This window comes from Pseudomonas sp. GW456-L12 (assembly GCF_059424045.1).
In genome coordinates this window covers 1-224,181 of record NZ_JBWKZA010000009.1, presented here as the reverse complement: position 1 = coordinate 224,181, position 224,181 = coordinate 1, and the positions used below count along the sequence as shown (strand labels likewise).

Below are 224,181 nucleotides of genomic sequence, written 5' to 3'. Positions count from 1 at the left end.
TGCCGACCTCGCCTTACCACTTCGCCGACACCTTCGAAGACTACCGCAAGGCGGTGGACGACCTGGGCTTCCCTTGCGTGGTCAAGCCGGTGATGAGTTCCTCGGGCAAGGGCCAGAGCCTGCTGCGCAGCGTCGACGACGTGCAGAAGGCCTGGGACTACGCCCAGGAAGGCGGGCGTGCCGGCAAGGGTCGGGTGATCATCGAAGGTTTCATCGATTTCGATTACGAAATCACCCTGCTGACCGTGCGCCATGTTGGCGGCACCACCTTCTGCGCGCCGGTCGGCCACCGTCAGGAGAAGGGTGATTATCAGGAGTCCTGGCAGCCTCAGGCCATGAGCCCGAAAGCCCTGGCCGAGTCCGAGCGCGTGGCCAAGGCCGTGACCGAGGCCCTGGGTGGCCGAGGCCTGTTCGGCGTCGAGCTGTTCATCAAGGGCGACCAGGTCTGGTTCAGCGAAGTGTCGCCGCGTCCCCATGACACCGGCCTGGTGACCCTGATTTCCCAGGACCTGCCGCAGTTCGCCCTGCATGCGCGGGCGATTCTTGGCCTGCCGATTCCGTTGATCCGTCAGTTCGGCCCGTCCGCTTCGGCGGTGATCCTGGTGGAAGGCCAGTCGACCCAGACCGCTTTCGCCAACCTGGGCGCGGCCCTGAGCGAGCCGGATACGGCCCTGCGCCTGTTCGGCAAGCCCGAAGTCAACGGCCAGCGCCGCATGGGCGTGGCCCTGGCGCGCGACGAGTCGATCGAGGCCGCGCGGGCCAAGGCGACCCGCGCTTCCCAGGCGGTCGTTGTAGAGCTGTAAAAAACATCGCGGCAAGTCGGATCGCCGCCCGCTCGCTCCTACAAGGGTTGCGCTGAACCTGTAGGAGCGAGCTTGCTCGCGAAGCATTCTTTCAGGCGACCTGGTTCAGGTCGTTATTGCGCGTTTCCTTCAGGCACAGCACAGCGATCAGGCTGAGCACCGCTGCCGCCGACACATAGCCGCCAACCCAACTCAATCCCCCCATCGCCACCAGCTTCTGGGCGAAGAACGGTGCCGCCGAGGCGCCGACAATGCCGCCCAGGTTATAGGCCGCCGATGCGCCGGTATAACGCACGTGGGTCGGGAACAGCTCGGGTAGCAGGGCGCCCATCGGGGCGAAGGTCACGCCCATCAGGAACAGCTCGATGCACAGGAACAGCGCCACGCCCCAGGTCGAGCCCTGGGTCAGCAGCGGTTCCATGGTGAAGCCGGAGAGAATCGCCAGCAGGCCGCCGATGATCAGTACCGGCTTGCGTCCATAACGGTCGCTGGCCCAGGCCGACAGCGGCGTGGCCGCGGCCATGAACAGCACCGCGAAGCACAGCAGGCCGAGGAAGGTTTCGCGGCTGTAGCCGAGGGTCGCGACGCCGTAGCTCAACGAGAACACCGTCGAGATGTAAAACAGCGCGTAGCACACCACCATCGCCGCAGCGCCCAGCAACACCGGCAGCCAGTACTGGCTGAACAGCTCGACCAGCGGCATCTTGACCCGCTCCTGGCGGGCGATGGCGTTGGCGAATACCGGGGTTTCATGCAGTTTCAGGCGCACATACAGGCCGACCAGCACCAGGGCGGCGCTGAGCAGGAACGGAATCCGCCAGCCCCAGGAGCGGAACTGTTCGTCGCTCAGGCTCATGGCCAGGGGCAGGAACAGGCCGTTGGCCGCGAGAAAACCGATTGATGGTCCCAACTGCGGGAACATGCCGAACCAGGCGCGTTTGCCTTTGGGCGCGTTTTCCGTGGCGAGCAGCGCGGCGCCGCCCCATTCGCCGCCCAGCCCCAGGCCCTGGCCGAAGCGCAGCAGGCACAGCAGGATCGGCGCCCAGGCGCCAATGCTGTCATAGCCGGGCAGCACGCCGATCAGCGTGGTGCACACGCCCATCAGCAGCAGCGATGCCACCAGGGTCGACTTGCGGCCGATCCGATCGCCGAAGTGGCCGAACAGCGCCGAGCCCAGGGGGCGGGCGAGGAAAGCGATACCGAAGGTCAGGAACGCCGAGAGCATCTGGGCGGTGCCGGACGTCTGCGGGAAGAATACCGGGCCGATCACCAGTGCGGCGGCGGTGGCATACACGTAGAAGTCGTAGAACTCGATGGCGGTGCCAATAAAGCTGGCGGTGGCCACGCGGCTGGCGGAGTTGGTCGGCTGGGCAGGCACGGAGGCGCTGTAAGTGGTGCTGGTCGTCATGCGGTTATCCCTGACAGTCATGTGCTCCATGGGAGCGAATTATTATGGTCGAACACCCAGGGATGTGGGTTTGGCGCGGGCGCGGCTCGGGGTGGGAGCGAAGCCTGCCAGAAGCGGGCGGAGCAGGGCAGAAGCCGCTGGGTGCGGGTAGCACGCGGGTGCTGCGGGGCTTGGGTAAGCGGATCGATTATAGGAAGGCCCCTAACGATCAAACAAGCGGGACTTGAAACCCTGTAGCCGCTGCCGAGCCTGCGAGGCTGCGATCGACCGCGAATCGGTCGCAAACCCTGTATCTGCGTTCTGTCTGATACAGCGTATTGGCAGGTTTTGCGCCGGCTGCGCCGTCGATCGCAGGCTGCGCCAGCGGCTACAGGGCTACAGGGTGGGCGCGGTGAGCGGCTTGGTGTGCCAGATCAGTACGCGACTGACCCGGTTGTCCTCGGTTTCGAGGATTTCCAGGCGGTAGCGGCCGATCTTCAGGCAAACGGCGCTGTCGGGAATGGTCTCCAGCGCTTCGGTGACCAGGCCGTTGAGGGTTTTCGGGCCGTCGCAGGGCAGGTGCCAGCCCAGGCTCTTGTTCAGTTCGCGAATCGAGGCCGCGCCTTCGATCACGAAACGTCCGTCGGCCTGGGGATGGATATGCGGGTTGTCGAGGCTGTGCTCGCTTTCGAATTCGCCGACGATTTCTTCGAGGATGTCTTCCAGGGTGACGATGCCCAGCACTTCGCCGTACTCGTCCACCACCATGCCCAGGCGGCGCTGCTGCTTGTGGAAGTTCAGCAGTTGCAACTGCAGCGGGGTGCTTTCCGGCACGAAGTAAGGTTCGTGGCAGGCCGCCAGCAGCGCCTCCTGGGTCAGGCTGGCATCCGGCAGCAGGTGACGGATCTGGCGGGTGTTGAGGACCGCCTCGACCTGGTTGATATCGCTGTGGAACACCGGCAGGCGGGTGCGCTTGGACAGGCGCAGCTGTTCGATGATGTCGGCGATGGGGTCGTCGAGGTTGATCCCGTCGACCTCGCTGCGCGGCACCAGGATGTCATTGACGGTGATGTTGTCCAGGGCATGGATGCCCGACACCGGGTGCGGTCGGCCGTTGGCATGTTCTTCGGCGTCGTCCGGGTCGACAGCCTGCTCGTCTTCGCTCTGCTTGACGGCGCCGGCCTTGCGGGTGAAGGGGCGCAGCAACAGCTGGCTGATGCTGTGGAGCAGCCAGGCCGCCGGGTAGATGATCTTCAGCGGCACGCCCAGCAGGGTATTGCCCAGGCTGAGGATCGCATCCGGATAACGGGTGGCCAGGGTGCGCGGGAGGTAGTCGGCGAGTACCAGCAACACGCTGGTGGCGATCAGACAGGCCAGCCAGGGGCCGTTTTCCGCCCACTGCAGGAGCGCCAGCAAGGTACTGATGATGACCGCCAGCACCCGGCACAGGGTGTTGCAGAGAATCAGGCTGTCGCGCGGGAAGCTCAGGCGCGCCAGCGGTTTGTCGCCGGAGCGCGAAGCGGTGCGCAGGGTCAGCAGGTGTTGCTGGGCGGCTTCGATGGCGGTGAACAGCCCCGACCACAGCACCAGCAAGGCCAGGACCACGAGCATTGGCTCTATGGGCAGGTTGTCCATTATCGCCGCTCGTCAGATATGCAGGATGTATTCACGGACCAGCTTGCTGCCGAAGTACGCCAGCATCAGCAGGCAGAAGCCGGCCAGGGTCCAGCGAATCGCCTTGTGTCCGCGCCAGCCGAGGCGGTTGCGGCCCCACAGCAGCACGCTGAACACCACCCAGGCCAGGCAGGCCAGCAGGGTCTTGTGCACCAGGTGCTGGGCGAACAGGTTCTCGACGAACAGCCAGCCGGAGATCAGCGACAGCGAAAGCAGGGTCCAGCCGGCCCAGAGGAAACCGAACAGCAGGCTTTCCATGGTCTGCAGCGGCGGAAAGTTCTTGATCAGCCCGGACGGGTGCTTGTGCTTGAGCTGGTGGTCCTGCACCAGCAGCAACAGGGCCTGGAACACGGCGATGGTGAACATGCCGTAGGCGAGGATCGACAGCAGGATATGGGCGAGGATGCCTGGCTCTTCGTCGATCACCGGCACCGTGCCAGTGGGCACGAACTGCGCCAGCAGCACGGTCAGCGCCCCCAGCGGAAACAGCAGGACCAGCAGGTTCTCCACCGGAATGCGCGAGCAGGCCAGCAGGGTCAGGGCAATCACCGCGGCGGCGATCAGGCTGGCGGCGCTGAAGAAGTCCAGGCCCAGGCCCACGGGCGTCATCAGGTGGGTCAGGAGGCTGGCGCTGTGGGCGAGCAGGGCAAGGATGCCGAGCGAGACCAGCAGGCGCTTGTTCGTCTTGGCGGCTTGAGCCAGACGAGTGCCTTGATAGAGGGTCGCAGCGGCATAGAGGCAGGCGGCGGCGAGGGTGGTTAGCAAGCTGGGTGACAAGGGGAGCATAAATCCTGTTAGGCAAGCCCGAAAGTCGTTGAGTTTGGCATAGAACCGCCATCACACGAAAGACCGTGCAACCAGACGGCGGCTGTGCGTCGCACGCAGTCTTCGCTATAATCCGCGACCTGCCCACGGAGCACCTCTTTATATAGGGGCCCCGAGCCGCCATTACCTCGGTCTACTTAGGGCCTGAAAGGATCGCGCATGTTTGAAAACCTAACCGACCGTCTCTCGCAGACGCTGCGCCATGTCACCGGCAAGGCCAAGCTGACCGAGGACAACATTAAAGACACCCTGCGCGAAGTGCGCATGGCGTTGCTCGAAGCCGACGTCGCCCTGCCGGTGGTCAAGGACTTCGTCAACTCGGTGAAGGAACGTGCGGTCGGCACTGAAGTGTCGCGCAGCCTGACCCCGGGCCAGGCATTCGTGAAGATCGTCCAGGCCGAACTCGAAAGCCTGATGGGCGCGGCCAACGAAGATTTGAACCTGAGCGCCGTGCCGCCTGCCGTCGTGCTGATGGCCGGTTTGCAGGGCGCCGGTAAGACCACCACCGCCGGCAAGCTCGCGCGCTTCCTTAAAGAGCGCAAGAAGAAGAGCGTGATGGTGGTATCCGCCGACGTTTACCGTCCGGCGGCGATCAAGCAGCTCGAGACCCTGGCCAACGACATTGGCGTGACCTTCTTCCCGTCCGACCTGAGCCAGAAGCCGGTCGCGATCGCCGAAGCGGCTATTAAAGAAGCCAAGCTCAAGTTCATCGACGTGGTCATCGTCGACACCGCCGGTCGTCTGCACATCGACGCCGACATGATGGATGAGATCCAGGCGTTGCACGCGGCTGTCAAGCCGGTGGAAACCCTGTTCGTGGTCGACGCCATGACCGGCCAGGACGCCGCCAACACGGCCAAGGCCTTTGGCGACGCACTGCCGCTGACCGGCGTGATCCTGACCAAGGTCGACGGCGATGCCCGTGGCGGTGCTGCACTGTCGGTGCGTGCGATCACCGGCAAGCCGATCAAGTTCATCGGTATGGGCGAGAAGAGCGAAGCGCTCGAACCGTTCCACCCTGAGCGTATCGCTTCGCGCATCCTCGGCATGGGCGACGTGCTCAGCCTGATCGAGCAGGCCGAACAGACCCTCGACAAGGAAAAAGCCGACAAGCTGGCGAAAAAGCTGAAAAAAGGCAAAGGCTTCGACCTCGAAGACTTCCGCGATCAGCTGCAACAGATGAAGAACATGGGCGGCCTCGGTGGCCTGATGGACAAGCTGCCGAATATCGGTGGCGTGAACCTGGCGCAAATGGGCAATGCCCAGGGCGCGGCCGAGAAGCAGTTCAAGCAGATGGAAGCCATCATCAACTCCATGACCCCGGCCGAGCGCCGCGACCCCGAGCTGATCAGCGGTTCGCGCAAGCGTCGGATCGCCATGGGTTCCGGCACCCAGGTGCAGGACATCGGTCGCTTGATCAAGCAGCACAAGCAGATGCAGAAGATGATGAAGAAATTCTCCGCCAAGGGCGGGATGGCGAAAATGATGCGCGGCATGGGTGGAATGTTGCCCGGCGGCGGCATGCCGAAGATCTGAAGAATCCGCGCCGGCAGCCATGCCGGCGTTTCCCGCGGGGACGCGGGACCTCCAGCAAACCCGCGTTTGGCGGGAGCTGACTCGCCGTTGTTGCCAACGGCCCTATAGCAAATCTGGATGGCAGCCGGTAGGCGCCGGAAAAAGTCATTTGCAAAAGTCCGGATATTCCTTAGAATATGCGGCCTTTCGGGCACCCATGCCCGCTGTGCATTTAGATTTGCAGCACCGACTACAGGAACGATGTTCACATGCTAACAATCCGTCTTGCCCTTGGCGGCTCCAAAAAGCGCCCGTTTTACCACTTGACCGTGACCGACAGCCGTAACCCACGCGACGGTTCGCACAAAGAACAAGTTGGCTTCTTCAACCCGATCGCTCGTGGTCAAGAAGTCCGCCTGTCCGTGAACCAAGAGCGCGTAGCCTACTGGCTGAGCGTTGGTGCACAACCGTCTGAGCGCGTTGCTCAGCTGTTGAAGGAATCGGCTAAGGCTGCAGCCTGAACCCTATGAACGCGACGCCTGCTCCTGCTGATGATTTGATCGTTATCGGCAAAATCTACTCTGTTCACGGCGTTCGCGGCGAAGTGAAGGTTTATTCCTTTACTGATCCGATTAAAAACCTGTTGGATTACAAAACCTGGACGCTCAAGCGCGAAGGTAGCGTGAAACAGGTTGAGCTGGTCAGCGGACGCGGGAATGAAAAATTCCTGGTCGCAAAGCTCAAGGGTCTCGATGATCGTGAAGAAGCGCGTCTTCTGGCCGGTTATGAGATCTGCGTGCCGCGCAACCTGTTCCCTGAACTGACCGACGGCGAGTACTACTGGTACCAGCTGCAAGGTCTCAAGGTCATCGACACTCACGGGCAGCTGTTCGGGAAAATCGATCACCTGCTGGAGACCGGCTCGAACGATGTAATGGTGGTCAAGCCTTGCGCTGGCAGCCTGGATGATCGCGAACGCCTGTTGCCCTATACCGAGCAATGCGTGTTGGCCGTCGACCTGGCAGCGGGCGAGATGAAGGTGGATTGGGACGCGGACTTCTGAACGTGGCTAGCCTGCGCGTAGAAGTGATCAGTTTGTTTCCCGAGATGTTTTCCGCCATCAGCGACTACGGCATAACCAGCCGCGCGGTGAAGCAGGGGCTCTTGCAGCTGACCTGTTGGAATCCGCGAGACTACACCACGGATCGACATCACACTGTGGACGATCGCCCATTTGGCGGTGGCCCGGGCATGGTGATGAAGATCAAGCCCCTGGAAGATGCTCTGGTTCAGGCCAGGCAGGCAGCCGGGGAGGGTGCGAAGGTGATCTACCTGTCGCCCCAAGGCCGCAAACTGACTCAGTCGGCGGTACGCGAGTTGGCGAATGAGGATGCATTGATCCTGATTGCCGGTCGTTATGAAGGCATTGACGAGCGTTTTATTGAAGCTCATGTCGATGAAGAGTGGTCGATTGGCGACTATGTACTCTCCGGTGGCGAGCTGCCGGCGATGGTCCTGATTGATGCGGTTACGCGACTGCTGCCCGGAGCTTTAGGGCATGCGGATTCCGCGGAGGAGGATTCCTTCACGGATGGTCTGCTGGATTGCCCGCACTACACCCGACCGGAGGTGTATGCGGATCAGCGTGTTCCCGACGTGTTGCTGAGTGGCAACCACGCACACATCCGGCGTTGGCGTTTACAGCAGTCCCTTGGTCGGACCTATGAACGACGCGCCGATCTTCTGGAAAGCCGCTCGCTTTCTGGAGAAGAGAAGAAGCTGCTCGAGGAATACATCCGCGAGCGGGACGATAGTTAACAACGTATCGATGGTAGATCCGACGATTTACCTTAGGAGCACAGCATGACCAACAAAATCATTCTTGCACTCGAAGCAGAGCAGATGACCAAAGAGATCCCAGCCTTTGCCCCGGGCGACACCATTGTCGTTCAGGTGAAAGTGAAGGAAGGCGATCGTTCCCGTCTGCAAGCGTTCGAAGGCGTTGTAATCGCCAAGCGTAACCGCGGCGTGAACAGTGCATTCACCGTTCGTAAAATCTCCAACGGTGTTGGCGTAGAGCGTACTTTCCAGACCTACAGCCCGCAAATCGACAGCATGGCTGTCAAGCGTCGCGGTGACGTACGTAAAGCCAAGCTGTACTACCTGCGCGACCTGTCGGGTAAAGCAGCTCGCATCAAGGAAAAACTGGTTTAAGTCCAGCTTCCGATGCAGAAAAAAGCAGCCTACGGGCTGCTTTTTTGTTGCCCGTCATTTATCCCCGAATTGTGTTTCAGGCAGTAGAACCATGAGCCCCCGCGAGCAAGAAATCCAACGCCGGACCGAGCTGTCGGTGACCCGCGTGACCAAGGCGGTATTCCCGTCGACCACCAACCACCACAACACCCTGTTCGGCGGCACGGCGCTGGCCTGGATGGACGAAGTGTCGTTCATCGCCGCGACCCGTTTCTGCCGGTTGCCGCTGGTGACCGTGTCCACCGACCGTATCGACTTCAATCACCCGATTGCCGCCGGCTCCATCGTCGAGCTGGTGGGACGGGTGGTAAAGGTCGGCAATACCAGCCTCAAGGTCGAGGTTGAGGTGTTCGTCGAGAGCATGAGCTGCGATGGGCGAGAGAAGGCCATCCATGGCCTGTTCAGCTTTGTCGCTATCGATGACGACAAGCGCCCGGTACCGGTGCTGCCGGGGTTTGTCGACTGATCGCGAGCAAGCCTCGCTCTTGCGGGATTTCACCGTTCTGTAGGAGCGAGGCTTGCCCGCGATGGGCTATCAGGTCGTCGTATCCTTCTGAATCAACGCCACCAGGGTCCAGCCCGCGGAGGGCTTGAGGGCGCTGCCTGGCGTCACCACATGCACCCAGCCGCTGTTGTCGCGAGCGAACAGCAGAGTCGCCCGCTCACCATGCAGCGCCTGGTAATCCTCCCAGCCAAAACCTTCGGTCAGGTTGGTGCTGTACAGCTCCGCACCCTGTCCCAGCAGGCTGGCCAGTTTGCTGTAGGACAGCGTCTCGTTACCCAGTAGGTGCCCGCGATGTTCATGGCTGGCCCGGTGCTTGTCGGTGCGCCGGCTTTCCTGGCTGTTGGCCAGGCCGAACAGGCGCTGATGGCCGAAGTCGTGGCGAAAACGCATGGAGGCCAGGGTGTTCAATTCGCCGGAGGGCGACAGCGCCAGCAGATGGCCAAGCCCCACCAGGTCCAGATGGGCATCGGCGTGTTGCGATGCCGGGTTGCCGAAGTAGGTCGGCAGGCCGTCCATGCGCGCGGCCCGGATGTTCTCCCAGCTCGAATCGGTCAGCAGCACGCGGCTGCCCAATTGTTGCAGGGCCTTGCCGATGGTCCGTGCCGGAGCGTTCGCCCCGACGATCAGGAAACCGCTCGGCGCTGGTTCCGCGACCTTCAATAGGCGGGCCAGCGGCCGCGCGGTGGCGCTCTGCAGCACCACGGTGCCGATGATCACGGCAAAGGTCAGCGGCACCAGCAGCAGCGCCCCTTCATGACCAGCCTGGTCCAGGCGAATGGCGAAGATCGCCGAGACCGCCGCGGCAACGATGCCTCGGGGCGCGATCCAGGCCAGCAGGGCCCGTTCGCGCCAGCTCAGGTTCGAGCCAGCGGTGGATAGCAGCACGTTCAATGGCCGGGCGATGAACTGGATCACCAGCAGCAGAATCAACACCAGCGGCCCCAGGGCGATCAGGGCGTTGAGGTCCAGGCGCGCCGCCAGCAGGATGAACAGCCCGGAAATCAGCAGCACGCTGAGGTTTTCCTTGAAGTGCAGGATGTGCCGGACGTCGACGTCCTTCATGTTGGCCATCCACATGCCCATCAGGGTCACGGCCAGCAGGCCGGACTCATGCATCACCTGGTTGGCGCCGATGAAGATGCCCAGCACCGCCGCCAGCGTGGCCAGGTTGTGCAGGTATTCCGGCAGCCACTGGCGGCGCATGATGGTGCCCAGCACCCAGCCGCCGACGATGCCGAACAGGCTGCCGCAGAGGATTACCCCGCCGAAGGTCATCAGGCTGTGCTGCAGGCCCTGGCCCTCGGCGCTGGCGATGATGAAGCTGTAGACCACCACCGCCAGCAGGGCACCGATCGGGTCGATGACGATGCCTTCCCAGCGCAGGATGTTGGCGATCGACGCCTTGGGCCGCACCACCCGCAGCATGGGCACGATCACGGTGGGCCCGGTGACCAGGGTCAGGGTGCCGAACAGCAGCGCCAGCAGCCAGTCGAAGCCCAGCAGCCAGTGGGTGGCCAGGGTGATCACCGCCCAGGTCGAAAGGGCGCCGATGGTCACCAGCCGGTGCACCACCTTGCCGATCTCGCGCCACTCCGACAGGTGCAGGGTCAGGCTGCCTTCAAACAGGATCAAGGCCACCGCCAGCGACACCAGTGGCATCAGCAGCGGTCCGAACAGTTCCTGCGGGTCGAGCCAGCCCAGGACCGGGCCGGCGAGAATGCCGCTCAACAGCAGGAACAGAATGGCCGGCAGTTTCAGGCGCCAGGCCAGCCATTGGCAGCCCACTGCCGCCACGCCTATGCCGCCAAAGGCCAACAGAATCTGTTGTTCGTTCATTGAAGCTCCCTGTTCCTTGAAATAGCGGGCTATGAAAGACTAGCGACCCTCTGCACAGTTCACTATTTATTTGCGCCCGGCCTCAAGGCCGCGCCTTTCGAGTATTTATGCCTGCCATCGACCATCCCCTGATAGACCGTTTCCTCGATGCGCTATGGCTGGAAAAGGGCCTTTCGGACAACACCCGCGAGGCTTATCGCAGTGACCTGGCGTTGTTCAACGGCTGGCTACAGGAAAAGGGACTGGAGCTGGTGAATGCCGGTCGCGAGCTGATTCTCGACCACCTCGCCTGGCGGGTGGAGCAGGCCTACAAGCCACGCTCGACCGCACGTTTTCTCTCCGGGGTGCGCGGCTTCTATCGTTACCTGCTGCGGGAAAAACTGATCGCCGTGGACCCCACGCTGCAAGTCGATATGCCGCACCTGGGGCGGCCGTTGCCCAAGTCGCTGTCGGAGGCCGATGTCGAGGCCCTGCTGGCCGCTCCCGACCTCAGCGAGGCTATCGGCCAGCGTGATCGCGCCATGCTTGAAGTCCTGTATGCCTGCGGCCTGCGGGTGACCGAGCTGATCAGCCTGACCCTGGAGCAGGTCAACCTGCGCCAGGGCGTGTTGCGGGTGATGGGCAAGGGCAGCAAGGAGCGCCTGGTGCCGATGGGCGAGGAAGCGATTGTCTGGGTCGAGCGCTACATGCGCGATGCCCGTGGCGAGCTGCTCGGCGGGCGGCCCAGCGATGTGCTGTTCCCCAGCCAGCGTGGCGAACAGATGACCCGGCAAACCTTCTGGCACCGGATCAAGCATCAGGCCAAGGTCGCCGGGATCGGCAAGTCGCTGTCGCCGCACACCTTGCGGCACGCCTTCGCCACCCATCTGCTCAACCACGGCGCCGACCTGCGGGTGGTGCAGATGCTGCTTGGCCACAGCGACCTGTCGACCACCCAGATCTACACCCATGTCGCCCGGGCCCGTTTGCAGGACCTGCATGCCAAGCACCATCCCCGCGGTTGAGTGAGGTGTCGGTCGCCGCGAACGCCGGCTGCGGCGACCCGGGAGCGGTTCCGCGCCGATCGGCAAATGACCGGCTTGGCTCAGCGGGAGCCCGCCAGGCGGGCCTTATGTGGTAGGCTTTGCCGGTTTACAAAGTGGGCCGTTATGACCCGGTGTTCTAGTACGGGCGTTCTGACCGTCCCATTTGTCCGCCTTCAGGAGTTCCCAATGCGCGTGACCCAGATAATCGCCGCCGCAGCCATTGCGTTGGCCAGTACCTTTGTTATGGCCGATGACGCCGCCGAAAAAGCGATTCGTAAAAGCCTCCAGGGCCTGCAACTCGAAGTCCCGGTAGAAAGCATCAGCGCCAGCCCGCTGCCCGGTGTCTATGAAGTCAAGCTCAAGGGCAGCCGCGTGCTGTACGCCAGCGCCGACGGCCAGTTCGTGATGCAGGGCTACCTGTTCCAGCTCAAGGACGGCAAGCCGGTCAACCTGACCGAAAAGACCGAGCGCCTGGGCGTGGCCAAGCTGATCAACGCCATTCCGGTCGCTGAAACCGTGGTCTACCCGGCTATCGGCGAAACCAAGACCCACATCACCGTCTTCACCGACACCACCTGCCCGTACTGCCACAAGCTGCACGCCGAAGTGCCTGAGCTGAACAAGATGGGCGTGGAAGTGCGTTATGTCGCCTTCCCGCGCCAGGGCCTGGGTTCGCCGGGCGACGAGCAGTTGCAGGCGGTCTGGTGCTCGGCCGACAAGAAAGCGGCCATGGACAAGATGGTCGATGGCAAGGAAATCAAGGCCGCCAAGTGCGCCAACCCGGTTTCCAAGCAATTCGCCCTGGGCCAGTCGATCGGGGTGAACGGCACGCCGGCCATCGTTTTGGCCGACGGCCAAGTGATTCCGGGCTACCAGCCTGCGCCACAAGTCGCCAAACTGGCGCTGGGCGCGAAATAATCCTGCGTCGTCGAGCCTTTGACGATCATGACGCGGCGGTTGTGGCCGACGCGTCATTAATAGAGAGCCGTGTGGTTTGCGGCTGTTTTCCACGGCCGACCTAGTGTCGGCCGTTTCATGGGGAGTTCAGAGTGAATCCGGTCAAAGTGGGCATCTGTGGGCTGGGTACCGTCGGTGGCGGTACCTTCAATGTACTTCAGCGTAACGCCGAGGAAATTGCTCGTCGTGCCGGGCGTGGAATCGAAGTGGCACAAATTGCCATGCGCACGCCAAAGCCTCAGTTCCAAACGACCGGTATTGCGATTACCAACGATGTGTTCGAAGTGGCCACGAACCCTGAGATCGACATCGTCATAGAGCTGATGGGCGGCTATACCGTTGCCCGCGAGCTGGTACTCAAGGCCATCGAGCATGGTAAACATGTGGTCACCGCCAACAAGGCGCTTATCGCCGTACACGGTAACGAAATTTTCGCCAAGGCCCGTGAGAAGGGGGTGATCGTGGCGTTCGAGGCCGCCGTGGCGGGTGGTATTCCAGTCATCAAGGCGATCCGCGAAGGCCTGTCGGCCAACCGTATCAACTGGGTGGCCGGGATCATCAACGGCACTGGCAACTTCATCCTCACCGAAATGCGCGAGAAGGGTCGCACCTTCGAAGACGTGCTGGTCGAGGCCCAGGCCCTGGGTTACGCCGAAGCCGACCCGACCTTCGACGTCGAAGGCATCGACGCCGCGCACAAGCTGACCATCCTGGCGTCCATCGCCTTTGGTATCCCGCTGCAGTTCGACAAGGCCTACACCGAAGGCATCACCAAGCTGACCACCGCCGACGTGAACTACGCCGAGGCCCTGGGCTATCGCATCAAGCACCTGGGCGTGGCCCGCCGCACCGATGCCGGTATCGAGCTGCGCGTGCACCCGACGCTGATCCCGGCCGATCGCCTGATCGCCAACGTCAATGGCGTGTTCAACGCGGTGATGGTCAACGGCGACGCCGTCGGCTCCACGCTGTACTACGGCGCCGGCGCCGGCATGGAGCCGACCGCTTCGTCGGTGATCGCAGACCTGGTGGACGTGGTTCGCGCCATGACCAGCGACCCGGAAAACCGTGTGCCGCACCTGGCCTTCCAGCCGGACTCGCTGTCGGCGCACCCGATCCTGCCGATCGAGGCCTGCGAAAGCGCCTACTATCTGCGGATCCAGGCCAAGGATCATCCGGGCGTACTGGCCCAGGTGGCGAGCATCCTGTCCGAGCGCGGCATCAACATCGAGTCGATCATGCAGAAAGAGGTCGAAGAACACGACGGCCTGGTGCCGATGATCCTGCTGACCCACCGTGTGGTGGAACAGCGCATCAACGATGCGATCACCGCGCTGGAAGCCCTGCAGGGCGTGGTCGGTCCGGTCGTGCGGATCCGCGTCGAACATCTGAATTAATTCAGCGGCAAGCGCCAAGCCGCAAGCTGCAAGTAAAAGCCGATTCGCTTTGACTTGTCGCCTGTCACTTGAAGCTTGCAGCTCCACACCAAAGGTTTGCTTATATGCGTTACATCAGCACCCGCGGCCAGGCACCGGCCCTGAATTTCGAAGACGTCCTGCTGGCCGGCCTGGCGAGCGACGGCGGTCTGTACGTACCGGAAAACCTGCCACGTTTCACCCAGGAGGAAATCGCTTCCTGGGCCGGCCTGCCGTATCACGAGCTGGCGTTCCGGGTGATGCGCCCGTTCGTCACCGGCAGCATCCCGGATGCCGACTTCAAGAAAATCCTTGAGGAAACCTACGGCGCTTTCTCCCACAACGCCATCGCCCCGCTGCGCCAGCTCAACGGCAACGAGTGGGTCCTGGAGCTGTTCCACGGCCCGACCCTGGCGTTCAAGGACTTCGCCCTGCAACTGCTGGGTCGCCTGCTGGACTACGTGCTGGAGAAGCGCGGCGAGCGCGTGGTGATCATCGGCGCCACTTCCGGTGATACCGGTTCGGCCGCCATCGAAGGCTGCAAGCGTTGCGACAACGTCGATATCTTCATCCTGCACCCGCACAACCGTGTGTCCGAAGTGCAGCGCCGGCAGATGACCACCATCTTCGGCGAGAACATCCATAACATCGCCATTGAAGGCAACTTCGACGACTGCCAGGAAATGGTCAAGGCCAGCTTCGCCGACCAGGGCTTCCTCAAGGGCACCCGCCTGGTGGCGGTGAACTCGATCAACTGGGCGCGGATCATGGCCCAGATCGTCTACTACTTCCACGCAGCCCTGCAGCTGGGCGGCCCGGCGCGTTCGGTGGCGTTCTCGGTGCCGACCGGCAACTTCGGCGATATCTTCGCCGGTTACCTGGCCCGCAACATGGGCCTGCCGATCAACCAGTTGATCGTCGCCACCAACCGCAACGACATCCTGCACCGCTTCATGAGCGGCAACCAGTACGTCAAGGAAACCCTGCACGCGACCCTGTCGCCGTCGATGGACATCATGGTCTCGTCGAACTTCGAGCGCCTGCTGTTCGACCTGCACGGTCGCAACGGTGCCGCGCTGGCCGGGCTGATGGACTCCTTCAAGCAGGGTGGCGGTTTCAGCGTCGAGCAGGAGCGCTGGACCGAAGCGCGCAAGCTGTTCGACTCCCTGGCCGTGGACGACGCCCAGACTTGCGAGACCATCGCCGAAGTCTTCGCCCAGACTGGCGAAGTGCTCGACCCGCACACCGCGATCGGCGTCAAGGCCGCCCGTGAGTGCCGTCGCAGCCTGGACATCCCGATGGTGGTGCTGGGCACCGCGCACCCGGTGAAATTCCCGGAAGCGGTGGAAAAGGCCGGGATCGGCAAGGCCCTGGAATTGCCAGCGCACCTGTCCGATCTGTTCGAGCGCGAAGAGCGTTGCACCGTCCTGGCCAACGACCTGAAGGCCGTCCAGGCCTTCGTCAGCCAGCACGGCAATCGCGGCAAACCGCTCTGATCGACTGACATCGATCGTCAACAAAGCCCGTCTCTGACGGGCTTTGTCTTTTTATACACAGGCTGTTTATCGCGGCGCGTCTTCCAAGGACAGAACTTAAGGCCAGAGCTCAAGGACAGAGCATCTAGAATAGGGCGGCGACGCGTCGAGGATCACCCACAGGATGCTTATGTTGCTGCGCCCGGTTTTGTGCACATTGATGGTTTTGGCGACGCTGGCCCTGGCCCCGTGCCTGATGGCGGCGCAGAACCTGCCCTTCAAGCTGGTGCCGGCCTTCGTCGAACTGGAGCCGCTCACCCTGGCCCCGGTCGAACGGCAATGGCTGGCGGGCCGTGGCACCTTGAAGGTGGGCATTTCGATCGATGACTACCAGCCGATCGACATCACGCGCGACCGCAATCGTTACCAGGGCATCAGCGCCGACTACCTGAGCCTGGTCGGCGAACGCCTGGGCATGCCCATGGAGGTGTTGGGATTCTCCGAGCGCGAGCAAGCGGTCGAGGCGCTGCGCAATGGCACGATCGACATCCTCACCAGCGCCAACGGCTACGAGCGCGGGGTCGCCGGGCTGCACTTTTCCAGCGACTACATGCCCGACCGGGCGGTGGTGGTCGTACGCCGGGACGAGGCCCAGATCCCCGAGGGCCTGGCCGGCAAGAAAGTGGTGCTGCTGGAAGGCTATGCGGACGCGAAGGTCGCCCACGCGGCTTATCCCCACAGCCAGATCATTCTCTCGCCCAATCTGTACAGCGGCCTGGAAGCGCTGAATCAGGGGGATGTCGATGCCTTTATCGGCAATGAAGTGATAGTCCGTGCCTACAAGGCGCTGCGTCCTTACCTGGGGTTGCAGGTCCGCACCGGCAGCCGGCTGCCGCCGATCGGCTTTGCCTTCGCCACGCGCCAGAGCGACCCGTTGTTGAGCCGCCTGATCGAGCGAGCGCTGGAGAGCATCGACGATTCCACGGACCGGGAAATCCTGGCCCGCTGGACCACCGGGCTGGGCGCCAGCACCGGCGACGAGCGGATCAAGTTGAGCAAGGCGGAGCGCGCCTGGCTGCTCGAACATCAGCATGTGGTGGTGGCTTCCCAGCAGTACCCACCCTATGTGTTCAAGGACAAGGACGGCCAGTGGACCGGGCTGAACATCGACCTGCTCAACCGCATCTCGAGAATGACCGGCCTGCAGTTCATCCAGGAGGAAAGCTTTTCCACGACCCATACCCTGGACCTGCTGCTCAAGGGCCGGGCCCAGATGAACACCACCTTGTCGGCCAATGACGAGCGCTGCGGCTTCCTCGACTTCACCCACCCCTTTGGCGGTTCGGCGTGGGTGTTCGTGGTCCGCGCCGAGGACATCCAGCTCAACACCTTCAGCCAGTTGGCGGGCCGGGTGCTGGCGCTGCCGGCCAAGCATGCGCTGGAAAGCTACGTCCGGCAGAACTACCCGAAGGTCCGCCTGCGTTCGGTCGCTACCTACCAGGAGGCGCGGGCCCTGGTGGCCAATGGCGAGGCCGACGCGACCATCCAGAATGAAGTCGAGGTGCAGGGGTATCCGGCGAACGGGCTGCGCATCGGCCGCAGCGTCGAAGGCAAGTGGTCGGCCGACGAGTTGTCGGTGCGCCGGGACCAGCCCGAGCTGCTGAGCATTCTGAACAAGGCCCTGGAAGCCTTCCCGGTGGCCGAGCTCAGCGCCATCCGCCTGAAATGGCTGGGGGTGACGCCGGTGCCGGTGCCCATGTGGCAGCGGGTGCCGGTGTGGATCTACTGGGTCACTTTCACCGCCATCCTGTTCGGCCTGCTGTCCCTGGCCTGGAACACCCGGCTCAAGGGGCAGATCCGCCAGCGCCTGCAAGCCGAGCAACGACTCAACGACCAGGTGGCGTTCAAGCGCGCCTTGCTCGACGGTATCCCCAACCCGATCTTCGTCCGCGACCTGGCCGGGCGCCTGATCACCTGCAACAAAAGCTACGAAACCCAGACCGGCATGCGCCTGGAACAGATCAAGGGGCTGTGCCTGACCGAGCTGGATGTGTTGCCCGAGGCCACGGTCCGGCAGTTGCACCGCGAGTTCCTGGAGCAGCTGGAGTCCCAGGAGTCGGTGTTCGTCGACCGTCAGATCGAGTCCAGAAGGGGCCCGGTGCATGTCTATCAATGGACGGTGCCGTTCTACAGCGCCCAGGGTGAGTTGCAGGGGTTGCTGGGGGGCTGGATCGATATCACCGAGCGCAAGCGTCTGGAGGAAGAGCTGCTGCAAGCGCGTCGCGCGGCGGATCAGGCGAACTACGCCAAGAGCGCCTTTCTCTCGACCATGAGCCACGAAATACGCACGCCGATGAATGCGATCATCGGTTTGCTGGAACTGGAAAAGGAACAGGCGCGCCTGCGCGGCATGCCGTTTTCCGATGCGCTGCGCGTGGCCTACCAATCGGCGCAGGAGCTGGTCGGCCTGATGGGCGATAACCTCGACCTGGCCAAGATCGAGGCCGGGCACATGCAGCTGGCGCCGCAGACCGTGGCCCTGCGAGGCTTCTTCGAAGACATACAGCAATTGTTCGAGGTCACCGCGCGCAACAAGGGGCTGCACCTGACGCTGGCCTTCGACAAGGCGGCGGACGGTTTCTACTGGCTCGACCCGCTGCGCCTGCGCCAGGTGCTGCACAACCTGCTGAGCAATGCCCTGAAGTTCACCCAGGCCGGTGAGGTGCGGGTGTCCGTGGAGCGCCAGGCCGATGAACATGGCGCCGACCGTTTGTGCATCAGCGTGGCCGATACCGGGTCGGGCATCAGCCCCGAGAAGCAGGCGAGCCTGTTCGATCCGTTCATCCAGGCCCATCTGCAGACGACGCCGGAGCAGGGCGGAACCGGCCTGGGCCTGAGCATCTGCAAGCAACTGGTGGAGCTGATGGGCGGGCGCATTCTGCTGCAAAGCCAACCTGGCGTGGGAACCACCGTGACCCTTGAGCTTTACCCGGAACAGGTGGTCGAGGATTTCAGCCAGTCGCCCCAGGTGACCCGCGAGCGCCCGCAGAGCCGTCGCATGTCGGTGCTGGTGGTCGACGACGTGCGCGCCAATCGCATGGTGCTCAGCCAGCAACTGATGTTCCTCGGGCACAAGGTGGTGGCGCTCGACAGCGCCGAGGCGGCGCTGGCGCGCTGGCAGGGCGAGGCGTTCGACCTGGTGATGACCGACTGCCACATGCCGGGCATGAGCGGTTATCAGCTGAGCGAAGCGATACGGCAGATCGAGGCCCGGGAAGGGCGTGACGCCTGCCCGTTGATCGGTTGCACGGCCAATGCCTTCGAGGATGAGCAGCAGCGCTGCGAGCAGGCCGGCATGGATGAACTGCTGGTCAAGCCGGTGACCCTGGACCGGCTGGCGCAGATGCTTGCGCGCTTCTTGCCGCCGCCGTCCTTCGACATCCAGACCCTGCGCACCATGACCCAGGCGGACGAGCCGATCCTGCAACGCATGCTGCGCGAGCTGTGGAGCAACCTGGGGCAGGAGCAGGCGGCCCTGGAGTCGGCGGTGCTGGAGCAGGACTGGGCGCGTATCGGCGCGTCCACGCACCGCCTCAAAGGGGTGTGCTGCCTGATCGATGCGCTGCCGCTGGCCCAGGTCTGCATCGACCTGGAGGCCGTTGCCCGGGCCCACTCGACGGCGGTGCTGGCGGAGCACTGGCTGCGCCTGAAGGAGGCCATCGGCTGCTTGCGCAGCGATATCGAGCCGCATCTGGGTAGCGATTAAGACTTGTCTTATGGGGCGGCCTGCCCGCTGCGATTAACGTACCGGCCCGCTGCGGATTCTCGCCGCTCTCGCCGTATCGGAGGTCGTTCCATGCACAGGTTGAAAGTGCTCGTTCTTGAAGACAATTCGTTCCAGTTGATGGCCCTGCACCAGATGCTCAACGCCAATGGCGTGTTCAACGTGTTGAATGCCGAAAGCGTTGCCGCCGCCCGGCAATCCCTGGACAGCAAGGGGCCGGTGGATATCGCCATCTGCGATCTGTACCTGGAGCAGGCCGACGGGCTGGAACTGATTCGCTACCTGGCAGAGCAGCAACGGGCGAGGGCGCTGATCATTCTCAGCGACGCGCAAGCGGATGTCCGCGAAGGCGCCGCGGCGATGGCCCGGCAGCAGGGCCTGAATGTGCTGGGCTGTCTGCCCAAGCCGGCCTCGGTGACCCTGGTCAATGAACTGCTGGGCCTGTACCAGCAATGTTTCGAGCCTGGGCCGCAAGACTTGTCGCTGGCCCAGGTGCGCGAAACCCTGGCCCTGGATGTGTTCCAGCCGGAGGTGCCGACCGCCGAGGAAGGGCAGGCGGCGGTACTGCGCCATGGGGTCGCGCACTTCCAGCCGGTGGTCAGCCAGGACGGCGAGGTCCTGGGTGTCGAGGCGCTGGCGCGCTGGCAGCACCCGGAACACGGCTTGATGCTGCCTGCCGAGTTCCTGCCGGTGATCGAATTCGCCGGCCTGGAGGAAGCCTTCACCTGGCTCATGCTGGAGCAGGCCCTGCAGTTGTCGGCCGGAGTACGCCTGGTCATGGGCCGTTCGCTGGCGATCTCGGTGAATATCCCGGTGGGCATGCTGGAACTGCCGAACTTCGCGCGCCAGCTGGAAACCCTGCTACGGCGTTTTGAAGTGCCGGCACGCCTGCTGACCCTGGAAATTGTCGAGACCACCGAACTGGAAACCGATATCGCCCATGTGGAGGCCCTGCTGCGCCTGCGCATGATCGGCTGCAAGCTGTCGATTGGCGACTTCGGCACCGGCGGCACCAGCCTGCAGCGCCTGTTGGAATTGCCGTTCACCGAGCTGAAGATCCCGCCGGCCTTCGTCTGCGGGCTGGCTGGCGATGAGCGCAAGGCGGCCGTGGTGGCCGGCGCCATGAGCATGGCCCGGCGCATGTCGCTGGGCGTGGTGCTGGCGGGTATCGAGAGCGCCGCCGACTATCAGGCGGCCAAGAAGCTGGGGCAGGCGCGCCTGCAAGGCTGTTTCATCGCCGAGCCCATGAGCGCCGTCGCCGTGCGCCAGTGGATCGCCCGGCGCTTGCATGACGACCTCGACGAGCAGGCCGGCTGAGCCGGGCTCAGGCGAGCCCGTGTTCCTGCACGTAGATGTACAGCGCCGCGGCGCTGGACAGGCCGAGCTTGCGCATGGCGCTGACCTTCTGGGTGCTGACGGTCTTTTTGCTGCGGCTGAGCTTCGCGGCGATTTCCCCGACCGTCAGCCCGGCCGCCAGCAGGCGGATGACTTCGAGCTCGCGGGGCGACAGCTGTTCCCCGGACAACAAGCGATCCGGCCCGACCTCGCCCGCCAGGCTGAGAAGTTGCTGGATGGCCTGGGCGACAAACACCTTGTCGCGGCGCACATGGCTGATCGCCGCCGGCAGCTCGTCGGCCAGGCTGGCCTTGCTCAGCAGCCCCGAGACGCCCAGGTCGAGAATCGAACGGAACAGCCCGGCATTGTTGAGCATGGTCACCACCACGATCGGCAGCTGGGGATGATGCCGGCGCAGTTGCTCGATCAGGCGCAGGCCATCGTTCTGCTGTTCGCCCGGCATCATGAAGTCGGTGACCAGTACGTCGCAGGGACAGCTTTGCAGCAGTTCGCCGAGGGCGGTCGGGGAGCTGGCTTCGCCGACGATCTCCAGGTCGTCGTCGCGCTCCAGGACGGCCCGCAGGCCGATGAGGAAAATCGGGTGATCGTCGGCCAGGACGATCCGCAGTTTTTTATTGGACGTTTGATTCAAGACTCGCTCCGGTGAGAAGGCAGCATTTCGGACAGGCCCTGCAACCGGGCAACCGTCATCGCTGCGCCGCCGGGCTTTGCCAACCGCTCGAGGAGAGGGCCCCCATGGCCACACCCCCACCTGCCAGAAAGACCTGCGCCAGGCCTGAAAATCCGCCTCGGGAGCAGGTAGCGATGCCGGTTCGGATCGACCCTCGGCGCTATTCCTGCCAACAGGCGGTATTGCGCTACAAGAAGGTCGAGGCGCTGATCGATCAACCGGCACCGTCACGTTCGTTTCTGGTTTGAGTGCCGATTCTAGTCTGATCCGGGCTGTTTTTTATCTGTCATGTTTTGCGGGCATGCTGGATCGACTCAGGTCGGCAACCGCCAGCGGTTGCGAACTTTCTTCTCTGGGCGATGGTCACTTGAATGCCAGAAAGCTACCGGCATTGGTGTATTCGAGCCTTAATTCCAGCTATTGAGTGGTGATCGAGATGGAAAGTATCAGCCTATTGTTGGGTGAAGCTTTGAGCCCGTATCAGGTAACTCTGACCCCGCGCGCGCAGGGGGAATGCCTGGTGACCCTGAAGAATGCCTTGGGGGCCATCGTGGTCGAGCGCGAGTTCAGCCAGGCCCAGTTGACCGACAAGCGCCAGTTGACCGATGTCGTCGACGGTCTGCATCGCGACGTATTGATCGCCGAAGGCCGTCTGGAACCCTGTGTCATCGCGGCCTTGCGCAATGTGGCCCGGGAGAAGGCGTTCGATAGCGCACGCTGACTGGAATTTTCGGGAACCTTCGCAGTAAGCCATCAGTCAGACCCTTGGCAACAGGATCGAGCATTGTGCTCCGGTGCTTGTCGCCTGTTGCGCGGGTCTGGTTTCAGGCCACGTTTAACCCCGAGTCGTCTCCCCACTGCTCGGGGTTTCTTTTTGCCCGGATTTTTTATCGCTGCGGCGTGTCGCGGAAAAACGCCAGGGCATCGCTGCGGTATTGCTCGCGCCGCGACGGTTCCAGCCACTGGGCATAAAGCTCCAGCAAGGTGTGCGGGCGCAGTTCGAGCAGCGCCCGGTTGATGCGCTCCACCGCCTGCCGGCCCTGCGCTGTGTTCGAGCAGCCGACGTTCACTGACTGGTACCTGGGCATGCCCTGGATCGGGTAGAACTCCAGCTCATCGGGATCGATCCCTTGCTGTTGCGCCTGGAAACGGATTTCTGTCTGGTAACCGATCAAGGCTTTCAGGCGTCCGTGGCGTTGCATCTGCAGCAGGTTGCCGATGGCGCTGTTGCCGTAGTGGGCCATCAGCGCGCCGAGCGGAGCCTGTTTGAGCAGGCTGTCGATCGGTTCGCCATAACTGCGCTCGGCCACCACGCCCACATTGTGCAGGGGGCTGACCAGCAGTGCGCCCAGGTCGATCTGGCCGTCATGGATAAACGGCAGCAGGTCGGGATGGTCCTGGCGCCGTACCGCCAGGCCGTTGCTGAATATACGAAAAGTGGTGATGGAAAACGCCAGCCATTGTGCTCGCTGCGGGGTGAACAGCAGCGCCGGATCGCAGACGAAGGGCAGTTCCCGGAGCATCTGCATGGCCCGGGCGCGGTTGACGTGCACGAACTGATGGTCGTACTCCGGCAGGCTGGCCATCAGCACGGGCAGGGCCTGATCGATCACGCCCAGGCCTTTTTGCGGACCTTCGAAAATCGTCATCGGCGGCAGGTCGCGCAACACCCAGATCAGCGTGTCCCGGGCCTGGCTGGCCGGTGACCAGGCGCCGAGCGCCAGCAGCATCGACAACAGGCGTATGCCACGAATCATTTGCCTGCTACGGCATGGGGTCATCAGGCTGCTGATCCTTGTCGGTAAAAGGCATCGTTTTTCAAACTAGATCGCGCCGTTGTCACGCAGGCTTTTGATCTGCTGCTCGTCGTAGCCCAGGGCGCCCAGTACCTGGGCATTGTGTTCGCCGAGCGCGGGGCCGACCCATTCGGACGAGCCCGGGGTGTCCGAGAGTTTCGGCACGATGCCGGGCATCTTGAATGCCTTGCCGTCCGGCAGCTTGGCCTGGAGGAACATTTCCCGGGCGAGAAACTGCGGATCGCTGAACATGTCCTCGGCGCTGAAGATGCGGCTGGCAGGGACTTGTGCTTGGTTCAGCAATTCGAGCACATGCTCCAGCGGCAGCGAGTTGACCCAGCGATCGATGACTCCGTACAGCTCGTCGCGCCGGCTGTCGCGGCCGTCGTTGCTGGCCAGGGCCGGGTCGTTGGCCAGGTCGTCGCGGCCGATCAGCAGCATGAAGCGCTTGAAGATCGCATCGCCGTTGGCGCCGATCTGCACATGCTTGCCATCGGCGCTGGTGTGAATCGAGGAGGGCGTGATGCCGGGCATGATGTTGCCGGTGCGTTCGCGGATGAAGCCGAAGACATCGAACTCCGGGACCATGCTTTCCATCATGGCGAAGATCGCTTCGTACAACGCCACGTCCACCACCTGGCCCTGGCCGCCGTTGACCTCACGGTGCCGCAGGGCCATCAGCGCGCCGATCACGCCCCACAGGGCGGCAATCGAGTCGCCGATGGAAATGCCGGTGCGCACCGGCGGACGGTCCTCGAAACCGGTGATGTAGCGCAGCCCGCCCATGGATTCGCCGACCGCGCCGAAACCGGGCTGGTCCTTCATCGGCCCGGTCTGGCCGAAGCCGGACAGGCGCACCATCACCAGCTTGGGATTGAGTGAGTGCAGGGTGTCCCAGCCCAGGCCGAGTTTTTCCAGGACCCCGGGGCGAAAGTTCTCGATCAGGATGTCGGCCTCGGCCAACAGCTTCTTCAGCACCTCCAGGCCGTCCGGGTGCTTGAGGTTCAGGGTCAGGGACTTTTTGTTGCGCGCCTGGACGAACCACCACAGGGATGTGCCTTCATACAGCTTGCGCCACTTGCGCAGCGGGTCGCCGCCGTCCGGCGATTCGACCTTGATCACCTCGGCGCCGAATTCGGCGCAGATGCGCGAGGCGAACGGGCCGGCGATCAGGGTGCCTAGTTCGACGACTTTCAGGCCGGCAAGGGGTTTGGCGGTAAGCGGCATGGAAGATCCTTGTAGGACAAAGATTGGACGGTAGAGCGTTTTAACATAGCCCGGCGCTCCCTCGCCAAAGGATGATGGTGCGCGATTCGTGGATTGGCGCGTGCATCGGTTAGACTTGCCGCCTTTCCTCGTATCAAGAAGCCCCGTCCATGGCCCAGCCGTCTACCACCTACAAGTTTGAATTGAACCTGACTGACCTCGATCGCGGGGTGTACGAAAGCGTCAAGCAAACCATCGCCCGCCATCCGTCGGAAACTGAAGAGCGTATGACCGTGCGTCTGCTGGCCTACGCCCTTTGGTACAACGAACACCTGTCGTTCGGTCGTGGCCTGTCGGAAGTGGATGAGCCGGCCCTGTGGGAAAAAAGCCTGGACGACCGCGTGCTGCACTGGATCGAAGTCGGCCAGCCGGACGCCGAGCGCCTGACCTGGTGTTCGCGCCGTACCGAGCGCACCAGCCTGCTGGCCTACGGCAGCCTGCGCGTGTGGCAGACCCGCGTAGTGGACGCGGTGAAGAACCTGAAGAACCTCAATATCGCCGGCGTGCCCCAGGACGTCCTGGAAGTCCTGGCCAAGGACATGCCGCGCGTTATCAAGTGGGACGTGATGATCAGCGAAGGCACGATCTTCGTCACCGACGATCGCGGCCAGCACGAAGTCCAGCTGGAATGGCTGTTGGGCGAACGCTGAGTTCGCCACGCCGCGTTGTTTCGCCGTATCCCCCGTATCGAAGAGAAGCTTCTGTCACCCCATGCGTATCGAACCTCGTGAGTTGCCCGCCACCCTGCCGTTTCTCGGTGATCTGCCGCCGTTGTTGACCCGCCTGTACGCCGCCCGTGGCGTGCAGTCCGAGGCCGAGCTGGACAAGAGCCTGGCGCGGCTGATCCCGTTCCAGCAGCTCAAGGGCATCGAGGCTGCGGTGGACCTGCTGGTGACGGCGCTGGAGCAGCGCGAACGCATCCTGATCGTCGGCGACTTCGACGCCGACGGCGCTACCGCCAGTACCGTGGGGCTGCTCGGCCTGCGCCTGCTGGGCGCGGCCCATGTCGATTACCTGGTGCCGAACCGTTTCGAATATGGCTACGGCCTGACCCCGGAAATCGTCGCGGTGGCCCTGGAGCGCAAGCCCCAACTGCTGATCACCGTGGACAACGGCATCTCCAGTGTCGAGGGCGTGGCGGCGGCCAAGGCGGCCGGGCTGAAAGTGCTGGTCACCGACCACCACTTGCCGGGCCACGAGTTGCCGGCGGCCGACGCCATCGTCAACCCGAACCAGCCCGGCTGCGAGTTCCCGAGCAAGGCGCTGGCCGGCGTCGGGGTGATCTTCTATGTGCTGATGGCGCTGCGCGCCCGCCTGCGCAGCCTTGGCTGGTATGAAGCCAAGCCACAGCCGAATATCGGCGAGCTGCTGGATCTGGTGGCTCTGGGCAGCGTGGCCGACGTGGTGCCGCTGGACGCCAACAACCGCATCCTGGTGCACCAGGGGCTGGAGCGGATTCGCGCCGGGCGCGCGCGGCCGGGGATCAAGGCGATCCTCGAAGTGGCCAAGCGCGAGGCGTCGCGCATCACCTCCACCGACCTGGGCTTCATCCTCGGCCCACGGTTGAATGCCGCCGGTCGCCTGGACGATATGAGCCTGGGCATCGAATGCCTGCTCAGCCATGACATGGCCCTGGCGCGGGAAATGGCCAGCCAGCTGGACGAGTTGAACCAGGACCGCAAATCCATCGAGCAGGGCATGCAGCGCGAAGCCCTGGCCCAGCTCAAGGACTTGCCGGTGGAATCAATGCCGTTCGGCCTGTGCCTGTTCGAGCCCGACTGGCACCAGGGGGTGATCGGGATTCTCGCTTCGCGGCTGAAGGAGCGTTACCACCGGCCGACCATCGCCTTTGCCGACGCCGGCGAAGGCATGCTCAAGGGGTCGGCGCGTTCGGTGCCGGGCTTTCATATCCGCGATGCCCTGGACGCGGTGGCGGCCAAACATCCGGACCTGATCAGCAAGTTCGGCGGTCACGCCATGGCCGCCGGCCTGTCGCTGCCGGAGCAGAATTTCCCGGCCTTCGCCGAGGCCTTCGATACCGAGGTGCGCCGCCAACTGCGCGAGGAAGACCTGACCGGGCGCCTGCTGTCGGACGGCACCCTGGCGGTGGAAGAGTTCCACCTCGAACTGGCCCGCGCCCTGCGCCATGCCGGACCCTGGGGCCAGCACTTTCCCGAGCCGCTGTTCCATGGCGTGTTCCAGCTGGTGGAGCAGCGCGTCGTCGGCGAGCGCCACCTCAAGGTGGTGCTGCGCAGCGAATGCGGTTCGGTGAAACTCGACGGCATTGCCTTCGGCATCGACCGCGATATCTGGCCGAACCCGACCATCCGCTGGGTGGAGCTGGCCTACAAGCTGGACCTCAACGAGTTCCGCGGCCAGGAAACGGTGCAACTGATGATCGCCCATATCGAACCGCGCTGACCCGCGCGGACGCTTTCGCGGGCAAGCCTCGCTCCTACGAACGGTGGGCGCTGCTTCTGTAGGAGCCAGGCTTGCCGGCGAAGAGGACGCTGCGGTGTACCAGGCCGGGCACTGACAAAGTGCATCGGAACCCTGCTGGTCGCGCCGTTGTCGACTAGGCTCTAAACACTGCTTGATTGGCCTTGTGACGTTTTGTCCTTTTTCTCCCGCGGGGGCGGGCGCTGTTCCTTTCCAGTCACTCGTCGACTTTTCAAACAGAACCCTGGAGCCTGACCACTGATCGAGAGGTGCCCCATGAGTCTGCTGCTTGAGCCCTATACCCTTCGTCAATTGACCTTACTCAACCGCATCGCGGTATCGCCCATGTGCCAGTACTCCAGCGTAGATGGACTGGCCAATGACTGGCACCTGGTGCACCTTGGCAGTCGTGCCGTGGGCGGCGCCGGACTGATTTTCACCGAGGCCACGGCGGTCACCGCCGACGGGCGCATCACCGCCCAGGACCTCGGCCTGTGGAACGACGAACAGATCGCACCCTTGCAACGCATCACCCGGTTCATCACCGCCCAGGGCGCGGTCGCCGGCATCCAGCTGGCCCACGCCGGACGCAAGGCCAGCACCCATCGGCCATGGCTGGGCAAGCATGGCAGCGTCAAGCCCGAGGAGGGCGGCTGGGTCCCGGTTGGCCCTTCGCCGATTGCCTTCGACCCGCAACACACGCCGCCGACCCAGCTCGACGAAGGGCAGATCGCCGCGATCGTCCAGGCCTTCGTCGATTCGGCCAAACGCGCCCTGGTCGCCGGTTTCAAGGTGGTCGAAGTGCATGCCGCCCATGGCTACCTGCTGCATCAATTCCTCTCGCCCCTGAGCAATCAGCGTCGCGACCAGTACGGTGGCTCCTTCGATAACCGCATTCGCCTGGTCCTGCAGGTGTGTGAGGCGGTGCGGGCGGTCTGGCCGGAAGAATTGCCGCTGTTTGTCCGGGTGTCGGCCACCGACTGGGTGGAGGACGGCTGGAATCCGGACGAAACCGTCGAGCTGGCCTGCCGCCTGAAAGCACTGGGGGTGGACCTGATCGATGTCTCGTCGGGCGGCACCGCGGTCAATGCCGAAATCCCCACCGGCCCGGGCTACCAGACCCGCTTCGCCGAACGGGTGCGCAAGGAGTCGGGGATCGCCACCGGCACCGTGGGCATGATCACCGAGCCGGCCCAGGCCGAGCATATTCTGCGCACCTGCCAGGCCGACATCATCTTCCTCGCCCGGGAGCTGCTGCGCGACCCGTACTGGCCGCTGCATGCCGACGACGATCTGAGCGGGCACAAGGCGATCTGGCCGGCGCAGTACCAGCGCGCGACCCATCGCGACCAACCGATTCACGAGTCGGATCTGCGCGAGTGAGCTGCGCGGAGGCACCAAAAAACCGGCCTGTGAGGGCCGGTTTTTTTGTGCTGGCGGGCAACCTGTAGCCGCTGCCGCAGGCTGCGATCGACCGGGAACCGGTCGCAAATCAGGCGACGCGGATCGACTGAAGAGCCTGGGTCCGCTGCGCGGCCCATCGCAGCCTGCGGCAGCGGCTACAGGCGATAGTGCTTGCTCAGCTGTACTTGCGCTTGTCCGGTGCCGGCGGGAAGTACTGGTACAGCCAGGTTTCGCTCAGGGTGCGATCGTTGCTGCGGATGAACAGCCGCAGTTCCACCGGATCGACGCTGTCGTTGGTCGGGTACCAGTCGAAGAGCACGCGATAACCCTGGATCTCGTCCAGCTTCAGCACGTGGAAATCCTTGACCTGACCGTTCGACGCAGTGACTACGGGCTCGATGCCGGTGCCCTCCGGCAGCCGCTCCAGCCCGCCGCCGTTGAAGTCCACGGCGAAGCGCCGGGCCCAGACCGGCGGATAATGCTCGCCCGGGGCCCAGCCCTCGACGAAGCCGCCCATGCCCGAACGGGTGGCGTTGACCCGCGCCAGCGGCGTGCCCACCGGTGGCAGGGCGCTCCAGTACAGCTTGTAGCCGTAGTTCAGCGAATCCCCGGCGGCCAGCGGTGTTTTCGGGGTCCAGAAGGCCACGATATTGTCCAGGGTCTCGCCGGTGGTGGGGATCTCCAGCAGGTCGACCGAGCCTTCGCCCCAGGCGGTGGTCGGCTCGACCCACAGGCTCGGGCGCCGGCTGTACCAGTCCACGGTGTCCTGGTAGTTGGCGAACTCATGGTCGGTCTGCACCAGGCCGAAACCCTTCGGGTCCTTGTCGGCGAAGGCGTTGAACTGCAGGGTCGCCGGGTTGTTCAGCGGACGGCAGATCCACTCGCCGTTGCCGCGCCACATGGCCAGGCGGTCCGAGTCGTGGATCTGCGGATGGATGGTGTCGCACATGCGCCGCTCATGGGTGCCGCAGCTGAACATGCTGGTCATCGGCGCGATGCCCAGTTGTTCGATGGCGGTGCGGGCGTTGACGTGCGCATCGACGTCCATCACCACGCGCTCGGCCTGGCAGTCGATGTCAAAGCGGTAGGCGCCGGTGGCGCTGGGCGAATCGAGCAGGGCATAGACCACGAAACGGGTGCTGTCCTTGTCCGGGGTCTCGAACCAGAACTGGGTGAAGTCGGGGAATTCTTCGCGCTTCTTGGCGTAGGTGTCGATCGCCAGCCCGCGGGCCGAGAGGCCGTACTGGCCGGTCTTGTCCACCGCGCGGAAATAGCTGGCGCCGAGGAAGGACACCACATCGTGCCTGTCCAGCTCCGGGGCCTTGAACAGCTTGAAGCCGGCAAAACCCAGGTCGCCCTTGAGCTGCGCGGTGTCGACGCTGGTGTTCTGGTAGTTGAACAGCGACGGGCGGAAATGCACTTCCCGCGCCTGCCGGGTCTTGGCGTCGACGCTGTGCATGCGCACCGGCTGCTTGAAACCCATGCCGACGTGGAAGAACTGCACGTCCAGCTGGCCGTTCAGCTCCTTCCACAGCGAGTGGTTGCCGTCGTACCGGATCGCGTTGAAGTTCTGCGGGGTCATGGTCGCCAGGGTCGGCGGCAGCACCTGCTTGGTGTCCACGTAGGGTTTGCCGGCCAACTGCTTGGCCCGGGCCTTGAGAATCTCGAAATCGAAGGCCTGCGCCTCGCCGTCGGCGGCGCCCGCCCAGGCCCGGGTGGCCAGCAGACCCGTGGCTGACAGGCCGGTGTAGGCGGCCAGCGCCATGGATGCTTTCAGAAGATGCCTGCGATGCATAAGTGAACCTTGTCAGGAGATCCCGAGCCCTTCCTGGCTGCGCTGGATCGGAAATGGAGGTTCGGTCATGCCTTCGGCCAAACACAACGGACTTTTAACAGCGGGCGGATAGAATAATCGGTTCGCCCGAGGCAAAAAATGCCCCGCGTGTATCGATACGTAAAACCACGGACGGCTTCAGGAAAACCCACATGCTCAATGAACGCCTTTTGACCTCGCAAGACATCCCGCTGTTCAAACTGATTGATCGTGCAGAGCTGATCGAGGCGTTCTACCGCCTGCAGGACGGGCAACTGCTGGGTTATCCCCAGCGCGAGGTGGTGACCGGCTGGCCGCCCGGCGAAGCCGAGCATGACGCGCGGGTCTTGCAGGCGTGTGAACAGCGCGGCGGCTGGCTGTATGGGGTGTTCGACGAACACCGGCTGGTGGCCGCCGCGGTGGTCGATTGCCTGGTGATCCACAACGCCGGCCTGCGGTTGCGGCAGTTGAAGTTCCTGCATGTCAGCCAGGCGTATCGCGGGCGCGGCCTGGGCCAGCGCTTGTTCGGCCTGGCCGCCGAGCAGGCACGGCGCATGGGCGGCGAGGGGCTGTATGTCTCGGCCACGCCGTCGCGCAACACTGTGGATTTCTATCGCCGTCTGGGCTGCGAGCTGTTGGCGGCCCCCGATCCAGAGCTGTATCGCCTGGAGCCCGAGGACATCCATCTGTACCTCAGGTTGCCCTGATTTTCAGCGGGTTGGCACCAGGTCGGCCGGTTGGATGAACGGCATCAGTGATTCGTGGGCTCCTACTGACTCAAGGGCATGAGCCACGGCACGGCACACAGCACCAGCACGCAGCCCAGCCACAGGCCCAGCCAGCGATAGTGGGCCGGCATGCGGCAGGCGTGCCAGCCTTTGGCGGCGGCATACACCAGGCTGATCTGGAGCAGCACAAGGGACAGGACCCCGGTGGGGATCGCCAGGGCCGAGATAAAAGGCGCGGCGACGGCGCCGGTCAGTACCAGCCCCAGTTGCAGGGCGGCGAACGGCAGCACCAGCCAGACGGCCACTTGCAGCATCAAGCTGACGATTCGCGAGGGCATGGGCGCATCCTGGCTGCCGGAGGAGTTTCAGCGCCGCGGGCTGCGGAGCCAGGCGCTGTGTGGCGGCGGATGGTGCCGCAACTTGATCGGCTTGGCCAGACCTCGTTCAATAGCCGCCTTTCAAGGAGATCGGGCAAATGAATTGCGGTTTTTCGGCGTGCGCGCGATGAAGTACAAGAAGACCCTGGCGGTCGTGGGGGGCCTGCTGGGAGCCTGTGTACTGGTGTTCGCCAGTGCGCTCTACACAGTGCTCGAACGCGAGCCCTATTCGACGACCAGCCCCACCGGTCGTTACCTGTTGCAGCATGCCTCGGCCGGGGGGCTGCTGGTGCCTTTCGGCGGCAAGGGCTATCTGCAGATCATCGACCTTGAGGACCCGGATCGGGTCTACCGCACGCCCTTGATCCGGGACTGGACGCTGGACCTGCGGATGTATGAGGACGACAACAGCATCAGCATCTTTGGCCTGGAGTTCATCAAGGCCACCAAGACCTACATCATTCAGTGGCCGGATTGGCAACACCATTGGCTCGACTGGTTCATCAGCAACACGCCCTACGAGTTTTGCCAGGAAACCGACGGCAACTGTTTCTAGCAGGGCGTGCTGCCCGGGGTCAGTGCTTGAACATCACATGGCGCACGACGGTGTAGTCCTCCAGCCCATACATGGACATGTCCTTGCCGTAGCCGGAGAGCTTCTGCCCGCCGTGGGGCATTTCGCTGACCAGCATGAAGTGGGTGTTGACCCAGGTGCAGCCGTATTGCAGGCGCGCCGAGAGGCGGTGGGCGCGGCCGACATCGGCGGTCCATACCGAGGACGCCAGGCCGTACTCCGAGTCGTTGGCCCAACCCAGGACCTGGGCCTCGTCGGCGAAGCGGGTGACCGAGACCACCGGCCCGAACACTTCGCGGCGGACGATTTCGTCGTCCTGCCGGGCGTCGGCCAGCACCGTCGGTTCGAAGAAGAAGCCGTTGCCGTCCACCGCCTTGCCGCCAGTGACCAGGCGGATGTGCGGCTGGGAGATGGCGCGCTCGACGAAGCCGGCCACGCGGTCGCGGTGCTGGGCGCTGATCAGTGGGCCCAGTTCGGTGTCCGGGTTGCCCTGCAGGCCGTATTTGATGCTGGCGACCGCCGCGCCGAGCTTCTCGACGAAGCGCTCATAGATACCCTCCTGGGCATAGATGCGGCAGGCAGCGGTGCAATCCTGGCCGGCGTTGTAGAAACCGAAGGTGCGGATGCCTTCCACGGCGGCGTCGATGTCGGCGTCGTCGAAGATGATCACCGGTGCCTTGCCGCCCAGTTCCATGTGCAGGCGTTTGACGCTGTCGGCGGTGCTGGAAATGATGTTCGAGCCGGTGGCGATGGAGCCGGTGAGCGACACCATGCGCACCTTCGGATGGGTCACCAGCGGTTGGCCCACGGTGGCGCCGCGGCCGAACACCAGGTTCAGCACGCCAGCGGGAAAGATCGCCGCCGCCAGTTCGGCCAGGCGCAGGGCGGTCAGCGGGGTCTGCTCCGAGGGCTTGAGCACCACAGTATTGCCGGCGGCCAGGGCCGGGGCGATTTTCCAGGCGACCATCATCAGCGGGTAGTTCCACGGCGCGATGGAGGCGATCACCCCCACCGGGTCGCGACGGATCATCGAGGTGTGCCCCGGCAGGTATTCGCCGCCGGCCGAACCGCTGAGGCAGCGGCTGGCGCCGGCGAAGAAACGGAACACGTCGGCAATCGCCGGGATCTCGTCGTTCAAGGCCGCGCTCAGCGGCTTGCCGCAGTTGTCCGACTCCAGCCGGGCCAGCTCCTCGCCGTGGGCTTCGATGCTGTCGGCCAGCTTGAGCAACAGCAGCGAGCGTTCTTTCGGCACGGTTTGCGACCAGCTCTGGAACGCCGCGTCGGCGGCGCGCACCGCGGCATCGACCTGGGCTTCGCTGGCCTCGTTGATTTCCACCAGCACCTTGCCCAGCGCGGGGTTGAATATCGGCTGGGCAGGGCCTTCGCCGCTGACCAGTAGGCCGTTGATCAAGAGTTTGGTTTGCATGGTCATGTCCTCTTCGAATCTATTGTTTTTCTATGGAAACGAGCCTCCGTAGGAGCGAGGCTTGCCCGCGAATTCGTGGTGTCTGCCAACGTCAATGTTGAAGGTGACGGCCTCTTCGCGGGCAAGCCTCACTCCTACAGACCCGGGTTCCAAGCCGGTTTTATTTGCCGCCGCTGCCTGCCACGCTTTCGCCGCCGCGGGTCAGGTAATAGGCGCCGAGGATCGGCAGCATGGTCACCAGCATCACCAGCATGGCGACGACGTTGGTCACCGGTACGTCCCGCGGCCGGCTGAGCTGGTTGAGCAGCCACAGCGGCAGGGTGCGTTCATGGCCGGCGGTGAAGGTGGTGACGATGATTTCGTCGAACGACAGGGCGAACGCCAGCATGCCGCCGGCCAGCAACGCCGAGCCGAGGTTCGGCAGGATGATGTAGCGGAAGGTCTGCCAGCCGTCGGCGCCCAGGTCCATCGAGGCTTCGATCAGGCTGTGGGAGGTGCGGCGCAGGCGGGCGATCACGTTGTTGTAGACAATCACCACGCAGAAGGTCGCGTGGCCAACGATGATGGTGAACATCCCCGGCTCGATCCCCAATGTCTTGAAGGTTGCCAGCAAGGCGATGCCGGTGATGATCCCGGGCAGGGCGATGGGCAGGATCAGCATCAGCGAAATGCCCTGTTTGCCGAAGAAGTCCCGCCGGTACAACGCCGCCGAGGCCAGGGTGCCGAGGACCATGGCGATCAGGGTGGCGATGGCGGCGATCTGCAACGACAGCTTGATGGCCTCGAGTACGTCGGGGCGGGCGAAGGCCACGCTGAACCACTTCAGGGTGAAGCCCTGGGGCGGAAAGCTGAAGGCTGCGTCTTCGGTATTGAAGGCGTAGAGGAAGATGATCAGGATCGGGAAATGCAGGAACAGCAGCCCGCCCCACGCGGCAAGGCGCAGGCCCAACGAGGCGTGTTCTCCGTGCTTGGCTGAGTCAGAGCGCATCGAAGGCCCCCAGGCGTTTGACGATGGACAGGTAAATGGCGATCAGCACGATCGGCACCAGGGTGAAGGCGGCGGCCATCGGCATGTTGCCGATTGCCCCTTGCTGGGCGTAGACCATGCTGCCGACGAAGTAGCCGGGCGGGCCCACCAGCTGCGGCACGATGAAGTCGCCCAGGGTCAGGGAGAAGGTGAAGATCGAGCCGGCGGCGATGCCCGGCACCGACAGCGGCAGGATCACCTGCATGAAGGTCTGGCGCGGCTTGGCGCCGAGGTCGGCGGAGGCTTGCAGCAAGGACGGCGGCAGGCGTTCCAGGGAGGCCTGGATCGGCAGGATCATGAACGGCAGCCAGATGTAGACGAACACCATGAAGCGCCCCAGGTGCGAGGTCGACAGGGTGCTGCCGCCGACCCCGGGAATCCCCAGGATGAACTGCAGCAGCGGCTCCAGCCCCAGGTGCTGGACGAACCACTGGGCCACGCCGCCCTTGGCCAGCAGCAGGGTCCAGGCGTAGGCCTTGACGATGTAGCTGGCCCACATCGGCAGCATCACCGCGATGTAGAAGAACGCCTTGGTCTTGCCGCTGGTGTAGCGCGCCATGTAGTAGGCGATGGGGAAGGCGACCACGGCGCTGGCGAGCGATACGGCGATGGCCATGCTCAGGGTGCGCAGGATGATGTCGAAGTTCGACGGCTGGAACAGCGCGGCGAAGTTGGCCAGGGTCAGGTCCGGGGTGACCGCCATGGTGAAGTCGTCGAAGGTGTAGAAGCCCTGCCAGAGCAGGATCAGCAAGGAGCCCAGGTAAATCGCGCCGAACCAGAGCAGCGGCGGCACCAGCAGCAGCGCCAGGTACAGGTTCGGCCGTCGGTACAGCAGGTTGGAAAAGCGCCGCAGCGGCGAGCCGCCGGGGCTTTGGGAAGTGATCGCCAGGGTGCTCATGTCACACCCCGCTCACCAGGGTATCGGCCAGCGGGATCATCGCGGCGCGGGCCCAGCGCGCGCTGAGGCGTTGCCCGGTCTGGTGCTGGGCGCCGCTGTCCAGCCATTGGTCGTTGGCCCGGCTGATGCTGAGGGTCTGGCCGTTGTCCAGTTGCAGTTCGTAGCGGGTGGCGCTGCCCTGGTACTGGATATCGTGCAGCAGGCCGCTGACTTCGATCTCATGGCTGGGCAGCGGGCCTTCGGCGAAACGCACATGTTCCGGGCGGATCGAGAAGGGCCGCTGGCTGCCGCTCAGGCGTTCGGCCAGCTCGCCGCGAATCACGTTGGAGGTGCCGACGAACTCGGCGACGAAGGTGGTGACCGGTTTCATGTACAGGTTGCGCGGGCTGTCGACCTGCTCGATGCGGCCCTTGTTGAACACCGCCACGCGGTCGGACATCGACAGGGCTTCGGTCTGGTCGTGGGTGACGAAGATGAAGGTGATGCCGAGCTGGCGCTGCAGCTTCTTCAGTTCGCCTTGCATCTGTTCGCGCAGCTTCAGGTCCAGCGCCCCCAGGGGTTCGTCCAGCAGCAGGACCCGCGGCCGATTGACCAGCGCCCGGGCCAGGGCCACGCGCTGGCGCTGGCCGCCGGACAGCTGCACCGGCTTGCGCTCGCCGTAGCCTTGCAGGGCGACCATGGCCAGGGCTTCTTCGGCGCGCTTGAGGCGCTCGGCCTTGGCGACGCCTTTGACTTTCAGGCCGTAGGCCACGTTGTCGCGCACGTTCATATGGGGAAACAGCGCGTAATCCTGGAACACGGTGTTGACGTCGCGCTGATAGGGCGGCAACCCGGTGGCTTCGGCCCCGTGGATGTGGATCGAGCCGGCGCTCGGCTGTTCGAAACCGGCGATCAGGCGCAGGCAGGTGGTCTTGCCCGAGCCGGAAGGGCCGAGCATGGAAAAGAACTCGCCGTCCTGGATATCGATGGACACCCGGTCAACGGCCTTCACCTCGCCAAACTGCCGGGAAACGTTGGTGAACTGGACTGCAAGCGTCATGGTGCGGTGCTCCGGGAAAGCGCGGAATCAGGTTTGGCGAAGAGCGCAGGAACCTGTAGCCGCTGCCGAAGGCTGCGATCGACCCCGAAGGGGGCGCAGGATCTTGAGATCGCTGAAGGCCTTCGGCCTTATCGCAGCCTGCGGCAGCGGCTACAGGGAACTCACCTGCCGCCCATGATTGCGATGTAGTCCTGGGTCCAGCGGCTGTACGGCACGAACTTGCCGCCCTCGGCCTGCGGGGTTTTCCAGAAGGCGATCTTGTCGAACTGGTCGAAGCCGTTGGTCTTGCAGCCCTCGGCGCCCAGCAGTTGGCTTTCCTGGCAGGCCGCCGGCACGGCTGGCAGCGAGCCGAACCAGGCAGCGACGTCGCCCTGGACCTTCGGCGTGAGCGACCAGTCCATCCATTTGTAGGCACAGTTGGGGTGCTTGGCCTCGCTGTGCAGCATGGTGGTGTCGGCCCAGCCGGTGGCCCCTTCCTTGGGAATGGTCGAGGCGATCGGCTGTTTCTCGTTGATCAGTCCGTTGACCTGATACGGCCAGGAGCTGGCGGCGACCACGCCTTCGTTCTTGAAGTCGCTCATCTGTACCGTGGTGTCGTGCCAGTAGCGGTGGATCAGCGGTTGCTGGGCGCGCAGCAGGTCGAGCACCGCCTTGTACTGGGCCTCGGTCAGTTCGTAGGGGTTCTGGATCCCCAGTTCCGGTTTCGTGCTCTTGAGGTACAACGCGGCATCGGCGATGTAGATCGGCCCGTCATAGGCCTGCACGCGGCCCTTGTTGGGCTTGCCGTCCGGCAGGTTCTGCGCGTCGAACAGCACGCTCCAGCTGGTCGGTGCCTGCTTGAAGACCTTGGTGTTGTACATCAGCACGTTCGGGCCCCACTGGTAGGGCGTGCCGTAGGTCTGCTTGTCGACCACGTACCAGGGCGCGTCCTTGAGGCGCGGGTCGAGGTTTTTCCAGTTGGGAATCAGCGCGGTGTTGATCGGCTGCACGCGCTTGCCGACGATCAGCCGCAGGGAGGCGTCGCCGGACGCGGTGACCAGGTCGTAGCCGCCCTTGGCCATCAGGCTGACCATCTCGTCGGAGGTGCCCGCGGTCTTGACGTTGACCTTGCAACCGGTCTCCTTCTCGAAGCCGGTGACCCAGTCGTAGTTCTTGTCGCTCTCGCCACGTTCGATGTAGCCGGGCCAGGCCACGATATCCAGCTGGCCTTCGCCGGCACCGACGGCCTTGAGCGGTTCGGCGGCCTGGAGGCTGGCGCTGGCCAGCAGGGCGGTGGTGATTGCACTGAGCAGTGCGGTCTTGTGCACGAACATGGGGAAACCCTCTTCTTCAAATTATGGTCGGGGCAGTTGTGAACGTGGTGGAGCGCGCCCTAAGGGCTTGTTATTAGCTTAGTGCCGTTATTCCAGGTCATTGCCGTGGCGGGCCATGATGTGCCGCACCACGCTGTAGTCCTGCAGCGAATCGCTGGACAGGTCCTTGCCGTAGCCGGAGCGTTTCAAGCCGCCGTGGGGCATTTCGCTGGCCAGCATGAAATGGCTGTTGATCCAGGTGCAGCCGTATTGCAGGCGGGCCGCCACCTGCATGGCCTTGTCCAGGTTCTGGGTCCAGACCGATGAGGCCAGGCCGTATTCCGAGTCGTTGGCCCAGTCCACTGCCTGCGCCAGCTCGTCGAAACGGGTGACGGTGACCACCGGGCCGAACACTTCGCGCTGGACGATTTCATCCTGCTGCCGACAGCCGGCCAGCAGGGTCGGCTGGTAATAGAAGCCGGCGCCCGAATGCACCGCCGCGCCGGTCACCCGTTCGATATGCGGTTGGCCCAGGGCGCGTTCGACGAAGCTGGCCACGCGGTCGCGCTGGCGAGTGCTGATCAGCGGGCCGATCTCGTTGTCGGCATCGCGCTTGCCGGCGAACCGCAGGCTGCTCACGGCGGCGCCCAGATCGGCCACCAGACGGTCATGGATCCCGCCCTGGGCATAGATCCGGCAGGCCGCGGTGCAGTCCTGCCCGGCGTTGTAATAGCCGTAGTTGCGCACGCCCTCGACCACGGCCTGCAGGTCGGCGTCGTTGCAGACGATCACCGGGGCCTTGCCGCCCAGTTCCAGGTGCGTGCGTTTCAGGGTTTTCGAGGCGGCCTGGAGGATCTTCTGCCCAGTGACGATATCGCCGGTCAGCGACACCATGCGTACCTTGGGGTGGCTGACCAGGTGGCTGCCCACGCCTTCGCCACCGCCGCAGACAATGTTCAGCACGCCGCGCGGCAGCAGTTCGGCCAGGGTCGGCGCCAGGGCCAGGATCGACAGCGGGGTATGCTCCGACGGCTTGAACACCAGGGTATTGCCGGCGGCCAGGGCCGGGGCGATCTTCCAGGCGGCCATCATGATCGGGTAGTTCCACGGCGCGATCGACGCCACCACGCCGATAGGGTCGCGCCGCACCATGCTGGTGTAGCCCGGCAGGTACTCGCCGGCGAGCTGGCCGGTCTGGCAGCGCACGGCGCCGGCAAAAAAACGGAACACGTCGACGGTGGCGCCCAGATCGTCCTGGCGCGCCAGGTGCAGCGGCTTGCCGCAGTTCAGCGATTCCAGGCGGGCCAGGTGGTCGGCCTGCTTTTCCACGGCATCGGCAATCGCCAGGAGGATGTTCGAGCGTTGCTGGGGCGTGGTGCGCGACCAGTCGGTAAAGGCGCGGTGGGCGGCGAGGATCGCGCCTTCCACCTGTTCGCTGCTGGCCTCGGCGATCCGGGTCAGCACTTCGCCGGTAGCCGGGTTGAGGATCGGCTCGACAAGCCCCTGGCCAGCGACCAATTCGCCATCGATCAACAATGCGGTGGACAACGGAGTCTGCGCGCCAGCCATTTTCCGGGTTCTCTTTTCTTGTATGGCCATGGTGCTCTCCAGTGACGGAGGCCCGGCCCTCTCTGGACGGATGATCAGAGACTAGTGGCGGGGCCGGTACTCGACAAATACCAAATACTGAATGCAGCGTTCGATTAAATAGATGGCTTGCGCCCGCCGTGGGGCTGTTCACGAGCCACGGTCAGGAACGGGTCCACCAGTGCCGGGCGCGCCGTGCCCCGGCGCCAGGCCAGGCCGACATCGAGGGTCTGGCTGAGGTCGGCGATGGGCCGGGCCTCGATGATGTCGCCCTCCAGCGACCAGGGGCGATAGGTCATGTCCGGCTGGATCGACACCCCAAGCCCGGCCGCCACCAGGCTGCGCACCGCTTCGGTGGAGGCGGTGCGCAAGGTGATGCGCGGTTGCAGGCCGGCGCCGGACCACAGGCGCTGGGCATTGCGGTCCATTTCATCGACGTTGAGCTGGATCAGCGGCTCGCGAGCGACATCCGCCAGGCTGATGCTGTCGTGTTCCAGTAGCGGGTGCTGGGCGGGCAGCCACAGGCGGTGGGGGGAGTGGGTCAGCACTTCGGTCTGCAGGGCGTGGCGGTCCTCGAGATTGGAAAGGATCAACACCCCGACGTCGATTTCGCCGCTGACCAGCAAGTGCTCGATGTAGGGACGCTCATCCTCCATCACCCGGATTTCCACATTGGGGTAGGCGCGCTGGAAACGCGTGAGCAAGTCTGCCAGGTAGTAACCGGCGACCAGGCTGGTCACGCCGACGATCAACTGGCCGGCCACCTGGTCGGTGCTCTGTTGCAGGCTGCGCTTGGCGTTGTCGACGGTGGCCAGGATCAGGTGCGCCTGGCGCAGGAACTGGTGGCCCTGGTGAGTCAGGGTCATGCCTTTGGCATGGCGGTTGAACAGGCTGACGCCGATTTCCTGTTCGAGCTGCTGGATCGCCAGGGTCAGGGTCGACTGGGAAATGAACACCGCCTGGGCGGCGGACGAGATCGAGCCGGTCTCGGCCACGGCGATGAAGTGACGGATCTGGCGCAAAGTCATCATGGGCAATCACCGGTCAGGCGGTTTTATCGATTTTTTCGAGTGTATATCTTTTTAATCGAAGGGCTGCCCAGGCATACGACCGAGACTGGCGAAGCAACATCTGGAAGCACACTCGAGCCCAGGATCGGGGCACTTCGATCTAGGCTGGTGGCCTTATTGATTCGATCAACTCAAGTTGCTGGAGGTTTGGATGAACACCCGTGGATTGCTCGATCAATTGCTCAAGTCTGGCCAGGACCTGTTGCAGAACAAGGCCGGAGCGCAGCAGAACAAGGCATCCGCTGCCGACAAGGGCGCGCTGGGCGGGTTGCTCGGTGGCGGTTCCGGCGGGCTCGGCAGCCTGTTGTCCGGTGCTGGCGGCGGGGCGTTGGCGGCCGGCGCCATGGGCCTGTTGCTGGGCAATAAAAAAGCCCGCAAATTCGGCGGCAAGGCGCTGACCTATGGCGGCCTGGCGGCGCTGGGCGTGATCGCCTACAAGGCCTACGGCAACTGGCAGGCGCAGCAGGCCGGCGCGCCGAAAAGCGAGCCGCAGACCCTCGACCGCCTGCCCGCGCAGCAGGTTGAACAGCACAGCCAGGCGATCCTCAAGGCGCTGGTGGCAGCGGCCAAGGCCGATGGTCATATCGACGAGCGCGAGCGCGCCCTGATCGAAGGTGAGTTCACCCGGCTGGACAACGATCAGGAGCTGCAGCACTGGTTGCACGCCGAACTCAACAAACCCCTGGACCCGGCGGATGTGGCGCGTGCCGCCGGCACCCCGGAAATGGCCGCCGAAATGTACGTCGCCAGCGTGATGCTGGTGGACGAGGAAAACTTCATGGAAAAGGCATATCTGGATGAGCTGGCGCGTCAACTCAAGCTGGAGCCGGGGTTGAAACTCGAACTGGAAAAACAGGTGCGCCAGGCCAATCTTTGACGCCAATCGGGCGTGCGCTGGAGAAAGCTTCGCACGCCCTCTTTGATGGCTGAAATGCCCTCTGCTTGTGCCGGATCATCACTGGCGGCGCTCGAGTCATCTGGCGGAAAGTAGCCCTCCAGAGCGGACCCTGCCTTTCGCTCTGAGTGAGACGTGGTGCGCAATACGCTGATAAATGATGGCACGCCCTCGGCTATACTCCCCACCATTTGAATGGCCCCGAGGACTGACTGTGAAGAACTGGACGTTGCGCCAACGCATTTTGGCGAGCTTTGCGGTGATTATCACCATCATGCTGCTGATGGTCATAGCCTCGTACTCCCGTTTGTTGAAGATCGAGGCCGGCGAAGACCGCATGCGCTCCGATGCCATTCCCGGGGTCTATTTCAGTTCGATGATTCGCGGTTCGTGGGTCGACAGTTTCCTGCATACCCAGGAAATCATCGGCCTGAACGAAGGCAAGGGCGTCAGTGCCAAGGATGAGGCCGATTTCAAAAGCTTCGAGCAACGCCTGCAGAAATACATGGCCAGCTACAAGGACACGCTTCGCGGTGAGGCCGACCTGCAGGAGTTCAACGAGTTTGAAAAACACCATCAGGAATTTCTCAAGATCCAGGCCATGGTCCTGGATCTGCATCGGCGTAATCAGGAAGCCGAGGCTGTCCGTGTGTTCCATGACCAGTTGACGCCCACCTGGATCGCCGGTCGGCTGAAACTCAACGACATCATCGACGAGAACAAGGGGGTCGCCGATTCGGCCGCCTCGCAGATCGACGATGCGGTGGCCGCGGCCAAAGTCACCATGGGCGTTTCCCTGCTGGTGGCGGTGCTGGCGGCGGGCCTGTGCGGCCTGTTGCTGATGCGTGCGATCATGGCGCCGATGAACCGTATCGTGAAGATCCTCGACGTCATGCGCACGGGCGATCTGACCAGCCGCCTGAACCTGGAGCGCAAGGACGAATTCGGTGCCGTGGAAACCGGCTTCAACGACATGATGACCGAGCTCAACTCCCTGGTGTCCCAGGCGCAGCGTTCCTCGGTCCAGGTCACCACCTCGGTCACCGAGATCGCCGCCACCTCCAAGCAGCAACAGGCGACCGCCACCGAAATCGGTGCGACCTCCCGGGAAATCGCGGCCACTTCTCGCGATCTGGTGCGCACCATGACCGAAGTCTCCACCGCCGCCGACCAGGCTTCGGTGCTGGCCGGCTCCGGCCAGCAGGGCCTGGCGCGGATGGAAGAAACCATGCATTCGGTGATGGGCGCGGCCGACCTGGTCAACGCCAAGCTGGCGATCCTCAATGAGAAGGCCGGCAACATCAACCAGGTGGTGGTGACCATCGTCAAGGTCGCCGACCAGACCAACCTGCTGTCGCTCAATGCCGCGATCGAAGCCGAGAAAGCCGGCGAGTACGGGCGCGGCTTTTCCGTGGTGGCCACTGAAGTGCGGCGCCTGGCGGACCAGACCGCGGTCGCCACCTACGATATCGAGCAAATGGTCCGGGAGATCCAGTCGGCGGTCTCGGCCGGGGTCATGGGCATGGACAAGTTCTCCGAAGAAGTACGCCGCGGCATGGCCGAGGTGCAGCAGGTCGGCGAGCAGCTGTCGCAGATCATCCACCAGGTCCAGGCCCTGGCGCCGCGGGTGTTGATGGTCAACGAGGGCATGCAGGCCCAGGCCACCGGTGCCGAGCAGATCAACCACGCCCTGGTGCAACTGGGCGATGCCAGCAGCCAGACCGTCGAGTCGCTGCGCCAGGCCAGTTTCGCCATCGATGAACTGAGCCAGGTGGCGGTGGGGCTGCGCAGCGGCGTCTCGCGTTTCAAAGTCTGATGAACGAGCTCGCAGCGAAAGGCGGCGCAGGGACGGCGACGAAAGACGCGCTGTTCCTGGTGTTCCGCATCGGCACCGAACGTTACGCCTTGCAGGCCATCGAGGTGGTCGAGGTATTGCCGCGCCTGCAACTCAAGCCGATTCCCCGGGCGCCGTCTTGGGTGGCCGGGGTCTTCGCCCATCGCGGCGCGGTGGTGCCGGTGCTCGACCTGAGTGCCCTGACCTTTGGCGAGCCGGCGCAGGAGCGCACCAGCACCCGCCTGGTGCTGGTGCATTACCGCCCGCAGACGGCACAGCCCGCGCAGTTGCTGGGGCTGATCCTCGAGCAGGCCACTGACACCCTGCGTTGCAACCCGCAGGACTTCAAGGCCTACGGCCTGGATAACCGCAATGCGCCGTACCTGGGCCCGGTCTACGAAGATGCCCAGGGCCTGCTGCAATGGGTGCGTGTCGACGATCTGCTGGATGCCGAGGTGCGTGCGCTGCTGTTTCCCTCGCCGCCGCTGGATCCGGCGTTGCTCGGGGAGTCGTCATGAGCAGCGACCAGCGATTTTTCGATTTTCTCAAGGAGCGCATCGGCCTCGATGTGGCCTCGGTGGGCCCGGCGATCATCGAGCGCGCGGTGCGCCAGCGCAGCATCGCCCAGCAGGCGCCCAGCGCCGACCATTACTGGCAGACCCTGCAAGGCTCGCGGGATGAACAGCAGGCCCTGATCGAAGCGGTGATCGTTCCGGAAACCTGGTTTTTCCGTTACCCGGAATCCTTTGCGACCCTGGCCAAACTCGCCCTCTCGCGCCTTGCCCAACTCAAGGGCATGCGCGCCTTGCGCATCCTCAGCCTGCCGTGCTCCACCGGCGAAGAGCCATACTCGATTGCCATGGCCCTGTTCGATGCCGGGCTGGCCCCTCATCAGTTCAAGGTCGAGGGGTTCGATGTCAGCCCGCTGTCGGTCGAGCGGGCCAGGCAGGCGGTGTATGGCAAGAACTCCTTTCGCGGCCAGCACAGCGATTTTCGCGAACGGCATTTCACCGCCGAAGATGAGCGCTACAGCCTTAGCGAGCGGGTGCGCGAGCAGGTGCGCCTGCAGGTCGGCAACCTGCTGGACCCGACCTTGCTGGCCAATGAGCCGCCCTACGATTTTGTCTTCTGTCGCAACCTGCTGATCTATTTCGATCAGCCGACCCAGCGCCAGGTGTTCGAAGTGCTCAAGCGCCTGACGCATGTCGACGGCGTGCTGTTCATCGGCCCGGCCGAAGGCAGCCTGCTGGGCCGCCTGGGCATGCGCTCGATCGGTATTGCCCAGTCCTTTGCCTTCAGCCGGCATAACGAACCCGAGCCCGCGCCGGCACCGGCACCGGCCTTCGTACCAAGCGCATTGCCGGTGCGCCAGCCGGTGCGCGGCATCGCGCCGCCCGCGCGCAGCCGGCCGTTTTCCAGTGCGGTGGCGAGCCAGCGCCCTGCGCCGACCAGGCCGGCCAGCGATGCCACGACGTTGCTGGCGAGCATCGCGGCCCTGGCCAACGAAGGCAAAAGCGCAGAGGCCCGGGTGGCTTGCGAGCATTACCTGGACACCCACGAACCGGTGGCGCAGGTGTTCTATTGGCTGGGGCTGCTCAGCGACGTGGCGGGCAGCGCCCTGGAGGCCCAGGGCTTCTATCGCAAGGCCCTGTACCTGGATCCGCAGCACGCCGAAGCGCTGGCGCACCTGGCCGCCTTGCTGGCTTCCCAGGGCGACGTCGCCGGTGCCCGTCGATTGCAGGAGCGCGCGGCCCGCAGCGGCCGTGCAGCAGACAGTGAGCGTAAATCATGAGCGGCTCTGTTTCGTTGAACGTGACCCACGAAGATGCACAGGCCATCGACGATTGCTGGAACCGTATCGGTATCCACGGCGACAAGAGTTGCCCGTTGCTGGCCGGGCATGTGCATTGCCGCAATTGCTCGGTGTATTCCGCCGCGGCCACCCGCTTGCTCGACCGCTATGCGTTGCAGCAGGAGCGCCATGAGCAAGCGGTCGAGGCCGATACGGATGTCGTCACCCGTTCGTTATTGATGTTCCGCCTGGGCGAGGAATGGCTGGGCATTGCCACCCGTTGCCTGGTGGAAGTGGCGCCGCTGCAGCCGATCCATTCCTTGCCGCACCAGCGCTCGCGAGCCTTGCTGGGCGTGGCGAATGTGCGTGGTGCGCTGGTGGCGTGCCTGTCGTTGGTGGAGCTGCTGGGGCTGGACACCACCAGCACGGTCGTGTCGGGCGCGCGGGTGATTCCGCGGATGCTGATCATCGCCGCCCAGGGCGGCCCGGTGGTGGTGCCGGTGGACGAGGTGGAGGGCATCCATGCCATCGACGAGCGCACCCTGGACGCCGCCGCGGTTTCCGGCCAGCAGGCCAGTGCCAAGTACACCCGTGGCGTCCTGCAATGGAAGGGCCGCAGCCTGCGTTGGCTGGATGAAGGGCAGTTGCTGTCCGCCGTGACCCGGAGCCTGACATGACCCCCGATCAAATGCGCGACGCCTCGCTGCTCGAACTCTTCAGCCTGGAAGCCGAAGCCCAGACCCAGGTGCTCAGTGCCGGCCTGCTGGCGCTGGAGCGCAATCCGACCCAGGCCGACCAGCTGGAAGCCTGCATGCGCGCCGCCCACTCGCTCAAGGGCGCGGCGCGGATCGTCGGGGTCGACGCCGGGGTCAGCGTGGCCCATGTGATGGAAGATTGCCTGGTCAGCGCCCAGGAAGGGCGGCTGTACCTGCGTCCCGAACATATCGATGCGCTGCTGCAGGGCACCGATTTCCTGATGCGCATCGCCACGCCGGGCAGCGAGGTCAGTGAGCAGGACATTGCCGCCTACGTGGCGCTCATGGAGCAGTTGGTCGGCTCGTCGGGCGCGGCGCCTGCGGGCGTTGTCCTGCCCGGGATCGAGCCGCACCTGCTGCCCATGGCCGAGCTGCAACTGCAAGCCCCGCGGGTCGAACCCGAACCACAGGTCCCGCCGTTCGAGATGCCGCAGGAGGTATTGCAGGAAACGCTGCAAGAGACAGCCGCGGCGATTACGCACAAGGGCAAGAAGCTCGCCGAGGGGGGCGAACGGGTGTTGCGGGTCACGGCCGAACGCCTGAACAGCCTGCTCGACCTGTCGAGCAAGTCGCTGGTGGAAACCCAGCGCCTGAAGCCCTACCTGGCGGCCCTGCAGCGCCTCAAACGCCTGCAGAGCAACGGCCTGCGCGCTTTGGAAAACCTCAATGGGCATCTCAAGGAGCAGGTGCTGGGCCTGGAGGCCCTCGAAGCTCTGGAAGATGCGCGACGCCTGCTGGCGGAATCCCAGCAGGTGCTGACGGAGAAAACCGCCGAGCTGGATGAATTCGGCTGGCAGGCCAGCCAGCGCGCCCAGGTGCTCTACGACACCGCGCTGGCCTGTCGCATGCGGCCGTTCGCCGATGTGCTGGTGGGCCAGGTGCGGATGGTTCGCGACCTGGGGCGCAGTCTGGGCAAACAGGTTCGCCTGGAGGTCGAGGGCGAGAAGACCCAGGTCGATCGTGACGTGCTGGAAAAACTCGAGGCGCCGCTGACCCACCTGCTGCGCAACGCGGTCGATCATGGCATCGAAACGCCCGAACAGCGGCTGCTGGCGGGCAAGCCGGCCGAGGGCCTGATTCGCCTGCGCGCCTCCCACCAGGCCGGGCTGCTGGTGCTGGAGCTGAGCGATGACGGCAATGGCGTCGACCTGGAGCGGGTGCGCCAGAGCATCGTCGAGCGCCAGTTGTCCCCGGCCGAGACCGCTGCCCAGCTGAGCGAAGAAGAGCTGCTGACCTTCCTGTTCCTGCCGGGCTTCAGCCTGCGGGACAAGGTCACCGAAGTCTCCGGGCGCGGCGTCGGCCTGGACGCGGTGCAGCACATGGTGCGCCAACTGCGCGGCGCGGTGCAGCTGGAGCAGGTGGCGGGGCAGGGCAGTCGTTTCCACCTCGAAGTGCCGCTGACCCTGTCGGTTGTGCGCAGCCTGGTGGTGGAGGTCGGCGAAGAGGCCTATGCCTTCCCGCTGGCGCATATCGAACGCATGTGCGATCTGGAGCCCGACGACATTGTCCAGCTGGAAGGACGCCAGCATTTCTGGCACGAAGGCCGCCACGTCGGCCTGGTCGCGGCCAGCCAGTTGCTGCAACGCCCGGCGGGGCAGAACAATGAATCCACGCTCAAGGTCGTGGTGATTCGCGAGCGCGACGCGGTCTACGGCGTGGCGGTCGAGCGTTTCATCGGCGAGCGGACCCTGGTGGTGCTGCCGCTGGACGACCGCCTGGGCAAGGTCCAGGACATTTCCGCCGGAGCCTTGCTCGATGACGGCTCGGTGGTGCTGATCGTCGACGTCGAGGACATGCTGCGTTCGGTGGACAAGCTGCTCAATACCGGCCGCCTGGAACGCATCGCCCGGCACAACCGCCATCAGGCCGAGACGGCGCGCAAGCGCATCCTGGTGGTCGACGACTCGCTCACCGTGCGTGAGCTGCAACGCAAGCTTTTGCTCAACCGTGGTTATGACGTAGCGGTCGCCGTCGACGGCATGGATGGCTGGAACGCCTTGCGTTCGGAAGACTTCGACCTGCTGATCACCGACATCGATATGCCCCGAATGGATGGGATTGAATTGGTCACACTCCTGCGCCGTGACAATCGCCTGCAGTCGTTGCCGGTGATGGTGGTTTCCTACAAGGATCGCGAAGAGGACCGGCGCCGTGGACTGGATGCCGGGGCCGACTATTATCTAGCCAAAGCCAGTTTCCATGATGACGCCCTGCTGGATGCGGTGGTGGAGCTGATTGGAGGAGCGCGGGCATGAAAATCGCGATCGTCAATGACATGCCCATGGCCGTGGAGGCCCTGCGCCGGGCCCTGGCCTTCGAACCCGCGCATGAAGTGGTGTGGGTCGCGACCAATGGCGCCGAGGCAGTCGAGTACTGCGCGCAGCTGACGCCCGACCTGATCCTGATGGACCTGATCATGCCGGTGATGGACGGCGTGGAGGCGACCCGCCGGATCATGGCCGAAACCCCTTGCGCTATCGTGATCGTCACGGTGGACCGCCAGCAGAACGTGCATCGGGTGTTCGAGGCCATGGGACATGGCGCGCTGGACGTGGTCGATACACCGGCCCTGGGGGCCGGCAATGCGCAGGAAGCGGCGGCGCCTTTACTGCGCAAGATCCTCAATATCGGCTGGCTGATCGGCCAGCAGCGTGGCAGCCACGTGCGTTCGGCACCGGTGCCGATGCGCACCATGGCGCAACGCCAGGGCCTGGTGGCGATCGGCTCGTCCGCCGGTGGCCCGGCGGCGCTGGAAGTGTTGCTCAAGGGGTTGCCCGCCGACTTTCCGGCCGCCATCGTGCTGGTGCAGCACGTCGACCAGGTGTTTGCCGCGGGCATGGCCGAATGGCTGAGCAGCGCCTCCAGGCTCAAGGTGCGCCTGGCCCGCGAAGGCGAGCCACCGCAGAGCGGTACGGTACTGCTGGCCGGGACCAACCACCATATCCGGCTGTTGAAGAACGGCACCCTGGCCTACACCGCCGAGCCGGTAAACGAGATCTATCGGCCATCGATCGATGTGTTTTTTGAAAGTGTCGCCAGTTACTGGAATGGCGATGCGGTCGGCGTACTGCTGACCGGCATGGGCCGCGATGGCGCCCAGGGCCTGAAACTGATGCGCGACCAGGGTTATCTGACCATCGCCCAGGACCAGGAGAGTAGTGCGGTGTATGGCATGCCCAAGGCGGCCGCTGCCATCGACGCTGCCGTAGAGATTCGCCCACTGGACAAGATCGCTCCACGATTGCTGGAGATATTTGCCAAATGACCGACAAACGCAGCTGTCCTGGCCAGGTAGCAACTCAGGTGACAACCCATGAATGATTTACAGCTCGACGATTTTAAAACCGATGAAAATGCTGCGATGGTGCTGCTGGTCGACGACCAGGCAATGATCGGTGAGGCTGTGCGGCGTGGGTTGGCGAATGAAGAAAACATCGACTTCCACTTTTGTGCCGACCCGCACCAGGCCATTGCCCAGGCGATCCGCATCAAGCCGACGGTGATCCTGCAGGACCTGGTGATGCCGGGCCTGGACGGGCTGACGCTGGTGCGCGAGTACCGCAACCACCCGGCGACCCAGAACATTCCGATCATCGTGCTTTCGACCAAGGAAGACCCGCTGATCAAGAGTGCGGCCTTCGCCGCCGGGGCCAACGATTACCTGGTCAAGCTGCCGGACAATATCGAACTGGTGGCGCGCATCCGTTACCACTCGCGTTCCTACATGACCCTGTTGCAGCGCGATGCGGCCTATCGCGCGCTGCGGGTCAGCCAGCAGCAACTGCTCGATACCAACCTGGTGCTGCAGCGCCTGATGAACTCCGATGGCCTGACCGGCCTGTCCAACCGCCGGCATTTCGACGAGTACCTGGAGCTGGAATGGCGCCGGGCGATGCGCGACCAGACTCAGTTGTCGCTGCTGATGATTGATGTCGATTATTTCAAGTCCTACAACGACAACTTCGGTCATCTGGAAGGCGATGAAGCCCTGCGCAAGGTGGCAACGGCGATCCGCGAAGCCAGCAGCCGACCGTCGGATCTGCCGGCGCGTTATGGCGGGGAGGAGTTTGCCCTGGTGCTGCCGAACACCTCTCCCGGCGGGGCGCGGCTGGTGGCCGAGAAACTGCGCCAAACCGTGGCCGCGCTGAAGATTCCGCATATCGCGCCGACCGAAGGGGCGAGCCTGACCATCAGCATCGGTCTGTCCACCATGACGCCGCAGCCGAGCACCAGTTGCCGGCAATTGATCTCGGCCGCCGACAAAGGCCTGTATCTGGCCAAGCACAATGGTCGCAATCAGGTGGGGATCGAGTGAAAAAAACCGCCACCGCGGGGGCCTAAAGCCGCCAGGCGGGCTGCCGCACCAGCTTGATTACGTTATACTCGCCGGCTTTCAAAAGTTCGCCAACGAGTGCTGCCTGCCATGGAAATCAACCCGATCCTTAACACTATCAAGGACCTGTCCGAGCGCTCCGAAACTATTCGGGGGTATCTTTGACTACGATCAAAAGCATGAGCGTCTGACCGAGGTCAACCGCGAGCTTGAAGATCCGAACGTCTGGAACAAGCCTGAATACGCCCAGGAACTGGGCCGCGAGCGCTCCGCGCTGGCACAGATCGTCGAGACCCTGGACGAGTTGTCCGGTGGCCTGGCCGATTGCCGCGATCTGCTGGAGATGGCCGTCGAAGAGAACGACGAAGGCGCGGTAGGCGATGTGGTCGCCGAACTGACCCGTCTCGACGAGGCCCTGGCCAAGCTGGAATTCCGTCGCATGTTCAGCGGCGAAATGGACATGAACAACGCCTACCTGGACATCCAGGCCGGCTCCGGCGGCACCGAAGCCCAGGACTGGGCCAACATCCTGCTGCGCATGTACCTGCGCTGGGCCTCCAAGCGTGGCTTCGACGCCACCATCATGGAACTGTCCGAAGGCGAAGTCGCCGGGATCAAGGGCGCCACCGTGCACATCAAGGGCGAGTACGCCTTTGGCTGGCTGCGCACCGAGATCGGCGTGCACCGCCTGGTACGCAAGAGCCCGTTCGACTCCGGCGCTCGCCGCCACACCTCGTTCTCGGCCGTATTCGTCTCGCCCGAGATCGACGACAAGGTGGAAATCGAGATCAACCCGGCGGACCTGCGCATCGACACCTACCGTTCCTCAGGTGCCGGTGGCCAGCACGTAAACACCACCGACTCGGCCGTGCGTATCACCCACGTACCGACCAACACCGTGGTCAGCTGCCAGAACGAACGTTCCCAGCACGCCAACAAGGACACCGCCATGAAGATGCTGCGGGCCAAGTTGTACGAGCAGGAAATGCAGAAGCGCAACGCCGCTTCCCAGGCGCTGGAAGACACCAAGTCCGACATCGGCTGGGGTCACCAGATCCGCTCCTACGTGCTCGATGCCTCGCGGATCAAGGATCTGCGTACCAACATCGAACGCAGTGACTGCGACAAGGTGCTCGACGGCGACATCGACGAATACCTGGTGGCCAGCCTGAAATCGGGGCTGTAAGCCGCGACACCCATGCCGCGGGCACGGCGCGCTTCTGTAGGAGCGAGGCTGGCCCGCGATCCCTTGCCACAGGCAAGGGGCAACGTACCTGTGATGGAAAATTTAAAGACATGAGCGACCTACAACTCGACCAGGCCCTGCAACAGGAAGAAAACACCCTGATCGCCCTGCGCAAGGAAAAGCTTGCTGCCGAGCGCGCCAAGGGCAATGCCTTCCCGAACGACTTCCGCCGCGACAACTACTGCAACGACCTGCAGAAGCAATACGCGGACAAGACCAAGGAAGAGCTGGCCGAGGCTGCAATCCCGGTCAAGGTTGCCGGTCGCATCATGCTCAACCGTGGCTCGTTCATGGTGATCCAGGACATGACCGGGCGGATCCAGGTCTACGTCAACCGCAAGACCCTGCCGGAAGAAACCCTGGACGCGGTCAAGACCTGGGACCTGGGCGACATCATCGCCGCCGAAGGCACCCTGGCTCGTTCCGGCAAGGGCGACCTGTACGTCGAGATGACCCAGGTTCGCCTGCTGACCAAGTCGCTGCGTCCGCTGCCGGACAAGCACCACGGCCTGACCGACACCGAGCAGCGCTATCGCCAGCGCTACGTCGACCTGATCGTCAACGAAGACGTACGCGAAACCTTCCGCGTGCGTTCGCAAGTCATCGCCCATATCCGCAGCTTCCTGATGAAGCGTGATTTCCTGGAAGTGGAAACGCCGATGCTGCAGACCATTCCCGGCGGTGCGGCGGCCAAGCCGTTCGAGACCCACCACAACGCCCTGGACATGGAAATGTTCCTGCGTATCGCGCCGGAGCTGTACCTCAAGCGCCTGGTGGTCGGTGGCTTCGAGAAAGTGTTCGAGATCAACCGCAACTTCCGTAACGAAGGCGTTTCGACCCGGCACAACCCTGAATTCACCATGTTGGAGTTCTACCAGGCCTACGCCGACTACGAAGACAACATGGACCTGACCGAAGAACTGTTCCGCGAACTGGCGCAGCTGGTCCTGGGCAGCACCGACGTGCCGTACGGCGACAAGGTGTTCCACTTCGGCGAGCCGTTCGCCCGCCTGTCGGTGTTCGACTCGATCCTCAAGTACAACCCCGAGCTGACCTTTGAGGACCTGAACGACATCGACAAGGCTCGCGCCATCGCCAAGAAGGCCGGTGCCAAGGTGCTCGGCTTCGAAGGCCTGGGCAAGCTGCAGGTGATGATTTTCGAAGAACTGGTCGAGCACAAGCTGGAGCAGCCGCACTTCATCACCCAGTACCCGTTCGAAGTCTCGCCGCTGGCCCGTCGCAACGACGAGAACCCGAACGTGACCGATCGTTTCGAGCTGTTCATCGGTGGCCGCGAAATCGCCAACGCCTACTCCGAGTTGAACGACGCGGAAGACCAGGCCGAGCGTTTCATGGCCCAGGTGGCCGACAAGGACGCCGGGGACGACGAAGCCATGCACTACGATGCCGACTTCGTTCGCGCCCTGGAGTACGGCATGCCGCCGACCGCCGGTGAAGGTATCGGCATCGACCGCCTGGTGATGCTGCTGACCAACTCCCCGTCGATCCGCGACGTGATCCTGTTCCCGCACATGCGGCCGCAAGCGTAAATATGTTGAATAAAAAGCCGCCGCTAACAGGCGGCTTTTTATTGTCTGTGTGGCACTGACGTACTGCTTTTTTCATTTTTTATGTGAGAGGAATACCTGTCGTGAACCGTGCAATTGCTCAAGAAGGTGCAGCTGGCATCGCCACTGCGGTCGCTGAAAGTGTTCAGTACCAGGGTCGCAAGGCCAGCCGACAGGGCAGTGAGCAACGTCGCCAGGATATTCTCGACGCGGCCATGCGCATCGTCGTGCGCGATGGCGTGCGCGCCGTGCGTCATCGCGCGGTCGCCGCCGAAGCCGGTGTGCCGCTGTCGGCCACTACCTACTACTTCAAGGATATCGATGACCTGCTCACCGATACCTTTGCCCAATACGTCGAGCGCAGCGCCGCCTTCATGGCCAAGCTGTGGGCCAACAACGAGGGCTTGCTGCGGGAGATGGTCGCCTATGGCGACGGCAGCCCGGAGTCCCGCGCGCAACTGGCCGATGACATTGCCCGCCTGACCGCCGATTACGTGCAGCGCCAACTGCACAACCGCCGCGAGCATCTGATGGCCGAGCAGGCGTTTCGCCAGGAAGCGCTGCTTAACCCGCGCCTGGCGCTGCTGGTACGTTCCCACCAGCAGATCCTGCTGCAGGGCACCTGCCAGTTTTTCCAGGTATTGGGTTCCCGCGAGCCGCAACAGGATGCCAAAGTGTTGACGTCTATAATCGGACGGATGGAATATCAGGGCCTGCTCAACGGGGCAGAGCCTCTGGCCGACGAAGACATGCTGGGCATTCTGACCCGGTACATGCACCTGGTATTGGCCTCGGTGTGATCCGCCCGCCCGAATGCAGGCTGCGCTAGCGGCTACGGGTCGACTGCTGATAGGGAGTGTTGAATGAAAGCCTGGCGCGTTGTGATCGCCTTGTCGTTCCTGCTGCTCAGTGGCTGCCTGGTGTCCTTCAAGGAACCCTTGCCGGCCGATCAGGCGGCGCCCGCGGCGCTGCTCGGCAAATGGACCAGCAAGAATGCCTGGGGCGAACCGCTCACCCTGCAACTGAGCCGCATCGGCAATAACCGCTACAAGGCCGTCACTTCCGTCAAGGCCAAGCCGCAGCAGCACGATACTTACGAGTTCACCGTTTCCCGCCACGGCAGCCGCTGGTATCTCTCGGCGGCGGTGCCCCAGGCGCTCGGTGGGCACTTCACCATCGCCGGTTTCGAGTTGACCGACGAACACGAGCTGGTGCTCTACCAGCTCGATCTCGAGCAGATCAATCAGGCCCGCGGGCAGAACGCCCTGCGGGGCGAACCGTTCGACACCAAGGACGGCGAGGGCGTGCTGATCGACAGCGCGCTGCCACAGGTTTTCGCCTATCTGGACGATCCCGCCAACTCCGACGTGTTCGTCGAGGCGGCGCGCTTCCAGCGGGCAGGCAAGTAAACGCAGTACAGACGTTTTAACGGGAGTTTTGGGGTGGACGATTACCAGCAGACGATACGCACCTTGTCCGATCGCATTGTGCTGGCACAGACGCCGATCCGCGTACTGGATGCGGTGAAGTGGGATGACAACATCCGCAAAGGTTTCCTCAAGGCCAATGGCAAGGAAATGCCGGCGGTGGACCGCGCCTATTACGAAGGCCGGCCGCTGTCTTTCGACTCCAGCGCGGTGAAACTGGAGTTCCAGAACATCGAACGTGACATCACCCGCCAGTTGGGCCAGTTCAACCCGGTGGGGCAGATCATGCGGCGCATGTGCAAGGAGTACCGCATGGTGGTGCGGATGCTCGAGGCCCGTGGCACCGAGGACTTCGGGCTGATTTCCCAGGAACTCTACGGCGCGGCCTCCGACGCCTTTCATGCCGGCGACCCGACCCTGGCCGACCTGGGCCTGATGCTCTCGGATTACCTGAACAATATCGACGGCCGTGGCGATCTCAAGGACGAACCCAAGACCCTGAGCGCCAAGGAAGCGGTGAACCTGCTGCAAAGCCGGCTGAACAAGGTGTTCGGCGAGGCCGAGGAAACCATCCGGGTCTTCGAGTCCGATGGCATAGTCGCGGACGCGGCGGCCGGCGCCGACTACATCAAGATCCGCGCCGACGCGCTGTTCAACGATCGCGATGTGCGCGCCCTGGAAGTCCACGAAGGCCTGGTCCACGTGGGCACTACCCTCAACGGCCTGAACCAGCCGATCTGCACCTTCCTGTCCAAGGGGCCGCCCTCGTCGACCGTGACCCAGGAAGGCCTGGCGATCCTGATGGAGATCATTACCTTCGCCTCCTACCCGAGCCGTCTGCGCAAGCTGACCAACCGCACTCGCGCCATTCACATGGTGGAGGAGGGCGCGGACTTCATGCAGGTGTTCGAGTTCTTCCGCGAGCAGGGTTTCGAAATGGCCGAAAGTTATGGCAATGCCAGCCGGGTGTTCCGCGGTTCGGTGCCGACGGGCCTGCCATTCACCAAAGACTTGTCCTATCTCAAGGGCTTCATCATGGTTTACAACTACATTCAGTTGGCCGTGCGCAAGGGCAAGCTCGAGCAGATACCTTTGCTGTTCTGCGGCAAGACCACCCTGGAGGACATGCGGACCCTGCGCCAGTTGGTCGACGAAGGCCTGGTGGTGCCGCCCAAGTACCTGCCGGACCAGTTCCGCGACATGAACGCGCTGTCGGCCTGGATGTGCTTCTCCAACTTCCTCAATCACCTGAGCCTGGACCGGATCGAGGCGGATTACTCGAACATCCTGTAACCACCCCCTGTGTAGGAGCGAGCTTGCTCGCGATGGCGGTGTGCCTGACACCACGTATCGCGAGCAAGCTCGCTCCTACAGGGGGCGTTTTTCACCCTCGGCATAAGGCTTCAAACGGATGCGAGTCCTCAGCATTGTCTGCCTGCTGCTGACCCTGAGCGGTTGCAGCTCGCTGCTGTTCTATCCCGAGCGGGGCCTGCCGTTCACCCCGGACAAGGCCCGGCTCGACTACCGCGACGTCACCCTGACCGCCGCCGACGGTACGCGCTTGCACGGCTGGTGGCTGCCGGCCAAGGCCGGGGTGCCGGTCAAGGGCACGGTGCTGCACCTGCACGGCAATGGCGGCAACCTGTCCGGGCACCTCGGCGGCAGCTGGTGGTTGCCGGAGCAGGGCTACCAGGTGCTGCTGGTGGACTACCGTGGCTACGGGGTGTCGCAAGGCAAACCGAGCCTGCCGGCGATCTACCAGGACGTCGACGCGGCCTTCCAGTGGCTGGACCGGGCGCCCGAGGTCCAGGGCAAGCCGCTGATCGTCCTGGGCCAGAGCCTGGGCGGCGCCCTGGCCATCCACTATCTGGTGGAGCAGCATCCGGAACGCCAGCGCCAGCTCAAGGCCATTGTCTTCGACGGGGTACCGGCCAGCTACCGCGAGGTGGGCCGTTTTGCCCTCAGTACGTCCTGGATGACCTGGCCGTTCCAGGTGCCGCTGTCGTGGCTGGTGCCCGATGGCGACAGTGCGATCAAGGCCATGGCGCGCCTGGATAGCGTGCCCAAGCTGATCTACCACAGTATCGACGATTCCCTCGTACCGCTTTCCAACGGCATCCGTCTGTATCAAGCTGCGCCCCCGCCCAGGGTGCTGCAACTGACCCGAGGCGGTCATGTGCAGACCTTCGCCGACCCGGTCTGGCGCCAGGTGATGTTGCGTTACCTTGAGGACCCGCAGCATTTCAACGGCCTGCGCCGCCTGGGCGAAATCCCCAATTACCCCACACCTTTGAATCCAGTCGTAGAACCTCCAGAGAGTCCGCAATGAGCGAAGAACGTAACGCCATCCCCCTGATCATCACCGGTATCTGCAGCATCCTCGGCACCGTGGCGTGCCTGTGGTACTACGGCTACCTGCATTTCGCCAAGCCGGAGGATGCGTTGCTGCTCAACGATTTCACCATGCTCAAGACCGTGCCCGGCGAAGACTACAAGGTGTCCCTGGAGCCGGCGGCCGAGGTGGCGCAATGCATCGATGGCGTGCTGGTGCTGTTTGACACCGAGCAGAAGGGGCTGACGGGCGTGCTGATCAACAACAAGAAGCGCGCCGTGCGCTGCATGGGCCAGGAAACCCCGAAGCTGGAGCAGTGACCGGTCGGCATACCAGCGCGAGCCGCGATCCGGTTGCCGGATAAAAAAGCCCCGCCGATCAAGGCGGGGCTTTTTATTGGCTGCGCGGTTTATCGCGCGGGGCCGGGCTTAGTTGGCGCTGATGGCCGAACGTGGCGCGACCGGCTGGTTGTCGTTGGAAATGGTCACTTCCACACGACGGTTCATGGCGCGTCCGGAAACGCTGCCGTTGTCGGCAACCGGATATTCCTTGCCATAACCCTGGGCGACGATGCGTGCCGGATCGACACCCATCTTGATCAGGGCGACCTGTACCGAAGTGGCGCGACGCTCGGACAGCGACTGGTTGTAGGCCGCGCTGCCGGTGCTGTCGGTGTAGCCTTCGACTATCACTTTGCGGTCAGGGTTGTCGCGCAGGAACTGCGCCAGCTTGTTGATGTTGACCAGGCCGCTGGATTTCAGGTCGGCCTTGTTGGTGGCGAACAGTACGTCACCGAAGGTCACCAGCGTACCGCGGTCGGTCTGCTTGGCGTTGAGGCTCGATTGCAGTTGCTTGATCTGTGCGTCACGGGCATCCAGAAGCGCCTTGGCGCGCTGGTCGCCGGCGTCCTTGAGCTGGGTTTCCGCGGTGCGCAGGGCGATGGTCTGCTTGGCCACTTCAATCCGCTGGTTGGTCAGGTAGGCCAGTTGGTCGACCTTCTTTTCGTCCTCCTTGTTCAGGTAGGCCTTGTCGGCCTTGTCCAGCCATTCGCTGGCGTCCTTGGTCTCCAGGGCCGCCACCTTGGTGGCCTGCGGGTTGGCCTGCAGGGCGGAGTAGTTGGTCCGGGCGTTTTCCAGGTTGGCGTTAGGCGGGGTGGAGCATGCCGCCAGCGCTACGCTCAGGGCCAACAGGGCAGGGATCATCAGTTGTTTACGCATAATGGTTTCGTCCTTTTATCGATTGCGAATACGTGGGAATCGGCGCCTGCGGCTCATTGCACGCTGCGCATGCCTTCCTGACGTAGTTCCTGAACGCCTTTCTGAGAGTCCTTCAATGCCTGTTCGGCCTTGGCTGCCTGAGCCTTGCGCTCGGCGACGCGGGCGTCCCATTCGGCCTGCTCGGCCAGACGCCGGGCTTCGTCGTAGTTCTTGTCGTGCATGGCGAGCTCGGCTTGCTTGAGCTTGTCCTGAGCCGATTTCATTTCCACCGCGGCAAATTCGGTACCGCCTGCGCTGACTGCGCTGTTGACCGCAGATTGCGTCACCGCGTATTGCTCGCTTGGCGGATTACCGGCGCAACCGGCCAGGACCAGGCTGCTACCGAGAGCCAGCGCGGCCAGTTTCAGCCCGCGCAGAGAGGTTGACGAGGATTTGGCAGTGCTGATCTTCATGGTCTTCAACTCCATTGGATAACTCCTGAAAAACATCAAAATCCATCCCGGTTCCGACGCCGTAACGCTGAGTGACGACAAGGCTGGGGCATTGAAAATGAAACGGCCGTTCCAGGGATGGTTATTGGCTGTGACCCGAGGCTTTTTTGAATAGTTCAGAGAAGATGGCTTATTGCCCGGAAATTTCCTGACTGTGTGGACAAGGCTCTAAATAAGGAACTTTTGCCGTGCGCAGGGGTACTCCTGACCCGATCCGGGGTCAGGAATAACGCTCTTATCGGTGAGAAATGCAGGCGTGGATCAGTGTTTCTGCTCGTCTGCCTGAGCCGACAGATCGTGCAGATAACGCCGCGACAGGGCGAGAAAACGCGGGGTAGGGCCGATGTCTTCGTAGAGTGGATCGCCTTCTTCGTCGGTGGCGACCACATGCTGGCCCTGGACATAAGGGAAGCTGGTCTCGAGTTCCTCCAGGGCGGCCCCGATCAGTTCGCCGAGCAGTTCCTCGGTCCGGCGTTTGGGGTACATCTCGGAAATCGCCGCCAGGCGTGCGGCGGCTTCGACATCCAGATAGATCGTGTAGCCGGTCTGGGTCAGGCGACCCTTGGCGTTTTCTTCCCAGTGTTGCGCGAGCTCACGGATTTTCATGGCAACCTCAATGAACACCTGCTTGTGGCAGGGCTTGGTGAGTGACCGGCCTGTGCCGGCGCTAAGCCGTTGTGCGGCTTACTCTTGAGACTAGCTCCATCGTGCAAGGTTTAAAGGCGCTTCGTCGTGCTCCGGCGTTGCCCGCAGCCGTTCGCGTCAAGACCGCCCTTGCTAATAGCCATGTGCTGGCGGCACTCTTGGGGCTTACCAGGAGCCCCGAGTCCGCTGGAGAACAGGTAGATGACCGATATTGATGCGCGCTTGCGCGAAGATGTTCACCTGCTGGGTGAGCTGTTGGGCAACACCATTCGTGAACAGTATGGCGAGGGTTTCCTCGACAAGATCGAACAGATTCGCAAGGGTGCCAAGGCCGACCGACGCGGTTCGCTGGATGCCGAACTCAGCGCTAGCCTCAACCAGCTCAGCGAGGAAGAGCTGCTGCCGGTGGCGCGGGCGTTCAACCAGTTCCTCAACCTGGCCAACATCGCCGAGCAGTACCAGTTGATTCACCGTCGCGAGGAGACGCAGCCGGCACCGTTCGAGTCGCGGGTGCTGCCGGAACTGCTGGCGCGCCTGCGGGCCGAAGGCCATGGTGCCGAGGCGCTGGCCCGGCAGTTGGGACGGCTGGAGATCGAGCTGGTGCTGACCGCCCACCCCACCGAAGTCGCCCGCCGCACGCTGATCCAGAAATACGATGCCATCGCCGCGCAGTTGGCTGCCCAGGACCATCGCGACCTGACCTCGGCCGAGCGCGCGCAGATCCAGACACGCTTGCAGCGGCTGATCGCCGAGGCCTGGCACACCGAAGAAATCCGCCGTACCCGGCCGACCCCGGTGGACGAAGCCAAGTGGGGCTTCGCGGTGATCGAGCATTCGCTGTGGCAGGCCATCCCCAACTATTTGCGCAAGGCCGACCAGGCTTTGCACGCGGCCACCGGCATGCATTTGCCGCTGGAGGCGGCGCCGATTCGCTTTGCTTCGTGGATGGGCGGCGACCGTGACGGCAACCCCAATGTCACCGCGGCGGTGACCCGCGAGGTGCTGTTGCTGGCGCGCTGGATGGCCGCCGACCTGTACCTGCGCGATGTCGATCAACTGGCGGCCGACCTGTCCATGCAGCAAGCCAACGCGACATTGCGGGCACTGGCCGGCGACAGCGCCGAGCCGTATCGCGCGGTGCTCAAACAATTGCGCGAGCGCCTGCGGGCCACCCGCAACTGGGCCCAGGCCTCGTTGAGCGGTAGCGTGCCGGCGACTGCCCAGGTGCTGCAGAACAACCGCGAGCTGCTGGACCCGCTGGAACTCTGCTACGAGTCACTGCACGAATGCGGCATGGGCGTGATCGCCGACGGTCCGTTGCTCGACTGCCTGCGCCGCGCGGTGACCTTCGGCCTGTTCCTGGTGCGCCTGGACGTGCGTCAGGACTCCTCGCGGCACACCGCGGCCATGACCGAAATCACCGACTACCTGGGCTTGGGCCGCTACGGCGACTGGAGCGAGCAAGAGCGCATCGATTTCCTGATGCGCGAACTGGGCAGTCGCCGTCCGCTGCTGCCCGGTTACTTCAAGCCATCGGCCGATACCGCCGAAGTGCTGGCGACCTGCCGGGAAGTCGCCGCGGCCCCGGCGGCTTCGCTGGGCTCCTATGTCATCTCCATGGCCGGCGCGGCTTCCGACGTGCTTGCCGTGCAACTGCTGCTCAAGGAAGCGGGCGTGCTGCGGCCGATGCGCGTGGTGCCGCTGTTCGAAACCCTGGCCGACCTGGACAACGCCGGCCCGGTGATCGAGCAGTTGCTGCTTCTGCCAGGCTATCGTTCGCGCCCGCAGGGCCCGCAGGAAGTGATGATCGGTTATTCCGACTCGGCCAAGGATGCCGGCACCACTGCTGCCGCCTGGGCGCAGTACCGGGCCCAGGAGAAACTGGTGGATATCTGCCGCGAGCAGCAGGTCGAGCTGCTGCTGTTCCATGGTCGCGGTGGCACCGTGGGGCGTGGCGGCGGCCCGGCCCACGCGGCGATCCTGTCGCAGCCGCCGGGGTCGGTGGCGGGGCGCTTCCGTACCACCGAGCAAGGGGAAATGATTCGTTTCAAATTTGGCCTGCCGGACATCGCCGAGCAGAACCTCAATCTCTACCTGGCGGCGGTGCTGGAAGCGACCTTGCTGCCGCCGCCCCTGCCGCAGCCGGCATGGCGCGACCTGATGGACGAACTGGCCGACGATGGGGTGAAGGCCTATCGCGCGGTGGTGCGGGAGAACCCGCAGTTCGTCGAGTATTTCCGCCAGTCCACGCCGGAGCAGGAACTGGGGCGCCTGCCACTGGGCAGCCGGCCGGCCAAGCGGCGCGCCGGCGGCATCGAAAGCCTGCGGGCCATCCCGTGGATTTTCGGCTGGACCCAGACCCGCCTGATGCTGCCGGCCTGGCTGGGCTGGGAAACCGCCTTGAGCAAGGCCCTGGAGCGCGGGGAGGGCGAGTTGCTGGGGCAGATGCGCGAACAGTGGCCGTTTTTCCGCACGCGCATCGACATGCTGGAGATGGTGCTGGCCAAGGCCGACGCGGATATCGCCCGTTCCTACGATGAGCGATTGGTCGAACCGGCGCTGCTGCCATTGGGTGCCCATTTACGCGACTTATTGTCGCAGGCGTGTTCGGTGGTCTTGGGGTTGACCGGTCAGTCGCAGTTACTGGCACATAGCCCTGACACCCTGGAGTTCATTCGCCTGCGCAATACCTACCTGGACCCGCTGCATCTATTGCAGGCCGAACTGCTGGCCCGTTCGCGACGCCAGGACGGCGCCCAGGACAGCCCGGTGGAACAGGCGCTGCTGGTGTCTGTGGCGGGGATTGCCGCCGGTTTGCGCAATACCGGCTAAGGTAATTGCCGGGGTTTTCAGTGGCTTGGCACAGTACTTCGAGCGCTGGCCCGAGAGGGCTGGCGACCGTCGCCAGGCGACACTTTGTTATGGGGTTGCGACCAGCAATACTCTGTCGCCAGGGCATAAAGGCGGCGGGTTGCTCCGACTTTCGGCTGCTTGTGTGCGCTGTGTCGGCTGTGTATCTTGATCAGCCTTTGGCCGTTTGGGCGGCCACTATCCCATTTCCGAGATTGGCCCCACGAGGCGAATCCGAGCGTTTCTAAATAAAAAATTGAGGAGCACATCGATGCGCGTAATTCTGCTGGGAGCTCCCGGGGCCGGTAAAGGTACTCAGGCAAAGTTCATCACCGAAAAATTCGGCATTCCGCAAATCTCCACCGGCGACATGCTGCGCGCAGCGGTCAAGGCCGGCACCGAGCTGGGCCTGAAAGCCAAGAGCGTGATGGACGCCGGTGGTCTGGTCTCCGATGACCTGATCATCAACCTGGTCAAGGAACGCATCAGCCAGGCCGATTGCGCCAAGGGTTTCCTGTTCGACGGCTTCCCACGCACCATTCCTCAGGCCGAAGCGCTGGTCAAAGCCGGCGTCGAGCTGGACAACGTGGTCGAGATCGCCGTCGACGACGAAGAGATCGTCCAGCGTATCGCTGGCCGCCGTGTGCACGAAGCCTCGGGCCGCGTTTACCACACCGTCTACAATCCGCCGAAAATCGCCGGTAAAGACGACATCACCGGTGAAGACCTGGTCCAGCGTAAAGACGACACCGAAGAAACCGTGCGTCATCGCCTGTCGGTCTACCACTCCCAGACCAAGCCGCTGGTGGAGTTCTACCAGAGCCTGGCCGCCAGCCAGGGCAAGCCGAAGTACAGCCACATCGCGGGCGTCGGTTCGGTCGAGTCGATCACCGGCAAGGTGCTCGAAGCGCTGAGCTGATCAGTCGTACCGGCTTGATCTTCAACGGCCCGCTTGCGGGCCGTTGCTGTTTATAATGCGTCACTTTTTTCAACTCCCTCTGCCTTATGGAAACATCGATGAGCACCTTGCTGGCCCTGGACACCGCGACTGAAGCCTGCTCGGTTGCCTTGCTGCACGACGGCAAGGTGACGAGCCACTACGAGGTGATCCCGCGCCTGCATGCACAGAAGCTGCTGCCGATGATCCAGAAACTGCTGGCCGATGCCGGCACCAGCCTGCAGGCCGTCGATGCCATTGCCTTCGGTCGCGGGCCTGGGGCCTTTACCGGTGTGCGGATCGCCATCGGCGTGGTCCAGGGCCTGGCCTTCGCCCTGGAGCGCCCGGTGCTGCCGGTGTCGAACCTGGCGGTGCTGGCGCAGCGCGCATTGCGCGAACACGGCGCGACCCAGGTGGCCGCCGCCATCGATGCGCGAATGGATGAGGTCTACTGGGGCTGCTACCGCGAAGTGGCGGGCGAGATGCGCCTGGCAGGGGCCGAAGCGGTGCTGCCGCCGGAAGCCGCTGCGTTGCCGGCGGACGCCAGCGGCGACTGGTTCGGCGCGGGCACCGGCTGGGGCTACGCCGAGCGTATCGGGGTCAATCTCAGTGGCCAGGACGCGGGCATGCTGCCCCACGCCGAAGATTTGCTGACCCTGGCGCGCTTTGCCTGGGAGCGCGGCGAGGCGATCCCGGCGGACGAGGCGCAACCGGTGTACCTGCGGGACAAGGTGGCGACGCCAAAAGCGCGCTGACAGCCCGCTGCAGAGCTGTTCGCCATCACGAGCCCGCGTGGCGAGCGTGTCAATCGTCAGGTTTTCGTGCCAGTTTTCGATGGCTTTTAAACCTTTTGCATTTTCTGTGTTCTAGTTATCACTCGGGCATTTGCGTAGTCGGCTAGGTGCCGCTAAATTGCCATCATCGATATCGAGCATGTGATTATGCGCATAGACGGCATTTCCTCTCAGTCCTACCCCATCAAGCGCAAGCCTCGCAAAGGCAGCGTGCTGCTGGACGACTCCCTCGAGGACGCAGATGCCGTCGAAGTCCAACCCGAGACTCCTGCCCAGGCGCGCTCCCAGGCTTCTGCCGGGCGCACCAGCAATCTTCCCGCCCGTCCACAGGACATGATCTTCCAGCGCGCCATGAAAAGAAGCGTCGCCAACGCTCTGGCCAGCTACCTGACCACCGCCGGTTTCGTCGATTGGGATATGGAAGTGGTGGGTCTCGACCTGCACATCTGATGTTGCTGCCTTATTACCTCGGTTGTCCTTCCTGGAGCGAAAACGCCTGGCGTGAGTACCTGTACCCGGAAAGCGCGCGGCCGACGGATTTTCTCGGCCTGTATTGCCAGGTCTTCAATGCCGTGGAAGGCAATACCACCTTCTATGCGCGCCCCGCCGAGGCCACGGTGCAGCGCTGGGCGCAGACCATGCCCGAACATTTCCGCTTCACCGCCAAGTTTCCCGGCGACATCAGCCATGGCGGCGACCTGCGCGAACAATTGGGCGCGGCCGAGAGCTTCCTGCAGTTGCTCAGCCCGCTGGGCGAACGTGTTTCGCCGCTGTGGCTGCAACTGCCCGCGAGCTTCACACCGCAGCGCCTGGCGGAACTGGCGGGCTTTATCGACGGCCTGGAGCGGCCGTTGGCGGTGGAAGTCCGGCATCGGGATTTCTTCGCCAAGGGCGATGCCGAGCGCATGCTCAACCGCCTGCTGCTGGATCGTGGCGTGGAGCGCATCTGCCTCGACCCGCGCGCCTTGTTCAGTTGCACTTCCAGCGAGCCGTCGGTGCTCCATGCGCAATCGAAGAAACCCAAGGTACCGCCGCGCCCGGCCGCCTTCACCCAGTTTCCCCAGGTGCGCTTTATCGGTCATTCGGAGCTTGAGGCCAACGATCCGTTCCTGGTGCCCTGGATCGACAAGGTCGCCGGCTGGATCGAGGAAGGGCGAACCCCCTACATCTTCCTGCACACCGCCGATAACCGCCTGGCCGCCGAGCTGGCGCGGCGTTTCCATGCGCGCCTGATGGAGCGCCTGCCTGGATTGCCGGCCTTGCCTGAGCTATACAGAGAGCCCGCCGCGGAGCAACTCGGCTTGCTCTGAGCGGGATCATTTCCCTGCCCAGGAGTCCGCCAATGGATGCGCAAACCCTTCGTGCCCAAACCTTCAAGGCCCTGCATGAGCGTGATCGGGCTTTCGTGATTCCCAACCCCTGGGACGCGGGCTCCGCCAAGATGCTGGCCAGCCTCGGCTTCGAGGCCCTGGCGACCACCAGCGCCGGTTTCGCTTTTTCCCTGGGGCGCCCCGACGCCGAAGGTGCCTTGTCCCTGGAGGACACCCTGGGCAACGTTCGCGCCATAGTCGGCGCCAGCAGCCTGCCGGTGGCGGTGGACCTGGAGAACGGTTTTTCCGACAGCCCCGAAGGCTGTGCCCGGACCCTGCGCCAAGCGGCCGCCTGCGGGGCGGTGGGCGGTTCCATCGAAGACGCCACGGGCCGGGCCGATGATCCGATCTATGACTTCAAACTGGCGGTCGAGCGTATCGAGGCGTCGGTCGCCGCAGGGCGGCAATTGCCTTTTCCCTTTGTGCTCACGGCACGGGCGGAAAACCTGCTGCATGGCCGGCAGGACCTGTCGGACACCCTTCGCCGCCTGCAAGCCTATGCCGAGGCCGGCGCCGATGTGCTGTATGCGCCTGGGTTGCGCTCGGCCGAGGAAATCATCGCTGTGGTCCGCGCGGTGGCGCCCAAACCGGTCAACGTGCTGATGTCGGGCGGCCTGAAATTGACCCTGGCGCAGTTGAGCGAGCTGGGGGTGAAGCGGATCAGCGTCGGTTCGGCCCTGGCGCGGGCCGCCTATGGCGCCTTCTATCAGGCGGCGCAGGAAATCCGCGACCACGGCAGCTTCGACTTTGCCGACCAGGCTTTGCCGTTCGGGCAGATCAATCGGTTGTTCAAGGGCTGAGCGGGGCGGGAAAGCGTCGTTGCTGGCTGCGCTCAGGCTAATGAGTGTCTGACGCGGCTGGTTGAAGGTCAGGCGGCGATCCGCAGGTTCTGCAGGATCAGCGGACGCGCCCAGCCGGTATCGAAATCGAACTGTTTCTGCTGCTCGATGAGCTCTTGCGGCGGGAAGGGCGGGAAGGGTTTGTCCAGCAGCTCCAGTTCGAATTCGGCGATCGGCAGGTGCAACGGCCGCGGTTGCGGCGCCGGGCCCGGCTCGGGCAGGGGCTGGCCGGCATTGAGGACAATGGGGCGTACCCAGCCGCTTTCGAAGTCTTGCTGGTGTTGCTGGGCGGCGATTTCTTCCGGCGGGAACGGCGGAAACGGTTTGTCCAGCAGCTCGGTTTCGAACTCGGCGATCGGTAGGAACAACGGTTCCGGCGGGCGGATCTCGGTGTCCTGGACGTCGCAATGACGCTGGGTAACGATTTGCGCCAGCAGGTCGCTGCCGCCATGGGGTTCGGTCGGGCCGTCCACGGCCACCGGAGAATTGTCGTCAGTGACCTTCGTGCCATCGCCGCGTTGCTCGGCCAGCGCCTGGGCAAAAAAATCCTGCCACAGATGGCTGACGCCGCTCAGTGCCTGGGAATTTTTTAGGCCGTAATCGCCGTGGGGCGATATGACGCCAATGGATAGGCTTCGAATGTCTGACATTTCTCTCGGGTCGACGCTCAGCTCTGGCAAAATGCCGGATAGTTCTTTTATCGGCAGTTTTTGCCGATCATTAATTTTTTGAGCGTGTTTTCAGATGAGTGAGCAACCAGCGGCCTGCCGCATCAAAGTCGAGGCCTTGGCCGAGGCATTCCAGCCGCAGGCCGCGCATTGGGCCGAGCGACTGGGGCTGCCGTTGCAGATCGACGAGGCGGAGTTCGCCCTGCAGGTCGGCGAGCAGGGCTTGCAGCTGCAGCAGCTCGGCGCCGACGCGCCAGGGCCGGTGCGGGTGGACTTTGTCGAGGGTGGCGCGGCGCACCGGCGGCTGTATGGCGGCGGTAGCGGGCAGATGATCGCCAAGGCGGTGGGCATTACCCAGGGCGTGCGCCCGCGGATCCTGGATGCCACGGCGGGGCTGGGCAAGGATGCGTTCGTCCTGGCCAGCCTCGGCTGCGAGATGAGCCTGATCGAGCGCCAGCCCTTGATCGGCGCCTTGCTCGAAGACGGCTTGGCCCGGGCGGGAGAGGATTTCGAAGTGGCGCCGATCGTGGCGCGCATGCGCCTGCTCAAGGGCAACTCGATCGAGGTGATGCGCAATTGGGAGGGCGAGCCGCCCCAGGTGATCTACCTGGACCCGATGTTCCCGCATCGGGAAAAGACCGCGCTGGTGAAAAAGGAAATGCGCCTGTTCCGCCCACTGGTCGGGGACGACCCGGACGCCCCGGCACTGCTGGAGGCCGCCCTGGCCCTGGCCAGCCACCGGGTGGTGGTCAAGCGCCCGCGCAAGGCGCCGTGCATCGCAGGCCCCAAGCCGAGCCATGCGCTGGATGGCAAATCCAGCCGTTACGATATCTATCCGAAGAAGGCGCTCAAGGCCTGATCTTCATCGGTTTTTTCGCCAGCAAGCTCGCTCCTACAGAGACTGCGCATGACCTGTAGGAGCTTGCTCGCGATAGGGCCTTCAGGCTCGATACGCCCGCATGAACAACCCCACCACTTCCCGTACATGCTCCTCGGCGGCTTCGTCGCTCAGCAGCTCGCCGCAGCCGTAGAGCAGGCGAAAGTTCGCCGCGCCTTTGAGCAGGCAGAAGAAATGCTCGGCGGCATTGCGCGGTTTGTCGATGCGCAGGGCGCCGCTCTGGTCGATCCTCGTCAGCAGCCGTTCCATACCTTGCACCATGCGTTGTGGCCCGGCCTCGAAGAAGATCTGCGAGAGCTTCGGGTCCTGGCTGCCCAGGGCCATGATCAGGCGATGCAGGTTCAAGGATTCTTCGCTGTTGATCAGCAGGTGAAAGCCCCGGCCAATGTTCAGCAACACGCTTTCGATCGGCATGCCGGCCGGCAGCTCGAAGATCAGCGTTGGCAACTGTTCCTCGCACTTGGCCGCCACCGCGGCGGAGAACAGGGTCTCCTTGTCGTTGAAATGGCTGTACACCGTCAGCTTGGAAACACCGGCTTCGGCGGCTACCGCGTCCATGCTGGTGTTGGCGTAGCCATTGCTCAGGAACAGCGTTTTCGCGGCTTCGAGGATGGCCTGGCGTTTTGCCAGGTCCTTGGGGCGGCCGGGGCCGTTTGAGGTGGAAAGATTGTCGGACATTCTTCGCTTTAATACTGGACTGGTGAGTTTGCTATTAATAACATACCCGCCAGTATAATTATTCGAAGCACCCTTAGCGAAAGGTCCCCCACCATGTTCCGCTATGCCTTACCCCTCGCGTTGCCCGTCAGCCTGGCCGTTCTGCTGTCCGCGTGCGGACATGAAGAAACCGCGCAAACCACCGTTCGCCCGGCCATGGTGGTGCAGCCAGAGCCCGCGGCGCAGGCCATGGACAGCTACCCCGGCGAGGTCCGCGCGCGTTACGAACCGGACCTGGCGTTCCGGATTGGGGGTAAGGTCAGCCGACGACTGGTCGATGAGGGGCAGCGGGTGAAAGCCGACCAGCCATTGGCCGAGCTCGACCCGCAGGACGTGCGGCTGCAACTGGAAGCCACCCGGGCCCAGGTGGTGGCGGCCGAAGCCAACCTGAATCTGGTGCGCTCCGAGCGTGACCGCTACAAGACCTTGATGGACCGGCAACTGGTCAGCCGTTCCCAGTACGACAACGCCGAAAACCTGTATCGCTCCGGCCTGGCCCGGCTCAAGCAGATCAAGGCCGAGTTCGACGTGGCCAGCAACCAGGCCGGTTACGCCGTGCTGCGCGCGCCCCAGGATGGAGTCGTGGCCCGGCGCACGGTCGAGGTTGGCCAGGTGGTCGCCGCCGGCCAGACCGTCTTTACCCTGGCTACCGACGGCGAGCGGGAAGTGCTGATCAGCCTGCCGGAGCAGGGTTTCGGCCGCTTCCGCATCGGCCAGCCGGTGTCAGTGGAGCTGTGGAGCCAGCCCGACCAGCGTTTCGCCGGGCAGATCCGCGAGCTGTCGCCGGCCGCCGACCCACGCTCCCGTACCTTCGCCGCCCGCATCGCCTTTACCGCCGGCAAGGTCCCGGCCGAGCTGGGGCAGAGCGCCCGAGTGTTCATCCAGGCCGCGGCCAGTGTGCCGTTGTCGGTGCCGCTGTCGGCGGTGACTGCGGAGAACGGTGCCGCCTATGTCTGGCGGGTCGACGCCAACAACACCCTGAAAAAGACCCCGGTGCGTCTCGGCGCCTTCGGCGAAAAGAGCGTGCCGGTTCTCGAAGGCCTCGGCGTCAGCGACTGGGTGGTGGCGGCGGGTGTGCATGTGCTCCATGAGGGGCAGCAGGTGCGCCCGGTGGATCGCTCCAACCGCGTGGTCAATCTGGCGGCCAAGGAGTAATCCCCGATGGGTTTCAATCTTTCCGAATGGGCGTTGCGCAACCGCCAGATCGTGTTGTTCCTGATGCTGTTACTGGCCATTGTCGGGGCGCTTTCCTACACCAAGCTGGGCCAGAGCGAAGACCCGCCCTTCACCTTCAAGGCCATGGTGATCCGCACCAACTGGCCGGGCGCCACGGCCCAGGAGGTTTCCCGGCAGGTCACCGAACGCATTGAAAAGAAGCTGATGGAAACCGGCGAATACGAGCGCATCGTCTCGTTTTCCCGCCCGGGCGAGTCCCAGGTGACCTTCATGGCGCGCGACTCGATGCACTCGAACCAGATCCCCGAGCTCTGGTATCAGGTACGCAAGAAGATCAGCGATATTCGCCATACCCTGCCGCCGGGTATCCAGGGCCCGTTCTTCAACGATGAGTTCGGCACCACCTTTGGCAATATCTATGCGCTGACCGGCGACGGTTTCGACTACGCGGTGCTCAAGGATTACGCCGACCGCATCCAGATCCAGCTGCAGCGGGTCAAGGACGTGGGCAAGGTCGACCTGCTGGGCTTGCAGGACGAGAAGGTCTGGATCGAGCTGTCGAACGTCAAGCTGGCGACCCTCGGCCTGCCGCTGGCGGCGGTGCAACAGGCCCTGGAGGAGCAGAACGCGGTGTCCACCGCCGGCTTCTTCGAGACCAGCAGCGAGCGCCTGCAATTGCGGGTGTCCGGTAATTTCCAGAGCGTCGAGCAGATCAGCAACTTCCCGATCCGGGTGTCCGACCGCACCTTCCGTATCGGCGATGTGGCGGATGTGCGTCGCGGCTTCAACGATCCACCGGCGCCGCGCATGCGTTTCATGGGCCAGGACGCAATCGGCCTGGCCGTGGCGATGAAGGACGGCGGCGACATCCTGGTGCTGGGCAAGGCGCTGGAACTGGAGTTCGCCCGGATCCAGAAAAACCTCCCCGCCGGCATGGAGCTGCGCAAGGTCTCCGACCAGCCGGCCGCGGTGAAGACGGGCGTCGGCGAGTTCGTCCAGGTGCTGGTGGAAGCCCTGGCGATCGTGCTGCTGGTGAGCTTTTTTTCCCTCGGCGTGCGCACCGGCATGGTGGTGGCCCTGGCGATTCCGCTGGTGCTGGCGATGACCTTCGCCACCATGTACTACCTGGGGATCGGCCTGCACAAGATCTCCCTAGGCGCGCTGGTGTTGGCGCTGGGCCTGCTGGTGGACGACGCGATCATCGCGGTGGAGATGATGGCGATCAAGATGGAGCAGGGCTACGACCGGCTCAAGGCCGCCAGCTACGCCTGGACCAGCACGGCGTTCCCGATGCTCACCGGTACCCTGATCACTGCCGCGGGTTTCCTGCCGATCGCCACGGCGCAGTCCGGCACCGGCGAATACACCCGTTCGATCTTCCAGGTGGTGACCATCGCCTTGCTGGCCTCATGGATCGCCGCGGTGGTGTTCGTGCCCTACCTGGGCGAGAAGCTGCTGCCGGACCTGGCCAAGCTGCATGCGGCCAAGCACGGCAGCGCCGACGGCCAGCCCGATCCGTACGGCACGCCGTTCTATCAGCGGGTGCGGCGGATGGTGGAATGGTGCGTGCGCCGGCGCAAGACCGTGATCGCCTTGACCGTGCTGCTGTTCATTGCCTCGGTGATGCTGTTCCGCTTCGTGCCGCAGCAGTTCTTCCCGGCTTCCGGGCGCCTGGAGCTGATGGTCGACCTGAAGCTGGCCGAGGGCGCGTCCCTGAGCAACACCGCCGATCAGGTCAAGCGCCTGGAGGCGATGCTCAAGGATCACGCCGGCATCGATAACTATGTGGCTTACGTCGGCACCGGTTCGCCGCGTTTCTACCTGCCCCTGGACCAGCAACTGCCGGCGGCGAGTTTTGCCCAGTTCGTGGTGCTGGCCAAGACCATCGAGGAGCGTGAAAGCCTGCGCAGCTGGCTGATCGAAACCCTCGACGAGCAGTTCCCGGCCCTGCGCTCGCGAGTCACCCGCCTGGAGAACGGCCCGCCCGTGGGCTATCCGGTGCAGTTCCGCGTCACCGGCGAGCACATCGAAGAGGTGCGGGCCCTGGCGCGCAAGGTGGCGGCCAAGGTCCGCGAGAACCCCCACGTGGTCAACGTGCACCTGGATTGGGAGGAGCCGAGCAAGGTGGTCTACCTCAATATCGATCAGGACCGTGCGCGGGCCCTGGGCGTGAGTACCGCCAACCTGGCGAAATTCCTGCAAAGCTCGCTGACCGGTTCCAGCGTCAGCCAGTACCGCGAAGACAACGAGTTGATCGAGATCCTGCTGCGCGGGACCTTGCATGAACGCACCGAGCTGTCGCTGCTGTCGAGCCTGGCAGTGCCCACCGACAACGGCAAGAGCGTGGCGCTGTCGCAGGTCGCGACCCTGGAATACGGCTTCGAGGAAGGCATCATCTGGCACCGCAACCGCCTGCCGAACGTCACCGTGCGGGCCGACATCTATGGCAAGGAACAGCCGGCGACCCTGGTGCAACAGATCCTGCCGACCCTGGAGCCGATCCGCGCCGAACTGCCGGACGGTTATCTGCTGGACGTCGGCGGCACCGTGGAAGACTCGGCCCGCGGGCAGAACTCGGTGAAGGCCGGCGTGCCGCTGTTCATCGTGGTGGTGCTGACCCTGCTGATGCTGCAACTACGCAGCTTCTCGCGCACGGCGATGGTGTTCCTCACCGCGCCGCTGGGGTTGATCGGCGTGACCCTGTTCCTGATGGTGTTTCGCCAGCCGTTCGGCTTTGTGGCCATGCTCGGGACCATCGCGCTGTCGGGGATGATCATGCGTAATTCGGTGATCCTGGTGGATCAGATCGAGCAGGACATCGCCGCCGAGCTCACGCCGTGGCAGGCGATCATCGAGGCGACGGTCAGGCGCTTCCGGCCGATCGTGCTGACCGCGCTGGCGGCGGTGCTGGCGATGATCCCGCTGTCACGCAGCGTGTTCTTCGGGCCGATGGCGGTGGCGATCATGGGCGGGCTGATTGTAGCGACGGCGCTGACCCTGCTGTTCTTGCCGGCGTTGTATGCGGCGTGGTTCCGGGTCAAGAAAACCTGATTCGCCTGTAGGAGCGAGGCTTGCCCGCGATTTAGACGCCGCGGTGTGTCAGGCACACCGCGGCGTCTAAATCGCGAGCAATCGAGCGTCGACCGGCCACTCCTACAGGTAGGGGTTACAGGCTACCGAAGACTTTTTTCGCCAGGCTGGTGGCCGCTGCCGCCGGGTTCTCGCGAATGGTCGCTTCCTGTTTGCCGATCATCTCGAACAGGCCGTTGAGCGCCTGTTCGGTCACGTAGCTTTCGATATTCGCGTTCTTCGCATCCAGCACGCCGAAGGTGGCGGCCTGGCCGGCGAAGGCGTTGTACTGCTTGGCCAGGCCCACCTGGTCGGTGGCCTGTTTGACGATCGGCAGGAACTTCACGCGGATCTGTTCGCGGCTGGTCTTGCTCAGGTACTGGGTGGCGGAATCCTTGCCACCGCTGAGAATGCCCTTGGCGTCCTCCACGCTCATCTTCTTCACGGCATCCACCAGCAGCGCCTGGGCCTGCGGCACGGCGGCCTCGGCGGCCTTGTTCATGCTGGTCTCAAGTTCCTCGACCTGGGCGCCCATGCCGAACTGTTTCATTTTCTTCGCCACTTTGCCGAGGTTGCCCGGCAGTTCGATGCGCACGTCCGGGTTGTTGCTGAAACCGCCGGCGGTGCCCAGTTGTTTGACCGCGACCTGGGCTCCCTGGGTCAGGGCGTCCTTGAGGCCGCCGGTGGCGTCTTGCTGCGACAGGTCGCCGAGGGACAGCGCCAGGGCACTGGCACAGATCAGCAGGCCGGCGCACAGGCTGGTGAAGCGAAGGGAAGAACGGAGCATGGCAGCTTCCTTGTTCGAGAAAAGGGATTAGCGAACCGCGTCGACGCGGATTTTCAGCGGTTGCGGATCGCTGCCGTCGAGTTTCACCCCGTTGTGCTCGGTGGTGACGAACAGCAGTTTGCCAGCCACTTCGATCCGCGCGCTGACCGAATAACGGTGCCCGGGTTTGACCTGGGCCGGGTCGTAGCTGAGGTGGAAGGGCAGTGGCACCTGGCCTTTGACCGGGCCTTTCTGTTCGGCCAGCAGCACCGCGGGGGCATCGGCCAGCGACACGTCCTGCAGGCTGACGCTCAGGGTGGCGGCTGGCGGCAGGGCGATGCGTTGCAGGTAGAAGACTTCGCCATCGAGGCTGGCTTTGCTGGCAGGTTGCATGCTGTTACAGGCCCCGAGCAGGGTGGCAAGGGCGAGCAGGGTGAACTTTTTCATGTTGGATCTCCGTATCGGGGGGGCGCCAGAAACCGCCTGGCGCCGATAAGAATCTAGTCGCTTTGCTGCGGTGCGGCGACCTGTTCGGCGGCATCTTCGCTGCGATGCAGGGCCACCTGGCGGATCGACAGGCGAATCTCCGCCGGCAGCACGCGCTTGGCCGCGCCCTCGGCCAGTTCGCCGAGCAGTTCGTGGTAGCTCAGCTTGCCGGCCTCGTCGCGGCGCAGCACGTCCTGTTCCAGCAAGGTCTGGATGAAGTGGCGGAACAGGCTCTTGTCGAAGAACTCCGGGGCATTCAGGCCATGCAGGATCGACAGGCGCTGGGCCATGACCGTGCACAGGTCTTCCAGCTCTTCGGCGCTGATGCTGCGCTGGCCGCTGTTGAGCAGCAGCGAGATGGCCATGTAGAAGCGCTGCAGGGTCTGGGCGATGCTCTTGGACAGCAGGGTCAGCAGCACGAAATGCCGCGAGCTTGGGGCCGGACGCAGGTACAGCTCCTTCTCGAAGCGCAGCAGGCCTTGCTCGACGAAGGCCTCCAGCCATTGGTCGATCACCCCGTCCAGTTCGTCCAGGGACCAACGGATGAACAGCTCCGACTGCAGGTAAGGGTACAGCGCCCGGGTGTAGCGCAGGATCTGTTCGCGGCTCATGCGCGACGAGCTCTGGAAGAAGCTCGCCAGCAACGCCGGCAGGGCGAAGATGTGCAGCACGTTGTTGCGGTAGTAGGTCATCAGGACGGCGTTCTGCTCGTCCAGGTAGAGGATCTTGCCCAGGGCATCGCTCTGCTCGGACAGCAGGTCCATGTCCTTCACATGCTCGATCAAGGCCCGGCCATCGCCTTCCGGCAGGGTGGTGTGGGGCGAGTAGGGAACCTTGCGCAGCAGCGCCAGGTACAGGTCCAGGACCCGGGCCATGGCGCGGTCGTCGAGGGCCAGGCGGCTGGTGGACAGCAGCGCCAGGGCCACCAGGTTGACCGGATTGATCGCCGCCGCCTCGTTCAAGTGCTGGGCGACTTTTTCACCCAGGCGGTTGGTGGTTTCGTTGAGCCAGGCCGGCTTGAACTGCGGGCCCAGCTCCTGGGCGCGCCAGCCTGGCTGTTCCTGGTCGAGGAACTCGGCCAGCTTGATCGGCTCGCCGAAGTTCACCGCCACCTGGCCGAAACGCTGCTTGAGGGCGCCGATGACCTTGAAGATGTCGAAGATCGACTCTTTCTTCTTGCTCGCGCCGCGCAGCTCGCCCAGGTAGGTGCGGCCTTCCAGCACGCGCTCGTAGCCGATGTACACCGGGACGAAGACGATCGGCATGCGCGAGGAGCGCAGGAAGCTGCGCAGGGTGATGGCCAGCATCCCGGTTTTCGGTTGCAGCATGCGCCCGGTGCGCGAGCGTCCGCCCTCGACGAAGTACTCCACCGGGAAACCCTTGGTGAACAGGGTGTGCAGGTATTCGTTGAACACCGAGGTGTAGAGCGGGTTGCCCTTGAAGGTGCGGCGCATGAAGAACGCTCCACCCCTGCGCAGCAGGCTGCCGATCACCGGCATGTTCAGGTTGATCCCGGCGGCGATGTGCGGCGGGGTCAGGCCGTTGCGGAACAGCAGGTAGGACAGCAGCAGGTAGTCGATGTGGCTGCGGTGGCAGGGCACGTAGATCACTTCGTGGCCCGGGGCGACTTTCTGCACGCTTTCGATGTGGTTGACCTTGATCCCGTCGTAGATCTTGTTCCAGAACCAGCTCAGCACCACTTCGAGGAAGCGGATCGCGGTGAAGGTGTAGTCCGAGGCGATCTCGTTGCCATAACGCAAGGCTACGGCCTTGGCTTTTTCCGGGGAGATCTTTTCCCGTTCGGCTTCGTCGAGGATCGCCTGCCTGACCAGCGGCTGGTTCAGCAGGCCTTTGACCAGGTTGCGCCGGTGGGAAATGTCCGGGCCGATCACCGCGGCCTTCAGGTTGCGAAAGTGCACCCGCAGGATGCGCTGGGCCATGCGCACGGTACGCTCGTGGCCCTTGTTGTGCTCGATCAGTTCGCGTAGGTGAATCGGCGCGGAAAATTGCACCCGGGTCTTGCGGCCCAGGATCATGATGCTCAGCAGCCGGCGCAGACGCCCGGTGACTGCCCAGCTGTCGGCGAACAGCAGTTTCCATGGGCTCGATTCGCTGTCGGGCGATTGGCCCCAGAACACGCTGACCGGAATGATCTGCGCGTCTTCGGCGGCATTCTGGCTCAGGGCGCTGACCAGACGGGTCAAGGTGGGGGGCGCGCCGCGCTTGTCCTGGCGGCCGAGCCAGTCCGGGGCCGGGGTCAGGTAGAAAAACGCGGCGGGTTCCAGCAGGTTACCCACCGAGACCGGCAGCACCGGGCGCGGCAACCCGGCCTTGGTGCACTCGGTATCGACCACGGCAAGGTCGGTGAGCGAAGGGTTTTGCAGGACGTAGAACACCGGACGACTGCGGTCGAGGTTGAGGGTGAAGGACGACTGGTTGATCGTCTCCGAGCGAACCCAGAGGTACAACAGTCGGCGCAAGGTGCCAAACACAAGACGGCGGAACGGGGAGCGGGTCATACGGCTTCTGCTTTAGTGGAAAAAACCGAGCAGTTGCTCGGGGCGGCTAGTGTGCCGGATTCACCGAAAATCGGCAAAAAAGCGGCAAACAAGATTGAGTTGAGAGTTTTTCTGCCTGTCATATACTCGCCCGACTGACGCCTGGGCATGCGGGGCCCATCAATAGAAACCCAGGTCCAGGCGAAAGTTCTCACGGCTTCGTTTCAGTAAGCCGACTGATAATAAAAAGACGGAGGATGGATTGATGGCAACTCGCGAGACCGGCAGCGTGAAGTGGTTCAACGACGCCAAGGGCTACGGCTTCATTCAGCGTGAAGGTGGTGCCGATGTATTTGTCCACTACCGTGCTATTCGTGGTGAAGGCCACCGCTCGCTGACCGAAGGGCAGCAGGTTGAATACGCCGTGGTAGAGGGGCAGAAGGGTTTGCAGGCAGAGGATGTAGTGGGCTTGTAAGCGCTGTGCCTTGTAGGAGCGAAGCGTGCTCGCGATAACGCTATCGCGAGCAAGCTTCGCTCCTACAGTAATCAGAGTCAGGCGGTACGCCAGGTAATCTCTTCTTCCCCGTCGGCGCTGATGCGAATCCAGCGGTCGGCCGATTCCTCACCTTCTTCCTCGACCCAGCTGCCCGGTGCGCAGCGCACTTCGACGTTCAGCGCGGCGAAGGCGGCGCGGGCGCAGGCGATGTCGTCGTCCCACGGCGTCTGGTCGCTTTCCAGATACAGGCTGTTCCATTTGCCCACGGCTTTCGGCAGCCAGGTCACTGGCACGCTGCCCGCCTTGCATTTGTAGGTCTGGCCTTTCTGCACCCAGTCGCTGCACGGGCCCAGGGCCGCGCCGAGCCAGGCGGCGATGGCCTTGTGGTCGACGTCGGCGTCTTTCAGGTAAATCTCGATATCCGGTTGGCGCATGGATGTCCTCACTGCGGGTCTGAAAAATCCATTCGCGGATTTATTCGGCCTCGAGTCGCTGCTCGAGGCCGTGGATTAATGGGTTATTGCAGCACGAAGTAATCGTAGCGCATCGACACGCTGACCTCGAAGGGCTCGGCCTGCTCGATCACGCTGGCCCGGCGTTCGGCACTGGCGCGCCAGCCGTGGGGCGTCATGGCCAGCAGGTTGGCGCGATCCTGCGGATTGCTCAGCGTCAGCTTGAAGTCCAGGGTTTCACTGTGTTGCAGCGCCATGCCCGCGGGCACCAGCGCCAGGTGTTTGTCGTCGGTGTATTCGCGGACCTCGTCGTACAGGCGCTCGCGCAATTCCATCAGGTGGCCGCTGGTCGGTCCGACCTTCATCAGGCCGCCGCCAGGGCTGAGCAGGCGCTTGGCTTCCTGCCAGTCCAGCGGGCTGAAGACACTGGCGAGGAACTGGCAGCTGGCGTCGGCCAGGGGCACCCGGGCCATGCTGGCGATCAACCAGGTCAGCTGCGGGGCACGGCGACAGGCGCGCTTGACCGCTTCCCGGGAGATGTCCAGGGCATAACCGTCCGCCTGGGGCAGGGCTTCGGCGATCAGGGCGGTGTAGTAACCCTCGCCGCAACCGATATCGACCCAGCGCTGCGGGGCGCGCTCGGCGGCCAGTTCGGCCAGGCGCCTGGCCACCGGGGCGTAATGGCCGGCATTGAGGAAGTCGCGGCGGGCTTCGACCATGGCCTGGTTGTCGCCTGGGTCGCGGCTGTTCTTGTGCTGCACCGGCAGCAGGTTCAGGTAACCCTGGCGGGCGCGGTCGAAGCGGTGCCCGGCCGGGCACACGACACCGTTGTCGACGGCGCTCAGGGGCGCCGCGCAGATAGGGCAGGCAAGCATCAGGCGAGCAACTTGATCAGGGTCTGGTAGTAGATTTCGGTCAGCACGTCGAGGTCGCTGGCCAGCACGCGCTCGTTGACCTGGTGGATGGTGGCGTTGACCGGGCCCAGCTCGACCACCTGGGTGCCGAGGGTGGCGATGAAACGCCCGTCGGAGGTGCCGCCGCTGGTGGAGGCCTTGGTCTCGCGGCCGGTGATGTCCTTGATGCTGGCCGACACCGCGTCGAGCAGGGCGCCCGGTTCGGTGAGGAACGGCAGGCCCGACAACGCCCACTCCACATGCCAGTCCAGGCCGTGCTTGTCGAGGATGGTGGCCACGCGCTGTTGCAGGCCTTCGACCGTGGATTCGGTGGAGAAGCGGAAGTTGAACACCGCCACCAGCTCGCCAGGGATCACGTTGGTCGCGCCGGTGCCGGAATTCAGGTTGGAAATCTGGAAGCTGGTGGGCGGGAAGAAGGCATTGCCGTCGTCCCAATGTTCCGCGGCCAGTTCGGCCAGGGCCAGGGCGGCCAGGTGGATCGGGTTCTTGGCCAGGTGCGGGTAGGCCACGTGGCCCTGCACGCCGCGCACCGTGAGTTTGGCGCCGAGGGAGCCGCGACGGCCGTTCTTGACCACGTCACCGACCAGGCTGGTGCTCGACGGCTCGCCGACGATGCACCAGTCCAGGCGCTCCTTGCGCGCCGCCAGGCGCTCGACCACCGCCTTGGTGCCGTGGTGGGCTGGGCCTTCTTCGTCGCTGGTGATCAGGAAGGCCACTGAGCCTTTGTGGTCCGGGTAGTCGGCGACAAAACGCTCGGCCGCCACCAGCATCGCCGCGAGGCTGCCTTTCATGTCCGCTGCGCCGCGCCCGCAGAGCATGCCGTGCTCGTCGATCAACGCGTCGAACGGGTCGTTCTGCCAGGCCTGGACCGGGCCGGTGGGCACCACATCGGTATGGCCGGCGAAACACAGCACCGGGCCTTCGTGCTTGCCGTGGCTGGCCCAGAAGTTATCCACATCCTCGATGCGCATCGGCTCCAGCTTGAAGCCGGCATCGCCCAGGCGCTGCATCATCAGCTTCTGGCAGTCGGCGTCGACCGGCGTCACCGACGGGCGGCGGATCAGGTCACAGGCGAGTTGCAGGGTCGGCGAAAGGTCGGCGTGGGCCGTCATGGGGAAACTCCGGTGCAAGGCGTTATGTGTAAGCGCGAGGCTTGCCCGCGATGGAAAACCTGAGGCGTCTCAGGCAAACCGCGTCGTGGCTATCGCGGGCAAGCCTCGCTCCTACGGTAATGGGGCAAGGCGCGCAAAATGGCGGATATCTTAAAGCAAAACGGCGGCCAGAGGCCGCCGTTTAGTGCTTTGCCGCGATTTATGCAGCCGCCACCGGCGCGCTTTCGGCAAGCGGTTTTGGCAGCGACGACAGGAAGGCCATGACCAGTGCCGCCACATACGGCAGCGACTGCACCAGCAGCATGGTCACCCAGAAGCGCATGTCGTTGCTCGGCAGGCCGCCCTGCACCAGGTAGATGCCCAGCGCCGCGCCCCACAACAGCAGCATGATGAACAGCTCTTCCCGGGCTTCCGAGATCGCCACCCAGAAGCCGTGGTTGTCGGCGTTCTTCGGTGTACGGAAGAACGGAATGCTGCTGGTGAAGAAGCCATACAGCACCGCCTTGGCGATGGTGTGGGACAACGCCAGGCCCGCCACGGCCGCGCAGAACGCGTCCTTGAGGTTGACCCCGACCGCCCGGCGGTAGAGGAAGATGATCTTGCCGACCTTGAACACGAACAGCGCCAGGGGCGGGATCGCGAAGATCAGCAACGGCGGATCGACGCGCTGCGGCACGATGATCATCGCCGCCGACCAGAGCAGGGCGCCGAGGGTGAAGAAGATGTTCATGCCGTCCGCCACCCACGGCAGCCAGCCCGCGAGGAAGTGGTAGCGCTGGCCACGGGTCAGCTCGGTGTCCTTGCCGCGCAGCAGGCTGGCGGTGTGGCGCTTGATGATCTGGATCGCCCCATAGGCCCAGCGGAAACGCTGTTTCTTGAAGTCGATGAAGGTATCCGGCATCAGGCCCTTGCCGTAGCTGGTGTGGTAATACGCCGCCGACAGGCCTTTCTCGAACACCCGCAGGCCCAGCTCGGCGTCTTCGCAGATGCACCAGTCGGCCCAGCCCAGTTCTTCCAGGACCGAACGGCGGGTCATGGTCATGGTGCCGTGCTGGATGATCGCGTCACGGTCGTTGCGGGTGACCATGCCGATATGGAAGAAGCCTTTGTATTCCGCGTAGCAGAGCTTCTTGAAGGTGCTTTCGTTCTGATCGCGGTAATCCTGCGGCGATTGCACCACGGCGATCTTCGGGTCGGCGAAGTGCGGCACCATGTGCTTGAGCCAGTTGCGATCGACGCAGTAGTCCGAGTCGATCACCGCGATCACTTCGGCGTCCTTGGCGGTGTGCGGGATCAGGTAGTTCAGCGCGCCGCCCTTGAAACCGGCCAGGGGCGCGACGTGGAAGAACTTGAAGCGCGGGCCGAGGGTTTCGCAATAGGCCTGCACCGGCTCCCAGACCGCCGGGTCCTTGGTGTTGTTGTCGATGATCAGGACTTCGAAGTCCGGATAGTCGAGGTTGGCCAGGGCATTGAGGGTCTGTTTGACCATTTCCGGCGGCTCGTTGTAGCACGGCACATGGATCGAGACTTTCGGCCGGTAGTTGGAGTCGCCTTCGACCGGCAGGAACTCGCGCCGGCGCTTGTGCACCCAGACCGCCTCGGCCAGTTCATGGGCCTCGGTGAGCAACACGATGAACACCCCGAGCGCACCCAGGGCGAGCAGGAAGCCCACCGTCAGGCTGAACCAGGTGCTGTATTGCTGGCTATAGTCGTAGCCGATCCACACCAGCACCGAGCCGCAGAGGAAGGCGATGAAGGTCAGGAAGGTCCGCCCGCGCTGGCGCAGGGCCGAGCCGTCAATCATCAGCAGGGTCAGGGACAGCAGCGCCAGGACCACCGAGCCGATGGCCAGCACGCGCCATTGCGGGATCGCCACCACCGGGCCTTCGAAGTTGAATTTCTGCTGGCGCGCGGCGTTGAACACGCCCCAGTAGGCGCCTACCGAACCTTCGTCGCTGGCCTTCCACGGCTGGTCGAAGGCTTCGATCACGAAGTAGTTGTAGCCCTGGCGGTTGAGCTTGTTGACCAGGTTACGCAGGTAGATCGCCTGGTCCGCCGGGCTGGCGTCGGCGCCGCCACGCATGCGGCCGTTGCTCGGCCAGCCCACCTCGGACAGCAGCAGCGGTTTTTTCGGGAACATTTGTTTCAGGTCGCGGGCGCGGTCGAGGACGAACTGCCCGGCCTTGTCCATCGGGATGAATTCCCAGTAGGGCAGGACGTGCGCGGCGATCAGGTCGACGTGCTGGGCCAGTTCCGGGTGTTCCTCCCAGACGTGCCACTGTTCGGAGGTGGTGACCGGCACCTTGACCGCGGCCCGTACGCGATCGAGCAGGACGCTCAACTGGTCGGCGGTGATTTCCTTGCGGAAGATCGCTTCGTTACCGACCACCACGCGCACCACACTGCGCGAGTTGTTGGCGATGTCGATGGCGCGGGTGATTTCACGCTCGTTGCGCTCCAGGTCCGGGCTGATCCAGATCCCGAGGGTCACGCGCAGGCCGAACTCTTCCGCCAGCTTGGGGATGTTCTCCAGCGTGCCGTCGACCGAGTAGGTCCGAATGTTGTCGGTCAGCTTGCTCATGATCTCCAGGTCGCGACGCATTTCGTCGTCGGTCGGGAACTGGTCTTTCTGCGGGAACTGGCCCAGCTGGAAAGGCGAGTAGGAAAAGCCGGAGATTTGTGCAGGCCAATTGGGGGCGGAAACCGGGCGGTTGACCAGTGCCCAGAAGCCGGTGAACAGGGCGGCGATTGCCAGAACCACCACCAGGTTGAGTCCAAATTTACGCGATGACATAGCTATTTCGGGTTCCAAAGGGTGTGGAACGGGGGAACGGTCGGCATGCGCCAAGCGGCGCGCATCCTACACTGGCCTTCGACTGAGCGTACAGCGCACAGGGGAAAGCCGCAGGTTGGGCAATCCAACTCGATTTAAGTTCTCGGCGACGAAATTTTCAGATTGTTCCCTCATTAAAGCAGCCCCGACTGCCATTCATAGGGCAAAGATGCTCTTGACGGACATCGGCCCTATAATGCGCGCCGGTTTTTGGGGTAATGGTCATGAGTACAGAAGATCCGCGGTTTGCTGGCGTCGCCCGGTTGTATGGCATCGAGGGCCTGGAACGCTTGCGCGCCGCCCATGTGGCGATCGTCGGGGTCGGCGGGGTCGGCTCCTGGGCGGCGGAAGCCATTGCCCGTTGCGGAGTGGGCGAGATCTCGCTGTTCGACCTGGACGACGTCTGCGTCAGCAACAGCAATCGGCAGCTGCACGCCCTCGACAGCACGGTCGGCAAGGCCAAGGTCGAGGTCATGGCCGAGCGCCTGCGCGGGATCAATCCGGCCTGCACCGTGCATGCGGTGGCGGACTTCGTCACCCGCGAGACCATGGCCGAATACATCACGCCGAACATCGATTGCGTGATCGACTGCATCGACAGCGTCAACGCCAAGGCGGCGCTGATCGCCTGGTGCAAACGGCGCAAGATCCAGATCATCACCACCGGCGGCGCGGGCGGGCAGATCGACCCGACGCTGATCCAGGTCTGCGACCTGAACCGTACCTTCAACGACCCGCTGGCCTCGAAAGTGCGTTCGACCCTGCGGCGCGACTATGGGTTTTCCCGCACCGTGACCCGTCACTACAGCGTGCCTTGCGTGTTTTCCACCGAGCAGCTGCGCTACCCGAAACCGGACGGCAGCATCTGCCTGCAGAAGAGCTTTGTCGGCGATGGCGTGAAGCTCGACTGCGCCGGCGGTTTTGGCGCGGTGATGATGGTCACCGCGACCTTCGGCATGGTCGCGGCGACCAAGGCGGTGGACAAGCTGGTGGCTGGCGTGCGGCGCCCGGCGGACAGAGTCAAACCCATCTGACGCAATAGATTCCTGTAGCCGCTGCCGCAGGCTGCGATCGGCTCCGCAGGAGACGTGCTCTTGAGGCCCCCGGAAGCCCCCTTCGGGCCTTATCGCAGCCTGCGGCAGCGGCTACAGAGATTCGGGTCGGGTAGATCGCGATTGGATCAGTAGTTGCCAGCCAGCTCGCGCATCCGCTGCAATACCGCGTTCAACCCATTGCTGCGCGACGGCGACAACTGGCGCGACAGGCCCAGCTGATTGAACCAGTCCGGCAAGTCCACCCGTTGCAGTTCCTCGGCGGACAAGCCGTTGACCCGCGCCAGCAGCAGGGCCACCAGGCCACGGATCAGGCGCGCATCGCTGCTGGCGGCGAACTGCCAGTGACCGTCCTGCAAGGTGCCCACCAGCCAGACCTGGCTTTCACAGCCATGCACCCGATTGGCCTCGACCTTGTCGGCGTCGCTCAGCGGTGCCAGGCGTTCGCCCCATTGCATCAGCAAGCGTGCGCGCTGTTCCCAACCGGGAGCGCCCTGAAAGCTGTCGAGGGCCGCCAGGGCCTCGGCGGGCAGGCTCATCGCAACAGCTCCAGCGCCTGATCGAGGGCCTCGAAGAAGCGTTCCAGGTCCTCGGAGTCGTTGTACAGCGCCAGGGATACGCGGGTCGCACCGGCCAGGCCGAAGCTTTTCAGCAGTGGCATGGCGCAGTGATGCCCGGCGCGCACGGCGATGCCCTGTTCGGTCAGCAGGTGAGCCAGGTCGGCGTTGTGCACGCCATCGACCACGAAGCTGACCAGCGCCAGCTGCGGCTTGCCCAGCAGGCGCAGGCCTTTGCGGGCCAGCAGGCCGTGCAGCAGGTAGTCGTGCAGCGCGGCTTCATGGGCGCTGACGGCGTCCTGGTCGAGGCCGCTGAGGTAATCCAGGGTCGCGCCCAGGCCAATCACGCTGGCGATCGGCGGCGTACCGGCTTCGAAACCCAGCGGGGCGGGGCGGAAGCTGGCGTGCTGGTATTCGGCCTGCTGGACCATCTCGCCACCAAACTGCCAGTGACGCAGGCCTTGCAGCGCCTCGGTGCGCCCGTACAGCACGCCGACACCGTCCGGGCCATAGAGCTTGTGGCTGGAGAACACATAGAAATCGCAGCCCAGCGCCTGCACATCGTGGCGGCCGTGGACCACGCCCTGGGCGCCGTCGACCACGGTCAGGGCGGCGTGCGCCTTGGCCAGGGCCAGCAGCTGCGGCAGGGGTTGCCAGGCACCGAGCACGTTGGACAGCTGGCTGACGGCCAGCAGCCGGGTGCGCGGGCCGATCAGGCGTGCCGCGGCGTCGAGATCGATCAGGCCGTCGTTGTCCAGCGGCAGGACCACCAGGTTGAGGCCGCGACGGTGCGCCAGTTGCTGCCAGGGCAGCAGGTTGGCGTGATGCTCCAGGGCGCTGATGACGATTTCGTCGCCCGGGTTGAATTGGTGTTCCAGGCCATAGGCCAGGAGGTTCAGCGCAGAGGTCGCGCCGTGGGTAAAGATGATCTGCCCGCTGTCACCGCTGTTCAGCCACTGCGCCACCTTGTGCCGGCTGTTCTCGAACGCCTGGGTGGCGTGAGCGCCGGGCAGGTGCTGCGCGCGATGCACATTGGCCGCGCCATTGGCGTAGTAGTGCGCCAGGGCGTCCAGCAGGGCTTGGGGTTTTTGCGTGGTGGCGGCGTTGTCCAGGTAGGTCTGGTCCTGCCGTTGCAGGGCGGCGATGGCCGGGAAGTCGGCACGCCAGGGAGAAGGAATCATCATGCTATCGGGCCCTGGTGAACATGGGCGGGTATACGCCGGACCTGTAACCGGTAGGAGCGAGGCTGCCCGCCAAGGGGGCCTCGAGGCAGCCCAAAGCTTTGCGGGCCAGCCTCGCTCCTACCGGTAGAGGTGCGTGACGCTTAGTTGTGAGCGTGCAGCGCTGCGTTCAGTTCGATGGCCGATTTGTGGGTCTTGCACTCCACGGCACCGGTTTCCGAATTGCGACGGAACAGCAGGTCAGGCTGGCCGGCCAGCTCGCGGGCCTTGACCACCTTGACCAGTTGGTTGTTCTCGTCCAGCAGCGCCACCTTGGTCCCGGCGGTCACGTACAGGCCCGATTCCACGGTGTTGCGGTCGCCCAGCGGGATACCGATACCGGCGTTGGCGCCGATCAGGCAGCCTTCGCCGACCTTGATCACGATATTGCCGCCGCCCGACAGGGTGCCCATGGTCGAGCAACCGCCGCCCAGGTCCGAACCCTTGCCGACGAACACGCCAGCAGACACCCGGCCTTCGATCATGCCCGGGCCTTCGGTGCCGGCGTTGAAGTTGACGAAACCTTCGTGCATCACGGTGGTGCCTTCGCCCACATAGGCGCCCAGGCGGATACGCGCGGCGTCAGCGATACGCACGCCAGCCGGTACCACGTAGTCGGTCATTTTCGGGAACTTGTCCACTGAGAACACTTCCAGCAGCTCGCCACGCAGGCGGGCTTCCAGTTGGCGCTCGGCCAGTTCGCCGAGGTCGACCGCGCCCTGGTTGGTCCAGGCCACGTTCGGCAGCAGCGGGAAGATCCCGGCCAGGTTCAGGCCGTGCGGCTTGACCAGGCGGTGGGACAGCAGGTGCAGCTTCAGGTAGGCCTCCGGGGTGGAGGTCAACTGGGCGTCTTCGGCCAGCAGGGTGGCGACCAGCGGCTTGTGGCTCTCGGCCAGGCGGGTCAGCAGCGCGGCCTGGGTGGCGTCGATGCTTTTCAGGGCGTCGGCCAGCTCTGCGGCCTGGGTGGTGGTGAAGGTGATGGCCTGGTTGCCTTCGCTGTAACCCAGCACCGGGGCGATGGCGGCAACGATTTCCGCGGACGGCTTGAGCAGGGGCGCGGCGTAAAACACTTCCAGCCACGCGCCTTGACGGTTTTGAGTGCCGACACCAAAGGCCAGGCTGAACAGGGTAGTGGACATGCTGTTACCTCTTACAAAATTGAGCGGGCAGGCGTTATTTGATTTCTGCCGCGTAGATATCGGGCTTGAAGCCAATCAGGGTTCGGTCGCCGAGATCGAGCACCGGGCGCTTGATCATCGAGGGTTGCGCGAGCATCAGTTCGATCGCTTTCGCCTGGTCGAGATCGGCTTTGCGTTCGTCGTCGAGTTTGCGAAAGGTCGTGCCCGCACGGTTCAGCACCACCTGCCAGCCGTGCTCGTTGCACCACTGGGCCAGGTGTTCGCGGTCGATTCCGGCCGCTTTGTAGTCATGGAAGTCATAGCTGACAGCGTGTTCATCGAGCCAGGTGCGCGCCTTTTTCATGGTGTCGCAGGCTTTGATGCCGAAAAGGTGCAACGTTTTGCTTGAAGCGGTCAAGGAATTGCCCCCTTTTGAGATGCTGGAGTTAAAGGTCACGGATTATGCCATGCCCGCGCCGGTTCGGCGTCGGCGAAGGCCCGGCTTTGTAGCTTTGTGTGACAGCAGCATGGGCCGCTTGCGACTTTTGTGCAGCGGCGAGGCCCCAGCTTAAGCGGCTAATATGGCACTTCGACGGTAACCTGTTGCCTGAAGTCCGCTGCTGATCGATTGGGAAAACCGCTTTATGCAAACCGCTTATACCGTCCTTATCCTGCTGATGCTGGTGAGTCTCTCGCGGCTGGTCGGACGGATGATTCCGTTGCCGTTGCCGCTGCTGCAGATCGCCGCCGGGGCCTTGCTGGCCTGGCCCACTCTGGGGCTGCACGTGGCCCTGGACCCGGAATTGTTTCTGTTTCTATTCCTGCCACCGCTGCTGTTCTCCGATGGCTGGCGCATGCCCAAGCGCGAGCTGTGGCGTCTGCGCGGGCCGATCCTGACCCTGGCCGTGGGCCTGGTGCTGTTCACCGTGGTGGGGGCCGGTTATTTCATTCACTGGTTGCTGCCGACCATTCCCTTGCCGGTCGCCTTCGCCCTCGCGGCTGTCTTGTCGCCGACCGACGCCGTGGCGGTCTCGGCGATTTCCCAGAACCGCCTGCCGACGCCCTTGATGCACATGCTGCAGGGCGAGGCACTGATGAACGACGCCTCCGGCCTGGTAACCTTCAAGTTCGCCCTGGCGGCGGCCGTGACCGGGGTGTTTTCCCTGGCCAATGCCAGCCTGACGTTTGTCCTGGTGGCCGTCGGCGGCCTGGCGGTTGGCGTGGCCCTGAGCTGGCTGGTGGGGCGCTTGCGAGCCTGGATGATCGCCCGCGGCTGGGACGACCCGGCGACCCATGTGGTGTTCATGCTGTTGCTGCCGTTCGCCGCCTACGTGCTGGCCGAGCGCCTGGGAGCCTCGGGCATCCTCTCGGCGGTGGCGGCGGGGATGATGCAGAGCTGGCTCGATCTGTTGCCCCGGCAGACCAGCACGCGCTTGCTCAACCGCAGCGTCTGGTCGTTGCTGGAGTTCGCCTTCAACGGCCTGATCTTTCTGCTGTTGGGCCTGCAACTGCCGGACATCATCAAGGCCGTGGTCAGCCACGAAACCACCTTGTGGCCGACCCTGTTCTATCGCTGCCTGGATGTGGGAGCGATCTTCCTGGTATTGCTGGTGCTGCGGTTCATCTGGGTGCAAAGCATCTGGCGCCTGTCCGGCCTGTTGCGCCGCTGGCGTGGCAAGGGCGAACTGACCCTGGTGCCGACCGCGCGTTCCTGCTGGTTGCTGACGGTGGGCGGGGTACGCGGGGCGGTGACCCTGGCGGGCGTCATGTCGGTGCCGCTGTTGCTGGGAGCGGGCGAGGCATTTCCCGAGCGCGACCTGCTGATCTTCATTGCCGCCGGGGTGATCCTGTTGTCGCTGGTGGCCGCCTGTATCGCCTTGCCGCTGTTACTGCGGGGCATCCAGAAGAGTCCTGACGAGAAGCGGCATGCCGAAGTGCGTGACGCCTGGCGCAAAACCGCCGAGGCGGCGATCCATGCCCTGGAGGCTGAAGAAGTGGCCGATGGGGTCAGCTCGCCGGATGCGGCCCAGGCGGCGCTGGCCACCGAGCTCAAGGGGCGGCTGATGTCGGAGTATCGCCATCAGCTGGAGGTGTTCAACGATTCCGCCGAAGCCCAGGCGCTGGCGTTTCAGATGGATTTGCTGGAGCGCAAATTGCGTTTGAAGGCGCTGCGGGCGCAGCGGCTGGAGTTGTATCGGTTGAGCCGCCAGCACCAGATCGGCGACGACGTGTTGCGCGAGGTATTGGGCGAGCTGGACCTCAGCGAGGCCAATCTGGGGCAGGTGAAATAACGTCTGTCTTCTTGTAGGAGCGAAGCTTGCTCGCGATGAACGATAACGCGGTGTATCAGTTGTACGGCGTCGTTTCTATCGCGGGCAAGCCTCGCTCCTACGGGAGGGTTACTTACGGCGCTGAACGAAATCGCGGATCCGCTCGGCGGCTTCCACGCATTCGGCCAATGGCGCCACCAGGGCCATGCGCACCCGACCGGCTCCCGGGTTGCTGCCGTTGACGTCGCGTGACAGGTAGGAGCCTGGCACCACGGTCACATGTTCCTGTTCGTACAGGTCGCGGCAGAACGCCGTGTCGTCGCCCGCCACGTTCGGCCACAGGTAGAAGCTGCCGTCCGGGCGCTGCACGTCGAGTACCGGCGCCAGGATCTCCAGCACCGCATCGAACTTCTCGCGATACAGCGCGCGGTTGGCGCGCACATGCACTTCGTCGTTCCAGGCGGCGATGCTGGCCAGCTGGGTCTGAACCGGCATGGCGCAGCCATGGTAGGTGCGGTACAGCAGGAAGCCCTTGAGGATCTCGGCGTCGCCGGCGACGAAGCCGGAGCGCAGGCCCGGCAGGTTGGAGCGCTTGGACAGGCTGTGGAACACCACGCAACGCTTGAAGTCCTGGCGTCCCAGATCGGCGCAGGCGCTGAGCAGGCCGGGTGGCGGGGTCTGCTCGTCGAAGTACAGCTCGCTGTAGCACTCGTCGGCGGCGATCACGAAATCGTACTGGTCGGCCAGGGCGATGAGTTTCTTCAGGGTTTCGATCGGGATCAGCGCGCCGGTCGGGTTGCCCGGCGAGCACAGGAACAGGATCTGGCAACGCTGCCAGATCTCGGCCGGTACCGCGTCGAAGTCCGGATTGAAGCCGTTTTCATCCAGGCACGGCAGGTAGTGCGGCTTGGCGCCGGCGAGGAAGGCCGCGCCTTCGTAGATCTGATAGAAGGGGTTCGGGCTGACCACCAGCGCGTCGTCGCCACGGTTGACCACAGTCTGGGTGAAGGCGAACAGCGCCTCGCGGGTGCCGTTGACCGGCAGCACATTGCGTGCCGGGTCGATCCAGCCGTCGGGCACGCCAAAACGCCGTTCGCACCAGCTGGCGATGGCTTCGCGCAGGGCTGGAAGCCCCAGGGTCGTCGGATACACGGCCATCTGGTCGAGGTTATTGGCCAGGGCCTCGGCGACAAAGCTCGGCGAGCGGTGCTTGGGTTCGCCGATGGACAGCGCGATAGGGCGCTTGGCCGGGTTGGGCTGGACGCCGCCGAGCAGGGCGCGGAGTTTTTCGAACGGGTAGGGCTGCAGCTGGTTCAGAGCGTTGTTCATCGGGGCGGTGTCTCACTCAAAGCGGGTCGTGGCGCGTGGTCAGAAGCTCAGGCGCGTCAAGGCGGTAGGCGGTTCGTGGCTGACGCTCAGCTGTTCGACGATGGCGTCCTGCAGTCGGCTGCACAGCTGGGGATCGGACAGTTGCTGGTTATGCGCGTCGGTAATGAAAAACACGTCTTCCACGCGCTCGCCCAGGGTGGCGATCTTGGCGTTTTGCAGCGACAGGTCGAACTCCAGGAAGATCTTGCCGATGCGCGCCAGCAGGCCGGGGCGATCGGGAGCGCTCAGTTCGAGCACGGTGACCGGGCGCTGGGCGTCGTTGTGGATAGTCACTTGCGGCGGGAAGGCGAAGTGCTTGAGCTGACGCGGTACTCGACGCTGGATGATGGTCGGGTAGTCGTCAGGATTGCGCAGGGCCTCGGTAAGGCCATCGCGGATCTGTTTGACGCGTTGCGGGTTGTTGCCGATCGAGCCGCCGTCATTGTCGAGCACGATATAGGTGTCGAGGGTGAACTGGCTGCTCGAGGTGATGATCCGGGCGTCATGGATGTTCAGGTTCAACTGGTCCATCGCGGCCACGGTCACGGCGAAGAAATCGTGCTGGTCCGGGGCGTAGATGAAGATCTGCGTGCCACCCTCGAATTCGCGCTGGGTGGTTTCCTTGATCAGCACCAGAGGGCCGCCGTCGGCCGGCTGCTGGAGGATCGCATCGCTGTGCCAGGCCACATCGCCGGCGGTGTGGCGCAGGAAGTAGTCGTCACCCAGTTGCGCCCAGAGCTGCTCGACGTCGTCCGGGTCGGTGCCGGCGCGGACCAGAATGTCCAGGGCCGCGCTTTGCGTCTGGCGGATCTGCTCTTCGCGGTCCACCGGGTTTTCCAGGCCGCGGCGCAGGGCGCGCTTGGTCTCGGTGTAGAGCTGGCGCAACAGGCTGGCGCGCCATGAGTTCCACAGCGTCGGGTTGGTCGCGTTGATGTCGGAAACCGTCAGCACGTAGAGATAGTCCAGGCGGGTCTGGTCGACCACGACCTGGGCGAAGTCATGGATGACCTGCGGGTCGGACAGGTCCTTGCGCTGGGCGGTGGTCGACATCACCAGATGGTTCTGCACCAGCCAGACGATCAGGCGCGTGTCCCACAGTGGCAATTGGTGGCGGATGCAGAAGGCTTCCGCGTCCACGGCGCCGATATCCGAGTGGTCACCGTGCCGGCCCTTGCCAATGTCATGGTAGAGCCCGGCGAGGTAGATCAGTTCGGGCTTGGGCAGCTTGGCCATGAGCTTGCTGGCCAGCGGGAATTTCTCCGAAACCTGGGTGTACTGCAGTTTGCGCAGGTGTTTGATCAGGTTCAGGGTGTGGGCGTCGACCGTATAGATGTGGAACAGGTCATGCTGCATCTGCCCGACGATATGGCCGAACTCCGGCAGATAACGCCCGAGAATGCCGTAGCGATTCATCCGCCGCAGGTTGCGGTGGATGCCGATCTCGCACTTGAACAGCTCGATGAACAGGCTGGTATTACGAATGTCGTGGCGGAAATCGTCGTCGATCAGGTGGCGATTTTCGCGCAGCAGGCGAATGGTGTCGGCGCGTACGCCCTTGATCTCCGGGTGCTGGGCCATGAGTACGAAGATTTCCAGCATGGCGAACGGCGTACGGCGGAACACGTTGGCGTTGATCGCCTCGATGTAGCCGTCGTGCAGCTGGAAGCGCGAGTTGATCGGCTGCGGCGGCGCTTCGTCTTCCGGGGCGAGGATGACTTCCTCGAAATGCTGGATGATCAGGTCGCTGAGCTGGGCGATGCTCATCACCACCCGGTAGTACTGCTGCATGAAGCTTTCGATGGCCTGCTTGGCATCGTTGCCCTCGAACCCCAGCAGCTTGGCGATCGAGCGCTGGTGATCGAACAGCAGGCGGTCTTCGGCACGCCCGGCGAGCATGTGCAGGGCGTAGCGGACTTTCCACAGGAACTCCTGGGACGACGCCAGCAGCGCGTTCTCGCTTTCCACCAGGAAACCTTCGCCGGCCAGGGCCCGCAGGTTCAGCGTGCCGTACTGGCGACGGGCGACCCAGAGGATGGTCTGGATGTCTCGCAGGCCGCCGGGCGAGCCTTTGACGTTGGGTTCCAGGTTGTATTCGGTGTCGTTGTACTTGTGGTGGCGGGCTTTCTGTTCGGCGCGCTTGGCCAGGAAGAAGTCCTTGCTCGGCCACATGTGCGCCGTGCTGGTGACGTCGAGCATGCGCTGGCGCAGGCGTTCGGGGCCGCAGATGGTGCGGCTTTCCATCAGGTTGGTAACCACCGTCAGGTCGGCGCGGGCCTCTTCGGCGCATTCCTCCACCGAGCGCACGCTTTGCCCGACTTCCAGGCCGATGTCCCAGAGCAGGGTCAGGAAGCGTTCGATGGAGTCGCGGAAAATCTCGTGGTCGGCGCTGTCCAGCAGGATCAGCAGGTCGATGTCGGAGTAGGGGTGCAGCTCGCCGCGACCGTAGCCGCCGACCGCCACCAGGGCAATGTCGGCGTCGTCGCTCCAGTCGAACTGGTCCCAGGCCTTTTGCAGGATGTTATCGACGAACCAGGCGCGGTCCTCGATGAGCCGGCGGATATCCCGTCCGCTGCGAAAGCGCTCGTCGAGCACTTCGCGTGCCTGGCGAATGGCTTTCTTGAAGGCAGCGATAGGGCTTGCCTTCAGGGCCAGTTCCGCCTGGAACTGGCCGCGGTCGAACAATTCGGGATCCACCTGCGGCATCGATTGGCTTTCCTTTCTATCTATAGGTCAGGGCGCGACTGTGTGGATCAGGCCGAGACGCGCGCGATGGTGTCATCGCTGCGCAGGGTGAAGATCTCGTAGCCGGTCTCGGTCACCAGCAGGGTGTGCTCCCACTGCGCGGAGAGCTTGCGGTCCTTGGTGATCGCAGTCCAGCCGTCGCCCAGCACCTTGGTGTCGGCCTTGCCCTGGTTGATCATCGGCTCGATGGTGAAGGTCATGCCGGCTTTCAGTTCCATGCCGGTGCCGGCGCGGCCGTAGTGCAGGATCTGCGGCTCTTCGTGGAACACCTTGCCGATACCGTGGCCGCAGAACTCGCGCACCACCGAGAAACCGTTCTTTTCAGCGTGTTTCTGGATGACTTCGCCGATGTCGCCCAGGCGGCAGCCCGGCTTGACCAGTTCGATGGCCTTGTACATGCATTCCTGGGTGATCTGCGACAGGCGCTCGGCCCAGACCGGCACGGTGCCGACGTGGAACATGCGGCTGGTATCGCCGTGGTAGCCGTCCTTGATGACGGTGACGTCGATGTTCAGGGTGTCGCCATCCTTCAGCGGCTTCTCGTTCGGGATGCCGTGGCACACCACGTGGTTGATCGAGGTGCAGATGGACTTGGGGAAACCCTTGTAATTCAACGGCGCGGGAATCGCATGCTGCACATTGACGATGTAGTCGTGGCAGATGCGGTCCAGCTCTTCGGTGGTCACGCCGGGTTTGACATGCTCGGCAATCATTTCCAGCACTTCGGCGGCCAGTTTGCCGGCGACACGCATTTTTGCGATGTCCTCGGGAGTTTTGAGGGTGACGGTCATACAGGCTCTCTTGACGCTCAGTGGCGCGGATAAACACGGAATGGCTTGAAAGCGGTGTATCGAAGGCTGAACCCGCTGTGGGGTCGCCGCGCTTTCAAAAGCCTCAAAGGTGCGATTCTAACAGAGCCCCGGGGCAAATCTGAGGCTCTGTGCGTCGCTTCTTTCTATAACAGTGGAGCATTCTGGCCCGATTCCAAGGGGGGAGCAAAAAAGCCCTCCGGGGGAAATGAGAATCCGGGTTCCGTTTTTACCCTTCTTGTGGTATAAAATGCGCCGCTTTCCGGGGATGCCCTGAAAAGCCTAAACCCACACACGTGTCGACACGATGACCTGGGTGCCCTCAGCACAAGCTGTTGGTTGGTCATTGGGATACGTGGAGGCCTAACCCGACTTATTAAGGAACTATCATGTCCCAAGTCAACATGCGCGATATGCTGAAGGCCGGTGTGCACTTCGGTCACCAAACCCGTTACTGGAATCCGAAAATGGGCAAGTACATTTTCGGCGCGCGTAACAAGATTCACATCATCAACCTTGAAAAAACCCTGCCAATGTTCAACGAAGCTCTGACTTTCGTAGAGCGTCTGGCCCAGGGCAAAAACAAGATTCTGTTCGTCGGCACCAAGCGTTCCGCTGGCAAGATCGTTGCTGAAGAAGCAGCACGTTGCGGTTCGCCGTACGTCGATCACCGCTGGTTGGGCGGCATGCTGACCAACTACAAGACCATCCGTGCTTCCATCAAGCGTCTGCGTGACCTGGAAGTTCAGTCGGAAGACGGCACCTTCGCCAAGCTGACCAAGAAAGAGGCGCTGATGCGCACTCGCGATCTGGAAAAGCTGGATCGTAGCCTGGGTGGTATCAAGGACATGGGCGGTCTGCCTGACGCACTGTTCGTGATCGACGTTGACCACGAGCGCATCGCGATCACCGAAGCCAACAAGCTGGGCATCCCGGTCATCGGCGTTGTCGATACCAACAGCAGCCCGGAAGGCGTTGACTACATCATCCCAGGTAACGATGACGCCATTCGCGCCATCCAGCTGTACATGGGTTCGATGGCTGATGCCGTGATCCGTGGCCGCAACAACGTTGCTGGCGGCACCGAAGTATTCGCTGAAGACGCTCCAGCGCCGGCAGCTGAAGCCTGAGTAACTGACGCTTAGCGTTTACTCAGTACGCAAAAAGGGGGCTAGGCCCCCTTTTTGCCACCTCGGAAATCATTTACCGATGGCGCCCCTGCAGTTCTTGTCATGTGTGGCGGCTATCAAGGGTTTTCGAGAGCGCAGCTCAAGAATTGATCGCCCGTTGAGTCGGGTGGAATGGTTGAAAACCTATCCAAGAGGAATTTGAAAATGGCAGAGATTACTGCAGCGTTGGTTAAAGAACTGCGCGAGCGTACCGGCGAAGGCATGATGGACTGCAAGAAAGCCTTGACCAAGGCTGGCGGCGACATCGAGAAAGCCATTGATGACATGCGCGCTTCGGGCGCCATCAAGGCTGCCAAGAAAGCAGGCAACATCGCTGCTGAAGGCGCCATCGCCATCAAGGACGACGGTAAAGCCGCCGTTCTGCTGGAAGTCAACTCGCAGACCGACTTCCTGGCTCTGCAGGACGATTTCAAGGCATTCGTTGCTGCCAGCGTCGAAAAAGCTTTCGCTGACAAGCTGACCGATGCAGCTCCGCTGATCGAAGCTCAAGAAGCCGATCGTCTGGTCCTGGTTGGCAAGACTGGCGAGAACGTCAACATCCGTCGTCTGGCTCGCGTTGAAGGTGACGTGGTCGGTACTTACCTGCACGGTAACAAGATCGGTGTTGCGGTTGTCCTGAAAGGCGGTTCCGTGGAACTGGCCAAGGACATCGCCATGCACGTGGCTGCAAGCAACCCTGAGTTCCTGCTGCCATCGCAAGTTTCCGCTGAAGCCATCGAGCGCGAAAAAGCCGTGTTCCTGCAGCTGAACGAAGACAAGATGAAAGGCAAGCCAGCCGAAATCGTTGAAAAAATGATCGGTGGCCGTATCAGCAAGTTCCTGGCCGAAGCCAGCCTGGTTGAGCAAGCTTTCGTCAAGGATCCAGAAGTCACCGTAGGTGCCCTGGCCAAGAAAGGCGGCGCAGAAATCGTTTCGTTCACCCGCTTCGCGGTAGGTGAAGGCATCGAGAAGAAAGAAGACAACTTCGCTGAAGAAGTTGCCGCGCAACTGGCTGCTGCCAAGCAACAGTAAGACGGTTTTTCAACTGTCGCCCGAAAGAGGCTGCCCGCTCACGCGCGCAGCCTCTTTTCAAATGGGGTAACCAATTTATTGGGTTGCCCTTCGGAACCGGTTTACAAAGTCGTGTTCTGATGGCGCTGTGACAGCGTCAAGCTAGAGTGAACGCAGGCTGCAAACAGCTTGCAGAGAATTTTTAAAATACGCCGCAGGAGAGATTCGCAATGGCTCAGCAGGGCAGTGGTTATCAAGCTCGCTATAAACGCATTCTACTCAAGCTTAGCGGCGAGGCCCTGATGGGCTCGGAAGAGTTCGGGATCGACCCTAAGGTGCTCGATCGCATGGCGCTGGAAGTCGGCCAGCTGGTGGGCATCGGTGTTCAGGTTGGCCTGGTCATCGGTGGTGGCAACCTGTTCCGTGGCGCGGCGCTCAGCGCGGCAGGCATGGATCGGGTAACAGGCGACCACATGGGCATGCTGGCCACTGTGATGAACGGCCTGGCCATGCGCGACGCGCTGGAACGTGCGAATATCTCGGCGATCGTCATGTCGGCCATTTCCATGGTGGGTGTGACCGATCACTATGACCGTCGCAAGGCGATGCGCCATCTGAACTCCAAGGAAGTGGTGATCTTCGCTGCCGGTACCGGCAACCCGTTCTTCACGACCGACTCCGCAGCATGCTTGCGGGCGATCGAGATCGATGCCGACGTAGTGCTCAAGGCAACCAAGGTTGACGGTGTGTACACCGCAGACCCATTCAAAGACCCGCATGCCGAGAAGTTCGATCATCTGACCTACGATGAAGTGCTGGATCGCAAGCTGGGTGTCATGGATCTGACGGCGATCTGCCTGTGCCGCGACCACAAGATGCCATTGCGCGTATTCAACATGAACAAGCCCGGCGCCCTGCTGAACATCGTGCATGGCGGCGCTGAAGGAACCCTGATCGAGGAAGGCGAACAATGATCAACGAAATCAAGAAAGACGCTCAAGAGCGCATGAAGAAGTCCCTGGAGTCGCTGGCTCACGCGTTTGGCCAGATCCGCACCGGCAAGGCGCACCCGAGCATCCTGGGTAGCGTGATGGTGCCTTACTATGGCACTGACACCCCATTGAGCGGTGTGGCCAACGTTACTGTGAAAGACTCTCAGACCCTGCAGGTAGTGCCATTCGAGCGCAACATGCTTGGGGCAATCGACAAGGCCATCGGCAGTGCTGGCCTGAACCTCAATCCGACCAATCTTGGTGAGCTGCTGCTGATCAAAATGGCGCCGCTGACTGAAGAAACCCGCAAAGGCTTCACCAAGCAGGCGCGTGCTGCTGCTGAAGATGCCCGTGTTGCCGTGCGCAATATTCGTCGCGATGCCTTGGGCGATCTGAAGAAGCTGTCCAAGGACAAGGAAATCAGTGAAGACGAAGAGCGTCGCGCCGGTGCTGAGATCGACAAGCTGATCAAAGAGTTCGAGGCTCAGATTGCTAAGGCAACTGACGAAAAAGAAAAGGACCTGATGGCCGTATAAGGGTCGGGCTTTAAATGGACAAGACCAAGCAGAGTGCGCCGTCCTCGGTGCCGCGCCATGTCGCGATCATCATGGATGGCAACAATCGCTGGGCAAAAAAACGCTTTATGCCCGGCGTCGCCGGGCACAAGGCGGGTGTCGATGCTGTTCGCGCGGTGATCGAGGTGTGCGCCGAGGCCAAGGTCGAGGTGCTGACCCTGTTTGCCTTCTCCAGTGAGAACTGGCAGCGGCCGGCCGATGAAGTCAGCGCCTTGATGGATCTGTTCTTCAAGGCATTGCGCCGCGAGGCCAAACGCCTCAATGAAAACAACATCAGCCTGCGCATCATTGGCGATCGTTCGCGTTTCCATCCTGAGTTGCAGGCTGCAATGCGCGAGGCGGAGGCGATGACTGCGGGTAGTGACCGCTTCATTCTGCAGATCGCTGCCAACTATGGCGGTCAGTGGGATATCGCCCAGGCCGCTCAGCGCCTGGCGCGGGAAGTTCAGGCGGGGCACCTGCGTCCTGAGGACATTACCCCTGAGTTGTTGCAAACCTGCCTGGCGACTGGCGACCTGCCATTGCCGGACCTGTGCATTCGTACGGGGGGCGAACACCGCATCAGCAATTTCCTGCTCTGGCAGCTGGCTTATGCCGAGCTGTACTTCTCCGACCTGTTCTGGCCGGACTTCAAACACGATGCCATGCGCGCTGCGCTGGCCGATTACGCTTCTCGCCAGCGCCGCTTCGGTAAAACGAGCGAGCAGGTCGAAGCTGGAGCCCGGGTTTAATGCTCAAACAACGAATCATTACTGCGCTGATCCTGCTGCCGATCGCCTTGTGCGGTTTTTTCTTGCTCGAAGGTTCTGCCTTCGCCCTGTTTATTGGGCTGGTGGTGACCCTCGGGGCTTGGGAGTGGGCGCGCCTGGCGGGTTTCGAGGCTCAGTCGACCCGTATTGCCTATGCAGTAGTGGTCGCTGCGCTGTTGTTCCTGATGCAGCTGTTGCCAGGTATCGCGCCTTGGGTGCTGGGGGCTGCGGTGCTCTGGTGGGGGCTGGCGACTTTCCTGGTGCTCACCTATCCGCGTACCCGTGAGCATTGGGCTGGTGCCGCGGCCAAGCTGGTGATCGGTCTGCTGATTCTGCTGCCGGCCTGGCAAGGCCTGGTCTTCATCAAGCAGCAGCCTTTGGGCAACTGGTTGATCATGGCGGTGATGGTGCTGGTCTGGGGCGCTGATATCGGTGCCTACTTCTCCGGCAAGGCGTTCGGCAAGCGCAAGCTGGCGCCGCAGGTCAGCCCGGGCAAGAGCTGGGAGGGGGTGTACGGCGGCCTGCTGCTGAGCCTGGTGATCACTGCGGTGGTCGGTCTGGTTGCGGACTGGTCCGTCGGGCAGATCATTCTAGGCTTGCTCGGAGCGGCTATCGTGGTGTTCATCTCGGTGGTCGGCGACCTGACCGAAAGCATGTTCAAGCGCCAGGCCGGGATCAAGGACAGCAGTAATCTGCTGCCTGGGCATGGCGGCGTGCTTGATCGTATCGACAGCCTGACCGCGGCCATTCCGGTATTCGCCGTGCTGTTGTGGATGGCTGCATTGTGAGTGGCCCACAGCAGATTACGGTTCTCGGAGCCACCGGCTCTATCGGCCTCAGTACGCTGGATGTCATTGCCCGTCATCCCGAGCGTTATCAGGTCTTCGCCTTGAGCGGTTTCAGTCGTCTGGCTGAGTTGCTGGCGCTGTGCATCCGTCACGCTCCCCGTTTTGCCGTCGTCCCGCATATCGCTGCCGCGCGCAGCTTGCAGGAGGACTTGCGCAATGCCGGTTCGCGCACCCGTGTACTGGTGGGCGAAGAGGGGTTGTGTGAGGTGGCGTCCGACCCTGAAGTCGATGCGGTCATGGCGGCTATCGTCGGTGCTGCGGGCTTGCGTCCGACCCTGGCTGCCGTCGAGGCCGGCAAGAAAATTCTCCTGGCCAATAAAGAAGCACTGGTCATGTCCGGCGCGCTGTTTATGCAGGCGGTGGGCAAGAGCGGTTCGGTATTGCTGCCTATCGACAGTGAACACAACGCCATCTTCCAGTGCATGCCCGCGGACTTTTCCCGTGGGTTGAGCAATGTTGGAGTGCGGCGTATTTTGCTGACCGCATCCGGTGGCCCGTTCCGCCAAACTCCGCTGGCCGAACTGGAGCAGGTAACGCCCGAGCAGGCGTGTGCCCACCCCAACTGGTCCATGGGGCGCAAGATTTCCGTCGATTCGGCCAGCATGATGAACAAAGGCCTCGAGTTGATCGAGGCGTGCTGGTTGTTTGATGCCAAGCCTGCCCAGGTCGAGGTGGTGATTCATCCACAAAGCGTGATTCATTCGCTGGTCGACTACGTGGACGGTTCGGTGCTGGCCCAGTTGGGCAACCCGGATATGCGCACGCCGATCGCCAATGCCCTGGCTTGGCCGGAGCGGATCGACTCCGGCGTGCCGCCTCTGGATCTGTTCGCCGTGGCACGCCTGGATTTCCAGGCGCCTGATGAACAGCGGTTCCCTTGCTTGCGTTTGGCGCGCCAGGCCGCGGAAGCTGGCAACAGCGCTCCGGCCATGTTGAACGCAGCCAACGAGGTGGCTGTTGCCGCGTTTCTCGAACGGCGCATCCGCTACCCCGAGATCGCGAGTATCATCGAAGAAGTTTTAAGCCTCGAGCCGGTTGTTGCAGTCGATGAACTGAGCGCCGTGTTCGCGGCGGACGCCAAAGCCCGTGCCCTGGCTGAGCAGTGGCTGGGTCGCAAGGGCCGGTAAGGATTGCGACAAGCCTGAGCGTATCGGCACTGGATAGGATTGCGGAGAAAGTAGATGAGCGCGCTCTATATGATTGTCGGCACCCTGATCGCCCTGGGTGTGCTGGTCACCTTCCATGAATTCGGTCACTTCTGGGTGGCGCGTCGTTGCGGCGTCAAGGTTCTGCGTTTCTCCGTGGGCTTCGGCATGCCGCTGCTGCGTTGGCATGACCGGCAGGGTACCGAGTTCGTGATTGCCGCCATCCCGCTGGGCGGCTACGTGAAGATGCTCGACGAGCGCGAAGGTGAAGTGCCTGTCGATCAGCTTGATCAGTCGTTCAATCGCAAGTCGGTGCGCCAGCGTATCGCCATCGTTGCCGCCGGTCCTGTCGCCAACTTCCTGCTGGCGCTGGTGTTCTTCTGGGGGCTGGCGATGCTCGGTAGCGAGCAGGTGCGTCCGGTCATCGGCAGTGTCGAGGCTGGAAGCATTGCCGCCAAGGCCGGCCTGAGTTCCGGCCAGGAAATTGTTGCAATCGATGGCGAACCCACCTTGGGGTGGTCGGCGGTCAACTTGCAGCTGGTTCGGCGTCTGGGCGAAAGCGGCACCTTGCAGTTGTTGGTTCGCGAGCAGGGTTCGACTGCCGATTCGCCCCGCGAGCTGGTGCTCGACAATTGGCTCAAGGGGACCGATGAGCCGGATCCTATTCGTTCCCTGGGGATTCGCCCCTGGCGTCCGGAGCTCGCCCCCGTTCTGGCCGAGCTCGACCCGAAAGGCCCGGCCCAGGCAGCTGGCCTGAAAACCGGCGATCGTTTGCTGGCGCTGGATGGTCAGCCACTGACCGATTGGCAACAGGTCGTCGACTGGGTGCGTGTACGTCCTGATACCAAAATTGTGCTGCGCGTCGAGCGTGATGGTGCTCAAATCGACGTTCCGGTGACCTTGGCCGCGCGCGGTAAAGAGAAAGTTGCCAGTGGTTATCTGGGGGCTGGGGTGAAGGCAGTCGATTGGCCGCCGGAAATGCTTCGCGAGGTCAGTTATGGCCCGCTGGCTGCGATTGGCGAAGGTGCCCGGCGTACTTGGACCATGAGCGTGCTGACCCTCGACTCACTGAAGAAAATGTTGTTCGGCGAGCTCTCGGTAAAAAACTTGAGTGGACCGATAACCATTGCTAAAGTGGCGGGCGCTTCTGCCCAGTCGGGCGTTGCTGATTTCTTGAATTTCCTTGCTTATCTGAGTATTAGCCTAGGGGTTCTGAACTTGCTGCCCATTCCTGTACTGGATGGGGGGCATCTGTTGTTTTATCTGATCGAGTGGGCGCGTGGTCGTCCCTTGTCGGATCGGGTGCAAGGTTGGGGGATACAGATCGGTATCAGCTTGGTGGTCGGGGTGATGTTGCTTGCCCTGGTCAACGATCTGGGTCGTCTGTAACGCTTCGCTGAATTGCGAATCTGCCGCATTTTGCGGCAGTTTCTTTATTGCCAGTTGGAATAAGAAAGGACTTCATGAAACGTCTGCTGCTAACTGCGGTTCTCTCCGTATTGATGATCGCCGAAGTTCACGCCGAGTCCTTCACTATCTCCGATATCCGCGTCAACGGCCTCCAGCGGGTCTCCGCGGGTAGCGTCTTTGGGGCCTTGCCGCTGAACGTCGGTGAGCAGGCGGACGATCGTCGTCTGGTGGAATCCACTCGTGCGCTGTTCAAAACCGGCTTCTTTCAAGATATCCAGCTGGGCCGCGATGGCAATGTCCTGGTCATCACGGTAGTCGAGCGTCCATCCGTCGCCAGTATCGAAATCGAAGGCAACAAGGCGATTTCCACTGAAGACCTGATGAAAGGCCTCAAGCAATCCGGTCTCGCGGAAGGCGAAATCTTCCAGCGTGCGACCCTTGAGGGTGTTCGTAACGAACTGCAGCGCCAGTATGTCGCCCAGGGCCGCTACTCGGCCACCGTCGATACCGAAGTGGTGCCGCAGCCGCGCAACCGTGTGGCGTTGAAGGTCAACATCAACGAAGGCACTGTAGCCGCCATCCAGCACATCAACGTCGTGGGCAACACCGTATTCCCGGACGAAGACCTGGTCGAACTGTTCGAACTCAAAACCACCAACTGGCTGTCGTTCTTCAAGAACGACGACAAGTATGCGCGTGAAAAACTCTCCGGTGACCTGGAGCGCCTGCGTTCCTATTACCTGGACCGTGGCTATATCAACATGGATATCGCTTCGACCCAGGTTTCGATCACCCCGGACAAGAAGCATGTCTACATCACTGTGAACGTCAACGAAGGCGAGAAGTACAGCGTTCGTGACGTGAAGCTCAGCGGTGACCTGAAAGTGCCTGAAGACCAGGTCAAGTCGCTGCTGCTGGTCGAGAAGGGCCAGGTGTTCTCGCGCAAATTGATGACCACCACTTCCGAGCTGATCACCCGCCGCCTGGGCAACGAGGGTTATACCTTCGCCAACGTCAACGGTGTTCCGCAGCCTCATGACGAAGATCACACGGTCGATATCACGTTCGTGGTCGATCCGGGCAAGCGTGCCTATGTGAACCGCATCAACTTCCGCGGCAACACCAAGTCCGAGGACGAAGTGCTGCGTCGCGAAATGCGTCAGATGGAAGGTGGCTGGGCTTCGACTTACCTGATCGACCAGTCCAAGACCCGTCTGGAGCGTCTGGGCTTCTTCAAGGAAGTCAACGTCGAAACCCCGGCCGTGCCAGGTGTCGACGACCAGGTAGACGTCAACTACGCAGTAGAAGAGCAGGCTTCCGGTTCGATCACCGCCAGCGTCGGTTTCGCCCAGAGCGCCGGTCTGATCCTCGGTGGTTCGATCACCCAGAACAACTTCCTGGGTACCGGTAACAAGGTCAGCATCGGCCTGACTCGCAGCGAATACCAGAGCCGTTACAACTTCGGTTATGTCGACCCCTACTGGACCGCCGATGGTGTGAGCCTGGGTTATAACGCGTTCTATCGCACCACTGACTACGACGACCTCGATGTCGACGTGGCGAGCTATGCGGTAGACAGCCTGGGTGCCGGCGTCAGCGTTGGCTACCCGATCAGCGAGACTTCGCGTCTGACCTTCGGCCTGACCGCGCAGCAAGACAAGATCAAGACCGGTCGCTATACCGTCGACGAAATCTTCGACTTCGTGAACCGCGAAGGTGACAACTACCTGAACTTCAAGGCTTCGGCAGGCTGGTCCGAGTCGACCCTGAACAAAGGTGTCCTGGCGACCCGTGGTCATTCCCAGAGCCTGGTGCTGGAAGCCACCACCCCAGGTAGCGACCTGTCGTTCTTCAAGCTCGACTACCGCGGCCAGTTGTTCCAGCCGCTGACCGACACCTACACCATGCGCCTGCACACCGAGCTGGGTTATGGCGACGGTTATGGTTCGACCGACGGCTTGCCGTTCTATGAAAACTACTATGCTGGTGGTTTCAACTCGGTTCGTGGTTTCAAGGACAGCACCTTGGGTCCTCGCAGTACTCCGAGTCGTGGTGTGGGTGCGACAGGCAACGCCGGTACCTCGCTTGACCCGGACCAGGATGCCCTGCCATTCGGTGGCAACGTGCTGATCCAGGGTGGTGTCGAGGTGTTGTTCCCGATGCCGTTCGTCAAGGATCAGCGTTCGCTGCGGACTTCCGTGTTCTGGGATGTGGGTAACGTATTCGACTCCAAGTGCGAGAAGACCACCAACACCAACGGCACGCCGTCCAATACACAGTGTAATGACATCAGCCTGAGCAATCTGGCCAGTTCCGTGGGTGTCGGCGTGACATGGGTAACCGCTCTGGGCCCGCTGAGCTTTGCTCTGGCGATGCCGATCAAGAAACCTGACGACGCTGAAACCCAGGTGTTCCAATTCTCCCTCGGTCAGACTTTCTAAGAGTCCGACCCAAGATAACGACAATGGATTTTGTAGGAGTGCATCGTGCGTAAGTTGACTCAATTGGTTCTCCTGGCGACTGTCCTGGTAGCAGGCCCGGCCTTTGCCGACATGAAAATCGCCGTGCTGAACTATCAGATGGCACTGCTGGAATCCGATGCTGCGAAGAAATACGCAGTGGACGCCGAGAAGAAGTTCGGCCCGCAGTTGAACAAGCTGAAAACCCTGGAAAGCAGTGCCAAGGGTATTCAGGATCGTCTGGTTGCCGGTGGCGACAAGATGCAGCAAGGCGAGCGTGAGCGTCTGGAGCTCGAATTCAAGCAGAAAGCCCGTGACTTCCAGTTCCAGTCCAAGGAACTGAACGAAGCCAAGGCCGTTGCCGATCGTGAAATGCTCAAGCAACTGAAGCCGAAGCTCGACAGCGCCGTGGAAGAAGTCATCAAGAAAGGTGGTTTTGACCTGGTGTTCGAGCGTGGCGCAGTGATTGATGTCAAACCTCAGTACGACATCACTCGCCAGGTTATCGAGCGCATGAATCAGCTGAAGTAACCCATGACAGCGACTATAAAGCTCGGCCAGCTGGCCGAGTTCCTCGGAGCCATCCTGCGTGGCTCCGCAGAGAAAGAAATCACTGGGCTAGCCACCTTGCAGGAGGCTGGCCCAGCTCAGTTGAGCTTTTTGGCAAATCCCCAATACCGTAAGTATCTGGCTGACAGTCAGGCAGGCGCCGTGCTGCTGAAGGCGGCGGATGCCGAAGGTTATGCCGGTGATGCCCTGGTCGTGGCCGATCCCTACCTGTCGTACGCGCGGATTTCCCACCTGTTCGATCCCAAGCCCAAGGCGCCGGCCGGCATTCATCCGACTGCGGTCATTGCCGAGGATGCTGTAGTCGACGCAGCGGCCAGCGTTGGCGCGTTTGCGGTCGTCGAGAGCGGCGCGCAAATTGCTGCGGGCGTCACGATCGGTGCTCATTGTTTTATCGGTGCTCGTTGCCAGATCGGCGAGGGCGGCTGGCTGGCTCCACGCGTGACGCTTTATCACGATGTGCGTATCGGCAAGCGTGTGGTCATTCAGTCTGGTGCGGTACTGGGCGGCGAAGGTTTCGGTTTCGCCAACGAGAAGGGCATCTGGCAGAAGATCGCGCAGATTGGCGGAGTCACCATTGGCGACGATGTCGAGATTGGCGTGAATACCGCTATCGATCGCGGTGCGCTGGCCGATACCGTCATTGGTAATGGCGTGAAGCTGGATAACCAGATTCAGATTGCCCACAACGTCCAGGTCGGTGATCACACCGCCATGGCAGCCTGTGTCGGTATTTCCGGCAGCACCCGGATCGGTAAGCACTGCATGCTCGCCGGCGGTGTCGGGCTGGTTGGCCACATCGATATTTGCGACAACGTTTTCCTGACCGGGATGACCATGGTGACCCACTCGATTACCGAGCCGGGTGCCTACTCTTCCGGTACAGCCATGCAGCCTGCTGCCGAGTGGCGCAAAAGCGCGGCACGCATCCGTCAGCTCGATGATCTCGCGCGACGCCTGCGGCAACTGGAAAAGCGCGTTGGGGAAGTGACCCCCGACGGTAAAGCTTCATCAGATGGCTGATACCATTTCCATATCAAGTGTGCACAGCCGTTAGACTGCCTCCTTGATTTGCTAGAGGAGTGTGCGTTAGTCGCACGCTCCCAATCTTTACTACAGGCTTCCCCCCGAAATGATGGACATCAACGAGATTCGCGAATACCTGCCTCACCGTTACCCGTTCCTGTTGGTGGACCGGGTAGTGGACCTGGATGTTGAGGGCAAGTGCATTCGTGCCTACAAGAATGTCAGCATCAACGAACCTTTCTTCAATGGTCACTTCCCCGCGCATCCAATCATGCCGGGCGTGCTGATCATCGAAGCCATGGCTCAGGCTGCGGGCATTCTTGGTTTCAAGATGCTGGACGTGAAGCCGGCCGATGGCACCCTCTATTACTTCGTCGGTTCCGACAAGCTGCGCTTCCGCCAGCCGGTGCTGCCGGGTGACCAGTTGATCCTGGAAGCCAAGTTCATCAGCTGCAAGCGCCAGATCTGGAAATTCGAATGCCAGGCTTCGGTCGACGGCAAGCCAGTCTGCTCCGCTGAAATCATCTGTGCGGAACGCAAACTATGAGTTTGATTGACCCTCGCGCAATCATCGATCCGACGGCCATTCTGGCCGACGACGTTGAGGTTGGCCCGTGGTCGATCGTTGGCGCCGGTGTGGAAATCGGCGAGGGTACGGTGATCGGGCCTCATGTAGTTCTCAAAGGCCCGACCCGGATCGGTAAGCACAATCGTATCTACCAGTTCTCCTCGGTAGGCGAAGACACTCCCGATCTGAAGTACAAAGGCGAGGAAACCCGCCTGGTGATTGGTGACCACAACGTCATTCGTGAAGGCGTGACCATTCATCGCGGCACTGTCCAGGATCGTTCCGAGACCACCCTCGGCGATCACAACCTGGTCATGGCGTACGCCCATATCGGTCACGACAGCGTGATCGGCAACCATTGCATTCTGGTCAACAATACGGCGTTGGCTGGCCATGTGCATGTGGACGACTGGGCGATCCTGTCCGGTTTCACCCTGGTTCACCAATACTGCCATATCGGCGCCCACAGCTTTTCCGGCATGGGTACGGCGATCGGCAAGGATGTTCCGGCCTTTGTCACAGTGTTCGGCAACCCGGCAGAAGCACGCAGCATGAACTTCGAGGGCATGCGTCGTCGTGGTTTCAGCGAAGACGCGATTCACGCCCTGCGTCGAGCCTATAAAGTGGTGTATCGCCAGGGCTTGACTGTCGATCAGGCGCTCGTCGAGTTGGCAGAAGCTGCTGCACAATTTCCCGAAGTCGCGGTATTTCGTGACTCGATCCAGTCTTCGACTCGCGGCATCACCCGTTAATCATGAGCAAACTGCGTATTGCGCTGGTGGCTGGCGAAGCTTCCGGCGACATTCTTGGCGCCGGTTTGATGCGCGCGCTCAAGGCCCAGCATCCTGCCGTTGAATTCATCGGTGTCGGTGGCCCGCTGATGCAGGCCGAAGGGCTGACCTCTTACTTCCCGATGGAGCGCCTGGCGGTCATGGGGCTGGTGGAAGTCCTGGGGCGCTTGCGCGAACTGCTGGCCCGGCGCAAGAAGCTGGTTCAGACCCTGATCGCCGAGAAGCCGGACGTGTTTATCGGCATCGATGCCCCCGACTTCAACCTCAACATCGAACTCCAGTTGCGTCAGGCCGGCATCAAGACCGTGCACTACGTCAGCCCCTCGGTCTGGGCCTGGCGGCAAAAACGCGTGCTGAAGATCCGCGAAGGTTGCGACCTGATGCTGACGCTGTTCCCGTTCGAAGCCAGATTCTATGAAGAGAAGGGCGTGCCGGTGCGGTTCGTCGGGCACTCCCTGGCTGACGCCATTCCGCTGGAGGCTGACCGGGCTGCGGCTCGCGCTGAACTGGGCTTGCCCGAGGGCCCGCTGGTGGCCCTGATGCCGGGCAGTCGTGGCGGCGAAGTCGGGCGCCTGGGAGCCTTGTTCCTCGACGCGGCACAGCGCCTGCGCGCCTTGCGTCCTGGGGTGCGTTTCGTCATGCCTTGCGCGAGCCCCGAGCGACGCACGCAGTTGGAAGAGCTGCTGGCCGGTCGCGACCTGCCGCTGACCCTGCTCAACGGCCAGTCGCATCAGGCGCTGGCGGCTTGCAACGCGGTATTGATCGCTTCTGGCACCGCGACCCTTGAGGCGCTGCTGTACAAGCGCCCGATGGTCGTTGCCTATCGCCTGGCGCCGCTGACCTTCTGGATTCTCAAGCGTATGGTCAAGAGCCCTTATATTTCCCTGCCGAACCTGCTGGCCCAGCGCCTGCTGGTTCCCGAGCTGCTGCAGGACGACGCCACTGCAGAGGCCCTGGCCCAGACCCTGTCGCCCTTGATCGAAGACGGCCAGGAGCAGACCCGCGGGTTTGACGAGATCCATCGTACCCTGCGCCGAGATGCCTCCAACCAGGCGGCTGAAGCGGTGTTGAACCTGATTGGCAAACCGGCATGAGTAACGAAAAGATGCAGATGGGACTGGATTTCTCGCTGGTGGCCGATGCCGAAGACCTGGTGGCTGGTGTCGACGAAGTAGGGCGCGGCCCCTTGTGCGGCGCAGTGGTCACGGCTGCAGTCATCCTCGATCCGAGTCGGCCGATTCTCGGCCTGAACGACTCGAAGAAGCTCACCGAGGCCCGTCGCGAAAAGCTCTACGACGAGATTTGTGAGAAAGCCTTGAGCTGGTGCATTGCCCGCGCCGAAGTCGAGGAAATCGACGAGTTGAATATCCTGCATGCCACCATGCTGGCCATGCAGCGCGCGGTAGAAGGGCTGAGTGTGACCCCGAAACTGGCGATGATCGACGGTAACCGTTGCCCGAAACTGTCGATGCCTGCTGAAGCCGTGGTCCAGGGTGATAGCAAGGTGCCTGCGATCGCCGCGGCGTCGATTCTGGCCAAGGTCAGCCGGGATCGCGAGATGGCGGCGTTCGAGCTGATCTACCCCGGTTATGGCATCGGCGGACACAAGGGCTATCCGACGCCCGTTCATCTGGAGGCGCTGGCCCGCCTGGGGCCGACGCCGATTCACCGGCGCTCGTTCGCGCCGGTACGCCAAGCCTACGAAGCCCGTGAGAACGTGGGCGAGATTCAGTCCTGAGGCTGATGTTTTAGCGAAGGCCCGGTACAATCCGGCTGTTTTAGAGGGTGAAGAGCGAAGGTAAGACAAGGCGAACGGTGGCGATAAAGCGCAGTTGACGTTAGTCAATGAGCATTTTGAGCCGCTGTTCAACGCAGTATTACCGAGCTCGACCCCTTTAAATCGCCGGATTTCCGGGCCTTGTTGTTTTCGCGCTTTCTTACAGGATCACTATGCCGGCTTCATTCGTTCATCTACGCCTGCACACTGAATATTCCCTGGTTGACGGTCTGGTGCGGATCAAACCGCTGGTCAAGACGTTGGCCGGCATGGGCATGCCCGCCGTGGCGGTTACCGACCAGAACAACATGTGTTCCCTGGTCAAGTTCTACAAGGCGGCCATGGGCACCGGGATCAAGCCGATCTGTGGCGCCGACTTGTGGCTGTCGAACAAGGATCCCGAGAATCCACTGAGCCGCATCAGCCTGCTGGTGATGAATGCCGTGGGCTATCGCAACCTGACCGAGCTGATTTCCCGCGGCTTCATCGATGGCCAGCGTAATGGCCAGATCATCATCGAGCGCGAGTGGGTGGCCGAGGCCGCCGAGGGCCTGATCATGCTCTCGGCCGCGAAAGAGGGCGAGATCGGTATCGCCTTGCTCTCTGGCGATCTGCAAGAAGCGCAAACCCTGGCGCGCGAGTGGATGGCGGTGTTCCCGGATCGTTTCTATCTGGAAGTGCAGCGTACCAACCGTCCCAACGACGAAGAGCAGTTGCACGCAGCTGTGGCCCTGGCGGACAAGATCGGCGCGCCGCTGGTGGCGACCAACGATGTGCGGTTCATCAAGCGCGAAGACTTCGAGGCCCATGAAACCCGGGTCTGCATCGGTGAAGGCCGTGCCCTCGACGACCCGCGCCGTTCGAAGAACTACAGCGACCAGCAGTACCTGAAAAGCGCCGAGGAAATGGCCGAATTGTTCAGCGACCTGCCCGAGGCCCTGGAAAACACGGTCGAGATCGCCAAGCGCTGCAATATCGAAGTGAAGCTGGGCAAGCACTTCTTGCCTGACTATCCGATTCCCGATGGCATGACCATCGATGAGTATTTCCGCAAGGTGTCGTTCGACGGGCTGGAAGAGCGCCTCAGCGTGCTGCTGCCCAAGGACACCACCGAAGACTATGAAGCCAAGCGCCAGGTGTATGTCGACCGGCTGAATTTCGAGCTGGATATCATCATCCAGATGGGGTTCCCCGGTTACTTCCTGATCGTTATGGACTTTATCCAGTGGGCCAAGAGCAACGGTGTGCCGGTGGGGCCAGGCCGGGGGTCGGGTGCCGGCTCCCTGGTGGCCTACGTGCAGAAGATCACCGACCTCGACCCGCTGGCCTACGACCTGCTGTTCGAACGTTTCCTCAACCCGGAACGGGTTTCCATGCCCGACTTCGACGTCGACTTCTGCATGGACGGTCGTGACCGGGTCATCGACTACGTGGCTGAGAAATATGGCCGTAACGCGGTAAGCCAGATCATCACCTTCGGTTCCATGGCCGCGAAGGCTGTGGTACGGGACGTGGCGCGGGTGCAGGGCAAGTCTTACGGCCTGGCTGACCGTTTGTCGAAGATGATTCCCTTCGAAGTCGGCATGACCCTGGAAAAAGCCTACGAGCAGGAAGAAATCCTGCGTGACTTCATCAAGGTCGATGAAGAAGCGGCGGAAATCTGGGAAATGGCGCGCAAGCTCGAGGGCGTGGTGCGTAACGTCGGCAAGCACGCCGGTGGTGTGGTTATTGCGCCGACCAAGCTGACCGACTTCTCGCCGATCTACTGCGACGAAGCCGGTGATGGCCTGGTAACCCAGTTCGACAAGGACGACGTCGAGGCCGCCGGCCTGGTGAAGTTCGACTTCCTCGGCCTGCGGACCCTGACCATCATCAAATGGGCGATGGAGACCATCAACCGCGAGCAGGTCAAAAAGAACCTGCCCGATGTCAACATCGACTTCATCCCGCTGGACGACAAGAAGACTTACGAGCTGTTGCAGAAGGCCGAGACCACCGCGGTGTTCCAGCTTGAATCCCGAGGCATGAAAGAGCTGATCAAAAAGCTCAAGCCCGACTGTCTGGAAGACCTGATCGCACTGGTAGCGCTGTTCCGTCCTGGTCCGTTGCAATCGGGCATGGTGGACGACTTCATCAACCGTAAGCACGGTCGCGCCGAACTGGCCTATCCGCATCCGGACTACCAGTACGAGGGCCTGCGGCCGGTACTGGCGCCGACCTACGGCATCATCCTGTATCAGGAACAGGTGATGCAGATTGCCCAGGTGATGGCGGGCTACACCCTTGGCGGGGCCGACATGCTGCGTCGTGCCATGGGTAAGAAAAAACCCGAGGAGATGGCCAAGCAACGCGGTGGCTTCATCGAAGGTTGCGCCAACAACAATATTGATGCCGACCTGGCGGGCAACATCTTCGACCTGGTGGAAAAGTTCGCCGGCTACGGTTTCAACAAGTCCCACTCGGCCGCCTACGGCCTGGTGTCTTACCAGACTGCATGGCTCAAGACGCATCACCCGGCGCCTTTCATGGCCGCGGTACTGTCCGCGGATATGCACAACACCGACAAGGTGGTGGTGCTGATCGAAGAAGTGCGCAGCATGAAGCTGCGCCTCGATGCTCCGGATGTGAACAGTTCCGACTTCAAGTTCACCGTTAATAACGACGGCCGCATCGTCTATGGCCTGGGAGCGATCAAGGGCGTGGGCGAGGGGCCGGTGGAGGCGATCGTCGAGGCCCGTGCCGAAGGTGGCCCATTCAAGGACCTGTTCGACTTCTGCAGCCGGGTCGACCTCAAGCGCATCAACAAGCGTACCCTCGATGCGTTGATCCGCAGTGGTGCCCTGGACCGCCTGGGACCCTACTTCCACGACGAAATCAAGGCCTACCAGGCCAACATCGACCGCAACCGCGCGGTGCTGTTGTCGGCCCTGGAGGAAGCGGTCAAGGCGGCCGAGCAGACCGCGCGTACCGCCGACAGTGGTCACGCCGACCTGTTCGGCGGGGTCTTCGTCGAAGAAGATGCGGACGTCTACGCCAATCATCGCAAGGCCAAGGAACTGACCCTCAAGGAGCGCCTGAAAGGGGAGAAAGATACCCTCGGCTTGTACCTGACCGGGCACCCGATCGACGAATACGAAGGTGAGATCCGCCGTTTCGCCCGCCAGCGCATCGTCGACCTGAAGCCCGCGCGCGATACCCAGACCGTCGCGGGCATGATCATTGCCCTGCGGGTCATGAAGAACAAGAAGGGCGACAAGATGGGGTTCATTACCCTTGACGATCGTTCGGGGCGGATCGAGGCTTCGTTGTTCGCCGAAGCCTTCCATTCGGCCCAGTCCCTGCTGCAGACCGACGCGATGGTGGTGGTCGAGGGCGAGGTCAGCAACGACGACTTCTCCGGCGGCCTGCGCCTGCGGGTCAAGCGGGTGATGAGCATGGAAGATGCGCGCACCAATTTGGCGGAAAGCCTGCGCCTGAAGGTGCACACCGAAGCCCTCAAGGGCGATCAGCTACGCTGGCTGGGGGAGTTGTGCAAACGCCATCGCGGCGCTTGCCCGATCTCCATGGAGTACACCAAGGAGGACGCCAAGGCCTTGCTGCAGTTCGGCGAAGCCTGGCGGATCGATCCGGCGGATGCCTTGATTCAAGCCCTGCGTGACCAGTTCGGGCGAGACAACGTCTTCCTCCAATACCGTTGACGGTCTGGCGCCATAAAAGTGCGCCGATCTCGACCCGAATTTTTAATCTCGACCTGAACGCGCCTCTCCCTTAAGGTAGGGCGCGAATAGACAACCGGCCGGCCCAAGCTCTCTTGGACGTCGACCCAAGACGGACGCCTATGAACCCGAATTTTCTTGATTTCGAACAGCCGATCGCCGACCTGCAAGCCAAGATCGAAGAGTTGCGCTTGGTCGGTAATGACAATTCGCTGAATATCGGCGATGAGATCTCCCGCCTGCAAGACAAGAGCAGCACCCTGACCGAGGACATCTTCGGCAAGCTGACCAGCTGGCAGATCGCACGCCTGGCGCGTCATCCGCGTCGTCCGTACACCCTGGACTATATCGAGCACATCTTCACCGAGTTTGACGAACTGCATGGCGATCGCCACTTCTCCGACGACGCTGCGATCGTCGGCGGCGTTGCTCGCCTGGACGACCAGCCGGTCATGATCATCGGTCACCAGAAAGGCCGTGAAGTGCGCGAGAAGGTCCGCCGCAACTTCGGTATGCCGCGTCCTGAAGGCTATCGCAAGGCCTGCCGTCTGATGGAAATGGCCGAGCGCTTCAAGATGCCGATCCTGACCTTTATCGACACCCCGGGCGCCTACCCGGGCATCGACGCCGAAGAGCGCAACCAGAGCGAGGCCATTGCCTGGAACCTGCGGGTCATGGCGCGCCTGAAAACCCCGATCATCGCCACTGTGATCGGTGAAGGTGGTTCTGGCGGTGCGCTGGCCATTGGTGTCTGCGATCAGCTGAATATGCTGCAGTACTCCACTTACGCGGTAATTTCGCCGGAAGGCTGCGCCTCGATCCTGTGGAAAACCGCCGAGAAAGCGCCGGATGCCGCCGAAGCCATGGGCATCACCGCCGAGCGCCTGAAAGGCCTGGGCATTGTCGACAAGGTCATTGGCGAGCCACTGGGTGGCGCGCACCGTGACCCGGCCGCTGCTGCCGCGCTGATCCGCGCCGAGCTGACTTCCCAGCTGGCGATGCTCAAGAAGATGGATAACGACACACTGCTGGCGCGTCGTTACGATCGCCTGATGAGCTACGGTCTCTGATAGATCGACGCTCCTTGTAGGGGCGGGCTTGCTCGCGAAATGGGCGCCTCGGCCATTCAGGTCGAGGCTTTTCAGGCATTGCGAGCACGCTCGGTCTCTACTCAGGATCCGCTCCATTCATGAGCCCATTCGATACAGCCCTCACGCAAAAACTGCTGCAACGCCTCCTGCCCTGGCTGGATCGATCGGCCTGGCGCATCGCATTCTCTGGTGGCCTCGATTCCACCGTCCTGCTGCACCTGCTGGCCCAACTCAGGCAGCGACACAGTCTTCCCCCTTTGACCGCCATACACGTGCATCACGGCCTCCAGGTTGCGGCTGACGCCTGGCCGGAGCATTGCCGGGCCCAGTGCGAGGCTTTGGCTGTGCCGTTGCAGGTAGTGGCGGTGCAGGTGCAACCAGGAGCCAGTCTCGAGCGCGCGGCGCGGGAAGCGCGTTATGCCGTGTTCGAAGGGATAACCGGCAGCAATGAGTTGCTGCTGACGGCCCAGCACCGCGACGATCAGGCGGAAACCCTGTTGTTCCGACTGCTGCGTGGGGCCGGAGTCAGGGGGCTGTCGGCCATGCCGGCGTCGCGTGCGTTGGGGCAGGGGCATTTGCTGCGGCCTTTGCTCGACGTCTCCCGCGACGAACTGGAGCGCTACGCTCGGGATCACCAGTTGCACTGGATCGACGACCCCTCCAACCAGGACCGGCAGTTTTCCCGCAATTACCTGCGCCATCAGGTATTCCCGTTGCTGACCGCCCGCTGGCCACAAGCTGCCAGCAGCATGGCGCGCAGCGCGGCGCATTTGCGCGAGGCGCGGGAGTTGCTGGATGAGCTAGCCATTATCGATCTGCAAGAGGCGGTCAAGGGCGTTGAGTTCGAGTGGCTGGGGTTGCCGTCCCTGGCGCTGGCGCCTTTGCTCGGCTTGTCTCAGGCGCGTCAACGCAATGCCCTGAGTCACTGGTTGAGCCGGTTCACGACGTTGCCGGACAGCGACCACTGGGCGGGCTGGCAAGCGCTGCGCGATGCCGCGGGCGACAGTCGTCCGGTGTGGCGGCTGGGGCAGGGCGAGGTGCAGCGGGCGGCAGGGCGCGTCTGGTGGTTGTCGGATAGCTGGCTGCACCCCGTACTGTCTGCACCGAGTTGGGTCGATACCGCTGCGCCTCTGCCGTTGCCGGGTAATGGTCTACTGCAACTCATCGGTGGCGCGCCGCAAGGACCTTTGCAAGTGCGTTACCGTCAGGGGGGCGAGGCGATGCAACTGCCAGGACGTGGCCACCGCGACCTCAAGCGTCTGCTCAACGAGGCAGGTCTGCCAGCCTTCGTCCGTGGCAGATTGCCGCTGCTGTATCGAGGCGAAGAATTGCTCGCGGTGGCGAACCTGCCAGGTCTTGACGCAAATGCCCATGAAGGTTGGCAATTGCATTGGCAGCCGCCTTCGAGCGATCAAGGTTTGAGCTGAAAGTCCCTTTCCGGTAGACTACGCTCCCTTCTTGATACAACTTCTGTGGATTCGCCTGAATTGCAGGAGTTGCCGATTACCAAGCAGTCTTTGCTGGGCGATTCCAAAAAATGTGTAGCGAGCAACGTACCGGTGTTTTCTCTTCCGGTCTGTCCCAACGCGGCGGTTTTTTTGAAAGGTGCACTGTGATTAATGCAGGTGATCGGGGGCTTCGGCCTTCCTTCGCTTTCCCCGGCGGCTCGGACCGCTTTAACGCAGACTTCTAGGGTTTTTCATGACGCGCTACATATTCGTCACGGGCGGTGTTGTTTCTTCATTGGGGAAAGGCATTGCCTCGGCTTCATTGGCGGCCATCCTGGAGGCGCGGGGACTTAAGGTCACCATGCTCAAGCTGGACCCGTACATCAACGTCGACCCGGGCACCATGAGCCCGTTCCAGCACGGTGAAGTGTTCGTCACCCACGACGGCGCCGAGACTGACCTGGACCTGGGCCACTACGAGCGGTTCATCCGCACGACCATGACCCAGAACAACAACTTCACCACCGGTCGCGTCTACGAGCACGTGCTGCGCAAAGAGCGCCGTGGTGACTACCTGGGCGCCACCATCCAGGTGATTCCGCACATCACCGACGAGATCAAGCGCCGCATCATCAAGGGCGCCGGCGATGCCGACGTGGCCCTGGTAGAAATCGGCGGCACCGTGGGCGACATCGAGTCGCAACCGTTCCTCGAGGCCATCCGCCAGCTGCGTGTCGAAGTCGGTTCCAAGCGCGCGATGCTGATGCACCTGACCCTGGTTCCGTACATCGCCACCGCTGGCGAGACCAAGACCAAGCCAACCCAGCACTCGGTGAAAGAGCTGCGTTCGATCGGCCTGCAGCCTGACGTGCTGATCTGCCGCTCCGACCATCCGGTGGATGTGTCCTCGCGTCGCAAGATCGCGCTGTTCACCAACGTTGAAGAGCGCGCGGTGATCTCCCTGGAAGACGTCGACACCATCTACAAGATCCCGGCCGTGCTGCACGCCCAGGGTCTGGACGATTTCGTCGTCGAGCGTTTCGGCCTGCAATGCAACGGTGCCGATCTGTCCGAGTGGGAAAAGGTGGTCGACGCCAAGCTCAACCCCGAGCACGAAGTCACCATCGCCATGGTCGGCAAGTACATGGAGCTGCTGGACGCCTACAAGTCGCTGATCGAAGCGATGAGTCACGCCGGCATCACCAACCGCACCAAGGTCAACCTGCGTTATATCGATTCCGAAGACATCGAGAATCAGGGTACCGCGCTGCTTGAAGGCGTCGATGCGATCCTGGTTCCAGGCGGCTTCGGTCTGCGTGGCGTGGAAGGCAAGATCACCGCCGTCCAATACGCTCGCGAAAACAAAGTGCCGTACCTGGGTATCTGCCTGGGCATGCAAGTGGCCGTGATCGAGTTCGCTCGTAACGTCATGGGCTGGAAAGACGCCAACTCTACCGAGTTCGATCGCGCCAGCGGTCACCCGGTCGTCGGCCTGATCACCGAGTGGGCTGATGCCACCGGTGCCGTCGAAACCCGTACCGAAGCCTCCGACCTGGGCGGCACCATGCGTCTCGGCGCTCAGGAATGCCTGCTCGAAGCTGGCTCCAAGGTGCACGATTGCTACGCCAAGGACGTGATCGTCGAGCGTCACCGTCATCGCTACGAAGTGAACAACAACCTGCTGCCGCAGCTGATCGACGCCGGTCTGAAGATTTCCGGTCGTTCCGGCGATGGCGCGCTGGTTGAAGTGGTCGAGGCGCAGGATCATCCATGGTTCGTCGCCTGCCAGTTCCACCCTGAGTTCACCTCGACCCCACGTGACGGCCATCCGCTGTTCAGTGGCTTCGTCAAGGCGGCTTTGGCTCAACACCAGAAGAAGGCGTAACCCCGATGGCACAGAAGATCATCCGCGTCGGCGACATCGAGATTGCCAACGACAAGCCCATGGTGCTGTTCGGCGGCATGAACGTGCTGGAAAGCCGTGACATGGCCATGCAGGTCTGCGAAGAGTACGTGAAGGTCACCGAAAAGCTCGGTATCCCTTACGTGTTCAAGGCCAGTTTCGACAAGGCCAACCGGTCTTCTGTGACCTCTTATCGTGGTCCTGGCCTGGAAGAGGGCATGCGCATCTTCCAGGACATCAAGCAAGCCTTCGGCGTGCCGATCATCACCGACGTCCACGAGCCGCACCAGGCCGCGGTCGTCGCCGAGGTCTGCGACATCATTCAACTGCCGGCCTTCCTGTCGCGCCAGACCGACCTGGTGGTCGCGATGGCCAAGACCGGTGCGGTGATCAACATCAAGAAAGCCCAGTTCCTCGCGCCCCAGGAAATGAAACACATCCTGAGCAAATGCGAGGAAGCGGGTAACGATCAGTTGATCCTCTGCGAGCGTGGTTCGAGCTTCGGTTACAACAACCTGGTGGTGGACATGCTCGGCTTCGGCATCATGAAGCAGTTCGAATACCCGGTGTTCTTCGATGTGACCCACGCCCTGCAAATGCCCGGCGGTCGCGCCGATTCGGCTGGCGGTCGCCGTGCCCAGGTCACCGACCTGGCCAAGGCCGGCATGAGTCAGTCCCTGGCCGGCCTGTTCCTGGAAGCCCACCCGGACCCGGACAACGCCAAATGCGACGGTCCATGCGCCCTGCGCCTGGACAAGCTCGAACCTTTCCTGGCCCAGCTCAAGGCCCTGGACGAACTGGTTAAGAGTTTTCCGACGGTAGAGACCGCGTAAAACCGATTTCTCCGGTAAAGTACCGCACGATTAATTGCTCAGGCCCGCGGGCCTGAGCCTTATCGTCCGCAAGTCTGCCCCCTGTTCCCTGCTTGCCGACGGTAAAGAGATTCCCTTCAGCTGCGTCGTTTTCGTCAACTTTGGAGTGTTTACAACAATGGCAAAAATCGTCGACATCAAAGGTCGTGAAGTTCTCGACTCCCGTGGCAACCCCACCGTCGAAGCGGACGTGCTTCTCGATAACGGCATCATCGGCAGCGCTTGCGCGCCGTCCGGTGCCTCCACCGGCTCGCGTGAAGCGCTGGAGCTGCGTGATGGCGACAAGAGCCGTTACCTGGGCAAGGGCGTACTGAAGGCCGTAGCCAACATCAATGGTCCGATCCGTGACCTGCTGCTGGGTAAAGACCCAAGCGACCAGAAAGCCCTCGATCAGGCAATGATCAAGCTGGACGGTACCGACAACAAGGCCACCCTGGGCGCCAACGCGATCCTCGCCGTTTCCCTGGCCGCGGCCAAGGCAGCAGCACAGGACCAGGACCTGCCGCTGTACGCGCACATCGCCAACCTGAACGGCACACCGGGCGTCTACTCGATGCCAGTGCCGATGATGAACATCATCAACGGTGGCGAGCACGCCGATAACAACGTCGACATCCAGGAATTCATGGTGCAGCCGGTGGGCGCCAAGTCCTTCTCCGAAGGCCTGCGCATGGGCACCGAGATTTTCCATCACCTCAAAGCCGTGCTGAAGGCCCGTGGCCTGAGCACCGCCGTGGGTGACGAAGGTGGTTTCGCGCCGAACCTGGCTTCCAACGAAGACGCCCTGAAAGTGATCTCCGAAGCCGTGGCCAACGCCGGTTACAAGCTGGGCACCGACGTGACCCTGGCTCTGGACTGCGCAGCCAGCGAGTTCTTCGAAGACGGCAAGTACAACCTGTCCGGCGAAGGCCAGGTGTTCACCGCTGAAGGTTTCGCCGACTACCTGAAAGGCCTGACCGAGCGTTACCCGATCATCTCCATCGAAGACGGTCTGGACGAGTCCGACTGGGCTGGCTGGAAGATCCTCACCGACAAGATCGGCGAGAAGACCCAACTGGTGGGCGACGACCTGTTCGTGACCAACACCAAGATCCTGAAAGAAGGCATCGACAAGAAGATCGCCAACTCGATCCTGATCAAGTTCAACCAGATCGGCACCCTGACCGAAACCCTGGAAGCCATCCAGATGGCCAAGGCTGCCGGTTACACCGCAGTGATTTCGCACCGTTCCGGCGAAACCGAAGACTCGACCATTGCCGACCTGGCCGTGGGCACCTCGGCTGGCCAGATCAAGACCGGTTCGCTGTGCCGTTCCGACCGCGTGTCCAAGTACAACCAATTGCTGCGTATCGAAGAGCAATTGAATGGCAAAGCCAAGTACAACGGCCGCAGCGAGTTTCGCGGTTAAGCGGTAGATGGTACAAAGACACCGGATTGGGTCAGAAAAATCGCATCAGCGAGATTTTTGCCACTAATCTGATGCCTTAAGAGCACAAGCCTGGTTCTTCCAGGCTTCGTGCTGTCAGTAGGTTCGAAGTTGTTGGCATGGCTGTCTTTTTTCACTGGATACCCGATATTCGATGCGCAGTCCCAATTGGTTGTTCCTCGTCTTGCTCTTGCTGCTGGCTGGCCTGCAGTACCGCCTCTGGGTGGGGAATGGCAGCTTGGCGCAGGTAACCGACCTGACTCAGCAAATTGCCGATCAGCGCGCTGAAAACGAGCGCTTGCTGGAGCGCAATCGTGTACTCGACGCGGAAGTCATGGAATTGAAGAAAGGCATGGAGACCGTGGAAGAGCGGGCTCGTCATGAACTGGGCATGGTCAAGGAGGGCGAAACCCTCTACCAGTTGGCCCAATGATCCAGTCGTTACCGGCCTTCTGGGCCGTGATTCCTGCCGCGGGCGTCGGTGCCCGCATGGCCGCGGACCGTCCCAAGCAATACTTGCAACTGGGCGGGCGCACTATTCTCGAACACAGCCTCGGCTGTTTCCTCGACCATCCTTGCCTGAAGGGGCTGGTGGTCAGCCTGGCGCTTGACGATCCTTACTGGCCGACCCTGGCCTGTGCCTATGACCCAAGGATTCAGCGGGTCGAAGGCGGTGCTGAGCGTTCCGGATCGGTCCTCAATGCCTTGCTCCATCTGCATGCCCAGGGCGCTGCGGATGAAGACTGGGTGCTGGTTCACGATGCCGCACGGCCGAACCTGTCCCGTGATGACCTGGACAAGCTGCTGAGCGAACTGGCGGATGACCCGGTGGGCGGCCTGCTCGCGGTGCCGGCCCGTGACACCCTGAAGCGGATCGACAAGCACGGACGGGTGCTGGAAACCGTGGACCGCAGCCTGATCTGGCAAGCCTATACGCCGCAGATGTTCCGTCTTGGCGCCTTGCATCGCGCCTTGGCCGACAGCCTGGTGGCGGATGTGGCGATTACCGATGAAGCGTCGGCAATGGAATGGGCCGGTCAGGCGCCACGCCTGATCGAAGGGCGTTCGGACAACCTCAAGGTGACCCGTCCGGAAGACCTGGAGTGGCTGCGCCAGCGTTGGGCCAATCGCCACTGAGCGTAGCTTTTCGCGGGCCCCTGTAGCCGCTGCCGCAGGCTGCGAACGGTCCGGAACGGGACGCGTTTTTTGTAGTCGTCATGTACTTCAAGCCGATCGACCGCGTTGTCCGCTATGACGGGTATTGCGTAGCCGATCGCAGCCTGCCGCAGCGGCTACGGATCAATCCTTGTACTCCGGCCGTTTGGCCAACCCCTCCTTGAGATAGTCCACCAGCTTGCGCACCTTGGGCGACAGATGCCGTTGTTGCGGATACAGCGCCCACACCGCGGTATTCGGCGGCTGATGCGCCTCGAGCAGGGAAATCAGGCTGCCCTGATGCAAATGCTCCAGCACGTAATAATCCGGTAGCTGGCAGAGGCCAACCCCCTGTAGCGCTGCATCCAGCACGGCCTGCCCGCTGTTGCAGCGCCAGTTGCCTTGCACCCGCTGGGAGAACTCGCGGCCGTCCTGCTCCAGTTGCCAGATGTCCGAGCTGCCGATCAGGCAGTTGTGGCGACTCAATTCCGACAGGCTGTGGGGGCGGCCGTAGCGTTCCAGGTAGGACGGCGAGGCGCAGAGGTACATGCGGCGTGGCGCCAGGCGGGTCGCCACCAGTCGTGAGTCCTGCAGGCGACCGAGACGAATCGCCAGGTCCAGGCCCTCGTGCACCAGGTCCAGGGGCCGGTTGCTCAGTTCGATATCCACCCGCAGTTGCGGATAAAGCCCCATGAAACTGGTGACCAGCGGCACGATAAACCGCTCGCCGTAAGCCACCGCACAGGTCATGCGCAGCATGCCCTTGGGCTCGCTGGTCAGGTCGCCGACGGCGCGCAATGCCTCTTCGCGCCCGTCCTGCAGGCGCTGGCAATGCTGCAAGAACGTCTGTCCGGCCTCGGTCAGGGTCACTCGGCGGGTACTGCGATACAGCAGGCGGGTCTGCAGCCGTTCTTCCAGGCGGACGATCTGCCGGCTGATATGGGAAGACGACACCCCGAGGCGCTCCGCGGCGGCGGTGAACTGGCTGCACTCGGCCACGGCGACGAATTCGTCGATGCCTTCCCAGCGGTTCTCGTTCATGGTGATTATCCCTGTACAGCAATAATGTTTTGCTTTTGTCCGGATTATTCATCGTCAGGCGCTGTTTTACACTCCCTGTCTCGTTTTTATTCGCTGGAGACCCAGGATGATCAAGTCGCGCGCTGCCGTTGCCTTCGAGGCCAAGAAACCCCTTGAGATCGTTGAAGTCGATGTCGCCATGCCCAAGGCTGGCGAGGTGTTGTTGCGGGTCGTCGCTTCCGGCGTGTGCCACACCGACGCCTACACCCTGTCCGGCGCCGATCCGGAAGGCATCTTCCCGTCGATCCTCGGTCACGAAGGCGGTGCCGTGGTCGAGGCCATCGGCGAGGGCGTGACCTCGGTGGCCGTGGGCGATCATGTGATCCCGCTGTACACCCCGGAATGCGGCAAGTGCAAATTCTGCCTGTCGGGCAAGACCAACCTGTGCCAGGCGATCCGCGCCACCCAGGGCAAGGGCCTGATGCCGGACGGCACCACCCGTTTCTCCTATAAAGGCCAGCCGATTTTCCACTACATGGGCACCTCGACCTTTTCCGAGTACACCGTGTTGCCGGAAATCTCGGTGGCCAAGATCCCTAAAGAAGCGCCTCTGGAAAAAGTCTGCCTGCTGGGTTGCGGCGTCACCACCGGGATCGGCGCGGTGATCAATACCGCCAAGGTCAAGGCCGGCGATACCGTGGCGATCTTCGGTCTGGGCGGCATCGGCCTGTCGGCGGTGATCGGTGCCGTGAAAGCCAAGGCTGGCCGGATTATCGCCATCGACATCAACCCGGCCAAGTTCGAGATCGCCAAGCAGCTGGGCGCCACCGATTGCGTGAACCCGAAAGACTTCGACCGGCCGATCCAGGAGGTCATCGTCGACATGACCGACGGCGGCGTGGACTTCTCCTTCGAGTGCATCGGCAACGTGCAGCTGATGCGTGCCGCACTGGAGTGCTGCCACAAGGGTTGGGGCGAGTCGGTGATCATCGGCGTGGCCGGTGCCGGCCAGGAAATCTCCACCCGTCCGTTCCAGCTGGTTACCGGTCGCGTCTGGCGCGGTTCGGCGTTCGGTGGCGTGCGTGGCCGCTCCGAGTTGCCAAGCTATGTGGAAATGGCCCAGAGCGGCGAAATCCCGTTGGATACCTTCATCACCCACACCATGGGGCTGGAGGACATCAACAAGGCCTTCGACCTGATGCATGAAGGCAAGAGCATCCGCACCGTCATTCATTTCTAAGGAGCAGTGGCAAGCTGCAAGCCGGAAGCTGCAAGAGCGATCACCGCCAACTTGCAGCTTGAAGCTTGAAGCCTGCGGCTGAAATGCCCATGAGTCTGGAAAACCTGTCCTGCCAGAAAAGCTTCGGCGGCTGGCACAAACGCTACAAGCATCATTCCGAGGTGCTGGGCTGCGACATGGTGTTCGCCGTGTACCTGCCGCCGCAGGCGGAGCAGGGCGGCAAGCTGCCGGTGCTGTACTGGTTGTCCGGCCTGACCTGCACCGACGAGAACTTTATGCAAAAGGCCGGTGCCCAGCGTCTGGCTGCCGAGCTGGGATTGATCATTGTCGCGCCGGATACCAGCCCGCGTGGCCCTGGCGTGCCGGGCGACCCGGATGGCGCCTGGGACTTCGGTCTGGGGGCCGGATTCTATCTGAATGCCACCCAGCAGCCCTGGGCCGAGCATTACCGCATGCATGACTATGTGGTGCAGGAGCTGCCGGCATTGGTCGAGGCGCATTTTCCGGCTTCGGACAAGCGCGGCATCAGTGGGCACTCCATGGGCGGCCACGGTGCTCTGGTCTGCGCGTTGCGCAATCCGGGGCGCTACCAGTCGGTGTCGGCCTTCGCACCGATCAGCAACCCGATGGATTGCCCGTGGGGGCAGAAAGCCTTTTCCCGTTACCTGGGCGAAGAGCGCTCCCGTTGGCGCGAATGGGATGCCAGCGTGCTGATCCAGGAAGCCAGCGAAAAGCTGCCGTTGTTGGTGGACCAGGGCGATCGTGACGATTTCCTGGCCAATCAGCTCAAGCCCGAAGTGCTGCAACAGGCGGCGAAAGCCGCGGGTCATCCGCTGACGTTGCGTCTGCAACCCGGCTACGACCACAGCTATTTCTTCATCGCCAGCTTCATCGGCGACCACCTGCAGCATCATGCGCGCGCTCTGAGCGGCTAATGTCCGCCAAAGCAGGTAGAATCACGCCCTGACTCAATCAGGGCGTTTTTTTATGCGTATTGGCCACGGCTACGATGTGCACCGTTTCGCTGAAGGCGATTTCATCACTCTGGGCGGCGTGCGTATTGCACACAGCTTCGGGCTGCTCGCCCACTCCGACGGCGACGTGCTGTTGCATGCTCTGAGCGATGCCTTGCTGGGTGCTGCCGCACTGGGCGACATCGGCAAACATTTCCCGGACACCGATCCGCAGTTCAAGGGCGCCGACAGCCGCGCGCTGTTGCGTCATGTCGTCGCACTGATCCATGCCAAGGGCTGGAAGGTCGGCAACGTTGATAACACCATCGTGGCCCAGGCGCCGAAGATGGCCCCCCATATTGAAACGATGCGCGCGCTGATTGCCGCGGATCTGCAAGTCGAGTTGGATCAAGTGAACGTCAAGGCCACCACCACCGAAAAGCTCGGCTTCGTCGGGCGCGAAGAAGGCATCGCCGTGCATTCCGTTGCCTTGTTGCTGCGCGCATGAACGAACTGCAACTGTTGGGCCCGCGGGCCTATGGTGAAGCCCTGGGTAACGCGGTACTGAAGGCCACCGCCGAAGACTTCCAGGTCGACGAAGTCCTGGACATTCCCCTGACCGGCGAAGGCGAACACCTGTGGTTGTGGGTGGAAAAGCGCGGCCTGAACACCGAAGAAGCGGCGCGGCGGATTGCCAAGGCCGCGGGTGTGCCGCTGCGCACCGTCAGCTATGCCGGCTTGAAGGATCGCCAGGCGCTGACCCGGCAGTGGTTCAGTGTGCAGTTGCCCGGCAAGGCGGATCCCGATCTGTCGGCGGCTGAAAACGACACGCTGAAGATCCTCAAGCTGACCCGCCACAAGCGCAAGCTGCAACGCGGCGCCCATGCGGCCAACGGCTTTACCCTGCGCCTGACCGAATTGAAGGCAGACAAGGCGGGGATCGAGGAGCGCCTGCAATCGATCGTCAAACACGGCATCCCCAATTATTTCGGCGCCCAGCGTTTTGGCCATAACGGCGGTAATCTGGTCGATGCCCGTGATTGGGCCGCCCGCAAGGCCTTGCCGGAGCAGCGCAATGTACGTTCGCGGCTGCTTTCCACCGCGCGCAGCTATCTGTTCAACCGGGTGCTGGCGGCGCGCGTGGCCGATGGCAGCTGGCAACGGGCCCAGGTCGGCGACCTGCTGGCCTTCACCGACAGCCGCAGTTTTTTCCCGGCCGGCGAAGCCGAATGCAGCGATCCGCGTCTGGCCATCCTCGACTTGCACCCGACCGGCCCGCAGTGGGGCGAAGGCGAATCGCCGGCCGCCGGGGCGACCCAGCTGCTGGAACAGCAGGTGGCTGCCGACGAAGCGGATCTGCGCGATTGGTTGATTAAAGCCGGAATGAGCCACGAACGTCGCATCCTGCGGCTGCCCATTGGCGGGTTGACGTGGCATTATCCCGAGCCTGACATTCTGCAACTGGAATTCGTCCTGCCGGCCGGATGCTTCGCCACCGTATTGGTGCGTGAACTCGTCGATCTGGTGCCGGTGGGGCAGACGGACAGCCCATGCGTATTCTGATTTCTAACGACGATGGTGTAACAGCACCCGGTCTCGCCGCGCTTCATGCTGCGCTGGCGGATTACGCCGAGTGCGTGGTGATCGCCCCGGACCAGGACAAAAGCGGCGCCAGCAGCTCGCTGACGCTGGACCGGCCGTTGCACCCGCACACCTTGAGTAACGGTTTCATCAGTATCAATGGCACCCCCACCGATTGCGTGCACCTGGGCCTCAACGGGCTGCTGGAGCGCGATCCGGACATGGTCGTGTCCGGAATCAACCTCGGGGCTAACCTGGGTGACGACGTGCTGTATTCCGGCACCGTCGCCGCGGCCCTGGAAGGGCGTTTCCTGAATCTGCCGGCGTTTGCCTTTTCGTTCGTTTCGCGTCAGGTGGATAACCTGCCGACGGCTGCCTATTTCGCCCGCAAACTGGTCGAGGCCCACGGGCAGCTGGATCTGCCACCACGTACCGTGCTGAACGTGAACATTCCCAATCTGCCCCTTGATCATATTCGTGGCATTCAGTTGACTCGCCTGGGCCATCGCGCCCGGGCGGCGGCGCCGATGAAGACGGTCGACCCGCGCGGCAAGGCCGGTTATTGGATCGCCGCAGCAGGGGACGCCGAGGACGGCGGCCCGGGTACGGACTTCCACGCCATCATGCAGGGCTATGTGTCGATCACGCCGTTGCAGCTCGATCGCACCTTCAATGATGCCTTCAGAAGTCTTGATGGCTGGCTGGAGGGGCTGCGCTGATGGCTCGCGAGCAGGACGATTTGTTGCGTCGCGGTATCGGGATGACTTCCCAGCGTACCCGTGAGCGCTTGATCCAGCGTCTTTACGATGAAGGCCTGTCCAACGCCCAGGTACTGGAAGTCATTCGGCGTACACCGCGGCATCTGTTCGTCGACGAGGCCCTGGCGCATCGCGCCTATGAAGACACGGCCCTGCCGATCGGGCACAACCAGACGATCTCGCAGCCTTATATGGTGGCGCGCATGAGCGAGTTGCTGCTGGCGGCCGGCCCGTTGGACAAGGTGCTGGAGATCGGCACCGGGTCGGGTTACCAGACGGCGGTATTGTCGCAACTGGTGGAGCGGGTGTTCTCGGTCGAGCGCATCAAGGTGTTGCAGGATCGGGCCAAGGAGCGTCTGGTCGAGCTGAACCTGCGCAACGTGGTATTCCGCTGGGGCGACGGCTGGGAAGGCTGGCCGGCGCTGGCGCCGTACAACGGGATCATCGTGACGGCGGTCGCCACCGACATCCCCCAGGCCCTGCTGGACCAATTGGCGCCCGGTGGCCGGATGGTGATTCCAGTCGGTGCCGGCGAAGTGCAGCAACTGATGCTGGTCATTCGTGAGGAGCAGGGGTTTTCACGGCAGGTTCTCGGCTCGGTTCGCTTCGTTCCCTTGCTCAACGGGCCATTGGCCTGAGCATTTGTTTGGAACGGGTGAATTCTGTTTGATCGGCTTGGTCTTACAGCTTGATCAATCGGTTAAGTAACCTTGAACCCTGATCGATATGCTGATGCCTGCCGATTTCGCTTTGCCGGGAATAAAGCGTGGGTGGCCGGTTATACTTGCGACACTTCATGCCTGAGCCAGGCACTAATTATCTTCAACCACCACAAAGGGAGCGGCGGGTGAGTCTCACAGTCATTGCGCAGCGTATGGGTACAACAAGCTTTCAGCGACTGGTGATTGGCCTTGTCTTGAGTTCTCTGTTGGTCGGCTGTTCGAGCAATAAGTCGAGCAGCGCCCGGGTCGTCGATCGCACCAGCGCGGTACCGCAGCGCCCGACGGTGACCACGGGGCAATACACGGTTCGTCGCGGCGACACCCTGTTCTCCATCGCCTTCCGTTATGGCTGGGACTACAAGGCCCTGGCCGCGCGCAACAATATTGCCGAGCCGTACACCATTCACCCGGGGCAGACCATCCGCTTCGACGGCCGCTCGGGCTCGGCCCCGACAGCCGTGGTTACAAAGTCGGCTTCCAGTGCATCTTCTTCAAGTAAAACCACGGTAATTCGTCGTCCGGCAGGGGCCGCGCCAACGATTGCGAGCCAGCCCGCGCCGGCTCCATTACCGCCTGCAGGCCCCGCGCCAAAGGGCTGGGGCTGGCCTGCGAACGGTATTCTGATTGGAAAATTCTCTTCAAACGGTAGTTTGAATAAAGGCATTGATATCGCCGGGGATTTGGGACAGCCTGTTTTAGCTGCGTCTGATGGGACGGTGGTTTACGCCGGGAGTGGCTTAAGGGGCTACGGCGAACTGGTCATCATCAAACACAGCGATACCTACGTCAGTGCTTACGGCCACAGCCGTAGGCTGTTGGTTCGGGAGGGGCAGCAGGTCAAAGTCGGACAGACAATTGCCGAAATGGGATCAACTGGTACAGACCGGGTGAAACTGCACTTTGAGATTCGCCGACAAGGTAAACCTGTAGATCCGCTGCAATTCCTGCCACGTCGTTGATCCGTTACCAAGCCTGTTCCGTCACGTAGAGGGAACAGGTTCCAGCGTTGCCAAGGATAAAGGCGTCGCTTGAGCCTGAGGTCGAACTCACCAAAGGACTATAACAATGGCTCTCAGTAAAGAAGTGCCGGAGTTTGACATCGACGATGAAGTTCTCCTTATGGAGACGGATATCGCCACTGATTCGATGTCGAATGAGGGATCTGCTGTACCTTCAGTTCGTGCCAAATCCAAACACTCCGCTTCATTGAAACAACACAAATACATTGATTACACGCGAGCGCTCGACGCGACGCAGCTGTATCTCAATGAAATCGGCTTTTCCCCATTGCTCTCTCCGGAAGAAGAAGTTCATTTTGCGCGTCTGTCGCAAAGTGGCGATCCGGCCGGGCGCAAGCGCATGATTGAAAGCAACCTGCGTCTGGTGGTGAAAATCGCCCGACGTTATGTCAATCGTGGGCTTTCGCTGCTGGACTTGATCGAAGAGGGCAACCTCGGTCTGATCCGGGCGGTGGAGAAGTTCGATCCGGAGCGCGGTTTCCGCTTCTCGACCTATGCCACCTGGTGGATCCGTCAAACCATCGAACGGGCAATCATGAACCAGACCCGGACTATCCGGCTGCCGATTCATGTGGTCAAAGAGCTCAACGTCTACCTGCGGGCAGCACGGGAGCTGACACAGAAACTCGACCATGAACCCTCCCCTGAAGAAATCGCCAACCTGCTGGAGAAACCGGTAGGTGAGGTCAAGCGCATGCTGGGCTTGAACGAACGGGTTTCTTCAGTCGACGTCTCGCTGGGTCCGGATTCGGATAAAACCCTGCTGGACACCCTCACCGACGATCGTCCTACCGATCCGTGCGAGCTGCTGCAGGATGACGACCTGTCGCAAAGCATCGATCAGTGGCTTTCCGAATTGACCGACAAGCAGCGTGAAGTGGTGGTTCGCCGCTTCGGCTTGCGCGGCCACGAGAGCAGCACCCTGGAAGATGTGGGCCTGGAGATCGGGCTTACCCGAGAGCGGGTACGCCAGATCCAGGTCGAAGGTCTCAAGCGTCTGCGTGAGATCCTCGAGAAGAACGGTCTCTCCAGCGAGTCGCTGTTCCAGTAACGGCACGAGCAATCCTGCCGTGAAAAGCCCCGACACGTTCGGGGCTTTTTATTGGGTAATCGATAGGAGTCAGATGAAATAGGCAGGCGCATGTTCAATAGCTGAACGAGCATGTAAGTAAAGGCTGACTCTTTCGTAAGTGTTCGGTTTTTATGCGGTATGAAAGTTGTCTGTTTGATCTGAGGTTTTTAGTTATATTATTGATTTATAACAACTTATTTTAATGCTTAGAGCAGTGTTCGACACGTTTTCTACCTGTCAGTGCCATTGCTCTGTCATGGAAACTCTCTAATATCAGCCCTGTGTCGACGGATAGACACAGCCATCAAGGATGATGGTCAGGACATCGCAGGACGCGATTCATCAGGACGATGAAAAGGAACACAGGGACTAGGGAAAAAAGGTGGGCGGGTCATACCGCCCCTTTTTTTGCCTGCGTAAAAGTGAATCCGGAACAGCAAAAAGGCCCGCAACGGGCCTTTTTGGGGAACGCGAGGTAATCAGCGTTCGAGATCCTTGATCTTGCCTTTGACGCCATCCCACTCTTCGGCATCGGGCAGGGAATCTTTCTTTTCAGTGATGTTGGGCCAGATCTCGGCCAGCTCAACGTTCAATTGAATGAATTCCTGCATCTCTTCTGGAACTTCGTCCTCGGAGAAGATCGCTACAGCGGGGCATTCAGGCTCGCACAGCGCGCAATCAATGCACTCATCCGGGTGAATCACCAGGAAGTTCGGGCCTTCGTAAAAGCAGTCCACCGGACAGACTTCTACGCAGTCGGTGTACTTGCACTTGATGCAGTTGTCGGTGACGACGAAGGTCATTTCTAATTCTCTCCTCAGGCGGCGGCAGCGGAGCCCCTTCAGGACGGGGTCGCCAGGTTCGGGAGCGATAGTCTGCGGACCAGGCTAATAGTCCGCAGCATCCCAAACCGCGCGAGATTCTAACAGCTTGAAAGCATCAGCGTTAGATGCGTGTCTTCAATGTATAGAGCATTTCCAGTGCCTTGCGCGGGGTCATGTCGTCCAGATCGAGCTTGGCCAGGTCATCGAGTACCGGGTGCGGCAGGCTGGCGAACATGTCGCTTTGCTGCGGGACCGAAGGCTTGCCCGCTACCGGAGACGGCGCTTCATGGGGCAGGCTGGTGGTCTCCAGGCGACTCAGGTGCTCGCGGGCGCGGACGATCACATCGCTCGGAACCCCCGCCAACTGGGCCACGGCCAGGCCATAGCTCTGGCTGGCAGGACCTGGCAGCACGTGGTGCAGGAACACGATACGTTCGTTGTGCTCGGTGGCATTGAGGTGCACGTTGGCCACCAGAGGTTCGTTTTCCGGCAGGACGGTGAGCTCGAAGTAGTGGGTGGCGAACAGGGTGTACGCCCGCAGCTGGGCGAGACGTTCTGCCGCAGCCCAGGCCAGGGACAGACCATCGAAGGTACTGGTGCCGCGACCCACTTCGTCCATCAGCACCAGGCTGCGCTCGGTAGCGTTATGCAGGATGTTGGCGGTTTCGCTCATTTCCACCATGAAGGTGGAACGACCGCCAGCCAGGTCGTCACTGGAGCCGATCCGAGTAAAGATCCGGTCCACCAGAGACAGCTCGCAGCTCGCTGCCGGCACGAAGCTGCCGATATGGGCCAGCAGCACGATCAGCGCGGTTTGCCGCATATAAGTGGATTTACCACCCATGTTCGGGCCAGTGATTACCAGCATCCGGGTCTGATCGTCCAGGCTCAGGTCGTTGGCCACGAACGGCGTGGTCAGGACCTGCTCGACCACCGGGTGGCGACCCTGGGTGATGCGCATGCACGGCTCGCTGACGAAGCGCGGGCAATTGAGGTCGAGATTCAGCGCTCGTTCGGCCAGGTTGCTCAGCACGTCCAGCTCAGCCAGCGCCCCCGCGGTGTCCTGCAACGGCGGCAGGTGACCGATCAGGGTTTCCAGCAAGGCTTCGTAGAGCATCTTCTCGCGGGCCAGGGCGCGGCTCTTGGCGGATAGCGCCTTATCCTCGAAGGCCTTGAGCTCCGGAGTGATGAAGCGTTCGGCGCCCTTGAGGGTCTGGCGCCGGATGTAGTCCGCCGGGGCCTGTTCCGCCTGTTTGCTTGGCAATTCGATGAAGTAGCCGTGAATCCGGTTGTAGCCGACTTTCAGGTTGGCCAGGCCGGTACGGGCCTTTTCCCGGGCCTCCAGGTCGATGAGGAACTGGCCGGCGTTTTCGCTCAGCGATTGCAGCTCGTCCAGCTCGGCGTCGTAACCGGTCTTCAGCACGCCGCCATCGCGGATCACCGCCGGCGGGTTGTCGATGATGGCTTTCTCCAGCAGCGCGGCCAGTTCCGGGTAAGTGCTGGTGGTCACGGCCAGTTGGCTCAGGTGTTCGGCCTCGAGTTCGGTCATCGCCACTTGCAGTTCCGGCAGCGCCGCCAGGGCATCGCGCAGGCGCGCCAGGTCGCGGGGGCGGGCGTTGCGCAGGCCGATACGGGCGAGGATCCGCTCGATGTCGCCGATCTCCTTGAGCTGCGGTTGCAGCCTTTCGAAACGGTAACCGTCCAGCAGGCAGCCAATCGAAGTCTGTCGCGCCTGCAGGACTTTCAAGTCGCGCAGCGGGCGGTTCAGCCAGCGGGTCAGCAGGCGACTGCCCATGGCGGTCTGGCAACGGTCGACCACCGACTGCAGGGTGTTGTCGCGGCCGCCGGCGAGGTTGGTGTCCAGCTCCAGGTTGCGCCGGCTGGCGCCGTCGAGCACCACGGTGTCGTCCAGGCGCTCGTGACGCAGGCTGCGCAGGTGGGGCAGGGCGGTGCGCTGGGTTTCCTTGGCATAGCTCAGCAGGCAGCCGGCGGCGCCGATGGCCAGGGTCAGGTTCTCGCAGCCGAAACCCTTGAGGTCCTGGGTGGAGAACTGCTGGCACAGGCTCTTGTGGGCCGAGTCTCGTTCGAAGTCCCAGGGCGCGCGACGGCGCACGCCACGGCGTTTTTCCGCCGGCAGGCCTTGCGGCCAGTCGTCCGGGATCAGCAGTTCCACCGGGTTGATGCGTTCCAGCTCGGCCAGCAGGTTTTCCCAGCCCTTGATTTCCAGGACCGTGAAATTGCCGCTGGTGATGTCCAGCACCGCAAGGCCGAACAGGCGCTCGTCGCCCAGCACCGCCGCGATCAGGTTATCCCGACGCTCGTCGAGCAGGGCCTCGTCGCTGACGGTCCCCGGGGTGATGATCCGCACCACCTGGCGCTCCACCGGGCCCTTGCTGGTGGCCGGGTCGCCGACCTGTTCACAGATCACCACCGACTCGCCGAGCTTCACCAGCTTGGCCAGGTAACCTTCGGCGGCGTGATAAGGAATCCCGCACATCGGAATCGCCTGGCCAGCCGACTGCCCGCGCGCGGTCAGGGTGATGTCCAGCAACTTGGCGGCCTTCTTTGCGTCTTCATAGAAGATTTCGTAGAAGTCACCCATGCGATAGAACATCAGCTGGTCAGGGTGCTGGTTCTTGAGGCGCCAGTACTGCTGCATCATCGGCGTGTGGGAGGACAGATCGGTGAGCGCTTTATTCATCGGGTCGTCAGGTTGATTCGTTGAAAGGGTGGGCAAAGCAGAGGGCATGTGCCCGGCTTTTTCGCGATGGGCGCAAGGTTACCATGGGCGGTCCGACCTTCGCAGGGATGAACCCGGCAGGATTTCGGGTGTTTTATGCATGAATATGCATTTTAGCATTTGCCGTCGGCGAAAATAACCCGCAATATGCGTATTATGCAAAAGCGCAACGTTTCTACCGTCTTAAGAGAGCTGCTCGATCGCGATGGCATTTCCCCCACGGAACTCCATCGGCGTACCGGTGTGCCTCAATCCACCCTTTCGCGGATCCTCAGCGGCAAGATTGTCGATCCTTCGGACAAACACATCTCGCGGATCGCCGAGTACTTCCTGGTGAGCACCGATCAACTGCGCGGGCGTGCGGCTGTCGCTCCTGCCCGGTCGGCCGATCCGCATTCGGAACTCAAGGACATAAGTCTGTGGGACGACGATACCCCCGTCGATGACGACGAGGTGTCGGTCCCCTTTCTTCGCGAGGTTGAATTGGCTGCGGGATCAGGAAGATTCGTCATCGAGGAAAGCGAGCGCTCCAGCCTGCGCTTCGGCAAGCGCAGCCTGCGGCACAATGGCGTGCAGTTCGACCAGGCCAAATGCGTGACGGTCCGCGGCAACAGCATGCTGCCGGTGCTGCGCGACGGCGCCACGGTGGGGGTCAATGCCGGCAAGTGCGGTATCGGCGATATCATCGACGGCGACCTGTATGCCATCAACCACAACGGCCAGCTGCGGGTGAAGCAGCTCTATCGCCTGCCTTCCGGTATTCGCCTGCGTAGCTTCAACCGCGACGAACATCCGGATGAGGACTACAGCTTCCAGGAAATGCAGGAAGAGCAGATCGTCATCCTCGGTCACGTCTTCTGGTGGGGCATGTACGCCCGCTAACCGCAGCCCATAACGCCAAAGCCCGCCATCGAGCGGGCTTTTTTGTGCCCGCGGAAAACCCTCCACGCCTTTATTTATGCGGTGCTCATGCGCAGATGCATTTGTCGCGCATAAATAAATGCATTTGTGCATTGACTGCATATGCATCCATGCATATTATTCGTTCCAAGCCGCCCGACAGCGGCGAGCAACACCGCTCTTTAGTGGCAAAAGCAAAGGCAGCGATGAACCGGCCTCGACGGTTCAGAGGGTTGGCAACTGACCCGGGTGTGCAGCGTAAAGCACCGTGAACAGTTATCCGGCGGACAGGGTCGCGGTCGGAGGAACAATTTGAATGGATCCGTACCGCGCCAGTAGCGCCGAACGATCAGGTCCCCTTGAAACTGGACCGCATTACTGAAAAGCCCGGGCGACCGGGCTTTTTGGAATGCCTACCTACCGTGGGCCATGCCGGGATATGCACCGTTGATACACAAGCCAATTGATTACCGGGCCAGCGCATTGGCCTTTTCCACTCAGGAGGAGTGACATGACAAACGAGCAACAAGCGTTGCTGGACATGCCCATCTGGCTTGTCATCGTCCTTGCCCTGGTGGGTGGGGTGTCCGGCGAAATGTGGCGCGCCGACAAGGAGGGCGCCCGCGGCTGGTTGCTGCTGCGGCGCCTGGCCCTGCGCTCCGGGGCCTGCGTGATCTGCGGGGTCTCGACCATCATGCTGCTGTACGCCGCCGGCGTATCGATCTGGACCGCCGGCGCCTTCGGCTGCCTGACCGCCATGGCGGGCGCCGATGTGGCCATCGGGCTCTACGAGCGCTGGGCGGCCAAGCGGCTCGGTGTGTGTGAGGTGCCGCCCAAGGATCCCCGCTCGGACGCCTGAACAACCGCCACAAGCATTCGTTCATTCATTAAGTCGACCCTGCCGCCTTATCCACGTGGATATCTACCCGCCTGACGCAGGATGCGTACTCGTATTGAACGGCACTCAATCAACCCTCCCTGCCGGGAGGTGCCAGATACGGCCCAGCGTCGTACACCCATTCGTTTCAAAGAGAGGCAAACCATGATCCCAATCGACTACAACAGCTACCGCACCCTCGCGCCCTACAACAAGCGGGTGCGTTTCCTGGTGCTGCATTACACGGCGCTGAACTTCGAGGCGTCGGTCAAGGCGTTGACCACCGGTGCGGCGAGTGCCCATTACCTGATCCCGGCGCTGCAGGATCCGACGTATCAGGCCGCGGGTTTCCAGGAGCAACGAATTTTCAACCTGGTGGCCGAAGAAGACCGCGCCTGGCATGCCGGTGTCAGTGACTGGGCCGGTCGCAGCGGCTTGAACGACACCTCCATCGGCATCGAGATCGTCAACGAGGCCACCGACGTCAATGGCGTCTTCACCTTCCCTGATTACGAACGCTCCCAGGTCGAGGCGCTCAAGCAACTGGCCCTGAATATTCTCCAGCGTTATCCGGACCTGTCGCCGAAAAACGTGGTGGGCCACTCCGATATCGCGGTGGGCCGCAAATCCGATCCGGGCCCCAAGCTGCCCTGGAAAGAGCTCTACAAAGCCGGCATTGGCGCCTGGTACGACGAGCCGACCAAGAAGAAATACGTCCAGCAATTCCGCGCCGCGGGACTGCCCGAGCGTGCCGAAGTGCTCAAGGCCTTCGCCACCTATGGCTATGGCGTGCCGGCCCAGGCAACGGATGACTTCTTCCAGTCGCTGGTGCGGGCGTTCCAGATGCACTTCAGGCCGAAGAACTACACCGGGAAACTGGACGTGGAAACCTGCGCGATCCTGTATGCGCTGAACGAGAAGTACGCCTGATTCGATCAAGGCGAATCGCTCGCAGGGCTGGGGCTCCATCGAAGGTGATGCCGGATCCATCCGTTGCATCACCCATCCCGTCCCTGACGTCGCTCGCCGACCTGGCGATCAAGAATCCTGCCCAAATCGACATTCGCTGTTCCTCCACCTCGCGCGACATCCGCAGCGCTCCTGCGCAACTTCAACCCCTGCTATCTGAACAGGAGGCCTCTCTATGCCCGCAGTCATCGACAAGCCGTCGCAGCTGTTTTTCGCCATTGCCGAGACCCTGCGAGGGGCTGGCTTTGGCCTCAAGGTTGGCAGTCACCAGGACTTTGATGGAGTGCTCGATCAAGCCTGGGTGTTGATTGCGATCGAGCGCGATGCCCCGGGCATGCGCAGCCAGGAAGGGCGTGTCGCCCATGTCCTGACAGTCTCGCTGCAAGCCGTGGCGGCTGTGGGGGGCGAGCGGTCCGGGTTCGAGCCTTGTGATCTGGCGAGTGCGCTGAAGGACCTGGCCACGGATAACCGCTGGGGGCTGCCGGCAGCGCAGTGCGACTTGCCGATGAACCTCGAGGGCCTGCCCTCGACCCTGATTCGCGGTGAGCAGCAGCACGCGGCCTGGACGCTGTCGTTCACCCAGACGCTGTACCTCGGGCAGCCCTTGCTGGACGACCCGACCGGCATACCGAAGTTCGCCCGCACCTGGGAAGTCTCGAACATCGACGACCCCGACCAATACCAGGCACTGGAGGGCTGAGCCATGTTTGACGAGCTGCTGCGCATGCAGCTGGGCCCGATCATCGAGCGGCTGGCCGAGATGGAAACCGAACTCGATGACTTGCACCGGCGGGCGGAAAACCATTGCCGTATCGGTGTGTGCCAGGCGGTCGATGCGGCCAGCAACACCTGCCGGGTTAGCCACGGAGAGCTGCTGACCCCGGCGATCCGCTTCTTCAACCCCAGCGCCGGCGCGCAAAGCGAATCGCGCATTCCCTCCGTGGGCGAGCAGTGCCTGCTGTTCAACTACGGTGGCGGCGACGGCGGCGCGCAGTCGGTGGCGCTGTTCGGCCTCAACTGCGACCGCTTTCCACCGGTGTCGACCCTGGCCGCGCTGACCCGCCGCCAATACGCCGATGGCACCCAAAGCAGTTATGACGATGCCGGCCATGTCTTGAGCTGGAGCAATGGCCCGACCGCGCTCACCGCCTCCCGCGAGGCGGTCGAGTTGAGCATCGGGCCCGCCCGGCTGGCGATGAGGCCCGAGGCGATCGAGCTGCGGCTGGGCGCGGTCGGCATCTTGCTCGACAGCGCCGGCATCCACTTCAGCGGCCCCTTGGTGGAACACCAGGGCCGCGTTATCAGCCCTTGATTAAGAGGCTTCCCATGATTGGAGTCGATAGAAACACCGGCGCCGCGGTCGATGACTGGCTGCAGTTCGTGCAGCGCGCGACCCGCGCCCTGACCACGCCGCTGGGCACGCGGCAGAAGCGCCCGTTGTACGGCTCGCTGATTCCCGACCTGCTGGGCCAGAACCTCGGCGATGACTTGCTGATCCTCGCTCAGAGCCATGCGGCGCAGGTGTTCTATAACGAGCAGAACGGCATCGGCGATTTCGAGCCGCAGGTCATAGTCGCCAGCCGGCGCGGCGCCGGGCTGCTGTTGCGCTTCGCCGGCACCTGGAAAAACCGCCAACAGACGTTCGAGGTCGTGACATGAGCATGCTGATACCCGGTGAACACCAGTTGGCCGAGCCGGCCATTGTCACAGTCGAAGAATTCGAGCCACTGCTCGCCGAGTTCAAGGCCTTCGTCGTCGATTACGTGGCCCAGCGTTCCCCCGCCAATGCGCAGAAGCTGCAGGCCAGCCTGGCCAACGAAAGCGAGCTACTGACCCTGGCGCTGGAAGCCTTTTGCCTGCGCCTGCAAACCCATGAGCGCAAGTACAACGCCCGCATCAAGCAGATGCTGGCCTGGTGGGCCACCGGCAGCAATCTCGATGCACGGCTGGCGGACATGGGCCTGGAGCGGCAGTTGCTCGACCCGGGCGATCCGGCGGCCTTTCCGCCGGTCCCCGCGGTCTATGAAAGCGATCAAGATGCGCGCCTGCGCTACTACCTGGCGCCCCACGCGCCGGCCGCCGGTTCGCGCATGCAGTACCGCCGCGAAGTCTTCACCCTCGGCGAGCGGCCAACAGTGAAGGTGGACTCCACCGAGGCGGGCGTGGTGACCGTCACCTACACCTTCGACCCGGACGGTTTCGCCGCTCAGGTCAAGGATGGCAACGGACGCCGTACCGCGCCGGGCGAAGTCCAGGTCACCGTGCTCTCGCGGGAAGGCGACGGCACCCCATCCGAGGACCTGCTCGAAGGCGTGCGCAAACACTTTGCCCGACCGGACGTGAAGCCGGAAACGGACCGGGTGACGGTGCAGGCGGCACAGATCAAGCCCTACAAGATCCGCGTGGTGGCCAAGATCAACCCGGGCCCCGATTCCGGACTGACCCAGCTCGCCACGCAGCAGCAATTACAGGCGTACGCCGACAGCTGCCATCGCCTGGAAGGGCGGGTGGATCCGAGCTGGATCGATTACACGCTGCATACGGCAGGAGCGGTACAGCTGGAGATTCTCGAGCCGGTGCAACCGATCGTGACCACGGCTTTCCAGGCGCCGTATTGCACGGAGGTTGAAGTGGAGGTGCGTACCCTATGAGTGACGACACTGTTCGCTTGAGCCTGCTGCCGGCCAACAGCTCAGCGCTGGAAAAGGCCCTCGATCTCGGTTTCGCCCGCTTGCTCGAACGTGTGGACCCGCCTTTTCCCCAACTGATGAGCCCTACCCAGACTCCTGTGGACTTCTTGCCTTATCTGGCGGCAGATCGCGGGGTCAACGAATGGGATGCGGGAGCCAGTGAGGCCGAAAAGCGCCTCACCGTTTCGCTGTCCTGGCAGATCCAGCGGCAGGCCGGGACCCACAAGGCCCTGAGCCACGCCGTCGAGTCCCTGGGCTTCATGCCCAACATCGCGGCCTGGTACGAACAGCGACCGCAGGGACATCCCTATACCTTCGATGTGCAGGCAATCATTGTCCGCGACTGGTCCAGCGGTGATCACAACCGCTTGATACGCCGCATCAACGCCGCCAAGAGCGAGCGCGACGACGGCACCATCACCATCGTTCATCAGACCACAGGCGGGATACGGCTAGCGGCGGGGGCCGATCCCGGTTTGAGCATCGGCGACGACAGCCAGCCTGGGGCCTTGCCCGAGGTCAAGCTGCGCGGCTCGCTGACCATGAGCGGCGGCATGGATACAGCGCTGAGCGATGGCGAACTCTTTCTTGATGGAGTGCTGCCTGAATTCGAGCTCGGCGCTCGCCTTAACAGTGCCGGGGTTTCCCAGCACTACACCATTAACGACTACGACCTCAGGGCGCAGCTATGACAGAAGACATTACGCGCTTGGTTCGCTTCACTTCCGCCGGTCTGGATGAAGTGTTGGCGGCAAAGAACCAAGGCTTGAAAGGGGAGATCACCCATATCGGCGCCGGTACCGGCCGCTACAACCCGGACGGTACGGAAACAGCCCTGCGCGATGAGCGCCAGCGGGTGGCGATCGTGGACTACGAGGACCTGGGCTCGCGCCAGTTGCGGATGGCAGCGCTGTTCGACGGTCCGGACGAATACGAGATCGGCGAGTTCGGTTTCTACCTGGCCAGCGGCACCCTGCTGGCGGTGTATTCGGTGGCTGGAAAGTTGCTGACTTACAAGGCTGCTGCTGCCCGGGTGCTGCAAAAGTTCACCCTGGATATTTCACCGTTGCCGGCAGACAGCGTGACGGTGGTTGTAGGGGCTGAAAACCTCAATATCTTGATAAGTGAGGAGATCACTGCTCTTGCGACTGCGAACATCGACAATATGGCGCGCCATGTTGATTTGATGTTTCGTGTCATGTCGCTGGAAGCCAAATAAGAAGAGTAGGTGGCAAGTGCTACTCGTTTTTAAGTTTATTTCATAATTAAGTCTGCAACGGGTGTGCCTGTTCTTGAACGGTGCGCAAGCTAATCAATAGCAAAAGGATTTTAAACGTGAGTCTAGAAACTACAGTCGCATCGTTGGTGACGGCGGCAAACAATTTGACCTCTGTCGTCAATGGGAAAATTGGCAGTATCAACAGCACCATGGCCACGGCCTTGGCTCAATTTAATGAATGGCGAAGCCAGAAAGATATTGAAGGTGACCCGGCGGTGCTAGGCACCATTCGCCGTAATGTACTGCAAGGACACGTCTATGGCACCGGGGGCTTGCAGGGGACTTCGGCGGAGGGTGATTTCGTACCGACCGATCTGGGCACCATCACAAATGTTTATATGCATTTCCAGGTACCTTTGAATATCAATGTGAACTCGGAAATGTTCTGGTTTAATATCAAGGGCTACAGTTACGGAACTGCGAAAATTATCGACGAGACGTTGGTAGGGTACTGCTATCAACCAACCCGGGTTCTACAAAATGTATCGACATTCGGGAACATGACACCTGCTGTTTATGTTGATGTAAATGGCAATATTGTGATGCGTATTCTCGTTCCGAGTATTTATTATACAACTATACGCATTGACACGATGCGTGTGGGTAATGGCCGTCTGTTCAAACAGGGCGACCTGAAAACAAAATTGTCATTGGCTGAAACCGTTGTTTTTAGTTAAGGAACCGAAATGACCGATACAACCGTAAACACAGAGTTTTCGCTGGCGCTGTCGACACCTGAAATCGAATGGGCCGCCATCCGTACTCGTCGGGACCAGCTTCTGCGGGCTACTGACGTTACCCAACTGGCGGATTACCCGGCCAGTGAGGCACAACGAGCTGAAGTAGCGGCATACCGCAAGGCTTTGCGAGATATTCCCCAGCAGGGAAAGGTTCCCTCCGAACTGATTTGGCCTGAACTGCCGGACTTCATGAAGTAACCCCACCGCGAAAGCGGTTTTTTTTCGCCCGCACAAAGCCCCGCAGAGGGGCTTTGGCGCTTTTGCGTCTGGAGAAATTCATACATGTCCATCCGCCAGCAATACACCGTCCTGGTGCCGTTCCCCACCGGCGGCGGCCACTGGTCGAAGGTCGATCAACAGCTCGACCTGCTCGACGTCGAGGCCAGTGCCTTGCGTGCCGCCGGTCGCCTGGAACTGACCAGCGCCCTCGCGGCGCGCCAACCGGCCGAACTGGCCACTCCATCCACCGCGGCCAAAAAAGCCGCTGCCAAGAAGGCTGAATAACCATGGCTGAGGTTCTGAACTTCGAGCACAACGGCATTACCGTCAATGCCACCGAATCCCCCGAGGCCATGGGTGGCCTGGGTGACAACGTCATCGGTCTGGTCGGCACCGCGCCGAAGGCCGACCCGCTGATTCCGCGCAATGCGCCGTTCCGCATCAACAGCTTCACCACCCAGGCCCTGCTGGACCCGACCGGTGCTGAGTCGGGCACCCTGTTCCAGGCGGTGTACCAGATCCTCAAAGTGGTCAAGGTCCCGGTCTATGTGGTGATCGTCGAAGAGGGCGCGACCCCGGCCGACACCGTCAACAACGTGATCGGCGGCGTCGACGCCACCACCGGCCGCAAGCTCGGCCTGGCTGCCCTGGGCAGTGTCCCGGAAGACCTGACCATCATCGGCGCGCCGGGCTTCACCGGTACCAAGGCGGTGGCCGGTGAGTTCGCTGCCTTCGGCAAGCGCATCAAGGCCCGTGTGGTGCTCGACGGCAAGGACGCCTCGGTCGCCGATCAGGTGACCTACAGCAAGGAACTGGGCGGCGCGGACCTGGGTTTCGACCGTTGCCTGGTGGTGCACAACATGCCGGCCGTGTACTCCAAGGCGGCGAAGAAGAACGTGTTCCTGGCGCCGTCGAGCCTGGCTATCGCCGCGCTGGCCAAGGTCAAGCAGTGGGAGAGCCCGGGCAACCAGGTGACCTTCGCCGAAGACGTCTCGCGGACCGTGGAATACAACATCCTCGACACCTCGACCGAGGGCGACCTGCTCAACCGCTACGGCGTCAGCTACTACGCCCGCACCGTGCTTGGCGGCTTCTCGCTGCTGGGTAACCGCTCCATCACCGGCAAGTTCATCAGCTATGTCGGCCTGGAAGACGCCATCAGCCGCAAGCTGGTCAAAGCCGGGCAGAAAGCCATGGCCAAGAACCTGACCAAGTCCTTCATGGACCAGGAGGTCAAGCGCATCAACGACTGGCTGCAGACCCTGGTCGCCGACGAAACCATCCCGGGCGGCAGCGTGTATCTGCACCCCGAGCTGAACAGCGTCGAGAAGTACAAGAACGGTACCTGGTACGTGGTCATCGACTACGGCCGCTACGCGCCGAACGAGCACATGGTGTATCAGCTCAACGCCCGCGATGAAATCATCGAGCAGTTCCTGGAGGATGTTCTCTAATGTTTACCAACCGCGTAAGACAGGCCATCGCGGCCACCCTGCAAGGCTTGCCGTTGTCGGCGACCGTGGAAGAGTTCACCCCGCCGAAGATCGAATTCGAAATGGAAGCGATGACCGGTGGGCGCTTTATCGCCGAAGAAATGGCCAAGAGCGGCAAGGCGCTGACAGCCACCCTCAAGCTGCAGGGCCTGGGGCCGGAAATCATGCTGGCGCTGGGCGTGAAGCTGGGTGACGACATCCTGCTCAATGTCCGCGAGGCGGGCCAGGACCAGGATGGCAAGACCTGGTTCACCTACCACACCGTGGGCGGCAAGCTGAAATCCCTGGCCGAAACGGCCATGAAGATGAATGAAAAACCCACCACCACCCTGGAACTCGCCTGCCGTACCTACAACCGCATCGAGAACGGCGTACCGGTGATCGACATCGACGTGCGCACCCAGAAGTTCGTGCTCAGCGGCGTCGACATCCTCGGCGACGCCCGTCGCGCGGTGCTGATGCCGTAACCCTCGCAACACCCTTTGCAATACCCCCTGCAACACTCTTGTAGGAGCGAGCTTGCTCGCGATGGCAATGCAACAACCACATCACAGTCGTCGCTCAATCCCCAATCGCGAGCAACTCGCTGCTACCCCCTTTATCAAGGAATTCATTCATGTCCTGGACGCCTCCGATCCATGTCCTGCTGTGCCCGATTACCGCTGACGACGAGTCGCAGATCGCGCAGATTCAGCTCAAGCCATTGTTCTACGCCGCGCAGAAAGAAGCGCTGGCCCGCGCCGGCGATGATGAGGACGATCAGTTCTTCGAGCTGGCGAAGCTGGCCACCGGGTTGTCGGCCAATGAGCTCGACCAGCTCAAGCGGCCGGACTACGTGAGCATCGCGCAGTACGTCCATGACATGTCGACACGCCCGGCTGCGTACTTCCTCCAGCAGGGCGCCGAGCCTGAAACGGCCAGCGACACCCCTGGCGATACCTCGGCGCAGGGCGACCTGGACCAGGTGAACCTGCTGTTGCCACTTGAAGTGGCGGGCCAGCGTCTGACGTCCCTGACCCTGGAAATGCCCGCGTTGCGAGCGACCAAGGTGATGAAGAGACTCAAGACCACCAAGGAGCGCGCCGAGTTCATCACCGCGCATTGTACCGGCCTGATGCTGCCCGACCTGGCGCTGCTCAGCGTGCCTGACTGGACGCAGCTGCAAGAGCGCATCGACGATTTTTTAAACAAACCGGCGGCCTTCTTTCGGAGCGCGACATCGAAGTGATACTCGATGTGGTGCCGCTCATTTACTCGGTGAGTGAAGCGGAAATCCTGGAGTGGGACGCCGGCAAGGCATTGCGCCGCTACGACATCGCGATCACTCGCCTTGGCGTGAAAGAGGAGTAGAGCGAAATGGCGAACAATCAGTTTTCGCTCAAGAACGCCACCGTGCAACAGCACGGGCTGGCGCCCGTCGGCGTCATGCAGCCAGGCGCCCCTGTGGCGAGCTCGGCGGATGCCGGCCTGTCATCCAGCAGCTTCGTCCTGGCCCTGAATGCCGCCAGCGTGGACATTCGCTTGCTGACCACGGCCATCGACTCGTTGAAGTTGACGCTGTCGTCGCAACGTTCATTGCCGCTGGCATTCGCCGGCAGCGCCAAGGCCGAGGCTAAAGCCCCCGACAAGGCCGCTGGCGGGCTTCAAGCGCCTGACCTGTTCAAGTCGGCGATGGCGATGGATGCGGCGCTGGCCGATCTGGGGAGGGTGGTTTCTCTCCCCGGCAATGAGCGTGAGGAACTTGCGCAAGACAACTACCGCATGGCCAGTTATCCAGGCATCGCCGCGGGTGGAACCACGGCGGTTGATCTGGCGAAGCTTGAATACGCCGCTGCCAAGGCAGGGATCGAGAACGATAAAGGCGCGTCCCGACGGCAGACCCTGACGGCATTCGGCGGTGATGCCGCGCTTATGGCAACCGCGTTCAAGATGCCGGGCAAGGATGCCGGGGACATGCTGGCCGGTTGGCGCACCTCGATGAAGCTGGACCGCAACCAGGCCCTCGATCTGGCGGATGCGACCAACCACCTCGGCAAGCGTCCGGGAGACGCCGAGGCGGCCGATATCGGGGTGATCCTGCAACGGCATGGCGCTGCCGCCACGACGGCGGGGCTTGCCCCGGAGCAGGCGGCGGCACTGACGGCGGCCTTGCTCAACACCGGCACACAAAAGGCCGATGCGGGAGCCGCACTGAAAGGCATCACTGCCGTGCTGGGCAAGGGCGAACCGAAGTCCCAGGCGCAGCAAGCGGCCTTGCAACGGTTGAATATCGACCCGCTGAAGCTGGAGGGGGCTGGCGCCCTGACCGACCTGCTCAAGGCGCTGCAAGCGCCCGATTTGTCGAGCCAGGAGCGCTCCACGCTGGCCGGCGCGCTGTTCGGCAGCGCGGATGAAGCAGCGTTGCGCCTGGCGCAACAACTGCCTGAAGTTCAAAAGGCCTTGGCGCAGGTCGCCGACAAGCAGCAGTACGCCACCTCGGAGCTGGGCGACAAGGGCTCGGTACGCCAGTCCGCATCGGCCCAGGCGAATACCTTCGACGCCCGCTTGAACCGGATGAACACCGCGTTCGGTTCCGCCCTCGCGCCGGTGGCGGAAGGGGCGATGGTGCCTATCGGTGGGGTGGTCGATGGTTTGAGCAGCCTGGCTACGGAGTTTCCGAAGATTGCTGCCGGTCTGGCCTTGGCGGGTGCTGCCATCGCACCGGTGGTGGGCCGCCTGCTCAAGTCGGTGCTGGACGAAGTCTTTACCCAGGTGGCGAAAAAGCTGTTGAGCCTGGCGGCTCCGAGCCTGCCATCGAGTATTGGCAAGCTGTTCGGCGAGGGCGGGGCCTGCTGTGGTGGCCCTCCAGGCGGCGGTGGAACCCGCGGCCAGAACAGACAAGAGCGAAGGCGACAGGAGAGGCAAGCAAAGAAAGAGCAGCAAAAGAAACAAGCCTATGCGGCAAAACCCGCCCCCAAAAACACCTCTGCAACCGCGCCACGTGCCGGGCTGATGTCGCGCATTGGCCGTGGGTTGAGAGGCAGTTTCGCCGTCGTGCGTTCCGTGTCCGGCCGGGTGGCCAGTCGGCCGCTCAACCTGCTCAGGGCCGGCCTGAATGTGTTCAGGGGTGTGCGTAACCGCGACCCCGGGGCCATTGGTTCCGGCTTGGGCACCTTGGGTGGCTCCTGGGCCGGAGGTGCATCCGGCGCCGCGCTGGGCGCGGCCCTGGGCAGCGTCGTGCCGATCCTCGGCACGGCTGTCGGCGGGTTGGTCGGCGGCGCCATTGGCGGATGGCTGGGCGGCGAGGCGCTCGGCCGGCTCGGCGGCGAGGCGGGGAATCGCCTGAAGTCTCCGGATGAAGTGAGCAAGAACCTGGTGGCCAGCTCGGCTTCCAGCCAGCAGGTCACTTTCGCCCCGGTCGTCAATATCTATGGCCAGGATCAGGCCACCTCCAGGCAACTGGTGGACATGGTGATCCAGCAAATGCAGATGCAGGTCATGCCCCTGATGATGAGCAACCCGCTCGCGGTACGGCGCGACGCGGCCCTGACCGATGGAGTGATGTGATGCGACAGCAGATGGCATTGGGCAATTTCATTTTTGGCCTGTCCGCCGGGTTCGCCTACGAGCGGCTTGAGCGCAAGACGGACGGTGGCTGGGCCAGTATCGACATCGTCACTAGCAAGCCGAAGTCGCAGCAGGTGGGGCAGAAGCTGGAAACGCTGCAGATCAGTGGCAAGTCGATGTACGCCACGGGCATGGCGCGCCTGGACCAGCTGCGCGAGTTGCAGGCCGCCCGTGTGCCCTTGCCGCTGGTGGATGGTATCGGCCGCAACTGGGGGCGCTGGCGGGTCAACCTGGTGACGGAGGTGCAGACCTCCATCATCGATGACGGCACGGCGCTGGTGATCAACTGGACCATCAACCTCGAGGAGTTCGTCAATGCGTAGGGTTCGAAGTATTGCCGGCGATTCGGTCAACCTGCTGCTCTACCGCGAGGTGGGACGTTGCGACGATGCGGTCGAGGAAGCGCTCTGGCGCCTCAATCCGCTGCTGGCCGAGAAGGGCCCGGTGCTGCCGGCGGGTGTCTGGGTGATAGTGCCCGAGATCGAGTCGCGGCCGGTGGCTGCAATGCCCGTTTCGGCCTGGGACTAAGGAGGCGTCATGACCCTGGGATTCACCCCGAGCATTGAGCTCTACGGCGCCAATGCCGCACGCCTCAACGAACGGCTGATCAGCTGGACACACATCGACGCCGCGGGCATCGAGTCCGACCAGCTCTCGCTGACCCTCGATATCGAAGGCCTGGAAGGGCTCCCCGAGCTGGGCGGGAAGGTCGGCCTGCGGGTGGGCTATCTGGAGTCGGGGCTGGTGGATCGTGGCGAGTTCGTCATCACCCGCCGCACGCCCAACCTGTTCCCGCCGCGCCTGACCCTGGTGGCTACCGCAGCCCCCTTCAAGGTGGCGGATGCGACCGGCTTCAAGCAGCGCCGCTCCGCCAGCCATGGCCCCACGACCCTCGGCGCGCTGTTTCGCCAGCTGACCTCGCGCCACGGTTTTTCACCGCGGGTGGCGCCTGAACTGGACTCGATCCCGATCCCGCATGTCGATCAGTGCAACGAGACCGACATGGGCTTTCTGACGCGTATTGCCCGCCCGCACGATGCCGTCACCAAACCGTTCAACGAGATGTATGTACTGGCGCTGCGCGGGCAGGCGAAGTCGCTCTCCGGAAAGATCCTTTCGCCGGTGCGTTTGAGCGTGACCCGGGATAACCGCCCGGGGGATACGGCGTTCATCTCGGCCAGCATCGATGAAAACGGCCGGGCCAAGCACAAGGGCTGCAAGGCTACCTGGTGGGATTCGGCGGCCGGCAAGGAGCGTGTGGTCAGCCTGGGGCAGGCTCCTTTCCAGGTCCTGCGCCAGCGTTACCCGGCAGAGGGCGAGGCCCGCGGCGCAGCCCAGGGCGCCATGCGCCGCATCGAGCGCGAAGCGATCAAGTTGAAGATCGACTGTCCCGGTGATCCGGCGCTGTCGGCCGAGGGGCTGGTGTCGCTGGACAACAGCTGGCCGGGGTTCATGCAGGGCACCTGGTCGATCGACAAGGTGACTGCCAGCGGCAATCGCGAAAAAAATTATCGCTGCCTGATCGAGGCTACTTGCCTGGAGCAACAGCCCTAGTTACCGGGCCTTGCCCGGCCGTTCTGATCTTGCGCGCCGTTGTTTCCACGACTCCATCCTGTTGCCCGGGCGCCCGCTGCCTGGGCGATCGCTTGTGGCCGCGCCTGAAGGTTTCCCATTCACCCCGTTGTGGAGCTTCTTCATGAAGATCACTCCGATCCTCACGCAACTGCGCGATCACTGCCCCGGCCTGGCCAATCAGGTGGCTGTCGGCGTCGATCTCGCGCTGTTGCAAAGCAATACCGCGTTGCCCACCCCCAGTGCCCATGTGACGCCGATCGCCGATCTGGCCAGCCCGAGCACCGGGCAGAACGTTACCCGCCAGGCCATCCGCGACCGCTTGGTGATCACCCTGGTGCTGGACGCCAGCGACGGCCGGCAGGCCCTGGAGCAACTCGAAAGCCTGCGTGCCGAGTTGTGGCGGGCGCTGGTGGGGTTCAAGCCGGGCGCGGACTACAACCCGATCGAATACGACGGGGGCGAGCTGGTTTCGCTCAGCGCCACGCGGTTGTTCTATCAACTGCGCTTTTTCGCCGAGTTCCAGCTGGGACGCAACCTGGCCAGCCAGCCGGCGGAAACCTGGCGCGAGCGTGAACTGGACGGCCTGCCGTCCTTTACCGGGGTCACGGTGCGGGTCGATGCCATCGATCCGGCGGACCCCAACCTGCAACACCCGGGGCCCGACGGGCGCCTGGAACTGACTTTCTCTGGAGACGTAACGCAATGAGCAAACGCATCACTGTGCTGCCGGCCGCGGGCCGCGCCGTGCCGGACCCCGAAGCCGGCGACCTGCTGCCGCTGGAAGGCCGTGAAGTCGACGACAACGCCTGGTGGCGCCGGCGTCTGGCCGATGGCGATATCACCCTCAAGGCCGCGAAGGCGGCCAAACCACAAGGAGCCAAATAATGGCGATCGGATTCAGCAATATTCCGGCGGACATTCGTGTGCCGCTGTTCTACGCCGAGATGGACAATTCGGCGGCCAATAGCGCTTCTTCGGCCATGCGCCGACTGATCGTGGCCCAGGTCAACGACAGCGTCGCGCCGGCCGAAACCGGCAAGCTGGTGCTGGTGTCCAGCGTCGCGCTGGCCAAGAGCATCGGCGGTCAGGGCTCGATGCTCGCTTCCATGTACGAGACCTGGCGCAAGACCGACCCGGTCGGTGAGATCTGGTGCCTGCCGCTGCACAACGTCGAAGGCAGCGTGGCCAAGGCCGAGCTGAAGTTCACCGGCACCGCCAGCGCCAGCGGCGTGCTCAACCTGTATGTCGGTGGTGTGCGGGTTCAGGCCGCCATCGTCAATGCCGCCACCGCGGCTCAGGCCGCCAGCGCGCTGGCGCTGAAAATCAATGCCGCCGCCGACCTGCCGGTGAGCGCCGCGGCGGTCGAAGGCACCCTGACCCTGACCGCCAAATGGACTGGTGACAGCGCGAACGACATCAGCCTGCAGCTCAACCGCCTGGGCAAGAGCAATGGCGAAGAAACCCCGGCCGGCTTGAGCGTGACGGTCGGCAAAATGGCCGGCGGCGCCGGCGTGCCGGATCAGGTTGCCGCACTGGCGGCCCTGGGCGATGAACCTTTCGAGTTCATCTGCATGCCGTGGACCGACACCGCGACCCTCAACGCCTGGCAAGCCGTCATGGATGACAGCACCGGTCGCTGGTCCTGGGCCAAGCAACTGTTCGGTCACGTCTACAGCGCCAAGCGCGGCACCGTCGGCACCCTGGTGGCGGCAGGGCAAGCACGCAACGATCAGCACATCACCATCCAGGCCCTGGAGCCGGGCGTACCGCAGCCGTTCTGGGTGCAGGCCGCGGCACTGGCCGCGCGCACCTCGGTGTTCATCTCCGCCGATGCCAGCCGTCCGACCCAGAGCGGCAGCCTGCCGGGTGTCGATCCGGCGCCGGCCAGCGAGCGTTTCACCCTGACCGAGCGTCAATCGCTGCTCAGCTACGGCATCGCCACCGCCTACTACGAAGGCGGCTATGTGCGCATCCAGCGTTCGATCACCACCTACCAGAAGAACGCCTACGGCCAGGCCGACAACTCCTACCTGGACAGCGAAACCATGCACCAGTCGGCCTTTATCGTGCGCCGCCTGCAAAGCGTGATCACCAGCAAGTACGGGCGCCACAAACTGGCCGCCGACGGTACCCGCTTCGGCGCCGGCCAGCCGATCGTGACCCCGAGCACCATTCGCGGCGAGCTGATTGCCCAGTACGCCAAGCTCGAACTGGAAGGCCACGTGGAGAACGCCGAGCTGTTCGCCGAGCACCTGATCGTCGAGCGCGACAGCCAGGACCCGAGCCGGGTCAACGTGCTGTTCCCGCCGGACTACATCAATGGCCTGCGTGTGTTCGCGCTGCTCAACCAATTCCGTCTGCAGTACGACGCGGCGGCCTAAGCCGAGCCTCTTTCACTGCGCTTTTCCAGCCCGCCTAGTGCGGGCTCATTTTTTGGGAGAAACACCATGGGTCAACTGATTGCGGGCACCTGCTACGTCAAAGTGGACGGCGCTCAACTGACCATCAACGGCGGCTGCGAAGCGCCGCTGATGTCCGTGAAACGGGAAACCATCGTGCCGGGCTTCTACAAGGAAACCGACATTGCCCCGTCCTTCAAGGTCACGGCGCTGCACACCCCGGACTTCCCGCTCAAGCAGCTGGTGGCCGGTTCCGACATGACCGTCACCTGCGAGTTCAGCAACGGCAAGGTCTACGTCCTGGCCGGCGCCTACCTGGTGGAAGAACCGGTTTCCAAGGGTGACGACGCGAGCATCGAGCTGAAGTTCGAAGGCATCAAGGGGACCTGGCAATGAGCGATAGCGTAAAGCTGCGTGTGGCCATCGAAGCCCACGGCGAACCGCTGACCGAACTGACCCTGCGCCGCCCGACGGTGCAGGAGGTGCGGGCGATCAAGGCGCTGCCGTACAAGATCGACAAGAGCGAAGAAGTCAGCCTCGACATGGACGTCGCGGCCAAGTACATCGCGGTCTGTGCCGGCATTCCTCCGTCCTCGGTCAACCAGCTCGACCTGGCCGACCTCAACGCCCTGAGCTGGGCGGTCGCGAGTTTTTTCATGAGTGCGGCATCGGAGCCATCAGCGACCTGATCGCGGTTGCCTATGACCTGGCCTGGTTCTGGAAGGTTGACCCCGAACAGATGATGGCCAGGCCACTGGATGTGCTCCGGGAGTCCCTGGAGCACGCGCAACGGATCAATGCGATGCAGCAGGTGCAGTGATGGCGAACATCAATCAAAGCTTGAATCAGACGAGCATCAAACAGCGCCTGAGCGTGACCAACGTGCAGACCACGGTGAACATGCTGGTGGTCATGCAAGGCATGCAGAAACTGGACGCCGAGCTGGGCGAGGTGCGTTCGAAAGTCAGCCGCTTCAAGAAAAGCATCGAAGACAGCGGCCTGGGCGGGCTGGATTTTTCCGGCCTGATCAAGGGCGGTGGCCTGGCCGCGCCTTTCGTGGCGGGGGTCAATTCCGCCATCGAATTCGAGAACCAGGCGGCGCGGGCCAAGCTGGTGGCGCAGGGCATCGAACCGCCCAAGGATGTGCTGGGCGAGACGGGCACTAACCTGAAGGCGTTCAGCGACAGCGTCGACGACATCTCGCAAAAGTTCGGCAGCGCGCTGCTGCCGGCGGTCAACTCGGTAGTGACCGCCGTGCAACCGCTGCTGGGCTTTGTGGCCAAGGTCATTGAAAGCAACCCGCAGCTGGTCCAGGGCCTCGCCGCCGGCGCCTTGGCCTTCACCGCGATCCGCGGCGCCATGACCCTGGCCTCGTCCGCCGTGACCCTGTTCAGCAGCGGCCTGCTGGCCTCGCCCATCGGCCTGATCGCCCTGGGGATCGCGGTGGCGGCGGGCCTGATCGTGGCCAACTGGGAACCGCTGTCGGCGTTTTTTGTCACCCTTTGGGCGAGCATCAAGGACGCCGCCGTGCAACTGATGGCGGGGTTGAAGACTGTCTTCGGCTGGACCCCGCTGGGGATGGTGATCGCCAATTGGGGAGCGATCACCGGCTATTTTGCCGGCCTCTGGGAACAGCTCAAGACGATGGCCGCGTCCGTGGTCGACTTCTTCAAGCAGGTGTTTTCCTGGACGCCGCTGGGGCTGGTGATTGAAAACTGGACGCCCCTGAGCGGCCTGTTTTCCGCGTTGTGGGAGTTGCTCAAGGCGTTGTCCGTTCCGGCGATGGACTTCCTCAAAGGCCTGTTCGCCTGGACGCCGTTGGGGATGGTGATCAACAACTGGGGAGCGATCAGCGGTTTCTTCGCCTCGCTCTGGGCCGGCCTGCAAGGTCCGGCGCAGCGGGTCAAGGCCTTCTTCTTCGGGCTGTTCGACAGCTCGCCACTGGGGCTGGTGATCAACAACTGGGGCGCAATCAGCGCCTACTTCGCTTCGCTCTGGGCCGGCCTGCAAGGTCCGGCGCAGCGGGTCAAGGCCTTCTTCATCGGGCTGTTCGACAGCTCGCCGCTGGGGCTGGTGATCAATAACTGGGGCGCGATCAGCGCTTACTTCGCTTCGCTCTGGGCCGGCCTGCAAGGTCCGGCGCAACAGGTGAAGGACTTCTTCGTCACGTTGTTCGATACCTCGCCACTGGGGATGGTGATCAATAACTGGGGCACGATCGGCACCTACTTCGACGCCATCTGGGCAACCCTGAAAAGCGCGGCGCAGGTCATCAAGGACTTTTTTGTCAGCCTGTTCGAGTGGTCGCCCGTGGGGCAGATCATTGCCAACTGGCAGCCCATCAGCGATGTGTTCGCGGCCCTCTGGGAGGTGTTGAAAGCCCTGGCGGCGCCGGCCATCGAATTCATGCGTGGCCTGTTCGAGTGGTCGCCCCTGGGACAGATCATCAAGAACTGGGAGCCGATCACCGAGTGGTTCAGTGGCCTGTGGCAACGGCTGCAGGCGGTGATCGCACCGATCAGGGAACTGTTCGACGGTGGTTTCGCCGGTTTCGTCGCCCGGGTCACCGGCAAGGTGGAAAACCTGACCGAGGCGCAGCGGCAAACCAATGCCGAAGGCAAAGGCGCTCTGGCGCCGGCGTTCTTCGGTGGCGGCCAGCCGGCGCCGGGTTCTTCGGCGCTTTCCGCCGGCCTGCCGCAAAGCTCCACCTCGCTGCTGCAGCAGAGCGCGGCCAACAACCGCACGCAATTGCAGGGCGGGCTGACGGTGAGCTTCGAAAACGCCCCGGCGGGCCTGCGTACCAGTGCGCCGCAAATCAACCAACCCGGCGTGGCGCTGTCGTCGCGTGTCGGCTACCGCTCACTTTCGCTAGGAGGTTCCAATGAGCTGGCGTGATCGTTTGTTGCCGGCGTCGTTTCGTGGCGTCGGGTTCTGGGTCGACCAGGCGAAAACCCCGGTCGGCCACAAGGGCCAGTTGCACGAGTACCCGCAGCGTGACCTGCCGTTCTACGAGAGCCTGGGGCGGCAGGCGCGGACCCACGACCTGACGGCGTTCATCGTCGGCGCCGATTGCCTGGAGCAGCGCGACAAGCTGCTCCAGGCGCTGGAGCAGGGCAGCGGTGAGCTGGTGCACCCGTGGCTGGGGCGCCTGCAGGTCAAGGTCGGCGAATGCGAGATGACCCAGAGCCGCCAGGACGGCGGCCTGGTGACCTTCACCCTGAAGTTCTACCCCGACCAGCCGTTGCAGTTCCCCAGCGCCACGGTCAACACCCGCCAGCTGTTGCTGGTGTCGGCCGACAGCCTTATAGGCTCGGCGGTACGCCGCTTCGAGGAGGCCATGACCCTGGTCAAGGCCGCGCGCATCGGCATCGCCGACCTGCGCAACAGCCTCAAGGAGGTCTACCAGACCATCGAGCAGGAGCTCAAGCCGCTGATCGACACCTACCGCGATCTCAACCTGCTGGTGCGGGCGATCAAGGACCTGCCCAAGGAAGTGAGCGCCGAGTTCAAGGGCTTGCTGGGGGACATCAAGGACCTCAAGGACTATGCGCGCAACGGTTACCGCGGCGTGCTGGCCAACGTTTCGCAGCAGGTCGAGGCGGTGAAGAAGATCGACACGCCGAAACTCACCACCGGCAAGGACACCACCGCCGCGGCGCAAGCCATGGCGGACCTGGTGCAGGACGCCGTGCTGGTGCGGATCGCCCAGGCCGTGGCGTCGCTGCCGGTGGCGACCCCGGCGGTTAAGCTGAGCGGCACGCCATCGCTGGCCAAGCAGGCGATCCAGCCGGTGACCCGTGCGGAAGTGCCGGTGGCCGATGAGGTGCTGGCGCTGCGCAACGCGATCAACGAGGCGATCTGGCAGGCCGCGGAAAAAGCCGACGCCCTGCATTACGAGGTGCTCAACGGCCTGCGCCAGCTGGTCTACGGCCACCTCACCGCGGTGGCTTCGTCCGGCGTGCGGCTGGTGGTCAAGAACCCGATGCAGAGCCTGCCGACGGTGGTGCTCGCCTATCGGTTGTTCGGCGATGCCACCCGGGCGGCCGAAGTGCAGCAGCGCAACGGCGTGGCCCATCCCGGCTTCCTGCCGCCAACCAACGTCAAAGTGGCGGGGGAGTGAGCCATGGGCAACTTCGATAACCGGGTGTTGTTGACGGTGGACGGCCAGGATTACGGCGGCTGGAAAAGCGTGGAAATCAGTGCCGACCTGGAGCGGCAGTTTCGCACCTTCAAGCTCGACGTGACCTGGCAATGGCCGGGGCAGACCCTGGACCAGCGCATCCGTCCCGGCGCCAAGTGCCAGGTGCGCATCGGCGCCGACCTGTTGCTCAGCGGCCATGTGTTCAAGGCGCCGATCAGCTATGACGGTCGGCAGATCGGCTTGAGCATCGAGGGCAGTTCCCTGACCCAGGACCTGGTGGATTGCGCGGCGATCAACCAGCCCGGCCAATGGCGCGAGCAGAGCCTGCTGAAAATCGTCCAGGCCCTGGCCGCGTCCTACGGCGTCGGGGTGGTCAGCGAGATCGCGGAAACCACGCGGCTGAGCAGCCATAGCATCGTGCCTGGGGAAACCGTGTTCCAGTCCATCGACCGCCTGCTGACCTTGTTCCGGGTGTTCTCCACCGACGATGCCGAAGGCCGGGTGCTGTTGGCCCGGCCGGGCAGTGGCGGGCGCGCGGTAGATGTGCTGGAGCTGGGCAAGAACATCCTCTCGGCCAGCGCGCCGATGGACTTCAGCCAGGTGTTTTCCGAGTACCGGGTGATCGGCCAGCACAAGGGCAACGATCAGAAAAGCGGCGCCGCGGTCAGCGAAGTATCGGGCGTGGCCAGCGACGGCACGGCCAAGCGCAAGCGGGTCACGGTGATCAACGAACCGGCCCAGCTGACCCAGGAACTGGCCCAGCAACGGGCCGACTGGGAAAGCGCCATTCGCACCGGCAAGGCCCTGACCAGCACCTACAAGGTGCAGGGCTGGCGCCAGAGCAACGGCGAGCTGTGGCGCCACAACACCCTGGTCCGGGTGATCGACCCGGTGCTGGGTTTCGACCAGGACCTGCTGATTTCCAAGGTCACCTACTCGCTCTCCGAGCAGGGCTCGATCACCACCCTGCAGGTGGCGCCGCCCCATACCTTCGACACCAGCCCCGTGCCACCCAAAACCTGATGCCGCCCTATCCGCAGGAATCGCTCCTGCGGAAAGCGCAGGCTTCGCCGCCAAGGACATTTCCATGAGCCTACTGACACGCCTGTTGGCGCGCGGCACCGTCGTGCTCGCCAACTCGGCCAACAAACTGCAATCGCTGCAAATGCGCCTGACCGCCGGCGAAGTGAACGACGACATGGAGCACTTCGAACCCTACGGCTTCACCAGCAATCCGCTGGCCGGTGCCGAAGGCATCGCCACCTTTCTCGGCGGCGATCGCTCCCATGCCATCGTGCTGGTGGTCGCCGACCGCCGTTTTCGCCTCAAGGCCCTGGTCCCCGGCGAAGTGGCGATCTACACCGACGAGGGCGACAAGATTCATTTCAAGCGTGGGCGGATCATCGACATCGAGACCGCCACCCTCAATATCCGCGCCAGCAACGGGGTTCACATCGACACCCCGACCCTGACCCAGACCGGCAAGATCGTCTCCCAGGGCGACCAGGTCGCTGGCGGCATCAGCCAGATCAAGCACCTGCATGGCGGCGTGCAGTCGGGTAGCGGGCAGACCGGCGCGCCGGCGGGAGGCCAATGATGTTTATCAGCCAAGACCTGCACCGCGCACTGACCCGTGCCGTGCTGATCAGCCTGTTCACCTGGCGTCGCGCGGCGGACGACGACCCGCTGGACGACGAGGAGCGCTTCGGCTGGTGGGGCGACAGCTTTCCCACCGTGGCCGACGACCGTATCGGCTCGCGGCTGTGGCTGCTGCGGCGGGTCAAGCTGACCCGCCAGACCCAGCTCGACGCCGAGTTCTATGCCCGCGAAGCCCTGCAATGGCTGATCGACGATGGCCATTGCAGCGCGGTCGAGATCATCAGCGAACGTCTCGACGACCAGCGCCTGAACCTACGCACGACGCTGGTCCTGGCCAACGGTGAACGCCTGGACATCAACCCCGATAACAGTTGGCAGGTGACCTATGCCCTTTGATACCCCTTCGCTGCCGGTGCTGATCAAGCGCACCCAAAGCGACCTGGCCAGCGATGCGCTGCGCCAGTCCGATGCGCAAGTGCTGGCCCGTACCCTCGGTGGCGCCGCCTATGGCCTCTACGGCTACCTGGACTGGATCGCCGATCAGATCCTGCCGGACAAGGCCGACGAGTCGACCCTGGAACGCATCGCCGCGCTGCGCCTCAACCAGCCGCGCAAGGCCGCCCAGGCGGCGAGCGGTTCGGTGAGCTTCACGGCGGCGGCAGGCGCGGTGCTGGACGTCGATACCTTGCTGCAGGCCAGTGACGGCCGCACCTACAAAGTCACCGCCGCCCGCACCACCAGCGCCGGCAGCAACAGCACCACCGTCCAGGCCCTCGACGCCGGCACCCTGGGCAATGCCGAGGCCGGCCTGAGCCTGATCCCGGTGCAGCCGATCCAGGGCATCGGCAACAGCTTCACCGTGCTCGCCCCCGGCCTGAGCGGCGGCGTCGCCGCGGAAAGCCTGGAATCGCTGCGTGCCCGGGTGATCCGCTCCTACCGCATCATCCCCCACGGCGGCTCGGCCCAGGACTATGAGACCTGGGCGCTGGAGTGCCCGGGGATTACCCGGGCGTGGTGCCGTGGCAGCTACCTGGGGCCAGGCACCGTGGGTCTGTTCGTGATGCGCGACGATGATGCGCAACCTATCCCGAACGCCGAGCAACTGGCGGAGGTAAAGACCTACATCGAACCCTTGCGTCCGGTGACGGCCGAGTTGCATGTGCTGGCGCCGCAGCAGTCGCCCGTGACCTACAGCCTGCGGTTGTCGCCGGATACCAGCGCGGTGCGCGCGGCGGTCGAGGCCCAGTTGCGCGACCTGCACAACCGCGAGGCCGGCCTGGGCGACACCTTGTTGATCAGCCATATCCGCGAGGCCATCAGCAGTGCCGCCGGCGAGAACGATCACCGGCTCAGCGTACCGGCCGCGGATGTTCCCGCCGCCAGTAACCAGTTGCTGACGTTCGGAGGTTGCATATGGCTGGAGTAAGAACCGCCGCGCAATACCAGAGCCAGCTGCGCAGCCTGCTGCCCAGCGGTCCGGCCTGGGACCCGGAGCGGGTGCCGGAACTCGAGGAGGTGCTTGAAGGCGTCTCCCAGGAACTGGCCCGCCTCGACGCCCGCGCTGCCGACCTGCTCAATGAAATGGACCCGGCGGGCGCCAGCGAGCTGGTACCGGATTGGGAGCGGGTGATGAACCTGCCCGACCCCTGCCTGGGTGCGACCCCTCTGTTCGACGACCGCCGTCTGGCCGTTCGCCGGCGGCTGCTGGCTGTCGGCAGCCAGGCGCTCGCCTACTACGTCGAGATCGCCCGCAGCCAGGGTTATCCGAACGCCACCATCACCGAGCTCGAAGCCCCGCGAATGGGCCGCGCACGGTTTGGTGAAGCGCATTTCGGCACCTGGCAGGCGCAATTCATGTGGACGCTCAACACCGGTGGACGACTGCACCTGGGCCGGCGTTTCAACGCCAGCTACTGGGGCGAACGTTTCGGCATGAACCCAGGCTCGGCCCTGGAATGCCAGATCCACCGCAGCGCGCCGGCCCATACGCGGGTGCATATCAATTATGACTAGGGGATAGACCGATGGATTATCCGAAGAGTGTGCCCAGTGCCGGGTTGGTCAACGGCAGGTTCGTCGATGAGAACCCGCTGACCGGCACCCCGGGTTCGCTGATTCCGGCGGACTGGGGCAATGGGGTGACCCAGGAACTGCTGGCCGTGATCACGGCGGCCGACCTGACGCCCAGCGAGGCGAACCTGACGCAACTGCTGAGCGCGATCCGCAGCATCAGCCGCAAGAGCGCAGGGCTCGGCATTCAGCGCTTCACCGCCAATGGCAGCTTCACCGTGCCGGAGGGGGTGACGAAGATCTGGCTGAGTGGGTGTGCGGGTGGGGGCGGTGGAGGTTCGTGTCCAGCAGGAACGACCGGATCCGCATCCGGCGGCAGCGGCGGTGGTGCTGGCCAGCCGGCCATCAAGGTACCCGTCACCGTCACTCCCGGCCAAGTGATCCCCATCACGATTGGAGCGGCGGGTGTGGGTGGCGTCAGCGGAGTCAGCAACCCGACAAGCGGAGGAAACACGCTTGTGGGGGGTGGAGGCGCTTTGCTGGTGCTGAGTGGCGGAGGCGCCGGTAACTCGGGGGCCAGTTTTCCTGTGGAGCGCGTCCCCGGTCCAAGAGGGGGAGAGGGATTTCCCGCCGGTGGCGATGCTACTGACTCTCAGGCCCAGGTGACGGCGGGATTGTCGGGGGCTGGCGCAAGCGGGCCATTCGGTGGAGGTGGCAGCGCCTGTCGATATGGAACATCGGGAGGGTACGCGGCACGGGATGCCTACGGCTTCGGGGCTGGCGGCAGCGGCGCAGGAGGCTGGTATGTGTCTGGAGCCTTGGCCGTCTCGGGGGGGCGCGGTGCTCCTGGTCTGATGATCATTGAGTGGTGAGCATATGAGTAAGCAAGTTCTTTACTGCCTTGCGTCCGGGGTGATCATCGAGTGGCAGGACACTGAAGTAATGGCCTACGCGGCGACAGCCGAGGGCAACAGCGTCCTGCCGGTGACGGCCGAGCAGTGGAAGCAGAAGGAGGCACTGCATTTCGTGCTGGATGGCGAACTGATTCGGGTCGATGGACCTCCACCCTCCGCTGCTCATTACTGGGACGGTAGCCAGTGGTCGCTGGACTCCCTGAAGGCCGCGACCATCGCCGAACAGGAGGCGGAGCAACTTTGCCGGCGAGTGGACGCGGAGGCTGACACCGCCCGGCAGATGCTCGGCGGTGACCCGCTGCGTGCCATGGAATATACCCAGGCCGCCAGCGACGCACAGGCTTTCAAGGAGGCTGGCTACCCGAAAAAAACAGTGCCCCTCGCGGTAAGCGCCTGGGTGGTGAAAGGCCGTACCGCCAGGGAAGCGGCCGATCAGATTCTCGCCAAGGCGGCCGAGCTCAGCAGCAAGCTGCTCGCACTTCGCACACTGCGATTGCAGGCAAAAGAGCGTATTCGGGCTCAGGCCAGCAAGGGCAAGCAGGAGGCTGCGAAAGACGTCTGTGAGGCAGCGATCGAAGCAATTCGCAAGGTTGCCAGCGACTGATCAGGTCTCTGTTGAGCCTGTCTTTCGTGAACATGCTATGGCGCTCACTGCAAAGTGGGCGGCTTTTCGCACAGAGCTCCCTGAGCAAGGGGGATCGCAGGGCAATGATATGGATTATCCGAAAAGTGTACCCAGCGTTGGCTTGGTCAACGGCTGGTTTGTCGATGAGAATCCTCTGTCGGGCACACCGGGATCGCTGATTCCCGCTGCCTGGGGCAACGGGGTGACGCAAGAAATCCTCAATGTCATCAAGGCTGCCGGCCTGGCGCCGGAGGAAGCGAAAAACGATCAGTTGGCGCTGGCGATTGCCGCACTGGTCGACTTCACCAAACTGAAGAACACTCCAACCACCTTGAGTGGATATGGCATCACAGATGCTAGCGGACGCCTGTTGGCGGTGAAGCAGTTCGACACCGTTGGCGTCACGGTCTATCGCCCCAACCCCAAGGCCAGGCGGATTCGGGTCCGCCTGGTCGGCGCGGGAGGCTCAGGTGCCGGTTGTCCGCCGGTAGCGGCCACTTATCAAAGCCTGGGCGGTGGCGGAGGGGCTGGTGCCTATGCGGAAAGCCTCTACGACGTGACTCCGGAAATGTTGGCGGGTGTACCCGTCACATTGGGCGCTGGTGGGGCCGCTCGAACCAGTGCTGGGGCCGCGGGAGGCGCAGCGTCGTTTGGCAACCTCATGAGCGCCGCAGGGGGAGGAGGGGGGCAGATTCTGACCTTCGTGTCGAACACCCCTGGGTTTGTCCAGGGCGGCATGGGTGGCCAAGTCGTAACGGGTGGCAACCTTGCCAATGCGCGTGGTGCAACGGGTGGTTATGCGATGAGTAATCCCAATTGGGGCCTGCTTTCCGGATGGGGGGCTGCCAGTCCATTCGATGGCGGCGGGCCCTTCAACGGGGTGAATGGCAATGGCAATGCGGGACAGCGAGGTTCCGGCGGCAGCGGCAGCTGCTCGAGCAATCCATCTACTTCGTATGTGAGCGGCTCCGGCGGCAATGCCTTTTGTGAAATCTGGGAGTACGAATAATGGCCCTCTATGCACGAGTCGAAGACGACGTTGTCGTCGAGCTGATCGAGACCGGTGGCTTCATGATTTCCCAGCTGTTTGCCGCGGATTTTCTCAGTTCGATGGTCGCTGTCCCTGAGGGTGTCGAGGTTGAGCTGGGGAAGCCGATCCACCTTCCCGAACAGGTTGCGCCGCTTTCCCCCCTGGTGGCAGCAGTGGCGTTTGCTTCCGAAGTACGGGGCAAGGCGACTGAGGAGGATGCTCCGGACCAGGCGCGCAAATGGCGCCAGTCCGTGTTGACGGACAGCCAATGGCTGGTAACCCGCCATCGTGATGAACAGGAGCTGGGACGGGGCACGACGCTGACGGCGAACCAGTATCTGGAGTTGCTCGAGTATCGCCAGGCACTGCGCGATTGGCCCGCCTCCGATAGCTTTCCCGAGATGACCGCCCGTCCGCCGATTCCAGAGTGGTCAGTGAGTTTTTTTCAGATAGCCGATTGATCGAGTGCTGCGTTTATTTCAAATAGATCAGCGCCGTATTTATCTGCATCGCGCTCATCAATAAAAACGTCCGCTTCAAGCGGGCGTTTTTTTTGCGCGCAGTTGGCCGCTGTATGGCTCTGGTCCGCAGGTGGGCCAACAGAATTTATTATCAGGAGTACGACATTGGATTATCCAAAGAGTGTGCCCAGTGTAGGGCTGGTGAATGGAAGGTTTGTTGATGAAGACCCGCTGGCCGGCACGCCTGGTTCGCTTATTCCAGCAAGTTGGGGGAATAGCGTTACCCAGGAAATTCTCGGCGTAGTTCAGGCGGCGGGTATGACGCCGGACGAGGGGGCGAATGATCAACTGCTGGGTGCATTACGCAGTCCAACGCTCTTTTCTACACCTCCTCGTTTTGACGTGAGTCGCTCGGTTGCTACTCCAGAGTTTGTACAGCGCGCGCTGGGTAATTACTCCAACGCTCGAGGAATATCGGAAAGCACGCAACTGACCATTGCCGATGTCGGTTGTTCGATCGGCCTGGGTGGGACTACTGCCTTTACCGTCACACTACCGGATGTTTCGACTGTTCCAAGTGGTGCGACGATCAGCTTGCATTGCCGTAGTAGTGCAGTGGTTACCATTGCCAGCAAGAGTGGGGCGCAAATCAGTCCACAAGGGAATTTTCTGAATTCCATTGTGATGAGTAGCGGTGAAAGCGCGAATCTGGTTCGGGAATCAGGTGTCTGGACCCTTTATGGTACGGCCAGTCTTAAATACTCAGCACTGTATGGGGCTCAGCTTTCGACAGCGGGTTATCAAAAATATCCGAGCGGTTTGATTGAACAATGGGTGTTAGGTGGGTCTGACGCCAATGGCGTTATGTCCCTGTCATTACCCATAAAGTTTCCCAATGCAATATTGGGAGGTATTGCTGACGAAGGCTATCCCGCAGGTTGGGGCGGTGCGAACGTTACGGTCTGGTCGTTTGATTTGAGTGCATCAAATACTTCAAGCGCTGTTGCCCGTGTCAGATCGGTCGAAGTTGGGACCATTAGAGTGGCCGCGGGTATAACCGGGCGCATAGTTGTGTGGGGGCGATAACCATGAAGATTTATTTCTTTGCGAAAACTCTCGGTTTCGATGTTGTCACCTCTGCGAACGAGGCTCCGCCAGAAGGTGCGGTTGAAATCAGCCAGGCTGAATATGCCGAACTCTTTGCCGGGCAGGGCGTGGGCAAGCGGATTGTGGCCAATGACAATGGTGCGCCCATTCTTGTCGACCCTGCCGGTCCCTCGCCTGAACAATTGATTTCAATTGAACGCGTCTGGCGTGACTCGGAGTTGCTCAAGAGCGACGGGCTGGTCGCCCGGCACCGCGATGAACTGGAGTCGCAAACCGCCACCACCTTGTCCGATGCCGATTACAACGCCTTGCAAGCCTATCGCTGTGATTTGCGCAGTTGGCCAAAGTCTCGAAAGTTTCCTGCCGCCGCGAATCGACCAGTGCTGAGAATGACTTCCGGTGCTACGGCTGTTGCAGCGAAAAGGACACGAGTCAGAAAAACGGTGAAGGTGTCCGATTCTGATTGAGCTTGTCGTTCGGTATTGGACAGTTTCTGAATGTTGAAGTTTTTTATTCTTTATATGTGAGGGCTAGACAGTGGACTACCCGAAGAGTGTGCCGAGTGCTGGCTTGGTAAATGGAAAGTTTGTCGATGAAAACCCGATCGCTGGAACGCCAGGGTCTCTAATCCCAGCGAGTTGGGGGAATGCGGTCACCCAAGAGATTGTTAATGCAATCGATGCGGCAGGAATGTCTCCTGTAGAGGATCAGAACAATCAGCTAACACTGGCTATCAAAGAGCTTGCCAAGCTGGATCCGTTGCAAGCATTTCCGGTTCAGGTCTATCGAAAGAACCATGTGATTAATGGGAACTTCGATGTTTGGCAGCGGGGGGGCGCTAACCAGGGGACTAATATTGGAGGATATGTTGCAGATCGGTTTCGTTGCGACTGGAATGGCAATGCTGGAGTAAATATTTCGCGTCAGAGCTTTACTTTGGGACAAACAGAAGTTCCCAATGAGCCACGATTTTTTCTACGTTGGCAGCAAGTCACAGCCGGTGCTGGGGCAAATACACATAAGATTTCACAGTATGTTGAGTCTGTTAGAACCCTGGCCGGAAAGCTGGCAACCGTGACTTTCTGGGCGAAAGCCGATGCAGAGAGAAATATCACGGTGACGGTGACCCAGTCTTTTGGTGGTGGCTCGGAGTCTGTGGTCACGACTGTGGGAGTGTTTAAGCTGACCAGCGCATGGGCGCGTTATACAGCGACTGTGAAAGTCCCATCGATTGCAGGCAAAGTCCTGGGTGGTGCGGAGAACGACTCTCTTAGGTTGGCCTTCGATTTGCCGTTGAATGTCTTGCAAACAATCGACCTGGCGCAAATTCAACTTGAAGAAGGCGCGGTTTCAACGCCTTTTGAATTTAGAACTCCCGCCGATGAGTTGATACTGTGTCAACGTTATTATGAGAAAACACTCAGGCAGGACATTCAGCCAGGCGATACATCAAGCTCTATTGCTGGGGCTCTTATATCAATCGTCGTGGAGGGGCAGGCGGGCTCTCTTTCCCAACCCTTGGCACAGTGGTCTTTCAAGGTAGAAAAAAGAACGACTCCCAGTATTGCCCTGTACAGGACCTCGCAGAGCGGGACTGTTGGTCAATGGCGCTCCGGGAGCGACGCGATTTCGTCTGGCAATGCGCGTCCCTTTTCAGTCTCTACACGAGGAGCCTGGGTGTGCAACTCGGATGTCGCGGTGGTACCTCAGGCTTATTACATCCATGCAACGGCAGATGCCGAACTATAGGGATAAAACCATATGAGTTATCAACTGACCGCTAATGGGGTCTATCGCCTTGCCGATTCGGTTTTTATTCCAGAAGACTTGGCCAATCGCGATTGGGCTGTCTACTTGCAATGGCTGAGTTATGGGGGAGAACCACAACCGATCGCGATCAATACTGAGTCGGACGGGGCTGAGCGCGTTTGGCGTGATTCGCAGTTGCTACAAACCGATGGCATCGTCGCAAGGCATCGGGATGAACTGGAGGCGGGGGTCGATACAACGATATCAGTTGCTGACTATGAGAGCCTGCAAGCCTATCGCCGGGCTTTGCGTAGCTGGCCGGAGTCCTCGAGTTTTCCTTCTGTTGCCGCAAGACCCGTTCTCAATATGACTTCGATGGATAGTGCCGAGTCTGCACCGCAGACAGACATATTTGCTCAGACAACAAAGGGTATTGAGAGGGCCTGGCGTAACAAGATTTTGGAGTCGACTCAGTGGCTGGTTATTCGTGACAACGAAGAGCTGGAAATGGGCGAAGGGACGACGCTGAATACCGAGCAGTTCAAGGAACTTCTGGCTTATAGACAGGCGTTGCGGGACTGGCCTTCAGCTGTCGACTTTCCTGACATTGAATATCGGCCTGTCGAGCCAGCCTGGCTTGAAAGTGTTCTCCAGGAGCGTAAATGACCCTGTTTGTTCTGAACGTCCTCGATGCAGAGGAGGTAGAGTGAAATGCCTGTCACCCTTGAAATGATTCAACGCATCATGCCCAACGCCCGCTCCCAAGCGGGCGTTTTTGTTTCTGCGCTTAACACCGCCATGCTGAACCGCCATATCAACACGCCCAAACGCATGGCCGCCTTCATCGCGCAGGTCGGTCATGAGTCGGGGCAGTTGCGTTATGTGCGGGAGCTGGGCAATGACCAGTACCTGAGCAAATACGACACCGGCAGCCTGGCGGCCCGTCTGGGCAATACCCCGGAGTCCGATGGCGACGGCCAGAAATACCGTGGCCGGGGTCTGATTCAGGTCACTGGTCGCAACAACTACCGGCAATGCAGCCTTGGGCTGTTCGGCGACGAGCGTTTGCTGGCGTTGCCCGAATTGTTGGAACAGCCGCAGTGGGCCGCCGAGTCGGCCGCCTGGTTCTGGCAGCAGAACGGTCTTAACGAACTGGCCGACCGCGACCAGTTCAACAGCATCACCCGTCGTATCAACGGCGGCTTGAACGGCCTGGAGGACCGCCTGCAACTCTGGGCGCGGGCGCGGGAGGTGTTATGCCAGCCTTCGACCTGATGCCCCTGTCTTCCCGGGCAATGGCTGTTGTCGTGCTGCTGGCCGTGGTGACCGGCGTCGCGGGGGCGTTGGCCTGGCAGGTTCAGGAGTGGCGTTTTGGCCGGCAACTGGCGGAGCAGGCCAGGCTGCACGGCGAAGCGCTGAGTCAGCTGAACCTGGCGGCCGCTGCCCGGCAGCGGGACGAGCAGGACAAACGCCTGGCCCTGGAGCAACAGCTGCAAGCCAGCGACCAAACCCATTACCGAGCCTTGAACGATGCACAACGTGATCAAGGTCGCCTGCGCGACCGTCTTGCCACTGCTGATCTGCGCCTGTCAGTCCTCCTCGCCGCCGATGACAGCGCCGGCGGCTGCCCGGTGCCTGCCACCCCCGCCACCGGCGGCGTGGTTCATGGAGCCCCGCGAGCCCGACTTGACCCGGCGCATGCTCAACGAATTATCGGCATCACCGATGCCGGCGACCAGGGACTGATCGCCCTGCAGGCGTGCCAGGCCTACGTCAGGGCGTTGAACCGCTAAACATTTTGATCCGCTCCGTGCCTTGCAAGCGCGTATCGCTCGTGTACGGTAAGACCTCCGCCAACCCGATCAGGAGAGGACCGTGAACGAAATCACCCAGCTTGCCGCTGAACTTGGCAGGCGCCTGCAGATTCTGAATACCCACGTCACCACCGCCGAATCCTGCACCGGTGGCGGGATTGCCGAGGCCATCACCCGCATTCCCGGGAGTTCGGCCTGGTTCGAAGCGGGTTATGTGACCTACTCCAATCGGCAGAAGACCCAACAGCTGGCGGTGCCGGAAGCGCTGTTCGCTTCCGTCGGCGCGGTCAGCCGCGAGGTGGTCGAGGCGATGGTGCGGGGCGCGCAGGGCAAAAGCAGGGCGCGTTTTGCCGTGGCGGTCAGCGGCGTGGCCGGCCCGGACGGCGGTTCGCCGCAGAAGCCGGTGGGCACCGTATGGCTGGCCTGGGGCGTGGGAGAGGCGGTAATGGCCGAGTGCCGACACTTTGCCGGGAATCGGGACGACGTCCGCCGACAAACGGTGAAGGCCGCGCTAGAGGGCTTGCTGCAACATGCCGCGGCAGAAATCTCAAAACAGGGGTAGGCGATCCACGAACGCTGTGGAATAATACTGGCTACTTATACAGGTGTTGGCCGTCAGGCCTTATTGATTACGTGAGGACTTTAATGGACGACAACAAGAAGAAAGCCTTGGCTGCGGCCCTGGGTCAGATCGAACGTCAATTCGGCAAGGGTGCCGTAATGCGTATGGGCGATCATGACCGCCAGGCGATCCCGGCCATTTCCACTGGCTCTCTGGGTCTGGACATCGCGCTCGGCATCGGCGGCCTGCCAAAGGGCCGTATTGTTGAAATCTACGGTCCGGAATCGTCCGGTAAAACCACCCTGACCCTGTCCGTGATTGCCCAGGCACAGAAGATGGGCGCCACTTGCGCCTTCGTCGACGCCGAGCACGCACTGGACCCGGAATACGCCGGCAAGCTGGGGGTCAACGTTGACGACCTGCTGGTTTCCCAGCCGGATACCGGTGAACAGGCGCTGGAAATCACCGACATGCTGGTGCGCTCCAATGCCATCGACGTGATCGTGATCGACTCCGTGGCGGCACTGGTGCCCAAGGCCGAGATCGAAGGCGAGATGGGCGACATGCACGTGGGCCTGCAGGCCCGCCTGATGTCCCAGGCGCTGCGCAAGATCACCGGCAACATCAAGAATGCCAACTGCCTGGTGATCTTCATCAACCAGATCCGTATGAAAATCGGCGTGATGTTCGGCAGCCCGGAAACCACCACCGGTGGTAACGCGCTGAAGTTCTACGCTTCGGTTCGTCTGGATATCCGTCGTACTGGCGCGGTGAAGGAAGGTGACGAAGTCGTCGGTAGCGAAACCCGGGTCAAGATCGTCAAGAACAAGGTGGCTCCACCGTTCCGCCAGGCTGAATTCCAGATCCTGTACGGCAAGGGTATCTACCTGAACGGCGAGATCATCGATCTGGGCGTGCTGCACGGTTTCCTCGAGAAGTCCGGTGCCTGGTACAGCTACCAGGGCAACAAGATCGGTCAGGGCAAGGCCAACTCGGCCAAGTTCCTGCAGGACAACCCGGAAATCGGTAACGCCCTCGAGAAGCAGATTCGCGACAAGCTGCTGGCTCCGACCGCTGATGTCAAAGCTTCGCCGGTCAACGAGACCATCGATGACATGGCCGACGCGGATATCTGATCGATCCGATGACCGCCGTACTCGATACCCTCGTCGCGGTGCGGCGAACCGCAATGGACCTGCTCGCGCGACGCGAGCACGGTCGAGTCGAGCTGACGCGTAAACTGCGTCAGCGCGGCGCCTCTCCCGAGATGATCGAAACAGCCCTTGACCGTTTGACGGAAGAGGGGCTGCTATCCGAATCCCGCTATCTCGAAAGTTTCGTTTCCTATCGTGCCCGTTCCGGCTACGGCCCCATGCGTATTCGCGAAGAACTCAGCCAGCGCGGTTTGCAGCGTGCCGATATCGAACTCGCCTTGCGTGAGAGCGGCATCGACTGGCAAGCACAACTGGAGGATGTCTGGCGGCGCAAGTTTGCCGGGCATTTCCCGATAGATGCCAAGGAGCGTGCCAAACAAGGCCGCTTTCTGGGGTATCGGGGATATTCGATGGACATGATCGGCCGCTTGTTGAGCGGCCGAAGGGTGGACGATTAACCTGTAGGGCCCGCGAGTCGAATGCGCGGGCCGCTGCTTCTCCGCTCAAGTGACCTTGATCGGTTCTCTGTTGCGTTGTTGCGCCTTGGCCTGATTCATCGCCCAGTTTTCCGGCAGGTTGATGAAGTCGATCAGTTCGCGCAGGCGACCATTGTCGCGGGCGTTGAAGGTGAACGACAGGCGTGCCAGATGGCTGAACTCCGGTTCGTTGTGCTCCTCGACATTGTAGGCATGTTGATGGAAGCGATCGCTCAGGCACAGGTCGGCGAAAGCCGTCTGCATCTGCTCGAGCGCCGGTTCGCTGAGCTTGTGATTCATGCGAATGACAAACTGATGTTTCAGCCAGCGACTGGAGTGGAAGTTGCTGTAGAACTGGTTGATTTCTTCGACCGCCTCCTCGGTGTTGTGCGCCAGGCGCATCAGCTTCATGTCGGTTGGCAGGATGTAGCGGTTGTTCTCGAGCTGGTTGTGGATAAAGTCCAGCGCCCCTTGCCAGAAGGTTCCTCCCGGAACATCCAGCAGCACCACCGGTACCAGCGGGCTCTTGCCGGTCTGGATCAGGGTCAGTACTTCCAGCGCCTCATCAAGCGTGCCAAAGCCACCCGGGCATAACACCAGGGCATCGGCTTCCTTGACGAAGAACAGCTTGCGGGTAAAGAAGAAGTGGAAGGACAGCAGGTTCTCCGTGCCGTCCACCGTTGGGTTGGCATGCTGCTCGAAGGGCAGGGTGATGTTGAACCCCAGGCTGTGATCGCGACCGGCACCTTCGTGGGCCGCGGCCATGATGCCGCCACCGGCACCCGTGATGACCATCAGGTCGGAGCGGGCCAGGGCCGCACCGAGTTCTCGCGCCAGGCCATACAGCGGGTGTTCGATCGGGGTGCGCGCGGAGCCGAATACCGTCACCTTGCGTCGCCCCTTGAACTGTTCCAGCACGCGAAAAGCATGTTCCAGTTCGCGCAGGGCCTGCAGGGTGATTTTCGCGTTCCAGCGGTTGAGATCGTCCTGGGCCATGCGCAGGACGGTGAGAATCATGTCGCGATAAAGAGGAATGTTGGGGCTGTTGGGAGCGATCAGGTTGAGTTGTTCTTCGACCTTGCTGAGGTCGATACCGTTGCTCTGAAAATGACGACTGAGGAGGTCATTCGGTTCGTAAGGCATTCAACTTCTCCTTCTGCACAGAACCTTTGACACGAACGAAGCATTCGTTGGCATCACGACACTGCATGTGTCGCTGTCAGCCCGGCTTTGGCGGCTGATTCGCCAGGGCGGAAAAACCCTGACGTGGCTAGCGGGCCATCCATACAGGTTCTGCTATTCCTTGATTTAGAAAGCATGTGCACTGCAAGACGCGCTTGGGCGGCCTCCGGATCCACCCAGGAAAGTTCAGCATGAATACTTTGAAATCTAGACCTTCATGATGATTCGCGCTGACTTGATCATGGGCCTTGAAAGTCGGGGCTGGCAATCACTTATTAGCGGTGGCGTGCAGCGTTTTCACCGCCTGTCTGAACGCATGCCGACCGGTGGAGGCTCTGATTTACTAAGTTACAGCGCTAGCAAGACAGCTTGGCGTCAAAGGGCAGGATGCACAGGGCGGGGTTGTCGCGCAGGTAGTGGCGAGTGGGGCACGGAGGCTGGTCATGCACAAAGTCGTACTGGAAATAGATGCACAGCTGTATCAACTGCTGAAGTCAGCGGCAGACGCCAATCATCTGACTCTTGAAGAGGAATGCCGACGCCGGCTTGAAGGTGGGGAGCGCCGTTCGAGCTATTTGCAGGCCCTGTTGGCGGAGCTGCGAGCCGATGATCAACAGCGGCACGCAGCGGGGCACTGAATTACTTTTTCTTCTTCGTCGGGGCCGGGCAGTCCGACTCCTGGAAGCGTGCCGAGGCGACCGGGCGGTTGGTGCGGTTCTCGGTGAATTCGTAGCGCATGATCGCACCCTTGGCCATCAGCTTGCGGTAGTTCGGGTCACGACAAACGCTGGCGCCCAGTTGCAGGTAGACCGCCTTGGGGTTGGCGCGCATTTTTTCCGCGTGTTCGGCCTGGACGCTGAGGTGGTTGATCAGCTCCTTGCCTTCGACGGTATAACCCTGGTCGAGGATGTTCTCGTTGACTTCCCGAGGCGTGCCGACGTTACTTTCCTCGGCGGTTTTCTGCAGGGTCTTGTTCAGTTCGAAGTCTTGCAGCGATGCAGCCTGGGCACTGAACGGCAAGGCCAGCAGAAGGGCGGCGGTGGGAACGATAAAGCGCAACATGAAACTCTCCTGGTTCAGTGACTGATGCTTCGACCAATCACGCGACTGTGCGTTCAGTGGCGGCGAATTATAGGGGAGCGAGGGTAGGTGGTACAGGTTTGAGCAAAGAGCTCTGATAAACTTGTGCAAATTTTCAGCTTTCCGAGTTCTTTTCGTGTCGATTCCTTCTTTCTGCCAGGGCGGCTTCTAATGAGTCATGCCGTATCCCGCCTGCGTGCCCAACGTCTTGCGCGTGCCGTCAGACCTTTTACCGCACGGGGTTCCCGGGCGGAGCGCTGTGCGGGCTGTCGGGTGATTCCCAGCCACTGCATGTGCGCCTGGCGCCCCAAGGTTTCCGCGCAGTCGGCGATGTGCCTGATCATGCATGACGTTGAACCCATGAAGCCGAGCAATACCGGCTGGCTGATCGCCGATGTCATAGAAGACACCATGGCGTTCCCCTGGTCGCGAACAGAAGTCGACCCACAATTGCTGGCCTTGCTGGCCGATCCCCAGTGGCAGCCTTATGTGGTGTTCCCCGGAGAGTTCGTCGCGCCACAGCGGGTGGTGAACGAAGTCCGCCTGGAGGCGGGCAAGCGCCCGCTGTTTATCCTGCTGGATGCGACCTGGAGCGAAGCGCGCAAGATGTTTCGCAAAAGCCCTTATCTTGAACACTTGCCGGTATTGAGCCTGGAGCCCGAGCAGTTGTCGCGCTACAAGCTGCGGCGCTCCAAGCGCGATGACCATTTCTGTACCGCGGAGGTTGCGGCGCTGTGCCTGGAGTTGGCTGCGGACCGGCAGGCCGGCGAAGTGCTGGATGCTTATCTGGATGTGTTCAGCACCCATTATCTGTCGGCCAAGTTCCAGCTTGAGATCGACCCTGACGACGAGACGCACACTCGCCTCAAGCCTTTTCTGTAAGACCTGAGGCAAGGGACTGGAATTTTTTCGGCCAGAGCTGCGTCACCAGCATCCCGCTCAGCATCAAGGCGCAGCCGCGCGGGCGTGGCTTTGCATGATGGCACTGTTATTAGTTAGCAAGCTAAGATGCCGCACAGCCCGAAGCTTGACCACCCCGGCTTCGCTGGGCATGCTTGGCGCCGATTAGGGCGCGACCGATCTTTGAAACGCCGCATTTCCGGGCTCTTGGCGTTGATCGTGCTCTTTGGGTGCAGCATTCTGGCTGGCACCTGTGTTGCCTTGGCGAGGACCGAATGCATCGGTACTCCCATAAAAAACAGGATCATTTGAAAAATGGCCACATACGAAATCCTGATTGCCGATGACCACCCCCTCTTTCGTAGCGCACTGCATCAAGCGGTGACCCTGGGCCTCGGCCCGGATGTCCGTCTGGTGGAAGTGGCGAGCATTGCCGAACTGGAAGCCCGCCTGACCGAAAAGGCCGATTGGGACCTGGTGCTACTGGACCTGAACATGCCTGGCGCTTACGGCTTTTCCGGCTTGGTGCTGTTGCGCGGTCAGTACCCGCAGATTCCGGTGGTGATGGTATCGGCACAGGAAGAAGCATCAGTGATGGTGCGTTCACGCGAATTTGGCGCCAGCGGTTTTATTCCCAAGTCCAGTTCTCTCGAAGTCATTCAACAGGCCGTGCGCAGCGTGCTCGACGGCGATGTCTGGTGGCCGCCACAGGCCTTCGAAGAGGTCAGCGTCTCCGCCGAGGCCAAGGCGGCCAGCGAAGGCCTGGCGAGCCTGACGCCACAACAGTTCCGTGTGCTGACCATGGTCTGCGAGGGTTTGCTGAATAAGCAGATCGCTTATGAACTGAGCGTTTCGGAAGCCACCATCAAGGCCCATGTGACGGCAATCTTCCGTAAGCTGGGGGTGCGGACCCGCACTCAGGCGGCGCTGCTCCTGCAACAACTTGAGTCAATTTCCAGCCAGTAACTGGCTATTTTTTCACGCTTTTTTGACTTTTGTTGAACTAGCTTGCCCATTCCTTATTGTTCTAGTTGCCTATTTATGTCGCCTTTCAAAGGTCAAACCGGTCTTAAACGCATCCTCAATGCCTCGGGATACTCCTTCGATGGCCTGCGGGCCGCCTTCACCGGCGAAGCTGCGTTTCGTCAGCTGGTGCTGCTCAACGCGATTCTGATCCCGGTGTCTTTCCTGCTGAATGTCAGCCGGGTCGAGCGGGCGTTGCTGATTGCTGTCTGCCTGCTGGCGCTGATTGTCGAATTGCTCAATTCGGCGGTCGAGGCGGCGATCGACCGGATCTCCCTGGATCGCCATCCACTGTCGAAAAATGCCAAGGACATGGGCAGCGCCGCGCAACTCGTAGCCTTGAGCATGATCACTGTGGTCTGGGCGGTGATCCTGATCTAGGTCTGTACGAAAAGTGGCTGCACTCGGCCATGCTGCGTTAAAAACAGGCTCGTGCGCGAGTCCGATCGGAATGCTCATGTAGGCCCCTAAAGTCGAACGCGACCCCGGCCGTTCCTCGCCTGTTTTTGCCTTGCTTGACCTTCGCTCGCTGACTTTTCGTACAGACCCTAGGGAATGCTCGGCAGCACGATCTCGTCGCTGCGCTGCACCCCGGCGGTAAAGGCGCGGCAGAGTTCGAGGAACTCGCGCATCGCCGAGGTCTGATATTTCTGTTTGTGCCAGATGAAATAGAACTGCCGGGCCAGGTCCAGGTCCGGCGTCTCTACCGGCACCAGGCTGCCACGCCGGAAGGCGTCGCGCAGCGCCAGCCTGGAAATGCAGCCAATCCCCAACCCAGACTCCACCGCGCGCTTGATCGCTTCGGTGTGTTCCAGTTCGAGCCGGATATTCAGCGCGCTGCGGTGATGACGCATGGCCTGGTCGAAGGTCAGGCGAGTGCCCGAGCCTTGTTCGCGCAGAATCCAGGCTTCGTGGGTCAGCTCCTCCATGCTCGCATGGCCGCGTTTGGCCAAGGGGTGCTGCGGGGCGCAGAACACCACCAGCTCATCCTCGACCCAGGTTTGTACTTCGATATCCGGGTGGCTGCAGTCGCCTTCGATTAGACCCAGGTCAATTTCGTAGTGGGCGACCTGTTGCACGATATGCGCAGTGTTCTGCACATGCAGTTTGACCTGGCTCTCCGGGTGGACCTGCATGAAGCTGCCGATCAACAGGGTCGCCAGGTAATTGCCGATGGTCAGGGTCGCGCCCACCGACAACGAGCCGAAACCGGACTTGCCGTTGAGCAGGTCTTCGATTTCCTTGGCCTGGTCCAGCAACGCCACCGCCTGGGGCAGCAGCTGTTTGCCCAGGGCGTTGAGGCTCAGGCGCTTGCCGGCGCGATCGAACAACTGGCAACTGGATTGCCGTTCCAGTTCGGTGATTGAAGTGCTTGCTGCGGATTGGGAAAGGGCCAGCAGGCCGGCAGCACGAGAAACGCTCTCTTGCTGGGCGACGGCGACGAATACTTGCAGTTGACGGAGAGTAAATCGCATATCGATATAACCGATAACCCTTATCTTAATAATCCAGTTAACAGATATTGTCGCCGCCATTAGAATGCTGTGCAATTGCGCTCGGCTCGCTTGTCGCAGAGCAGGCGCCGACAACTTTCCAGGAGTCCCCCGTACATGAGCAACATGAACCACGAGCGTGTCCTCAGTGTTCATCACTGGAACGACACTCTGTTCAGCTTCAAGTGCACCCGCGATCCGGGCCTGCGCTTCGAGAACGGTCAGTTCGTGATGATCGGCCTGCAACAGCCCAACGGCCGCCCGCTTATGCGCGCTTACTCGATTGCCAGCCCGAACTGGGAAGAGCATCTCGAGTTCTTCAGCATCAAGGTTCCTGATGGTCCGCTGACTTCCCAGCTGCAGCATTTGAAGGAAGGCGACGAGATCATCATCAGCAAGAAGCCTACCGGTACGCTGGTACTGGACGACCTGAAGCCTGGCAAGCACCTGTACCTGCTCAGCACCGGCACCGGTCTGGCGCCGTTCATGAGTGTCATCCAGGATCCGGAAACCTACGAGCGTTTCGAGAAAGTGATCCTGTGCCACGGCGTGCGTTACGTCAACGAAGTCGCCTACCGCGAGTTCATCACCGAGCACCTGCCGCAGAACGAGTTCTTCGGCGAAGCGCTGCGTGAAAAACTGATCTACTACCCGACCGTGACCCGCGAGCCATTCGAGAACGAAGGCCGCCTGACCGACCTGATGCGCAGCGGCAAGCTGTTCAGCGACATCGGCCTGCCGCCGATCAACCCGCAGGACGACCGCGCCATGCTGTGCGGCAGCCCGAGCATGCTCGACGAGACCAGCGAAGTGCTCAACAGCTTCGGCCTGACCGTTTCGCCACGCATGCGCGAGCCGGGTGACTACCTGATCGAGCGTGCTTTCGTCGAGAAGTAAGCGGCTCGCAGCACAGAAAAAGCCCGCGTTGCCTGAGAAGGCAACGCGGGCTTTTTCGTTTCCGGCTTCCGGTCAGCGTGCGGGGACCACTTCCAGGACCTGGATCAGGCCCGGCTGCGGGTAGTGCCAGCGCACGTCCAGATCCCAGAACTGCGCGCCGTATTCCCGTTCCGGGGTGGGCGTCTGGTAGGCCGGGCGTGGGTCCTGGGCCAAACATTGCTCGATCAGCTCCACCAGCGGCTCCTGCAGGCGTTGAGCGTGCGTATGAGCCTGTTGCAGGGCGTTGTCGCTCCACTGCACCGGGATCAGCTGCGGCGCCGCGCTGGCGATGCTGTTGCTCGCGCTGTCGATGATGTCGGCGTAGGGCACGTAGGGCTTGATATCGAGAATCGGCGTGCCGTCCAGCAGGTCGATGCCGGAGATCCACAGGCGATTGGCCTCGACCTTGTCCAGCTTGACCACCGACTGGCCAATGCCATTGGGGCGGTGGGTGGCGCGGGTGGCGAAGACGCCTATGGACTTGTTGCCGCCCAGGCGCGGCGGGCGGACCTTGAGCCGCGGTTTGTCTTCCAGCGCCTGGTGAAACAGGAACAGCAGCCAGACGTGGCTGACCTGTTCCAGGCCCTGCACCGCGTCGCCCTGGTCGAAGGGCGCCACCAGCTCCAGCACGCCACGGGCCGCCGGGGCCAGTTGCGGCTGGCGCGGGATGGCGAACTTTTCCTTGAAGCAGGAGCGCACGAAGCCGATGGGGGAAACGCTGTAGGTCATTTTGCAAGCCTCAAGCTGCAAGCTACAAGCGACAAGCTTTGGACTTCAGCTTGCAGCTTGAGGCTTGCAGCTTATAGCTGCCTTACGCTCTGACGCGCAGGGTCAGGCCCTTGAGGAAGTTGCGCAGCAACTGGTCGCCGCACGGGCGGTAGTTGGTGTGGCCGAACTTGCGGAACAGCGCGCTCAGCTCGGGCTTGGACACCGGGAAGTCGGCGGCCTTGAGGATGGCGTGCATGTCGTCTTCCTTCAGCTCGAAGGCGACCCGCAGCTTCTTCAGGATGATGTTGTTGGTCACAGGCAGTTCGATCGGCAGCGGCGGACGGCTTTCGTCCTTGCCTCGCTTGAAGATCACCAGGCCGTCGAGAAAGTGCGCCATGACCTCGTCCGGGCAATGCACGAAACCTTCTTCCTCGTCCTTTTTCAGGTAGCCGACTATGTCGTCCAGGCTCACGTCAAAGCCGGTGAGCTTGATGATCTCGACGACCTTCTTGTCGCTGATGTCGAGCATGTAGCGCACGCTGCGCAGTACATCGTTATGAATCATGTCTACAGTCCTGGTCTGTTCACGTTGAGCGCCGCATGCACGCGCGGCGTCTGAATGGGTGTCGGCCTAGAATTTCTCTTTGGCGGACAGGTAGCGCCATTGCCCGACCGGCACCTTGCCGATGGAAACTCCACCGATACGGATGCGGCGAATGGCGATCACCTTCAGGCCTACCGCTTCGCAGAGCTGGGCGATTACGCCCGGTTGCGGGTTCTTCATGGCGAAGCGCAGGCGGTTTTCGTTCTGCCAGCTGGCCTTGACCGGCGGCAGTTCCCGGCCCTTGTAAGTCAGGCCGTGGTTCAGGCGGTTGAGGCCGTGGGCTACCATCTCGCCTTCCACCTCGACCACGTACTCCTGCTCGATCTTGGCCGCATCGGCGGTCAGCTTGCGCAGGATCTTCCAGTCCTGGGTGAACACCAGCAGGCCGCTGGCATTGGCTTGCAGATCGGCGCTGGCGGTCAGGCGCAGGAAGTGGCCCTTGAGCGGCCGTTTGCCGAAGCGGTGTTCCTCGGACAGGCTGGCGGCGCTCAGCGACTGCATGGCGCTGTCGACGTCCTGGCCGGCCGGTACGTTCAGCAGCAGGGTCACCGGCTCCGGCGCGGTGGCCTTGGCCTGCGGGTCGAGCTCGACTTTCTGGGTGTCGACCTTGAACTGCGGCTCGTCGATGACCTCGCCATCCACGGTGACCCAGCCGCCCTCGATGAACAGCTCAGCCTCCCGGCGGGAGCAGCCGACGAGTTCGATGAGGCGTTTGGAGAGACGAATCGGGTCAGTCATGACAGGGGCCGTAGCAAAAGGGGGCAGGCATTGTACCTGCCCGGCGCCGGTTAATCGCGGGTCCATTTGCCCGCTGTGGCTTTTAGCCGCGCAGTGCCTGCTGCTGGGGCTGTTTCAAACGCATGTGCAGCAGCGGATAGGGCTGGCCCATGCCGTCGTGCTCGGAGCGACCGATGACCTCGAAGCCCTGCTTGAAGTAGAAGCCCAGGGCTTGCGGGTTCTGCTCGTTGACGTCGAGTTCGTCGGCGTTCAGGTGTTCGATGGCGTACCTGAGCAATTGCTTGCCCAGGCCCTGGCCGCGATGGGCGGGATCGATGAAGAGCATCTCGATCTTACCGGCGGCGACCCCGGCGAAGCCGGTGATGTGCTGGCGCTGGTCCCGGGTGCAGATCAGCATCACCGCATCCAGATAACGGTTCAGCACCAGGTTTCTCAGCAGTTCGATGTAGCTGTCCGGCAGGAAGTCGTGGGTGGCGCGCACCGAGGCCTCCCAGACTCGGGCCAGTTCCGGGTAGTCGCTGTGTTTCGGGGTGTGGATGACCGAATGATGGCGCATGCCGCCTGCTCCTTTGTGGTGACGCATCCGTGGTCCTGAGCAAACGATAGACGTAAAAAAGCCCCGCATCTCGCGAAGAGAGCGGGGCTTTGCGGTTTTTTACGCCTTACAGGACTTCGGCCCACAGGTCGTATTCGTCGGCGTCGGTCACCCGGCACCAGACCTTGTCGCCTGGTTTGAGGTCGCCGGCACCGTCGATGAACACGTTGCCGTCGATTTCCGGGGCGTCGAAGAAGCAGCGGCCCACGGCGCCCTGTTCGTCGACTTCATCGATCAGCACTTCGATTTCCTTGCCGATGCGCTGTTGCAGGCGCGCCGAGCTGATTGCCTGCTGGTGCGCCATGAAGCGCTCCCAACGGTCCTGCTTGACCTCGTCCGGGACCACTTCCAGGTCCAGGTCGTTGGCCGGCGCGCCTTCCACCGGCGAGTACTGGAAGCAGCCGACGCGGTCGAGCTGAGCTTCGGTCAGCCAGTCGAGCAGGTATTGGAAGTCTTCTTCGGTTTCGCCGGGGAAGCCGACGATGAAGGTCGAGCGGATGATCAGCTCGGGGCAGATCTGGCGCCAGTTCTTGATCCGGGCCAGGGTCTTGTCTTCGAAGGCCGGGCGTTTCATGGCCTTGAGCACTTTCGGGCTGGCGTGCTGGAACGGAATGTCCAGGTACGGCAGGATCTTGCCGGCGGCCATCAGCGGGATCAGCTCGTCCACGTGCGGGTACGGGTAGACGTAGTGCAGGCGGACCCAGACGCCCAGGGTGCTGAGGGCTTCGCACAGCTCGGTCATGCGGGTTTTCACCGGCGCGCCGTTCCAGAAGCCGGTGCGGTACTTGACGTCGACGCCGTAGGCGCTGGTGTCCTGGGAGATCACCAGCAGTTCCTTGACCCCGGACTTGACCAGGCGCTGGGCCTCGTCCAGCACATCGCCGACCGGACGGCTGACCAGCTTGCCGCGCATCGACGGGATGATGCAGAAGCTGCAGCTGTGGTTGCAGCCTTCGGAAATCTTCAGGTACGCGTAGTGGCGCGGCGTCAGCTTGATGCCTTGTGGCGGCACCAGGTCGATCAGCGGGTTGTGGTCCTGTTTTGGCGGCACCACTTCGTGCACCGCGCTGACCACTTGCTCGTACTGCTGCGGGCCGGTCACGGCCAGCACGCTCGGGTGCACGTCGCGGATATTGCCTTCTTCCACGCCCATGCAGCCGGTGACGATGACCTTGCCGTTTTCCTTGATGGCTTCACCGATCACTTCCAGGGATTCGGCCTTGGCCGAGTCGATGAAACCGCAGGTGTTGACCACCACGACGTCGGCGTCCTGGTAGGTGGACACCACGTCATAACCTTCCATACGCAGTTGCGTGAGGATGCGCTCGGAATCGACCAGCGCTTTCGGGCAACCCAGGGAAACGAAGCCGACCTTGGGGTTGGCTGGCGCGGTAGGGGTGGACATGTCTAACCTCGGTATAGGTGTCGGGTCGCTCGGCGATCTGGATAAAATCGCTGGCGACGAACGGGCGCTAGGGGCGCCTCTGATCAAAAAGTGCGCAATTCTAGCGATGGCCGGCGCACTTGACCAGCTTTATGCAGGGAAATACGACGAGTGCTGCGCTATGCTTCGCGCCGTTGCGTCCAGGTGAATTCTTATAGTCAACAGAACCTCTGTAACTGTAAGTAAAAGGGCGCATGCTGCATTGGCATTCACGAGAGTCTTGCAAGCTTGGCGTTGTCTTGAATGTCATGCCTTTTATAAGAAGCCCCGATCTGGGTAGTAGGAGTGGTGGATGGGTCAGGCAAGTAGTCAGGCGGTAGGCGGCGAGCATTCCAGGGCCAGGCCCCTGGGGATGCTGGTGGCGGCGGTCGGGGTGGTTTATGGCGACATCGGGACCAGCCCGCTTTATACCTTGAAGGAGGTATTCGCGGGGCATTACGGGGTTCCGGTCAACCACGACGGTGTATTCGGCATCCTTGCATTGATCTTCTGGTCGCTGATCTGGGTGGTCTCGATCAAATACGTGTTGTTCATCCTGCGGGCCGACAACCAGGGCGAGGGCGGCATCATGGCCTTGACCGCCCTGGCCCGGCGGGCGTCGACGCCCTATCCGAGGCTGCGAGTGGTCCTGGTCATCCTGGGCCTGATCGGCGCGGCCTTGTTCTACGGCGACAGCATGATTACCCCGGCGATTTCCGTATTGTCGGCGGTGGAGGGGCTGGAGATTGCCTTCGACGGGCTCGAGCACTGGGTCGTACCGATGGCGCTGATCGTGCTGGTGGCGCTGTTTCTGATCCAGAAACACGGTACCGATCGCATCGGCAAGCTGTTCGGGCCGGTAATGGTCCTGTGGTTCGTGACCCTGGGCGTGTTGGGGATCTACGGCATCGCCCAGCATCCGGAAGTGCTGCAGGCGCTGAACCCGGTCTGGGGCGTGCGGTTCTTTATCGTGCATCCGGGCATGGGCGTGGCCATTCTCGGCGCGGTAGTGCTGGCATTGACTGGTGCCGAAGCGCTGTACGCCGACATGGGCCACTTCGGGCGCAAGCCGATCGCTCGTGCCTGGTTCGCCCTGGTGCTGCCGGCGCTGGTGCTCAACTATTTCGGCCAGGGCGCCTTGCTCCTGGAGAACCCGGAAGCGGCGCGTAACCCGTTCTATCTGCTGGCACCGAGCTGGGCCCTGATCCCGCTGGTGGTCCTGGCGACCCTGGCTACCGTGATCGCCTCCCAGGCGGTGATCTCCGGCGCGTTCTCCCTGACCCGCCAGGCGATCCAGCTGGGCTATATCCCGCGCATGTACATCCAGCACACCTCCAGCGCGGAGCAGGGGCAGATCTACATCGGCGCGGTGAACTGGGCGCTGATGGTCGGGGTGATCCTGCTGGTGCTGGGCTTCGAGTCTTCCGGCGCACTGGCTTCGGCCTACGGCGTGGCGGTGACCGGGACCATGCTGATCACCAGCATCCTGGTGTCGGCGGTGATGCTGTTGCTGTGGAAGTGGTCGCCGGTGCTGACGGTGCCGATCCTGGTGGGCTTCCTGCTGGTGGACGGGCTGTTCTTCGCCGCCAACGTACCGAAGATCTTCCAGGGCGGTGCTTTCCCGGTATTGGCGGGGATTGTGCTGTTCGCCCTGATGACCACCTGGAAACGCGGCAAGGAACTGTTGATGGACCGCCTCGGCGAGGGCGCGTTGCCGCTGCCGATCTTTATCAACAGCATCCGTGTGCAGCCGCCGCATCGGGTCCAGGGCACCGCGGTGTTCCTCACTGCGCGCTCCGACGCCGTGCCCCATGCGCTGTTGCACAACCTGCTGCATAACCAGGTGTTGCACGAGCAAGTGGTGCTGCTGACCGTGGTCTATGAAGATATTCCACGGGTGCCGACCCAGCGCCGCTTCGAGGTGGATTCCTATGGCGAAGGCTTCTTCCGGGTGATCCTGCACTTCGGTTTCACCGACGAGCCGGACGTGCCTGAAGCGCTGAAACTGTGCCATCTGGACGAGCTGGACTTCAGCCCGATGCGCACCACCTACTTCCTCAGCCGCGAGACGGTCATCACCTCCAAGATCGTCGGCATGGCGCGCTGGCGCGAGACGCTGTTCGCCTTCATGCTCAAGAACGCCAACGGCAACCTGCGCTTCTTCAAGCTGCCGGTGAACCGCGTGATCGAGCTGGGGACCCAGATCGAGATGTAAGCTGGCGCGACAGCAGAAGCCCCCGTCACCGCTGTGGTGACGGGGGCTTTTTTGTTGGAGGAGGGCGCTTTCCCCTGTAGGAGCGAGCTTGCTCGCGATGGCGCTCTACCTGACAGCCCGCGCTGATCGCGAGCTAGCTCCGCTCCCGCAGAGGGGGATTTCAAGGATGAAAAAGCCCCCGGTGCCGGTGGGCAGCGGGGGCCTTGTCTGGGTAGCTCAGATCACTCTTCGACGACCTTGTCCTTGCCCTGGCGTTTCTCGATGACGCTGACCAGGCGCTGGGCCAGGGCCGGGTAGTTTTCGTCGAAGTGATGGCCGCCCGGCAGTTTCATGGCTTCGCCAACGGCGGTCTTGTCGGTGCAACCGCTTTCGTCGACTTCTTCCTCGCCGTAGATGCATACCACCTTGGCCGCTGGCAGCTTGGCCATTTCCGGGCCGGTGGCGGCTTCCTTGCCGGCGTTGCCCAGCCAGCCTTCGACTTCGATCTCGAAGCTGCCGGTGCGGGCGAAGGCCAGCAGGATAATGGCGTCGACCCGCTGCTGCTCGGCTTCCGGCAGGCGGTTGTAGATGGCTGGCAACACGTCGGCGCCGAACGAGTAGCCGGTCAGCACGAAGCGCTTGGTGCCCCATTTCTGCCGGTAGTGCTGCATCAGTTCGGTCAGGTCGGTGGCGCTCTGCTCCGGGGTCTTGTGCTGCCAGTAGTAGCGCAGGGTGTCGATGCCGACCACCGGGTAGCCGATCTTGGCCATCTCGCCGGCCACGTCACGGTCCAGGTCACGCCAGCCGCCGTCACCGGAGAGGAACAGGGTCACGGTGTCCTTGGCCTGGCCGGCCGGCACTTCGACCACCGGGATGTTCAGGCCGCCGTTGTCCGAACCTACCAGCAGCTTGCGCAGCTCGTTGTTCAGTACCTGAGGCAGGTGAATGTCGTAGTCGCTGATGCTGGTGCTGGCATTGGGGGTGTCACGCACGAAGCCGGCGCTTTCGTCATCCGGGTTGTCGTTCCAGGCCACCAGCCAGTGGCCGTGGACCAGGGTCTTGGGCAATGGATCGGTGCAACCCGGTGCCGGGTTGATGGTAAAGCCCACCGACACGGCCTGGGCCTTGTCGTCGTTCTGGGTGGCGATCCAGCGCCAGGCCAGGGCGGCACCAGGGCCGATGCCGCTGACCAGGGTCGCCGGGCCCGCGAGTTGGCCAAGGGCGGTCTGCAGGGCTTGTTCCTGCAGCTTGCAGTCGTCCTTGGGCAGGATCACCTGGACGATCTGCGCCGCGCCGCCGCGGCTCAAGGCCAGGAGTTGGGTATCGGTCAGGGCTTCGTCGGCGAGGACGGCCACGGCGACCCGGGCCTTGGCCTGGGCGGCCGGGGTGACACGGGTCAGGGTCGAGCCATCGGTCTGGGCCAGGTGTTCCAGGGTCGGTTGTGGTGCCGGACGATTCCAGTACCAGTAGCCGCCTCCTGCTATCAGGGCAAGCACCACCAGAGTGGCTAATACATACCGCCAGGAGCGTTGAATCATCAGCGTTTCACCAATCCAGTCAGGCCGCCCGCAATCAGGGCGGCGGTATCGGCCAGTGCCACCAGCGGATCCAGTCCGGCGGGCACGGCCATGTAACGAGGTTCCCAGTCAGGCTGGAATTTGTCTTTGAAACGGCGCAACCCTTGGAAGTTGTACAGTTGCTCACCCCGACGGAAAACCATCGATCCAAGGCGCTGGGTCAGTGGCGCGCCACGCCGGGGTTGCAGGCCCGACAACGGCACCATGCCCAGGCTGAAGCGGGCATACCCATGGTTTTTATAATGCTGGATCAGGCCGACCATCATGAACTCCATGGTCAGCTTGGGAGCCTCCGGGTGGGCGCGCATCAGGTCGAGGCTGGCCAGGTCATGGCTGTAGGTCTCGAGCAGGTTGGCGAAGGCCACCGGACGTCCTTCAAAACGGATGATCGCGATACGGAAATGCTTGAGGTAATCCTCGCTGAAACGCCCGAGGGAGAAGCCTTTCTCGCGGACATTCTTGCCGGTCAGCCAGGCATCGGAAATGACTTTCAGCTCGTCCATCGGCGCCTGCCCGGCCTCATGGATTTCCAGCGCCAGACCGTCGCGAGTACCGCGGTTCCAGGTGTAGCGCAGGTCCTTCATCTCCTTGCCCTTGGCTTCGAGGTCAAAGCGGTTCAGGTCGACCCGGGCTTCTTCGCCAAGCTTGATCGCGGTCAGGCCGATGTCCATGTAGTACGGCAGGTTTTCCGCGCGCACTTGGTAGAACACCGGGCGCGCATGGTGGACGTCGCACAGGTCGCGGAACTGCCAGATCATCTCGGCCCGTTGCTGGGTCGGCCCGATCGGGTCGTACAGCGCCACCAGGCTGCGGCCGCGCCGGGCATACATGAGGAAGGCGTCGTCGTTGGGATGGAACAGCAGGGCCTTGTCGCCGGTCAGGGACAGGCCGCCGTCGGGCTGGGAAGAGGCCATGAGGATCTTCGCCGCGCGGCCCAGCTCCTCGCCATTGGGCAGGTGAATCACCGGGCGCGCGGTGCGCAGCAGCCAGGTTAGGGACACCACCACCAGCAGCACCGCGGCCCCCAGCAGCGAGCGCAGGCCCCGTGGGGCATCGGCGTCGAGGGTGAACTGCCACCATAGTTGATGGCTGTAGGGCACGTCCTGATAGGCGAACAGCAGCAGCCAGATCGATGCGCCCAGCACACAGACGCTGGCCACCAGGTACAGCGGCGAGAATGGCAGTTCGGTGAGGCGGCTCGGCCGGTAGAAGGAGCGCCGGAAGACCGCCAGCAGGCTGGCGGTCAGGGTCATCAGGCTGGCTTCTTCCCAGTCGAAACCCTTGAGCAGCGAGAGCACGGCACCGACCAGCAGCAGGATGGTGGTCAATATCCAGGCCGCGGACAGGCGCCGTCGCAGGCCCTGGGCCAGCAGCAGGCAAAGCACCCCGACCAGGCTGGCGCCGAAGTGCGAGGCATCCACCAGGCGGTGCGGGATCAGAAAACCGATGTGTTGCAGGCGGGTGTCGATTTCCGGGGTCACGCCGGAAAACAGCAGCACCACGCCGGACAGGAACACCAGCACCGCGAGGATCGGTGCGGCCAGGCCCGAGGCCACCCGCAGCGATTGACGGGTCTGGAACAGGCGCTGGGCCTCATTGATCAGCAGCAGGACGCAGGCCACCAGCATCGGCAGGATCACGTAGATCAGCCGGTACAGCAGCAGGGCGGCGGCCAGTGGCGCCGCGCCGAGCTTGTCGGCGAAGGCGGCCAGCAGAATCGCTTCGAACACCCCGACGCCGCCGGGTACATGGCTGAGCACGCCGGCCGCCAGGGCCAGCAGGTAGACCAGCAGGAAGGCGCCGAAGGGCGGTGCCTCGGGCAGCAGCAGATAGAGCACGGTGGCTGCGGCGGCGACGTCGAGGGCGGTGATCAGCAGTTGCAGGAGCGTCAGGCGGCGTCCAGGCAGGCGCAGGGTACGGCGCCCGGCCTTGACCAACAGGTTGTCCGGCAGTGGCTGTTCAGGCAGGCGGCGCCGGTAGATACCGATGACCAGGATCGCGCAGAGCAGCAGTACGGCGCCGGCAATGCTGGCCAGCAGGCCTTCGGAGAGGCGCAGGGCGGCGGAGGCGGCGGGCAGGTTGCTCAGGGTCGCCAGGGCCGCGAGCGGTGGCAGGGCGCAACCCAGGGACAAACTGGCGAACAGTGTCATATGGGCGACGTCGCCGGCACCCACGCCATGCCGGGCATAGAGGCGGTAACGCACCGAACCACCGGAGAGCAGCGACAGGCCGATGGCGTTGCCGATGGCAAAGGCGGTGAAGCCCCCGAGGGCCAGGGTTCGCGGCGGCAGGTTCACCCCGGCGTAGCGGCTGGCGGACCATTCGTAGCCGAGCAGGATGACGAAACCGACCACGGTCGCGGCCAGGGCGCCGAGCAGGGCCGGCTTGGGCACGTCGAGGATCGAATCATGCAGGGCATACAGATCTAGCTCGCTGAGCAGGTGACGACAGGCAATCAGGGCGATGCCGAACAGCAGCAGGGTCACGACCATGCCGATGGGCTGGCGGTATTTGCTCAATAGCTCCAACCAGCGCAAGCGGGTGGCCGCAACCGGTTGGTTCGCTGTAACGGTATCGGTGTCTTGTGAGTCAGACGAGTTGGCGCGCATCAATCACCTCGTGGATTGTGCGCGACAGGATGGGGGTATCCAGCCAAGTTACCAATCCCTGCAGAAAAAATAGTTTCAAATATTAACGCGTCTCACCATGGCCCTGCGAGCCCGGACGGCCAGCGTTTTCAAGCGGCTGCCTGGCAATGAGCATAGCGGGTTGGAAAGAGTGGGGGAGGTGACTGACGGTTCACGGGAGGTTGCCAGGTCATTGTTGCGAAAAGATTTTTTCGACAGATACAAAAAAGGCCACTCTTTCGAGTAGCCTTTTTTGTTGTTTGGTTGCGGGAGCCGGATTTGAACCGACGACCTTCGGGTTATGAGCCCGACGAGCTACCAGGCTGCTCCATCCCGCGTCTGTGTGGCGGCATTCTACAGACGAACGCCGGAGTGTCAACCGTTAATGCTCCATTGAGTCAAATAAGTGTTGAATGACTCGCAAGGCGGGTTAAGTCCCGGTACTGCAAAGGGTTTTGTTTTGCGCGACAACAAAACGAGCGCGCACAAAAAAGGCCACTCTTTCGAGTAGCCTTTTTTGATGTTTGGTTGCGGGAGCCGGATTTGAACCGACGACCTTCGGGTTATGAGCCCGACGAGCTACCAGACTGCTCCATCCCGCGTCTGTGTGGCGGCATTCTACAGAGGATCGCCGGCCTGTCAACCGATTGGCCGAAAAAAACTGTTCTCGTTCAATTGCTTAGCTTGAAAATACCGCCCCTGGATCGACCCTGAGGGCATGCTGCACAAGGCTTTCAGCTCTATTGAGGGGCTTTGACCGATTGAGAAAATAAATTCATCTTCCGATTTTTCTGGTGGCAGGCAGGAGAAATCAAACTACTGGTGCTATATACAGTTCTCGGTGAGATACTGTCGCCCTGTCTTGTGATCGACCTCTTGCTTCCATGAACTCTGCCTTTATATGACGCAGCGCAAAATCATCCACATCGACTGCGATTGCTTCTACGCCGCCATCGAAATGCGCGACGACCCGCAATTGGCCGGTAGGCCGATGGCGGTGGGCGGCTCGGCGGAGCGACGCGGGGTGATCGCCACTTGCAACTATGAGGCCCGCGCTTTTGGCGTGCGTTCGGCCATGTCCTCGCGGCATGCGCTGACGCTGTGCCCCGACCTGCTGATCGTCAAGCCGCGCATGGAAGCCTACCGGGAAGCGTCGAAAGAGATTCATACGATCTTTCGCGACTACACCGACCTGATCGAGCCTTTATCCCTGGATGAGGCCTACCTGGATGTTTCCGACAGCCCCAACTTCGCCGGCAGCGCCACGCGCATCGCCCAGGACATTCGTCGCCGGGTCTCCAACCAGTTGCATATCACGGTGTCGGCCGGGGTGGCGTCAAACAAGTTCCTGGCCAAGATTGCCAGCGACTGGAAAAAGCCCAACGGCCTGTTCGTGATCACCCCGGACCAGGTCGAGGACTTCGTTTCGGCCTTGCCGGTCAACAAGCTGCATGGCGTAGGCAAAGTCACGGCCGACAAGCTGGGACGCCTGGGCATCGTCAACTGCGAGGCATTGCGCGAATGGAGCAAGCTGGCGCTGGTGCGCGAGTTCGGCAGTTTTGGCGAGCGGTTGTGGAACCTCGCCCGGGGCATCGATGAGCGACCGGTGCAGAACGACAGTCGCCGGCAGTCCATCAGCGTGGAAAACACCTACGACGTCGATCTGCCCGATCTGCAGAGCTGCCTGGATAAACTCCCGGAGCTGATGCAGACCCTGGCCGGCCGGATCGAACGAATCGACAGCAGCTATCGTCCGGGCAAGCCCTTCGTCAAAGTGAAGTTTCACGATTTCACCCAGACCACGCTCGAACAGGCGGGGGCAGGGCGGGACCTGGAGAGTTACCGGCAGCTCTTGACCCAGGCGTTCAAGCGCGGGGACAGGCCGGTGCGGTTATTGGGGATTGGTGTGCGTTTGCAGGATCTGCGTGGCGGGCATGAGCAGTTGGAGTTGTTCAGCCGTTCCTGAAACAGCATCGCGAGCCAGCCCACCCCCGCAGTGCGGAAACAGGCTGGCTCGCGATGGTTATCTGATCAATGGGCGCCGGGGTCGGCGACAAGGCGGCCGGCGTTCTTGGTCAGCGACTTGAGAAATTCGCTTTGCAGTTCCGGATCGTTGCGGGTCAGCTCGATCAGGCTCTGCTCCAGTTCGCTGGCTTCTTCTTCCAGGCCCAGTTCGGAGAGACGCTTGACCCGGTGCACCCACTGGCTCACTTCGTCATCTTCGAGGTCGTCGTAGATCAGGTTGTGCGCTTCCAGCAGCTTGCCGCGCAGGGTGTTGCTGATGGCCAGCGACGAGTCGGAATGCACGTCGTCCTGGGCATCCGCGACGCTGATCTGCAGCTTGCCAATGTGGTTCAGGTCCTGTTCGGAAAACGGGCTGTCCAACAGGTTCAGGCGCAGTACGCCGTTGCGGTCGGTGCTCAGCTCGTGGGTTTCCTTGCCGGCCTTGACCTGCACCGGACGCTCGCTCCAGGGCAGGCTCGAATACTCCACGCGCTTGTCGCGCTGGACTTCATCGATCCCCGCCAGGTTCTGCTGCGCCCGACCGTGGGACTGCACGTTCATGAACGGGTTGAGGCCGGCCACGCCGTAGCTGATCCAGTCCTTGGTGACGCTGTCCGGCAGGTTGCCCAGGGCAAACACATTGACCACGTTGGCGCCGACACCCGCGACCACGGCTACCGCACCCAGCGGGATCTCGTAGAGCTCCCGCCAGGGTTGATAGGGCGTGTAGCGATCGTAGCGACGCGTGACTTCGAACTCGGTGACTTCGAAGGTCTTCTGCTCGTGGATGCGTACCCGGCGTTGCGGCAGCTCAAGCACCTTAGGCTCACCGACATCGATCTGCAGGCTGTGATCGAGCAATTTGCGCTCGACACGTTCCTCGTGCTCGCTGCGTTGCGACATCTGGTTGGCACAGCCGCTGAGCAACAGGGCGCCGCACAAGGCGGCGCCACCGAGGCTTAAGGTGTTTCGCTTGAACATGACTTCTCTATCTGGTTTCAGCGACGGATACGGGCTTGGAGGAAGGACAGCACGTCAGCCACCGGCAGCGCTTGCGCCTCGGCTTCGGTACGGCTCTTGTATTCCAGGTTGCCTTCGGCGAGGCCGCGGTCGCTGACCACGATCCGGTGTGGAATGCCGATCAGCTCCATGTCCGCGAACTTGATGCCCGGGCTGGTCTTCTTGTCGCGGTCGTCCAGCAGCACTTCGAAGCCGGCGGCGGTGAGTTGCGCGTACAGCTTGTCGGTGGCTTCGCGAACCTGCTCGGTTTCATAGCGCAGCGGTACCAGGGCGATCTGGAACGGGGCCAGGGTGTCGCTCCAGATGATGCCGTTCTCGTCGTTGTTCTGCTCGATGGCCGCGGCCACCACGCGGGACACGCCGATGCCGTAGCAGCCCATTTCCAGGGTGACCGGCTTGCCGTTCTCGCCCAGCACTTCGCACTTCATCGCCTTGCTGTACTTGTTGCCCAGCTGGAAGATGTGCCCGACTTCGATGCCGCGCTTGATTTCCAGGGTGCCCTTGCCGTCCGGGCTTGGGTCGCCGCTGACGACATTGCGCAGGTCGGCCACGGTCGGGACCGGCATGTCACGTTCCCAGTTGAAGCCGAAATAGTGCTTGTCGTCGACGTTCGCGCCGATACCGAAATCGCTCATCAGGGCCACCGAGCGGTCGACGATGATTGGCAGCGGCAGGTTCAGCGGGCCCAGGGAGCCGGCGCCGGCGCCGATGGCGTCACGCAGTTCGGTTTCCGAAGCCATCACCAGCGGGCTGGCGACGCCAGGCTGGTTGGCGGCCTTGATTTCGTTCAGCTCGTGGTCGCCACGGATGATCAGGGCGATCAGCTTGCCGGCTTCCTCGGCGTGCACCACCAGGGTCTTGACGGTCTTTTCGATCGGCAGGTTGTAGCCTTCCACCAGCTGCGCGATGGTTTTCGCGTCAGGGGTGTCGACCAGGCGCAGTTCTTCGCTCGGCGCCGGGCGCGAGGTTTCCCGTGGCACGGCTTCGGCTTTCTCGATGTTCGCCGCGTAGTCGGAGCCGTTGCTGAAAACGATGTCGTCTTCGCCGGACTCGGCCAGTACGTGGAATTCGTGGGAGCCGGCGCCGCCGATGGAACCGTTGTCGGCTTCGACCGGACGGAACTTCAGGCCCAGGCGGGTGAACACGTTGCAGTAGGCCTGGTGCATGCGGTCATAGGTGACCTGCAGCGATGCCTGATCGGCGTGGAAGGAATAGGCGTCCTTCATGATGAACTCGCGACCGCGCATCAGGCCGAAGCGTGGGCGGATTTCATCGCGGAATTTGGTCTGGATCTGGTACAGGTTGATCGGCAGCTGTTTGTAGCTGCTCAGCTCGTTGCGGGCCAGATCGGTGATCACCTCTTCGTGGGTCGGACCGGCGCAGAAGTCGCGACCGTGGCGATCCTTGAAGCGCAGCAGTTCAGGGCCGTACTCCTCCCAGCGACCGGATTCCTGCCACAGTTCAGCCGGCTGCGTGCTCGGCATCAACACTTCAAGCGAGCCGGCGGCGTTCATTTCTTCACGAACGATGGCTTCGACCTTGCGCATCACCCGCAGGCCCATCGGGAGCCAGGTGTACAGGCCCGAGGCCAGTTTGCGGATCATGCCGGCGCGCAGCATCAGCTGATGGCTGATCACGACCGCATCGGAAGGCGTTTCTTTCTGTGTGGCGAGCAAAAATTGACTGGTGCGCATGGTAGGCCGTTGTCGGTTGCTGAAGACTAGAAATGACGAAGCATTGTACGGGCGAGAACCGTTGGCGTACAGGATTGCGGCCGGGGGAGGTCGGGGCACCGGATGAATGCCGGTATGCCCCGGGGTTTCCTAGGGTTCTTCGTTGACAGCTGTAGCGGGTGGCGTGGCCGGCGGTGTGGCTTCGGGCGCTTGCGGCGGTTCGGCGCGGCGGTTTTCCTGGAACCAGTGCAGGGCGATCAGGACCAGGGTCGGCACGCCGAGCAGGGCGGTGATCAGGAAGAAGTCGTGATAGCCGAACTTCTCCACCATGACCCCCGAATAACCGCCGATCAGGCGCGGCAACAGCAGCATGATCGAGCTGAGCAGGGCGTACTGGGTCGCCGAGAACTTCAGGTTGGTCAGGCTCGACAGGTAGGCGACGAAGGCCGAGGTGGCCAGGCCCGAGCTGAAGTTGTCCAGGGAAATGGTCACCACCAGCATCTGCAGGTTGGGGCCCATGTCGGCCAGCATCAGGAACAGGAGGTTGGTCGCGGCCGAGGCGGCGCCGCCGATGAACAGGATCGGCAGGATGCCGAAGCGCACGATCAGCAGGCCGCCCATGCCGGCGCCGACCAGGGTCATGATCAGGCCGAAAATCTTGCTGACGCTGGCGATCTGGTCCTTGGTGAAGCCCTGGTCGATGTAGAACACGTTGGCCATCACGCCCATCACCGTGTCCGACATCCGATAGGTGGCGATCAGGCCCAGCAGCAGCAGGGCTTGCCAGCGGTAGCGCAGGATGAAGTCGTTGACCGGCGTCAGCACCGGGGCCAGGCCGCGGCGGCCCATGGCCGACAGGCACAGCGAGGTCAGGATGATATAGAGAATGGCGCGCAGGAACGCCCGGTCTTCCAGTAGCAGGTCCAGCAGGCTGGCGCCTTCGAACAGCACGCTGGCGAAGTCGGTGTTGTAGAGCTGGGTGAACATCGCCGGCACGGACACCAGCAGCACGATCAGCACGAATACCGACACCAGCTGGTGCACGAAACTGTAGCGTCCGGCCGACAGCTGTGTGCGCAGCGGCACCGGCGGTTCGCGCATGAACAGGGTGGTCAGCAGGGCCGGGATCATCAGCACGCCGAACAGCACGTAGGTGCCGGTCCAGGCCGCGTGTTTATAGCTGAAACCAGTGGAGCCGAAACCTTCGGCGAAGAACAGGGCGCCAGCGGTGGCCAGCAGGGCGGCGACGCGGTAGCCGGACATATAGGCGGCGGCCAGGGCGGCCTGGCGGCTGTCTTCGGCGATTTCCAGGCGGTAGGCGTCCACCGCGATGTCCTGGGTGGCAGAGGCGAAGGCAACGATAACGGCAATGGCGATCAGCCAGGACAGGTGCTTTTGTGGATCGCAGAACCCCATGCCGATCAGCCCGAGCAGCACCAGCGATTGCGACAGGACCAGCCAGGAGCGGCGGCGTCCGAGTTTGCCCAACAAGGGCAGGCGCCATTGGTCGAGCAAGGGCGACCAGACCCATTTGAAGGCGTAGGCCAGACCAATCAGGCTGGCGTAGCCAATGGTTTCGCGAGCCACACCGGCTTCGCGCAACCAGACTGAAAGTGTCGAAAACACCAGCATGTAAGGCAGGCCGGCGGCGAAACCAAGCAGCAACAGCACGAGCGTCGAGGGGCTGGCATAGGCGGCGAGCGCGGCGCGCCAGGTTTTACGGGGCATGGGCTGGAGTCTGCCTCAAGAATTACGGAAACAAAGCGCGCACTCTAACCGCTGTGCTCTACCGGACGCCAGCCATGGCGCCGAATATCCACACGATTGTTCAGGATCGAGACACCTTCCATACGCAGTCGCGCGCGCTGTTCGTCGCCTGAAGCGCTGCCCACGGGCAGGCTGATGCGCCCGCCCGCGCCCAGTACGCGGTGCCAGGGCAGGGTGGTGTCGGCGGGCAACTGGCTGAGGGTGCGTCCCACCCAGCGCGCGGCGCGACCCAGGCCCGCCATTTCCGCCAGTTGCCCATAGCTGACTACCTTGCCTTCCGGGACTTGGGCCAGGGTCAGGTAGAGCGCCGTGCGTCGGATTTCGGCGGGGCTTTGGTCGGCGTCGGGCGGTTCGATCACGTTCGGGTTTCCTGATGCAGGCCTGTAAACCGTCTGTAGGACAAAGGGTTTATTAACAATTGAGAATTGAACTCACTATAGATAGTCGAGTCAGTCCCTACCTGAGGTTTTATTCATGTGGATAATGCCGGTTTTTTTCGCGAACTCGAGCCTTGTATCTGTTTATGTTGTCCAGAACCCTGCTGTGCCTTGCCGTTTTCAGTACCGCCACGCCTTTGCTCGCCGATACCGTCTGGTTGAAGAACGGTGACCGTCTGAGTGGCAAGATCAAAGTGTTCGACGGTGGCAAGTTGTTGATCCAGACCGAGTATGCCGGGGCCATCCCGATCGACTGGAAGCAGGTCAAGACGCTGGAGAGCGATCAGGAACTGCTGGTCAAGCAGGATGCCTACACCGGCGAGAAGACCAAGTCCCTGCACGCGGCGGAAGACGGCAAGGTCACCCTGGCCAATGGCGAGGCGCCGAAGACTGTCGAGCTGGCGAGCATCCAGCAGATCATGAAGCCCAAGCCGGTGGTCGAGGACCTGGTGTGGAAGGGCAATGTCGATATGGCGCTGGATTATCAGCGGGCGGAAAAGGACACCGACGACTACGACATCGACTTCAAGACCTCGGCGCGCCACGGCAAATGGCGGCACACGGCGGAAGGCGAGTACAACCGCGAATTCCAGAACGATGTGGTCACCACCGACAACTGGCGCGGCGAATACGCACTGGACCGCTTCCTCACCGATAAATGGTTCTGGCAAGGGCGGTTGAACTACAAGCGTGACAAGGTCGAGGAGCTGGCGCGCCAGCGCGTGGTGGGTACCGGTCCGGGTTACCAGTTCTGGGATAACGAATTGGGTGCGTTCTCCCTGGGTTCGCTGCTCAACCGCACCGACTACGAGTACAAGGATGGCGGCAAAGACAACTTCTATTCGCTGGCCATGAAGTGGGACTACAACCGTTACCTGATTGGCAAGCGGGTCGAGTTGTTTACCAATGGCGAGGTGGGGCGGCCGCTGTCCAATATTGCCGATTACGCCCTGGATGCCGAGATCGGCCTGCGCTACAAGGTCACGGAATGGGCGTCGCTCAACCTCAAGGCCGAACGGGACATCATCAGCGGCACCAAGGACAGCGACCTCAACAAGACCCGTTACACCGCGGGGTTTGGCGTCGCCTGGTAAGCTCGCAGGCCTGGAAATGAAAAAGTCCCGCGGTTTGCACCCGCGGGACTTTTTGTTTGGCAGCGCAAGAGTGCTGTCTCGATAGCGTTGCGTTATGTCAGCCTCAACTGCATGCACCTTGGCGGGTGCCCGTCTGGTACTGGCATTCGCTCTGCAGGCTGCCGTCCTCGTTCCAGAGGCGCATCCAGCCATGCTCTTTGCCGTCCAGGAAATCGGTCGATGATTCCATCTGACCGCTGTCGTACCAGGTGACGGCGGGGCCTTCGAGTTTCGCGTCCTTGTAGACCTTGTGCTCCTTGAGCTGGCCGTTGTCGTACCAGGCCTTGAAGTCGCCCTGCTCGCGGTGCTGTTCATCCCATTGCCACTGAAGCGTCTGCACGCCCTGTTCGTTCCAGAGGGCATAACTGCGCTGGGTGCCGTGTTCGTCGTTGAATTGCTTCTGCTTTACCTTGCCGTTGGGGTGGTACTGGATTTGCCAACCCACGGGCTGGTTGTCAACGAAGTCGACTGTGCTTTCCAGTGTGCCGTCAGGGTAATAGGACGGGCTGGGGCCGACTTTCTTGCCGGCAACGAACTGCCCGCTGTCTTTGATCTTGCCATCCGGGTAATAGCTGGTGATCGGGCCGTCCGGCAGATTCGCCCGGTAGGTGATGCGCCCGACCCGCTTGCCGTTCTCGTCGTACTCCAGGTATTCGCCGTCGACGCGTTTGCCCTGGCGCCAGTTGTAGGACTCGGCGACTTTGCCATTGTCGTGGTAGGTGCTCTGCCAGCCCTCAAGGAGGCCATCCCGATAGTTCGAGCGTTTAACCACGACACCGCTCTCGGAGTAGGTCAGCGCCTCTCCCTGGCGTTTGCCATTGAGGTCATAGGCAGCGCTGTGGCGGACCTGACCGTCCGGATAGTAGGTTTTCGAAGCGTGAACAGCCTTGCCCGAAACGAAGTCCTCGGCGCTGACGAAATAGTCCCGGCGCAGGGTGCCTGATTCGACATAGAAGATTTTCGCGTTCCAGGCTTTTTGCCGCTTGTCGTAGCTCATCGGCATCGACAGGAAGTACGAGGCCTGGCCTTGGCCCGTCGGCGCATAGCGCTCGTCGAGGTAGAGCTTGCCGTCGACCAGGGATGCGGTCAGCTCGCCGCATTCCTGGGCGGTGCAGGGCCGGACCTTTTCGAAAAAGGCTCGTTTTCCGTCACAGTCCGAGAGGGTCAGCAGGAGTGGGGTCTGGTCATCGATCAGTTGCTGGATTTCTTCCAGGACCTGGCCGAACGACTCCGCGGGGATGCCTGAGGATTCAGGGGTGAGGTAAACCTCGTTGCTGCCGCAACGATGGGCGCTGGAAAGCTCCAGCAGTACCGCGCGTCGCAACTCGGGTTGTTGCTGCGAGTCCTTGGCAATGTAGCTGGCGCCGCTATCCATGCCGACGATGATCGTTGGATGGTCGGGGCGAGGTGTGGCGTTGAGTGCGAGAGGGAGGGCGAGTGTGAGCACCGCTGCGCTCAACAACTTCCGGTGTATGAACGGCATCCTGCAGTTTCCATATGATTGTCCGGGGGGCGGATCATATAGCCTGGGTGCCATTAAGCAAAAACATCCGGGCACAAAAAAGCCCCGCTTTGAGGGCGGGGCTTTTTTACTGTTTCAGTACAAGTTAGATAACTTGAACTTCTTCAGCTTGCATGCCTTTCTGACCGCGGGTAGCGATGAAAGAAACCTGTTGGCCTTCTTTCAGGCTTTTGAAGCCGTCGGATTGGATAGCTTTGAAGTGTACGAACAGGTCGTCACCGGATTGTGGAGTGATGAAGCCGAAGCCTTTTTCATCGTTGAACCACTTAACGGTACCGGTTTGGCGATTAGACATGGTGTATCTCCTTGGACAAAGTTAACTGCGACTCAGGAAAAGCCCTGGCCGAGACTGAGTGCAAAGAGCAGGAAAAATTCTTGGAGATGGTTGGATCGAAATTCAACATCGTGTAGAGATTCTCAGTGACACAAGCAGCACAGTGGCGCCACCTTAACCCTTTTTCCGGAACCTGCCAATGTTCTTTGCGATGGATTCGCGCTTTTAGTGACTGGCGGTGCCGTACATACCTTCCAGCCCGCAAGTATTGCGGCTTTCAGCGAGAAAAGCCGCCCAGACTTTGAACCCGCAGGCGCACCCCGGTAAGATGCCGGACAGAATTTTTCCACCTCGCTATTTCAGGACACCCGCCATGAGCATCAAATCGGACAAGTGGATTCGCCGCATGGCGCAAGAGCACGGCATGATCGAGCCTTTCGTGGAGCGCCAGATGCGCGGCGAAGGCGCGGAGCGGCTGATTTCCTTCGGTGTGTCGAGCTACGGCTACGATGTGCGTTGCGCCGATGAGTTCAAGGTGTTCACCAATATCAATTCGGCCACCGTCGATCCGAAAAACTTCGACGCCGGCAGCTTCGTCGACATCAAGAGCGACGTGTGCATCATTCCGCCGAACTCCTTCGCCCTGGCCCGCACCGTCGAGTACTTCCGTATTCCGCGCAACGTGCTGACCATCTGCCTGGGTAAAAGCACCTACGCCCGTTGCGGCATCATCGTCAACGTCACCCCCCTCGAGCCTGAGTGGGAAGGTCATGTGACCCTGGAATTCTCCAACACCACCACCTTGCCGGCGAAGATCTACGCCAACGAAGGCGTGGCGCAGATGCTGTTCCTGGAGTCCGACGAAGAGTGCGAAGTGTCCTACAAGGACCGTGGCGGCAAATACCAGGGCCAGCGTGGCGTGACCCTGCCGCGTACCTGAGTCGTTCATCTGACAAATAGCGGGAATTCCTCAGCGGGCAGATACTCTAACCAGAGGACTGCCCCGGTTTGCGCACAGTGGACCGTGCTTAGCTCAGGAGTGCCTCATGAAGATCGATCCGCTTATAAGCGCCACACTTGCCAGACTTGAGCCCAATCAGGTCGGCGTCCTGGCCTGGTCATTGCTGGCGCACCCCAGCGCGGCAGGCGGCATTCCCGGTCAACCCGACCCGGACACCCCACAACCCGCCGAGCCGACCGAACCTGGCGAACCAACCTTGCCGGACGAACCGCCTCCTGCTCCTGTGGCCTGATTGACGCCAACCCATAAAAAAGGCCAGCCCGCCGGACTCCACCGGCGGGCTGGCCTTTGTCCATAGAGGCGCCTGGCTTACTTCAGGTTACCGCTGAGGAACTGCTGCAAGCGCTCGCTCTTCGGATTGCCCAGCACCTCTTCCGGCGCGCCTTCCTCTTCCACCAGGCCCTTGTGCAGGAACAGCACCTGGCTCGACACCTTGCGGGCGAAGCTCATTTCATGGGTGACCATGATCATGGTCCGGCCTTCCTCGGCCAGGCCCTGGATCACCTTGAGCACTTCACCCACCAGTTCCGGGTCGAGGGCCGAGGTGGGTTCGTCGAACAGCATCACTTCCGGCTCCATCGCCAACGCCCGGGCAATTGCTACCCGCTGTTGCTGGCCACCGGAGAGAAAGGCCGGGTACTGGTCGGCCACACGGGGGAGCAGGCCGACCTTGTCCAGGTAGCGCCGGGCGCGGTCTTCGGCGTCCTTCTTGCTGATCCCCAGCACCCGGCGCGGCGCCATGGTGATGTTCTCCAGCACCGTCATGTGGCTCCACAGGTTGAAATGCTGGAACACCATGGCCAGACGGGTGCGAATCCGTTGCAGCTCGTCGGCGTCGGCCACGTGCATGCCATGGCGGTCCTTGACCATGCGGATCGGCTGGCCGTCCAGGCTCATGGCGCCGTCGTCCGGGGTTTCCAGGAAGTTGATGCAGCGCAGAAAGGTACTTTTGCCCGAGCCGCTGGCGCCGATCAGGCTGATGACGTCGCCGGTCTTCGCCTTGAGCGAAACACCTTTGAGCACTTCATTGTCGCCATAGCATTTATGCAGGCCTTCAATGGTCAGTTTGTACATGGGGCATGCATCCTCAAGGCGAAAGTAGGTAGCCGCTGCGATAGGCTTCGCGGCCGGCGACATGGGCGATCACCATGCCGGCGGTGGCCATGCGGCGCAGCGAGCGGGCGTAGAGCAGGCCGGCGCAGCTGCAATGAATGGGGGTGACGCGATCGTTGATCGGGTCGATGACTTCGGCCACCTGTTGCCCGGCTTCCAGGTACTCCCCGGGCAGGGCGGTGAACACCAGCAGGCCGCCCACGGGCGTGGCCACAGGTTCCACACCGGCCAGCGGGGTGGCCGGGTAGGGCAACTCGGGCATGGGCGGAGCCGCGCCGGCGATGGCGCCGAAATGGCTCAGATAATCCAGTATGGCTTGGCAATCCCGGCTGGCCAGGTCGTGGTTGACGTCGCCCTGGCCGCGCAGCTCGACGGTGACCGAGAAGCTGCCGTGGGGAATGGCGAAGCGCTCGCCGAAACGCTGCTGCAATTGCCACCAGAGCAGAGTGAAGCACTCGTCGAACGACTGGCCACCGGAATCGGTGGCCAGCAGGCAAGCTTGCGAGCCGATATAGCGGGCCAGCGGTTCGACCTGCGGCCAGGCCTCGGGCGTGGTGTACAGATGGGCCACGGCTTCGAAATCGCAATGCAGGTCCAGCACCATGTCCGCGTCGCAGGCCAGGCGCTGCAGGGCCAGGCGCTGGGACTGCAACTGGGTGCCGGCGGTCTGCCGCGCCAGGGCGTTGCGCAGGCTGGCGCGGATGATTTCACGGTTATGCCGCGGATCGTCGCCCAGTTGGCCTTCGATGTCGTTGCCGACCTCTTCGCCGAGGTCGAGGAACCAGCGATTGAAGTTCTGCCCGCTTTCCAGCTCGTAGCGGCCCAGCGGCACGTCCATCAGCACCTGTTCCAGGCCAGCCGGGTTGGCCACCGGCACCAGGACGATTTCGCTGCGCAGGCGGCCCTGGGCCTCCAGTTCAGCCAGGCGTGCCTTGAGGTGCCAGGCCACGAGCATGCCCGGCAGTTCATCGGCGTGCAGCGACGACTGGATGTAGACCTTGCCTTCGGCCCGCTCGGGGCCGAAGTGAAAGCTGTGGATCTGGCGCGAGGTCCCCGGTAGCGGGGCGAGCAGATCATGGGGCTGTTGGCGCATGGATGATGATTTGCCTTGTTCTAGTGAGTCGGCCCGAGGAAGGCCAGCCAGCGGCGTTCGGCCAGGCGGAACAGGCCGACCAGGGCGAAGGTCACGGTGAGGTAGATCAGCGCGGCGATGCCGAAGGACTCGAAGGTCATGAAGGTCGCCGAGTTGGCGTCGCGGGCGACTTTCAGCACATCCGGGATGGTCGCGGTGAAGGCCACGGTGGTCGAGTGCAGCATCAGGATCACTTCGTTGCTGTAGTAGGGCAGCGAGCGGCGCAGGGCCGACGGCATGATCACGTAGGCGTACAGCTTCCAGCCGCTGAGGCCGTAGGCCTTGGCCGCCTCGACCTCGCCGTGGGCCATGCTGCGGATCGCCCCGGCGAAAATCTCCGTGGTGTAGGCGCAGGTGTTCAGGGCGAAGGCGAGGATGGTGCAGTTCATCGCGTCGCGAAAGAACGCGTCGAGCACGGGCTGGGCGCGGATCGCGGCGATGCTGTAGATCCCGGTGTAGCAGATCAGCAGCTGGATATAGAGCGGCGTGCCGCGAAACAGGTAGGTGTAGAACTGCACCGGCCAGCGTAGGTAGAGCTTGGGCGAGACCCGGGCGATGGACAGCGGGATCGACACCAGGAAACCGATGAAGATCGAGGCGCTGAGCAGCCACATCGTCATCGCCAGGCCGGTGACGTTGTAGCCGTCGCTGTAGAGGAAGGGTCTCCAGTATTCCTGCAGGAGCTCGATCATCGCACCGCCTCCCGCGAGCCCGCGGCATAACGGCGTTCGAGCCAGCGCAGGACGATGTTGGAGGCGCTGGTGATGACCAGGTAGATCAACGCCGCCAGTACCAGGAAGTAGAACAGCTGATAGGTGCTCTTGCCGGCATCCTGGGCCGCCTTGACCAGGTCGGCCAGGCCGATGATCGACACCAGCGCGGTGGCCTTGAGCATCACCATCCAGTTATTGCCGATACCCGGCAGGGCAAAACGCATCATCTGCGGAAACACCACGAAGCGAAAACGCTGGCCGCGCTTGAGGCCGTAGGCGGTGGCGGCTTCTATCTGCCCGCGCGGCACGGCGAGGATGGCGCCACGGAAGGTTTCGGTGAAGTACGCCCCATAAATGAAGCCCAGGGTGATGACCCCGGCGCTGAACGGGTCGATCTCGATGTATTCCCATTCCATGAAGTTGGTGAAGGTGGTCAGCCAGGTTTGCAGGCTGTAGAAAATCAGCAGCATCAGCACCAGGTCCGGTACGCCGCGGATCAGCGTGGTGTAGAGCTGGGCGGGCAGGCGCAGCAGGCCCAGCCGCGAGAGTTTTGCGCTGGCGCCGAGCAGGCCGAGCAGGACACTGAGTAACAGCGACAATACCGAGAGTTTGATGGTCATCCAGGTGCCTTCCAGCAACAACGGACCGAACCCCTTGAGACTGAAGGCGGAAAGCCCAAGGGTTTGCAGAAGTTCTTCGAACATAAATCAGAGACCTGTGGCGATAAAAAAGGCGCCCATCGAGGATGGGCGCCAGGAGCTTATTTACCGCTGTAGAGATTCAGATCGCCAAAGTGCTTTTTCTGAATGGTGGCGTAGGTGCCATCGTCGTGTAACGCTTTGATACCTTTATCCAGAAGCGCCTTGAGCTCTTTGTTACCTTTGGAGATACCGATAGCTGTCTTGGCCGGCAGCAGCGGGCTGTCCACTGGCTTGCTCACCTCGTAGTCGGCGCCTTGTGGCGACTTCAGGAAGCCCAGCTCGGCTTGCAGCATGTCCTGGATCGAGGCATCGAGGCGCCCGGAAATCAGGTCGGCATACACCTGGTCCTGGTTCTGGTAGGCCTGGGTTTTCACCCCAGCCTTGTCCAGCACGGCCTTGGCGTAGGCTTCCTGGATGGTGCCCTGCTCGTAGCCGACAGTCTTGCCCTTGAGCGAGGCGGTGTCTTCGGTCAGGCCGGAACCTTTCTTGAACACGAAGGAAGTCGGGCCGGAGAACAGTTCGTTGGAGAAGTCGATGACTTTCTCGCGGGCCGGGGTGACGGTCATGGATGAGATCACGCCGTCGAATTTATTGGCTTTGAGGCCCGGGATCATGCCGTCGAAGTCGCTTTCGACCCATTTGCACTTGACCTTCAGTTCGGCACAGATGGCATTGCCCAGATCGATGTCGAAGCCGACCAGGCTGCCATCGGCGGCCTTGGATTCAAAAGGTGCGTAGGACGGGTCAACGCCGAAGCGCAGTTCCTTGTATTCCTTGGCCAGCGCGGAACCGGCGGCCATGCAGAGAGCCAGTGCAGAAAGGGTCAGCAATGCTTTTTTCATTATTCAATCCCTAAAAACCAATATGAGCGCTTGTGGCGCATTAGTACTGTTACTGCAAAGCGTCAGACTCAATGAAAGTAGCAATTTCCGAACCAGAGTCCCGAACAAGTGTTTTAAAAGGTGGTGCGAGAGTCTGCCGTGGGTCGGCAACGCTCCAAAAAAGAGCGTGCGCAAGGCCTTGCATCAATAGGGCGCGTGGGAGAATTCGGGCAGGAAAGGGCGCGACTGCCGAGAGCGTGGCTGGGTGGGATCAGCGAGGGAGGTGTTACAGGGCGCAAGCCCGCCCCTTGTGCAGAGGGACGGGCTGGCCGGTGTTACTTGCCTGGCGCCAGGGTCAGGCGGGTCTTGCCGTAGAGGCGGTCGAAGTTCTGCGGTTGCAGCGGCAAGCTCAGGTACTGGCCCTTGAGCCAGGCGTCGATGCCGTTCAGGTAGTTCGGGCTGGCCGGGTTGCCGGACTGGCCGCTGCTGTTGATGACGCTCAGCGGTTCGCTCTGGCTGAAATCGACGATCAGCCGTAGCGCCGGAGCCTGGGTCACATTGAAGTCCTGGCCCCAGTGGTACGGCGAACTGTTCAGGGTGCTGTGATCGCCACCGGCCTGCAGCGGCCCGCGAATTACCTGGCCACTGGCGTTCTTCCAGTTGTAGCTGTGCAGCTTGCCCCACTGCCAGGCCCGGCGATCGCCACCCAGCTGGCTTTCACCTGCGTTGATGGCGGCGGCCAGGCTGCGGGCGAGGATCGCCGGCTTGTCTTCTTTCTGCGGGGTGCGGCTGTCATCCCAGAACGGGCTGTCTTCCTGGCCCAGCAGGTGGTCGGCCTGGGCCGAGTAGGACAGCGCGCCGTTGGCCACCAGGGCTTTCCAGGCCGGGCTGGACTCCGGGCCCAGTTTGTCGAGGAAGATCTGCCGGGCGCTTTCCTGCAGGAACAGCTCATAGATCGCCGCATCGGCCGATACCGGGCTGAGTTTGCCGTCGAACGCCATCAGGCGGCTGTAGGCCTCGCGGGCCTTGCTGCGGTCTGCTTCGGCCAGGGCGTCGATGGCTTTCTTCAGGGGCTGCGCCATGCCGGGGGCTTCGAACATCTTCTTCAGCTTGGCGGCGAAGGTAGTGGTCTGGTCGTACTGCATGGCGATCATGCTGCGCCCGTCGTGCTTGCCGCTGCCGGCCAGCTCGGCCAGGCGCTCGCCACGCTCGGGGTAGTACCAGGAGTTGGACAGCTGCATGCCGTAGCCGTGGGGAATGATCCGCTGGTTGGCGGTGCCCAGCCAGCCTTGTGCCGGGTCCTGGTCATAGGGGTGGAGCATCGGGTCGGCATAACCGTCCCAGTCGTAACGGCCTTCCCAGCCCGGCGATGGCAGCAGGCCTTCGCCTTCACGGCGGTTGGGGAAGCGGCCGGTGACCTGCCAGCCGATATGGCTGGCATCGGCGAACAGCATATTCAGGCCGATGGCGCGGATCTCGCGGCTGGCGTCGGAGGCCCGTTCCACGTTTTGCGCCCGCGTCAGGTCGAAGAACGCATCCAGGCTCTTGTCGTCCGCAAGGTTCGGCTGTTGCAGGGCCAGGCCGTAGCCGGCGCTCAGGTTGCTCGAGCTGTTGAGCAGGGCGCCGTGACGGGTTTCATAGACCGCCTCGCGAATCGGCCGCTGGCCTTTGACGAAGTAGGTTTCGTTACGCACCACGGCCGGCAGCCATTTGCCGTTGGCTTCGTAATACAGCGCATTGCCCTGGCGCTTGAGTTTCTCCAGGAACAGGTCCTGGTTGTCGCCGGCGACCGAGGTCATGCTCCAGGCCACCTGGCCGTTGAAGCCCTGGACGATCATCGGCAGGCCGGCGATCGAAGCGCCCGCGGCCTGGTATTTGGGCGCGCGGATCTGCACCAGGTTCCACGCCGGCGAGTGGCTGTCGGCGGCCAGCAGGCTTCTGCCGCTGCGGCTGCGCTGTGGCGCGATGGCCCAGTTGCTGGCGCCGGCCACGCTCAGCGGGTTGAGTTCGCCGAGTTTGCCGGCGGCGCTGCTGATTTCGCTCAGGCCCGGGACATTCAGGTTGAGACCCTTGAGTTTGTCGCTCTCGGCCAGTGGCAGCGCTTCGTCCGGGTAGCTTGGGGTCAGCCAGGCGAGCTTGTCGGCGCCGACTTTCTGCGCCAGCACCAGGGCGTTGATTTCTTCCGGCAGGTTGGCCGACTGGCTGAAGTTCAACAGGCAGAAAATCAGCGCTGAATCTTCCGGCTTCCAGTATTCGGGCTTGTAGCCGGTGGCGGCCAGGTCCGGCGGCAGCTTGTCGCGGTAGCGGAACAGGTAGGCATTGACCCCGCGGGCGTAAACCTCGAAGAAGCGCTTGATCCGTGGGGACGAGGCCTTGTACAGCTCGCCGGCACTGTTCTTCAGGTTGACCGCGCGCATGTAGCGGTCGACGTCCAGTGCATCGGCGCCGGACATCTCGGCCAGCCGGCCCTGGGCCAGCAGGCGCAGGGTCACCATCTGGTTGATCCGGTCGCTGGCGTGCACGTAACCCAGGGCGAACAACGCATCGTGGAAGGTGTTGCTTTCGATCAGCGGCATGCCCATGGCATTGCGCCGCACCGAAACGTTCTGGGCCAGGCCCTTGAGCGGTTGCACGCCGGAGGTCGGCGGCAGGCTGTCCTGGGTGTTCCATGACTGGCAACCGGCCAGGCTGAGAACGCCGGCCACTGCCGCGGCAACGCCGAACCGGGGAAGAAAATGTGAGAGGGCTGGCGAGGCCATGGCAAAGCTCCTGCGGGGGGTAGCGTCGATAAAGGCGCTACGTTAGTGAGCAGGCGAGTGCCGCGCAAGCGGGGGCCGAGAGTATTTCTGCGTTGCCGGATAAATAGCCCGCGCCGCCCGCCCGGTGGCTGCTCGAAACGGAGCAGTCACCGCAGCTGACGGGCCGGCTATGGACTATCGGACCTCAGGATTTGGGTGGGTTGATCCGTGCGGCGATGGCGTAGGCGCGCGCGGTCGCCGGGCGATCGAGGATGCGGTTGAACCAGCGGTGCAGGTTGGGGAAGTCTTCAAGGTTCTGGCTTTGCCACTTGTGGGAAACGACCCATGGATAGATCGCCATGTCGGCAATGCTGTATTCGTTGCCAACGACGAAATCCCGGTCGGCCAGGCGTCGGTCCAGCACCCCGTACAACCGCGCGGTTTCATCGACGTAGCGTTTGATCGCGTAGGGGATTTTCTCCGGGGCGAACTGGCTGAAATGGTGGTTCTGCCCGGCCATCGGCCCCAGGCCGCCCATCTGCCAGAACAGCCACTGCAGGGCTTCCTGGCGGCCACGCAGGTCCTTGGGCAGGAACTGCCCGGTCTTTTCCGCCAGGTACAGCAGAATCGCCCCGGACTCGAACAGCGACAGCGGCGCGCCGCCGTCGGCCGGCTGATGGTCGACGATGGCGGGGATCCGGTTGTTCGGCGCGATCTTCAGGAACTCGGGCTTGAACTGTTCGCCCTGGCCAATGTTGACCGGGTGCACGCTGTAGGGCAGGCCGGTTTCCTCGAGGAACAGGGAAATCTTGTGGCCGTTGGGGGTGGTCCAGTAATACAGATCGATCATGGAACTCTCCAGGTAAACGAAGGACATTCTGCTACGGACAGCAAACAGCGGTATTCGGTGGTCCGGTCTACGTTCGACGGCTTGCCTGTCGGGAGAGGTGATGTTGAAGTGCGTGGAATTCAATGACCCAAGGTGAGAAAAGTCAGCATGGAGCTTCAGACCAATGCGGCGCTGATCCTGATCGATCAGCAACAGGGCATCCTGCATCCCCGGCTCGGGCGGCGTAACAACCCCGAGGCTGAGGAGCGCATCGCCGAGTTGCTGGCTTACTGGCGCCAGACGGCGCGGCCGTTGATCCATGTGCAGCACCTGTCCCGCAGCGAGCAGTCGGTGTTCTGGCCGGGGCAGTCGGGAGTGGAGTTTCAGCAGCGGTTCATGCCGCTGGGCGCTGAGGCGGTGATCCAGAAGCAAGTGCCGGATGCCTTCTGCGCCACGACCCTGGAGGCCGATTTACGCAAGGCCGGGATCGGCCAACTGGTGATTGTCGGTGTGGCGACCCACAACTTGGTGGAATCGACGGCGCGGACCGCCGGCAACCTGGGGTTCGATACCTGGGTGGTGGAAGACGCCTGCTACACCTTCGACAAGGCCGACTTTTTCGGCCAGGCCCACAGCGCCGAGGAGGTGCATGCCATGTCGCTGGGCAATCTGCATGGCGAGTACGCGACGGTGACCACGACCCAGCAGATCCTTCACTCGCCCTTGTAGGAGCGAGCTTGCTCGCGATCAGAACGTCTTGGCACCGCAAGGTCCGAGGCGCCTGCATCGCGAGCAAGCTTCGCTCCTACAGAAGATAAAGGCAGGGCGTTACGCCATCAGGCGCCGTGGCACTTCTTGAATTTCTTGCTGCTGCCACATGGGCAAGGGTCGTTGCGGCCGACATCTTTCAAGGCGTTGCGCACTGGCTCCTGGTGAGCGTGGTTGCAATGCGGACCGTGAACATGGCCGTGGTCGTGATCGTGGTGGTCATGATCGTGGTTGCAGTCAGGGCCATGGACATGGGGTTGCTGGGTCATCGAGGTTGCTCCGGAATAAAATCGGCGGGAATTATCTCGCCTTTGCGCGCCAGGTGCACGTCATGGCCGATGAATAATCCGGTTTCCAGCAAACCGTCCAGACGATAGGGGATTGGTTGCTGCGGTTCCTTCAGCCATTTCACCACCTGGCGAATCTGCGGCCACAGGTTGGTGCGCACGGGGACCTGGAAGTAGGCGCTGTGTTTGGGGCCGATGGTGAACCAGTGTTCATGCTCACCCTCCGCCAGCAACACGTCGCCGAGATGAACCCGGTATTCCAGGGCGCGGACGGTCAGGTCGGCATCGTTGGGGTTGTCGACACGAAAGTGCAGGCGCAGGCGCTGCTCCAGCAAATTTGCCTTGATCACCTCGACCTTGACCAGGTGCACCTGCGGGTCGAGGGTGTCGTCGACGAACCACGAGGTGCAGCCCGAAAGCGCCAGCACCGTGAGCAGTCCGAGGGTCCGTAGTGCGCGCAGCTGAACGACCATGGGGGGTACTCCGTTTGAACTCCCAGTCTAGGCTCTGTACGAAAAGTGGCTGCGCGCTGGGCGCCTTCGGCGCTACGCAGGCCATGCTGCGTTAAAAACAGACTCGTGCGCGAGTCCGATCGGAATGCTCATGTAGGCCCCTACAGTCGAACGCGACCCCGGCCGTTCCTCGCCTGTTTTTGCCTTGCCTGACCTTCGCTCGCCGACTTTTCGTACAGACCCTGGCAACCATGGAGCGCACGCGAGGACAGGCTCAGGGGCGGGTATTCAGCTGGTGAAGTAGCTGGCGCAGCACTTCTTGAATTTCTGCCCGCTGGCGCAGGGGCAGGCGTCGTTGCGGCCGGCCTTGAGTTGCACGGTCGGGTCGATGAAATACCAGTGCCCGTTGTTCTGCACGAAGGATGAGCGTTCGCGATGGCTGTGTTCGCCGTGGCTGTCGTGCCAGCGCGCGGTGAAGGTGACAAAGGCGTGCTCCGGCTGGCCGCCGAAGACTTCCGAGCTTTCGACTTCCAGGCCCAGCCAGGTGCTTTGCGCGCTCCAGTCGCCGATGGACTGGCGATCCAGGCCGCTCTGTTGCGCCGGCAGCGTGGTGGCCACCAGATAATCCACCAGGCCCAGCACGTAGGCGCTGTAGCGCGAGCGCATCAGGGCCTCGGCGCAGGGCGCGGGGTGGCCGGCGTGGTAGTGGCCGCAGCAGGCATCCAGCAGGTTGCCGCTGCCGCAGGGACAAATAGAGGTACTCATTGCATTACCACCAGTACTTTCCGAAGTTTTCCGGATTCGCCCAGAACCTGGAATTGAGCCAGTCGGGCACTTGTTTGTATTCAAGCAGATCGTAGGTGAACAGGGTCAGGACCTGTTCGTCGCGCTGGAAACGCTCGCTGGCCTGCAGGGCCAGGGAGAAAAAGTCGGTCTCCTGCCAGCCGCAGGCGTTCAGGTCGGCCAGTACCGCGATGCGGCTGGCGTTGAGGTTGCGGATCCCGCCGAGCAGGTTCAGGCCGTCGCGCTTGGGCAGGTGCTCCAGGCAGTCGACCGCCAGCGCCAGGTCGAAACGGCGCGCCGCCAGTTCCGCCGGCAAGGGGCCGGGCGCGGTCTGGGCAATGACGGTTTCGGGGTGTGCCTGGCGAAACGCCTCCAGGGCCGGAAACCCGCTGGCACCGATCAGCAGCAGCTGTTGCGGAGCGTAGCGATCGAGCAGGGTGGCCAGGGCCTGTTGGGGCGTGCGCGAAGAAATACCTGCGGTCATCGAAGTTCCTCACTCTTTGAGTGGCAAAGACTAGCCTGCCCGGACCCGCGGGCCTAGAGCCGTTTTGTCTGAAATGACAGCCGATCCTGGGTAAATCCAGGGGCAAAGCCCGCCGGCCTGATGCTGGCGGAGATTTAAAGCCAGGTCTTTACTCCCCCAATCGGTTCCAAGCCGATTCCCTCAGGAGATAACTAGATGAGCATAGTTCGGACAGCATTACCCTTGGTTCTGCTAACCAGTGTGTTGACTGGTTGCGCAGGTTTGCAGAAAACCGATTGGCCGACCTGCGCCGCTGTCGGGGGTGTCGGTGGGGCCGCGTTGGGCGCGATTGAAAGCTCGTCCTGGGCAGGCTACGGCGCCTTGCTGGGGGCTGGTGTCGCGGCCGGTTATTGCTGGGTGCACGGTGATGGCGACGAAGACGGCGATGGCGTGCCGGACAGTCGCGACAAGTGCCCAGGCACGCCTAAAGGCGTGCAGGTGGACGCCAACGGTTGCCCGCCAGAGCCTGTGGCGGTGGTCGAGGAAGCGGTGGTGGTCAAGGAAGAGACCATTGTTATCCGTGATGTGCACTTCGAATTCGATTCGGCCAGGCTGACCGCTGCCGACAAGGCCAAGCTCGACACCATCGCCACGCGCCTGAAGCAGGAAGCGCCAAGTGCGCAACTGCGGGTGACCGGGCACACCGACAGCGTGGGCAGCGATGCCTACAACCAGCGCCTCTCGGAAAAGCGCGCACGCTCGGTGACCGAGTACCTGATCAGCGCGGGCGTACCCCGCAGCAGTTTCGTTTCGGTCGTCGGTGCTGGCGAAAGCCAACCGGTCGCGGATAATAAGACTGCCGATGGCCGGGCGATGAACCGTCGCACGGAAATCAAAATCAACCGCTGATTGTCCGGCGTGATTGCCTGGTATGGGCGGCTTGTGCAGCCGCCCATGCGGGTCTTTACTCCTGTGTGACCGGTATGGGCCGGTGACACAGGAGCATTCATGATGAGTCTTCTCTCGCGAGCCGCCTTGCCGGTTCTACTGCTCGGCAGCCTGCTCACAGGTTGTGCTACCCACAGCGACGGCACTGCCCCCCTCAACCAGCGTACGTGGCCAGTCTGCAGCCTGCTCGGCGGCCTGGTGGGCGGCGGCCTGGGCGCCATTGAAAGCGGTGGCTGGGCTGCGGGTGGCGCGGCACTCGGCCTGGTGACCGGCGGCTTGATCTGCTACGCCCAGGATGGTGACAAGGACGATGACGGCGTGTTCGACCGCCGTGACCGTTGCCCGGATACCCCGGCCAATACCCCGGTCGACAACCGCGGCTGCCCGTTGCCGCAATACCCGGCCGCACCGGCAGCCGAGCCGGCGGCGCAATCCGAGGTGATCACCCTCAGCGATCAGGGCGATGTGCTGTTTGCCTTCGATTCGGCAGAGCTGACCCCCGAAGCCCAAAACCAGCTGCAAGGGCTGCTGGCCAAGCTGCAGGGCGCCGACGTGCAGAGCATCAAGGTCATCGGTCACACCGACAGCCAGGGGACGGATGAATACAACCAGAAACTCTCTGAACGCCGCGCCAGCAGCGTCGTCGCCTTCCTCCTGAGCCAGGGCCTGACGCCGGACAAACTGACCAGCCAGGGCAAGGGCGAGAGCGAGCCTGTCGCCGATAATGCCACCGAAGAAGGGAGGGCGCAGAACCGCCGGGTGGAGCTGCATATTCAGCGTTGATCATCAGGCGCCAGGGCGGCTTGGCAGGGGGCGGCGGGAGAATTTTCGCCGCCCTCTGGCTTATTCCGCGCCGAAGTCGGTACTGTGCGCGCAAAGAAAAATTCGCAAAGGGGGGCATATGAAGGTGTTTTGGGGGCTGGGCAAGCTATTGACGCTGCTGTTCTGGTTGCTGGTGCTATTTAATCTGGTCAGCCCGCTGATCAATCCGATTCATCTGTTGCTCAATCTGGCAGGCAGCCTGTTGCTGCTGACCCATCTGATGGAGTTGCTGCTGTTCAACGGCAGCCTCAAAGGCCGCGCCCACCCTTGGCGCGATCGCCTGCAGATTCTCCTGACCGGCATTTTCCATCTGCAGACCTTCAAGGCGGCGAAGCCCGCGGAGGCCGGCCATGCGTAAGCTCTGCCTGCTCGCGGTACTGTGCAGCCCGCAGGTTTTGGCCCAGGTGGTGACAGTCGAGACCCACTCCCTGATGCGCCTGCCCAACACCACCAGCAGCCTGCGACTGGAACGCCTGGAAGTGGCCGACTACGGCACCTTGCTGATTCCGTCCACGGTCACCGAGGTCAAGGTCGGCGAGTTGCGCCTGGGGCGCGAAGCGCGGATCGCTATCGTTCCAGCTGAACAAAGCCTGCAACTGGACATCGACCATGCCGATCTGGAGGCCGGTAGCCAGATCACCTCCCGCGGGGCTCCGGGGACCTATGAGAAGGTGGCCAAGCCCGGACGTAACCTGACGCTGCGCATCACCTCGCTGCAGGCCGGGGAACTCTCGGTGGATGCGCGCGGTGGCACCGGTGCCCCGGGTTATGTCGGCCTCGATGGCGCCAACGGCGAGGAGCCGGGTTGCACCTGGGGCCAGGCCGGGCGTGGCGCCGATGGCGACAACGGCGGTGATGGCCAGCCGGGGGCGGCGGGTGCCCAAGTGCGGGTCGAATTGCCGCGGGATTATCCGGCGGAGCAGATCAAGGTCTTAGTCGATGGAGGGGCCGGCGGTGTGGCCGGTGCGGGCGGCAAACCCGGGGCCGGTGGCAAGTCCAAAGGCTGCTTCGTCTATCGCGCCGACGGTGGCAAGAGCGGCCGTCCTGGTGCCGAAGGCCATGCAGGGCCGGCAGGCCCCGCGGGTTCGGTAACCGTGCAACGCCTGTAGGCGGCCTTCGAACAGGCGCTGCTGACTCTGACGCTATCGCGGGCAAGCCTCGCTCCTACACGATGCTGCTGTCTGTAGGAGCGAGGCTTGCCCGCGATGCTTTTTCCGGTATCGGCTTTTAGAACATCGGCCGGGCCGCCGCGACCGCCACCAGCAACAGGCCAATGATCAGATTGATCCCCACCAATTTCCGAATATTGCCCAAGGTCGTGGCTCCCGTCGGCCAGTCCTCGGCCGCCACCGCCTGACGCAGCGCTGGCAGTTGCAACGACTGGATCCGGATAAACAGCGCGGTCATCACCACATACAGGCCCATCATCACCTGCACATAACGCGGTGCGGTCTCGAAGCCGCTGAAACGCAGGTGGATCAGGCCGACGCCGCTGATCGGCAACAGCACCACCGCGACCCAGACCCAGACGAAAAACCGTGGGAACACTTCTGCCCACAGCTTCAACCGCGCCGGCCCCTCAAGGGCCGCCACCGCCGCGGGGCGCAGCACCATCCAGGCGAAAAACATGCCGCCGACCCAGACCAGGGCGGCCAGGACATGCAGGGTGTAGGCAAGGGCAAAGGCTGTCATTCGGGTACTCCGTTCTGCGCGGGATGAATTAGCGGGGTATGATAGCGGCCGATCCGAACCACTGAAAATTTATCCAGCGTTTCTCGCGCCCGAAGAACCATGATCAGCAACGAACTCAAAACCACGATCCAGGGCGCCTACTCGCGTTTTCTCGAAGCCAAGAGCCTGAAACCGCGTTACGGCCAGCGCCTGATGATCGCCGAAGTGGCCAAGGTCCTGGGCGATGTCGACACCGATGACGAAGGCCGGCGCTCCGGCGACCCGGCCGTGGTGGCCGTGGAAGCGGGCACCGGTACCGGCAAGACCGTGGCCTACAGCCTGGCGGCGATCCCGACCGCCAAGGCCGCCGGCAAGCGCCTGGTGATCGCCACCGCCACCGTCGCCCTGCAGGAGCAGATCGTCTACAAGGATCTGCCCGACCTGATGCGCAACAGCGGGCTGAACTTCACCTTCTCCCTGGCCAAGGGCCGTGGCCGCTACATGTGCCTGTCCAAGCTCGACATGCTGCTGCAGGAAGGCCACGCGCAAACCGCCACCGCCCAGTTGTTCGAAGAAGAAGGCTTCAAGATCGAGGTCGACGAGGCCAGCCAGAAGCTGTTCACCAGCATGATCGAGAAGCTCGCCGGCAATAAATGGGACGGCGACCGCGACAGCTGGCCCACCGCCCTGGAGGACTCTGACTGGGCGCGCCTGACCACCGATCACAGCCAGTGCACCAACCGCCATTGCCCGAACTTCGGCCAGTGCGCCTTCTACAAGGCCCGCGAAGGCATGGGCAAGGTCGACGTGATCGTCACCAACCACGACATGGTCCTGGCCGACCTGGCCCTGGGCGGTGGCGCGGTGTTGCCGGACCCGCGCGACACCCTCTATGTGTTCGACGAAGGCCACCACCTGCCGGACAAGGCCATCGGCCACTTCGCCCATTACACTCGCCTGCGCTCCACCGCCGACTGGCTGGAGCAGACCGCCAAGAACCTCACCAAACTGCTGGCCCAACACCCGTTGCCGGGCGATCTGGGCAAGCTGATCGAGCAGGTGCCGGAGCTGGCGCGGGAGATCAAGACCCAGCAGCAGTTCATGTTCACCGCCTGCGAACAACTGGCCGACTTCAAGACCGGCGAAGACATGGAAGGCCGCGAGCGGCCGCGCCATCGTTTTGTCGGCGGGCTGATCCCCGACCATATGCGCGAAATGGGCATCGAGCTGAAAAAAGGCTTCTCGCGCCTGACCGACCTGTTCACCCGCCTGACCGACCTGCTCAAGGAGGGCATGGACGGCGAGGTCAATATCGGCATCGCCAGCAACCAGGCCGAAGAGTGGTACCCGCTGTTCGGCAGCCTGCTGTCCCGCGCTTCGGGCAACTGGGAACTGTGGACCGCCTTCACCACCGAAGACCCGGAAGACAACCCGCCGATGGCACGCTGGCTGACCCTGGCGGAAAGCGGCTCGCTGTTCGACATCGAGGTCAACGCCAGCCCGATCCTCGCCGCGGAGATGCTCCGTCGCAACCTGTGGAACGTGGCCTATGGCGCGCTCGTGACCTCCGCCACCCTGACTGCCCTGGGCTCCTTCGATCGTTTCCGCATGCGTGCCGGGCTGCCGAAAAAGGCCGTGACGGCGGTGGTGCCCAGCCCCTTCCATCACGCCGATGCCGGGGTGCTGCGGGTCCCCGACCTGCGCGCCGACCCACGGGATGCGCCGGCCCACACCGCGGCGATCATCCGCGACCTGCCGGAACTGGTGGAGGGCTCGCGGGGCACCCTGGTGCTGTTCTCGTCGCGCAAGCAGATGCAAGACGTGTTCGACGGCCTCGACCGCGACTGGCGCAAGCAGGTGTTCATTCAAGGCAACCTGTCGAAACAGGAAACTTTGAACAAGCACAAGGCGCGGGTCGATGGCGGCGATTCCAGCGTGCTGTTCGGCCTGGCCAGCTTTGCCGAGGGTGTGGACCTGCCCGGCGCTTACTGCGAGCACGTGGTGATCGCCAAGATCCCGTTCTCGGTGCCGGACGATCCGGTGGAGGCCGCGCTGGCAGAGTGGATCGAAACCAGGGGCGGCAATCCGTTCATGGAAATCTCGGTGCCGGACGCCTCGCTCAAGCTGGTCCAGGCCTGCGGTCGCCTGCTGCGTACCGAACAGGACCGCGGCACGATCACCCTGCTGGACCGGCGCCTGGTCACCCAGCGTTATGGCAAGGCTATTCTCAATGCGTTGCCGCCGTTCCGCCGGGAAATTTCCTGAGCGCGGCCGGCCTGTGGGCCGGTCGCGTTGTCCATTGCATATCCCTCTGATTGCACACAGGCCGCTCATCGGCCGTTAAGGAGCACCAGGTCCCTATGATTCGCCGTTCGTTACCCGCTGTCTTTGCTCTGTTGTTCGCCACGCCGCTGCTCGCCGCGCCCGCGGGGCAACAGACGCTGTTCAACTTTGTCCGGCCTGCCGATGTGGTGCAGGTGGCGACAGTGGATGCCAGCCTGCCGCAAGCCAACGCGGAGCAGACAGCCGAGGGCGAAGTGCTGCGCCGGGTGACCTTCAATCCGGCAATTCAACCCAGCCTGCGCCTGACCCCGCAGACCGGTGCCTGGGACTGGTCGCAGTCCGGGGTCATGAGCCTGCGGATCCAGAGTGCGATGAACTGGGCCCTGACCCTGTACGTGAAGATCCAGAGCAATGACGGCAAGACCCTGGTCAGTCGCATCGACCTGCCGGCCGGCCCGGCGCAGACCCTGCTGGTGCCGCTGGTTGCCAGTTCGCCGCTGAGCCAGGGCATGAAGGCCGGTCCGCCGATGCCGATGACCTTCGAAGGCCAGCGCGTACTGCTGGCCAGCAGCGAAGGCGAGCTGGACCGCAGCCAGGTGGTCTCGGTGACCTTGTCCATGGATCAACCGAAAGCCGCCCAGAGCATCCTGCTCGAACGTTTCGGCGTGCAGGACGGCGAGGCGGTGGCCAAGGCGGCCTACGGTGGTCTGGTGGATGCCTATGGCCAGTCGACCCGCGCCAAGTGGCCGGAAAAAATCTCCAGCGACGAGCAGCTCAAGGCCGCCGCGAGCAAGGAACAACAGCAACTGAAAACCTGGCTGGCCGAACGTGAGCGCGCCTCCCTGGACACCTTCGGTGGCTGGAGCAACGGACCGGCCTTCAAGGCCAGTGGTTTCTTCCGTACCGAGAAGCGCGATGGGCGCTGGTATCTGGTGACGCCCCAGGGGCATCCGTTCTATTCCCTGGGGGTCAATGCGGTCGCGGCGGACAACAGCCAGACCTACGTCGCCGGTCGTGAGTGGATGTTCGCGACACTGCCTAACGTCGGCGAGCCGCTGGCCGGTTATTACGGCGAAGGCGACAGCCGCGGCGGCAATGGCGCCGACCAGGGCCGCGCCTACAACGCCGGTCGCTGGTACGACTTCTATGGCGCCAATCTGCAGCGCACCTACGGCGTGCCTTGCACCCCGGGCAGCGAAACCAAGGCCGGTGTGGCGGATGCCGCCAAGGCCGACGCCCAGGAGGCCCAGGCCGGGCCGGGCACCGAGCCGCCAGCCGCGCCAGCTTGCCCTGCCGCGGCCCTGGACCAGAAACGCTGGGCCAGTCACACCCTGGATCGCCTGCAAGCCTGGGGTTTCAACACCATCGGCAACTGGAGCGCGCCGGCGCTGGGCCTGAACGACCGCGTGCCCTACACCTTGCCGCTGTCGATCGTCGGCGACTATGCAAGCATCAGCACCGGCACCGACTGGTGGGGCGGCATGCCCGATCCGTTCGATCCGCGTTTTGCCATGGCCACCGAGCGCGCCGTGGCCATTGCCGCCCGCGATCACCGCGACGATCCCTGGCTGACCGGCTACTTCGCCGACAACGAACTGGCCTGGGCCGGCCCCGGCGATGACCCCAAGTCGCGTTATGCCCTGGCATACGGCACGTTGCGCATGACCACCGATGTCCCGGCCAAGCGTGCGTTCCTCAAGCAACTGCGCGACAAGTACCGTAACCAGGAGGGCCTGTCGAAGGCCTGGGGCATCAACCTGAGCGCCTGGGAACTGATGGAGGACCCGGGGTTCGAGCCGCCTTTGCCTAGCCCGGAACATCCGGAGATTGAAGCTGACTTCAAATACTTCCAGAAGGTCTTTGCCGACACCTACTTCAAGACCATCTCCGATTCGCTGAAGTGGCACGCGCCGAATCATCTGCTGCTGGGTGGACGCTTCGCCATCAGCACCCCCGAGGCCGTGGCGTCCTGCGCCCAGTATTGCGATGTGTTGAGTTTCAACATGTACACCCTCAAGCCACAGGACGGTTACGACTTTGCCCGGCTGAACACGCTGGACAAGCCGGTCCTGATCACCGAGTTCAACTTCGGCTCCCGGGATCGCGGCCCATTCTGGGGTGGTGTGACCGAGCTGGTGCGGGAGGAGGATCGCGGCCCGGCCTATGCCCAATTCCTCAAGCAGGCGCTGAACGAGCCGTCGATTGTCGGCGTGCACTGGTTCCAGTACCTCGATCAACCGGTCACCGGCCGTCTGCTGGACGGCGAGAACGGCCATTTCGGCCTGGTGGGCATCACCGATGTGCCATTCCAGGGTTTTGTCGACAGCGTGCGCAAGAGCAACCTGCAGGCCCTTGAGCAGTTGGGCAAGGAAGCCGGGAAGGCCAAGGCAGAGGCCGACAAGACCGCTGATCATGCCGATGGTGGCAAGCCGGGCCATGATGGCAAGGGCGCAGGGCAGGGCGGTGGCCATGCGGGTGGTCATTCGGCGAATGGCCATTGATCGCTGAGCCAGGCCTTTAGGGTACGGCTTCCCTCGTGCGGGCCGGTCCGCCTCTGCAGTCACTCGTAGGGGCTGGCCGGCCCGCGCTGTGTTCAATGTCCGTCGATTTTCTGAACAATTCTTCCGGTGGATCGCCACCGAGCTCGCTTCTGTTCCCAAAACCCTCAAGGGCTGGAACAATGCGCACCACTTTGTAGAGCATGGTCTGGGGGAGTCACGGGTGCAGATTCAGGGTCATTACGAGCTTAAATTCGAGGCGGTGCGCGAAGCCTTCGCGGCACTCTTCGAGGATCCCCAGGAGCGCGGCGCGGCGTTGTGCATTCAGATCGGCGGGGAAACCGTGCTCGACCTCTGGGCCGGCACCGCCGACAAGGACGGCAGCGAGGCCTGGCACAGCGATACCATCGCCAACCTGTTTTCCTGCACCAAGACCTTTACCGCGGTCACCGCCCTGCAACTGGTGGCCGAAGGCAAGTTGCAACTGGACGCGCCAGTTGCCCGGTATTGGCCTGAGTTCGCCGCGGCCGGCAAGGAAGCGATCACCCTGCGGCAGTTGCTCTGCCATCAGGCCGGGCTGCCGGCCTTGCGTGAGCTGTTGGCGCCGGAAGCGCTCTACGACTGGCAAACCATGGTCGATGCCCTCGCGGCGGAGGCTCCTTGGTGGACTCCGGGTGAAGGTCATGGTTATGCGGCCATTACCTACGGCTGGCTGGTGGGTGAGCTGCTGCGGCGGGCTGACGGGCGTGGTCCCGGCGAGTCCATCGTGGCACGGGTCGCCAGGCCGCTGGGGCTGGACTTCCATGTCGGCCTGGCGGACGAGGAGTTTTACCGCGTGGCGCATATCGCCCGGGGCAAGGGCAACGTCGGCGACGCGGCCGCGCAGCGCCTGCTGCAAGTGACCATGCGCGAACCCACGGCCATGACCACACGGGCGTTCACCAACCCGCCGTCGATCATGACCAGTACCAACAAGCCGGAATGGCGGCGCATGCAACAGCCAGCGGCCAATGGCCATGGCAATGCCCGCAGCCTGGCCGGGTTCTACAGCGGCCTGCTCGATGGCAGCCTGCTGGAAGCGGACATGCTCGAAGAGCTGACGCGCGAACACAGCGTCGGCATGGACAAGACCCTGTTGACCCAGACCCGTTTCGGCCTGGGTTGCATGCTTGACCAGCCGCAGGTGGCCAACGCGACCTTCGGTCTCGGCCCACGCGCCTTCGGCCATCCGGGAGCGGGTGGCTCCATCGGTTTTGCCGATCCTGAGTACGATGTGGCCTTCGGTTTTGTCACCAATACCCTGGGGCCGTACGTGCTGATGGATCCAAGAGCGCAGAAGTTGGTGAGGGTTCTGTCGGATTGTCTGTAAAAAAGTTGCTGTCAGGATTTTTTTTGCCTAAACATGAGTAAAGGCATCAGAAAGGAACCCTGTGGCTTTTATACTTTCAAAGCGTCTGTTTGTACGGTTCGTAGAGACCGTAATTTTTGATCTCATTTTGTGGATATCCCATGTCGTCGAACAAGTCTTTAGCCTTGGCTCTTTGCCTCACTGTCACCGGTTGTGCACAAACTCCACAAAATGACGCAGAAGGTGGGCATTGGTGGTCCTTCGGTTCCGATAAGGCCGCCAGCAAGGAAGCGGTGCAACCGGCAGCAAAAGCAGCTGCCAACGAGGTTTCCGCGGCCAAGTCCGCCGCCACATCCACCGCCAAGTCCGCGACCGCTCCTGCAGCGGCCAAGGTCGAAAACGCAACCGCGACCGCTTCCGCCGCTGCTCCGGCCGCCAAGGCCGAGACCACCAACTGGTGGTGGCCGTTCCCTTCCAAGGACACGAGCAAAGACGCAGTCAAAGAGCCAGTAGCCGACGCCAAGGCCAAGGCGGATGCCGTGACAGCGGCTCCGAAGGTCGCCAAGACCGAGACCGGCAACTGGTGGTGGCCTTTCAATCAGCAGCCCACGTCTCCGACCAAGGCAGATGTTAAAGACATCCCGATGCCGGATCCAAAAATCACCCAGGCCTGGCTGGACGACTACGAGCCGCGCCTGCGTGAAGCCATTAAGGACAGCCGCCTGCAACTGGAGCGTCGCGAGAACACCCTGGTGGTGACCGCCCCGGTCGACGGCTCGTTCAACCCGGATCGCCCGGCCATGTTGCTGCCGGTCACCCTGAGCCCGTTCACCCGCGTGGCCAAGGCCGTGGGTACCGACGCCAAGACTTCCGTGCTGGTACTGGGCCATGCCGACACCACCGGTGCCGCGGCGGTCAACCAGAAGCTGAGCCGTGACCGTGCGCAGTCCGTCGCCGCGATTTTCAGCCTCACTGGCCTGAAGCGCGATCGCCTGATGCTGCGTGGCATGGGTTCGGTGATGCCTCGTGCGGCCAACGACAGCGCCGAAGGGCGTGCGCTGAACCGTCGCGTGGAAATCATCGTCACCCAGCGCAGCACCATGCTGGCCCTGCTGAGCAAGTACAACCAGCCGACTCCATCCGAGGCTGAACTGGTTGCCGTGCAGGATGTGAAACCAGTCGTTCCTGCTGCTTCCTCGAAGAAAGCCGTCGCCGCGAAGAAAGCCGCTCCGGCGAAAAAAGCCCCAGCCAAGAAGCCTGTAGCGAAGAAAGAAACCGCCAAGAAAACCACCACTGCCAAGGCTCCAGCCAAGGCAGCGACCGAACAGGCGAAGAACTGATTCATCAGGCATCGGGCAAAAGGAACCTGCAATGACCCAGGGACTGGCGGACATGCGCCGCGACTACACCCGTGACGGACTGACCGAAGCCCAGGCTCCGGTCGAGCCCTTCACGCTGTTTCACCGGTGGTTCGCGGAGGCGGTGAAAACCGAGCAGCCGCCGGTCGAGGCCAATGCGATGACCCTGGCAACCGTTGACGAAGAGGGGCGCCCCCATTGCCGCATCCTGCTGCTCAAGGGGCTGGATGCGCAGGGGTTCACCTTTTTCACCAACTACGACAGCGCCAAGGGGCAGCAACTGGCCGCACGGCCTTTTGCCGCCATGACCTTCTTCTGGCCAGCCCTGGAGCGTCAGGTGCGTATAGAAGGGCGGGTGGTCAAGGTCACCGCCGAGGAGTCCGATGCCTACTTCCAGGTCCGCCCGCTGGGCAGCCGCCTGGGTGCCTGGGCATCGCCGCAGAGCCAGGTGATCGCCGATCGCCAGGAGCTGGAAGCCTTGCTCAAGAACACCGAGGAGCGCTTCAGCGATACCCAGCCCCATTGCCCCGAGCACTGGGGTGGTTATCGCCTGTTACCGGAGCGCATCGAGTTCTGGCAAGGGCGCGCCAGCCGTTTGCACGATCGTTTGAACTACCGCCTGCAAGGTGCCGACTGGGTGCGTGAGCGCCTGGCCCCCTGAACCAGGAATCAGGTCATTCGCCGGGATAACCGGCCGCGGCGGCTTCAAGCCACTGTGGCAGGTCCCGGCGTTTTACTTTCTGGCGATGGGCATTCGCCAGTTGTTGCAGCATGAAGGATTTCTTCTTCTCGTCCCCGCCGGCCAGCGACAGCGCCAGGTCCCGGTCCATCCAGCGCTTGATCCGTACATACAGCCACCAATGGAAGTACAGGCCGGCAACGGTGGTCACGACGATGATGAAGTAATCCATGGAAAATCCTTTGGCCGGTGGCGCAACTCGGGAAATAAGCGCTACCGTGTGAAGAGTTTTTTATATTCAAGCAGTCTGTACTGCTGCTGAATGGAACACATTTTATCCGGGCGACGCCGTGACAGGCGTCAAGCTGCGGAGTTTAATGATTATCTGTCCTTTGGAGTTGATCCTATGCGTAAGTCTGTTTTGCTGGTTGCTTCCTTTTCCACGATGGCCATGTTGCTCACCGGTTGCCAATCCAATCTGTCCGGTGACTCTTACTCCCGTGACGAGGCGCGTCGCGTACAGACCGTTCGCATGGGCACCATCGAATCCCTGCGCCCGGTGAAAATCGAAGGCACCAAGACCCCGATCGGCGGCCTCGCCGGCGCAGCGGTCGGCGGCGTTGGCGGTAGCGCCATCGGCGGCGGCAAAGGCAGCATCGTGGCGGCGGTCATCGGTGCGGTGGCGGGCGGCCTGATCGGTTCCGCCACCGAGGAAGGCCTGACCCGTACCCAGGGCGTGGAAATCACCGTGCGTGAAGACGACGGCAGCATGCGTGCCTATGTACAACAAGTTGAACAAAACGAAGTGTTCCGCGTTGGCGAGCGCGTACGCATCATGAGCGTCAACGGCACCAGCCGTGTCGCCCACTAAGCGTTAACCGCGACAAAACAAAACCCCGGCCAGGCAACTGGTCGGGGTTTTGTGTTTTCAGCCCTGGCAACGCCGGCGGTTATGCCGGCAGTTGTGGGTTCTTGCGGCTGGCCGCGGCCGTCACCGCGTAGCCGATCAGGGCGGCGAAGAGCGAGCCGGTGAGGATGCCCATGCGGTCCATGCCGGCGTATTCGCTGCTGCCGGGCACAAAGGCCAGGGAACCCACGAACAGACTCATGGTGAAGCCGATCCCGCAGAGGATCGCCACGCCCAGCACCTGGCCCCAGTTGGCGCCGGCGGGGAGGGCGGCCAGCCCCATCTTCACCGCCAGCCAGGTCAGGCCGAATACGCCGACGGTCTTGCCCAGCAGCAGGCCGATGGCGATGCCCATGGGCACATAGTGGGTGAAGCTTTCCACGGTGATGCCCTGCAGCGACAGGCCGGCATTGGCGAAGGCGAACAGCGGCAGGATGCCGTAGGCGACCCACGGATGCAGCGCATGTTCCAGGCTCAGCAGCGGCGAAGGCTCGGCATTGCGGGTGCGCAGCGGGATACAGAACGCCAGGGTCACGCCGGCCAGGGTCGCGTGGACGCCACTCTTGAGCACGCAGACCCAGAGGATCAGGCCGATGATCATATACGGCCCGAGCTTGACCACCCCCAGGCGGTTCATCGCCACCAGCGCCGCGAGGCAGGCAGCCGCGAGTACCAGCGACAGGGTCGACAGGGCGCCGGAGTAGAAAATCGCGATGACGATGATGGCCCCCAGGTCGTCGATGATCGCCAGCGTCATCAGGAACAGCTTCAGCGACACCGGAACCTGCTTGCCCAGCAGGGCTAGCACTCCGAGGGCGAAGGCGATGTCGGTGGCCATGGGGATCGCCCAGCCGCTGAGCGCCGGCGGGTTGTCCTTGTTGAGGAACCAGTAGATCAGCGCCGGCACCACCATGCCGCCGATGGCGGCGGCGCCCGGCAGGACGATCTGCGAAGGCTTGGACAGGTGGCCGTCGAGGAGCTCGCGCTTGACCTCCAGGCCGATCAGCAGGAAGAACATGGCCATCAGGCCGTCGTTGATCCACAGCAGCAGCGGCTTGGCGATTTTCAGGGCGCCGATCTGGGCGACCACGGGAGTGTCCAGCAGGCCGTTGTACAGCCAGGACAGCGGTGAGTTGTTGATGATCAGGGCAAGCACGGCAGCGGCAATCAATAACAGACCGCTGGCAGCTTCCAACTGAAAGAAACGCGTGAAAGTGCTACGCAGAGGCAAGGTCGCTCTCCATCAGAAAACTAAAAAGGTGGCACACCCTAACCCGTACTGTTAGTTGTTAAAACAAAAGTTATATTCTTTTTTGTTATATGTAGCAGGGCAGCGGCCTGCTGGAAAACCAGCCTAGCAGTTGTGTATCCAATTGATTCAAAACTGTACCTGTGAGCGACCGGGGATGTTTCCTAACATGTCCGGCCCCAGCCCGACGGGCCGGGGACTTTTGCCTGTTGCAACGCCTGATTTTCCTTGTGCCTGGATCGCCTATGCTGGGTGCACTTCATCTTTCTGCGTCCTGTGTGGCGTTCGAGCCAACGAGAAAACACCATGAGCGACAACCGTCAGTGGGCCCGCGAGGCCATCCGGATCATCGAAGCCGACTTCCAGCGCAGCGCCGACACCCACCTGATCCCCTTGCCCCTGCCGGGCCTGCCGGGCATCGAGCTGTATTTCAAGGACGAGTCCAGCCATCCCACCGGCAGCCTCAAGCATCGCCTGGCGCGTTCGTTGTTCCTCTATGCGTTGTGTAACGGCTGGCTCAAGCCCGGGGCGCCGGTGATCGAGGCGTCCAGTGGTTCGACGGCGATTTCCGAGGCCTATTTCGCGCGCCTGCTGGGTTTGCCGTTCATTGCGGTGATGCCGGCCACCACGTCCCAGGAAAAGATCGCGCAGATCGCCTTCTACGGCGGCAAGAGCCACCTGGTGCAGGACCCGACGCAGATTTACGCCGAGTCGGAGCGCCTGGCCCGGGAGGGCTGCGGGCATTTCATGGACCAGTTCACCTACGCTGAGCGCGCTACCGACTGGCGGGCGAACAACAACATCGCCGAGTCGATCTTCCAGCAGCTGCGCTTCGAGCGTTACCCGGAGCCCAAATGGCTGATCTCCAGCCCGGGTACCGGCGGCACCACCGCTACCCTGGGGCGTTATGTGCGGTATCGCCAGCATTGCACCCGGGTACTCTGCGCCGACGCCGAGCGTTCGGTGTTCTTCGATTACTACCAGAGCGGTGATGCCAGCCTGCGCCTGGATTGCGGTTCGCGCATCGAAGGGATCGGCCGGCCACGGGTCGAGGCGTCGTTCCTGCCCAAGGTGATCGATGCCATGGTCAAGGTGCCGGATGCCCTGTCGCTGGCGGCCATGCATTACCTGGCGCAGCGCCTGGGGCGGCGGGTGGGCGGTTCCAGCGGTACCAATCTGATCGGCGCGCTGATGGCGGCGCAGCAGATGAAACAGGCCGGGGAGAGTGGCTCGATCGTCGCCATCCTGTGTGACGGTGGCGAGCGTTATGCGACCACCTATTACGATCAGGACTGGCTGGCCGCTCAGGGCTACGAATTGAGTGAGTTGATCGAGAGCGTGGCGGCGAGTGTGGAACGTGGCGAGGCGTTGCCGGCCAGCGTATTGCGCGCCGGCATCTGAGGTCGCAAGCCCGCCCTTGCAGGAGCGAGCTTGCTCGCGAAAAACGTCAAGACAACGCAGTGTTTCAGACGCTCCGCGTTATCGTTGGCCTCCATCGCGAGCAAGCTGGCTCCTACAGGGGGGGGCTACCCCTGGAGGTTTTTTACGCCTCGATCCCGAGGATATTGCGCGCCACCGCTTCGGCGATGCGGATCCCGTCGACACCGGCCGACAGAATGCCGCCGGCATAACCGGCGCCTTCACCGGCCGGGTACAGGCCTTTCACGTTCAGGCTCTGCATCGATTCGTCGCGGGTAAGGCGCAGCGGCGACGAGGTGCGGGTCTCGATCCCGGTCAGCACCGCATCGTGCAGGGAGTAACCCTTGATCTGCCGCTCGAAGGCCGGCAGCGCTTCGCGGATCGCCTCGATGGCGAAGTCCGGTAGGGCCAGGGCCAGGTCACCCAGGGCGACGCCCGGCTTGTAGGATGGCTCGACGCTGCCCAGGGCGGTGGACGGCTTGCCGGCAATGAAGTCGCCGACCAGTTGCGCCGGGGCTTCGTAGTTGCTGCCACCGAGCACGAAGGCGTGGGATTCCAGGCGTTCCTGCAATTCGATACCGGCCAACGGGCCGCCCGGGTAATCCACTTCCGGGGTGATGCCGACCACGATGCCGGAGTTGGCGTTGCGCTCGTTACGTGAGTACTGGCTCATGCCGTTGGTGACCACGCGGTTCGGCTCGGAGGTCGCCGCCACCACGGTGCCGCCCGGGCACATGCAGAAGCTGTAGACCGAACGGCCGTTCTTCGCGTGGTGCACCAGCTTGTAGTCGGCGGCGCCGAGCTTCGGGTGACCGGCGTACTTGCCCAGGCGCGCGCTGTCGATCAGCGACTGCGGGTGTTCGATGCGGAAACCCACGGAGAACGGCTTGGCCTCCATGTACACGCCACGGCCGTGGAGCATGCGGAAGGTGTCGCGGGCGCTGTGGCCGAGGGCCAGGATCACGTGTTTCGAGTGAATCTGTTCGCCGCTGTTGAGCTCGACGCCGACCAGCTGGCCGTCTTCGATCAGTACGTCGGTCACTCGTTGCTCGAAGCGCACTTCACCGCCCAGGGCGATGATCTGCTGGCGCATATTCTCGACCACGCCGGTCAGGCGGAAGGTGCCGATATGCGGCTTGCTGACGTAGAGGATCTCTTCCGGCGCGCCGGCCTTGACGAACTCGTGGAGGACCTTGCGGCCGTGGTGTTTCGGGTCCTTGATCTGGCTGTACAGCTTGCCGTCGGAGAAGGTCCCCGCGCCGCCTTCGCCGAATTGCACGTTGGATTCCGGGTTGAGCACGCTTTTGCGCCACAGGCCCCAGGTGTCCTTGGTGCGCTGGCGCACTTCCTTGCCGCGCTCGAGGATGATCGGCTTGAAACCCATCTGCGCCAGCAGCAGGCCTGCGAAAATCCCGCAGGGGCCGAAACCCACCACGATCGGGCGCTGTTCCAGGTCGGCGGGCGCCTGGCCGACGACTTTATAGCTGACATCCGGCGCCGGGTTGACGTTACGGTCGTCGGCGAACTTGTGCAGCAGCCTGGCCTCGTCGCGCACGTTCAGATCGAGGGTGTAGATGAAGCACAGCTCGGACGACTTCTTGCGCGCGTCGTAGCTGCGCTTGAACAGGGTGAAGTCGAGCAGGTCCTCGCTGGCGATGCCCAGGCGCTGCAGGATGGCAGGGCGCAGGTCTTCATCGGGATGGTCGATCGGCAGCTTGAGTTCGGTGATTCGTAACATGACAGGGTCCGGTTCGCGGGACGCACCAATGCGTCAGGGCGGTTTTACAAACCGGCGATTATAAGCCGCAAAGCCCGGACCCCGTGAGGTTAAAACGGTTGCCCGTCGCCTCAGTCGCTGCGCGAGCCGCCGAAATAGGCGCAACCGCGCTGGACCTGGCCATCGACCCGCAGTTCCGCCGTCAGGTGCTGCACGCTGCCGGTCTTGCTGTCCACGCAGCGCTGCGGCGCGACCCAGAGTTCGACGTGGCGGTTGTTGGCTTCGCTGCTGAGGTTGAAACGGCCGTCGCCCAGTTGCTCTTCCAGGTAGGGCAACGCCAGCGCCGGCTGGCCGGCGCGTTCGATGCGCATGCCCTTGGCGCTGACGTCGACGTTCCAGTCCGGGGCCTTGCCACTGGCCCGCAGGATCAGGCGCGGGAAGTCGGGATCGCTGCAGGCGTCGTTCGAGCGTTCGACGCGGTACAGCTGGCTCAGCGCCACTTCACTGTCGGCGCCGCCGGACTTGCTCGGGGAGAAATGCCCGCGCAGGTCGGCGAACAGCGTGCCCTGCTGGTCGGCCAGGCTGGCGGCTTCCTGGAGGATGCTGGTACCGCCGTTGTCCTTGACCACATAACGCTGCTCGCCGACGCAGGGCTTGAACAGCAACTGGCCGTCGGCGGCGGTCAGCGTGCCCTGCATGCGGGTCTGGCCGGCCTGGGACTGCGTCCGGGACTGGCCATCGAACACCGACAGCATCTGGCAACCGGCAAACAGGGGGAGCAGGGCAATACAAACAAGGGAACGGGCGGCACGCATCGTCGGGTCTCCAATCAAGTGCCGCCACGTTACGCAGCCTGACCGTTCATCACAACCCTGGATCCACTCATGTCTCTGTAGGAGCCAGGCTTGTCGGCGATCCAGGCGCTGCGGTATGCCGGGTGCAGCGTTATCGCGAGCAAGCTGCGCTCCTGCAGAGGCGTGGGTCAGCCGACGATATAGGTCTGGCCAGTCTGCAGGCCTTCCACGCTCTTGGCGTAGGCCAGCGCCACATCGGCGCCGGGAACCGGTTTGTAGCCACGGAAATACGGGGCGTAGCTGTCCATGGCTTCTTCCAGCACGGTCGGGCTCACCGAGTTCACCCGCAGGCCGCGTGGCAGTTCGATAGCGGCGGCGCGGACGAAGCCGTCGATGGCGCCGTTGACCAGGGCCGCCGAGGCGCCGCTACGGATCGGGTCGCGGTTGAGGATGCCGGAGGTGAAGGTGAACGAGGCGCCATCGTTGGCGAACTCGCGGCCGATCAGCAGCAGGTTGACCTGGCCCATCAGCTTGTCCTGCAGGCCCAGGGCGAAGTGCTGGGCGCTCATCTCGCCCAGCGGCGCGAAGGTGACATTGCCCGCGGCGCAGATCAGCGCGTCGAATGTGCCGGTTTGCTCGAAGAGTGCGCGGATCGAGGTGCTGTCGCTGATATCCACCTGGAAATCACCGCTGGTGCGGCCGATGCGGATGACTTCATGACGTTGCGACAGCTCTTTGTCGACGGCCGAACCAATGGTGCCGTTGGCGCCGATCAGAAGAATTTTCATGGGGTTGTTCCTCGCGTGGGTTGAACGAGGTTGCAGTCTAGTGCTGGTTTTTCCTGTTGATTAGCGCGCTAATAGGCAATCTTTGGTTTTCAAATGGAAACAATCCATGAGCGAGATGGATGACCTGGCGGCGTTCGCCGTACTGATCGAGGCAGGCAGTTTTACCCTGGCCGCCCAGCAACTGGGGTGCAGCAAGGGGCAATTGTCCAAGCGCATCAGCGCCCTGGAGACGCAGTTCGCGGTGGTGCTGTTGCAGCGCACCACACGGCGCTTGAGCCTGACCGCGGCGGGCGCCGCCTTGTTGCCCCAGGCCCAGGCGCTGCTGGTTCAGGTCGAGCGGGCGCGCCAGGCGCTGGCGCGGCTCAAGGACGACATGGCCGGGCCGGTGCGGCTGACGGTGCCGGTGTCCCTGGGCGAGACCTTCTTCGAAGGCCTGCTGCTGGAGTTTTCCCGGCAGTACCCCGAGGTGCAGATCGAGCTGGAGCTGAACAACAACTACCGCGATCTGTCCCGGGACGGTTTCGACCTGGCGATCCGTTCGGAAGTGGCCAATGACCAACGACTGGTGGCCAGGCCGCTGCTGGCCTGGCACGAGATGACCTGTGCCAGCCCGGTTTACCTGGAACAGTATGGCGAGCCACAGGCGCCCAGGGACCTGGCCGAGCATCGCTGCCTGCTCAACAGCCATTACAGCGGCCGTGAGGAGTGGCTCTATCACCAGCAACACGAACTGTTTCGGGTACGGGTTTCGGGACCTTTCGCCAGCAATCACTACAACCTGCTGAAAAAGGCCGCGCTGGTGGGGGCGGGGATCGCCCGGCTACCGTCCTACCTGCTGCAGGCGGAACTGGCCGACGGGCGTTTGCGCGGGCTGCTGCGCGACTACCAGACCCGCAGCATGCCGATGTACCTGGTGCATCCGTATCAGGGCGGGTTGCCCAGGCGCACCCAGGTTCTGGCCGATTACCTGATCGGCTGGTTCAAGCGCAGCGGCGAAGCGCTGGATCGCCTGTAACCGTCAACCTCCACGCCACACTGCTTCTGTAGGAGCGAAGCTTGCTCGCGATGGCGCCGCCGCGGACTGTCTGAAAAACCGCGTTATCGTTCATCGCGCGCAAGCTTGAGCTGGTCAAGTAATCCTGGACACCGTTTACGGTGCTTATGCCGCTTTTTGCTCCATAGCTATTGGCG

Annotated in this window: 215 protein-coding genes and 2 tRNA genes (1 of these 217 only partly in view); 144 read left to right on the top strand and 73 right to left on the bottom strand. The window is 62.6% G+C overall.

Annotated elements, in window-relative coordinates; translation table 11 throughout:
* A protein-coding gene (gene purT, locus AC07Y9_RS14765; protein WP_102679292.1) for a formate-dependent phosphoribosylglycinamide formyltransferase crosses the window boundary here: on the top strand, positions 1–803 show its 3' portion. 379 nt of this gene lie to the left of the window's left edge; only the last 803 of its 1,182 coding nucleotides appear in the window; its start codon lies beyond the left edge, outside the window; it ends in the stop codon at positions 801–803.
* A 91-nt stretch (positions 804–894) separates the two neighbouring features.
* On the opposite strand, the gene AC07Y9_RS14760 is transcribed toward purT, so the two are convergent.
* From AC07Y9_RS14760 to AC07Y9_RS14750, 3 genes are all read right to left on the bottom strand, one after another.
* Positions 895–2,211, bottom strand: a complete 1,317-nt coding sequence (locus AC07Y9_RS14760; RefSeq protein ID WP_102679291.1) for an MFS transporter — start codon at positions 2,209–2,211, stop codon at positions 895–897.
* 375 nt (positions 2,212–2,586) lie between these two features.
* Entirely contained in the window at positions 2,587–3,825 is a 1,239-nt protein-coding gene (locus AC07Y9_RS14755; RefSeq protein ID WP_102679290.1) for a transporter associated domain-containing protein, read from the bottom strand.
* Between the two features lie 12 nt (positions 3,826–3,837).
* Positions 3,838–4,650, bottom strand: a complete 813-nt coding sequence (locus AC07Y9_RS14750) for a cytochrome C assembly family protein (protein WP_007927682.1) — start codon at positions 4,648–4,650, stop codon at positions 3,838–3,840.
* Positions 4,651–4,848: 198 nt separating this feature from the next.
* On the opposite strand from AC07Y9_RS14750, the gene ffh reads away from it, so the two are divergent.
* From ffh to AC07Y9_RS14720, 6 genes are all read left to right on the top strand, one after another.
* Positions 4,849–6,225, top strand: a complete 1,377-nt coding sequence (gene ffh / locus AC07Y9_RS14745; protein WP_007927681.1) for a signal recognition particle protein — start codon at positions 4,849–4,851, stop codon at positions 6,223–6,225.
* Between the two features lie 248 nt (positions 6,226–6,473).
* The gene (gene rpsP / locus AC07Y9_RS14740; RefSeq protein ID WP_007927680.1) at positions 6,474–6,725 is read left to right on the top strand and encodes a 30S ribosomal protein S16; all 252 of its coding nucleotides are present in this window, start codon (positions 6,474–6,476) and stop codon (positions 6,723–6,725) included.
* Positions 6,726–6,730: 5 nt separating this feature from the next.
* Positions 6,731–7,267: a ribosome maturation factor RimM gene (rimM, locus tag AC07Y9_RS14735; protein ID WP_007927679.1), complete on the top strand. Its 537-nt coding sequence runs from the start codon at positions 6,731–6,733 to the stop codon at positions 7,265–7,267.
* Between the two features lie 2 nt (positions 7,268–7,269).
* Entirely contained in the window at positions 7,270–8,022 is a 753-nt protein-coding gene (gene trmD / locus AC07Y9_RS14730) for a tRNA (guanosine(37)-N1)-methyltransferase TrmD (protein WP_007927678.1), read from the top strand.
* 45 nt (positions 8,023–8,067) lie between these two features.
* Positions 8,068–8,418, top strand: a complete 351-nt coding sequence (gene rplS, locus AC07Y9_RS14725; protein ID WP_007927677.1) for a 50S ribosomal protein L19 — start codon at positions 8,068–8,070, stop codon at positions 8,416–8,418.
* Positions 8,419–8,509: 91 nt separating this feature from the next.
* A complete protein-coding gene (locus AC07Y9_RS14720; RefSeq protein WP_007927676.1) occupies positions 8,510–8,923 on the top strand; it encodes an acyl-CoA thioesterase in 414 nt (137 codons plus the stop codon).
* A 69-nt stretch (positions 8,924–8,992) separates the two neighbouring features.
* Here AC07Y9_RS14720 and AC07Y9_RS14715 read toward each other — a convergent pair whose 3' ends face one another.
* A complete protein-coding gene (locus tag AC07Y9_RS14715) occupies positions 8,993–10,798 on the bottom strand; it encodes a cation:proton antiporter (protein ID WP_102679289.1) in 1,806 nt (601 codons plus the stop codon).
* Between the two features lie 107 nt (positions 10,799–10,905).
* Between AC07Y9_RS14715 and xerD the strand changes: the two genes are divergently transcribed.
* From xerD to AC07Y9_RS14685, 6 genes are all read left to right on the top strand, one after another.
* Positions 10,906–11,802, top strand: coding sequence for a site-specific tyrosine recombinase XerD (xerD, locus tag AC07Y9_RS14710; RefSeq protein ID WP_102679288.1), 897 nt, complete (start codon positions 10,906–10,908; stop codon positions 11,800–11,802).
* Positions 11,803–12,009: 207 nt separating this feature from the next.
* Positions 12,010–12,741 carry a thioredoxin fold domain-containing protein gene (locus AC07Y9_RS14705; protein ID WP_007927673.1) on the top strand — a complete coding sequence of 244 codons (732 nt, stop codon included), beginning with the start codon at positions 12,010–12,012 and terminating at the stop codon, positions 12,739–12,741.
* A 131-nt stretch (positions 12,742–12,872) separates the two neighbouring features.
* The gene (locus tag AC07Y9_RS14700; protein ID WP_007927672.1) at positions 12,873–14,177 is read left to right on the top strand and encodes a homoserine dehydrogenase; all 1,305 of its coding nucleotides are present in this window, start codon (positions 12,873–12,875) and stop codon (positions 14,175–14,177) included.
* 104 nt (positions 14,178–14,281) lie between these two features.
* On the top strand, positions 14,282–15,691 hold the full coding sequence (gene thrC / locus AC07Y9_RS14695; RefSeq protein WP_007927671.1) for a threonine synthase: 1,410 nt from the start codon (positions 14,282–14,284) through the stop codon (positions 15,689–15,691).
* A 169-nt stretch (positions 15,692–15,860) separates the two neighbouring features.
* Entirely contained in the window at positions 15,861–19,436 is a 3,576-nt protein-coding gene (locus AC07Y9_RS14690; RefSeq protein ID WP_102679287.1) for an ATP-binding protein, read from the top strand.
* Positions 19,437–19,526: 90 nt separating this feature from the next.
* The gene (locus tag AC07Y9_RS14685; protein WP_102679286.1) at positions 19,527–20,771 is read left to right on the top strand and encodes an EAL domain-containing response regulator; all 1,245 of its coding nucleotides are present in this window, start codon (positions 19,527–19,529) and stop codon (positions 20,769–20,771) included.
* Positions 20,772–20,778: 7 nt separating this feature from the next.
* Here the strand turns inward: AC07Y9_RS14685 and AC07Y9_RS14680 are convergent, their stop codons facing one another.
* On the bottom strand, positions 20,779–21,441 hold the full coding sequence (locus AC07Y9_RS14680; protein WP_102679285.1) for a response regulator: 663 nt from the start codon (positions 21,439–21,441) through the stop codon (positions 20,779–20,781).
* Positions 21,442–21,916: 475 nt separating this feature from the next.
* On the opposite strand from AC07Y9_RS14680, the gene AC07Y9_RS14675 reads away from it, so the two are divergent.
* Entirely contained in the window at positions 21,917–22,201 is a 285-nt protein-coding gene (locus tag AC07Y9_RS14675; protein WP_007923026.1) for a DUF3509 domain-containing protein, read from the top strand.
* 166 nt (positions 22,202–22,367) lie between these two features.
* Here the strand turns inward: AC07Y9_RS14675 and AC07Y9_RS14670 are convergent, their stop codons facing one another.
* Together AC07Y9_RS14670 and AC07Y9_RS14665 are read right to left on the bottom strand one after the other, a co-directional pair.
* A complete protein-coding gene (locus AC07Y9_RS14670; RefSeq protein ID WP_371919073.1) occupies positions 22,368–23,237 on the bottom strand; it encodes a TIGR02285 family protein in 870 nt (289 codons plus the stop codon).
* 66 nt (positions 23,238–23,303) lie between these two features.
* A complete protein-coding gene (locus AC07Y9_RS14665) occupies positions 23,304–24,503 on the bottom strand; it encodes a CaiB/BaiF CoA transferase family protein (RefSeq protein WP_087091344.1) in 1,200 nt (399 codons plus the stop codon).
* Between the two features lie 149 nt (positions 24,504–24,652).
* Between AC07Y9_RS14665 and AC07Y9_RS14660 the strand changes: the two genes are divergently transcribed.
* From AC07Y9_RS14660 to AC07Y9_RS14650, 3 genes are all read left to right on the top strand, one after another.
* Positions 24,653–25,192: a YaeQ family protein gene (locus AC07Y9_RS14660; protein ID WP_007923023.1), complete on the top strand. Its 540-nt coding sequence runs from the start codon at positions 24,653–24,655 to the stop codon at positions 25,190–25,192.
* Between the two features lie 61 nt (positions 25,193–25,253).
* Positions 25,254–26,963, top strand: a complete 1,710-nt coding sequence (recJ, locus tag AC07Y9_RS14655) for a single-stranded-DNA-specific exonuclease RecJ (RefSeq protein WP_102679284.1) — start codon at positions 25,254–25,256, stop codon at positions 26,961–26,963.
* Positions 26,964–27,257: 294 nt separating this feature from the next.
* Positions 27,258–28,364, top strand: a complete 1,107-nt coding sequence (locus tag AC07Y9_RS14650; RefSeq protein ID WP_009042333.1) for an NADH:flavin oxidoreductase/NADH oxidase — start codon at positions 27,258–27,260, stop codon at positions 28,362–28,364.
* Positions 28,365–28,560: 196 nt separating this feature from the next.
* Here the strand turns inward: AC07Y9_RS14650 and AC07Y9_RS14645 are convergent, their stop codons facing one another.
* Complete coding sequence (locus AC07Y9_RS14645) at positions 28,561–30,180, bottom strand: glucan biosynthesis protein D (protein WP_007928017.1); 1,620 nt, start codon at positions 30,178–30,180, stop codon at positions 28,561–28,563.
* Positions 30,181–30,371: 191 nt separating this feature from the next.
* Between AC07Y9_RS14645 and AC07Y9_RS14640 the strand changes: the two genes are divergently transcribed.
* Positions 30,372–30,905, top strand: a complete 534-nt coding sequence (locus tag AC07Y9_RS14640; protein ID WP_102679283.1) for a GNAT family N-acetyltransferase — start codon at positions 30,372–30,374, stop codon at positions 30,903–30,905.
* Positions 30,906–30,967: 62 nt separating this feature from the next.
* On the opposite strand, the gene AC07Y9_RS14635 is transcribed toward AC07Y9_RS14640, so the two are convergent.
* Positions 30,968–31,264, bottom strand: a complete 297-nt coding sequence (locus tag AC07Y9_RS14635) for a hypothetical protein (RefSeq protein WP_102679282.1) — start codon at positions 31,262–31,264, stop codon at positions 30,968–30,970.
* A gap of 166 nt (positions 31,265–31,430) precedes the next feature.
* On the opposite strand from AC07Y9_RS14635, the gene AC07Y9_RS14630 reads away from it, so the two are divergent.
* Positions 31,431–31,859: a hypothetical protein gene (locus tag AC07Y9_RS14630; RefSeq protein WP_256580903.1), complete on the top strand. Its 429-nt coding sequence runs from the start codon at positions 31,431–31,433 to the stop codon at positions 31,857–31,859.
* Between the two features lie 19 nt (positions 31,860–31,878).
* Here AC07Y9_RS14630 and AC07Y9_RS14625 read toward each other — a convergent pair whose 3' ends face one another.
* From AC07Y9_RS14625 to AC07Y9_RS14595, 7 genes are all read right to left on the bottom strand, one after another.
* On the bottom strand, positions 31,879–33,303 hold the full coding sequence (locus tag AC07Y9_RS14625) for a gamma-aminobutyraldehyde dehydrogenase (RefSeq protein WP_102679322.1): 1,425 nt from the start codon (positions 33,301–33,303) through the stop codon (positions 31,879–31,881).
* A gap of 160 nt (positions 33,304–33,463) precedes the next feature.
* Entirely contained in the window at positions 33,464–34,291 is an 828-nt protein-coding gene (locus AC07Y9_RS14620) for an ABC transporter permease (RefSeq protein ID WP_087091351.1), read from the bottom strand.
* Positions 34,281–35,228, bottom strand: a complete 948-nt coding sequence (locus tag AC07Y9_RS14615) for an ABC transporter permease (RefSeq protein WP_009042342.1) — start codon at positions 35,226–35,228, stop codon at positions 34,281–34,283. Before AC07Y9_RS14615 ends, AC07Y9_RS14620 begins: the two co-directional genes overlap by 11 nt.
* Position 35,229: 1 nt before the next feature.
* Positions 35,230–36,267, bottom strand: coding sequence for an ABC transporter ATP-binding protein (locus AC07Y9_RS14610; protein WP_102679280.1), 1,038 nt, complete (start codon positions 36,265–36,267; stop codon positions 35,230–35,232).
* A 161-nt stretch (positions 36,268–36,428) separates the two neighbouring features.
* Complete coding sequence (gene ydcS, locus AC07Y9_RS14605; protein ID WP_053259763.1) at positions 36,429–37,580, bottom strand: putative ABC transporter substrate-binding protein YdcS; 1,152 nt, start codon at positions 37,578–37,580, stop codon at positions 36,429–36,431.
* 87 nt (positions 37,581–37,667) lie between these two features.
* Positions 37,668–39,158, bottom strand: a complete 1,491-nt coding sequence (locus tag AC07Y9_RS14600) for a gamma-aminobutyraldehyde dehydrogenase (protein WP_102679279.1) — start codon at positions 39,156–39,158, stop codon at positions 37,668–37,670.
* Positions 39,159–39,262: 104 nt separating this feature from the next.
* Positions 39,263–40,177 (bottom strand): LysR family transcriptional regulator, encoded by a 915-nt coding sequence (locus AC07Y9_RS14595; RefSeq protein WP_097136893.1) that lies wholly within the window; start codon positions 40,175–40,177, stop codon positions 39,263–39,265.
* Positions 40,178–40,367: 190 nt separating this feature from the next.
* Between AC07Y9_RS14595 and AC07Y9_RS14590 the strand changes: the two genes are divergently transcribed.
* The 15 genes from AC07Y9_RS14590 to AC07Y9_RS14520 all read left to right on the top strand — a co-directional run bounded on the left by AC07Y9_RS14590 (position 40,368) and on the right by AC07Y9_RS14520 (position 56,718).
* Positions 40,368–41,093, top strand: a complete 726-nt coding sequence (locus AC07Y9_RS14590; protein ID WP_053259765.1) for a tellurite resistance TerB family protein — start codon at positions 40,368–40,370, stop codon at positions 41,091–41,093.
* 232 nt (positions 41,094–41,325) lie between these two features.
* Positions 41,326–42,927: a methyl-accepting chemotaxis protein gene (locus AC07Y9_RS14585; RefSeq protein WP_102679278.1), complete on the top strand. Its 1,602-nt coding sequence runs from the start codon at positions 41,326–41,328 to the stop codon at positions 42,925–42,927.
* Positions 42,927–43,463 carry a chemotaxis protein CheW gene (locus AC07Y9_RS14580; protein WP_007927986.1) on the top strand — a complete coding sequence of 179 codons (537 nt, stop codon included), beginning with the start codon at positions 42,927–42,929 and terminating at the stop codon, positions 43,461–43,463. Before AC07Y9_RS14585 ends, AC07Y9_RS14580 begins: the two co-directional genes overlap by 1 nt.
* Positions 43,460–44,737 (top strand): CheR family methyltransferase, encoded by a 1,278-nt coding sequence (locus tag AC07Y9_RS14575; protein WP_102679277.1) that lies wholly within the window; start codon positions 43,460–43,462, stop codon positions 44,735–44,737. The genes AC07Y9_RS14580 and AC07Y9_RS14575 overlap by 4 nt, the downstream gene beginning before the upstream one ends.
* Positions 44,734–45,414: a chemotaxis protein CheW gene (locus AC07Y9_RS14570; RefSeq protein WP_102679276.1), complete on the top strand. Its 681-nt coding sequence runs from the start codon at positions 44,734–44,736 to the stop codon at positions 45,412–45,414. The genes AC07Y9_RS14575 and AC07Y9_RS14570 overlap by 4 nt, the downstream gene beginning before the upstream one ends.
* Entirely contained in the window at positions 45,411–47,747 is a 2,337-nt protein-coding gene (locus tag AC07Y9_RS14565) for a hybrid sensor histidine kinase/response regulator (RefSeq protein ID WP_102679275.1), read from the top strand. The genes AC07Y9_RS14570 and AC07Y9_RS14565 overlap by 4 nt, the downstream gene beginning before the upstream one ends.
* Positions 47,744–48,757: a chemotaxis response regulator protein-glutamate methylesterase gene (locus AC07Y9_RS14560; protein WP_053259771.1), complete on the top strand. Its 1,014-nt coding sequence runs from the start codon at positions 47,744–47,746 to the stop codon at positions 48,755–48,757. Before AC07Y9_RS14565 ends, AC07Y9_RS14560 begins: the two co-directional genes overlap by 4 nt.
* A gap of 48 nt (positions 48,758–48,805) precedes the next feature.
* Complete coding sequence (locus AC07Y9_RS14555; protein WP_007927977.1) at positions 48,806–49,807, top strand: response regulator; 1,002 nt, start codon at positions 48,806–48,808, stop codon at positions 49,805–49,807.
* Positions 49,808–49,915: 108 nt separating this feature from the next.
* A protein-coding gene (gene prfB, locus AC07Y9_RS14550; RefSeq protein WP_097136878.1) for a peptide chain release factor 2 occupies positions 49,916–51,011 on the top strand; the annotation gives its coding sequence in 2 pieces (ribosomal slippage) (positions 49,916–49,987 and positions 49,989–51,011; 1,095 coding nt in all).
* Positions 51,012–51,121: 110 nt separating this feature from the next.
* Positions 51,122–52,621, top strand: a complete 1,500-nt coding sequence (gene lysS, locus AC07Y9_RS14545; RefSeq protein ID WP_007927975.1) for a lysine--tRNA ligase — start codon at positions 51,122–51,124, stop codon at positions 52,619–52,621.
* Between the two features lie 101 nt (positions 52,622–52,722).
* A complete protein-coding gene (locus AC07Y9_RS14540; protein ID WP_009042355.1) occupies positions 52,723–53,439 on the top strand; it encodes a TetR/AcrR family transcriptional regulator in 717 nt (238 codons plus the stop codon).
* A gap of 63 nt (positions 53,440–53,502) precedes the next feature.
* The gene (locus AC07Y9_RS14535) at positions 53,503–54,048 is read left to right on the top strand and encodes a hypothetical protein (RefSeq protein ID WP_087091360.1); all 546 of its coding nucleotides are present in this window, start codon (positions 53,503–53,505) and stop codon (positions 54,046–54,048) included.
* Positions 54,049–54,081: 33 nt separating this feature from the next.
* Positions 54,082–55,359 carry a flavohemoglobin expression-modulating QEGLA motif protein gene (locus tag AC07Y9_RS14530; protein WP_087091361.1) on the top strand — a complete coding sequence of 426 codons (1,278 nt, stop codon included), beginning with the start codon at positions 54,082–54,084 and terminating at the stop codon, positions 55,357–55,359.
* Between the two features lie 118 nt (positions 55,360–55,477).
* Positions 55,478–56,395, top strand: coding sequence for an alpha/beta hydrolase (locus tag AC07Y9_RS14525; RefSeq protein ID WP_102679274.1), 918 nt, complete (start codon positions 55,478–55,480; stop codon positions 56,393–56,395).
* Positions 56,392–56,718, top strand: a complete 327-nt coding sequence (locus AC07Y9_RS14520) for a PA3694 family proteiin (protein ID WP_009042358.1) — start codon at positions 56,392–56,394, stop codon at positions 56,716–56,718. The genes AC07Y9_RS14525 and AC07Y9_RS14520 overlap by 4 nt, the downstream gene beginning before the upstream one ends.
* Positions 56,719–56,826: 108 nt before the next feature.
* On the opposite strand, the gene lptF is transcribed toward AC07Y9_RS14520, so the two are convergent.
* From lptF to AC07Y9_RS14505, 3 genes are all read right to left on the bottom strand, one after another.
* Positions 56,827–57,615: a lipotoxin F family OmpA-related lipoprotein LptF gene (gene lptF, locus AC07Y9_RS14515; protein ID WP_087091362.1), complete on the bottom strand. Its 789-nt coding sequence runs from the start codon at positions 57,613–57,615 to the stop codon at positions 56,827–56,829.
* 53 nt (positions 57,616–57,668) lie between these two features.
* The gene (locus AC07Y9_RS14510; RefSeq protein WP_007927961.1) at positions 57,669–58,082 is read right to left on the bottom strand and encodes a DUF4398 domain-containing protein; all 414 of its coding nucleotides are present in this window, start codon (positions 58,080–58,082) and stop codon (positions 57,669–57,671) included.
* Positions 58,083–58,367: 285 nt separating this feature from the next.
* Positions 58,368–58,712 carry a hypothetical protein gene (locus AC07Y9_RS14505; RefSeq protein WP_007927959.1) on the bottom strand — a complete coding sequence of 115 codons (345 nt, stop codon included), beginning with the start codon at positions 58,710–58,712 and terminating at the stop codon, positions 58,368–58,370.
* A 240-nt stretch (positions 58,713–58,952) separates the two neighbouring features.
* Here AC07Y9_RS14505 and ppc point away from each other — a divergent pair, with 240 nt between their 5' ends.
* The 6 genes from ppc to AC07Y9_RS14475 all read left to right on the top strand — a co-directional run bounded on the left by ppc (position 58,953) and on the right by AC07Y9_RS14475 (position 65,502).
* Positions 58,953–61,583 carry a phosphoenolpyruvate carboxylase gene (gene ppc, locus AC07Y9_RS14500; protein WP_102679273.1) on the top strand — a complete coding sequence of 877 codons (2,631 nt, stop codon included), beginning with the start codon at positions 58,953–58,955 and terminating at the stop codon, positions 61,581–61,583.
* Positions 61,584–61,872: 289 nt separating this feature from the next.
* Positions 61,873–62,520 carry an adenylate kinase gene (adk, locus tag AC07Y9_RS14495; RefSeq protein WP_007927955.1) on the top strand — a complete coding sequence of 216 codons (648 nt, stop codon included), beginning with the start codon at positions 61,873–61,875 and terminating at the stop codon, positions 62,518–62,520.
* A 98-nt stretch (positions 62,521–62,618) separates the two neighbouring features.
* The gene (tsaB, locus tag AC07Y9_RS14490) at positions 62,619–63,293 is read left to right on the top strand and encodes a tRNA (adenosine(37)-N6)-threonylcarbamoyltransferase complex dimerization subunit type 1 TsaB (protein ID WP_007927952.1); all 675 of its coding nucleotides are present in this window, start codon (positions 62,619–62,621) and stop codon (positions 63,291–63,293) included.
* Positions 63,294–63,479: 186 nt separating this feature from the next.
* Positions 63,480–63,782: a hypothetical protein gene (locus AC07Y9_RS14485; RefSeq protein ID WP_009047187.1), complete on the top strand. Its 303-nt coding sequence runs from the start codon at positions 63,480–63,482 to the stop codon at positions 63,780–63,782.
* Positions 63,782–64,642: a DUF72 domain-containing protein gene (locus AC07Y9_RS14480; RefSeq protein ID WP_102679272.1), complete on the top strand. Its 861-nt coding sequence runs from the start codon at positions 63,782–63,784 to the stop codon at positions 64,640–64,642. The genes AC07Y9_RS14485 and AC07Y9_RS14480 overlap by 1 nt, the downstream gene beginning before the upstream one ends.
* A 32-nt stretch (positions 64,643–64,674) precedes the next feature.
* A complete protein-coding gene (locus tag AC07Y9_RS14475) occupies positions 64,675–65,502 on the top strand; it encodes an isocitrate lyase/PEP mutase family protein (RefSeq protein ID WP_102679271.1) in 828 nt (275 codons plus the stop codon).
* Positions 65,503–65,570: 68 nt separating this feature from the next.
* On the opposite strand, the gene AC07Y9_RS14470 is transcribed toward AC07Y9_RS14475, so the two are convergent.
* Positions 65,571–66,191, bottom strand: a complete 621-nt coding sequence (locus tag AC07Y9_RS14470; protein ID WP_053259781.1) for a hypothetical protein — start codon at positions 66,189–66,191, stop codon at positions 65,571–65,573.
* Positions 66,192–66,285: 94 nt separating this feature from the next.
* Here AC07Y9_RS14470 and AC07Y9_RS14465 point away from each other — a divergent pair, with 94 nt between their 5' ends.
* The gene (locus AC07Y9_RS14465; protein ID WP_102679270.1) at positions 66,286–67,068 is read left to right on the top strand and encodes a class I SAM-dependent methyltransferase; all 783 of its coding nucleotides are present in this window, start codon (positions 66,286–66,288) and stop codon (positions 67,066–67,068) included.
* Positions 67,069–67,149: 81 nt separating this feature from the next.
* Here the strand turns inward: AC07Y9_RS14465 and AC07Y9_RS14460 are convergent, their stop codons facing one another.
* The gene (locus tag AC07Y9_RS14460) at positions 67,150–67,785 is read right to left on the bottom strand and encodes a TetR/AcrR family transcriptional regulator (protein WP_102679269.1); all 636 of its coding nucleotides are present in this window, start codon (positions 67,783–67,785) and stop codon (positions 67,150–67,152) included.
* A gap of 93 nt (positions 67,786–67,878) precedes the next feature.
* On the opposite strand from AC07Y9_RS14460, the gene AC07Y9_RS14455 reads away from it, so the two are divergent.
* Positions 67,879–68,979 carry an efflux RND transporter periplasmic adaptor subunit gene (locus AC07Y9_RS14455; RefSeq protein ID WP_102679268.1) on the top strand — a complete coding sequence of 367 codons (1,101 nt, stop codon included), beginning with the start codon at positions 67,879–67,881 and terminating at the stop codon, positions 68,977–68,979.
* Positions 68,980–68,985: 6 nt separating this feature from the next.
* Positions 68,986–72,051, top strand: a complete 3,066-nt coding sequence (locus AC07Y9_RS14450) for an efflux RND transporter permease subunit (RefSeq protein ID WP_102679267.1) — start codon at positions 68,986–68,988, stop codon at positions 72,049–72,051.
* A gap of 115 nt (positions 72,052–72,166) precedes the next feature.
* Here AC07Y9_RS14450 and AC07Y9_RS14445 read toward each other — a convergent pair whose 3' ends face one another.
* From AC07Y9_RS14445 to plsB, 3 genes are read right to left on the bottom strand one after another with little or no spacing between them, the layout of a single operon-like run.
* Positions 72,167–72,856 (bottom strand): DUF4197 domain-containing protein, encoded by a 690-nt coding sequence (locus tag AC07Y9_RS14445; RefSeq protein ID WP_007927927.1) that lies wholly within the window; start codon positions 72,854–72,856, stop codon positions 72,167–72,169.
* A gap of 27 nt (positions 72,857–72,883) precedes the next feature.
* Positions 72,884–73,282, bottom strand: a complete 399-nt coding sequence (locus AC07Y9_RS14440) for a YbaY family lipoprotein (protein ID WP_053259786.1) — start codon at positions 73,280–73,282, stop codon at positions 72,884–72,886.
* A gap of 53 nt (positions 73,283–73,335) precedes the next feature.
* Entirely contained in the window at positions 73,336–75,840 is a 2,505-nt protein-coding gene (gene plsB, locus AC07Y9_RS14435) for a glycerol-3-phosphate 1-O-acyltransferase PlsB (protein ID WP_102679266.1), read from the bottom strand.
* A gap of 244 nt (positions 75,841–76,084) precedes the next feature.
* Here plsB and AC07Y9_RS14430 point away from each other — a divergent pair, with 244 nt between their 5' ends.
* The gene (locus tag AC07Y9_RS14430; RefSeq protein ID WP_007927922.1) at positions 76,085–76,294 is read left to right on the top strand and encodes a cold-shock protein; all 210 of its coding nucleotides are present in this window, start codon (positions 76,085–76,087) and stop codon (positions 76,292–76,294) included.
* Positions 76,295–76,371: 77 nt separating this feature from the next.
* Here AC07Y9_RS14430 and AC07Y9_RS14425 read toward each other — a convergent pair whose 3' ends face one another.
* From AC07Y9_RS14425 to AC07Y9_RS14410, 4 genes are all read right to left on the bottom strand, one after another.
* Positions 76,372–76,749 carry a hypothetical protein gene (locus AC07Y9_RS14425; RefSeq protein ID WP_007927921.1) on the bottom strand — a complete coding sequence of 126 codons (378 nt, stop codon included), beginning with the start codon at positions 76,747–76,749 and terminating at the stop codon, positions 76,372–76,374.
* An 83-nt stretch (positions 76,750–76,832) separates the two neighbouring features.
* Positions 76,833–77,642 carry a putative RNA methyltransferase gene (locus tag AC07Y9_RS14420; protein WP_102679265.1) on the bottom strand — a complete coding sequence of 270 codons (810 nt, stop codon included), beginning with the start codon at positions 77,640–77,642 and terminating at the stop codon, positions 76,833–76,835.
* Positions 77,642–78,793, bottom strand: coding sequence for a succinyl-diaminopimelate desuccinylase (gene dapE, locus AC07Y9_RS14415; RefSeq protein ID WP_102679264.1), 1,152 nt, complete (start codon positions 78,791–78,793; stop codon positions 77,642–77,644). The genes AC07Y9_RS14420 and dapE overlap by 1 nt, the downstream gene beginning before the upstream one ends.
* Positions 78,794–78,992: 199 nt before the next feature.
* A complete protein-coding gene (locus tag AC07Y9_RS14410; protein ID WP_053259789.1) occupies positions 78,993–81,587 on the bottom strand; it encodes a glycosyltransferase in 2,595 nt (864 codons plus the stop codon).
* Positions 81,588–81,850: 263 nt separating this feature from the next.
* On the opposite strand from AC07Y9_RS14410, the gene tcdA reads away from it, so the two are divergent.
* Positions 81,851–82,660, top strand: coding sequence for a tRNA cyclic N6-threonylcarbamoyladenosine(37) synthase TcdA (gene tcdA, locus AC07Y9_RS14405; RefSeq protein ID WP_009042375.1), 810 nt, complete (start codon positions 81,851–81,853; stop codon positions 82,658–82,660).
* A gap of 146 nt (positions 82,661–82,806) precedes the next feature.
* On the opposite strand, the gene AC07Y9_RS14400 is transcribed toward tcdA, so the two are convergent.
* The 4 genes from AC07Y9_RS14400 to AC07Y9_RS14385 all read right to left on the bottom strand — a co-directional run bounded on the left by AC07Y9_RS14400 (position 82,807) and on the right by AC07Y9_RS14385 (position 85,937).
* On the bottom strand, positions 82,807–83,217 hold the full coding sequence (locus AC07Y9_RS14400) for a SufE family protein (protein WP_007924086.1): 411 nt from the start codon (positions 83,215–83,217) through the stop codon (positions 82,807–82,809).
* Entirely contained in the window at positions 83,214–84,419 is a 1,206-nt protein-coding gene (locus AC07Y9_RS14395; protein WP_102679263.1) for an aminotransferase class V-fold PLP-dependent enzyme, read from the bottom strand. Before AC07Y9_RS14395 ends, AC07Y9_RS14400 begins: the two co-directional genes overlap by 4 nt.
* Before the next feature lie 140 nt (positions 84,420–84,559).
* Positions 84,560–85,594: a 2,3,4,5-tetrahydropyridine-2,6-dicarboxylate N-succinyltransferase gene (gene dapD, locus AC07Y9_RS14390; RefSeq protein WP_007924084.1), complete on the bottom strand. Its 1,035-nt coding sequence runs from the start codon at positions 85,592–85,594 to the stop codon at positions 84,560–84,562.
* Between the two features lie 34 nt (positions 85,595–85,628).
* Complete coding sequence (locus AC07Y9_RS14385; protein WP_238437447.1) at positions 85,629–85,937, bottom strand: arsenate reductase; 309 nt, start codon at positions 85,935–85,937, stop codon at positions 85,629–85,631.
* A 280-nt stretch (positions 85,938–86,217) separates the two neighbouring features.
* Between AC07Y9_RS14385 and AC07Y9_RS14380 the strand changes: the two genes are divergently transcribed.
* Positions 86,218–87,864 (top strand): Na+/H+ antiporter, encoded by a 1,647-nt coding sequence (locus AC07Y9_RS14380; protein ID WP_102679262.1) that lies wholly within the window; start codon positions 86,218–86,220, stop codon positions 87,862–87,864.
* A gap of 108 nt (positions 87,865–87,972) precedes the next feature.
* Here AC07Y9_RS14380 and dapC read toward each other — a convergent pair whose 3' ends face one another.
* Genes dapC through map form a run of 3 tightly spaced genes read right to left on the bottom strand, consistent with a single transcriptional unit; the run spans position 87,973 to position 92,744 of the window.
* Positions 87,973–89,172, bottom strand: coding sequence for a succinyldiaminopimelate transaminase (gene dapC / locus AC07Y9_RS14375; protein ID WP_102679261.1), 1,200 nt, complete (start codon positions 89,170–89,172; stop codon positions 87,973–87,975).
* Positions 89,173–89,211: 39 nt separating this feature from the next.
* Entirely contained in the window at positions 89,212–91,914 is a 2,703-nt protein-coding gene (locus AC07Y9_RS14370; RefSeq protein ID WP_087091379.1) for a [protein-PII] uridylyltransferase, read from the bottom strand.
* Positions 91,915–91,961: 47 nt separating this feature from the next.
* Positions 91,962–92,744 carry a type I methionyl aminopeptidase gene (gene map, locus AC07Y9_RS14365; protein WP_009042382.1) on the bottom strand — a complete coding sequence of 261 codons (783 nt, stop codon included), beginning with the start codon at positions 92,742–92,744 and terminating at the stop codon, positions 91,962–91,964.
* A gap of 407 nt (positions 92,745–93,151) precedes the next feature.
* Between map and rpsB the strand changes: the two genes are divergently transcribed.
* From rpsB to ispD, 23 genes are all read left to right on the top strand, one after another.
* On the top strand, positions 93,152–93,892 hold the full coding sequence (rpsB, locus tag AC07Y9_RS14360; protein WP_007924078.1) for a 30S ribosomal protein S2: 741 nt from the start codon (positions 93,152–93,154) through the stop codon (positions 93,890–93,892).
* A gap of 204 nt (positions 93,893–94,096) precedes the next feature.
* Positions 94,097–94,963, top strand: a complete 867-nt coding sequence (tsf, locus tag AC07Y9_RS14355) for a translation elongation factor Ts (protein WP_007924077.1) — start codon at positions 94,097–94,099, stop codon at positions 94,961–94,963.
* Between the two features lie 209 nt (positions 94,964–95,172).
* Positions 95,173–95,916, top strand: a complete 744-nt coding sequence (gene pyrH, locus AC07Y9_RS14350) for a UMP kinase (protein ID WP_007924076.1) — start codon at positions 95,173–95,175, stop codon at positions 95,914–95,916.
* Complete coding sequence (frr, locus tag AC07Y9_RS14345) at positions 95,913–96,470, top strand: ribosome recycling factor (RefSeq protein WP_007924074.1); 558 nt, start codon at positions 95,913–95,915, stop codon at positions 96,468–96,470. The genes pyrH and frr overlap by 4 nt, the downstream gene beginning before the upstream one ends.
* Before the next feature lie 14 nt (positions 96,471–96,484).
* A complete protein-coding gene (gene uppS / locus AC07Y9_RS14340; RefSeq protein ID WP_007924072.1) occupies positions 96,485–97,240 on the top strand; it encodes a polyprenyl diphosphate synthase in 756 nt (251 codons plus the stop codon).
* On the top strand, positions 97,240–98,046 hold the full coding sequence (locus tag AC07Y9_RS14335) for a phosphatidate cytidylyltransferase (protein ID WP_007924070.1): 807 nt from the start codon (positions 97,240–97,242) through the stop codon (positions 98,044–98,046). The genes uppS and AC07Y9_RS14335 overlap by 1 nt, the downstream gene beginning before the upstream one ends.
* A complete protein-coding gene (gene ispC / locus AC07Y9_RS14330; RefSeq protein WP_102680049.1) occupies positions 98,043–99,233 on the top strand; it encodes a 1-deoxy-D-xylulose-5-phosphate reductoisomerase in 1,191 nt (396 codons plus the stop codon). Before AC07Y9_RS14335 ends, ispC begins: the two co-directional genes overlap by 4 nt.
* A gap of 54 nt (positions 99,234–99,287) precedes the next feature.
* Positions 99,288–100,640 (top strand): sigma E protease regulator RseP, encoded by a 1,353-nt coding sequence (gene rseP, locus AC07Y9_RS14325; protein WP_007924067.1) that lies wholly within the window; start codon positions 99,288–99,290, stop codon positions 100,638–100,640.
* A 74-nt stretch (positions 100,641–100,714) separates the two neighbouring features.
* The gene (gene bamA, locus AC07Y9_RS14320; RefSeq protein WP_053259798.1) at positions 100,715–103,102 is read left to right on the top strand and encodes an outer membrane protein assembly factor BamA; all 2,388 of its coding nucleotides are present in this window, start codon (positions 100,715–100,717) and stop codon (positions 103,100–103,102) included.
* A 45-nt stretch (positions 103,103–103,147) separates the two neighbouring features.
* Positions 103,148–103,651 carry an OmpH/Skp family outer membrane protein gene (locus AC07Y9_RS14315; protein WP_007924063.1) on the top strand — a complete coding sequence of 168 codons (504 nt, stop codon included), beginning with the start codon at positions 103,148–103,150 and terminating at the stop codon, positions 103,649–103,651.
* 3 nt (positions 103,652–103,654) lie between these two features.
* Positions 103,655–104,710 carry a UDP-3-O-(3-hydroxymyristoyl)glucosamine N-acyltransferase gene (gene lpxD / locus AC07Y9_RS14310; protein ID WP_087091381.1) on the top strand — a complete coding sequence of 352 codons (1,056 nt, stop codon included), beginning with the start codon at positions 103,655–103,657 and terminating at the stop codon, positions 104,708–104,710.
* 109 nt (positions 104,711–104,819) lie between these two features.
* The gene (fabZ, locus tag AC07Y9_RS14305; protein ID WP_007924058.1) at positions 104,820–105,260 is read left to right on the top strand and encodes a 3-hydroxyacyl-ACP dehydratase FabZ; all 441 of its coding nucleotides are present in this window, start codon (positions 104,820–104,822) and stop codon (positions 105,258–105,260) included.
* Positions 105,257–106,033, top strand: coding sequence for an acyl-ACP--UDP-N-acetylglucosamine O-acyltransferase (gene lpxA / locus AC07Y9_RS14300; protein ID WP_007924057.1), 777 nt, complete (start codon positions 105,257–105,259; stop codon positions 106,031–106,033). Before fabZ ends, lpxA begins: the two co-directional genes overlap by 4 nt.
* 2 nt (positions 106,034–106,035) lie before the next feature.
* Positions 106,036–107,166 carry a lipid-A-disaccharide synthase gene (lpxB, locus tag AC07Y9_RS14295; protein ID WP_102680048.1) on the top strand — a complete coding sequence of 377 codons (1,131 nt, stop codon included), beginning with the start codon at positions 106,036–106,038 and terminating at the stop codon, positions 107,164–107,166.
* Positions 107,167–107,177: 11 nt separating this feature from the next.
* Entirely contained in the window at positions 107,178–107,810 is a 633-nt protein-coding gene (gene rnhB / locus AC07Y9_RS14290) for a ribonuclease HII (RefSeq protein WP_007924054.1), read from the top strand.
* A gap of 212 nt (positions 107,811–108,022) precedes the next feature.
* Positions 108,023–111,547 carry a DNA polymerase III subunit alpha gene (dnaE, locus tag AC07Y9_RS14285; RefSeq protein ID WP_101336966.1) on the top strand — a complete coding sequence of 1,175 codons (3,525 nt, stop codon included), beginning with the start codon at positions 108,023–108,025 and terminating at the stop codon, positions 111,545–111,547.
* Positions 111,548–111,687: 140 nt separating this feature from the next.
* Complete coding sequence (locus AC07Y9_RS14280; protein WP_053277647.1) at positions 111,688–112,635, top strand: acetyl-CoA carboxylase carboxyltransferase subunit alpha; 948 nt, start codon at positions 111,688–111,690, stop codon at positions 112,633–112,635.
* A gap of 119 nt (positions 112,636–112,754) precedes the next feature.
* Entirely contained in the window at positions 112,755–114,083 is a 1,329-nt protein-coding gene (tilS, locus tag AC07Y9_RS14275; protein WP_102680047.1) for a tRNA lysidine(34) synthetase TilS, read from the top strand.
* A 274-nt stretch (positions 114,084–114,357) separates the two neighbouring features.
* A complete protein-coding gene (gene pyrG, locus AC07Y9_RS14270) occupies positions 114,358–115,989 on the top strand; it encodes a CTP synthase (RefSeq protein ID WP_007924045.1) in 1,632 nt (543 codons plus the stop codon).
* Positions 115,990–115,994: 5 nt separating this feature from the next.
* Positions 115,995–116,840, top strand: a complete 846-nt coding sequence (gene kdsA / locus AC07Y9_RS14265) for a 3-deoxy-8-phosphooctulonate synthase (RefSeq protein WP_007924043.1) — start codon at positions 115,995–115,997, stop codon at positions 116,838–116,840.
* A 157-nt stretch (positions 116,841–116,997) separates the two neighbouring features.
* Positions 116,998–118,287 (top strand): phosphopyruvate hydratase, encoded by a 1,290-nt coding sequence (gene eno, locus AC07Y9_RS14260; RefSeq protein WP_009042397.1) that lies wholly within the window; start codon positions 116,998–117,000, stop codon positions 118,285–118,287.
* Positions 118,288–118,459: 172 nt separating this feature from the next.
* Entirely contained in the window at positions 118,460–118,738 is a 279-nt protein-coding gene (gene ftsB, locus AC07Y9_RS14255) for a cell division protein FtsB (protein WP_007924039.1), read from the top strand.
* On the top strand, positions 118,735–119,442 hold the full coding sequence (gene ispD / locus AC07Y9_RS14250; RefSeq protein WP_102680046.1) for a 2-C-methyl-D-erythritol 4-phosphate cytidylyltransferase: 708 nt from the start codon (positions 118,735–118,737) through the stop codon (positions 119,440–119,442). The genes ftsB and ispD overlap by 4 nt, the downstream gene beginning before the upstream one ends.
* Before the next feature lie 162 nt (positions 119,443–119,604).
* On the opposite strand, the gene AC07Y9_RS14245 is transcribed toward ispD, so the two are convergent.
* A complete protein-coding gene (locus AC07Y9_RS14245) occupies positions 119,605–120,501 on the bottom strand; it encodes a LysR substrate-binding domain-containing protein (protein WP_007924036.1) in 897 nt (298 codons plus the stop codon).
* Positions 120,502–120,607: 106 nt separating this feature from the next.
* Between AC07Y9_RS14245 and AC07Y9_RS14240 the strand changes: the two genes are divergently transcribed.
* From AC07Y9_RS14240 to rpoS, 8 genes are all read left to right on the top strand, one after another.
* The gene (locus AC07Y9_RS14240; RefSeq protein ID WP_007924035.1) at positions 120,608–121,720 is read left to right on the top strand and encodes an S-(hydroxymethyl)glutathione dehydrogenase/class III alcohol dehydrogenase; all 1,113 of its coding nucleotides are present in this window, start codon (positions 120,608–120,610) and stop codon (positions 121,718–121,720) included.
* 83 nt (positions 121,721–121,803) lie between these two features.
* A complete protein-coding gene (gene fghA / locus AC07Y9_RS14235) occupies positions 121,804–122,655 on the top strand; it encodes an S-formylglutathione hydrolase (protein WP_162094495.1) in 852 nt (283 codons plus the stop codon).
* Between the two features lie 52 nt (positions 122,656–122,707).
* Complete coding sequence (gene ispF / locus AC07Y9_RS14230; RefSeq protein WP_007924033.1) at positions 122,708–123,181, top strand: 2-C-methyl-D-erythritol 2,4-cyclodiphosphate synthase; 474 nt, start codon at positions 122,708–122,710, stop codon at positions 123,179–123,181.
* Entirely contained in the window at positions 123,178–124,236 is a 1,059-nt protein-coding gene (gene truD / locus AC07Y9_RS14225; protein ID WP_102680045.1) for a tRNA pseudouridine(13) synthase TruD, read from the top strand. Before ispF ends, truD begins: the two co-directional genes overlap by 4 nt.
* A complete protein-coding gene (surE, locus tag AC07Y9_RS14220; protein WP_007924030.1) occupies positions 124,224–124,973 on the top strand; it encodes a 5'/3'-nucleotidase SurE in 750 nt (249 codons plus the stop codon). The genes truD and surE overlap by 13 nt, the downstream gene beginning before the upstream one ends.
* A 41-nt stretch (positions 124,974–125,014) precedes the next feature.
* A complete protein-coding gene (locus AC07Y9_RS14215; protein ID WP_172963011.1) occupies positions 125,015–125,650 on the top strand; it encodes a protein-L-isoaspartate(D-aspartate) O-methyltransferase in 636 nt (211 codons plus the stop codon).
* Positions 125,651–125,859: 209 nt separating this feature from the next.
* Positions 125,860–126,693, top strand: coding sequence for a peptidoglycan DD-metalloendopeptidase family protein (locus AC07Y9_RS14210; protein WP_007924027.1), 834 nt, complete (start codon positions 125,860–125,862; stop codon positions 126,691–126,693).
* A 106-nt stretch (positions 126,694–126,799) separates the two neighbouring features.
* Positions 126,800–127,804: an RNA polymerase sigma factor RpoS gene (gene rpoS / locus AC07Y9_RS14205; RefSeq protein ID WP_007924026.1), complete on the top strand. Its 1,005-nt coding sequence runs from the start codon at positions 126,800–126,802 to the stop codon at positions 127,802–127,804.
* Between the two features lie 500 nt (positions 127,805–128,304).
* On the opposite strand, the gene fdxA is transcribed toward rpoS, so the two are convergent.
* Positions 128,305–128,628 (bottom strand): ferredoxin FdxA, encoded by a 324-nt coding sequence (gene fdxA / locus AC07Y9_RS14200; RefSeq protein WP_007924025.1) that lies wholly within the window; start codon positions 128,626–128,628, stop codon positions 128,305–128,307.
* 142 nt (positions 128,629–128,770) lie between these two features.
* On the bottom strand, positions 128,771–131,350 hold the full coding sequence (gene mutS, locus AC07Y9_RS14195) for a DNA mismatch repair protein MutS (protein ID WP_009042404.1): 2,580 nt from the start codon (positions 131,348–131,350) through the stop codon (positions 128,771–128,773).
* A gap of 186 nt (positions 131,351–131,536) precedes the next feature.
* Here mutS and AC07Y9_RS14190 point away from each other — a divergent pair, with 186 nt between their 5' ends.
* From AC07Y9_RS14190 to recX, 44 genes are all read left to right on the top strand, one after another.
* Positions 131,537–132,271 (top strand): LexA family transcriptional regulator, encoded by a 735-nt coding sequence (locus tag AC07Y9_RS14190; RefSeq protein WP_173679781.1) that lies wholly within the window; start codon positions 131,537–131,539, stop codon positions 132,269–132,271.
* Positions 132,272–132,800: 529 nt separating this feature from the next.
* Positions 132,801–133,148 carry a phage holin family protein gene (locus tag AC07Y9_RS14185; protein WP_007924020.1) on the top strand — a complete coding sequence of 116 codons (348 nt, stop codon included), beginning with the start codon at positions 132,801–132,803 and terminating at the stop codon, positions 133,146–133,148.
* Positions 133,149–133,331: 183 nt separating this feature from the next.
* Complete coding sequence (locus AC07Y9_RS14180) at positions 133,332–134,096, top strand: N-acetylmuramoyl-L-alanine amidase (RefSeq protein ID WP_007924015.1); 765 nt, start codon at positions 133,332–133,334, stop codon at positions 134,094–134,096.
* Positions 134,097–134,310: 214 nt separating this feature from the next.
* Positions 134,311–134,835: a hypothetical protein gene (locus tag AC07Y9_RS14175; protein WP_102680044.1), complete on the top strand. Its 525-nt coding sequence runs from the start codon at positions 134,311–134,313 to the stop codon at positions 134,833–134,835.
* A gap of 3 nt (positions 134,836–134,838) precedes the next feature.
* A complete protein-coding gene (locus AC07Y9_RS14170; RefSeq protein ID WP_007924013.1) occupies positions 134,839–135,447 on the top strand; it encodes a phage baseplate assembly protein V in 609 nt (202 codons plus the stop codon).
* Between the two features lie 14 nt (positions 135,448–135,461).
* Positions 135,462–135,794 (top strand): phage baseplate protein, encoded by a 333-nt coding sequence (locus AC07Y9_RS14165; protein ID WP_102680043.1) that lies wholly within the window; start codon positions 135,462–135,464, stop codon positions 135,792–135,794.
* On the top strand, positions 135,791–136,786 hold the full coding sequence (locus tag AC07Y9_RS14160) for a baseplate J/gp47 family protein (RefSeq protein WP_102680042.1): 996 nt from the start codon (positions 135,791–135,793) through the stop codon (positions 136,784–136,786). The genes AC07Y9_RS14165 and AC07Y9_RS14160 overlap by 4 nt, the downstream gene beginning before the upstream one ends.
* On the top strand, positions 136,783–137,517 hold the full coding sequence (locus AC07Y9_RS14155) for a phage tail protein I (protein WP_102680041.1): 735 nt from the start codon (positions 136,783–136,785) through the stop codon (positions 137,515–137,517). Before AC07Y9_RS14160 ends, AC07Y9_RS14155 begins: the two co-directional genes overlap by 4 nt.
* The gene (locus AC07Y9_RS14150; protein WP_102680040.1) at positions 137,514–138,044 is read left to right on the top strand and encodes a hypothetical protein; all 531 of its coding nucleotides are present in this window, start codon (positions 137,514–137,516) and stop codon (positions 138,042–138,044) included. The genes AC07Y9_RS14155 and AC07Y9_RS14150 overlap by 4 nt, the downstream gene beginning before the upstream one ends.
* Before the next feature lie 116 nt (positions 138,045–138,160).
* The gene (locus AC07Y9_RS14145; protein ID WP_102680039.1) at positions 138,161–138,781 is read left to right on the top strand and encodes a hypothetical protein; all 621 of its coding nucleotides are present in this window, start codon (positions 138,161–138,163) and stop codon (positions 138,779–138,781) included.
* A gap of 9 nt (positions 138,782–138,790) precedes the next feature.
* Positions 138,791–139,042, top strand: coding sequence for a tail fiber assembly protein (locus AC07Y9_RS14140; protein ID WP_102680038.1), 252 nt, complete (start codon positions 138,791–138,793; stop codon positions 139,040–139,042).
* A gap of 84 nt (positions 139,043–139,126) precedes the next feature.
* Positions 139,127–139,348 (top strand): hypothetical protein, encoded by a 222-nt coding sequence (locus tag AC07Y9_RS14135; protein ID WP_102680037.1) that lies wholly within the window; start codon positions 139,127–139,129, stop codon positions 139,346–139,348.
* 2 nt (positions 139,349–139,350) lie between these two features.
* Positions 139,351–140,517 (top strand): phage tail sheath protein, encoded by a 1,167-nt coding sequence (locus AC07Y9_RS14130; RefSeq protein ID WP_007924004.1) that lies wholly within the window; start codon positions 139,351–139,353, stop codon positions 140,515–140,517.
* Positions 140,517–141,023, top strand: coding sequence for a phage major tail tube protein (locus AC07Y9_RS14125; protein WP_009042415.1), 507 nt, complete (start codon positions 140,517–140,519; stop codon positions 141,021–141,023). The genes AC07Y9_RS14130 and AC07Y9_RS14125 overlap by 1 nt, the downstream gene beginning before the upstream one ends.
* 149 nt (positions 141,024–141,172) lie before the next feature.
* On the top strand, positions 141,173–141,784 hold the full coding sequence (locus AC07Y9_RS14120; protein WP_102680036.1) for a phage tail assembly protein: 612 nt from the start codon (positions 141,173–141,175) through the stop codon (positions 141,782–141,784).
* Positions 141,785–141,912: 128 nt separating this feature from the next.
* The gene (locus tag AC07Y9_RS14115) at positions 141,913–144,102 is read left to right on the top strand and encodes a phage tail tape measure protein (protein WP_102680035.1); all 2,190 of its coding nucleotides are present in this window, start codon (positions 141,913–141,915) and stop codon (positions 144,100–144,102) included.
* The gene (locus AC07Y9_RS14110; protein ID WP_009042419.1) at positions 144,102–144,485 is read left to right on the top strand and encodes a phage tail protein; all 384 of its coding nucleotides are present in this window, start codon (positions 144,102–144,104) and stop codon (positions 144,483–144,485) included. Before AC07Y9_RS14115 ends, AC07Y9_RS14110 begins: the two co-directional genes overlap by 1 nt.
* Positions 144,478–144,690: a tail protein X gene (locus tag AC07Y9_RS14105; protein ID WP_085529970.1), complete on the top strand. Its 213-nt coding sequence runs from the start codon at positions 144,478–144,480 to the stop codon at positions 144,688–144,690. The genes AC07Y9_RS14110 and AC07Y9_RS14105 overlap by 8 nt, the downstream gene beginning before the upstream one ends.
* Positions 144,691–144,699: 9 nt before the next feature.
* On the top strand, positions 144,700–145,716 hold the full coding sequence (locus AC07Y9_RS14100) for a phage tail protein (protein WP_102680034.1): 1,017 nt from the start codon (positions 144,700–144,702) through the stop codon (positions 145,714–145,716).
* A 142-nt stretch (positions 145,717–145,858) separates the two neighbouring features.
* Positions 145,859–146,443 (top strand): phage tail terminator protein, encoded by a 585-nt coding sequence (locus AC07Y9_RS14095; RefSeq protein WP_062823513.1) that lies wholly within the window; start codon positions 145,859–145,861, stop codon positions 146,441–146,443.
* On the top strand, positions 146,440–146,622 hold the full coding sequence (locus AC07Y9_RS14090; protein ID WP_007923975.1) for a DUF2635 domain-containing protein: 183 nt from the start codon (positions 146,440–146,442) through the stop codon (positions 146,620–146,622). Before AC07Y9_RS14095 ends, AC07Y9_RS14090 begins: the two co-directional genes overlap by 4 nt.
* A complete protein-coding gene (locus tag AC07Y9_RS14085; protein ID WP_102680033.1) occupies positions 146,622–148,118 on the top strand; it encodes a phage tail sheath subtilisin-like domain-containing protein in 1,497 nt (498 codons plus the stop codon). Before AC07Y9_RS14090 ends, AC07Y9_RS14085 begins: the two co-directional genes overlap by 1 nt.
* Before the next feature lie 66 nt (positions 148,119–148,184).
* Positions 148,185–148,532 carry a phage tail tube protein gene (locus AC07Y9_RS14080; protein ID WP_007923973.1) on the top strand — a complete coding sequence of 116 codons (348 nt, stop codon included), beginning with the start codon at positions 148,185–148,187 and terminating at the stop codon, positions 148,530–148,532.
* Complete coding sequence (locus tag AC07Y9_RS14075; RefSeq protein WP_007923972.1) at positions 148,529–148,825, top strand: phage tail assembly protein; 297 nt, start codon at positions 148,529–148,531, stop codon at positions 148,823–148,825. The genes AC07Y9_RS14080 and AC07Y9_RS14075 overlap by 4 nt, the downstream gene beginning before the upstream one ends.
* 130 nt (positions 148,826–148,955) lie before the next feature.
* Positions 148,956–151,031 carry a phage tail tape measure protein gene (locus AC07Y9_RS14070; RefSeq protein ID WP_102680032.1) on the top strand — a complete coding sequence of 692 codons (2,076 nt, stop codon included), beginning with the start codon at positions 148,956–148,958 and terminating at the stop codon, positions 151,029–151,031.
* Positions 151,018–152,256: a DNA circularization protein gene (locus tag AC07Y9_RS14065; RefSeq protein ID WP_009042425.1), complete on the top strand. Its 1,239-nt coding sequence runs from the start codon at positions 151,018–151,020 to the stop codon at positions 152,254–152,256. Before AC07Y9_RS14070 ends, AC07Y9_RS14065 begins: the two co-directional genes overlap by 14 nt.
* A gap of 3 nt (positions 152,257–152,259) precedes the next feature.
* The gene (locus tag AC07Y9_RS14060; RefSeq protein WP_102680031.1) at positions 152,260–153,300 is read left to right on the top strand and encodes a phage baseplate assembly protein; all 1,041 of its coding nucleotides are present in this window, start codon (positions 152,260–152,262) and stop codon (positions 153,298–153,300) included.
* 64 nt (positions 153,301–153,364) lie between these two features.
* Entirely contained in the window at positions 153,365–153,874 is a 510-nt protein-coding gene (locus tag AC07Y9_RS14055) for a phage baseplate assembly protein V (protein ID WP_102680030.1), read from the top strand.
* Complete coding sequence (locus AC07Y9_RS14050) at positions 153,874–154,272, top strand: phage GP46 family protein (protein ID WP_009047315.1); 399 nt, start codon at positions 153,874–153,876, stop codon at positions 154,270–154,272. The genes AC07Y9_RS14055 and AC07Y9_RS14050 overlap by 1 nt, the downstream gene beginning before the upstream one ends.
* Positions 154,262–155,302 (top strand): baseplate J/gp47 family protein, encoded by a 1,041-nt coding sequence (locus AC07Y9_RS14045; protein WP_087091408.1) that lies wholly within the window; start codon positions 154,262–154,264, stop codon positions 155,300–155,302. The genes AC07Y9_RS14050 and AC07Y9_RS14045 overlap by 11 nt, the downstream gene beginning before the upstream one ends.
* Positions 155,290–155,889, top strand: coding sequence for a YmfQ family protein (locus AC07Y9_RS14040; protein ID WP_087091409.1), 600 nt, complete (start codon positions 155,290–155,292; stop codon positions 155,887–155,889). Before AC07Y9_RS14045 ends, AC07Y9_RS14040 begins: the two co-directional genes overlap by 13 nt.
* Before the next feature lie 11 nt (positions 155,890–155,900).
* Positions 155,901–156,758, top strand: a complete 858-nt coding sequence (locus tag AC07Y9_RS14035; RefSeq protein ID WP_102680029.1) for a glycine-rich domain-containing protein — start codon at positions 155,901–155,903, stop codon at positions 156,756–156,758.
* Positions 156,759–156,762: 4 nt separating this feature from the next.
* A complete protein-coding gene (locus AC07Y9_RS14030) occupies positions 156,763–157,404 on the top strand; it encodes a hypothetical protein (protein ID WP_102680028.1) in 642 nt (213 codons plus the stop codon).
* A 109-nt stretch (positions 157,405–157,513) separates the two neighbouring features.
* Positions 157,514–158,434: a glycine-rich domain-containing protein gene (locus AC07Y9_RS14025; RefSeq protein ID WP_007923956.1), complete on the top strand. Its 921-nt coding sequence runs from the start codon at positions 157,514–157,516 to the stop codon at positions 158,432–158,434.
* Positions 158,434–158,916 carry a tail fiber assembly protein gene (locus AC07Y9_RS14020; RefSeq protein WP_102680027.1) on the top strand — a complete coding sequence of 161 codons (483 nt, stop codon included), beginning with the start codon at positions 158,434–158,436 and terminating at the stop codon, positions 158,914–158,916. Before AC07Y9_RS14025 ends, AC07Y9_RS14020 begins: the two co-directional genes overlap by 1 nt.
* Before the next feature lie 165 nt (positions 158,917–159,081).
* A complete protein-coding gene (locus AC07Y9_RS14015) occupies positions 159,082–160,002 on the top strand; it encodes a gp53-like domain-containing protein (protein WP_102680026.1) in 921 nt (306 codons plus the stop codon).
* A 2-nt stretch (positions 160,003–160,004) separates the two neighbouring features.
* The gene (locus AC07Y9_RS14010; protein ID WP_146021765.1) at positions 160,005–160,490 is read left to right on the top strand and encodes a tail fiber assembly protein; all 486 of its coding nucleotides are present in this window, start codon (positions 160,005–160,007) and stop codon (positions 160,488–160,490) included.
* Positions 160,491–160,560: 70 nt separating this feature from the next.
* The gene (locus AC07Y9_RS14005; RefSeq protein ID WP_102680025.1) at positions 160,561–161,772 is read left to right on the top strand and encodes a carbohydrate-binding protein CenC; all 1,212 of its coding nucleotides are present in this window, start codon (positions 160,561–160,563) and stop codon (positions 161,770–161,772) included.
* A 12-nt stretch (positions 161,773–161,784) separates the two neighbouring features.
* Complete coding sequence (locus AC07Y9_RS14000) at positions 161,785–162,438, top strand: phage tail assembly chaperone (RefSeq protein ID WP_371858217.1); 654 nt, start codon at positions 161,785–161,787, stop codon at positions 162,436–162,438.
* 45 nt (positions 162,439–162,483) lie between these two features.
* Positions 162,484–163,047, top strand: coding sequence for a glycoside hydrolase family 19 protein (locus AC07Y9_RS13995; protein WP_102680024.1), 564 nt, complete (start codon positions 162,484–162,486; stop codon positions 163,045–163,047).
* A complete protein-coding gene (locus AC07Y9_RS13990; protein WP_102680023.1) occupies positions 163,029–163,565 on the top strand; it encodes a lysis system spanin subunit in 537 nt (178 codons plus the stop codon). The genes AC07Y9_RS13995 and AC07Y9_RS13990 overlap by 19 nt, the downstream gene beginning before the upstream one ends.
* Positions 163,566–163,647: 82 nt before the next feature.
* Positions 163,648–164,148, top strand: a complete 501-nt coding sequence (locus tag AC07Y9_RS13985) for a CinA family protein (protein WP_102680022.1) — start codon at positions 163,648–163,650, stop codon at positions 164,146–164,148.
* 83 nt (positions 164,149–164,231) lie between these two features.
* Complete coding sequence (gene recA / locus AC07Y9_RS13980) at positions 164,232–165,284, top strand: recombinase RecA (RefSeq protein ID WP_007923942.1); 1,053 nt, start codon at positions 164,232–164,234, stop codon at positions 165,282–165,284.
* 8 nt (positions 165,285–165,292) lie between these two features.
* Positions 165,293–165,760, top strand: coding sequence for a recombination regulator RecX (gene recX, locus AC07Y9_RS13975; RefSeq protein WP_007923941.1), 468 nt, complete (start codon positions 165,293–165,295; stop codon positions 165,758–165,760).
* Positions 165,761–165,805: 45 nt separating this feature from the next.
* On the opposite strand, the gene AC07Y9_RS13970 is transcribed toward recX, so the two are convergent.
* Positions 165,806–166,921: an LOG family protein gene (locus AC07Y9_RS13970; RefSeq protein WP_102680021.1), complete on the bottom strand. Its 1,116-nt coding sequence runs from the start codon at positions 166,919–166,921 to the stop codon at positions 165,806–165,808.
* A gap of 482 nt (positions 166,922–167,403) precedes the next feature.
* On the opposite strand from AC07Y9_RS13970, the gene AC07Y9_RS13965 reads away from it, so the two are divergent.
* Complete coding sequence (locus tag AC07Y9_RS13965) at positions 167,404–167,598, top strand: hypothetical protein (RefSeq protein WP_007923939.1); 195 nt, start codon at positions 167,404–167,406, stop codon at positions 167,596–167,598.
* A gap of 1 nt (position 167,599) precedes the next feature.
* On the opposite strand, the gene AC07Y9_RS13960 is transcribed toward AC07Y9_RS13965, so the two are convergent.
* Positions 167,600–168,022, bottom strand: coding sequence for a PA3611 family quorum-sensing-regulated virulence factor (locus AC07Y9_RS13960; protein WP_009042441.1), 423 nt, complete (start codon positions 168,020–168,022; stop codon positions 167,600–167,602).
* Between the two features lie 189 nt (positions 168,023–168,211).
* Between AC07Y9_RS13960 and AC07Y9_RS13955 the strand changes: the two genes are divergently transcribed.
* The 3 genes from AC07Y9_RS13955 to AC07Y9_RS13945 all read left to right on the top strand — a co-directional run bounded on the left by AC07Y9_RS13955 (position 168,212) and on the right by AC07Y9_RS13945 (position 170,344).
* Entirely contained in the window at positions 168,212–168,922 is a 711-nt protein-coding gene (locus tag AC07Y9_RS13955; RefSeq protein WP_009042442.1) for a tRNA-uridine aminocarboxypropyltransferase, read from the top strand.
* Between the two features lie 333 nt (positions 168,923–169,255).
* Positions 169,256–169,906 (top strand): response regulator transcription factor ErdR, encoded by a 651-nt coding sequence (gene erdR / locus AC07Y9_RS13950; protein ID WP_007923933.1) that lies wholly within the window; start codon positions 169,256–169,258, stop codon positions 169,904–169,906.
* A gap of 75 nt (positions 169,907–169,981) precedes the next feature.
* The gene (locus AC07Y9_RS13945) at positions 169,982–170,344 is read left to right on the top strand and encodes a diacylglycerol kinase (protein WP_007923932.1); all 363 of its coding nucleotides are present in this window, start codon (positions 169,982–169,984) and stop codon (positions 170,342–170,344) included.
* Between the two features lie 167 nt (positions 170,345–170,511).
* Here the strand turns inward: AC07Y9_RS13945 and AC07Y9_RS13940 are convergent, their stop codons facing one another.
* On the bottom strand, positions 170,512–171,438 hold the full coding sequence (locus AC07Y9_RS13940) for a LysR family transcriptional regulator (protein ID WP_007923931.1): 927 nt from the start codon (positions 171,436–171,438) through the stop codon (positions 170,512–170,514).
* A gap of 135 nt (positions 171,439–171,573) precedes the next feature.
* Here AC07Y9_RS13940 and fpr point away from each other — a divergent pair, with 135 nt between their 5' ends.
* Positions 171,574–172,353, top strand: a complete 780-nt coding sequence (gene fpr, locus AC07Y9_RS13935; RefSeq protein ID WP_007923929.1) for a ferredoxin-NADP reductase — start codon at positions 171,574–171,576, stop codon at positions 172,351–172,353.
* Positions 172,354–172,425: 72 nt separating this feature from the next.
* On the opposite strand, the gene tsaA is transcribed toward fpr, so the two are convergent.
* The 5 genes from tsaA to rimO all read right to left on the bottom strand — a co-directional run bounded on the left by tsaA (position 172,426) and on the right by rimO (position 176,442).
* Entirely contained in the window at positions 172,426–173,121 is a 696-nt protein-coding gene (tsaA, locus tag AC07Y9_RS13930) for a tRNA (N6-threonylcarbamoyladenosine(37)-N6)-methyltransferase TrmO (protein ID WP_102680020.1), read from the bottom strand.
* An 82-nt stretch (positions 173,122–173,203) separates the two neighbouring features.
* Entirely contained in the window at positions 173,204–173,665 is a 462-nt protein-coding gene (locus AC07Y9_RS13925) for a YehS family protein (RefSeq protein WP_007923927.1), read from the bottom strand.
* A gap of 66 nt (positions 173,666–173,731) precedes the next feature.
* Positions 173,732–174,442: an rRNA pseudouridine synthase gene (locus AC07Y9_RS13920; protein WP_007923926.1), complete on the bottom strand. Its 711-nt coding sequence runs from the start codon at positions 174,440–174,442 to the stop codon at positions 173,732–173,734.
* A gap of 82 nt (positions 174,443–174,524) precedes the next feature.
* Positions 174,525–174,998, bottom strand: a complete 474-nt coding sequence (locus tag AC07Y9_RS13915) for a GNAT family N-acetyltransferase (RefSeq protein ID WP_102680019.1) — start codon at positions 174,996–174,998, stop codon at positions 174,525–174,527.
* Between the two features lie 106 nt (positions 174,999–175,104).
* A complete protein-coding gene (gene rimO / locus AC07Y9_RS13910; RefSeq protein WP_007923924.1) occupies positions 175,105–176,442 on the bottom strand; it encodes a 30S ribosomal protein S12 methylthiotransferase RimO in 1,338 nt (445 codons plus the stop codon).
* 331 nt (positions 176,443–176,773) lie between these two features.
* Between rimO and AC07Y9_RS13905 the strand changes: the two genes are divergently transcribed.
* The gene (locus AC07Y9_RS13905) at positions 176,774–178,675 is read left to right on the top strand and encodes a potassium transporter Kup (RefSeq protein ID WP_102680017.1); all 1,902 of its coding nucleotides are present in this window, start codon (positions 176,774–176,776) and stop codon (positions 178,673–178,675) included.
* 221 nt (positions 178,676–178,896) lie between these two features.
* Here AC07Y9_RS13905 and AC07Y9_RS13900 read toward each other — a convergent pair whose 3' ends face one another.
* From AC07Y9_RS13900 to AC07Y9_RS13885, 4 genes are all read right to left on the bottom strand, one after another.
* The gene (locus AC07Y9_RS13900; protein ID WP_102680016.1) at positions 178,897–180,192 is read right to left on the bottom strand and encodes a virulence factor family protein; all 1,296 of its coding nucleotides are present in this window, start codon (positions 180,190–180,192) and stop codon (positions 178,897–178,899) included.
* Complete coding sequence (gene mprF, locus AC07Y9_RS13895; protein ID WP_087091467.1) at positions 180,192–182,840, bottom strand: bifunctional lysylphosphatidylglycerol flippase/synthetase MprF; 2,649 nt, start codon at positions 182,838–182,840, stop codon at positions 180,192–180,194. The genes AC07Y9_RS13900 and mprF overlap by 1 nt, the downstream gene beginning before the upstream one ends.
* A gap of 279 nt (positions 182,841–183,119) precedes the next feature.
* Positions 183,120–183,196 (bottom strand) — tRNA-Met (locus tag AC07Y9_RS13890).
* A gap of 187 nt (positions 183,197–183,383) precedes the next feature.
* Positions 183,384–183,460 (bottom strand) — tRNA-Met (locus tag AC07Y9_RS13885).
* A gap of 299 nt (positions 183,461–183,759) precedes the next feature.
* Between AC07Y9_RS13885 and dinB the strand changes: the two genes are divergently transcribed.
* A complete protein-coding gene (gene dinB / locus AC07Y9_RS13880) occupies positions 183,760–184,824 on the top strand; it encodes a DNA polymerase IV (RefSeq protein ID WP_102680015.1) in 1,065 nt (354 codons plus the stop codon).
* 65 nt (positions 184,825–184,889) lie between these two features.
* Here the strand turns inward: dinB and AC07Y9_RS13875 are convergent, their stop codons facing one another.
* From AC07Y9_RS13875 to AC07Y9_RS13860, 4 genes are all read right to left on the bottom strand, one after another.
* Positions 184,890–185,843, bottom strand: coding sequence for a hypothetical protein (locus tag AC07Y9_RS13875; protein WP_007923917.1), 954 nt, complete (start codon positions 185,841–185,843; stop codon positions 184,890–184,892).
* A gap of 17 nt (positions 185,844–185,860) precedes the next feature.
* Positions 185,861–187,576 (bottom strand): proline--tRNA ligase, encoded by a 1,716-nt coding sequence (locus AC07Y9_RS13870; RefSeq protein ID WP_007923915.1) that lies wholly within the window; start codon positions 187,574–187,576, stop codon positions 185,861–185,863.
* A gap of 129 nt (positions 187,577–187,705) precedes the next feature.
* Positions 187,706–189,283 (bottom strand): AmpG family muropeptide MFS transporter, encoded by a 1,578-nt coding sequence (locus AC07Y9_RS13865; RefSeq protein WP_102680014.1) that lies wholly within the window; start codon positions 189,281–189,283, stop codon positions 187,706–187,708.
* A gap of 44 nt (positions 189,284–189,327) precedes the next feature.
* On the bottom strand, positions 189,328–189,681 hold the full coding sequence (locus AC07Y9_RS13860; protein WP_102680013.1) for an MGMT family protein: 354 nt from the start codon (positions 189,679–189,681) through the stop codon (positions 189,328–189,330).
* Positions 189,682–189,845: 164 nt separating this feature from the next.
* Between AC07Y9_RS13860 and AC07Y9_RS13855 the strand changes: the two genes are divergently transcribed.
* Complete coding sequence (locus tag AC07Y9_RS13855; RefSeq protein ID WP_102680012.1) at positions 189,846–190,853, top strand: DUF481 domain-containing protein; 1,008 nt, start codon at positions 189,846–189,848, stop codon at positions 190,851–190,853.
* A 103-nt stretch (positions 190,854–190,956) separates the two neighbouring features.
* On the opposite strand, the gene AC07Y9_RS13850 is transcribed toward AC07Y9_RS13855, so the two are convergent.
* A complete protein-coding gene (locus AC07Y9_RS13850) occupies positions 190,957–192,339 on the bottom strand; it encodes a toxin-antitoxin system YwqK family antitoxin (RefSeq protein ID WP_256580946.1) in 1,383 nt (460 codons plus the stop codon).
* 160 nt (positions 192,340–192,499) lie between these two features.
* Positions 192,500–192,709, bottom strand: coding sequence for a cold-shock protein (locus AC07Y9_RS13845; protein WP_002554837.1), 210 nt, complete (start codon positions 192,707–192,709; stop codon positions 192,500–192,502).
* Positions 192,710–193,061: 352 nt separating this feature from the next.
* Here AC07Y9_RS13845 and dcd point away from each other — a divergent pair, with 352 nt between their 5' ends.
* On the top strand, positions 193,062–193,628 hold the full coding sequence (gene dcd, locus AC07Y9_RS13840) for a dCTP deaminase (protein WP_007923906.1): 567 nt from the start codon (positions 193,062–193,064) through the stop codon (positions 193,626–193,628).
* Positions 193,629–193,734: 106 nt separating this feature from the next.
* The gene (locus tag AC07Y9_RS13835) at positions 193,735–193,941 is read left to right on the top strand and encodes a hypothetical protein (protein WP_007923905.1); all 207 of its coding nucleotides are present in this window, start codon (positions 193,735–193,737) and stop codon (positions 193,939–193,941) included.
* Positions 193,942–194,018: 77 nt separating this feature from the next.
* On the opposite strand, the gene AC07Y9_RS13830 is transcribed toward AC07Y9_RS13835, so the two are convergent.
* From AC07Y9_RS13830 to AC07Y9_RS13800, 7 genes are all read right to left on the bottom strand, one after another.
* Positions 194,019–194,783: an ABC transporter ATP-binding protein gene (locus AC07Y9_RS13830; protein ID WP_009042458.1), complete on the bottom strand. Its 765-nt coding sequence runs from the start codon at positions 194,781–194,783 to the stop codon at positions 194,019–194,021.
* Positions 194,784–194,796: 13 nt separating this feature from the next.
* Positions 194,797–195,915: a succinylglutamate desuccinylase/aspartoacylase family protein gene (locus AC07Y9_RS13825; RefSeq protein ID WP_102680010.1), complete on the bottom strand. Its 1,119-nt coding sequence runs from the start codon at positions 195,913–195,915 to the stop codon at positions 194,797–194,799.
* 20 nt (positions 195,916–195,935) lie between these two features.
* Entirely contained in the window at positions 195,936–196,646 is a 711-nt protein-coding gene (locus AC07Y9_RS13820) for an ABC transporter permease (RefSeq protein WP_087091473.1), read from the bottom strand.
* Positions 196,643–197,371 (bottom strand): ABC transporter permease, encoded by a 729-nt coding sequence (locus tag AC07Y9_RS13815; protein WP_009042461.1) that lies wholly within the window; start codon positions 197,369–197,371, stop codon positions 196,643–196,645. The genes AC07Y9_RS13820 and AC07Y9_RS13815 overlap by 4 nt, the downstream gene beginning before the upstream one ends.
* Positions 197,372–197,427: 56 nt before the next feature.
* Positions 197,428–198,210: a transporter substrate-binding domain-containing protein gene (locus tag AC07Y9_RS13810; RefSeq protein WP_007923900.1), complete on the bottom strand. Its 783-nt coding sequence runs from the start codon at positions 198,208–198,210 to the stop codon at positions 197,428–197,430.
* Between the two features lie 314 nt (positions 198,211–198,524).
* Positions 198,525–200,948, bottom strand: a complete 2,424-nt coding sequence (locus tag AC07Y9_RS13805) for a penicillin acylase family protein (protein ID WP_102680009.1) — start codon at positions 200,946–200,948, stop codon at positions 198,525–198,527.
* Between the two features lie 184 nt (positions 200,949–201,132).
* A complete protein-coding gene (locus AC07Y9_RS13800; RefSeq protein ID WP_102680008.1) occupies positions 201,133–201,777 on the bottom strand; it encodes a glutathione binding-like protein in 645 nt (214 codons plus the stop codon).
* 147 nt (positions 201,778–201,924) lie between these two features.
* Between AC07Y9_RS13800 and AC07Y9_RS13795 the strand changes: the two genes are divergently transcribed.
* The gene (locus AC07Y9_RS13795) at positions 201,925–202,485 is read left to right on the top strand and encodes a cysteine hydrolase family protein (RefSeq protein ID WP_102680007.1); all 561 of its coding nucleotides are present in this window, start codon (positions 201,925–201,927) and stop codon (positions 202,483–202,485) included.
* 107 nt (positions 202,486–202,592) lie between these two features.
* Here the strand turns inward: AC07Y9_RS13795 and AC07Y9_RS13790 are convergent, their stop codons facing one another.
* The 4 genes from AC07Y9_RS13790 to AC07Y9_RS13775 form a co-directional block, all read right to left on the bottom strand.
* Positions 202,593–202,793, bottom strand: a complete 201-nt coding sequence (locus tag AC07Y9_RS13790; protein ID WP_007923047.1) for an SEC-C metal-binding domain-containing protein — start codon at positions 202,791–202,793, stop codon at positions 202,593–202,595.
* Positions 202,790–203,284 (bottom strand): LEA/WHy family protein, encoded by a 495-nt coding sequence (locus tag AC07Y9_RS13785; protein ID WP_062823486.1) that lies wholly within the window; start codon positions 203,282–203,284, stop codon positions 202,790–202,792. Before AC07Y9_RS13785 ends, AC07Y9_RS13790 begins: the two co-directional genes overlap by 4 nt.
* A 267-nt stretch (positions 203,285–203,551) precedes the next feature.
* Positions 203,552–204,028 carry a YchJ family protein gene (locus AC07Y9_RS13780; protein ID WP_053259849.1) on the bottom strand — a complete coding sequence of 159 codons (477 nt, stop codon included), beginning with the start codon at positions 204,026–204,028 and terminating at the stop codon, positions 203,552–203,554.
* A gap of 4 nt (positions 204,029–204,032) precedes the next feature.
* A complete protein-coding gene (locus tag AC07Y9_RS13775; RefSeq protein WP_102680006.1) occupies positions 204,033–204,530 on the bottom strand; it encodes a DUF6231 family protein in 498 nt (165 codons plus the stop codon).
* A 195-nt stretch (positions 204,531–204,725) separates the two neighbouring features.
* Between AC07Y9_RS13775 and AC07Y9_RS13770 the strand changes: the two genes are divergently transcribed.
* The 4 genes from AC07Y9_RS13770 to AC07Y9_RS13755 all read left to right on the top strand — a co-directional run bounded on the left by AC07Y9_RS13770 (position 204,726) and on the right by AC07Y9_RS13755 (position 207,388).
* Entirely contained in the window at positions 204,726–205,418 is a 693-nt protein-coding gene (locus AC07Y9_RS13770; protein ID WP_007923054.1) for a PA1041 family peptidoglycan-binding anchor lipoprotein, read from the top strand.
* A 102-nt stretch (positions 205,419–205,520) separates the two neighbouring features.
* Complete coding sequence (locus tag AC07Y9_RS13765) at positions 205,521–206,240, top strand: PA1041 family peptidoglycan-binding anchor lipoprotein (protein ID WP_102680005.1); 720 nt, start codon at positions 205,521–205,523, stop codon at positions 206,238–206,240.
* A gap of 118 nt (positions 206,241–206,358) precedes the next feature.
* Positions 206,359–206,637, top strand: coding sequence for a DUF1145 domain-containing protein (locus AC07Y9_RS13760; RefSeq protein ID WP_007923058.1), 279 nt, complete (start codon positions 206,359–206,361; stop codon positions 206,635–206,637).
* Positions 206,630–207,388 (top strand): hypothetical protein, encoded by a 759-nt coding sequence (locus AC07Y9_RS13755; RefSeq protein ID WP_087089241.1) that lies wholly within the window; start codon positions 206,630–206,632, stop codon positions 207,386–207,388. The genes AC07Y9_RS13760 and AC07Y9_RS13755 overlap by 8 nt, the downstream gene beginning before the upstream one ends.
* Positions 207,389–207,506: 118 nt before the next feature.
* Here AC07Y9_RS13755 and AC07Y9_RS13750 read toward each other — a convergent pair whose 3' ends face one another.
* A complete protein-coding gene (locus tag AC07Y9_RS13750) occupies positions 207,507–207,971 on the bottom strand; it encodes a CopD family protein (protein ID WP_087089239.1) in 465 nt (154 codons plus the stop codon).
* Between the two features lie 99 nt (positions 207,972–208,070).
* On the opposite strand from AC07Y9_RS13750, the gene dinG reads away from it, so the two are divergent.
* From dinG to pdxH, 5 genes are all read left to right on the top strand, one after another.
* A complete protein-coding gene (gene dinG / locus AC07Y9_RS13745; protein ID WP_102680004.1) occupies positions 208,071–210,215 on the top strand; it encodes an ATP-dependent DNA helicase DinG in 2,145 nt (714 codons plus the stop codon).
* A gap of 95 nt (positions 210,216–210,310) precedes the next feature.
* Positions 210,311–212,734: a beta-galactosidase gene (locus AC07Y9_RS13740; RefSeq protein ID WP_102680003.1), complete on the top strand. Its 2,424-nt coding sequence runs from the start codon at positions 210,311–210,313 to the stop codon at positions 212,732–212,734.
* 220 nt (positions 212,735–212,954) lie between these two features.
* On the top strand, positions 212,955–214,100 hold the full coding sequence (locus tag AC07Y9_RS13735; protein ID WP_009042473.1) for an EstA family serine hydrolase: 1,146 nt from the start codon (positions 212,955–212,957) through the stop codon (positions 214,098–214,100).
* Positions 214,101–214,240: 140 nt separating this feature from the next.
* The gene (locus tag AC07Y9_RS13730; RefSeq protein WP_102680002.1) at positions 214,241–215,419 is read left to right on the top strand and encodes an OmpA family protein; all 1,179 of its coding nucleotides are present in this window, start codon (positions 214,241–214,243) and stop codon (positions 215,417–215,419) included.
* A gap of 31 nt (positions 215,420–215,450) precedes the next feature.
* The gene (gene pdxH / locus AC07Y9_RS13725) at positions 215,451–216,098 is read left to right on the top strand and encodes a pyridoxamine 5'-phosphate oxidase (protein ID WP_007923081.1); all 648 of its coding nucleotides are present in this window, start codon (positions 215,451–215,453) and stop codon (positions 216,096–216,098) included.
* 13 nt (positions 216,099–216,111) lie between these two features.
* On the opposite strand, the gene AC07Y9_RS13720 is transcribed toward pdxH, so the two are convergent.
* Complete coding sequence (locus tag AC07Y9_RS13720) at positions 216,112–216,348, bottom strand: hypothetical protein (protein ID WP_009047374.1); 237 nt, start codon at positions 216,346–216,348, stop codon at positions 216,112–216,114.
* A 174-nt stretch (positions 216,349–216,522) separates the two neighbouring features.
* On the opposite strand from AC07Y9_RS13720, the gene AC07Y9_RS13715 reads away from it, so the two are divergent.
* Positions 216,523–216,987, top strand: a complete 465-nt coding sequence (locus tag AC07Y9_RS13715; RefSeq protein WP_007923357.1) for an outer membrane lipoprotein — start codon at positions 216,523–216,525, stop codon at positions 216,985–216,987.
* Between the two features lie 79 nt (positions 216,988–217,066).
* Here AC07Y9_RS13715 and nhaA read toward each other — a convergent pair whose 3' ends face one another.
* Positions 217,067–218,254 carry a Na+/H+ antiporter NhaA gene (nhaA, locus tag AC07Y9_RS13710; protein ID WP_102680001.1) on the bottom strand — a complete coding sequence of 396 codons (1,188 nt, stop codon included), beginning with the start codon at positions 218,252–218,254 and terminating at the stop codon, positions 217,067–217,069.
* A 324-nt stretch (positions 218,255–218,578) separates the two neighbouring features.
* Here nhaA and AC07Y9_RS13705 point away from each other — a divergent pair, with 324 nt between their 5' ends.
* Entirely contained in the window at positions 218,579–219,673 is a 1,095-nt protein-coding gene (locus AC07Y9_RS13705; protein WP_102680000.1) for a PLP-dependent cysteine synthase family protein, read from the top strand.
* A gap of 142 nt (positions 219,674–219,815) precedes the next feature.
* Here AC07Y9_RS13705 and AC07Y9_RS13700 read toward each other — a convergent pair whose 3' ends face one another.
* From AC07Y9_RS13700 to AC07Y9_RS13690, 3 genes are all read right to left on the bottom strand, one after another.
* Positions 219,816–221,429, bottom strand: a complete 1,614-nt coding sequence (locus AC07Y9_RS13700) for an NAD(P)/FAD-dependent oxidoreductase (protein WP_102679998.1) — start codon at positions 221,427–221,429, stop codon at positions 219,816–219,818.
* A gap of 110 nt (positions 221,430–221,539) precedes the next feature.
* Positions 221,540–222,223: a COG3650 family protein gene (locus AC07Y9_RS13695; RefSeq protein ID WP_009042479.1), complete on the bottom strand. Its 684-nt coding sequence runs from the start codon at positions 222,221–222,223 to the stop codon at positions 221,540–221,542.
* 167 nt (positions 222,224–222,390) lie between these two features.
* The gene (locus AC07Y9_RS13690; RefSeq protein WP_102679997.1) at positions 222,391–222,990 is read right to left on the bottom strand and encodes a short chain dehydrogenase; all 600 of its coding nucleotides are present in this window, start codon (positions 222,988–222,990) and stop codon (positions 222,391–222,393) included.
* Between the two features lie 106 nt (positions 222,991–223,096).
* Between AC07Y9_RS13690 and AC07Y9_RS13685 the strand changes: the two genes are divergently transcribed.
* On the top strand, positions 223,097–224,005 hold the full coding sequence (locus AC07Y9_RS13685; RefSeq protein WP_007923341.1) for a LysR family transcriptional regulator: 909 nt from the start codon (positions 223,097–223,099) through the stop codon (positions 224,003–224,005).
* The last annotated feature ends 176 nt before the right edge of the window (positions 224,006–224,181 follow it).

Coding starts and splice junctions, on each gene's coding strand:
- AC07Y9_RS14560 (WP_053259771.1), top strand. CDS start 47,744: ATGAAAATCGCGATCGTCAATGACATGCCCATGGCCGTGGAGGCCCTG.
- ispF (WP_007924033.1), top strand. CDS start 122,708: ATGCGTATTGGCCACGGCTACGATGTGCACCGTTTCGCTGAAGGCGAT.
- AC07Y9_RS14420 (WP_102679265.1), bottom strand. CDS start 77,642: ATGCTTGCCTGCCCTATCTGCGCGGCGCCCCTGAGCGCCGTCGACAAC.
- fdxA (WP_007924025.1), bottom strand. CDS start 128,628: ATGACCTTCGTCGTCACCGACAACTGCATCAAGTGCAAGTACACCGAC.
- ispD (WP_102680046.1), top strand. CDS start 118,735: ATGATCCAGTCGTTACCGGCCTTCTGGGCCGTGATTCCTGCCGCGGGC.
- AC07Y9_RS14460 (WP_102679269.1), bottom strand. CDS start 67,785: ATGTCCGACAATCTTTCCACCTCAAACGGCCCCGGCCGCCCCAAGGAC.
- AC07Y9_RS13920 (WP_007923926.1), bottom strand. CDS start 174,442: ATGACTGACCCGATTCGTCTCTCCAAACGCCTCATCGAACTCGTCGGC.
- AC07Y9_RS14385 (WP_238437447.1), bottom strand. CDS start 85,937: ATGAAAAAGGCGCGCACCTGGCTCGATGAACACGCTGTCAGCTATGAC.
- AC07Y9_RS14520 (WP_009042358.1), top strand. CDS start 56,392: ATGAGCGAAGAACGTAACGCCATCCCCCTGATCATCACCGGTATCTGC.
- AC07Y9_RS14525 (WP_102679274.1), top strand. CDS start 55,478: ATGCGAGTCCTCAGCATTGTCTGCCTGCTGCTGACCCTGAGCGGTTGC.
- surE (WP_007924030.1), top strand. CDS start 124,224: ATGCGTATTCTGATTTCTAACGACGATGGTGTAACAGCACCCGGTCTC.
- ydcS (WP_053259763.1), bottom strand. CDS start 37,580: ATGTTCGTGCACAAGACCGCACTGCTCAGTGCAATCACCACCGCCCTG.
- AC07Y9_RS13775 (WP_102680006.1), bottom strand. CDS start 204,530: ATGACCGCAGGTATTTCTTCGCGCACGCCCCAACAGGCCCTGGCCACC.
- dnaE (WP_101336966.1), top strand. CDS start 108,023: ATGCCGGCTTCATTCGTTCATCTACGCCTGCACACTGAATATTCCCTG.
- AC07Y9_RS14535 (WP_087091360.1), top strand. CDS start 53,503: ATGAAAGCCTGGCGCGTTGTGATCGCCTTGTCGTTCCTGCTGCTCAGT.
- AC07Y9_RS14025 (WP_007923956.1), top strand. CDS start 157,514: ATGGATTATCCGAAAAGTGTACCCAGCGTTGGCTTGGTCAACGGCTGG.
- lpxA (WP_007924057.1), top strand. CDS start 105,257: ATGAGTTTGATTGACCCTCGCGCAATCATCGATCCGACGGCCATTCTG.
- AC07Y9_RS14715 (WP_102679289.1), bottom strand. CDS start 10,798: ATGAACGAACAACAGATTCTGTTGGCCTTTGGCGGCATAGGCGTGGCG.
- AC07Y9_RS13955 (WP_009042442.1), top strand. CDS start 168,212: ATGAGTCATGCCGTATCCCGCCTGCGTGCCCAACGTCTTGCGCGTGCC.
- AC07Y9_RS13915 (WP_102680019.1), bottom strand. CDS start 174,998: ATGCGCCATCATTCGGTCATCCACACCCCGAAACACAGCGACTACCCG.
- AC07Y9_RS14510 (WP_007927961.1), bottom strand. CDS start 58,082: ATGGAGTTGAAGACCATGAAGATCAGCACTGCCAAATCCTCGTCAACC.
- AC07Y9_RS13925 (WP_007923927.1), bottom strand. CDS start 173,665: ATGATTCATAACGATGTACTGCGCAGCGTGCGCTACATGCTCGACATC.
- AC07Y9_RS14665 (WP_087091344.1), bottom strand. CDS start 24,503: ATGCCGCTTACCGCCAAACCCCTTGCCGGCCTGAAAGTCGTCGAACTA.
- AC07Y9_RS14130 (WP_007924004.1), top strand. CDS start 139,351: ATGGCTGAGGTTCTGAACTTCGAGCACAACGGCATTACCGTCAATGCC.
- frr (WP_007924074.1), top strand. CDS start 95,913: ATGATCAACGAAATCAAGAAAGACGCTCAAGAGCGCATGAAGAAGTCC.
- AC07Y9_RS14215 (WP_172963011.1), top strand. CDS start 125,015: ATGACTTCCCAGCGTACCCGTGAGCGCTTGATCCAGCGTCTTTACGAT.
- AC07Y9_RS13940 (WP_007923931.1), bottom strand. CDS start 171,438: ATGCGATTTACTCTCCGTCAACTGCAAGTATTCGTCGCCGTCGCCCAG.
- lptF (WP_087091362.1), bottom strand. CDS start 57,615: ATGCGTAAACAACTGATGATCCCTGCCCTGTTGGCCCTGAGCGTAGCG.
- AC07Y9_RS13835 (WP_007923905.1), top strand. CDS start 193,735: ATGAAGATCGATCCGCTTATAAGCGCCACACTTGCCAGACTTGAGCCC.
- rpsB (WP_007924078.1), top strand. CDS start 93,152: ATGTCCCAAGTCAACATGCGCGATATGCTGAAGGCCGGTGTGCACTTC.
- lysS (WP_007927975.1), top strand. CDS start 51,122: ATGAGCGACCTACAACTCGACCAGGCCCTGCAACAGGAAGAAAACACC.
- AC07Y9_RS14675 (WP_007923026.1), top strand. CDS start 21,917: ATGGAAAGTATCAGCCTATTGTTGGGTGAAGCTTTGAGCCCGTATCAG.
- fghA (WP_162094495.1), top strand. CDS start 121,804: ATGCCCATGAGTCTGGAAAACCTGTCCTGCCAGAAAAGCTTCGGCGGC.
- AC07Y9_RS14625 (WP_102679322.1), bottom strand. CDS start 33,303: ATGCAAACCAAACTCTTGATCAACGGCCTACTGGTCAGCGGCGAAGGC.
- AC07Y9_RS14660 (WP_007923023.1), top strand. CDS start 24,653: ATGGCCCAGCCGTCTACCACCTACAAGTTTGAATTGAACCTGACTGAC.
- AC07Y9_RS13740 (WP_102680003.1), top strand. CDS start 210,311: ATGATTCGCCGTTCGTTACCCGCTGTCTTTGCTCTGTTGTTCGCCACG.
- AC07Y9_RS13750 (WP_087089239.1), bottom strand. CDS start 207,971: ATGACAGCCTTTGCCCTTGCCTACACCCTGCATGTCCTGGCCGCCCTG.
- AC07Y9_RS14400 (WP_007924086.1), bottom strand. CDS start 83,217: ATGAGCCTGCCCGCCGAGGCCCTGGCGGCCCTCGACAGCTTTCAGGGC.
- tsaA (WP_102680020.1), bottom strand. CDS start 173,121: ATGACCTACAGCGTTTCCCCCATCGGCTTCGTGCGCTCCTGCTTCAAG.
- AC07Y9_RS13755 (WP_087089241.1), top strand. CDS start 206,630: ATGCGTAAGCTCTGCCTGCTCGCGGTACTGTGCAGCCCGCAGGTTTTG.
- AC07Y9_RS13730 (WP_102680002.1), top strand. CDS start 214,241: ATGTCGTCGAACAAGTCTTTAGCCTTGGCTCTTTGCCTCACTGTCACC.
- AC07Y9_RS14155 (WP_102680041.1), top strand. CDS start 136,783: ATGAGTGACGACACTGTTCGCTTGAGCCTGCTGCCGGCCAACAGCTCA.
- AC07Y9_RS14750 (WP_007927682.1), bottom strand. CDS start 4,650: ATGCTCCCCTTGTCACCCAGCTTGCTAACCACCCTCGCCGCCGCCTGC.
- AC07Y9_RS13790 (WP_007923047.1), bottom strand. CDS start 202,793: ATGACCCAGCAACCCCATGTCCATGGCCCTGACTGCAACCACGATCAT.
- AC07Y9_RS14565 (WP_102679275.1), top strand. CDS start 45,411: ATGACCCCCGATCAAATGCGCGACGCCTCGCTGCTCGAACTCTTCAGC.
- AC07Y9_RS13765 (WP_102680005.1), top strand. CDS start 205,521: ATGAGTCTTCTCTCGCGAGCCGCCTTGCCGGTTCTACTGCTCGGCAGC.
- AC07Y9_RS14050 (WP_009047315.1), top strand. CDS start 153,874: ATGTTTATCAGCCAAGACCTGCACCGCGCACTGACCCGTGCCGTGCTG.
- ffh (WP_007927681.1), top strand. CDS start 4,849: ATGTTTGAAAACCTAACCGACCGTCTCTCGCAGACGCTGCGCCATGTC.
- AC07Y9_RS14020 (WP_102680027.1), top strand. CDS start 158,434: ATGGCCCTCTATGCACGAGTCGAAGACGACGTTGTCGTCGAGCTGATC.
- AC07Y9_RS14140 (WP_102680038.1), top strand. CDS start 138,791: ATGACCGATACAACCGTAAACACAGAGTTTTCGCTGGCGCTGTCGACA.
- AC07Y9_RS13690 (WP_102679997.1), bottom strand. CDS start 222,990: ATGAAAATTCTTCTGATCGGCGCCAACGGCACCATTGGTTCGGCCGTC.
- rpsP (WP_007927680.1), top strand. CDS start 6,474: ATGCTAACAATCCGTCTTGCCCTTGGCGGCTCCAAAAAGCGCCCGTTT.
- pdxH (WP_007923081.1), top strand. CDS start 215,451: ATGACCCAGGGACTGGCGGACATGCGCCGCGACTACACCCGTGACGGA.
- AC07Y9_RS14395 (WP_102679263.1), bottom strand. CDS start 84,419: ATGATGATTCCTTCTCCCTGGCGTGCCGACTTCCCGGCCATCGCCGCC.
- ppc (WP_102679273.1), top strand. CDS start 58,953: ATGACCGATATTGATGCGCGCTTGCGCGAAGATGTTCACCTGCTGGGT.
- AC07Y9_RS14160 (WP_102680042.1), top strand. CDS start 135,791: ATGAGCATGCTGATACCCGGTGAACACCAGTTGGCCGAGCCGGCCATT.
- AC07Y9_RS14470 (WP_053259781.1), bottom strand. CDS start 66,191: ATGTCAGACATTCGAAGCCTATCCATTGGCGTCATATCGCCCCACGGC.
- AC07Y9_RS14575 (WP_102679277.1), top strand. CDS start 43,460: ATGAGCAGCGACCAGCGATTTTTCGATTTTCTCAAGGAGCGCATCGGC.
- AC07Y9_RS13810 (WP_007923900.1), bottom strand. CDS start 198,210: ATGAAAAAAGCATTGCTGACCCTTTCTGCACTGGCTCTCTGCATGGCC.
- AC07Y9_RS13900 (WP_102680016.1), bottom strand. CDS start 180,192: ATGATTCAACGCTCCTGGCGGTATGTATTAGCCACTCTGGTGGTGCTT.
- tcdA (WP_009042375.1), top strand. CDS start 81,851: ATGAGTACAGAAGATCCGCGGTTTGCTGGCGTCGCCCGGTTGTATGGC.
- AC07Y9_RS14620 (WP_087091351.1), bottom strand. CDS start 34,291: ATGCGCTCTGACTCAGCCAAGCACGGAGAACACGCCTCGTTGGGCCTG.
- AC07Y9_RS13845 (WP_002554837.1), bottom strand. CDS start 192,709: ATGTCTAATCGCCAAACCGGTACCGTTAAGTGGTTCAACGATGAAAAA.
- AC07Y9_RS14075 (WP_007923972.1), top strand. CDS start 148,529: ATGAGCGATAGCGTAAAGCTGCGTGTGGCCATCGAAGCCCACGGCGAA.
- AC07Y9_RS14105 (WP_085529970.1), top strand. CDS start 144,478: ATGCGTAGGGTTCGAAGTATTGCCGGCGATTCGGTCAACCTGCTGCTC.
- fabZ (WP_007924058.1), top strand. CDS start 104,820: ATGATGGACATCAACGAGATTCGCGAATACCTGCCTCACCGTTACCCG.
- AC07Y9_RS14170 (WP_007924013.1), top strand. CDS start 134,839: ATGTTTGACGAGCTGCTGCGCATGCAGCTGGGCCCGATCATCGAGCGG.
- AC07Y9_RS13720 (WP_009047374.1), bottom strand. CDS start 216,348: ATGGATTACTTCATCATCGTCGTGACCACCGTTGCCGGCCTGTACTTC.
- xerD (WP_102679288.1), top strand. CDS start 10,906: ATGCCTGCCATCGACCATCCCCTGATAGACCGTTTCCTCGATGCGCTA.
- AC07Y9_RS14055 (WP_102680030.1), top strand. CDS start 153,365: ATGAGCCTACTGACACGCCTGTTGGCGCGCGGCACCGTCGTGCTCGCC.
- recJ (WP_102679284.1), top strand. CDS start 25,254: ATGCGTATCGAACCTCGTGAGTTGCCCGCCACCCTGCCGTTTCTCGGT.
- AC07Y9_RS14180 (WP_007924015.1), top strand. CDS start 133,332: ATGATCCCAATCGACTACAACAGCTACCGCACCCTCGCGCCCTACAAC.
- tsaB (WP_007927952.1), top strand. CDS start 62,619: ATGAGCACCTTGCTGGCCCTGGACACCGCGACTGAAGCCTGCTCGGTT.
- AC07Y9_RS13945 (WP_007923932.1), top strand. CDS start 169,982: ATGTCGCCTTTCAAAGGTCAAACCGGTCTTAAACGCATCCTCAATGCC.
- uppS (WP_007924072.1), top strand. CDS start 96,485: ATGGACAAGACCAAGCAGAGTGCGCCGTCCTCGGTGCCGCGCCATGTC.
- AC07Y9_RS13795 (WP_102680007.1), top strand. CDS start 201,925: ATGGAGCTTCAGACCAATGCGGCGCTGATCCTGATCGATCAGCAACAG.
- adk (WP_007927955.1), top strand. CDS start 61,873: ATGCGCGTAATTCTGCTGGGAGCTCCCGGGGCCGGTAAAGGTACTCAG.
- AC07Y9_RS14595 (WP_097136893.1), bottom strand. CDS start 40,177: ATGATGACTTTGCGCCAGATCCGTCACTTCATCGCCGTGGCCGAGACC.
- map (WP_009042382.1), bottom strand. CDS start 92,744: ATGACCGTCACCCTCAAAACTCCCGAGGACATCGCAAAAATGCGTGTC.
- pyrH (WP_007924076.1), top strand. CDS start 95,173: ATGGCTCAGCAGGGCAGTGGTTATCAAGCTCGCTATAAACGCATTCTA.
- mprF (WP_087091467.1), bottom strand. CDS start 182,840: ATGCGCGCCAACTCGTCTGACTCACAAGACACCGATACCGTTACAGCG.
- AC07Y9_RS14085 (WP_102680033.1), top strand. CDS start 146,622: ATGGCGATCGGATTCAGCAATATTCCGGCGGACATTCGTGTGCCGCTG.
- AC07Y9_RS14125 (WP_009042415.1), top strand. CDS start 140,517: ATGTTTACCAACCGCGTAAGACAGGCCATCGCGGCCACCCTGCAAGGC.
- AC07Y9_RS13820 (WP_087091473.1), bottom strand. CDS start 196,646: ATGATCGAGCTCCTGCAGGAATACTGGAGACCCTTCCTCTACAGCGAC.
- AC07Y9_RS13770 (WP_007923054.1), top strand. CDS start 204,726: ATGAGCATAGTTCGGACAGCATTACCCTTGGTTCTGCTAACCAGTGTG.
- AC07Y9_RS14450 (WP_102679267.1), top strand. CDS start 68,986: ATGGGTTTCAATCTTTCCGAATGGGCGTTGCGCAACCGCCAGATCGTG.
- dcd (WP_007923906.1), top strand. CDS start 193,062: ATGAGCATCAAATCGGACAAGTGGATTCGCCGCATGGCGCAAGAGCAC.
- AC07Y9_RS13855 (WP_102680012.1), top strand. CDS start 189,846: ATGTTGTCCAGAACCCTGCTGTGCCTTGCCGTTTTCAGTACCGCCACG.
- kdsA (WP_007924043.1), top strand. CDS start 115,995: ATGGCACAGAAGATCATCCGCGTCGGCGACATCGAGATTGCCAACGAC.
- AC07Y9_RS14465 (WP_102679270.1), top strand. CDS start 66,286: ATGAGTGAGCAACCAGCGGCCTGCCGCATCAAAGTCGAGGCCTTGGCC.
- AC07Y9_RS14095 (WP_062823513.1), top strand. CDS start 145,859: ATGAAGATCACTCCGATCCTCACGCAACTGCGCGATCACTGCCCCGGC.
- tilS (WP_102680047.1), top strand. CDS start 112,755: ATGAGCCCATTCGATACAGCCCTCACGCAAAAACTGCTGCAACGCCTC.
- AC07Y9_RS14190 (WP_173679781.1), top strand. CDS start 131,537: ATGCGTATTATGCAAAAGCGCAACGTTTCTACCGTCTTAAGAGAGCTG.
- AC07Y9_RS14590 (WP_053259765.1), top strand. CDS start 40,368: ATGAACACCCGTGGATTGCTCGATCAATTGCTCAAGTCTGGCCAGGAC.
- rnhB (WP_007924054.1), top strand. CDS start 107,178: ATGCAGATGGGACTGGATTTCTCGCTGGTGGCCGATGCCGAAGACCTG.
- AC07Y9_RS14185 (WP_007924020.1), top strand. CDS start 132,801: ATGACAAACGAGCAACAAGCGTTGCTGGACATGCCCATCTGGCTTGTC.
- dapE (WP_102679264.1), bottom strand. CDS start 78,793: ATGACGGCCCACGCCGACCTTTCGCCGACCCTGCAACTCGCCTGTGAC.
- AC07Y9_RS14650 (WP_009042333.1), top strand. CDS start 27,258: ATGAGTCTGCTGCTTGAGCCCTATACCCTTCGTCAATTGACCTTACTC.
- tsf (WP_007924077.1), top strand. CDS start 94,097: ATGGCAGAGATTACTGCAGCGTTGGTTAAAGAACTGCGCGAGCGTACC.
- AC07Y9_RS14580 (WP_007927986.1), top strand. CDS start 42,927: ATGAACGAGCTCGCAGCGAAAGGCGGCGCAGGGACGGCGACGAAAGAC.
- AC07Y9_RS13685 (WP_007923341.1), top strand. CDS start 223,097: ATGAGCGAGATGGATGACCTGGCGGCGTTCGCCGTACTGATCGAGGCA.
- rplS (WP_007927677.1), top strand. CDS start 8,068: ATGACCAACAAAATCATTCTTGCACTCGAAGCAGAGCAGATGACCAAA.
- AC07Y9_RS14485 (WP_009047187.1), top strand. CDS start 63,480: ATGCGCATAGACGGCATTTCCTCTCAGTCCTACCCCATCAAGCGCAAG.
- AC07Y9_RS14475 (WP_102679271.1), top strand. CDS start 64,675: ATGGATGCGCAAACCCTTCGTGCCCAAACCTTCAAGGCCCTGCATGAG.
- recX (WP_007923941.1), top strand. CDS start 165,293: ATGACCGCCGTACTCGATACCCTCGTCGCGGTGCGGCGAACCGCAATG.
- AC07Y9_RS14035 (WP_102680029.1), top strand. CDS start 155,901: ATGGATTATCCGAAGAGTGTGCCCAGTGCCGGGTTGGTCAACGGCAGG.
- AC07Y9_RS14640 (WP_102679283.1), top strand. CDS start 30,372: ATGCTCAATGAACGCCTTTTGACCTCGCAAGACATCCCGCTGTTCAAA.
- dapC (WP_102679261.1), bottom strand. CDS start 89,172: ATGAACAACGCTCTGAACCAGCTGCAGCCCTACCCGTTCGAAAAACTC.
- AC07Y9_RS13785 (WP_062823486.1), bottom strand. CDS start 203,284: ATGGTCGTTCAGCTGCGCGCACTACGGACCCTCGGACTGCTCACGGTG.
- AC07Y9_RS13825 (WP_102680010.1), bottom strand. CDS start 195,915: ATGCGCCAACAGCCCCATGATCTGCTCGCCCCGCTACCGGGGACCTCG.
- AC07Y9_RS13905 (WP_102680017.1), top strand. CDS start 176,774: ATGGGTCAGGCAAGTAGTCAGGCGGTAGGCGGCGAGCATTCCAGGGCC.
- AC07Y9_RS13800 (WP_102680008.1), bottom strand. CDS start 201,777: ATGATCGATCTGTATTACTGGACCACCCCCAACGGCCACAAGATTTCC.
- AC07Y9_RS13705 (WP_102680000.1), top strand. CDS start 218,579: ATGAGCGACAACCGTCAGTGGGCCCGCGAGGCCATCCGGATCATCGAA.
- AC07Y9_RS14335 (WP_007924070.1), top strand. CDS start 97,240: ATGCTCAAACAACGAATCATTACTGCGCTGATCCTGCTGCCGATCGCC.
- AC07Y9_RS14425 (WP_007927921.1), bottom strand. CDS start 76,749: ATGCGCCAACCGGATATCGAGATTTACCTGAAAGACGCCGACGTCGAC.
- pyrG (WP_007924045.1), top strand. CDS start 114,358: ATGACGCGCTACATATTCGTCACGGGCGGTGTTGTTTCTTCATTGGGG.
- AC07Y9_RS13865 (WP_102680014.1), bottom strand. CDS start 189,283: ATGCCCCGTAAAACCTGGCGCGCCGCGCTCGCCGCCTATGCCAGCCCC.
- AC07Y9_RS14150 (WP_102680040.1), top strand. CDS start 137,514: ATGACAGAAGACATTACGCGCTTGGTTCGCTTCACTTCCGCCGGTCTG.
- rseP (WP_007924067.1), top strand. CDS start 99,288: ATGAGCGCGCTCTATATGATTGTCGGCACCCTGATCGCCCTGGGTGTG.
- AC07Y9_RS14380 (WP_102679262.1), top strand. CDS start 86,218: ATGCAAACCGCTTATACCGTCCTTATCCTGCTGATGCTGGTGAGTCTC.
- AC07Y9_RS13715 (WP_007923357.1), top strand. CDS start 216,523: ATGCGTAAGTCTGTTTTGCTGGTTGCTTCCTTTTCCACGATGGCCATG.
- AC07Y9_RS14600 (WP_102679279.1), bottom strand. CDS start 39,158: ATGGCCATACAAGAAAAGAGAACCCGGAAAATGGCTGGCGCGCAGACT.
- AC07Y9_RS14635 (WP_102679282.1), bottom strand. CDS start 31,264: ATGCCCTCGCGAATCGTCAGCTTGATGCTGCAAGTGGCCGTCTGGCTG.
- AC07Y9_RS14690 (WP_102679287.1), top strand. CDS start 15,861: ATGTTGCTGCGCCCGGTTTTGTGCACATTGATGGTTTTGGCGACGCTG.
- AC07Y9_RS14670 (WP_371919073.1), bottom strand. CDS start 23,237: ATGATTCGTGGCATACGCCTGTTGTCGATGCTGCTGGCGCTCGGCGCC.
- recA (WP_007923942.1), top strand. CDS start 164,232: ATGGACGACAACAAGAAGAAAGCCTTGGCTGCGGCCCTGGGTCAGATC.
- AC07Y9_RS14115 (WP_102680035.1), top strand. CDS start 141,913: ATGGCGAACAATCAGTTTTCGCTCAAGAACGCCACCGTGCAACAGCAC.
- AC07Y9_RS14175 (WP_102680044.1), top strand. CDS start 134,311: ATGCCCGCAGTCATCGACAAGCCGTCGCAGCTGTTTTTCGCCATTGCC.
- AC07Y9_RS14245 (WP_007924036.1), bottom strand. CDS start 120,501: ATGAACGAGAACCGCTGGGAAGGCATCGACGAATTCGTCGCCGTGGCC.
- AC07Y9_RS13805 (WP_102680009.1), bottom strand. CDS start 200,948: ATGGCCTCGCCAGCCCTCTCACATTTTCTTCCCCGGTTCGGCGTTGCC.
- AC07Y9_RS14165 (WP_102680043.1), top strand. CDS start 135,462: ATGATTGGAGTCGATAGAAACACCGGCGCCGCGGTCGATGACTGGCTG.
- AC07Y9_RS14135 (WP_102680037.1), top strand. CDS start 139,127: ATGTCCATCCGCCAGCAATACACCGTCCTGGTGCCGTTCCCCACCGGC.
- AC07Y9_RS14440 (WP_053259786.1), bottom strand. CDS start 73,282: ATGAAAAAGTTCACCCTGCTCGCCCTTGCCACCCTGCTCGGGGCCTGT.
- AC07Y9_RS14430 (WP_007927922.1), top strand. CDS start 76,085: ATGGCAACTCGCGAGACCGGCAGCGTGAAGTGGTTCAACGACGCCAAG.
- AC07Y9_RS14685 (WP_102679286.1), top strand. CDS start 19,527: ATGCACAGGTTGAAAGTGCTCGTTCTTGAAGACAATTCGTTCCAGTTG.
- AC07Y9_RS14615 (WP_009042342.1), bottom strand. CDS start 35,228: ATGAGCACCCTGGCGATCACTTCCCAAAGCCCCGGCGGCTCGCCGCTG.
- AC07Y9_RS14480 (WP_102679272.1), top strand. CDS start 63,782: ATGTTGCTGCCTTATTACCTCGGTTGTCCTTCCTGGAGCGAAAACGCC.
- AC07Y9_RS14240 (WP_007924035.1), top strand. CDS start 120,608: ATGATCAAGTCGCGCGCTGCCGTTGCCTTCGAGGCCAAGAAACCCCTT.
- dinB (WP_102680015.1), top strand. CDS start 183,760: ATGACGCAGCGCAAAATCATCCACATCGACTGCGATTGCTTCTACGCC.
- AC07Y9_RS14080 (WP_007923973.1), top strand. CDS start 148,185: ATGGGTCAACTGATTGCGGGCACCTGCTACGTCAAAGTGGACGGCGCT.
- thrC (WP_007927671.1), top strand. CDS start 14,282: ATGCGTTACATCAGCACCCGCGGCCAGGCACCGGCCCTGAATTTCGAA.
- AC07Y9_RS13990 (WP_102680023.1), top strand. CDS start 163,029: ATGCCAGCCTTCGACCTGATGCCCCTGTCTTCCCGGGCAATGGCTGTT.
- AC07Y9_RS13870 (WP_007923915.1), bottom strand. CDS start 187,576: ATGCGCACCAGTCAATTTTTGCTCGCCACACAGAAAGAAACGCCTTCC.
- AC07Y9_RS14370 (WP_087091379.1), bottom strand. CDS start 91,914: ATGCCGCAGGTGGATCCCGAATTGTTCGACCGCGGCCAGTTCCAGGCG.
- eno (WP_009042397.1), top strand. CDS start 116,998: ATGGCAAAAATCGTCGACATCAAAGGTCGTGAAGTTCTCGACTCCCGT.
- dinG (WP_102680004.1), top strand. CDS start 208,071: ATGATCAGCAACGAACTCAAAACCACGATCCAGGGCGCCTACTCGCGT.
- AC07Y9_RS14410 (WP_053259789.1), bottom strand. CDS start 81,587: ATGTCATCGCGTAAATTTGGACTCAACCTGGTGGTGGTTCTGGCAATC.
- AC07Y9_RS13965 (WP_007923939.1), top strand. CDS start 167,404: ATGCACAAAGTCGTACTGGAAATAGATGCACAGCTGTATCAACTGCTG.
- AC07Y9_RS14110 (WP_009042419.1), top strand. CDS start 144,102: ATGCGACAGCAGATGGCATTGGGCAATTTCATTTTTGGCCTGTCCGCC.
- AC07Y9_RS14120 (WP_102680036.1), top strand. CDS start 141,173: ATGTCCTGGACGCCTCCGATCCATGTCCTGCTGTGCCCGATTACCGCT.
- AC07Y9_RS14280 (WP_053277647.1), top strand. CDS start 111,688: ATGAACCCGAATTTTCTTGATTTCGAACAGCCGATCGCCGACCTGCAA.
- AC07Y9_RS13700 (WP_102679998.1), bottom strand. CDS start 221,429: ATGTTACGAATCACCGAACTCAAGCTGCCGATCGACCATCCCGATGAA.
- bamA (WP_053259798.1), top strand. CDS start 100,715: ATGAAACGTCTGCTGCTAACTGCGGTTCTCTCCGTATTGATGATCGCC.
- AC07Y9_RS14040 (WP_087091409.1), top strand. CDS start 155,290: ATGGCTGGAGTAAGAACCGCCGCGCAATACCAGAGCCAGCTGCGCAGC.
- AC07Y9_RS13815 (WP_009042461.1), bottom strand. CDS start 197,371: ATGTTCGAAGAACTTCTGCAAACCCTTGGGCTTTCCGCCTTCAGTCTC.
- lpxD (WP_087091381.1), top strand. CDS start 103,655: ATGACAGCGACTATAAAGCTCGGCCAGCTGGCCGAGTTCCTCGGAGCC.
- AC07Y9_RS13960 (WP_009042441.1), bottom strand. CDS start 168,022: ATGTTGCGCTTTATCGTTCCCACCGCCGCCCTTCTGCTGGCCTTGCCG.
- AC07Y9_RS14630 (WP_256580903.1), top strand. CDS start 31,431: ATGAAGTACAAGAAGACCCTGGCGGTCGTGGGGGGCCTGCTGGGAGCC.
- AC07Y9_RS13760 (WP_007923058.1), top strand. CDS start 206,359: ATGAAGGTGTTTTGGGGGCTGGGCAAGCTATTGACGCTGCTGTTCTGG.
- AC07Y9_RS14030 (WP_102680028.1), top strand. CDS start 156,763: ATGAGTAAGCAAGTTCTTTACTGCCTTGCGTCCGGGGTGATCATCGAG.
- AC07Y9_RS13830 (WP_009042458.1), bottom strand. CDS start 194,783: ATGTACAAACTGACCATTGAAGGCCTGCATAAATGCTATGGCGACAAT.
- AC07Y9_RS13780 (WP_053259849.1), bottom strand. CDS start 204,028: ATGAGTACCTCTATTTGTCCCTGCGGCAGCGGCAACCTGCTGGATGCC.
- AC07Y9_RS14645 (WP_007928017.1), bottom strand. CDS start 30,180: ATGCATCGCAGGCATCTTCTGAAAGCATCCATGGCGCTGGCCGCCTAC.
- AC07Y9_RS14065 (WP_009042425.1), top strand. CDS start 151,018: ATGAGCTGGCGTGATCGTTTGTTGCCGGCGTCGTTTCGTGGCGTCGGG.
- AC07Y9_RS14705 (WP_007927673.1), top strand. CDS start 12,010: ATGCGCGTGACCCAGATAATCGCCGCCGCAGCCATTGCGTTGGCCAGT.
- AC07Y9_RS14070 (WP_102680032.1), top strand. CDS start 148,956: ATGGCGAACATCAATCAAAGCTTGAATCAGACGAGCATCAAACAGCGC.
- AC07Y9_RS13695 (WP_009042479.1), bottom strand. CDS start 222,223: ATGCGTGCCGCCCGTTCCCTTGTTTGTATTGCCCTGCTCCCCCTGTTT.
- AC07Y9_RS14100 (WP_102680034.1), top strand. CDS start 144,700: ATGACCCTGGGATTCACCCCGAGCATTGAGCTCTACGGCGCCAATGCC.
- AC07Y9_RS14445 (WP_007927927.1), bottom strand. CDS start 72,856: ATGCTCCGTTCTTCCCTTCGCTTCACCAGCCTGTGCGCCGGCCTGCTG.
- dapD (WP_007924084.1), bottom strand. CDS start 85,594: ATGTCCACTACCCTGTTCAGCCTGGCCTTTGGTGTCGGCACTCAAAAC.
- AC07Y9_RS14755 (WP_102679290.1), bottom strand. CDS start 3,825: ATGGACAACCTGCCCATAGAGCCAATGCTCGTGGTCCTGGCCTTGCTG.
- AC07Y9_RS14555 (WP_007927977.1), top strand. CDS start 48,806: ATGAATGATTTACAGCTCGACGATTTTAAAACCGATGAAAATGCTGCG.
- AC07Y9_RS13970 (WP_102680021.1), bottom strand. CDS start 166,921: ATGCCTTACGAACCGAATGACCTCCTCAGTCGTCATTTTCAGAGCAAC.
- AC07Y9_RS14760 (WP_102679291.1), bottom strand. CDS start 2,211: ATGACGACCAGCACCACTTACAGCGCCTCCGTGCCTGCCCAGCCGACC.
- AC07Y9_RS14090 (WP_007923975.1), top strand. CDS start 146,440: ATGAGCAAACGCATCACTGTGCTGCCGGCCGCGGGCCGCGCCGTGCCG.
- AC07Y9_RS14045 (WP_087091408.1), top strand. CDS start 154,262: ATGCCCTTTGATACCCCTTCGCTGCCGGTGCTGATCAAGCGCACCCAA.
- AC07Y9_RS13995 (WP_102680024.1), top strand. CDS start 162,484: ATGCCTGTCACCCTTGAAATGATTCAACGCATCATGCCCAACGCCCGC.
- fpr (WP_007923929.1), top strand. CDS start 171,574: ATGAGCAACATGAACCACGAGCGTGTCCTCAGTGTTCATCACTGGAAC.
- ftsB (WP_007924039.1), top strand. CDS start 118,460: ATGCGCAGTCCCAATTGGTTGTTCCTCGTCTTGCTCTTGCTGCTGGCT.
- lpxB (WP_102680048.1), top strand. CDS start 106,036: ATGAGCAAACTGCGTATTGCGCTGGTGGCTGGCGAAGCTTCCGGCGAC.
- rimO (WP_007923924.1), bottom strand. CDS start 176,442: ATGTCCACCCCTACCGCGCCAGCCAACCCCAAGGTCGGCTTCGTTTCC.
- rpoS (WP_007924026.1), top strand. CDS start 126,800: ATGGCTCTCAGTAAAGAAGTGCCGGAGTTTGACATCGACGATGAAGTT.
- truD (WP_102680045.1), top strand. CDS start 123,178: ATGAACGAACTGCAACTGTTGGGCCCGCGGGCCTATGGTGAAGCCCTG.
- rimM (WP_007927679.1), top strand. CDS start 6,731: ATGAACGCGACGCCTGCTCCTGCTGATGATTTGATCGTTATCGGCAAA.
- erdR (WP_007923933.1), top strand. CDS start 169,256: ATGGCCACATACGAAATCCTGATTGCCGATGACCACCCCCTCTTTCGT.
- AC07Y9_RS14570 (WP_102679276.1), top strand. CDS start 44,734: ATGAGCGGCTCTGTTTCGTTGAACGTGACCCACGAAGATGCACAGGCC.
- AC07Y9_RS14010 (WP_146021765.1), top strand. CDS start 160,005: ATGAAGATTTATTTCTTTGCGAAAACTCTCGGTTTCGATGTTGTCACC.
- AC07Y9_RS14060 (WP_102680031.1), top strand. CDS start 152,260: ATGGGCAACTTCGATAACCGGGTGTTGTTGACGGTGGACGGCCAGGAT.
- AC07Y9_RS14455 (WP_102679268.1), top strand. CDS start 67,879: ATGTTCCGCTATGCCTTACCCCTCGCGTTGCCCGTCAGCCTGGCCGTT.
- AC07Y9_RS14505 (WP_007927959.1), bottom strand. CDS start 58,712: ATGAAAATCCGTGAGCTCGCGCAACACTGGGAAGAAAACGCCAAGGGT.
- plsB (WP_102679266.1), bottom strand. CDS start 75,840: ATGACCCGCTCCCCGTTCCGCCGTCTTGTGTTTGGCACCTTGCGCCGA.
- AC07Y9_RS14720 (WP_007927676.1), top strand. CDS start 8,510: ATGAGCCCCCGCGAGCAAGAAATCCAACGCCGGACCGAGCTGTCGGTG.
- AC07Y9_RS14610 (WP_102679280.1), bottom strand. CDS start 36,267: ATGACGCTTGCAGTCCAGTTCACCAACGTTTCCCGGCAGTTTGGCGAG.
- AC07Y9_RS13875 (WP_007923917.1), bottom strand. CDS start 185,843: ATGTTCAAGCGAAACACCTTAAGCCTCGGTGGCGCCGCCTTGTGCGGC.
- mutS (WP_009042404.1), bottom strand. CDS start 131,350: ATGAATAAAGCGCTCACCGATCTGTCCTCCCACACGCCGATGATGCAG.
- AC07Y9_RS14000 (WP_371858217.1), top strand. CDS start 161,785: ATGAGTTATCAACTGACCGCTAATGGGGTCTATCGCCTTGCCGATTCG.